Annotated in this window: 201 protein-coding genes, 2 tRNA genes and 2 pseudogenes (2 of these 205 only partly in view); 96 read left to right on the forward strand and 109 right to left on the reverse strand. The window is 66.7% G+C overall.

The window, feature by feature from the left end; translation table 11 throughout:
- The 3 genes from msrP to ilvC form a co-directional block, all read right to left on the reverse strand.
- Positions 1 to 993, reverse strand: the 5' portion of a protein-coding gene (msrP, locus tag ACW9UL_RS18240) for a protein-methionine-sulfoxide reductase catalytic subunit MsrP (RefSeq protein ID WP_457787876.1). Its footprint begins 15 nt before the window's first position; only the first 993 of its 1,008 coding nucleotides appear in the window; it begins with the start codon at positions 991 to 993; its stop codon lies off the left edge, out of view.
- A 62-nt stretch (positions 994 to 1,055) separates the two neighbouring features.
- The gene (pssA, locus tag ACW9UL_RS18245; protein WP_021445767.1) at positions 1,056 to 1,874 is read right to left on the reverse strand and encodes a CDP-diacylglycerol--serine O-phosphatidyltransferase; all 819 of its coding nucleotides are present in this window, start codon (positions 1,872 to 1,874) and stop codon (positions 1,056 to 1,058) included.
- Positions 1,875 to 2,018: 144 nt separating this feature from the next.
- Entirely contained in the window at positions 2,019 to 3,035 is a 1,017-nt protein-coding gene (gene ilvC, locus ACW9UL_RS18250; RefSeq protein ID WP_021445768.1) for a ketol-acid reductoisomerase, read from the reverse strand.
- A 125-nt stretch (positions 3,036 to 3,160) separates the two neighbouring features.
- On the opposite strand from ilvC, the gene ilvY reads away from it, so the two are divergent.
- A complete protein-coding gene (gene ilvY / locus ACW9UL_RS18255) occupies positions 3,161 to 4,042 on the forward strand; it encodes an HTH-type transcriptional activator IlvY (protein ID WP_021445769.1) in 882 nt (293 codons plus the stop codon).
- 52 nt (positions 4,043 to 4,094) lie between these two features.
- Here ilvY and ilvN read toward each other — a convergent pair whose 3' ends face one another.
- The gene (gene ilvN / locus ACW9UL_RS18260) at positions 4,095 to 4,586 is read right to left on the reverse strand and encodes an acetolactate synthase small subunit (RefSeq protein ID WP_021445770.1); all 492 of its coding nucleotides are present in this window, start codon (positions 4,584 to 4,586) and stop codon (positions 4,095 to 4,097) included.
- Between the two features lies 1 nt (position 4,587).
- The gene (locus tag ACW9UL_RS18265) at positions 4,588 to 6,312 is read right to left on the reverse strand and encodes an acetolactate synthase 3 large subunit (RefSeq protein ID WP_031303789.1); all 1,725 of its coding nucleotides are present in this window, start codon (positions 6,310 to 6,312) and stop codon (positions 4,588 to 4,590) included.
- A gap of 401 nt (positions 6,313 to 6,713) precedes the next feature.
- On the opposite strand from ACW9UL_RS18265, the gene ACW9UL_RS18270 reads away from it, so the two are divergent.
- Complete coding sequence (locus tag ACW9UL_RS18270; RefSeq protein ID WP_457787877.1) at positions 6,714 to 7,148, forward strand: DUF4124 domain-containing protein; 435 nt, start codon at positions 6,714 to 6,716, stop codon at positions 7,146 to 7,148.
- A gap of 19 nt (positions 7,149 to 7,167) precedes the next feature.
- On the opposite strand, the gene ACW9UL_RS18275 is transcribed toward ACW9UL_RS18270, so the two are convergent.
- The 3 genes from ACW9UL_RS18275 to mrcB form a co-directional block, all read right to left on the reverse strand.
- Positions 7,168 to 7,497 carry a YqcC family protein gene (locus ACW9UL_RS18275; RefSeq protein WP_457787878.1) on the reverse strand — a complete coding sequence of 110 codons (330 nt, stop codon included), beginning with the start codon at positions 7,495 to 7,497 and terminating at the stop codon, positions 7,168 to 7,170.
- Positions 7,497 to 8,180, reverse strand: coding sequence for a tetratricopeptide repeat protein (locus tag ACW9UL_RS18280; protein ID WP_457790993.1), 684 nt, complete (start codon positions 8,178 to 8,180; stop codon positions 7,497 to 7,499). The genes ACW9UL_RS18275 and ACW9UL_RS18280 overlap by 1 nt, the downstream gene beginning before the upstream one ends.
- A gap of 63 nt (positions 8,181 to 8,243) precedes the next feature.
- A complete protein-coding gene (gene mrcB / locus ACW9UL_RS18285; protein WP_021445775.1) occupies positions 8,244 to 10,562 on the reverse strand; it encodes a penicillin-binding protein 1B in 2,319 nt (772 codons plus the stop codon).
- 115 nt (positions 10,563 to 10,677) lie between these two features.
- Between mrcB and ACW9UL_RS18290 the strand changes: the two genes are divergently transcribed.
- From ACW9UL_RS18290 to ACW9UL_RS18310, 5 genes are all read left to right on the forward strand, one after another.
- On the forward strand, positions 10,678 to 12,240 hold the full coding sequence (locus ACW9UL_RS18290) for a bifunctional aminoglycoside phosphotransferase/ATP-binding protein (RefSeq protein ID WP_457787879.1): 1,563 nt from the start codon (positions 10,678 to 10,680) through the stop codon (positions 12,238 to 12,240).
- An 88-nt stretch (positions 12,241 to 12,328) separates the two neighbouring features.
- A complete protein-coding gene (locus ACW9UL_RS18295; protein WP_122110183.1) occupies positions 12,329 to 12,673 on the forward strand; it encodes a pentapeptide repeat-containing protein in 345 nt (114 codons plus the stop codon).
- A gap of 1 nt (position 12,674) precedes the next feature.
- On the forward strand, positions 12,675 to 13,424 hold the full coding sequence (locus ACW9UL_RS18300) for a class I SAM-dependent methyltransferase (protein WP_457787880.1): 750 nt from the start codon (positions 12,675 to 12,677) through the stop codon (positions 13,422 to 13,424).
- Between the two features lie 31 nt (positions 13,425 to 13,455).
- The gene (locus ACW9UL_RS18305) at positions 13,456 to 13,728 is read left to right on the forward strand and encodes a TfoX/Sxy family protein (RefSeq protein ID WP_021445779.1); all 273 of its coding nucleotides are present in this window, start codon (positions 13,456 to 13,458) and stop codon (positions 13,726 to 13,728) included.
- 105 nt (positions 13,729 to 13,833) lie between these two features.
- Positions 13,834 to 14,631, forward strand: a complete 798-nt coding sequence (locus ACW9UL_RS18310; protein WP_021445780.1) for a cyclic nucleotide-binding domain-containing protein — start codon at positions 13,834 to 13,836, stop codon at positions 14,629 to 14,631.
- Positions 14,632 to 14,987: 356 nt separating this feature from the next.
- Here the strand turns inward: ACW9UL_RS18310 and ACW9UL_RS18315 are convergent, their stop codons facing one another.
- The 3 genes from ACW9UL_RS18315 to ACW9UL_RS18325 are packed head-to-tail and all read right to left on the reverse strand — an operon-like array spanning position 14,988 to position 17,696.
- A complete protein-coding gene (locus ACW9UL_RS18315; protein ID WP_122110181.1) occupies positions 14,988 to 15,872 on the reverse strand; it encodes a ChaN family lipoprotein in 885 nt (294 codons plus the stop codon).
- A gap of 16 nt (positions 15,873 to 15,888) precedes the next feature.
- Positions 15,889 to 16,656, reverse strand: a complete 768-nt coding sequence (locus tag ACW9UL_RS18320) for a heme ABC transporter ATP-binding protein (protein ID WP_122110180.1) — start codon at positions 16,654 to 16,656, stop codon at positions 15,889 to 15,891.
- A complete protein-coding gene (locus tag ACW9UL_RS18325; protein WP_457787881.1) occupies positions 16,656 to 17,696 on the reverse strand; it encodes a FecCD family ABC transporter permease in 1,041 nt (346 codons plus the stop codon). Before ACW9UL_RS18325 ends, ACW9UL_RS18320 begins: the two co-directional genes overlap by 1 nt.
- 515 nt (positions 17,697 to 18,211) lie before the next feature.
- Between ACW9UL_RS18325 and ACW9UL_RS18330 the strand changes: the two genes are divergently transcribed.
- Positions 18,212 to 18,529: a Rieske (2Fe-2S) protein gene (locus ACW9UL_RS18330; protein WP_457787882.1), complete on the forward strand. Its 318-nt coding sequence runs from the start codon at positions 18,212 to 18,214 to the stop codon at positions 18,527 to 18,529.
- A gap of 70 nt (positions 18,530 to 18,599) precedes the next feature.
- On the opposite strand, the gene sfsA is transcribed toward ACW9UL_RS18330, so the two are convergent.
- Together sfsA and ACW9UL_RS18340 are read right to left on the reverse strand one after the other, a co-directional pair.
- Positions 18,600 to 19,307, reverse strand: coding sequence for a DNA/RNA nuclease SfsA (sfsA, locus tag ACW9UL_RS18335; protein ID WP_397497988.1), 708 nt, complete (start codon positions 19,305 to 19,307; stop codon positions 18,600 to 18,602).
- On the reverse strand, positions 19,297 to 20,478 hold the full coding sequence (locus ACW9UL_RS18340) for a pyridoxal phosphate-dependent aminotransferase (RefSeq protein WP_397497987.1): 1,182 nt from the start codon (positions 20,476 to 20,478) through the stop codon (positions 19,297 to 19,299). Before ACW9UL_RS18340 ends, sfsA begins: the two co-directional genes overlap by 11 nt.
- A gap of 226 nt (positions 20,479 to 20,704) precedes the next feature.
- Here ACW9UL_RS18340 and dksA point away from each other — a divergent pair, with 226 nt between their 5' ends.
- The 17 genes from dksA (at position 20,705) to ACW9UL_RS18425 (ending at position 42,248) form a co-directional block, all read left to right on the forward strand.
- Positions 20,705 to 21,151, forward strand: coding sequence for an RNA polymerase-binding protein DksA (gene dksA, locus ACW9UL_RS18345; RefSeq protein ID WP_021441858.1), 447 nt, complete (start codon positions 20,705 to 20,707; stop codon positions 21,149 to 21,151).
- Between the two features lie 59 nt (positions 21,152 to 21,210).
- Complete coding sequence (gene gluQRS, locus ACW9UL_RS18350; protein ID WP_457787883.1) at positions 21,211 to 22,095, forward strand: tRNA glutamyl-Q(34) synthetase GluQRS; 885 nt, start codon at positions 21,211 to 21,213, stop codon at positions 22,093 to 22,095.
- A 155-nt stretch (positions 22,096 to 22,250) separates the two neighbouring features.
- Positions 22,251 to 22,427: a hypothetical protein gene (locus ACW9UL_RS18355; RefSeq protein WP_003244646.1), complete on the forward strand. Its 177-nt coding sequence runs from the start codon at positions 22,251 to 22,253 to the stop codon at positions 22,425 to 22,427.
- On the forward strand, positions 22,411 to 25,365 hold the full coding sequence (locus tag ACW9UL_RS18360) for a sensor histidine kinase (RefSeq protein ID WP_021441860.1): 2,955 nt from the start codon (positions 22,411 to 22,413) through the stop codon (positions 25,363 to 25,365). The genes ACW9UL_RS18355 and ACW9UL_RS18360 overlap by 17 nt, the downstream gene beginning before the upstream one ends.
- Positions 25,366 to 25,398: 33 nt before the next feature.
- Positions 25,399 to 26,829, forward strand: coding sequence for a sigma-54-dependent transcriptional regulator (locus ACW9UL_RS18365; protein WP_021441861.1), 1,431 nt, complete (start codon positions 25,399 to 25,401; stop codon positions 26,827 to 26,829).
- Between the two features lie 692 nt (positions 26,830 to 27,521).
- Positions 27,522 to 28,919: a polynucleotide adenylyltransferase PcnB gene (locus ACW9UL_RS18370; RefSeq protein ID WP_457787884.1), complete on the forward strand. Its 1,398-nt coding sequence runs from the start codon at positions 27,522 to 27,524 to the stop codon at positions 28,917 to 28,919.
- The gene (gene folK, locus ACW9UL_RS18375) at positions 28,916 to 29,404 is read left to right on the forward strand and encodes a 2-amino-4-hydroxy-6-hydroxymethyldihydropteridine diphosphokinase (protein ID WP_031302545.1); all 489 of its coding nucleotides are present in this window, start codon (positions 28,916 to 28,918) and stop codon (positions 29,402 to 29,404) included. Before ACW9UL_RS18370 ends, folK begins: the two co-directional genes overlap by 4 nt.
- Positions 29,405 to 29,710: 306 nt before the next feature.
- Positions 29,711 to 30,511 (forward strand): 3-methyl-2-oxobutanoate hydroxymethyltransferase, encoded by an 801-nt coding sequence (gene panB / locus ACW9UL_RS18380; RefSeq protein ID WP_122110173.1) that lies wholly within the window; start codon positions 29,711 to 29,713, stop codon positions 30,509 to 30,511.
- Positions 30,508 to 31,365, forward strand: coding sequence for a pantoate--beta-alanine ligase (gene panC, locus ACW9UL_RS18385; RefSeq protein ID WP_397497982.1), 858 nt, complete (start codon positions 30,508 to 30,510; stop codon positions 31,363 to 31,365). Before panB ends, panC begins: the two co-directional genes overlap by 4 nt.
- Before the next feature lie 79 nt (positions 31,366 to 31,444).
- On the forward strand, positions 31,445 to 33,109 hold the full coding sequence (gene pgi / locus ACW9UL_RS18390; protein WP_457787885.1) for a glucose-6-phosphate isomerase: 1,665 nt from the start codon (positions 31,445 to 31,447) through the stop codon (positions 33,107 to 33,109).
- Positions 33,110 to 33,271: 162 nt separating this feature from the next.
- Positions 33,272 to 35,209 (forward strand): acetate--CoA ligase, encoded by a 1,938-nt coding sequence (gene acs, locus ACW9UL_RS18395; RefSeq protein WP_457787886.1) that lies wholly within the window; start codon positions 33,272 to 33,274, stop codon positions 35,207 to 35,209.
- 78 nt (positions 35,210 to 35,287) lie between these two features.
- On the forward strand, positions 35,288 to 36,154 hold the full coding sequence (locus ACW9UL_RS18400; RefSeq protein WP_457787887.1) for an oxygenase MpaB family protein: 867 nt from the start codon (positions 35,288 to 35,290) through the stop codon (positions 36,152 to 36,154).
- Positions 36,155 to 36,238: 84 nt separating this feature from the next.
- On the forward strand, positions 36,239 to 37,417 hold the full coding sequence (locus tag ACW9UL_RS18405; protein WP_457787888.1) for an acetyl-CoA C-acetyltransferase: 1,179 nt from the start codon (positions 36,239 to 36,241) through the stop codon (positions 37,415 to 37,417).
- Between the two features lie 197 nt (positions 37,418 to 37,614).
- Positions 37,615 to 38,631: a class I SAM-dependent rRNA methyltransferase gene (locus ACW9UL_RS18410; RefSeq protein WP_457787889.1), complete on the forward strand. Its 1,017-nt coding sequence runs from the start codon at positions 37,615 to 37,617 to the stop codon at positions 38,629 to 38,631.
- A gap of 104 nt (positions 38,632 to 38,735) precedes the next feature.
- Positions 38,736 to 41,615: a DUF748 domain-containing protein gene (locus tag ACW9UL_RS18415; RefSeq protein WP_457787890.1), complete on the forward strand. Its 2,880-nt coding sequence runs from the start codon at positions 38,736 to 38,738 to the stop codon at positions 41,613 to 41,615.
- A 4-nt stretch (positions 41,616 to 41,619) separates the two neighbouring features.
- Positions 41,620 to 41,922: a DUF2845 domain-containing protein gene (locus ACW9UL_RS18420; protein WP_457787891.1), complete on the forward strand. Its 303-nt coding sequence runs from the start codon at positions 41,620 to 41,622 to the stop codon at positions 41,920 to 41,922.
- A gap of 23 nt (positions 41,923 to 41,945) precedes the next feature.
- Positions 41,946 to 42,248: a DUF2845 domain-containing protein gene (locus ACW9UL_RS18425; RefSeq protein ID WP_031303269.1), complete on the forward strand. Its 303-nt coding sequence runs from the start codon at positions 41,946 to 41,948 to the stop codon at positions 42,246 to 42,248.
- A 63-nt stretch (positions 42,249 to 42,311) separates the two neighbouring features.
- On the opposite strand, the gene ACW9UL_RS18430 is transcribed toward ACW9UL_RS18425, so the two are convergent.
- The 17 genes from ACW9UL_RS18430 to rlmE form a co-directional block, all read right to left on the reverse strand.
- Positions 42,312 to 42,509 (reverse strand): CsbD family protein, encoded by a 198-nt coding sequence (locus ACW9UL_RS18430; protein WP_122109094.1) that lies wholly within the window; start codon positions 42,507 to 42,509, stop codon positions 42,312 to 42,314.
- Between the two features lie 57 nt (positions 42,510 to 42,566).
- On the reverse strand, positions 42,567 to 42,935 hold the full coding sequence (locus ACW9UL_RS18435; protein WP_021444597.1) for a BON domain-containing protein: 369 nt from the start codon (positions 42,933 to 42,935) through the stop codon (positions 42,567 to 42,569).
- Positions 42,936 to 43,216: 281 nt separating this feature from the next.
- A complete protein-coding gene (gene pnp, locus ACW9UL_RS18440; RefSeq protein ID WP_122109093.1) occupies positions 43,217 to 45,322 on the reverse strand; it encodes a polyribonucleotide nucleotidyltransferase in 2,106 nt (701 codons plus the stop codon).
- A gap of 171 nt (positions 45,323 to 45,493) precedes the next feature.
- Positions 45,494 to 45,763 carry a 30S ribosomal protein S15 gene (rpsO, locus tag ACW9UL_RS18445; RefSeq protein WP_004424394.1) on the reverse strand — a complete coding sequence of 90 codons (270 nt, stop codon included), beginning with the start codon at positions 45,761 to 45,763 and terminating at the stop codon, positions 45,494 to 45,496.
- Between the two features lie 255 nt (positions 45,764 to 46,018).
- Positions 46,019 to 46,939: a tRNA pseudouridine(55) synthase TruB gene (gene truB, locus ACW9UL_RS18450; RefSeq protein WP_031303270.1), complete on the reverse strand. Its 921-nt coding sequence runs from the start codon at positions 46,937 to 46,939 to the stop codon at positions 46,019 to 46,021.
- 2 nt (positions 46,940 to 46,941) lie between these two features.
- The gene (gene rbfA, locus ACW9UL_RS18455; RefSeq protein ID WP_021444600.1) at positions 46,942 to 47,331 is read right to left on the reverse strand and encodes a 30S ribosome-binding factor RbfA; all 390 of its coding nucleotides are present in this window, start codon (positions 47,329 to 47,331) and stop codon (positions 46,942 to 46,944) included.
- 110 nt (positions 47,332 to 47,441) lie between these two features.
- On the reverse strand, positions 47,442 to 49,928 hold the full coding sequence (gene infB / locus ACW9UL_RS18460) for a translation initiation factor IF-2 (protein WP_021444601.1): 2,487 nt from the start codon (positions 49,926 to 49,928) through the stop codon (positions 47,442 to 47,444).
- 27 nt (positions 49,929 to 49,955) lie between these two features.
- Positions 49,956 to 51,437 carry a transcription termination factor NusA gene (gene nusA, locus ACW9UL_RS18465; protein ID WP_031303271.1) on the reverse strand — a complete coding sequence of 494 codons (1,482 nt, stop codon included), beginning with the start codon at positions 51,435 to 51,437 and terminating at the stop codon, positions 49,956 to 49,958.
- 112 nt (positions 51,438 to 51,549) lie between these two features.
- Positions 51,550 to 52,008 (reverse strand): ribosome maturation factor RimP, encoded by a 459-nt coding sequence (rimP, locus tag ACW9UL_RS18470; RefSeq protein ID WP_122109091.1) that lies wholly within the window; start codon positions 52,006 to 52,008, stop codon positions 51,550 to 51,552.
- A gap of 129 nt (positions 52,009 to 52,137) precedes the next feature.
- Positions 52,138 to 52,214 (reverse strand) — tRNA-Met (locus tag ACW9UL_RS18475).
- Positions 52,215 to 52,309: 95 nt separating this feature from the next.
- Positions 52,310 to 52,395: transfer RNA gene (locus ACW9UL_RS18480), tRNA-Leu, on the reverse strand.
- 7 nt (positions 52,396 to 52,402) lie between these two features.
- The gene (secG, locus tag ACW9UL_RS18485) at positions 52,403 to 52,780 is read right to left on the reverse strand and encodes a preprotein translocase subunit SecG (protein WP_122109090.1); all 378 of its coding nucleotides are present in this window, start codon (positions 52,778 to 52,780) and stop codon (positions 52,403 to 52,405) included.
- A gap of 3 nt (positions 52,781 to 52,783) precedes the next feature.
- Positions 52,784 to 53,539, reverse strand: a complete 756-nt coding sequence (tpiA, locus tag ACW9UL_RS18490; protein WP_457787892.1) for a triose-phosphate isomerase — start codon at positions 53,537 to 53,539, stop codon at positions 52,784 to 52,786.
- Positions 53,540 to 53,604: 65 nt separating this feature from the next.
- Entirely contained in the window at positions 53,605 to 54,942 is a 1,338-nt protein-coding gene (gene glmM, locus ACW9UL_RS18495) for a phosphoglucosamine mutase (RefSeq protein WP_457787893.1), read from the reverse strand.
- A 13-nt stretch (positions 54,943 to 54,955) separates the two neighbouring features.
- On the reverse strand, positions 54,956 to 55,807 hold the full coding sequence (folP, locus tag ACW9UL_RS18500; protein WP_031303272.1) for a dihydropteroate synthase: 852 nt from the start codon (positions 55,805 to 55,807) through the stop codon (positions 54,956 to 54,958).
- 6 nt (positions 55,808 to 55,813) lie between these two features.
- Positions 55,814 to 57,727, reverse strand: coding sequence for an ATP-dependent zinc metalloprotease FtsH (gene ftsH / locus ACW9UL_RS18505; RefSeq protein ID WP_021444608.1), 1,914 nt, complete (start codon positions 57,725 to 57,727; stop codon positions 55,814 to 55,816).
- 173 nt (positions 57,728 to 57,900) lie between these two features.
- On the reverse strand, positions 57,901 to 58,524 hold the full coding sequence (gene rlmE, locus ACW9UL_RS18510; RefSeq protein WP_021444609.1) for a 23S rRNA (uridine(2552)-2'-O)-methyltransferase RlmE: 624 nt from the start codon (positions 58,522 to 58,524) through the stop codon (positions 57,901 to 57,903).
- Positions 58,525 to 58,615: 91 nt separating this feature from the next.
- Here rlmE and yhbY point away from each other — a divergent pair, with 91 nt between their 5' ends.
- Complete coding sequence (gene yhbY, locus ACW9UL_RS18515) at positions 58,616 to 58,927, forward strand: ribosome assembly RNA-binding protein YhbY (protein ID WP_031303274.1); 312 nt, start codon at positions 58,616 to 58,618, stop codon at positions 58,925 to 58,927.
- Positions 58,928 to 58,936: 9 nt separating this feature from the next.
- Here the strand turns inward: yhbY and ACW9UL_RS18520 are convergent, their stop codons facing one another.
- From ACW9UL_RS18520 to grpE, 8 genes are all read right to left on the reverse strand, one after another.
- Positions 58,937 to 59,377: a DUF4149 domain-containing protein gene (locus ACW9UL_RS18520; protein ID WP_397486320.1), complete on the reverse strand. Its 441-nt coding sequence runs from the start codon at positions 59,375 to 59,377 to the stop codon at positions 58,937 to 58,939.
- Positions 59,355 to 59,831: a transcription elongation factor GreA gene (gene greA, locus ACW9UL_RS18525; RefSeq protein ID WP_021444612.1), complete on the reverse strand. Its 477-nt coding sequence runs from the start codon at positions 59,829 to 59,831 to the stop codon at positions 59,355 to 59,357. The genes ACW9UL_RS18520 and greA overlap by 23 nt, the downstream gene beginning before the upstream one ends.
- Positions 59,828 to 63,049, reverse strand: coding sequence for a carbamoyl-phosphate synthase large subunit (carB, locus tag ACW9UL_RS18530; protein ID WP_457787894.1), 3,222 nt, complete (start codon positions 63,047 to 63,049; stop codon positions 59,828 to 59,830). The genes greA and carB overlap by 4 nt, the downstream gene beginning before the upstream one ends.
- Before the next feature lie 31 nt (positions 63,050 to 63,080).
- On the reverse strand, positions 63,081 to 64,229 hold the full coding sequence (gene carA / locus ACW9UL_RS18535) for a glutamine-hydrolyzing carbamoyl-phosphate synthase small subunit (RefSeq protein WP_397497968.1): 1,149 nt from the start codon (positions 64,227 to 64,229) through the stop codon (positions 63,081 to 63,083).
- A gap of 209 nt (positions 64,230 to 64,438) precedes the next feature.
- On the reverse strand, positions 64,439 to 65,242 hold the full coding sequence (gene dapB, locus ACW9UL_RS18540) for a 4-hydroxy-tetrahydrodipicolinate reductase (protein WP_457787895.1): 804 nt from the start codon (positions 65,240 to 65,242) through the stop codon (positions 64,439 to 64,441).
- Between the two features lie 63 nt (positions 65,243 to 65,305).
- On the reverse strand, positions 65,306 to 66,433 hold the full coding sequence (gene dnaJ, locus ACW9UL_RS18545; RefSeq protein WP_031303276.1) for a molecular chaperone DnaJ: 1,128 nt from the start codon (positions 66,431 to 66,433) through the stop codon (positions 65,306 to 65,308).
- 134 nt (positions 66,434 to 66,567) lie between these two features.
- A complete protein-coding gene (dnaK, locus tag ACW9UL_RS18550; protein ID WP_021444617.1) occupies positions 66,568 to 68,484 on the reverse strand; it encodes a molecular chaperone DnaK in 1,917 nt (638 codons plus the stop codon).
- Positions 68,485 to 68,583: 99 nt separating this feature from the next.
- Positions 68,584 to 69,153, reverse strand: a complete 570-nt coding sequence (gene grpE, locus ACW9UL_RS18555; RefSeq protein ID WP_122109081.1) for a nucleotide exchange factor GrpE — start codon at positions 69,151 to 69,153, stop codon at positions 68,584 to 68,586.
- Positions 69,154 to 69,311: 158 nt separating this feature from the next.
- Between grpE and recN the strand changes: the two genes are divergently transcribed.
- Positions 69,312 to 70,988 (forward strand): DNA repair protein RecN, encoded by a 1,677-nt coding sequence (recN, locus tag ACW9UL_RS18560; protein WP_457787896.1) that lies wholly within the window; start codon positions 69,312 to 69,314, stop codon positions 70,986 to 70,988.
- Positions 70,989 to 71,113: 125 nt separating this feature from the next.
- Here the strand turns inward: recN and fur are convergent, their stop codons facing one another.
- Positions 71,114 to 71,518 (reverse strand): ferric iron uptake transcriptional regulator, encoded by a 405-nt coding sequence (fur, locus tag ACW9UL_RS18565; protein WP_031303278.1) that lies wholly within the window; start codon positions 71,516 to 71,518, stop codon positions 71,114 to 71,116.
- A gap of 94 nt (positions 71,519 to 71,612) precedes the next feature.
- On the opposite strand from fur, the gene ACW9UL_RS18570 reads away from it, so the two are divergent.
- Entirely contained in the window at positions 71,613 to 72,131 is a 519-nt protein-coding gene (locus ACW9UL_RS18570; RefSeq protein WP_021444621.1) for an outer membrane protein assembly factor BamE, read from the forward strand.
- Between the two features lie 52 nt (positions 72,132 to 72,183).
- On the opposite strand, the gene ACW9UL_RS18575 is transcribed toward ACW9UL_RS18570, so the two are convergent.
- Genes ACW9UL_RS18575 through ACW9UL_RS18585 form a run of 3 tightly spaced genes read right to left on the reverse strand, consistent with a single transcriptional unit; the run spans position 72,184 to position 74,329 of the window.
- Complete coding sequence (locus ACW9UL_RS18575) at positions 72,184 to 72,498, reverse strand: RnfH family protein (protein WP_457787897.1); 315 nt, start codon at positions 72,496 to 72,498, stop codon at positions 72,184 to 72,186.
- The gene (locus tag ACW9UL_RS18580; RefSeq protein WP_021444623.1) at positions 72,491 to 72,925 is read right to left on the reverse strand and encodes a type II toxin-antitoxin system RatA family toxin; all 435 of its coding nucleotides are present in this window, start codon (positions 72,923 to 72,925) and stop codon (positions 72,491 to 72,493) included. The genes ACW9UL_RS18575 and ACW9UL_RS18580 overlap by 8 nt, the downstream gene beginning before the upstream one ends.
- Positions 72,926 to 74,329, reverse strand: coding sequence for a sodium-dependent transporter (locus ACW9UL_RS18585; protein ID WP_457787898.1), 1,404 nt, complete (start codon positions 74,327 to 74,329; stop codon positions 72,926 to 72,928).
- 126 nt (positions 74,330 to 74,455) lie between these two features.
- Between ACW9UL_RS18585 and smpB the strand changes: the two genes are divergently transcribed.
- A complete protein-coding gene (smpB, locus tag ACW9UL_RS18590; RefSeq protein ID WP_457787899.1) occupies positions 74,456 to 74,938 on the forward strand; it encodes an SsrA-binding protein SmpB in 483 nt (160 codons plus the stop codon).
- Positions 74,939 to 75,017: 79 nt separating this feature from the next.
- Here smpB and ACW9UL_RS18595 read toward each other — a convergent pair whose 3' ends face one another.
- Positions 75,018 to 75,791 (reverse strand): FCD domain-containing protein, encoded by a 774-nt coding sequence (locus ACW9UL_RS18595; RefSeq protein ID WP_021446392.1) that lies wholly within the window; start codon positions 75,789 to 75,791, stop codon positions 75,018 to 75,020.
- A gap of 308 nt (positions 75,792 to 76,099) precedes the next feature.
- Here ACW9UL_RS18595 and ACW9UL_RS18600 point away from each other — a divergent pair, with 308 nt between their 5' ends.
- From ACW9UL_RS18600 to dld, 3 genes are all read left to right on the forward strand, one after another.
- Positions 76,100 to 77,794 carry an L-lactate permease gene (locus tag ACW9UL_RS18600; RefSeq protein ID WP_021446393.1) on the forward strand — a complete coding sequence of 565 codons (1,695 nt, stop codon included), beginning with the start codon at positions 76,100 to 76,102 and terminating at the stop codon, positions 77,792 to 77,794.
- An 81-nt stretch (positions 77,795 to 77,875) separates the two neighbouring features.
- Positions 77,876 to 79,015 carry an FMN-dependent L-lactate dehydrogenase LldD gene (gene lldD, locus ACW9UL_RS18605; RefSeq protein WP_457787900.1) on the forward strand — a complete coding sequence of 380 codons (1,140 nt, stop codon included), beginning with the start codon at positions 77,876 to 77,878 and terminating at the stop codon, positions 79,013 to 79,015.
- 3 nt (positions 79,016 to 79,018) lie between these two features.
- Positions 79,019 to 80,752 carry a D-lactate dehydrogenase gene (gene dld, locus ACW9UL_RS18610; RefSeq protein ID WP_457787901.1) on the forward strand — a complete coding sequence of 578 codons (1,734 nt, stop codon included), beginning with the start codon at positions 79,019 to 79,021 and terminating at the stop codon, positions 80,750 to 80,752.
- Positions 80,753 to 80,888: 136 nt separating this feature from the next.
- Here the strand turns inward: dld and clpB are convergent, their stop codons facing one another.
- The 4 genes from clpB to ACW9UL_RS18630 form a co-directional block, all read right to left on the reverse strand.
- Positions 80,889 to 83,453 (reverse strand): ATP-dependent chaperone ClpB, encoded by a 2,565-nt coding sequence (clpB, locus tag ACW9UL_RS18615; RefSeq protein ID WP_122109074.1) that lies wholly within the window; start codon positions 83,451 to 83,453, stop codon positions 80,889 to 80,891.
- Between the two features lie 121 nt (positions 83,454 to 83,574).
- Positions 83,575 to 84,312 (reverse strand): nitroreductase family protein, encoded by a 738-nt coding sequence (locus ACW9UL_RS18620; protein WP_457787902.1) that lies wholly within the window; start codon positions 84,310 to 84,312, stop codon positions 83,575 to 83,577.
- A 96-nt stretch (positions 84,313 to 84,408) separates the two neighbouring features.
- Entirely contained in the window at positions 84,409 to 84,894 is a 486-nt protein-coding gene (locus ACW9UL_RS18625; RefSeq protein ID WP_457787903.1) for a glutathione peroxidase, read from the reverse strand.
- Positions 84,895 to 85,133: 239 nt separating this feature from the next.
- Positions 85,134 to 85,619 carry an FKBP-type peptidyl-prolyl cis-trans isomerase gene (locus ACW9UL_RS18630; RefSeq protein WP_021446399.1) on the reverse strand — a complete coding sequence of 162 codons (486 nt, stop codon included), beginning with the start codon at positions 85,617 to 85,619 and terminating at the stop codon, positions 85,134 to 85,136.
- A gap of 12 nt (positions 85,620 to 85,631) precedes the next feature.
- On the opposite strand from ACW9UL_RS18630, the gene ACW9UL_RS18635 reads away from it, so the two are divergent.
- From ACW9UL_RS18635 to yihG, 4 genes are all read left to right on the forward strand, one after another.
- Positions 85,632 to 85,928 carry a DUF3565 domain-containing protein gene (locus tag ACW9UL_RS18635; protein WP_457787904.1) on the forward strand — a complete coding sequence of 99 codons (297 nt, stop codon included), beginning with the start codon at positions 85,632 to 85,634 and terminating at the stop codon, positions 85,926 to 85,928.
- Positions 85,929 to 87,116, forward strand: a complete 1,188-nt coding sequence (locus tag ACW9UL_RS18640) for an acetate kinase (RefSeq protein WP_457787905.1) — start codon at positions 85,929 to 85,931, stop codon at positions 87,114 to 87,116. It begins immediately after the preceding gene.
- Positions 87,117 to 87,172: 56 nt separating this feature from the next.
- Entirely contained in the window at positions 87,173 to 89,266 is a 2,094-nt protein-coding gene (pta, locus tag ACW9UL_RS18645) for a phosphate acetyltransferase (protein ID WP_457787906.1), read from the forward strand.
- Positions 89,267 to 89,502: 236 nt separating this feature from the next.
- Entirely contained in the window at positions 89,503 to 90,399 is an 897-nt protein-coding gene (gene yihG, locus ACW9UL_RS18650; protein ID WP_457787907.1) for a 1-acylglycerol-3-phosphate O-acyltransferase, YihG family, read from the forward strand.
- Between the two features lie 37 nt (positions 90,400 to 90,436).
- Here yihG and ACW9UL_RS18655 read toward each other — a convergent pair whose 3' ends face one another.
- From ACW9UL_RS18655 to ACW9UL_RS18685, 7 genes are all read right to left on the reverse strand, one after another.
- Positions 90,437 to 92,626, reverse strand: a complete 2,190-nt coding sequence (locus ACW9UL_RS18655; RefSeq protein WP_457787908.1) for a putative bifunctional diguanylate cyclase/phosphodiesterase — start codon at positions 92,624 to 92,626, stop codon at positions 90,437 to 90,439.
- Positions 92,627 to 92,670: 44 nt separating this feature from the next.
- A complete protein-coding gene (locus ACW9UL_RS18660; protein WP_457787909.1) occupies positions 92,671 to 96,393 on the reverse strand; it encodes a CHASE domain-containing hybrid sensor histidine kinase/response regulator family protein in 3,723 nt (1,240 codons plus the stop codon).
- Between the two features lie 199 nt (positions 96,394 to 96,592).
- Positions 96,593 to 97,852 (reverse strand): cyanophycinase, encoded by a 1,260-nt coding sequence (locus tag ACW9UL_RS18665; RefSeq protein ID WP_457787910.1) that lies wholly within the window; start codon positions 97,850 to 97,852, stop codon positions 96,593 to 96,595.
- A gap of 103 nt (positions 97,853 to 97,955) precedes the next feature.
- On the reverse strand, positions 97,956 to 98,717 hold the full coding sequence (locus ACW9UL_RS18670; protein WP_397497954.1) for an ABC transporter substrate-binding protein: 762 nt from the start codon (positions 98,715 to 98,717) through the stop codon (positions 97,956 to 97,958).
- A gap of 148 nt (positions 98,718 to 98,865) precedes the next feature.
- Positions 98,866 to 100,146 (reverse strand): OprD family porin, encoded by a 1,281-nt coding sequence (locus ACW9UL_RS18675; RefSeq protein ID WP_397497953.1) that lies wholly within the window; start codon positions 100,144 to 100,146, stop codon positions 98,866 to 98,868.
- 42 nt (positions 100,147 to 100,188) lie between these two features.
- Positions 100,189 to 100,512, reverse strand: coding sequence for a hypothetical protein (locus ACW9UL_RS18680; RefSeq protein ID WP_122109050.1), 324 nt, complete (start codon positions 100,510 to 100,512; stop codon positions 100,189 to 100,191).
- A gap of 65 nt (positions 100,513 to 100,577) precedes the next feature.
- Positions 100,578 to 102,344 (reverse strand): cyanophycinase, encoded by a 1,767-nt coding sequence (locus ACW9UL_RS18685; RefSeq protein ID WP_457787911.1) that lies wholly within the window; start codon positions 102,342 to 102,344, stop codon positions 100,578 to 100,580.
- A 468-nt stretch (positions 102,345 to 102,812) separates the two neighbouring features.
- On the opposite strand from ACW9UL_RS18685, the gene aotJ reads away from it, so the two are divergent.
- The 6 genes from aotJ (at position 102,813) to ACW9UL_RS18715 (ending at position 107,999) form a co-directional block, all read left to right on the forward strand.
- Entirely contained in the window at positions 102,813 to 103,589 is a 777-nt protein-coding gene (gene aotJ / locus ACW9UL_RS18690; RefSeq protein ID WP_457787912.1) for an L-arginine-binding protein AotJ, read from the forward strand.
- A gap of 92 nt (positions 103,590 to 103,681) precedes the next feature.
- Positions 103,682 to 104,371 (forward strand): ABC transporter permease, encoded by a 690-nt coding sequence (locus ACW9UL_RS18695; RefSeq protein ID WP_021442336.1) that lies wholly within the window; start codon positions 103,682 to 103,684, stop codon positions 104,369 to 104,371.
- A 12-nt stretch (positions 104,372 to 104,383) separates the two neighbouring features.
- Positions 104,384 to 105,079 (forward strand): ABC transporter permease, encoded by a 696-nt coding sequence (locus ACW9UL_RS18700; protein WP_457787913.1) that lies wholly within the window; start codon positions 104,384 to 104,386, stop codon positions 105,077 to 105,079.
- A 9-nt stretch (positions 105,080 to 105,088) separates the two neighbouring features.
- Complete coding sequence (locus ACW9UL_RS18705; RefSeq protein WP_457787914.1) at positions 105,089 to 106,201, forward strand: succinylglutamate desuccinylase/aspartoacylase family protein; 1,113 nt, start codon at positions 105,089 to 105,091, stop codon at positions 106,199 to 106,201.
- 18 nt (positions 106,202 to 106,219) lie between these two features.
- A complete protein-coding gene (locus ACW9UL_RS18710) occupies positions 106,220 to 106,987 on the forward strand; it encodes an ABC transporter ATP-binding protein (protein ID WP_457787915.1) in 768 nt (255 codons plus the stop codon).
- 85 nt (positions 106,988 to 107,072) lie between these two features.
- Entirely contained in the window at positions 107,073 to 107,999 is a 927-nt protein-coding gene (locus tag ACW9UL_RS18715; protein WP_457787916.1) for a MurR/RpiR family transcriptional regulator, read from the forward strand.
- 105 nt (positions 108,000 to 108,104) lie between these two features.
- Here the strand turns inward: ACW9UL_RS18715 and ACW9UL_RS18720 are convergent, their stop codons facing one another.
- The 4 genes from ACW9UL_RS18720 to ACW9UL_RS18735 form a co-directional block, all read right to left on the reverse strand.
- The gene (locus ACW9UL_RS18720) at positions 108,105 to 108,761 is read right to left on the reverse strand and encodes a YiaD family glycine zipper/OmpA-like lipoprotein (RefSeq protein WP_021444404.1); all 657 of its coding nucleotides are present in this window, start codon (positions 108,759 to 108,761) and stop codon (positions 108,105 to 108,107) included.
- A 134-nt stretch (positions 108,762 to 108,895) separates the two neighbouring features.
- Entirely contained in the window at positions 108,896 to 109,564 is a 669-nt protein-coding gene (locus ACW9UL_RS18725) for a YiaD family glycine zipper/OmpA-like lipoprotein (RefSeq protein ID WP_457787917.1), read from the reverse strand.
- Positions 109,565 to 109,624: 60 nt separating this feature from the next.
- A complete protein-coding gene (locus ACW9UL_RS18730) occupies positions 109,625 to 110,272 on the reverse strand; it encodes an MBL fold metallo-hydrolase (protein ID WP_397497946.1) in 648 nt (215 codons plus the stop codon).
- Positions 110,269 to 111,294: an AraC family transcriptional regulator gene (locus tag ACW9UL_RS18735; RefSeq protein WP_021444366.1), complete on the reverse strand. Its 1,026-nt coding sequence runs from the start codon at positions 111,292 to 111,294 to the stop codon at positions 110,269 to 110,271. The genes ACW9UL_RS18730 and ACW9UL_RS18735 overlap by 4 nt, the downstream gene beginning before the upstream one ends.
- 121 nt (positions 111,295 to 111,415) lie before the next feature.
- Between ACW9UL_RS18735 and ACW9UL_RS18740 the strand changes: the two genes are divergently transcribed.
- Together ACW9UL_RS18740 and ACW9UL_RS18745 are read left to right on the forward strand one after the other, a co-directional pair.
- The gene (locus ACW9UL_RS18740; protein WP_457787918.1) at positions 111,416 to 112,243 is read left to right on the forward strand and encodes a metal-dependent hydrolase; all 828 of its coding nucleotides are present in this window, start codon (positions 111,416 to 111,418) and stop codon (positions 112,241 to 112,243) included.
- A gap of 202 nt (positions 112,244 to 112,445) precedes the next feature.
- Complete coding sequence (locus ACW9UL_RS18745; RefSeq protein ID WP_457787919.1) at positions 112,446 to 113,291, forward strand: metal-dependent hydrolase; 846 nt, start codon at positions 112,446 to 112,448, stop codon at positions 113,289 to 113,291.
- A 144-nt stretch (positions 113,292 to 113,435) separates the two neighbouring features.
- Here ACW9UL_RS18745 and ACW9UL_RS18750 read toward each other — a convergent pair whose 3' ends face one another.
- The 3 genes from ACW9UL_RS18750 to ACW9UL_RS18760 form a co-directional block, all read right to left on the reverse strand.
- Entirely contained in the window at positions 113,436 to 113,723 is a 288-nt protein-coding gene (locus tag ACW9UL_RS18750; protein WP_457787920.1) for a hypothetical protein, read from the reverse strand.
- Positions 113,724 to 113,839: 116 nt separating this feature from the next.
- Complete coding sequence (locus ACW9UL_RS18755) at positions 113,840 to 114,781, reverse strand: alpha/beta fold hydrolase (protein WP_457787921.1); 942 nt, start codon at positions 114,779 to 114,781, stop codon at positions 113,840 to 113,842.
- A 68-nt stretch (positions 114,782 to 114,849) separates the two neighbouring features.
- A complete protein-coding gene (locus tag ACW9UL_RS18760; protein ID WP_457787922.1) occupies positions 114,850 to 115,515 on the reverse strand; it encodes a TetR/AcrR family transcriptional regulator in 666 nt (221 codons plus the stop codon).
- A gap of 82 nt (positions 115,516 to 115,597) precedes the next feature.
- Between ACW9UL_RS18760 and ACW9UL_RS18765 the strand changes: the two genes are divergently transcribed.
- Entirely contained in the window at positions 115,598 to 116,458 is an 861-nt protein-coding gene (locus ACW9UL_RS18765; protein WP_457787923.1) for a hypothetical protein, read from the forward strand.
- Here ACW9UL_RS18765 and ACW9UL_RS18770 read toward each other — a convergent pair.
- The 4 genes from ACW9UL_RS18770 to ACW9UL_RS18785 all read right to left on the reverse strand — a co-directional run bounded on the left by ACW9UL_RS18770 (position 116,447) and on the right by ACW9UL_RS18785 (position 124,558).
- On the reverse strand, positions 116,447 to 119,191 hold the full coding sequence (locus ACW9UL_RS18770) for a winged helix-turn-helix domain-containing protein (RefSeq protein ID WP_457787924.1): 2,745 nt from the start codon (positions 119,189 to 119,191) through the stop codon (positions 116,447 to 116,449). The two genes, ACW9UL_RS18765 and ACW9UL_RS18770, sit on opposite strands and share 12 nt — an antisense overlap.
- 273 nt (positions 119,192 to 119,464) lie before the next feature.
- A complete protein-coding gene (locus ACW9UL_RS18775) occupies positions 119,465 to 120,832 on the reverse strand; it encodes a DUF1329 domain-containing protein (protein WP_021442595.1) in 1,368 nt (455 codons plus the stop codon).
- Between the two features lie 32 nt (positions 120,833 to 120,864).
- Positions 120,865 to 122,658 carry a DUF1302 domain-containing protein gene (locus ACW9UL_RS18780; protein WP_122108236.1) on the reverse strand — a complete coding sequence of 598 codons (1,794 nt, stop codon included), beginning with the start codon at positions 122,656 to 122,658 and terminating at the stop codon, positions 120,865 to 120,867.
- 217 nt (positions 122,659 to 122,875) lie between these two features.
- On the reverse strand, positions 122,876 to 124,558 hold the full coding sequence (locus ACW9UL_RS18785; protein WP_457787925.1) for a fatty acid--CoA ligase: 1,683 nt from the start codon (positions 124,556 to 124,558) through the stop codon (positions 122,876 to 122,878).
- Between the two features lie 189 nt (positions 124,559 to 124,747).
- On the opposite strand from ACW9UL_RS18785, the gene ACW9UL_RS18790 reads away from it, so the two are divergent.
- Positions 124,748 to 125,923: a thiolase family protein gene (locus tag ACW9UL_RS18790; protein ID WP_457787926.1), complete on the forward strand. Its 1,176-nt coding sequence runs from the start codon at positions 124,748 to 124,750 to the stop codon at positions 125,921 to 125,923.
- Positions 125,924 to 125,968: 45 nt separating this feature from the next.
- Here the strand turns inward: ACW9UL_RS18790 and ACW9UL_RS18795 are convergent, their stop codons facing one another.
- On the reverse strand, positions 125,969 to 126,598 hold the full coding sequence (locus tag ACW9UL_RS18795) for a LysE family translocator (RefSeq protein ID WP_021442591.1): 630 nt from the start codon (positions 126,596 to 126,598) through the stop codon (positions 125,969 to 125,971).
- Between the two features lie 79 nt (positions 126,599 to 126,677).
- Here ACW9UL_RS18795 and ACW9UL_RS18800 point away from each other — a divergent pair, with 79 nt between their 5' ends.
- The 4 genes from ACW9UL_RS18800 (at position 126,678) to ACW9UL_RS18815 (ending at position 130,052) form a co-directional block, all read left to right on the forward strand.
- Positions 126,678 to 127,643 (forward strand): 2-hydroxyacid dehydrogenase, encoded by a 966-nt coding sequence (locus tag ACW9UL_RS18800; RefSeq protein ID WP_457787927.1) that lies wholly within the window; start codon positions 126,678 to 126,680, stop codon positions 127,641 to 127,643.
- A gap of 27 nt (positions 127,644 to 127,670) precedes the next feature.
- Positions 127,671 to 128,669: a methyltransferase gene (locus tag ACW9UL_RS18805; protein WP_457787928.1), complete on the forward strand. Its 999-nt coding sequence runs from the start codon at positions 127,671 to 127,673 to the stop codon at positions 128,667 to 128,669.
- Positions 128,670 to 128,915: 246 nt separating this feature from the next.
- Entirely contained in the window at positions 128,916 to 129,497 is a 582-nt protein-coding gene (locus ACW9UL_RS18810) for a TMEM165/GDT1 family protein (RefSeq protein WP_031303026.1), read from the forward strand.
- A 111-nt stretch (positions 129,498 to 129,608) separates the two neighbouring features.
- The gene (locus tag ACW9UL_RS18815) at positions 129,609 to 130,052 is read left to right on the forward strand and encodes a ketosteroid isomerase-related protein (RefSeq protein ID WP_457787929.1); all 444 of its coding nucleotides are present in this window, start codon (positions 129,609 to 129,611) and stop codon (positions 130,050 to 130,052) included.
- Between the two features lie 60 nt (positions 130,053 to 130,112).
- Here the strand turns inward: ACW9UL_RS18815 and ACW9UL_RS18820 are convergent, their stop codons facing one another.
- Positions 130,113 to 130,934 (reverse strand): M48 family metallopeptidase, encoded by an 822-nt coding sequence (locus ACW9UL_RS18820; protein WP_122108231.1) that lies wholly within the window; start codon positions 130,932 to 130,934, stop codon positions 130,113 to 130,115.
- 464 nt (positions 130,935 to 131,398) lie between these two features.
- Here ACW9UL_RS18820 and ACW9UL_RS18825 point away from each other — a divergent pair, with 464 nt between their 5' ends.
- The gene (locus tag ACW9UL_RS18825; RefSeq protein WP_457787930.1) at positions 131,399 to 133,549 is read left to right on the forward strand and encodes a methyl-accepting chemotaxis protein; all 2,151 of its coding nucleotides are present in this window, start codon (positions 131,399 to 131,401) and stop codon (positions 133,547 to 133,549) included.
- A gap of 45 nt (positions 133,550 to 133,594) precedes the next feature.
- Here ACW9UL_RS18825 and ACW9UL_RS18830 read toward each other — a convergent pair whose 3' ends face one another.
- From ACW9UL_RS18830 to ACW9UL_RS18840, 3 genes are read right to left on the reverse strand one after another with little or no spacing between them, the layout of a single operon-like run.
- Positions 133,595 to 134,212 (reverse strand): SOS response-associated peptidase, encoded by a 618-nt coding sequence (locus tag ACW9UL_RS18830; protein WP_457787931.1) that lies wholly within the window; start codon positions 134,210 to 134,212, stop codon positions 133,595 to 133,597.
- A gap of 30 nt (positions 134,213 to 134,242) precedes the next feature.
- Positions 134,243 to 134,503, reverse strand: a complete 261-nt coding sequence (locus ACW9UL_RS18835) for a putative signal transducing protein (protein WP_397486363.1) — start codon at positions 134,501 to 134,503, stop codon at positions 134,243 to 134,245.
- On the reverse strand, positions 134,503 to 134,685 hold the full coding sequence (locus ACW9UL_RS18840; RefSeq protein WP_021446061.1) for a CPXCG motif-containing cysteine-rich protein: 183 nt from the start codon (positions 134,683 to 134,685) through the stop codon (positions 134,503 to 134,505). Before ACW9UL_RS18840 ends, ACW9UL_RS18835 begins: the two co-directional genes overlap by 1 nt.
- 112 nt (positions 134,686 to 134,797) lie before the next feature.
- Here ACW9UL_RS18840 and ACW9UL_RS18845 point away from each other — a divergent pair, with 112 nt between their 5' ends.
- A complete protein-coding gene (locus ACW9UL_RS18845; RefSeq protein WP_457787933.1) occupies positions 134,798 to 135,961 on the forward strand; it encodes a 1-acyl-sn-glycerol-3-phosphate acyltransferase in 1,164 nt (387 codons plus the stop codon).
- Between the two features lie 61 nt (positions 135,962 to 136,022).
- Here the strand turns inward: ACW9UL_RS18845 and ACW9UL_RS18850 are convergent, their stop codons facing one another.
- The gene (locus tag ACW9UL_RS18850; RefSeq protein ID WP_457787934.1) at positions 136,023 to 136,310 is read right to left on the reverse strand and encodes a hypothetical protein; all 288 of its coding nucleotides are present in this window, start codon (positions 136,308 to 136,310) and stop codon (positions 136,023 to 136,025) included.
- Positions 136,311 to 136,594: 284 nt separating this feature from the next.
- Here ACW9UL_RS18850 and ACW9UL_RS18855 point away from each other — a divergent pair, with 284 nt between their 5' ends.
- Positions 136,595 to 136,801 (forward strand): hypothetical protein, encoded by a 207-nt coding sequence (locus ACW9UL_RS18855; RefSeq protein ID WP_021446064.1) that lies wholly within the window; start codon positions 136,595 to 136,597, stop codon positions 136,799 to 136,801.
- 60 nt (positions 136,802 to 136,861) lie between these two features.
- Here ACW9UL_RS18855 and ACW9UL_RS18860 read toward each other — a convergent pair whose 3' ends face one another.
- Positions 136,862 to 137,446 carry a YajG family lipoprotein gene (locus ACW9UL_RS18860; protein ID WP_021446065.1) on the reverse strand — a complete coding sequence of 195 codons (585 nt, stop codon included), beginning with the start codon at positions 137,444 to 137,446 and terminating at the stop codon, positions 136,862 to 136,864.
- A 171-nt stretch (positions 137,447 to 137,617) separates the two neighbouring features.
- On the opposite strand from ACW9UL_RS18860, the gene ACW9UL_RS18865 reads away from it, so the two are divergent.
- Complete coding sequence (locus ACW9UL_RS18865) at positions 137,618 to 137,851, forward strand: hypothetical protein (protein WP_021446066.1); 234 nt, start codon at positions 137,618 to 137,620, stop codon at positions 137,849 to 137,851.
- 463 nt (positions 137,852 to 138,314) lie between these two features.
- Positions 138,315 to 139,811: a malate dehydrogenase (quinone) gene (gene mqo / locus ACW9UL_RS18870; RefSeq protein WP_021446067.1), complete on the forward strand. Its 1,497-nt coding sequence runs from the start codon at positions 138,315 to 138,317 to the stop codon at positions 139,809 to 139,811.
- A gap of 58 nt (positions 139,812 to 139,869) precedes the next feature.
- Here mqo and ACW9UL_RS18875 read toward each other — a convergent pair whose 3' ends face one another.
- From ACW9UL_RS18875 to rplU, 5 genes are all read right to left on the reverse strand, one after another.
- Positions 139,870 to 140,331 carry a CreA family protein gene (locus ACW9UL_RS18875; RefSeq protein WP_457787935.1) on the reverse strand — a complete coding sequence of 154 codons (462 nt, stop codon included), beginning with the start codon at positions 140,329 to 140,331 and terminating at the stop codon, positions 139,870 to 139,872.
- 10 nt (positions 140,332 to 140,341) lie between these two features.
- A complete protein-coding gene (proB, locus tag ACW9UL_RS18880) occupies positions 140,342 to 141,460 on the reverse strand; it encodes a glutamate 5-kinase (RefSeq protein ID WP_457787936.1) in 1,119 nt (372 codons plus the stop codon).
- 81 nt (positions 141,461 to 141,541) lie between these two features.
- Positions 141,542 to 142,759, reverse strand: a complete 1,218-nt coding sequence (gene cgtA / locus ACW9UL_RS18885) for an Obg family GTPase CgtA (protein WP_021445342.1) — start codon at positions 142,757 to 142,759, stop codon at positions 141,542 to 141,544.
- A gap of 141 nt (positions 142,760 to 142,900) precedes the next feature.
- Positions 142,901 to 143,158: a 50S ribosomal protein L27 gene (gene rpmA, locus ACW9UL_RS18890; protein ID WP_031303584.1), complete on the reverse strand. Its 258-nt coding sequence runs from the start codon at positions 143,156 to 143,158 to the stop codon at positions 142,901 to 142,903.
- A gap of 37 nt (positions 143,159 to 143,195) precedes the next feature.
- Complete coding sequence (rplU, locus tag ACW9UL_RS18895) at positions 143,196 to 143,507, reverse strand: 50S ribosomal protein L21 (RefSeq protein WP_021445340.1); 312 nt, start codon at positions 143,505 to 143,507, stop codon at positions 143,196 to 143,198.
- A gap of 246 nt (positions 143,508 to 143,753) precedes the next feature.
- Here rplU and ACW9UL_RS18900 point away from each other — a divergent pair, with 246 nt between their 5' ends.
- Entirely contained in the window at positions 143,754 to 144,722 is a 969-nt protein-coding gene (locus ACW9UL_RS18900) for a polyprenyl synthetase family protein (RefSeq protein WP_122109035.1), read from the forward strand.
- An 85-nt stretch (positions 144,723 to 144,807) separates the two neighbouring features.
- Here ACW9UL_RS18900 and ACW9UL_RS18905 read toward each other — a convergent pair whose 3' ends face one another.
- On the reverse strand, positions 144,808 to 145,566 hold the full coding sequence (locus tag ACW9UL_RS18905; protein WP_457787937.1) for an SDR family oxidoreductase: 759 nt from the start codon (positions 145,564 to 145,566) through the stop codon (positions 144,808 to 144,810).
- A gap of 108 nt (positions 145,567 to 145,674) precedes the next feature.
- On the opposite strand from ACW9UL_RS18905, the gene ACW9UL_RS18910 reads away from it, so the two are divergent.
- The 8 genes and pseudogenes from ACW9UL_RS18910 to ACW9UL_RS18945 all read left to right on the forward strand — a co-directional run.
- Complete coding sequence (locus ACW9UL_RS18910) at positions 145,675 to 146,409, forward strand: HugZ family pyridoxamine 5'-phosphate oxidase (RefSeq protein ID WP_457787938.1); 735 nt, start codon at positions 145,675 to 145,677, stop codon at positions 146,407 to 146,409.
- Between the two features lie 67 nt (positions 146,410 to 146,476).
- Positions 146,477 to 146,941: an FxsA family protein gene (locus ACW9UL_RS18915; RefSeq protein ID WP_457787939.1), complete on the forward strand. Its 465-nt coding sequence runs from the start codon at positions 146,477 to 146,479 to the stop codon at positions 146,939 to 146,941.
- Between the two features lie 342 nt (positions 146,942 to 147,283).
- Positions 147,284 to 147,577 (forward strand): co-chaperone GroES, encoded by a 294-nt coding sequence (locus tag ACW9UL_RS18920; RefSeq protein WP_021445335.1) that lies wholly within the window; start codon positions 147,284 to 147,286, stop codon positions 147,575 to 147,577.
- 49 nt (positions 147,578 to 147,626) lie between these two features.
- Entirely contained in the window at positions 147,627 to 149,273 is a 1,647-nt protein-coding gene (groL, locus tag ACW9UL_RS18925; protein WP_457787940.1) for a chaperonin GroEL, read from the forward strand.
- 367 nt (positions 149,274 to 149,640) lie between these two features.
- Entirely contained in the window at positions 149,641 to 150,333 is a 693-nt protein-coding gene (locus ACW9UL_RS18930) for a lipopolysaccharide kinase InaA family protein (protein WP_457787941.1), read from the forward strand.
- Between the two features lie 418 nt (positions 150,334 to 150,751).
- Positions 150,752 to 150,988 (forward strand): hypothetical protein, encoded by a 237-nt coding sequence (locus ACW9UL_RS18935; protein WP_031303580.1) that lies wholly within the window; start codon positions 150,752 to 150,754, stop codon positions 150,986 to 150,988.
- A 143-nt stretch (positions 150,989 to 151,131) separates the two neighbouring features.
- Positions 151,132 to 151,950 carry an NYN domain-containing protein gene (locus ACW9UL_RS18940; protein ID WP_457787942.1) on the forward strand — a complete coding sequence of 273 codons (819 nt, stop codon included), beginning with the start codon at positions 151,132 to 151,134 and terminating at the stop codon, positions 151,948 to 151,950.
- Positions 151,951 to 152,018: 68 nt separating this feature from the next.
- A pseudogene (locus tag ACW9UL_RS18945) lies at positions 152,019 to 152,741 on the forward strand (type I restriction endonuclease); the annotation flags it as partial.
- Between the two features lie 18 nt (positions 152,742 to 152,759).
- Here the strand turns inward: ACW9UL_RS18945 and ACW9UL_RS18950 are convergent.
- Positions 152,760 to 153,910, reverse strand: a protein-coding gene (locus ACW9UL_RS18950) for an IS3 family transposase (RefSeq protein ID WP_191833612.1) whose coding sequence is annotated in 2 segments (ribosomal slippage) — positions 152,760 to 153,673 and positions 153,673 to 153,910 — 1,152 coding nt in all. Because the reading frame shifts where the segments join, the coding sequence is not laid out codon by codon here.
- Positions 153,911 to 153,971: 61 nt separating this feature from the next.
- Between ACW9UL_RS18950 and ACW9UL_RS18955 the strand changes: the two are divergent.
- A pseudogene (locus tag ACW9UL_RS18955) lies at positions 153,972 to 154,124 on the forward strand (restriction endonuclease); the annotation flags it as partial.
- 1,050 nt (positions 154,125 to 155,174) lie between these two features.
- Here the strand turns inward: ACW9UL_RS18955 and ACW9UL_RS18960 are convergent.
- The 3 genes from ACW9UL_RS18960 to aptA form a co-directional block, all read right to left on the reverse strand.
- A complete protein-coding gene (locus ACW9UL_RS18960; protein ID WP_457787943.1) occupies positions 155,175 to 156,002 on the reverse strand; it encodes an arylamine N-acetyltransferase family protein in 828 nt (275 codons plus the stop codon).
- Positions 156,003 to 156,126: 124 nt separating this feature from the next.
- Positions 156,127 to 157,623, reverse strand: coding sequence for a CoA-acylating methylmalonate-semialdehyde dehydrogenase (locus tag ACW9UL_RS18965; RefSeq protein WP_457787944.1), 1,497 nt, complete (start codon positions 157,621 to 157,623; stop codon positions 156,127 to 156,129).
- A gap of 90 nt (positions 157,624 to 157,713) precedes the next feature.
- Positions 157,714 to 159,060, reverse strand: coding sequence for an omega-aminotransferase AptA (gene aptA, locus ACW9UL_RS18970; protein WP_397497940.1), 1,347 nt, complete (start codon positions 159,058 to 159,060; stop codon positions 157,714 to 157,716).
- A gap of 175 nt (positions 159,061 to 159,235) precedes the next feature.
- Between aptA and ACW9UL_RS18975 the strand changes: the two genes are divergently transcribed.
- The 3 genes from ACW9UL_RS18975 (at position 159,236) to ACW9UL_RS18985 (ending at position 162,665) form a co-directional block, all read left to right on the forward strand.
- Positions 159,236 to 160,153, forward strand: a complete 918-nt coding sequence (locus ACW9UL_RS18975; protein ID WP_021445326.1) for a LysR family transcriptional regulator — start codon at positions 159,236 to 159,238, stop codon at positions 160,151 to 160,153.
- Between the two features lie 261 nt (positions 160,154 to 160,414).
- A complete protein-coding gene (locus ACW9UL_RS18980; RefSeq protein ID WP_457787945.1) occupies positions 160,415 to 161,215 on the forward strand; it encodes an outer membrane protein OmpK in 801 nt (266 codons plus the stop codon).
- 73 nt (positions 161,216 to 161,288) lie between these two features.
- The gene (locus tag ACW9UL_RS18985) at positions 161,289 to 162,665 is read left to right on the forward strand and encodes a nucleobase:cation symporter-2 family protein (protein ID WP_397497938.1); all 1,377 of its coding nucleotides are present in this window, start codon (positions 161,289 to 161,291) and stop codon (positions 162,663 to 162,665) included.
- On the opposite strand, the gene pbpC is transcribed toward ACW9UL_RS18985, so the two are convergent.
- On the reverse strand, positions 162,662 to 164,998 hold the full coding sequence (gene pbpC, locus ACW9UL_RS18990) for a peptidoglycan glycosyltransferase PbpC (protein WP_457787946.1): 2,337 nt from the start codon (positions 164,996 to 164,998) through the stop codon (positions 162,662 to 162,664). The genes ACW9UL_RS18985 and pbpC overlap by 4 nt on opposite strands.
- Positions 164,999 to 165,524: 526 nt before the next feature.
- Here pbpC and ACW9UL_RS18995 point away from each other — a divergent pair.
- Positions 165,525 to 167,813 carry a VCBS domain-containing protein gene (locus ACW9UL_RS18995; RefSeq protein WP_457787947.1) on the forward strand — a complete coding sequence of 763 codons (2,289 nt, stop codon included), beginning with the start codon at positions 165,525 to 165,527 and terminating at the stop codon, positions 167,811 to 167,813.
- A gap of 341 nt (positions 167,814 to 168,154) precedes the next feature.
- On the opposite strand, the gene ACW9UL_RS19000 is transcribed toward ACW9UL_RS18995, so the two are convergent.
- Both ACW9UL_RS19000 and ACW9UL_RS19005 read right to left on the reverse strand, forming a co-directional pair.
- Complete coding sequence (locus ACW9UL_RS19000; RefSeq protein ID WP_457787948.1) at positions 168,155 to 173,053, reverse strand: alpha-2-macroglobulin family protein; 4,899 nt, start codon at positions 173,051 to 173,053, stop codon at positions 168,155 to 168,157.
- Between the two features lie 137 nt (positions 173,054 to 173,190).
- The gene (locus tag ACW9UL_RS19005) at positions 173,191 to 173,655 is read right to left on the reverse strand and encodes an aminoacyl-tRNA deacylase (protein ID WP_021445651.1); all 465 of its coding nucleotides are present in this window, start codon (positions 173,653 to 173,655) and stop codon (positions 173,191 to 173,193) included.
- Between the two features lie 163 nt (positions 173,656 to 173,818).
- Between ACW9UL_RS19005 and ACW9UL_RS19010 the strand changes: the two genes are divergently transcribed.
- On the forward strand, positions 173,819 to 175,192 hold the full coding sequence (locus ACW9UL_RS19010; protein WP_457787949.1) for an MATE family efflux transporter: 1,374 nt from the start codon (positions 173,819 to 173,821) through the stop codon (positions 175,190 to 175,192).
- Between the two features lie 117 nt (positions 175,193 to 175,309).
- Positions 175,310 to 175,765, forward strand: a complete 456-nt coding sequence (locus ACW9UL_RS19015; protein WP_457787950.1) for a DUF2214 family protein — start codon at positions 175,310 to 175,312, stop codon at positions 175,763 to 175,765.
- Positions 175,766 to 175,886: 121 nt separating this feature from the next.
- Here the strand turns inward: ACW9UL_RS19015 and hisC are convergent, their stop codons facing one another.
- From hisC to ACW9UL_RS19065, 10 genes are all read right to left on the reverse strand, one after another.
- Positions 175,887 to 176,939, reverse strand: a complete 1,053-nt coding sequence (gene hisC, locus ACW9UL_RS19020) for a histidinol-phosphate transaminase (protein WP_457787951.1) — start codon at positions 176,937 to 176,939, stop codon at positions 175,887 to 175,889.
- A gap of 78 nt (positions 176,940 to 177,017) precedes the next feature.
- Entirely contained in the window at positions 177,018 to 178,325 is a 1,308-nt protein-coding gene (gene hisD / locus ACW9UL_RS19025) for a histidinol dehydrogenase (RefSeq protein ID WP_457787952.1), read from the reverse strand.
- A gap of 103 nt (positions 178,326 to 178,428) precedes the next feature.
- A complete protein-coding gene (gene hisG, locus ACW9UL_RS19030; protein ID WP_021445567.1) occupies positions 178,429 to 179,064 on the reverse strand; it encodes an ATP phosphoribosyltransferase in 636 nt (211 codons plus the stop codon).
- A 69-nt stretch (positions 179,065 to 179,133) separates the two neighbouring features.
- A complete protein-coding gene (gene murA, locus ACW9UL_RS19035) occupies positions 179,134 to 180,399 on the reverse strand; it encodes a UDP-N-acetylglucosamine 1-carboxyvinyltransferase (protein ID WP_397497930.1) in 1,266 nt (421 codons plus the stop codon).
- Between the two features lie 22 nt (positions 180,400 to 180,421).
- Complete coding sequence (locus ACW9UL_RS19040; protein WP_003459267.1) at positions 180,422 to 180,661, reverse strand: BolA family protein; 240 nt, start codon at positions 180,659 to 180,661, stop codon at positions 180,422 to 180,424.
- Between the two features lie 146 nt (positions 180,662 to 180,807).
- Positions 180,808 to 181,131 (reverse strand): STAS domain-containing protein, encoded by a 324-nt coding sequence (locus ACW9UL_RS19045; RefSeq protein ID WP_457787953.1) that lies wholly within the window; start codon positions 181,129 to 181,131, stop codon positions 180,808 to 180,810.
- Positions 181,128 to 181,760 (reverse strand): MlaC/ttg2D family ABC transporter substrate-binding protein, encoded by a 633-nt coding sequence (locus tag ACW9UL_RS19050; RefSeq protein WP_397497928.1) that lies wholly within the window; start codon positions 181,758 to 181,760, stop codon positions 181,128 to 181,130. Before ACW9UL_RS19050 ends, ACW9UL_RS19045 begins: the two co-directional genes overlap by 4 nt.
- Positions 181,761 to 181,774: 14 nt before the next feature.
- Complete coding sequence (mlaD, locus tag ACW9UL_RS19055) at positions 181,775 to 182,245, reverse strand: outer membrane lipid asymmetry maintenance protein MlaD (protein WP_021445571.1); 471 nt, start codon at positions 182,243 to 182,245, stop codon at positions 181,775 to 181,777.
- Positions 182,245 to 183,042: a lipid asymmetry maintenance ABC transporter permease subunit MlaE gene (gene mlaE / locus ACW9UL_RS19060; protein WP_457787954.1), complete on the reverse strand. Its 798-nt coding sequence runs from the start codon at positions 183,040 to 183,042 to the stop codon at positions 182,245 to 182,247. The genes mlaD and mlaE overlap by 1 nt, the downstream gene beginning before the upstream one ends.
- Complete coding sequence (locus ACW9UL_RS19065; protein WP_397497926.1) at positions 183,042 to 183,851, reverse strand: ATP-binding cassette domain-containing protein; 810 nt, start codon at positions 183,849 to 183,851, stop codon at positions 183,042 to 183,044. The genes mlaE and ACW9UL_RS19065 overlap by 1 nt, the downstream gene beginning before the upstream one ends.
- A gap of 244 nt (positions 183,852 to 184,095) precedes the next feature.
- Between ACW9UL_RS19065 and ACW9UL_RS19070 the strand changes: the two genes are divergently transcribed.
- The 10 genes from ACW9UL_RS19070 (at position 184,096) to ACW9UL_RS19115 (ending at position 191,085) form a co-directional block, all read left to right on the forward strand.
- On the forward strand, positions 184,096 to 185,070 hold the full coding sequence (locus ACW9UL_RS19070) for a KpsF/GutQ family sugar-phosphate isomerase (RefSeq protein WP_021445574.1): 975 nt from the start codon (positions 184,096 to 184,098) through the stop codon (positions 185,068 to 185,070).
- The gene (locus tag ACW9UL_RS19075) at positions 185,070 to 185,591 is read left to right on the forward strand and encodes a KdsC family phosphatase (RefSeq protein WP_122109016.1); all 522 of its coding nucleotides are present in this window, start codon (positions 185,070 to 185,072) and stop codon (positions 185,589 to 185,591) included. Before ACW9UL_RS19070 ends, ACW9UL_RS19075 begins: the two co-directional genes overlap by 1 nt.
- Before the next feature lie 8 nt (positions 185,592 to 185,599).
- The gene (gene lptC / locus ACW9UL_RS19080; protein WP_122109015.1) at positions 185,600 to 186,166 is read left to right on the forward strand and encodes an LPS export ABC transporter periplasmic protein LptC; all 567 of its coding nucleotides are present in this window, start codon (positions 185,600 to 185,602) and stop codon (positions 186,164 to 186,166) included.
- Entirely contained in the window at positions 186,153 to 186,698 is a 546-nt protein-coding gene (lptA, locus tag ACW9UL_RS19085) for a lipopolysaccharide transport periplasmic protein LptA (RefSeq protein WP_122109014.1), read from the forward strand. Before lptC ends, lptA begins: the two co-directional genes overlap by 14 nt.
- Positions 186,698 to 187,423: an LPS export ABC transporter ATP-binding protein gene (lptB, locus tag ACW9UL_RS19090; protein ID WP_397486402.1), complete on the forward strand. Its 726-nt coding sequence runs from the start codon at positions 186,698 to 186,700 to the stop codon at positions 187,421 to 187,423. Before lptA ends, lptB begins: the two co-directional genes overlap by 1 nt.
- 136 nt (positions 187,424 to 187,559) lie before the next feature.
- On the forward strand, positions 187,560 to 189,053 hold the full coding sequence (locus ACW9UL_RS19095; RefSeq protein WP_397497925.1) for an RNA polymerase factor sigma-54: 1,494 nt from the start codon (positions 187,560 to 187,562) through the stop codon (positions 189,051 to 189,053).
- 99 nt (positions 189,054 to 189,152) lie between these two features.
- A complete protein-coding gene (hpf, locus tag ACW9UL_RS19100; RefSeq protein ID WP_003242873.1) occupies positions 189,153 to 189,461 on the forward strand; it encodes a ribosome hibernation-promoting factor, HPF/YfiA family in 309 nt (102 codons plus the stop codon).
- A 12-nt stretch (positions 189,462 to 189,473) separates the two neighbouring features.
- Positions 189,474 to 189,938 (forward strand): PTS IIA-like nitrogen regulatory protein PtsN, encoded by a 465-nt coding sequence (ptsN, locus tag ACW9UL_RS19105; protein ID WP_457787955.1) that lies wholly within the window; start codon positions 189,474 to 189,476, stop codon positions 189,936 to 189,938.
- A gap of 2 nt (positions 189,939 to 189,940) precedes the next feature.
- The gene (rapZ, locus tag ACW9UL_RS19110) at positions 189,941 to 190,798 is read left to right on the forward strand and encodes an RNase adapter RapZ (protein ID WP_021445581.1); all 858 of its coding nucleotides are present in this window, start codon (positions 189,941 to 189,943) and stop codon (positions 190,796 to 190,798) included.
- Positions 190,799 to 190,812: 14 nt separating this feature from the next.
- Entirely contained in the window at positions 190,813 to 191,085 is a 273-nt protein-coding gene (locus tag ACW9UL_RS19115; RefSeq protein WP_021445582.1) for an HPr family phosphocarrier protein, read from the forward strand.
- A gap of 53 nt (positions 191,086 to 191,138) precedes the next feature.
- Here ACW9UL_RS19115 and pmbA read toward each other — a convergent pair whose 3' ends face one another.
- Positions 191,139 to 192,485 carry a metalloprotease PmbA gene (pmbA, locus tag ACW9UL_RS19120; RefSeq protein ID WP_457787956.1) on the reverse strand — a complete coding sequence of 449 codons (1,347 nt, stop codon included), beginning with the start codon at positions 192,483 to 192,485 and terminating at the stop codon, positions 191,139 to 191,141.
- 134 nt (positions 192,486 to 192,619) lie between these two features.
- Between pmbA and yjgA the strand changes: the two genes are divergently transcribed.
- Entirely contained in the window at positions 192,620 to 193,138 is a 519-nt protein-coding gene (yjgA, locus tag ACW9UL_RS19125) for a ribosome biogenesis factor YjgA (protein WP_021444455.1), read from the forward strand.
- 148 nt (positions 193,139 to 193,286) lie between these two features.
- Here yjgA and tldD read toward each other — a convergent pair whose 3' ends face one another.
- From tldD to mreB, 8 genes are all read right to left on the reverse strand, one after another.
- Entirely contained in the window at positions 193,287 to 194,744 is a 1,458-nt protein-coding gene (gene tldD / locus ACW9UL_RS19130) for a metalloprotease TldD (protein ID WP_457787957.1), read from the reverse strand.
- Between the two features lie 2 nt (positions 194,745 to 194,746).
- On the reverse strand, positions 194,747 to 195,595 hold the full coding sequence (locus ACW9UL_RS19135) for a carbon-nitrogen hydrolase family protein (RefSeq protein ID WP_122109010.1): 849 nt from the start codon (positions 195,593 to 195,595) through the stop codon (positions 194,747 to 194,749).
- Positions 195,596 to 195,634: 39 nt separating this feature from the next.
- Positions 195,635 to 199,453, reverse strand: a complete 3,819-nt coding sequence (locus ACW9UL_RS19140; RefSeq protein WP_457787958.1) for a YhdP family protein — start codon at positions 199,451 to 199,453, stop codon at positions 195,635 to 195,637.
- Positions 199,454 to 199,465: 12 nt separating this feature from the next.
- Positions 199,466 to 200,923, reverse strand: coding sequence for a ribonuclease G (rng, locus tag ACW9UL_RS19145; protein WP_021444583.1), 1,458 nt, complete (start codon positions 200,921 to 200,923; stop codon positions 199,466 to 199,468).
- A 40-nt stretch (positions 200,924 to 200,963) separates the two neighbouring features.
- Positions 200,964 to 201,560: a Maf family protein gene (locus tag ACW9UL_RS19150; RefSeq protein WP_397497921.1), complete on the reverse strand. Its 597-nt coding sequence runs from the start codon at positions 201,558 to 201,560 to the stop codon at positions 200,964 to 200,966.
- A gap of 49 nt (positions 201,561 to 201,609) precedes the next feature.
- Positions 201,610 to 202,098, reverse strand: a complete 489-nt coding sequence (gene mreD / locus ACW9UL_RS19155; RefSeq protein ID WP_122109007.1) for a rod shape-determining protein MreD — start codon at positions 202,096 to 202,098, stop codon at positions 201,610 to 201,612.
- Entirely contained in the window at positions 202,098 to 203,024 is a 927-nt protein-coding gene (mreC, locus tag ACW9UL_RS19160; protein WP_457787959.1) for a rod shape-determining protein MreC, read from the reverse strand. The genes mreD and mreC overlap by 1 nt, the downstream gene beginning before the upstream one ends.
- Before the next feature lie 200 nt (positions 203,025 to 203,224).
- Complete coding sequence (gene mreB, locus ACW9UL_RS19165) at positions 203,225 to 204,262, reverse strand: rod shape-determining protein MreB (protein WP_031303301.1); 1,038 nt, start codon at positions 204,260 to 204,262, stop codon at positions 203,225 to 203,227.
- Between the two features lie 241 nt (positions 204,263 to 204,503).
- Between mreB and gatC the strand changes: the two genes are divergently transcribed.
- From gatC to ACW9UL_RS19195, 6 genes are all read left to right on the forward strand, one after another.
- Positions 204,504 to 204,791, forward strand: a complete 288-nt coding sequence (gene gatC, locus ACW9UL_RS19170) for an Asp-tRNA(Asn)/Glu-tRNA(Gln) amidotransferase subunit GatC (protein WP_021444716.1) — start codon at positions 204,504 to 204,506, stop codon at positions 204,789 to 204,791.
- 15 nt (positions 204,792 to 204,806) lie between these two features.
- Complete coding sequence (gene gatA, locus ACW9UL_RS19175) at positions 204,807 to 206,258, forward strand: Asp-tRNA(Asn)/Glu-tRNA(Gln) amidotransferase subunit GatA (RefSeq protein ID WP_457787960.1); 1,452 nt, start codon at positions 204,807 to 204,809, stop codon at positions 206,256 to 206,258.
- Positions 206,259 to 206,269: 11 nt separating this feature from the next.
- Positions 206,270 to 207,718 (forward strand): Asp-tRNA(Asn)/Glu-tRNA(Gln) amidotransferase subunit GatB, encoded by a 1,449-nt coding sequence (gene gatB, locus ACW9UL_RS19180; RefSeq protein WP_457787961.1) that lies wholly within the window; start codon positions 206,270 to 206,272, stop codon positions 207,716 to 207,718.
- 75 nt (positions 207,719 to 207,793) lie between these two features.
- Complete coding sequence (locus ACW9UL_RS19185) at positions 207,794 to 208,222, forward strand: septal ring lytic transglycosylase RlpA family protein (protein ID WP_457787962.1); 429 nt, start codon at positions 207,794 to 207,796, stop codon at positions 208,220 to 208,222.
- A gap of 90 nt (positions 208,223 to 208,312) precedes the next feature.
- Positions 208,313 to 209,407 (forward strand): calcium/sodium antiporter, encoded by a 1,095-nt coding sequence (locus ACW9UL_RS19190; protein WP_457787963.1) that lies wholly within the window; start codon positions 208,313 to 208,315, stop codon positions 209,405 to 209,407.
- A 2-nt stretch (positions 209,408 to 209,409) separates the two neighbouring features.
- Positions 209,410 to 209,790, forward strand: a complete 381-nt coding sequence (locus ACW9UL_RS19195; protein ID WP_457787964.1) for a carboxymuconolactone decarboxylase family protein — start codon at positions 209,410 to 209,412, stop codon at positions 209,788 to 209,790.
- A gap of 88 nt (positions 209,791 to 209,878) precedes the next feature.
- On the opposite strand, the gene ACW9UL_RS19200 is transcribed toward ACW9UL_RS19195, so the two are convergent.
- From ACW9UL_RS19200 to ACW9UL_RS19210, 3 genes are all read right to left on the reverse strand, one after another.
- Positions 209,879 to 210,820, reverse strand: a complete 942-nt coding sequence (locus ACW9UL_RS19200) for an AEC family transporter (RefSeq protein WP_457787965.1) — start codon at positions 210,818 to 210,820, stop codon at positions 209,879 to 209,881.
- Positions 210,821 to 211,103: 283 nt separating this feature from the next.
- Positions 211,104 to 211,664 carry a response regulator transcription factor gene (locus tag ACW9UL_RS19205; protein WP_021443216.1) on the reverse strand — a complete coding sequence of 187 codons (561 nt, stop codon included), beginning with the start codon at positions 211,662 to 211,664 and terminating at the stop codon, positions 211,104 to 211,106.
- A 12-nt stretch (positions 211,665 to 211,676) separates the two neighbouring features.
- The gene (locus tag ACW9UL_RS19210; RefSeq protein ID WP_021443217.1) at positions 211,677 to 212,930 is read right to left on the reverse strand and encodes an ATP-binding protein; all 1,254 of its coding nucleotides are present in this window, start codon (positions 212,928 to 212,930) and stop codon (positions 211,677 to 211,679) included.
- 248 nt (positions 212,931 to 213,178) lie between these two features.
- Between ACW9UL_RS19210 and ACW9UL_RS19215 the strand changes: the two genes are divergently transcribed.
- From ACW9UL_RS19215 to ACW9UL_RS19250, 8 genes are all read left to right on the forward strand, one after another.
- Complete coding sequence (locus ACW9UL_RS19215) at positions 213,179 to 214,726, forward strand: ABC transporter ATP-binding protein (RefSeq protein WP_457787966.1); 1,548 nt, start codon at positions 213,179 to 213,181, stop codon at positions 214,724 to 214,726.
- An 11-nt stretch (positions 214,727 to 214,737) separates the two neighbouring features.
- Positions 214,738 to 215,835 (forward strand): ABC transporter permease, encoded by a 1,098-nt coding sequence (locus ACW9UL_RS19220; protein ID WP_457787967.1) that lies wholly within the window; start codon positions 214,738 to 214,740, stop codon positions 215,833 to 215,835.
- Positions 215,836 to 215,852: 17 nt separating this feature from the next.
- The gene (locus ACW9UL_RS19225; RefSeq protein WP_457787968.1) at positions 215,853 to 216,779 is read left to right on the forward strand and encodes an ABC transporter permease; all 927 of its coding nucleotides are present in this window, start codon (positions 215,853 to 215,855) and stop codon (positions 216,777 to 216,779) included.
- 168 nt (positions 216,780 to 216,947) lie between these two features.
- A complete protein-coding gene (locus ACW9UL_RS19230) occupies positions 216,948 to 218,303 on the forward strand; it encodes an 8-oxoguanine deaminase (protein ID WP_457787969.1) in 1,356 nt (451 codons plus the stop codon).
- A gap of 288 nt (positions 218,304 to 218,591) precedes the next feature.
- Positions 218,592 to 219,674 (forward strand): BMP family ABC transporter substrate-binding protein, encoded by a 1,083-nt coding sequence (locus tag ACW9UL_RS19235; protein WP_457787970.1) that lies wholly within the window; start codon positions 218,592 to 218,594, stop codon positions 219,672 to 219,674.
- A 177-nt stretch (positions 219,675 to 219,851) separates the two neighbouring features.
- Entirely contained in the window at positions 219,852 to 220,817 is a 966-nt protein-coding gene (locus tag ACW9UL_RS19240) for a 2-oxoglutarate and iron-dependent oxygenase domain-containing protein (protein WP_457787971.1), read from the forward strand.
- A 175-nt stretch (positions 220,818 to 220,992) separates the two neighbouring features.
- Positions 220,993 to 221,940, forward strand: a complete 948-nt coding sequence (locus ACW9UL_RS19245) for an adenosine deaminase (protein WP_457787972.1) — start codon at positions 220,993 to 220,995, stop codon at positions 221,938 to 221,940.
- A 72-nt stretch (positions 221,941 to 222,012) separates the two neighbouring features.
- Positions 222,013 to 223,254, forward strand: a complete 1,242-nt coding sequence (locus ACW9UL_RS19250; RefSeq protein WP_457787973.1) for a TIGR03862 family flavoprotein — start codon at positions 222,013 to 222,015, stop codon at positions 223,252 to 223,254.
- 188 nt (positions 223,255 to 223,442) lie between these two features.
- Here ACW9UL_RS19250 and rhlE1 read toward each other — a convergent pair whose 3' ends face one another.
- Complete coding sequence (rhlE1, locus tag ACW9UL_RS19255; protein ID WP_122108992.1) at positions 223,443 to 224,786, reverse strand: RNA helicase RhlE1; 1,344 nt, start codon at positions 224,784 to 224,786, stop codon at positions 223,443 to 223,445.
- 135 nt (positions 224,787 to 224,921) lie between these two features.
- On the reverse strand, positions 224,922 to 225,303 hold the 3' portion of the coding sequence (locus ACW9UL_RS19260; RefSeq protein ID WP_457787974.1) for a 3'-5' exonuclease. The gene runs 218 nt beyond the window's last position; only the last 382 of its 600 coding nucleotides appear in the window; its start codon lies off the right edge, out of view; its stop codon occupies positions 224,922 to 224,924.

Genomic DNA, 225,303 nt, shown 5'->3' on the forward strand with positions numbered 1-225,303 from the left:
AAGATCGAGGTCGCTATAGAGTCCGGCGACTTCGTCGTAGCCGTTGAACAGCCGGGTCTTCATCACATTGGGGCTGAACAGGCTGCTCGGCAGACGCCGCTCCTGCGCCTGCGACCATCGCGGATGGTCCACCTGCGGGTTGACGTTGGCGTAGAAGCCATACTCATTGGGTGCCAGCGCCTGCCAGGTATTGACCGGCTCGTCCCGCACCAGGCTGATGCGCACGATGGACTTGATGCTCTTGAAACCGTATTTCCAGGGCACCACCAGGCGCAACGGCGCGCCGTTCTGCGCCGGCAGCGTGCGCCCATACATGCCCACCGCCATGAAGGCCAGCGGATGCATGGCCTCGTCCAGACGCAGGCCTTCGACGTAGGGCCAATCGATCAGGGAAAATCCGGAGCGTTGGCCGACCATGCGCTCGGCGTCGACCAGGGTCTCGAAACGCACGTACTTGGCCTGGCTGGTGGGTTCGGCCTGGCTGAGCAGATCCGCCAGGGGAAAACCCAGCCAGGGAATGACCATCGACCAAGCCTCGACGCAGCGCAGCCGATAGATGCGCTCCTCCAACTGCTGCGGTTCGGCCAGCGCCGCCATGTCGTAGCGCCCGGGCTTGCCGACCTCGCCATCGATCAGCACCGTCCAGGGCTCGACCTTGAACTGCGCGGCATGCCGCACCGGGTCGCCCTTATTGGGGCCGAACTCGTAGAAGTTGTTGTAGCGCGAAGCATCCTTGTACGGCGTGATGGCTTCGTCGCCGGCGGTAACCGCCTGCCAGCGCACGCTGTCGAGCTTGGCCTTGAACCAGCCCGGCTCGTCGACCGCCTCCACATCGGCGTAACGACCGCCGTCGGCGAAGGATAGCGCGGGCAAGGCGGCGAGCGAGGCCAGGCCGAGACTGCCGCCCATGAACCGGCGCCGGGAGAGGTAAACGGCTTCTGGGGTGACCTCGGACTCGGAAGCGGCAGAAGCGGGAGGAATTCGAATCAGCATGATGGCTCCGCGGCAAAGGCAGGTGACGGGCCAATAGACCGCGGAGCCGAGGTTTTATTACATCAGTCCACAGTCTTGCGGCGGCGCAGTTGCAACAAATATTGAATGGGGCCGGAGGCCGCATAGGCGAGGAAGATGATCAGCAGGATACGCGGCGGGTCGCTGAACACCACGGCGAACACCAGCACCACCGCGAGGATGGCGACGAAGGGAACGCGCCCCTTCAGATCGAGATCCTTGAAACTGTAGTACTTGATGTTGCTGACCATCAGCATGCCGGCCGCCGCCACCAGCACCGCCACGGCGAAGGCCATGTTCGAGCCCTTGATGCCGAAGTCGCTGAAGGCCCACACCGTACCGGCCACCACGCCGGCTGCGGCCGGGCTGGCCAGGCCGATGAAGTAGCGCTTGTCGACGCTGCCGATCTGCGTGTTGAAGCGCGCCAGGCGCAGCGCCGCGCCGGCGACATAGATGAAGGCGACCATCCAGCCGACCTTGCCCATGCTGCCCAGCGCCCACTCGAAGGCCAGCAGGGCCGGGGCGACGCCGAAGGCGACCATGTCGGACAGCGAATCGTACTCGGCGCCGAAGGCACTCTGCGTGTTGGTCAGGCGAGCGACGCGACCATCCAGGCTGTCGAGCACCATGGCGACGAACACCGCCGCCGCGGCGACGTAGAAGTTGCCGTTCATCGCATTGATGATGGCGTAGAAACCGGCGAACAGGTTGGCCGTGGTGAACAGGTTGGGCAGCAAGTAGATGCCGCGATGACGCACCTTGCGCCCCTCGGCATCCTGACCCTCCTCCACATGCTCATCGATCGGCAGCAGGCTTTCGACTTCGTCGGCGCCCCGCTTCGGCTCTTCGTGACCTTCACTCATGAACAACACCTTGCAACTGATTTGAATAATGGCGCACCGCGCGCCCTCACGGGCACCGCTCAACGCCCAGGCTTTATACCAGAAGCCTTGCCGCAGAATGAAAAAACGCGGCATCGAGCCGCGTTCTTTCGCACATCGCAGACCTTAGTTCTTGGTCTTGTCGACGATCTTGTTGGCGGAGATCCACGGCATCATCGCGCGCAGCTTCTCGCCGACCACTTCGATGCCGTGCGCGGCATTGTTGCGGCGGTAGGCGGTCATCGACGGGTAGTTGGTAGCGCCTTCGCTGATGAACATCTTGGCGTACTCGCCGTTCTGGATGCGCTTGAGCGCGTTGCGCATGGCTTCGCGCGACTGCTCGTTGATCACTTCCGGACCGGTGACGTACTCGCCGTACTCGGCGTTGTTGGAGATCGAGTAGTTCATGTTGGCGATGCCGCCTTCGAACATCAGGTCGACGATCAGCTTCAGCTCGTGCAGGCACTCGAAGTAGGCCATTTCCGGCGCGTAACCGGCTTCGACCAGGGTATCGAAACCGGCCTTGACCAGCTCGACGCAACCGCCACAGAGCACGGCCTGCTCGCCGAACAGATCGGTTTCGGTCTCGTCCTTGAAAGTGGTTTCGATGATGCCGGTGCGGCCGCCGCCGACGCCGCAGGCGTAGGACAGGGCGACGTTCTTGGCGTTGCCGGAGGCGTCCTGGTAGATGGCGATCAGGTCAGGAATACCGCCGCCCTTGACGAACTCGGAGCGCACGGTGTGGCCCGGGGCCTTCGGCGCGATCATGATCACGTCGAGGTCGGCACGCGGTACGACCTGGTTGTAGTGGATCGAGAAACCGTGGGAGAAGGCCAGGGTGGCGCCCTTCTTGATGTTCGGCTCGATCTCTTCCTTGTACAGGCGGCCCTGGAACTCGTCCGGGGTGAGGATCATCACCAGGTCGGCATTGGCAACGGCGGTGGCCACGTCGGTGACCTTCAGGCCATGGGCTTCGGCCTTGGCAACGGTAGCGGAGCCTTTGCGCAGACCGATGGTGACGTCGACACCGGAGTCCTTCAGGTTGCACGCCTGGGCGTGGCCCTGGGAACCGTAGCCGATAACGGCGACTTTCTTGCCCTGGATGATCGAGAGGTCGCAATCTTTGTCGTAATAAACTTTCATGGTCTTGGCTCTTTGAATCGAAAGGAATGGGGGTGCAAGCACCGCGACAGAGGCACCTTAAGTGATCCGCCCCATTGCGTAAAATGATATATTTGCAATACAACATGCCGATATATGAAACAATTATGGATAGTCACGCACTCAGGCTCTTTCTGTCCCTGGCCGACAACCTGCACTTCGGCAAAACCAGCCGCGAGCAGCACGTCAGCCCTTCCGCACTCAGTCGCAGCATCAAGCAACTCGAAGACGAACTCGGCGCAACGCTGTTCCTGCGCGACAACCGCTCGGTCCGCCTGACCCGCGAGGGGCAACAGTTTCGCGAGTATGCCAGCGAGGTCATCAACGGCTGGCAGGCCATTCGCCAGAGGTTCAAGCAGGATCAGCTGATCCTGCACGGCGAACTGTCCCTGTACTGCTCGGTCACGGCCAGCTACAGCTTCCTCTACGACATCCTCAGCAGCTTCCGCCAGGACTACCCGCGCATCGAAATGAAGCTGCACACCGGTGACCCGGCAACCGCCGTCGAACGCGTGCAGCAGGGGCTGGAGGATCTCGCCATCGGCGCCCGCCCCGACCACCTGCCGGCCGGCATCGAGTTCCAGCCGATCACTCGCTCGGCGCTGCGCTTTATCGGCCCGCAGTCGCCCCAGCTATTGAACGAGGAACAGCTTAGGCAGCCTACCGCGGAGAGCTGGAAGGACGTGCCGATGATTCTCTCGGAGGAGGGCCTGGCCCGCACCCGCACCGACCGCTGGCTGAAAAGCCACAACATCAAACCGCGGATCTATGCCCAGGTGAGCGGCAACGAAGCCATCGTCAGCATGGTCAGCCTGGGCTTCGGTATCGGCGTGGTGCCGCAGATCGTGCTCGACAACAGCCCCCTGACCGCGCGCATCCGCATCTACGATATCCAGCCGCCGTTGACCGCCTACGACATTGGCCTGTTCGCCCTGGAAAAACGCCTCAAGGACCCGCTGATCGCGGCCTTCTGGAACCGCCAGCAATAAATCCAGGCAATAAAAAGCCCCGCACCAGGCGGGGCTTTTCTCAACGCGGCAGTCAGATACTCAGTACCTTGTCGCCGCGGGCGATACCGGTGACGCCACTGCGCACAGTCTCCAGGATCGACGCGGTGCCGATGGCCTGGATGAAGCTGTCGAGCTTGTCGCTGGTGCCGGCCAGCTGCACGGTGTAGACGCTGCTGGTCACGTCGACGATCTGGCCGCGGAAGATGTCGGTGGTGCGCTTGACCTCGGCGCGCTGGGCGCCGGTGGCCTTGATCTTGACCAGCATCAGCTCGCGCTCGATATGGGCGCTCTCCGACAGGTTGACCAGCTTGACCACCTCGACCAGCTTGTTGAGGTTCTTGGTGATCTGCTCGATCACCTCGTCATGACCGATGGTGGTCAGCGTCAGACGCGACAGGGTCGGGTCCTCGGTCGGCGCCACGGTCAGGCTTTCGATGTTGTAGTTGCGCTGGGAGAACAGACCGACCACGCGGGACAGTGCGCCCGGCTCGTTTTCCATCAGCAGGGAGATGATGTGTCGCATCTTAGGTCCGCTCCGTCTTGCTCAGCCACATGTCGCGCATGGCACCGTCTCTGATCTGCATCGGATAGACGTGCTCGCTGTCGTCCACCGCGATGTCGAGGAACACCAGGCGGTTCTTCAGGGCGAAGGCTTCTTCCAGCTTGGGCTTGAGGTCCTTGAGCTGGGTGATGCGCATGCCCACGTGACCATAGGCCTCGGCCAGCTTGACGAAGTCCGGCAGCGACTCCATGTAGGAGTGCGAGTAGCGGCTGTTGTACTGCATGTCCTGCCACTGGCGGACCATGCCCAACGCACCGTTGTTGAGGTTGACGATCTTCACCGGCAGGTCGTACTGCAGGCAGGTCGACAGCTCCTGAATGTTCATCTGGATGCTGCCCTCGCCGGTGACGCAGGCCACATCGGCCTCCGGGAAGTTCAGCTTGACGCCCATGGCGGCCGGGAAGCCGAAGCCCATGGTGCCCAGGCCGCCGGAGTTGATCCAGCGATTGGGCTTGTTGAAGCGGTAGTACTGCGCCGCGAACATCTGGTGCTGGCCGACGTCGGAGGTGACGAAGGCATCGCCGCGGGTCACTTCGCACAGGGTTTCGATCACGGTCTGCGGCTTGATGATCGAGCCGTCGCCCTCATTGTAGGGGAACAGGCGACCGCTGCCGCGCCACTCGTCGATCTGCTTCCACCAGCTGGCGACGGTGTCCTTGTTCGGGGTTTCGCCGATTTCCTTGAGGATGGCGACCATCTCGGTCAATACGCTGTCCACCGGACCGACGATCGGGATGTCGGCCTTGATGGTCTTGGAGATCGAGGCCGGATCGATGTCGATGTGGATGATCTTGGCGTTCGGGCAGAACTTGGCCGGACCGTTGATCACCCGGTCGTCGAAGCGCGCGCCGACGGCGAGAATCACGTCGGCATGGTGCATCGCCAGGTTGGCGGTGTAGCTGCCGTGCATGCCGAGCATGCCGAGGAACTGGCGGTCGGTGCCCGGATAGCCGCCCAGGCCCATCAGGGTGTTGGTCACCGGCAGGTTGAGCATCTGCGCCAGCTCGGTCAACGGCGCCGCGGCGCCGCCCATGATCACCCCGCCACCGGAGTACATCACCGGACGCTTGGCGGCCAGGAGCATCTCGGCGGCCTTGCGAATCTGCCCGGAATGACCGCGCACGGCTGGGCTGTAAGAGCGCAGCTTGACCTTCTTCGGATAGACGTACTCGAACTTCTCGGCCGGGTTGGTCATGTCCTTGGGAATGTCCACCACCACCGGGCCGGGACGGCCGGATTCGGCAAGATAGAAGGCCTTCTTCATCACTTCGGGAATTTCCGAAGGGTGCTTGATCATGAAGCTGTGTTTCACGATGGGCCGGGAGATACCGATCATGTCGGTTTCCTGGAAGGCATCGGTGCCGACCATGGCGCTCGGCACCTGGCCGGAGATCACCACCATCGGGATGGAGTCCATGTAGGCGGTGGCGATGCCGGTGATGGCATTGGTCGCACCGGGGCCGGAGGTCACCAGCACCACGCCGGCCTTGCCGGTGGCGCGGGCATAGCCGTCGGCCATATGGGTCGCTGCCTGTTCGTGACGAACCAGGATGTGGGTCACTTCCGGTTCTTTGAACAGGGCATCGTAGATATGCAGGAGAGCACCACCAGGGTACCCGTAGATGTGCTTAACGCCTTCGTCACGCAGGAAGCGGACGACCATTTCAGCGCCGGATAAAAGCTCCACGTTGTTCACCTCTTGAACGCCAGTATGCCACCCGCCAACGGGTAGCCCTAAGTAGGTCTTACTGTCAGCGGACATGCACGACGGTGATCGTGGATTCGGAACATCAGCTTGACGAGTAACGGAGCAGCCCATGGTCTTGCGGGGCCGACCCCTCCCAGCGCGAGGTAACGCGTTGCGGGTGTCACGGTTCGGCGCGGGTAGCGCCTCTTTGCCCCGAGCTGGAGGACGCTTGCGGCGGACTCCACTGCGGGGAAGGCTGGATTGTTCGGGTTCGGCCGGGGCAAGTCAAGCGATGTGTAACCGATTACTCGATCCGCCGCTGTGACGCAGCGCAGGATGAAGATTGCCGGCTTTTGGTTATAGTAACCGGCAGCACCGCAGCTCTTGAGAAAGGAAACCGCATGCGCCACATGATTCTTACTGGCAGTTTGATGCTTGCCCTGAGCGCAACCGCCATGGCCAGCCAGGTCTACAAGTGGGTGGATGCCCAGGGCGTGACCCATTTCAGCGCGCAGCCGCCGCAAGGCCAATCAGCCACCGCGATCAACACATCCGCCCCGCCGCCACGCCAGGCGCCAGCGGAGCCCGCGCCCAGCGTCGAGGAGCTGCTCGACCCGGAGCAGGCGGCTATCGACAAGAAGGTCAAGGAGGACGTGGCCAAGCAGGAAGCCGAGCGCAAGCAATACTGCGCAAGCGCCCGCACCAACCTGGCGCAACTGGAGAACAATCCGCGTCTGCGCATCGAGGAAGAAGGCGAGGTGCGCCGCATCGACGAGAACGAGCGCCAGGAGCGCATCGCCGAACTGAAGGAGTCCATCGCGGAAAACTGCAACTGACCCTTCCGGCGCGCGCCCGTCAGGGCGCAGTTGTCAGCAGGCGATCGAACTCGCCCAACAGCTCCAGCAGCCGGCGCGCAACGCCCGGCTGTTCGCGATAGACCATCTCGGCCATGGCCTGAATCCCCGACACCGACGGCAGCGCGGCGTCCGCCTCGAGCAACTGTTTCATGCGCGGCAGGAAGATCCACTGCAGCCACTGCTCGAAGGTCAGGCTGTCGACGCAGAACGGCTCTTGGCTGGCCAGGGCTTCGGCGCCGGGCGCCTGCTCCTCCCACCAGCCGAGCAGACGCAACTCACGCTCGATCAGCAGCAACTGCTCGGCCAACAACGCGACACGAGCCTCCATCAGAGACTGACCCGCGCCCGCTCGCGCGCCTGCGCGGCGCCGGCCGGGTCGCCCTGACGCTCGCGCGCCTGGGCGATCAGGTTCCACAGGCTGGCCTGCAATGCCGGACGACCGCTGGCGTAGGTCAGGCCGCGACGGGCGAACTGCTCGGCCTGCGCCGCATCGCCCTGGGCCAGACGCACCTCGGCCAGGCGATAGAGCACCTGCGGCTCGCGCGGGGCGATGCGCTGGGCGCGCTCCAGGCTGGAAGACGCACCGTTGAGGTCGCCGCTGCCCTGTTGCTGCTGGGCCGTGGTCAACAGCGCCAGCACCGGGCCGTCGAGCTGTTCGTCGGCGGCCAGGCCTCCGCCGCTGGGAATGCCGCTGGGCATGCTCGGTGCTGGCGCACTGAAACCACCCTGGGCCGGCACCGCCGGCTGGCTGAGCGGCGGCGGGTCGAAGGTCAGGCCACCGCTGGAGGTAATGGGCTGCGGATTGGTCTGCAGCGGGGCCGAGGCCACGCCCTGCGGGATCATCACCACCACCCCGGAATCCTCTTCGATACGCTGCGGCGCGGCCGCCGGGCTACCCGCGGGGGATGCGCCGCCGACGCTGCCGGACGACAGCGGAGCGCCGGCGTCAACCACCGGAATCGAGCCCTGCGGCACCGTACTGCAACCGCCCAGCACCGTCGTTGCCAGCATCGCGGCAAGCCACTTGTTGTTCACATGCAATCCTCTTCAGAAAACGCCGGATCTGTCCGACCCTCAGTTCAGCCAGCCGCGCACCCAGTCCATCACCGACTCGACCGGCGCCTGGATGCCGCAGGCAGGCCCGGGGGCCGGCTCGCTGCCGCGAATATAAGGCATCTGCACCGCATTCGGGCAGCCCGAAGCCGAACCCTGGCCGCTGTAGCCGTCGACCCAGGCCTGGGTGACGTTGTCCGGCATCGGCATGTCCAGAGGCAGCGGGTCGGCCTTGCGCATGAAGCCGGCCCACACCTGCAGGGCGCCGGTGGCGCCGGTCAGCGGAGTCGGGCCGTTGTCGTCACGCCCCAGCCAGACCACCGCCAGCAGGTCCTGGCTGAAGCCGGCGAACCAGCTGTCGCGCGAATCGTTACTGGTGCCGGTCTTGCCGGCCAGGGTCAGCGAGCGGGGCAGCTGGCTGTACACCGAACGCCCGGTGCCTTCGCTCATGGTGCGCTGCATGGCGTTCTGCACCAGGTAGATGGCGCCCGGATCGAAACGCTGCTGGATCTGGAAGGGGTAGCGGCCGAGCGGCTCGCCGTCGGCGGTGAGCACGCTGCGAATGCCGCGCAACGGCGTGTTGAAGCCGCCGTTGGCCAGGGTCTGGTACATGTTCGCCACTTCCATCGGGGTCAGCGCGCCGGCGCCCAGCAGCATCGACGGATAGGCCGGCCACTGGCGCTCGACGCCCAGTCGTTCGAGGGTCTTGAGCACATTGGGCACGCCGATTTCCAGGCCGAGCTTGGCCGTGGACAGGTTGTAGGACTGCGCCAGCCCCTGGTACAGGTAGATGGTGCCGTGGGCCTTGCGGTCATAGTTCTGCGGCTTCCACACCTGGCCGTCCTGGCCCTTGATGGAGAACGGCTCGTCCCGCAGCCAGCTGGTCAGGGTGTACTGGCTGGGTCGCTCCAGCGCCGACAGATAGATCGCCGGCTTGATCAGCGAGCCGATCGGCCGCAGCGCATCGAGGGCGCGGTTGAAGCCGGCGAAGCGCGGCTGGCGGCTACCGATCAGGGCCTGTACCTCGCCGGTTTCCGGGTTGGTCACCACCATGCCGGCCTGCACCTCGTCCACCCCCTTGCGCCCGGCCAGGCGCTTGAGGGTCTCGGCCAGCGCCTCCTCGGCCTTGAGCTGGAGGATGGGGTCGAAACTGGTGAAGATGCGCAGACCCTCTTCGGTCAGATCCTGCTCGCGGTAGTCCTCGCGCAGCTGGCGCTTGACCAGGTCGAGGAAGGCCGGGAAGGTGCTGTCGGCCATGCTGCCGCGCGCGGTCACGCCCAGGGGTTTCTGCTTGGCGGCGGCGGCTTCCTCGACGGTGATCGACCCTTGCTCGGCGAGCAGGTCGAGCACCAGGTTGCGTCGTTCCAGCGCGCGTTCGGGGTTGCGCCGCGGGTTGTAGAAGGTCGGTCCCTTGACCATGCCGACCAGCAGCGCGACCTGCTCCAGCTTCAGCTCGGCGACCGGCTGGCTGAAGAAGTACTGACTGGCCAGGCCGAAGCCGTGCACCGCGCGCTGGCCGTCCTGACCGAGGAACACCTCGTTCATGTAGGCTTCGAGGATCTCGCGCTTGTCGTAGTGCAACTCCAGCAGCACCGCCATCATCGCTTCGGTGGCCTTGCGCACCAGGGTGCGTTCGTTGGTCAGGTAGAAGTTCTTCACCAACTGCTGGGTCAGGGTACTGCCGCCCTGCACCAGGCGCCCCGAGGTGGCGTTGATCCACATGGCGCGGGCGATGCCCTTGGGCGAGACGCCGAAGTGATCGAAATAGTCGCGGTCCTCGACCGCCACCAGCGCATCGATCAGGTAGGCCGGCACCTGGTCCAGCTTGATCAGGATGCGGTCTTCCTGATGCGCCGGGTACAGCCCGCCGATCAGCAGCGGCTCCAGCCGCGCCACCGCCAGGTTGCTGCCATCGGCCTGGGTCAGGCCCGCCACGTAGTCGCCGGAGAAGCGCACGCGCACCCGTTGCGAGGGTTCGACGCCCTCGTAGAACTGGAAGCCGCGGCTGTGCAGCTCGATGCTGTTGCCGGCCACCGACACCGCACCCGGGCCGTTGGCCAAGCTCTCGCGGCGGTAACCCAGGGCGTCGAGCTCGCGCAGGAAGTCGTCCTTGCCCAGCTTCTGGCCGACGAACAGCTCCAGCGGCCGCGCGTAGACCTTGGCCGGCACCGTCCAACGCTTGCCGGAGAATTTCTCCTGCACCACGGCATCGAGGTAAACGGCGAAACCGGCGAGGATCACCAGGCCGACCAGACCGAGCTTGAGCCCCCAGGCGAGCCAGGGACGCAGACCGGTGGAACGGGATTTCTTGCTTGAGCGGGGGGAGCGTTTTCGAGTCATGGCGGGATTATACGCACTTTACATAGGGGCCAGCAGCGCCGCCCGGACGGTTTGCAGAGCAGCTCACAGCGGCCATAATGCCGACCTCGAACAGCGTCTATAACAAGGATCGAACGTGAGCCAAGCCCTGATTGCCGCATTGCAGAACCCGGCCCTGTATCCGCATCCTGTGGAGGGGTTTCAACTGATTGAGACCCACATTTCCTGGGTTTTGCTCACTGGTCCTTATGCCTACAAGATCAAAAAACCGGTCAACTTCGGTTTCCTCGATTTCACCGATCTCGCCGCGCGCAAGCACTTCTGCGAGGAGGAACTGCGCCTGAACCAACGCCTGACCGACGACCTGTACCTGGAGGTACTGGCCATCGGCGGCAGCGCCGAGGCGCCGGTGCTGGGCGGCGACACGCCGGCCATCGAATACGCGCTGAAGATGCGCCAGTTTCCCCAGGAGCAGCTGCTCAGCGCCGTGCAGGCGCGCGGCGAGCTGGGTGATGCGCATATCGACGCGCTCGCCGAGCAGATCGCCGCCTTCCACCTGAGCGCGCCGCGGGTGCCGCAGGACCACCCGCTGGGCACGGCCGAGGCGGTGATGGCACCGGTGCAGCAGAACTTCGAGCAGATCCGTCCGCTGCTCGCCGACAAGGCCGATCTGCAGCAGCTCGATGCCCTCGAAGCCTGGGCGCAGTCCAGCTACGCGCGGCTGCAGCCGCTTCTGACCGAGCGTAAGGCGCAGGGTTTCATTCGCGAGTGTCACGGCGACATCCACCTGGGCAACGTCGCGCAGATCGACGGCCGCGTGGTGCTGTTCGACTGCATCGAGTTCAACGAGCCGTTCCGCCTGATCGACGTCACCGCGGACGCTGCCTTCCTCGCCATGGACCTGGAAGACCGCGGCCTCAAGTGCCTGTCGCGGCGCTTCGTCAGCGCCTGGCTGGAGCGCACCGGCGACTATGCCGCGCTGCAGTTGCTGAATTTCTACAAGGCCTACCGCGCCATGGTGCGCGGCAAGGTCGCGCTGTTCCGCCTCGGCCAGGAGCAGGACCCGGTGCAGCGCGCGGTGATCCTGCGCCAATACCGCGCCTACGCCGCCCTGGCGGAAAGCTACAGCGCCATTCCCTCGCCCTTTCTGGCCATCACCCACGGCGTCTCGGCCGTCGGCAAGAGTCACGTGGCGCTGCGCCTGGTCGAGGCCCTGGGCACCATCCGCCTGCGCTCCGACGTCGAGCGCAAGCGCCTGTTCGGCGAGCAGGACGCCACCCACCAGGGCCAACTGGCGGACGGCATCTACAGCGCCGACGCCAGCGCCGCCACCTACGCGCGCCTGCACCAGCTGGCGCGCCAGACGCTGCAGGCCGGCTTCCCGGTGGTGATCGACGCCACCTACCTCAAGGCCGAGCAGCGCCGGGCCGCCAGCGAAGTCGCCGAGCAGACCGGCGCGCCCTTCCTGATCCTCGACTGCCAGGCGCCCGAGGCGGTGATCGCCGGTTGGCTGGCGCAGCGCCAGAGCGAGGGCCGCGACCCCTCCGACGCCACCCTCGAGGTGATCCAGGCGCAGCAGGCCACGCGCGAGGCGCTCGACGACGACGAGCTGGCCCACAGCAAGCGCGTCGACACCCACGACAGCGCCAGCCTGGACAGCCTGGTGGAACGTATTCGCCAGCGTCTGCCGGGGCTCTGAGTCCCGCCCACCACAAGTTGGCACGCCGCGCCGGGCAAAGCGCGGCGCGGCTTCTATACTGCCGGTGAACTCGCCACCGGTAGCCCCCATGAGCCAGCCACGCCAGCTCGACCACCCGCTCTATCGCCTGCTGCGCAATGACGACATCGCCGCCTTCAACGCCCAGAAACCCACGGACGTCGCGGTCGACCTGTCCGGCGGCGACTTTCGCGGGCTCGACCTGCGCAGCCTGGACGCCGCCGGGGTGATCTTCACCGACGCCTACTTCCGCGGCGCCGACCTGCGCGGCCTGGATTTGCGCCACGCCCAGCTGGAGGGCGCCAGCCTGGCCCACGCGCAGATTTCCGGCGCCTACTTTCCGGTCGAACTGAGCGCGGACGAAATTCTCATGTCGGTGAATTTCGGCACCCGTCTGCGCTATCGCAGCAAGTGACATGAGCGACGTCGCCCAACTGTTCGGCGCGCGCGCCGACGCCTACGCCAGCTTCCGCCCGGCCTACCCGGACGCCCTGTTCGACTGGCTGGCCGCACACAGCCCGGGCCGGCGCCTGGCGCTGGATATCGCCTGCGGCAACGGCCAGGCCAGCCTTCCCCTGCTGCGCCACTTCGAACGGGTGCTGGCCTGCGACGCCAGCGCCGCCCAGCTGGCGCAAACGCCCCCGGCCGCCGGCCTGCACCTGCTGGCAGCCGATGCGCGCAGGCAGCCGCTGGCCGACGCCAGCGTCGACTTGATCGTCGTCGCCCAGGCCCTGCACTGGTTCGCCGACGCCGCGTTCTTCGCCGAAGTCGCCCGTCTGCTGCGCCCTGGCGGGCTGCTCTGCGCCTGGTGTTACAGCCTGATGAGCATCGATGCGCGGCTCGATCCGCTGATCGAGCACTTCTACGCCAGCACCCTGGCCGGCTGCTGGCCGACGGGCCGCGGCAGCGTCGATGCCGGCTACCGCGATATCCAGGCGCCGCTGCAGCCCCTGCCAGTGCCGCCCTTCGCCCTCTCGGCGCACTGGGACCTGGCACAACTGCTCGGCTACCTGCGCACCTGGTCGGCGGTGCAACGCTGGGAACAGCGTCACGGCCGCGACCCGGTGGCCGAACTGACGCCGGCGCTGCGCGCCGCCTGGGGCGACGAAGGCGAGCGGCGCACTGTCAATTGGCCGCTACACTTCTTGGCAGGCACGCCTACGTGAACCTCTTCCTCACGCCACGCATGGAGGCCCGATGAACGACGAGCTGCAACATCTGAAAAACCTGGGCAAGACCTCGGCGCAATGGCTGCACGCCGTCGGCATCCACAGCGCCAACGACCTGCGTCGCTACGGCGCGGTCGGCGCCTATCGTGCGGTGCGCGCCCGCGGTTTTCGCGCCTCCAAGGTGCTGCTCTACGCCATCGAGGGCGCCCTGCTCGACGTGCACTGGAACGAGCTGCCGCCGGCGCACAAGGCCGAACTCAACGGCCGCCTCGACGAAGCCCAGAGCTACAACAAGAGCTAGCTCACAACCCCAGCGCGAGAGGATTTACGCGCAAGGCGCCGCAGCCTATTGTTTCAGGGACCTTCGTGTGGTCAGCCAGCCCAGCCAGTTCAAGGAATTACGGTTATGTATTTACTCGGGGAGCAACCGGCCTACGCCGATCAGCTGATCAACCGCCTGCAGAGCATCCCCACGCAGCTGCTGGAAGGGCTACAGGCCGTCGGTGCGCCGCTGCGTCTGGAACGGGTCGAGGACCTGGCCCAGGTGCTGCCGGGCAACCAGTTGTTCATCATCGAGAATGGCCTGCTCCACGCGGTAGTCGACGAACGGCCGCTGTTCTACCTGCAGGAAGGCGACCTGGTCGGCCTGCGCCAGGGCATCGACCTGCCCAGCTGCCGCTACAGCAGCGAGGAGCCGATCAGCCTGATTCCCTACTCGCGCAGCGAAGTGTTCCAGCATATCTACGCCAGCGAGCAGCGCCAGGAACAGTTCATCCACTACCTGATCGGCCATACCGCCCTGCTCTCCGACGCCCTGGCGCGCCTGAAGCAGCCGGAGATTCGCCCGGCCACCGGTTTCCAGCACTTCGCCGCCGGCGAGGAGCTGATCCATCAGGGCGACGAAGCCGATCACGTGTTCATCATCATCGAGGGCCACGCCGAGGCCTACGTCGACGGGCAGAAGGTCGGCGACGTGCAGAAGGACGAGATCTTCGGCGCCATGGCCGTGTTCACCCGCGAGAAGCGCAGCGCCACGGTGGTGGCCAGCGAGCCCTGCACGGTGATGGTGATTCCCAAGGAGCAATTCCTCAGCCTGATGCAGAGCAACCCGCGCATCGCCCACAGCCTGATCGAGAGCATGGCGCGGCGCATCGACCTGCTCAACAAGGAAGTCACCCAGTTGCGCCAGCCGGCTGCGTCCTGAGTCCGCGCGCGGCATACCAACCCCGGCCAGGCGCCGGGGTTTTGCCTATCTGGGCACAGGAAAAGGCGCTGAGAAAAATTCTCAAAAAGCCGTTGACTATTAAATGAGAATTGTTATTATTACATCAACTGGTCGCGAGATCAGCCGATAAGCTAAAGAGACCATTCAGTCGGACTCTTCAGACTATCTCCTCATCAGGCTAATCACGGTTATTGACCCGGCTCTTGCCGGGTCTTTTTTTGCCTGCGCGAAAGCCTGTAGGGCGGGCTCGGGAACGCCGGCGAACAGTCCGCCATTGGCCGTCGGCGTACTGCCTGCGGCGAGTGCGTGCTGGCCAGGTGACTCGGCGACAGGTCCTAGGGTCGCAGTTTGGCGCAGTGATCCTGCTGCGGCTGCGCCGCGGTGAACCAGGCGTAGTCGGCCTGCGCGGCGCTAACTGGCTTGCCGACCTCGGCGAGGATCAGCACCGCCTGCCCCGCGCCGGCGCCGAGGTCGGCCAGGTGCAGCGGCACGCCCAGATCCTTGCGCACATGGAAGGCGCCGGCCAGCAGCAGGCTCGGCCGCGGCGCCGCCAGCAGCGCCTCGGCCATGCGTCGGTCGCGCTGCTGCTGCACGGCGAGCATGGCCGGCAGCTGACTGTCCGGCAGCAGCTGGCAATGCGACTCGCGGATATCCTCCAGCAGCCTGGCCTGCACCTGCGCCGCCGCGGAGCGCTCGCCCTGCAGGGCCGGCCGCTGCCGGTAGATCTGCAGAATCTCGGCGCGCTGCAGATTGGCCGCCAGCAACGGATAGGGCTGGCGCAGCTGGTGCAACACCAGCGGCCCGTACAACGACCAGTCCCAGCCCGGCTGCCAGCTCAGCGCGCCAAAGGGGTCGCCGGGCAGTCGACCGGCGCGGGCGGCGGCCTGGGCGGCGGCGACCTTGTCCTGCTGATCGGGCGTGAGCATTTCCAGCAGCACGCTGCCCTGCGGGCGCCGTTTTGCCAGCTCGCGTGACAGCCACAGCTGCAGGGCATGGTGATCGGGATTGTCATGCTGCTCGCCGACCAGCACCCGCTCGGCCCCTGCTAGCTGCTCGACCAGCTGCTGCGGGCTGATCGAGCGACCGCTGGCCAGCTCGAGGATGCGGCCGAGGTCGGCGTGCTCGCGCCCCAGCGGCGCGATGGGCGCAGGCGGCGGCAGCACCTCGCGGGACTGACAGGCTGCGACCAGAACCAGACAGCAGAGCAGAAGGATGCGCATGGATGCCCCTGAATCGTCAGCGCGCCACGATCAACGGATGACCGCGCTCGGGATGAGTCTGCACCAGCACCTCCAGACCGAACACCGCCTGCAGCGGCTCGGCACGCAGCACCTCGGCCGGCGTGCCGAAGGCATGCGCCCTGCCCCGCTCCAGCAACAGCAGGCGGTCGCAATAACGGGCGGCCAGGTTGAGGTCGTGGAGGATCACCAGCACCGCGGCGCCAGCCTCGGCCAGACGCCGGGTGGCCTGCAGGCAGGTGTGCTGGTGCAGCGGGTCGAGCATCGCGGTCGGCTCGTCGAGCAGCAGTATCTGCCCTGCCCCGCCCGGCCACAGCTGCGCCAGCACCCGCGCCAGGTGCACGCGCTGGCGCTCGCCGCCGGACAGCGCCAGGTAGCTGCGTCCGCTCAGGTGCGCGACATCCGCCGCACGCAGCGCTTCCTGGACGATCTGCGCATCGCGCGCGCGGCCGCTGGCATGGGGCAGGCGGCCCATGGCGACGACCTCCTCGACGCGAAAGGCGAAATTCAGGCTCGAGCTCTGCGGCAGCACCGCCAGCCGCCTGGCGCGCTCCGCCCCCGGCCAGTCGCCGAGCGGACGCCGATCCAGGCTCACCCGCCCGGCGCTGGGCGGCAGCTCGCCGGCCAGGGCGGCGAGCAGGGTGCTCTTGCCAGCGCCGTTGGGCCCGAGCACGCCGAGCACCTCGCCCGCCTGCAGCTGCAGGTCGATGCCGCTGAGCACGGCGCACTGGCCGCGGCGGACTTCCAGTTGTTCGGCCCGCAGCATCAGCTCCGCCCCCGCACCAGCAGATAAAGGAAGAACGGCGCGCCGATCAGCGCAGTGACGATGCCGATCGGCAGCTCGGCCGGCGCCAGCACCAGGCGCGCGGCGAGGTCGGCCAACAGCAGCAGGCTGGCGCCGGCCAGCGCCGAGGCCGGCAGCAGCAGACGATGGTCGGGGCCGACCAGCAGGCGCATCAGGTGCGGCACCACCAGGCCGATAAAGCCGATCAGGCCGGCCGCCGCCACCGCGGCGCCGACGCCCAGCGCGGTGCAGAACACCAGTTCGCGCTTGAGCCGCTCCACCTCGAAACCCAGGTGGCGCGCCTCGGATTCGCCCAGCAGCAGCGCATTCAAGGCACGCGCGCGACGCGGCAACCACAACGCCACCGCCGCGGTGGCCAGCAGCAGCGGCCAGAGCCGGGCGTAGCTGGCGCCGTTGAGGCTGCCCAGGTTCCAGAAAGTCAGGGTGCGCAGGGTGGCGTCGTCGGCGAGGTAGGTGAACAGGCCGATGGCCGCCCCCGCCAAGGCGGTGAGGGCGATGCCGGCCAGCAGCATGGTGGCGACGCTGGTCTGCCCGTCGCGCCGCCCCAAGCGGTAGACCAGGGCGGTGACCAGCAGGCCGCCGACGAAGGCGCAAGCGGATAGCAGATAGGGGGCGAAGGCCTCCGGCAGGCCGCCGAACGCGGCGCCGCCGACTATCGCGAGCGCCGCCCCCAGCGCCGCGCCGCTGGACACGCCGACCAGGCCGGGATCGGCCAGCGGGTTGCGGAACAGGCCCTGCATGGCCACCCCGCACAAGGCCAGGACCATGCCCACCGCCAGCCCGAGCAGGGTACGCGGCATGCGGATCTGCGCCAGGATCAGCTCGGCCTGCTCGACCGCCGCGTCGCCGGCCAGGGGCAGACCGAGCAGGCGCAAGGCCGCCCGCAGGGTATCGCCCAGCGCCAGGCTGACCGGCCCCAGGGCCAGCGACAGCCAGAGTGCGAGCGCGAGCAACAGGCCCAGGGCGATGAACAATGGGCGTGCTTGAAGGGTGGGAGTCATGGCTGGCGCTGGGCTTCGGCGATCTGAGGTTGGCTGGCAGGATAAAAGCCCGCGGCCAGCATCGCCAGCCCATCCGGCACGCGCGAGCCGAGGCCGCCGACCTGCAGGGTCGGGTCTAGCGCCAGCAGCGCCTCGCTGGACAGCGCCTGCTAGCCGCTGCAGCAGCTGCAGGGCGGCCACCGCCTGGGCCTGACCGCCGAGCGCTTCGAGCGCGAAGAGGACATCGACAGCCGCATCAACCAGGGCACGGCCACCTGCCCCGCTCACACGACGCCCGCGAAAGCAACGAGCGCCAGCGCCTGTCGTTCGACCATCGCTTCCAGGCCCAGGACGCCAGCGGCGCGCTCGACTGGGCGGAAAGCATCGTCTACCGGCAACCGGCGGCCACTACTACAGCAAGCCAGGGCGCAGCTTACGCGCCCCGGCGTCCTGGCAGTTCTGCGGTTCTGCTTGGCGCAGGGATGCGCCCCCTTTCTTCCTGCGGGATAATCGCGCCACCTGAAACGGAGACCGCGATGATCCGCCTATGCGCCCCGAGCGAGCTGGCCGAAGGCCAGAGCCGGGGCTTTCTGCTCGACCAGTTGAACCTGCTCGCCGTGCGCAAGGACGGCCGCGTGCATGCCTACCTCAATCGCTGCCCGCACCGCGGCGTGCCGCTGGAGTGGCAGGCAGACCGCTTTCTCGACGACAGCGGCAGCCTGATCCAGTGCGCCACCCACGGCGCGCTGTTTCTGATCGACACCGGCGAATGCGTCGCCGGGCCCTGCGCCGGGCAGGCGCTGCAGGCCATCGAGTGCCGCGAGGACGCCGAAGGTATCTGGATAGAGACCTAGGGTGGACATGCCACAGGCTCGTCCACCATCGCCACAATCCCGTGCCGGACAAGGCTGCGCCATGTCCGGCCTACGCCAACACCTCCAGCCTGCGCATCAGGGCGATACCTGCGGGGCTGACCTCGGCGCCGTAGGCCAGCACTTCCACGCCGGCCGCCTTGGCCTCGCGCAGGCCGGCGGCGTAGGCCGGGTCGATCTCCTCGGCGGCGCGCACAGCGCGAATACCGGACAGGTTCACGCAGTACAGCTGCACCGTGCGCACCCCGGCGCGCGCCAGCGCGGCCAGCTCGCGCAGGTGCTTGGCGCCGCGCGCGGTCACCGCATCGGGAAAAGCCGCCACATCCGTGCCATCGAAACCCAGGGTCACGCTCTTGACCTCGACATAGGCCGGGCCGTCGGCGTAATCCAGGCGAAAATCGGCGCGGCTGTTCTCCACCCCGTAGGGCACCTCGCGTTTGAGCGCAACGAAACCGGCCAGCTCGGCGATCAGCCCGGCGCGCAGCGCCTCCTCCACCAGCGCATTGGCCCGCGCGGTATTGATGCAGGCCAGGCGCCCCTGTGGCGTTTCGCTCAGCTCCCAGCTACCCGGTAGCTTGCGTTTGGGGTCGTCGCTACGGCTGAACCACACCCGGCAGCCCGCGCTCATGCAGTTGAGCATCGAGCCGGTGTTGGCGCAGTGGATGGTCAGCGCCTCGCCGCTGGCGCTCTCGATATCGGCGAGAAAGCGCTTGTAGCGGCGCAGCAGCCGCCCCTCCTCCAGTGGCGGATCAAAGCGCATCGGGGTTCCAGCTGCTCAGGCCGCGGGCGATGCGCTCGACCGCCTGCTCCAGGCGCTCGAGGTTCTGCGTATAGGCGAAGCGCACATGATGGCCGGCCTGGTGGCGGCCGAAATCCAGCCCCGGGGTGAAGGCCACGTACTCGGTCTCGATGAAGTGGCGACAGAAGGCGAAGGCGTCGCCGCCGAAGGCCGAGATGTCCGCGTATAGATAGAAGGCGCCTTCAGGCTCCACGGCGATGCCGAAGCCCAGCTCGCGCAGCGCCGGCAGCAGGTAGTCGCGACGGCGCTGGAACTCGTGGCGGCGCTCTTCGAGAATCGCCAGGGTGGCCGGCTGGAAACAGGCCAGCGCGGCATGCTGGGCCATGGACGGCGCACTGATGTAGAGGTTCTGCGCCAGTTTCTCCAGCTCGGGCACCGCGTTTTCCGGCGCCACCAGCCAGCCGAGGCGCCAGCCGGTCATGCCGAAATATTTGGAGAAACTGTTGAGCACGAAGGCCTCGTCGTCCACTTCCAGCACGCTGGCAGCATCACAGCCGTAGGTCAGGCCGTGGTAGATCTCGTCCACCACCAGATGGCCGCCGCGCTGCTTGAGGCAGGCGGCCAGCGCCGCCAGCTCGTCCCTGTGCAGCAGGGTGCCGGTGGGGTTGGCCGGCGAGGCGACCAGCGCGCCGACGCTGTCCGAATCCCAATGCCGCTCCACCAGTTGCGGGGTCAGCTGGTAACGCACCTCGGGGCCGACCGGCACCAGTTGCGCGGCACCTTCCACCAGGCGCAGGAAATGGCGGTTGCAGGGATAACCGGGGTCGGCCAGCAGCCAGTGCTTGCCCGGGTCGACCAGCAGGCTCGCGGCCAGCAACAGCGCGCCGGAGCCACCGGGGGTAATGAGGATGCGTTCAGGGTCTATGCTTAGCCGATGTCGCGCACCGTAGAAGTCGGCAATGGCCTGGCGCAGGGCCGGCACACCGCGCGCCGCGGTGTAGCGGGTGTGGCCGGCGGCCAGCGCCGCCTGCCCGGCCTCGACTATGGGCGCGGCAGTGGTGAAATCCGGCTCGCCGATTTCCAGGTGGATGACATCGTGGCCGGCGGCCTGCAGTTCGTTGGCCCGCGCCAGCAAGGCCATGACGTGAAAGGGTTCGATGGCGCGACTGCGCGCACTGTAGAGCTGAGCCATGGGCCTGCCTTGCGAGGTTTCGAGGCGCGGATTCTAGCAGGGCTCGACAAAACCACGGATGGGCTTCGAGCTTTTGTGTACGAGGGCGGCAAACCATGGACAACCGGGAGTAGCGCACCCCGATTCGATCTGGTAAGTTCGCCCGCTTGCAGCCGCAGGGCCGAGTTCGGATCGGCAATGGACATAACCTGCGCAGTGGATTCGAGAGAGTGAGAGGCGGTCATCCATGCCCACCAAAGAAAAAGCAAAGAGCACTAGCCAGCTGGTTCGCGGTTTCCAGCCCTACGAAGAGAAGAAGGGCGAGGAATACATGAGCGAGCCGATGCGCGCTCACTTCACCGGCATCCTCAACAAGTGGAAGCTGGAGCTGATGCAGGAAGTCGACCGTACCGTGCACCATATGCAGGACGAAGCGGCCAACTTCCCCGATCCGGCCGACCGCGCCAGCCAGGAAGAAGAGTTCAGCCTGGAACTGCGCGCCCGCGACCGCGAGCGCAAGCTGATCAAGAAGATCGACGAGACCCTGCAGCTGATCGAAGACAACGACTACGGCTGGTGCGACTCCTGCGGCGTGGAAATCGGCATCCGCCGCCTCGAAGCCCGCCCCACCGCCACCCTGTGCATCGACTGCAAGACCCTGGCGGAAATCAAGGAAAAGCAGATCGGTTCCTGAACCGACGACGGGGCGCCTAGGCGCCCCGCTCTGTTTCTGCCCTTCACGCTGCGCCAGCGATGAACGACTCCTATATCGGGCGCTTCGCCCCCACCCCCAGCGGCTACCTGCATTTCGGCTCGCTGGTCGCCGCCCTCGCTTCCTACCTCGACGCCCGCGCCGCCGGCGGTCGCTGGCTGCTGCGCATGGAAGACCTCGACCCGCCGCGGGAAGTGCCCGGCGCCCAGGACGCCATCCTGCGCACCCTGGAAACCTACGGTTTCGCCTGGGACGGCGAGCTGGTGTACCAGCGCGATCGACATGCCGAGTACGCCGCGGTGATCGAGCGGCTTCTGGCTCAGGGCCTGGCCTATGCCTGCACCTGCTCGCGCAAGCAGTTGGCCGGGCACGGCGGCATCTACCCCGGCACCTGCCGCGATGCCGGCCACGCCGAGCATGGCGCCGCCATTCGCCTGCGCGTACCGCAGCTGGAATACCGCTTCGTCGACCGCGTGCAGGGCGAGTTCGGCCAGCAGCTGGGACGCGAGGTGGGCGATTTCGTCATTCGCCGCCGCGACGGCCTGTTCGCCTACCAGCTCGCCGTGGTGCTGGACGACGCCTGGCAGGGGGTGACCGACGTGGTACGCGGCGCCGACCTGCTCGACTCCACGCCGCGCCAGCTCTACCTGCAGGAACTGCTCGGGCTCCCGCAGCCGCGCTACCTGCACGTGCCGCTGATCATCCAGCCCGACGGCCACAAGCTGGGCAAGAGCTACCGCTCGCCACCGCTGCCCGCCGAACAGGCCGGCCCCCTGCTGCTGCGCGCCTTGCGTGCCCTGGGCCAGCAAGCGCCTGCCGAGTTGCAGGGCGCCGCGCCCGCCGAGCTGCTGGCCCGGGGCATCGCCCACTGGGACGCCAGCCGCATTCCGCGCAGCCGCACCCTGGCCGAGGCGCAGCTGCGCTGACAACCGCGTAGGCTGCGCTACGCGCACCGAGGCCGTATGCCCGGTCTTCATACAAGGTGCACGCGGCGCCCCCCCCCCTACATACGGCCTCAAGTTTGTGGCTTGCACCGCGCGCCTTCCTTTACCATCGCCGCATCCCCCCGACGAGATGCCGCATGTATATCTACCGATTGGTTCTGATCCTGGTGGTGGGGATCTACCTGTTCTCCCCAGCCATCATGGACTGGTGGATCGACCCCAATGGCGCCTGGTACCGGCCCTACCTGCTGTGGCTGATCCTGATCGTCGTCACCTTCATCCTGCAGAGCCAACGCGATGCTGACGAGCTTTAGCCTGAGCGAGCTGATCCTGATCAGCGCCGGCTACCTGTTGATCCTGTTCGGCGTCGCCTGGGTCAGCGAACACGGCCTGATTCCGCGCTGGATCATCCGCCATCCGCTGACCTACACCCTGTCGCTGGGCGTCTACGCCAGCGCCTGGGCCTTCTACGGCACGGTGGGCCTGGCCTACCAGTACGGTTATGGCTTCCTCGCCAGCTACCTGGGGGTGTCCGGCGCCTTTCTGCTGGCGCCGGTGCTGCTCTACCCGATCCTGCGCATCACCCGCACCTACCAGCTGTCGTCGCTGGCCGACCTGTTCGCCTTCCGCTTTCGCAGCACCTGGGCCGGGGTGCTGACCACCCTGTTCATGCTGATCGGCGTGCTGCCGCTGCTGGCCCTGCAGATCCAGGCGGTGGCCGACTCCATCGGCATCCTCAGCCGCGAGCCGCTGCAGGAGAAGGTCGCGCTGAGCTACTGCGGGCTGATCATCCTGTTCACCATCCTGTTCGGCGCCCGCCATATCGCCACCCGCGAGAAGCACGAAGGCCTGGTGTTCGCCATCGCCTTCGAGTCGCTGGTCAAGCTGGTGGCCCTCGGCGTGATCGGCTGGTACGCGCTGTACCAGGTGTTCGGCGGCCCGCGCGAGCTGGAGATGTGGCTGGTGCAGAACCAGGCCGCACTGGCGACCCTGCACACGCCGCTGCAGGAAGGCCCCTGGCGCACCCTGCTGCTGGTGTTCTTCGCCTCGGCCATCGTCATGCCGCACATGTACCACATGACCTTCACCGAAAACCTCAACCCGCGCGCCATGGTCAGCGCCAGCTGGGGCCTGCCGCTGTTTTTGCTGCTGATGAGCCTGGCGGTGCCGCTGATCCTCTGGGCCGGACTCAAGCTCGGCGCCACCACCAACCCCGAGTACTTCACCTTGGGGCTGGGCATCGCGGTGAACAGCGAGGCGCTGGCGCTGCTGGCCTACGTCGGCGGCCTGTCGGCCTCCAGCGGGCTGATCATCGTCAGCACCCTGGCGCTGTCGGGCATGGCGCTCAACCACCTGGTGCTGCCGCTGTACCAGCCGCCGGCCGAGGGCAATATCTACCGCTGGCTGAAATGGACGCGGCGCGCGCTGATCGCCTTCATCATCATGGCCGGCTACGGCTTCTACCTGCTGCTCGGCGCCCAGCAGGACCTGGCCAACCTGGGCATAGTCGCCTTCGTCGCCACCCTGCAGTTTCTCCCCGGCGTGCTCTCGGTGCTGTACTGGCCGACCGCCAACCGCCGCGGTTTCCTCGCCGGGCTGCTGGCCGGCATCGGCGTCTGGGCGCTGACCATGCTGCTGCCGCTGCTGGGCAACCTGGAAGGCTTCTACCTGCCGCTGTTCAACGTCATCTACGTGCTCGACGATGCCAGCTGGCACCTGGCGGCCATTGCCTCGCTGGCGGCCAACGTGCTGGTGTTCACCCTGGTGTCGCTGTTCACCGAGGCCAGCCCCGAGGAAAAGAGCGCCGCCGAGGCCTGCGCGGTGGACAACGTGCGCCGCCCGCAACGCCGCGAGCTGGTGGCGGTGTCGCCGCAGGAGTTCGCCGCCCAGCTGGCCAAGCCGCTCGGCGCCAAGACCGCCCAGCGCGAGGTGGAACAGGCCCTGCGCGACCTGCACCTGCCGTTCGACGAGAGCCGCCCCTATGCCCTGCGCCGCCTGCGCGACCGCATCGAGGCCAACCTCTCCGGCCTGATGGGCCCCAGCGTGGCGCAGGACATAGTCGAGACCTTCCTGCCCTACAAATCCGGCAGCGAGGGCTACGTCACCGAGGATATCCACTTCATCGAGAGCCGCCTGGAGGACTACCAGTCGCGCCTCACCGGCCTGGCCGCCGAGCTCGACGCGCTGCGCCGCTACCACCGCCAGACCCTGCAGGAACTGCCGATGGGCGTCTGCTCGCTGGCCAAGGATCAGGAGATCCTGATGTGGAACCGGGCCATGGAGGAACTCACCGAGATTCCCGCGCAGCGCATCGTCGGCTCGCGCCTGTCGGCGCTGGCCGAGCCCTGGCAGGGCCTGCTGCAGACCTTCATCGAACTGCCCGACCAGCACCTGCACAAGCAGCACCTGGCCGTCGACGGACAGATCCGCTGGCTCAACCTGCACAAGGCGGCCATCGACGAGCCGCTGGCGCCGGGCAACAGCGGCCTGGTGCTGCTGGTCGAGGACCTCACCGAAACCCAGCTGCTGGAAGACAAGCTGGTGCACTCCGAGCGCCTGGCCAGCATCGGCCGCCTGGCCGCCGGGGTGGCCCACGAGATCGGCAACCCGATCACCGGTATCGCCTGCCTGGCGCAGAACCTGCGCGAGGAGCGCGAAAGCGACCCCGAGCTGATCGAGATCAGCGGGCAGATCCTCGAGCAGACCAAGCGCGTGTCGCGCATCGTCCAGTCGCTGATGAGCTTCGCCCACTCCGGCAGCCACCAGCGCAGCGAGGAGCCGGTGTGCCTGGCCGACGTGGCGCAGGACGCCATCGGCCTGCTGTCGCTGAACAAGCGCAACTTCGACATCCAGTTCTACAACCTCTGCGACCCGCAGCACTGGGCCGAGGGCGATCCGCAGCGCCTGGCCCAGGTGCTGATCAACCTGCTGTCCAATGCCCGCGACGCCTCGCCGCCCGGCGGCGCCATCCGCGTGCGCAGCGAGGCCAGCGAACACACCGTCGACCTGATCGTCGAGGACGAAGGCAGCGGCATTCCCAAGGCGATCATCGACCGCCTGTTCGAGCCGTTCTTCACCACCAAGGACCCCGGCGAGGGCACCGGGCTGGGCCTCGCGCTGGTCTATTCGATCGTGGAAGAGCATTATGGGCAGATAACAATCGACAGCCCGGCCGACCCCGAGCGCCAACTCGGCACTCGTATTCGGGTCACCCTGCCAAGGCATGTCGAGGCGACGTCCGTAGCGATGTAACTAGCGACCAGAGACCGTCGAGAGACCGAATTGATGCCACATATTCTTATCGTCGAAGACGAAACCATTATCCGCTCTGCCTTGCGCCGCCTGCTCGAGCGCAACCAGTACCAGGTCAGCGAAGCCGGCTCGGTACAGGAAGCCCAGGAACGCTACGGCATTCCCGGCTTCGACCTGATCGTCAGCGACCTGCGCCTGCCCGGCGCGCCCGGCACCGAGTTGATCAAACTGGCCGAGGGCACCCCGGTGCTGATCATGACCAGCTACGCCAGCCTGCGCTCGGCGGTGGACTCGATGAAGATGGGCGCGGTCGACTATATCGCCAAGCCCTTCGACCACGACGAGATGCTGCAGGCCGTGGCGCGCATCCTGCGCGATCGCCAGGAAGCCAAGAGCGCGCCAGCCGCGGCCAGCGCCAGCAGCCCACGTAACGGTGGCAGCGAAAAGGTCGTGGACAACGCCAACGGCGAAATCGGCATCATCGGTTCCTGCGCCGCCATGCAGGAGCTCTACGGCAAGATCCGCAAGGTCGCTCCCACCGACTCCAACGTGCTGGTGCAGGGCGAGTCCGGCACCGGCAAGGAGCTGGTCGCCCGCGCCCTGCACAACCTGTCCAAGCGCGCCAAGGCGCCGCTGATCTCGGTCAACTGCGCGGCGATTCCGGAAACCCTGATCGAATCCGAGCTGTTCGGCCACGAAAAGGGCGCCTTCACCGGTGCCAGCGCCGGTCGCGCCGGCCTAGTGGAGGCGGCCGACGGCGGCACGCTGTTCCTCGACGAGATCGGCGAACTGCCGCTGGAGGCCCAGGCGCGCCTGCTGCGCGTGCTGCAGGAAGGCGAGATTCGCCGGGTCGGCTCGGTGCAGTCGCAGAAGGTCGACGTGCGCCTGATCGCCGCCACCCACCGCGACCTCAAGACCCTGGCCAAGACCGGCCAGTTCCGCGAAGACCTCTACTACCGCCTGCACGTCATCGCCCTCAAGCTGCCCGCCCTGCGCGAGCGCGGCAGCGACGTCAGCGAAATCGCCCAGGCCTTCCTCGCACGCCAGTGCACGCGCATGGGCCGCGAGCCGCTGCGCTTCGCCCAGGATGCCGAGCAGGCCATCCGTCACTACCCCTGGCCGGGCAACGTGCGCGAGCTGGAGAACGCCATCGAGCGTGCGGTGATCCTCTGCGAGGGCGCGGAAATCTCCGCCGACCTGCTGGGCATCGATATCGAGCTGGACGACCTGGACGACGACTTCGGCCTGCCAGCGGCTGCCGGGCAGAGCAGCAGCAACAGCCACGAGCCCACCGAAGACCTGTCGCTGGAGGACTATTTCCAGCACTTCGTGCTCGAGCACCAGGACCACATGACCGAGACCGAACTGGCGCGCAAGCTCGGCATCAGCCGCAAGTGCCTGTGGGAACGCCGCCAGCGCCTGGGCATCCCCCGGCGCAAATCCGGCGTGACCAGCGGCCCTTGACCGCGCGCGCCGGGTGACAACCGACCTGCGCGCAGGTTCCGCGGGTTGTTACCGAATCAATATCTCGTAACAAAAGCCGGGTCTAATGGTAACGAAAACCCGGCTTTTTCCTCCCTTCCGATCGACCTCCACCTGCCGCAAACCCTTGATTTACAAGGAATCGCAAAAACTGGCACGGCATCTGCTTTATCTCTGGCACAACAACAATAACAAGCAAAGCCCCACACAATAAGAACAAGACGTAACGACTCCAAAACAACAAGAACAACAAGATGGAGGCGCAGCTAACTGATTCTTTTGGAGAGGAGTTGCCCTTGGGGTTCGCCCCACGACCAGGCCGAGAACAATAAAACTGCCCCGAGGCAGCACCCGTACTGGTTGGATCACGCAAGTGTCATGGCAGCATCAGCGTCCAAAGAAATCCGTTTGCTATTGGCTCCCGCTTTCAGGGAGCACCCAACCGACCACGGTCGTTTGGGAAGGGCGAAACAACAAAAACAACGCGCCCTCAATAACAATAAAAACGAAGCACGCACCAACTTGGGGGGGAGCTTAGGCTCCCCCAGTAGCTTCCGCTCCCCGGATCCCCGCCTGCCGCTCTACACACCTTCTCCCGACACGATGCTAGAATCCGCAGCAATCATGCGGTCATCGTTTCGTCTGGCCGGTCATTTCTCCACACAGTGCATCCCATGCTGAAGAAGCTGTTCAAGTCTTTCCGCTCGCCCCTGCGCCGCGCGCAGCGCCCGCGCAGCACCCCCGAGGTGCTGAGCAGCCGGCAACACCCGATCAACCGCAACGAAATCAGCCGCCATGCCATCAGCGTGGTCGAACGCCTGCAGAAGGCCGGCTACCAGGCCTACCTGGTCGGCGGTTGCGTGCGCGACCTGCTGCTGGACATCGAGCCCAAGGATTTCGACGTGGCCACCAGCGCCACCCCCGAGCAGGTGCGCGCGGAGTTCCGCAACGCACGGGTGATCGGCCGCCGTTTCAAGCTGGTTCACGTGCATTTCGGCCGCGAGATCATCGAAGTCGCCACCTTCCGCGCCAACCACCCGCAGGGCGACGACGAAGAAAACAGCAACCTGGCGGCGCGCCACGAGAGCGGGCGCATCCTGCGCGACAACGTCTACGGCAGCCTGGAGGACGACGCCCAGCGCCGCGACTTCACCATCAACGCGCTGTACTACGACCCCTCCCAGGAACACATTCTCGACTACGCGCGCGGCATGCACGATGTGCGCAACCATCAGGTTCGGCTGATCGGCGACCCCGAGCAGCGCTACCTGGAAGACCCGGTGCGCATGCTCCGCGCGGTGCGCTTCGCCGCCAAGCTGGACTTCGACATCGAGAAGCATAGCGCCGCGCCGATCCGCCGCCTGGCGCCGATGCTGCGCGACATCCCCGCCGCGCGCCTGTTCGACGAGGTGCTCAAACTGCTGCTCGCCGGCTACGCCGAGTACACCTTCGACCTGCTGCTCGAGCACGACCTGTTCGCCCAGCTGTTCCCGGCCAGCGGCGAAGCGCTCAAGCGCAACCCCGAGTACACCGAGCGGCTGATCCGCCAGGCGCTGATCAACACCGACGAGCGCATCGCCCAGGGCAAGTCGGTGACCCCGGCCTTCCTCTTCGCCGCGCTGCTCTGGCCGGCCCTGCCGGCCCGCGTGCTACAACTGCAGGACAAGGGCATGCCGCCGATCCCGGCAATGCAGGAAGCCGCCCACGAGCTGATCGCCGAGCAGTGCCAGCGCATCGCCGTGCCCAAACGCTTCACCATCCCGATCCGCGAGATCTGGGACATGCAGGAACGCCTGCCGCGGCGCAGCGGCAAGCGCGCCGACCTGCTGTTGGACAACCCACGCTTTCGCGCCGGCTACGACTTCCTGCTGCTGCGCGAGCATGCCGGCGAGGACACCGGCGGCCTCGGCGACTGGTGGACCGACTACCAGGACGCCAGCGACAGCCAGCGCCGGCAGATGATCCGCGACCTCGCCGGTAAGCCCGAAGCAGCCGGCAGCGCGCCGCGCAAACGCCGGCGCAGCAGCGGTCGGCGCAAGCGCGACGACGCGGGCAGCGTCGGCGAGGAATGATGGAGCGGGTCTATATCGGCCTCGGCAGCAACCTGGCCGAGCCGCTGCAGCAACTGCGCGACGCCCTCGCCGCGCTCGCCCAGTTGCCGGATACCAGGCTGCTCGCCCACTCCTCCTTCTATGCCAGCGACCCGCTCGGCCCACCCGACCAGCCGCGCTACGTCAACGCCGTGGCGGCGCTGGACACGGCGCTGCAACCCTGGACGCTGCTCGACGCCCTGCAGCGTATCGAGCAGGAACAGGGCCGCGTGCGCAAGGCCGAACGCTGGGGGCCGCGCACCCTGGACCTGGATATCCTGCTGTTCGGCGAACGCTCGATCGCCGACGAACGCCTGACGGTGCCGCACTACCATATGCACGCGCGGCCCTTCGTGCTCTACCCCCTGGCCGAACTCGCCGCCGAGCTGCAGCTGCCCGACGGCCGCCGCCTGAGCGAACTGCTGGCCGCCTGCCCCTTCACCGGCCTGGAACGCCTGGCCGAGTAGCGCGGATGACATCCGGGGATTTCCCCGATTGCATCCGCAGCGGCTCTGCAGCCATGCATCACGGATTTCCTCCAGGCACTCCCCCTGACCCTGGGCGCAAGCCCGCGCCCGCTTTAGCGTCCGCCTCGCTCGCGTGCATTGGCGGTAACGCCAGTAACAGCCGGGTAACACCTGCAATTGACTTCGCCTGCCCCCATCGGGACTATAGGCGTCCCGTCGCCCGCCGCCGGGCGCACCTTTATGCCAATCCAGGCCGGATTGCCGCCGCTTAGAAGCCGCGACCGAGCCTGAGCGAGGACCCTTGAAATGCCTGACGTTACCCTGACCACCCTGCAGAGCCTCAAGCACAGCGGTGCCAAGATCGCCATGCTGACCTGCTACGACGCCACCTTCGCCCAGGCCGCCTGCCAGGCCGGGGTCGACGTGCTGCTGGTCGGCGATTCCCTGGGCATGGTGCTGCAGGGCCACGACAGCACCCTGCCGGTCAGCATCGAGGAGATGGCCTACCACACCGCCTGCGTCAAACGCGGCAACCAGGGCGCGCTGATCATCACCGATCTGCCCTTTATGGCCTACGCCACCACCGAGCAGGCGCTAGCCAACAGCGCCCGGCTGATGCAGGCCGGCGCCCATATGGTCAAGCTGGAGGGCGCCGGCTGGCTGGCCGAGCCGATCCGCCTGCTGGCCGAGCGCGGCGTGCCGGTGTGCGCGCACCTGGGCCTGACCCCGCAGGCGGTGAACATCCTCGGCGGCTACAAGGTGCAGGGCCGCCAGGAGGCCCAGGCGCGGCAGATGCGCGCAGACGCCATGGCCCTGGAACAGGCCGGCGCCGCCATGCTGCTGCTCGAATGCGTGCCCAGCGAACTGGCCGCGGAAATCAGCCAGGCGGTGAAGATTCCGGTGATCGGCATTGGCGCAGGACCCGCCACCGACGGCCAGGTGCTGGTGCAGCACGACATGCTCGGCCTGTCGCTGTCCGGCCGCGCGCCGAAGTTCGTGCGCAACTTCATGGACGGCCAGAGCAGCATCCAGGGCGCCCTCGCCGCCTACGTCCAGGCGGTCAAGGACGGCAGCTTCCCCGCCGCCGAACACGGGTTCTCCGCATGAACACGGTCAAGACCCTGCGCGAACTGCGCGCCGCCGTCGCCCAGGCCCGCGCCGAGGGCAAGCAGATCGGTTTCGTGCCGACCATGGGCAATCTGCACGCCGGCCACGTCTCCCTGGTGGAGACCGCCGTCCAGCGGGCCGACTTCGTGGTCGCCAGCATCTTCGTCAACCCGCTGCAGTTCGGCGCCGGCGAGGACCTGGCCAGCTACCCGCGGACCCTCGCCGCCGACCAGGAAAAACTCCTGGCCGCCGGCTGCCACCTGCTGTTCCACCCGGATGTGGCGGAAATCTACCCGCACGGCATGGCCGACCAGACCCGGGTGATAGTGCCCGGCGTCTCCGAAGGCCTGTGCGGCGCCAGCCGCCCCGGCCACTTCGAGGGCGTGGCCACGGTGGTGACCAAGCTGTTCAACATGGTGCAACCGGATCTGGCCGTGTTCGGCGAGAAGGACTACCAGCAACTGGCGGTGATTCGCGCCCTGGTGCACGACCTCAACATGCCGATCCAGATCATCGGCGCGCCGACCCAGCGCGCCGAGGACGGCCTGGCGCTGTCCTCGCGCAACGGCTACCTCGACGCCGCGCAGCGCGCCGCCGCCCCGGCGCTGTACCGCAGCCTGCAGGGCATCGCCAGCGAGCTGCAGCGCGGCGCCCGCGACTATCCGCGACTGATCGAGACGGCCCAGCGCCAGCAGCGCGACGCCGGCTTCGTCCCGGACTACCTGGAAATCCGCAACGCCCTCAGCCTGCGTCCGGCCCAGCTCGACGACCGCCAGCTGGTGGTGCTCACCGCCGCCCACCTGGGCAGCACCCGGCTGATCGACAATCTGCTGGTGGAACTGCCCGCCCAGTAGCTGCGCCGCGAGACCGCCGGTTACACTCGCCAGGCCCGGATAACTCCGGGCCTTTCGCTTTTCCGGATCAGGAGCCCCGATGGCCTACTACCAGCAGCCGCACGACGTCACCCGCCTGCCCGCCTGGCACGCCCTGCAGCAACACCGCGCCGAGATGGCCGGGTTCAGCATGCGCGAGGCCTTCGCCACGGACGCCCGACGCTTCCAGCGCTTCTCGCTGAACAGCTGCGGCCTGCTGCTGGACTACTCGAAGAACCTGATCGACGAACGCAGCCTCGAGCTGCTGATCCAGCTGGCCGAGCAAGCCGACCTGCAAGGCGCCATCGACGCCCTGTACAACGGCGAGCAGGTCAACGCCTCGGAAGGCCGCGCGGCCCTGCACACCGCCCTGCGCAGCCCGATCGGCCGGCGCCTGGTGGTGGACGGCGCGGACATCATCCCGCAGGTGCACCGCGTGCTGAACCAGATGACCGAGCTGGTCAGCCGCATCCACAGCGGCCTGTGGCGCGGCTACAGCGAAAAGCCGATCACCGAGGTGGTCAATATCGGCATCGGCGGCTCCTTCCTCGGCCCGCAGCTGGTCTCCGAGGCGCTGCGCCCCTTCACCCAGCGCGGCGTGCGCTGCCACTACCTGGCCAATATCGACGGCAGCGAGTTCCGCGAGCTGACCGCCCGGCTCAACCCGGAAACCACCCTGTTCATCGTCTCCAGCAAGTCCTTCGGCACCCTGGAGACGCTGAAGAACACCCTGGCCGCGCGCGACTGGTACCTGGCCATGGGCGGCCCGGAACAGGAGCTGCACCGCCATTTCATCGCCGTGACCAGCAACCGCAAGGCGGCCATCGAGTTCGGCATCGGCGAGCAGAACATCTTCCCCATGTGGGACTGGGTCGGCGGCCGCTACTCGCTGTGGTCGGCCATCGGCCTGCCCATCGCCCTGGCCATCGGCGTGTCCAACTTCAAGGAACTGCTGGCCGGCGCCTACGCCATGGACCAGCACTTCACCCAGGCCCCCCTGGCGGAGAACATGCCGGTGCTGATGGCCCTGCTGGGCATCTGGTACACCAACTTCTGGGGCGCGCAGAGCCACGCGATCCTGCCCTACGACCACTACCTGCGTAACTTCACCAAGCACCTGCAGCAGCTGGACATGGAATCCAACGGCAAGAGCGTGCGCCAGGACGGCAGCGCCCTGGACATCGCCACCGGCCCGGTGATCTGGGGCGGTGTCGGCTGCAACGGCCAGCACGCCTACCACCAGTTGCTGCACCAGGGCCGCCTGCTGGTGCCGGCGGATTTCATCGTCCCGGTCAACAGCTACAACCCGCTGTCCGACCACCACCAGTGGCTGTTCGCCAACTGCCTGTCGCAGGCCCAGGCGCTGATGCAGGGCAAGAGCCGCGCCGAGGCCGAGGCCGAGCTGCGCGCCAAGGGCCTGAGCGAGGACGAGGTGCAGCGCCTGGCGCCGCACAAGGAGATTCCCGGCAACCGGCCGAGCAATATCCTGGTGATGAACCGCATCGCGCCGTTCAACCTCGGCGCGCTGGTGGCGCTGTACGAGCACAAGGTGTTCGTGCAGAGCGCCATCTGGGGCATCAACGCCTTCGACCAGTGGGGTGTGGAGCTGGGCAAGGAGATGGGCAAGGAGGTCTACCAGCGCCTGGTCGGCCAGGTCGACAGCGCCGCCGCCGACGCCTCGACCCAGGGCCTGATCGAGCACTTCCGCGAGCACCATCGCGGCTGAATCGCACAATCTGCTGGCCTGGGTTGAGCGCAGCGATACCCAGGCCCCCGACGCGGGCATGACCGGTCTCGCGACGCTCAGGCAATCGACGCACTTGAACCGAGCGCCTGCTTGGGTGCACCCTTGGGATTGTTGCGGACAGACAACAACAAGGACCCCGCCATGTTCGAGATCACCCGCCACCCCGTGGCCGACGCGGTGCGCCAGCGCGCACATCTGGACAACGACGCCTACCTGCGCCTGTACCGGCAATCCGTCGAGCAGCCCGAGACTTTCTGGGCCGAGCAGGCCAAGGCCTTCCTCGACTGGTTCCAGCCCTGGGACCGGGTGCACGCCAGCGACCTCAAGCAGGGCCACGCCGAATGGTTCAAGGGCGGCCAGCTCAACGTCGCCTACAACTGCATCGACCGCCATCTGCAACAGCGCGGCGAACAGATCGCCATCATCTGGGAAGGCGACAACCCGGCCGAGTCGGCGCATATCACCTACAACAAGCTGCACCACAACGTCAGCCGCCTGGCCAACGTGCTCAAGCGCCGTGGCGTGAAGAAGGGTGACCGGGTGTGCATCTACATGCCGATGATCCCCGAGGCGGCCTACGCCATGCTCGCCTGCGCGCGCATCGGCGCCGTGCATTCGGTGGTGTTCGGCGGTTTCTCCCCGGATGCCCTGCGCGACCGCATCCTCGATGCCGACTGCCGCACCGTGATCACCGCCGACGAGGGCGTGCGCGGCGGCAAGTACATTCCGTTGAAGAACAACGTCGACCAGGCCCTGCAGAGCTGCCCGAACGTCAGCACGGTGGTGGTGGTCGAGCGCACCCAGGGCGACGTGGCCTGGGTGGAAGGCCGCGACCTCTGGTACCACCAGGCGCTCAAGGAGGTCGATACCGACTGCCCGGCCGAGCCGATGGACGCCGAAGACCCGCTGTTCATCCTCTATACCTCCGGCAGTACCGGCAAACCCAAGGGCGTGCTGCATACCACCGGCGGCTACCTGCTGGGCGCGGCGATGACCCACAAGTACGTGTTCGACTACCACGAGGGCGACATCTACTGGTGCACCGCCGACGTCGGCTGGGTCACCGGCCACAGCTACATCGTCTACGGACCACTGGCCAACGGCGCCACCACCCTGATGTTCGAGGGCGTGCCCAACTACCCGGACGCCTCGCGCTTCTGGCAGGTGATCGACAAGCACCAGGTGAACATCTTCTACACCGCACCGACGGCCCTGCGCGCGCTGATGCGCGAGGGCGAAGGTCCGGTCAAGGCCACTTCGCGTTCGAGCCTGCGCCTGCTCGGCTCGGTGGGCGAGCCGATCAACCCGGAAGCCTGGGAGTGGTACTACCACGTGGTCGGCGACACCCGCTGCCCGATCGTCGACACCTGGTGGCAGACCGAAACCGGCTCGATCCTGATCACCCCGCTGCCCGGCGCCACCGACCTCAAGCCCGGCTCGGCGACCCGGCCGTTCTTCGGCGTACAGCCGGTGCTGCTCGACGAACAGGGCAAGGAAATCGAGGGCCCCGGCGCCGGCGTCCTGGCGATCAAGGCCAGCTGGCCGAGCCAGATCCGCAGCGTCTACGGCGACCACCAGCGGATGATCGACACCTACTTCAAGCCCTACCCAGGCTACTACTTCACCGGAGACGGCGCGCGCCGCGACGAGGACGGTTACTACTGGATCACCGGCCGCGTCGACGACGTGATCAACGTCTCCGGCCACCGCATCGGCACCGCCGAGGTGGAAAGCGCCCTGGTGCTGCACGATGCGGTGGCCGAGGCGGCGGTGGTCGGCTACCCGCACGACGTCAAGGGCCAGGGCATCTACGCCTACGTCACCCTGATGAAGGGCAGCGAGCCCAGCGATGCGCTGAAGAAGGAATTGCTGAGCCTGGTCGGCAAGGAGATCGGCAGCTTCGCCAAGCCGGAGCTGATCCAGTGGGCGCCGGGCCTGCCCAAGACCCGCTCGGGCAAGATCATGCGGCGCATCCTGCGCAAGATCGCCTGCAACGAGCTGGACAACATGGGCGACACCTCGACCCTGGCCGACCCCAGCGTGGTCGACAGCCTGATCGAGCAGCGCCTCAACCGCTGATCCAGCAGTCCCTTGTCCCGCGCATGCGGGACAAGGGCCGCCTTGTCTTGCACCGACCAAGCGCCGAAACTGCGCGCCATGGAAAGCCTACGTCGTCAGATCGAAAAACAGGTGCACAGCCTCACCGGCGCCTCGCTGGGCGTGCTCGACCTCGACCAGCCGCGCGGTGATGCCGGCCTGTTCGGCCCGCAGTCGATGGTCTGGCAAGTGCACGCCGACTTCACCGCGATGATGGTCGGCGGCATTTCCGCCCTGCTCCTGCAGATGCTCCACCCGCTGGCGCTGGCCGGCGTATGGGATCACTCCAGCTTTCGCCAGGACATGCTCGGCCGACTGCGCCGTACCAGCCTATTCATCGCCGGCACCACCTACGGCGGCCTGCACGATGCCGAGCAGCTGATCGACAAGGTGCGCACTATTCATCTGCAGGTGGTCGGCAGCGCGCCGGACGGTCGCCCTTACAGCGCCAGCGATCCCGAGCTGCTGACCTGGGTGCACGTCTCCGAGGTCAGCCAGTTTCTCGCCGGCTACCTGCGTTACGTCGACCCGCGGCTGCCGGTGGCCGAGCAGGATCGCTACTACCGCGAAGTGGCGCTGATCGCCGAGCGCCTCGGTGCGCAGGACGTGCCCAAATCGCAGCGGGCCATCGCCGACTATCTGCAGCGCATGCGCCCGCACCTGCTCTGCGATGAGCGTACCCGCGAAGTGGTGCGACTGCTCTACGCCGCGCCGATGCCCAGCATCCTGGCCAAGCCTTTCGGCAGCCTGATGCTGCAGGCCGGCGTCGACCTGCTGCCGGACTGGGCCAGCGACCTGCTCGGCGAACGCCAGGCGGCCTGGCGCCGGCCCTTGATCCGCGCCAGCGTGCAACGCACCGCCAACGTGCTGCGCTGGGCCGTGCGCAACAGCGCCGCGCAGCGCGCCCGCCGTCGCCTGGCGCCTTAGCAGGCGTGGCTGGCCGGTCACGGTCAGCCATGCGACCATCAGCGTCTTTCCGGTCATTGTCTGAACCGATTCGAGGACCAGCATATGCAAGACGTCGTCATAGTCGCCGCCACCCGCACCGCCATCGGCAGCTTCCAGGGCAGCCTGGCCGAGATTCCCGCCCCCGAACTCGGCGCCATCGTGATCAAGCGCCTGCTGCAGCAGACCGGCCTCGACGCCGCCCAGGTCGATGAAGTCATCCTCGGCCAGGTGCTCACCGCCGGCAGTGGCCAGAACCCGGCACGCCAGGCGGCGATCCGCGCCGGCCTGCCGCATGCCGTGCCGGCCATGACCCTGAACAAGGTCTGCGGCTCGGGCCTGAAGGCCCTGCACCTGGCCGCCCAGGCGATTCGCTGCGGCGACGCCGAAGTGATCATCGCCGGCGGCATGGAGAACATGAGCCTGGCCCCCTACGTGCTGCCCAAGGCCCGTACCGGCCTGCGCATGGGCCACGCCCAGCTGCAGGACAGCATGATCCTGGACGGCCTGTGGGACGCCTTCAACGACTACCATATGGGCATCACCGCGGAGAACCTGGTGGAGAAATACGGGATTTCCCGCGACGCCCAGGACGCCTTCGCCGCCGCCTCGCAGCAGAAGGCCTGCACGGCCATCGAGACCGGTCGCTTCGATGCCGAGATCGCCCCGGTGCTGATCCCGCAGCGCAAGGGCGATCCCGTCGCCTTCGCTCGTGACGAACAGCCGCGCGCCGGCACCACCGCCGAGGCGCTGGGCAAGCTCAAGCCGGCGTTCAAGAAGGACGGCAGCGTCACCGCCGGTAACGCCTCCAGCCTCAACGACGGCGCCGCTGCCGTGCTGCTGATGAGCGCCGAAAAAGCTCAGACCCTCGGCCTGCCGGTGCTGGCCAGGATCAAGGCCTACGCCAATGCCGGCGTCGACCCGGCGATCATGGGCATCGCCCCGGTCTCGGCCACCCGCCGCTGCCTGGACAAGGCCGGCTGGAACCTCGCCGAGCTGGACCTGATCGAAGCCAACGAGGCCTTCGCCGCCCAGGCCCTGGCGGTCGGCCAGGAGCTGGGCTGGGACGCGGCCAAGGTCAACGTCAACGGCGGCGCCATCGCCCTCGGCCATCCCATCGGCGCCTCGGGCTGCCGTGTGCTGGTGACCCTGCTGCACGAGATGATCCGCCGCGACGCGAAGAAGGGCCTGGCCACCCTGTGCATCGGCGGCGGCCAGGGCGTGGCGCTGGCCATCGAGCGCTAAGCCAAAGCCGTAGCTTGGGTCGAGGGGCGCAGCCCCGAAGCCCAACAGGGGGCTACCCGGCGCGCCCGACAGACCGCCGTTGGGTTTCGCTGAGCTCAACCCAACCTACGCCGGCTGCAATCGCCACAATGCGCCGACCGAGGGTCGGCGTTTTTCTTGCTAAACTGCCGGCCTTTCCTTTCTCCGAGATGCCGCGCATGCCTGCTCTTGATCTGGCGCTGCGCGCCGCCCTCGATGCCCGCCAACCGCTGCTGGGTGAACTGCACGCCCAGGGTACCGACTGCTACCGCCTGTTCCACGGCAGCCAGGAAGGCGCCCCCGGCCTCACCCTCGATCGCTACGGCCCGCAGCTGCTGGTGCAAAGTTTTCACCAACCGCTGCAGCGCGAGGCGCTGCTCGGGCTGCACAGGGCCATCAACGAGCGTCTCGGCCTCGACCTGCACCTGGTCTACAACGACCGCGCAGGCGGCAATTCGCGCGTCGACCGCCGCGACGCGGTGTATCAGGCCACGCCCGAGGCACTGGACGATATGCTCGGCCAGGAGTGGGGCCTGAACTATCGGGTGCGTGGCCGCCATCCCGGGCAGGACCCGCTGCTGTTTCTCGACCTGCGCAACGCCCGCGGCTGGATCAAGGCCAACAGCGCCGGCCAGTCCGTGCTCAACCTGTTCGCCTACACCTGCGGCGTCGGCCTCTGCGCCGCGGCCGGCGGCGCGCGCGAGGTTGTCAACCTGGACTTCGCCGAGGGCAACCTGGCGGTGGGCCGCGAGAACGGCGCGCTGAACCCCGCCCTGCCGGCCATGCAGTTCGTCCAGTCCGACTACTTCCCGGCGATCCGCCAGTTGGCCGACCTGCCCGTCGCCAGTCGCCGCGGACAGAAACTGCCGGCCTATCCGCGTCTGGCGCCGCGCCAGTTCGACCTGGTGTTCCTCGACCCGCCGGCCTGGGCCAGGAGCGCCTTCGGCACCGTCGACCTGCTGCGCGACTACCAGAGCCTGCTCAAGCCGGCGATCCTGGCCACCGCCGAGGGCGGCACGCTGGTGTGCTGCAACAACCTGGCGAAGGTGGAGCTGGCCGACTGGCGCGAGCAGGTGCTGCGTTGCGCCGCCAAGCTCGGCCGCCCGCTGCGCGACTGCCAGGTGCTGCCGCCGGCCGCCGACTTCCCCTCGCACGACGCCAAGCCGCCGCTGAAGACCCTGATCCTGAGGCTCTGAGCGACCCGCGGCAGAGAAAAATGCGCGGTGCGGCGCACGCCCGGAACCGAACCGGCGTGCCATACTCCAAGGCATCTCTTCGTCTGGATAGATGACGCCTCGCCATGCCCAAAGGACTGAAGCGCGCGCTGAGCGCCCTGTTGATCGCCCTCTTCCTCTACAGCCTGATCGGCTTCCTGATTCTGCCGGGCATCGCCCTGCGCATCGCCAACCAGCAGCTGGCGCAGTACGCCAGCGTGCCGGCCAGCCTGCAGCGCCTGCAGCTCAACCCCTTCAGCCTGGAGCTGCGCCTGTGGGGCCTGGCCATCGGCGAGCCGCAGCGGCCACAGCTCGGCTTGGCGCAGCTGTACGCCAACCTGCAACTGGACAGCCTGTGGAGCGGCGCCCTGCACCTGGCCGAGGTCGAGCTGGACGGCGCGCACGGCGAGGTGCTGTTCGCCAAGGACGGCACGCTCAACCTCACGCAGCTGTTCAAACTGCCGGAGAGCCCGGCGGACGCCGCCGACGCGCCGCCAAGCGAGCCCTTTCCGCTGCGCATCGACAAGGTCGGGCTGCGCGAAAACTCCCTGCACTTCCAGGACCTGCGCCCCAGCGAGCCGGTGGAGTTCGCCTACGACTCGCTCAACCTGGAACTGCACAACCTCAGCACCCTGGCCGGCGACAACGCCGAAATGACCCTGACCGCCACCGGCCCCCATGGCGGCCGCATCGACTGGCAGGGCCGCATAGGCCTGGTGCCGCTGACCTCCAGCGGCAACCTCAAGCTCAGCGACGGCCGCCTGCGCGCCATCTGGCCCTATGTGCGCGATGCCCTGCCGCTGGTCTTGCAGGAAGGCCAGGTCGATCTGAGCAGCGACTACCGCCTCGATCTGTCCAGCGGTACCGAGCTGCAGCTGAGCAAGCTCGCCATCCAGCTGGCCCCCCTCGCCATCGACAGCCCCGAAGGCAAGCCGCTGCTGCGCCTGCAGCGCCTCGACGTCGCCGACGCCAGCCTGGACCTGGCCAAGCAGCAGGTGCTCATCGGCCAGGTGCGCAGCCAGGGCCTGGAAGCCTGGGCCGCGCGCGAGGCCGACGGCGAGCTGGACTGGCAGAAGCTGTTGGCCGGCAAACCGACGGCAGCCAGCGAGCCGGCGCCGGCCGAGGAGGCGAGCAAACCCTGGCAGGTGCTGCTGCGCGACGTGCAGTTGCGCGACTACCAGGCCCACCTGGTCGACCGCGTGCCGCAACAGGCAGTGGCGCTGGACGTCGGCCCGCTGAACCTCGAGCTGAGCGACTTCGACAGCCTCGGCGACAAGCCCTTCGGCCTCAAGCTGGATACCGGCCTGGGCAAACAGGGCAAGCTGCAGGCAGCCGGCCAGGTGCAGCTGCAGCCCACCAGCGCCCAGCTCAAGGTCGCCACCCAGGACATCGACCTGCGCCTGGCCCAGGCCTATCTCAGCCCCTTTATCCGCCTGGAACTGCGTAGCGGCCTGCTCGGCAGCGACCTCGAGGTGCAACTCAAGAGCACCGCGCCGCTGGCGCTCCAGGTGAGCGGCAGCGCCAGGATCGACCAGCTGCACACCCTCGACACCCTGCGCGAGCGCGACTTCCTGCGCTGGCAGCAGGTGCGGGTGAACGGCCTCGACTATCGCCACGGCGAAAGCCTGGCCATCGAGCAGGTCGAGCTGGAGCAGCCCTATGCGCGCTTCGTGATCAACGAGAACCTGACCACCAACGTCAGCGAGCTGATCGTGCCGCAGCCTGCCGCGCCGGCTGAGGCTCAGGCGGATGCGGGCAAACCGCTGGCCGTGCGCATCGGCGGCGTGACCATCAACGACGGTTCGGCCAACTTCGCCGACTTCAGCCTGACCCCCAGCTTCGCCACCGCCATCCAGCAGATGAACGGCCGCATCGGCACCCTCGACAACCAGAGCCCGCAGGCCGCCAGCGTCGACATCCGGGGCAAGGTGGACAAGTACGCGCCGGTCAGCGTCAAGGGCAAGCTCACCCCCTTCGACCCGCTCAACAGCCTGGACATCGCCACCAGCTTCAAGAATGTCGAGCTGACCACCATCACCCCCTACTCCGGCAAGTTCGCCGGCTACCGCATCCGCAAGGGCCGGCTCAACCTCGACCTGCACTACCGCATCGAGAAGGGCCAGCTCAACGCCGAGAACAAGGTGCTGGTAGAGAACCTGCAGCTGGGCGAGAAGGTCGACAGCCCGGACGCCGTCGACCTGCCGATCCGCCTGGCGGTTGCCCTGCTCAAGGACACCGAGGGCAAGATCGCCATCGAGCTGCCGGTCAAGGGCGACCTCAACAACCCCGAGTTCAGCGTCATGCCCATCGTCTGGCAGACCCTGCGCAACCTGGTGCTGCGCGCGGCGCAGGCACCGTTCAAGTTCGTCGCCGGCCTGGTCGCCGGCGGCAGCGACGTCGACCTCAGCACCGTGCCGTTCGACGCCGGCTCGGACGCCCTGAGCGACGACGCACGCCAGGCCCTCGACACCCTGGCCAAGGCCCTGCAGGAACGCCCGGCGCTGCGCCTGGAAGTGGAAGGCCAGAGCGCCCAGCGCGCCGACGGCCCGCTGCTGGCCGAGCAGCGCCTGCAACGTGAATTCCGCGAGACCTGGTACAAGATGCTGCAGCGCCGCGGCGACAAGGTGCCGGCCAGCGCCGACGAGCTGGTGGTGGACGAGGACGACCAGGCGATCCTGCTCGAAGGCATCTACCGCGCCCGCCTCAAGCAGCAGCCGCCGGCCGAATGGGCCGAACTCGACGACGAGCAGCGTCATCAGCTTATGCGCCAGGCCGTGCTCGACTCCTGGGCGCAGAGCAAGCTGCTGCTGCGCCAGCTGGCTCAGCAGCGCGCGGCGGCGATCAAGGACTACCTGGTCGCCCAAGGCGGCCTGGCCGACGAACGCCTGTACCTGATCGATGTCAATCTAGGAGAGCCCGAAGCCGATGGCCGCGTGCTCACCCCGCTCCACCTGGACAGCGAGTAGCGCCATGCGTCGTCGCCCCTACACCGCCCTCTGCGCCCTGCTGGCCGCCCTGGCCAGCGCGCCGCTGCACGCCGATACCCTGCGCTGCGGCAGCCAGCTGGTCAGCCTCGGCGACCGTCCCTTCGAGGTCGAACGCAAGTGCGGCGAGCCGCAGCACCGCGATCCCATCGGTTACACCCTGGGCTCCTACGACCGCCGCGAATACCTGGTCGAGGAATGGGTCTACGGGCCGAGCAACGGCATGCTCAGCATCCTGCGCTTCGAGGGCAACCGCCTGGTCGCCATCGAGCGCCGTCGTCAGCACTGAAACCACACCAGGAACCGCCAGTGATCCGCCTCCACCACGCCCCGCTGCTGTTACTGCTGGCCCTGCCGCTGGCCGAAGCCTCCTCCACCTACCGCTGCGGCAGCGCCCTGGTCAGCACCAGCGCGCCGACCAGCGAAGTCCAGGGCAAATGCGGCGAACCGCTGAGCCGCGACTTTCTCGGCTACAAGGAAGTGCTCGACCAGTACGGCTTTCGCAACGAGGTCGCCGTGGAGGAGTGGATCTACGGGCCACGCGGCGGCATGTACCACTTCCTGCGCTTCGAGGGCGGACGCCTGGTGGAGATTCGCAGCAAGCGCGGCATCTGATGCCCGCACATACGCCAAGGCCCCGCCGACGATGCCGGCGGGGCCTCGGCCTGTAACGCGGCGTCAGAGCTTGTCGCTGAAGTCGCGCAACTCCTGCTGGGCCTTCTCCTTGGTCCAGCCATAGCGTTCCTGCAGCTTGCCGACGAGGTACTCGCTGTGGCCCTCGGCGACGTCCAGGTCGTCGTCGGTGAGGTTGCCCCAACGCTCCTTGATGCGCCCGCTGAGCTGCTTCCACTTACCCTTGATGATGTCGCTGTTCATGGTCATGGCTCCCTGTGATTGGCAAAGCGGCGGGCCGCAACCCGCCACGCTCACTTATCAGTCGGCGGCTTTCAGGCCGTCGGCCGACACGTCACGCACGCCCTCGATTTCCTTGGCCTTGGCGATGGCCAGTTCGCGCTCGGCCTCGCTGGCCACCACGCCGGACAGCGCGACCACGCCCTGATTGGTCTCGACCTTGATGTCCAGGCCGCTCAGGCTCTGGTCGGCGATAAAGCTGGATTTGACCTTGCTGGTGATCCAGGTGTCGGACACCGCCTGCTCGGCCTTGTCCACGCTGGTATTGGCAGCCAGCAGGGTCGGCTGCACGGCGTCGGCCGGCTGGGCGAACGCCGTGGACGCCAGCGACAGGCCCAGGGCAGTGGTGGTCAGGGTGGCGAGAGCAATACGCTTGATTGGCTGTTTCATGGTTCGACTCCTGTACGTTCCAGACAATCTGCAGGCCAGCTCCTGGCTGCAGGCTCAACAGGACTGTCGCAAGGCCTGTGCCAGCTTTTAAGAACTTACAATACTGTTATTTTTCAATAGCTTATGAATACACCCAGATAGGCGAAACCTTGCATTTCGCCGAACCCCGCGCAAAAGCCTCGGGCAAATTGCACGACGCGGATCTCCCCGCGGCCAGGGTTTTGCCGCGCGCAAAGAAAAGCCCCGCAGAGGCGGGGCTTGTCCTTGCAGCGAGCCAGTCGTCAGACGCCGGAGGCCTCGGCGGCGGCGACGTCCTTGATCGACAGCTTGATACGGCCGCGGTTGTCCACGTCCAGTACCAGTACCTTCACTTCCTGACCTTCCTGCAGCACGTCGGTGACCTTCTCCACGCGCTGATCGCTGAGCATGGAGATATGCACCAGACCGTCCTTGCCCGGCAGGATGTTGACGAAGGCGCCGAAGTCGACGATGCGCTCGACCTTGCCGACGTAGATCTTGCCGATCTCGGCTTCGGCAGTGATGGCCAGCACGCGCTGCTTGGCCGCCTCGGCCGCTTCCTTGGTTTCGCCGAAGATCTTGATCGAGCCGTCGTCTTCGATATCGATCGAGGCCTTGGTCTCTTCGCAGATGGCGCGGATGGTGGCGCCACCCTTGCCGATGACGTCGCGGATCTTGTCCTGGTCGATCTTCATCGCCAGCATGGTCGGCGCGTTGGCCGACAGCTCGCTGCGCGACTGGGCGATGACCTGGTTCATCTGGCCGAGGATGTTCAGGCGCGCTTCCAGCGCCTGCTCCAGCGCCTGCTCCATGATCTCTTCGGTGATGCCCTGGATCTTGATGTCCATCTGCAGCGCGGTGACGCCCTTGGCGGTACCGGCTACCTTGAAGTCCATGTCGCCCAGGTGGTCTTCGTCGCCGAGGATGTCGGTCAGTACGGCGAATTTCTCACCTTCCAGCACCAGGCCCATGGCGATACCGGCCACCGGCGCCTTCATCGGCACACCGGCGTCCATCAGCGCCAGGGAAGCGCCGCAGACCGACGCCATGGAGGAAGAACCGTTGGACTCGGTGATCTCCGACACCACGCGGATGGTGTAGGGGAACTCGTCGGCGCTCGGCAGCATGGCGGCAACACCACGACGGGCGAGACGGCCGTGGCCGATTTCGCGACGGCCAGTGGCGCCCATGCGACCACACTCACCGACCGAGTAGGGCGGGAAGTTGTAGTGCAGCATGAAGGGGTCTTTCTTCTCGCCTTCGAGGGTGTCGAGCAGCTGTGCGTCGCGGGCGGTACCGAGGGTAGCCACGACCAGCGCCTGGGTTTCGCCACGGGTGAACAGCGCCGAGCCGTGGGTCTTGTCCAGTACACCGACTTCGATGTTCAGGCCACGCACGGTGCGGGTGTCACGACCATCGATACGCGGTTTGCCGTTGACGATGTTCTCGCGCACGGTGCGGTATTCGATCTCGCCGAAGGCGTCCTTGACTTCACCGGCAGTAGGCTGACCTTCTTCGCCGGAGAACTTGGCGACGACCTGATCGCGCAGCTCGCCCAGGCGCGCGTAGCGGTCCTGCTTGATGGTGATGGTGTAGGCCTGGGAAATCGCCTCGCCGAATTCGCCACGGATGGCGTTCAGCAGCGCGGTGTTTTCCGGCTTCGGCTGCCAGTCCCAGGTCGGCTTGCCGGCTTCGGCAGCCAGCTCGGCGACAGCCTGGATGACCACCTGGAACTCCTCATGGGCGAACAGCACGGCGCCCAGCATCTGGTCTTCGGTCAGCTCTTTGGCTTCCGATTCGACCATCAGCACGGCGTCCTTGGTACCGGCCACGACCATGTCCAGGCTCGAGGCCTTGAGCTGCTCGTAATTCGGGTTCAGCAGGTAGCCGGTTTCCGGGTGGAAGGCGACGCGCGCGGCACCGATCGGGCCGTTGAACGGGATGCCGGAGATGGCCAGGGCAGCCGAGGTACCGATCATCGCCGCGATGTCCGGATCGGTCTTCTTGCTGGTGGAAACCACGGTGCAGATGACCTGCACTTCGTTCTGGAAGCCTTCCGGGAACAGCGGACGGATCGGACGGTCGATCAGACGCGAGGTCAGGGTTTCCTTCTCGGAGGGACGCGCTTCACGCTTGAAGAAACCACCCGGGATCTTGCCGGCAGCGTAGGTCTTTTCCTGGTAGTGCACGGACAGCGGGAAGAAGCCCTTGCTGGGGTCGGCAGTCTTGGCGCCGGTTACGGCGACCAGCACGCTGACGTCGTCGTCAACGGTGACCAGCACTGCGCCGGAGGCTTGACGGGCGATACGGCCAGTCTCGAGGGTAACGGTCGACTGACCGAACTGGAATTTCTTGATTACCGGGTTCACGGTGTTTTCCTTCTCTTTGTTGCCTTGGGGGAAATTGGAAAGAAGCGCGGGAGTCGGACCCGGTGCATCCCTCGAAAAGCCAAAAGCTGGAAGCCCAGCGCCACGAGGTGAGGATCACTCCCCACTCGCGACGCCGAACTCCCAGCTTCCAACTTGTGCAGCTCGCGTCTATTAACGACGCAGGCCCAGGCGACCGATCAGGGCGCTGTAACGACTGGTGTCCTTGCCCTTCAGGTAGTCCAGCAGCTTACGACGCTGGTTAACCATACGGATCAGACCACGACGGCTGTGGTGATCTTTGCCGTTGGCCTTGAAGTGGCCTTGCAGCTTGTTGATGTTGGCGGTCAGCAGGGCTACCTGCACTTCCGGGCTACCGGTGTCGCCTTCAGCTTGCTTGTAGTCGTTAACGATCTGGGCTTTTTCTTCAACGCTGAGTGCCATGTTGGCTTCCTCTCATCTGGAAACTGCCGAAGCAGTCTCAATAGGCCGGGAATCGCTTCCCGTGTTTTAAAAAGAGGTATGACCGTGCCTACTAACAGCCACCCTCGCAGTCCTGCCGCTGGTATCGCCAGCTTCAGGCTTCAGCCCTCGGGGCCGAACCATTCGGCGTTACCGGCAACCACCGACAACACCTGCCGACGCCATGCGCCGGTATCAATTCAATCCGGGCCCTAAGACCCGTGTCTGCACCCGGTGCTAGGCACCGGTGTAAATCAATCGACGCGGGGCGATACGCCCATCGTCGCTCACTTCGCCGATGCCGATGAAGCGACCGGTGTGATCCTGCACCCGCACCATGCCGAACTTCGGTGCTTCCGGCGCGCGTACCGGCTGCCCTTGCAACCAGTAGAACGCGCTGTGTTCGGAGAACTGCAGCAGCGGCCAGTCCTGCAAGCCGCTGTCGACCGGCTGCAGGAAGCGATCGAGCGCTTCGTTGCCACCTTCGGCATGCGCCGCTTCCAGCTCTTCCAGGGTCACGGTACGGCTCAGGTCGAACGGCCCAGCCTTGGTCCGGCGCAGCTCGGCGACGTGCGCGCCGCAACCGAGCAGTTGGCCGAGATCCTCGACCAGGGTCCGAATATAGGTGCCCTTGCTGCAATCCACCGCCAGGCGGGCCTGCTCGCCCTCGCAGGCCAGCAAATCCAGGCGCGCAATAGTAACAGAACGCGCCTCGCGCTCCACTACCTCGCCGGCACGGGCCAGCTTGTAAAGTGGCTGGCCGTCCTTCTTCAGGGCCGAGTACATCGGCGGTATCTGCTTGATTTCGCCGCGAAAACGCGGCAACAGCGCCTCGATCTCGGCACGACCAACGGTCACCGGACGCCGCTCCAGCACCTCGCCCTCGGCATCGCCGGTGGTGGTGGTGACACCGAGCTGGGCCAGGGTCTCGTAGCCCTTGTCGGCATCGAGCAGGTACTGGGAGAACTTGGTCGCCTCGCCGAAGCACAGCGGCAGCACGCCGGTGGCCAGCGGATCGAGGCTGCCGGTGTGGCCGGCCTTCTCCGCGTTGAGCAGCCAGCGCACCTTCTGCAGCGCGGCATTGGAGGTGAAGCCGCGCGGCTTGTCCAGCAGGATGATGCCGTCGACCTTGCGCCGTATACGTTTGACCTGCGCCACGCTTAACCCTCGCTGCCGTCCTGGTGCTTGCGATCTTCCGCCACCGCACGCTCGATCAGCGCCGACAGCTCGGCGCCGCGGCGGATGCTGGCGTCGTACTGGAAGTGCAGCTGCGGGATGGTGCGCACCTTCATCGACTTGCCCAACAGCATGCGCAGATAACCGGCTGCCTCGCCGAGGATCTCCAGGTTGAGCTTGATCTGCTCGGCATCGTCGTCCTTGCCCATCACGGTGATGAACACCTTGGCATGGGACAGGTCGCGGCTGACGTCCACTGCGGTGATGGTCACCAGGCCCAGGCGCGGGTCCTTGATCTCGCGCTGGATCATCAGGGCCAGCTCGCGCTGCATCTGATCGCCGATACGCTGGGTACGGCTGTAGTCTTTGGCCATTTCTACTTACCTTTCCTTCGCCCGCCGCCTGTTCGGCGTCGGGCTCAAAAGCGGCAAACGCCCGGCCGCGCTTGAGCGGGGCCGGGCGTTGCGTTATCGCGCCGGGTTGCTTACAGGCTGCGCGCCACCTGGACCTTCTCGAACACTTCGATCTTGTCGCCGACCTTGACGTCGTTGTAGCTCTTCACGCCGATACCGCATTCCATGCCGGCCCGCACTTCGGACATGTCGTCCTTGAAGCGGCGCAGGGACTCCAGTTCGCCTTCGAAGATCACCACGTCCTCGCGCAGTACGCGGATGGGACGGTTGCGGTACACGGTACCCTCGATGACCATACAGCCGGCCACGGCGCCGAACTTCGGCGAACGGAACACGTCACGCACCTCGGCGATGCCCAGGATGTTCTCCCGCACGTCGCTGCCGAGCATACCGGTGAGCGCCTTCTTGACGTCCTCGATGATGTCGTAGATGACGTTGTAGTAGCGCATGTCCAGGCCTTCGGCCTCGACGATCTTGCGCGCACCGGCATCGGCACGGACGTTGAAGCCGAACAGCACGGCGTTGGAGGCCAGCGCCAGGTTGGCATCGGACTCGGTGATGCCACCGACGCCGCCACCGACCACGCGCACCTGCACTTCGTCGTTGCCCAGGGTGCTGAGCGAGCCTTGCAGGGCTTCCAGAGAGCCACGCACATCGGCCTTGAGCACGATGTTGAGGGTCTTCTTCTCTTCCTGGCCCATGTTCTCGAAGATGTTTTCCAGCTTGCCGGCGTGCGCACGAGCCAGCTTGACCTCGCGGAACTTGCCCTGACGGAACAGCGCAACTTCGCGGGCCTTCTTCTCGTCGGCCACCACCATCATCTCGTCACCGGCATCCGGCGTGCCGTCCAGGCCGAGAATCTCGACCGGAATCGACGGACCGGCTTCCTTGATCGACTTGCCGTTCTCGTCGAGCATGGCACGCACGCGGCCGTAGTTGACGCCGACCAGAACCATGTCGCCCTGACGCAGGGTACCGTCCTGAACCAGCACGGTGGCCACCGGGCCGCGGCCCTTGTCCAGGCGCGATTCGACCACCACACCACGGCCCGGGGCCGACGGCGTGGCTTTCAGCTCGAGCACTTCAGCCTGCAGCAATACGGCTTCGAGCAGTTCGTCGATACCGGTACCCATCTTGGCCGAAACATGTACGAACGGCGCGTCGCCGCCCCACTCTTCCGGGATCACATCCAGCGCGGCCAGGCCGTTCTTGATGTTGTCCGGGTTGGCATCGGGCTTGTCGATCTTGTTCACCGCGACCACGATCGGCACGCCAGCCGCTTTCGCGTGCTGCACCGCTTCCTGGGTCTGCGGCATCACGCCGTCGTCCGCCGCCACCACCAGGATGACGATGTCGGTGGCCTTGGCACCGCGGGCACGCATCTGGGTAAACGCAGCGTGGCCCGGGGTGTCGAGGAAGGTCACCATGCCGCGGTCGGTTTCCACGTGGTAGGCGCCGATGTGCTGGGTGATGCCACCCGCCTCACCGGAGGCCACCTTGGCACGACGGATATAGTCGAGCAGGGAGGTCTTGCCGTGGTCGACGTGACCCATGACGGTCACCACCGGCGCGCGCTGGAAGGCCTCGCCCTCGAACTTCAGCGACTCGGCCAGCTGCTCTTCCAGGGCGTTGTCGCTGACCAGCTTGACCTTGTGGCCGAATTCCTCGGCGATCAACTGGGCGGTTTCCTGATCCAGCACCTGGTTGATGGTCACCGGAGTGCCCATCTTGAACATGAACTTGACGATTTCCGCGCCTTTGATGGCCATCTGCTGGGCCAGGTCGGAAACGGTAATGGTCTCGCCAATCGATACGTCGCGCACAATAGGACCTGTCGGGCTCTGGAAGCCATGCTGGTTGCGCTTCTTCATCTTGGCCTTGCCACGGCCACCGCGACGGAAGCCGTCGCTCTCTTCGTCGACGCTGCGCGGAGCGACGCGCGGAGCCGGCGCCTTCTCCTTGACGGTCGGGCGATGCTGGGTGTGCTTGCGATCGCGGCGCTCGTCGTCATCGCTGCGCGTCTTCTCGGGACGGCGCACCTCATCCTTCTTGCGCTCGGCCTCGACCACGGGAGCAGCCACTACCGGCTCGCTGATCGGCGCGGCAACCGCGGCAACGCCATCAACCGCCGCCGGAGCGGCAGCCGTCTGGCGCTTGGCCTCTTCCTCGGCCTTGCGCTTGGCTGCTTCCTCGGCCTTCAGGCGCTCGGCCTCGGCTTCGGCGCGCTGGGCTTCCAGCTCGCGCTGCTTCTCGGCTTCCAGCTCTTCCGGGCTGCGCTTGACGAAGGTCTTCTTCTTGCGCACTTCCACACTGATGGTCTTGCTGCCAGCCACCCGCAGGGTGCTGGTGGTCTTGCGCTGCAAGGTGATCTTGCGCGGCTCTTCGACCTTGTCGCCGTGACTGCTCTTGAGATGGGCCAACAGGGCCTGCTTCTCGCTATCGGTCACTACTTGTTCGGCGCTGTCGTGGGACAGCCCGGCTTCACGCATCTGCTGCAGCAGGCGCTCCACCGGTGTGTCGACCACTTGGGCCAGTTCTTTCACCGTGACTTGCGTCATGCATCTTTCTCCTCAGGCCGCAACCGCTTATTCGAACCAGTGGGCTCGAGCGGCCATGATCAGCTTGCCGGCACGTTCTTCGTCGATGCCGTCGATGTCGAGCAGGTCGTCGATCGACTGCTCGGCCAGGTCTTCACGGGTAATCACGCCGCGCAGCGCCAGCTCCAGAGCCAGCGCCTTGTCCATGCCTTCCAGTTCCAGCAGATCATCCGCCGGATGGGCATCGGCCAACTTCTCCTCGTTGGCGATCGCCTTGGTCAGCAGACGATCCTTGGCCCGTGCACGCAGCTCATTGACGATGTCCTCGTCAAAGCCATCGATGCTGAGCATTTCTTCCATGGGTACGTAGGCAATCTCTTCGAGACTGGTGAACCCCTCTTCGACCAGGACTTGGGCCAGCTCTTCGTCGACTTCCAGCTCGTCGATGAAGGACTGCATGATGTCGCCGGTTTCCGCCTGCTGCTTGGCCTGGATGTCCGCCTCGGTCATCACGTTCAGCGTCCAGCCGGTCAGCTGGCTGGCCAGGCGCACGTTCTGGCCGCCGCGGCCGATGGCCTGAGCCAGGTTGTCCTCGGCGACGGCGATGTCCATGGCATGGGCATCTTCATCGACGATGATCGCCGCCACTTCGGCCGGCGACATGGCGTTGATCACGAACTGCGCCGGGTTGTCGTCCCACAGCACGATGTCCACGCGCTCGCCGCCCAGCTCGCCGGAAACCGCCTGCACGCGCGAACCGCGCATGCCGATGCAGGCGCCCTGCGGGTCGATGCGCTTGTCCTTGGAGCGCACGGCGATCTTGGCGCGCGAACCCGGGTCACGGGAGGCGGCCTTGACGTCGATCAGCCCTTCGGCGATTTCCGGTACTTCGATGCGGAACAGCTCGATCAGCATTTCCGGCGCGGTACGCGACAGGATCAGTTGCGGACCGCGATTCTCGGTGCGGATTTCCTTGAGCAGGGCGCGCAGACGCACGCCGACGCGGAAGGTCTCGCGCGGGATGATGTCTTCGCGGGCCAGCAGCGCCTCGGCATTGTTGCCCAAGTCGACGATGACGTTGTCGCGGGTGACCTTCTTCACGGTGCCGGAGATGATCTCGCCCAGGCGCTCGCGGTAGGCGTCGACCACCTGCGCACGCTCGGCCTCGCGCACCTTCTGCACGATGACCTGCTTGGCGGTCTGCGCGGCGATGCGGCCGAACTCGATGGACTCGACCTTCTCCTCCAGCACGTCGCCGATCTTGGCGCCGGCTTCCATGGCCTGCGGCATGTCTTCGGTCAGCTGGTAGGCCGGGTCTTCGAACTCGGACTCGTCGACCACGGTCCAGCGCCGGAAGGTCTCGTAGCTGCCGTTCTGCCGGTTGATCGTCACACGCAGATCGACTTCGTCTTCAAAACGTTTCTTGGTTGCGGTCGCCAGAGCCAACTCCAGCGCCTCGAAAATTACGCTAGCCGGCACACCCTTTTCGTTGGATACCGACTCAACAACTAGCAGTACTTCTTTGCTCATCGTACGCCTCGCCTTTCGCAATCCATTGGATCTGCACCATCCGCGCTACTTGCGCCATGTGCGCTACTTGCGCCATTCGCGCTAGCCGCAGAGCTCTCGCGGGATCCGCGTCTCAATCAAACCGGGGGATAATGTTGGCCTTGTCGATCAGGTCGACCGGCAACAGGTACTCGTGGTCATCCACCTGCACCACCACGTCCTGTTCCTCCACACCGCGGAGGAGGCCTTGAAAGTTGCGCCGCCCGTCGAAAGGCGAACGCAGCTTGATCTTCACTTGCTCGCCAGCGTGAGCGGCGAACTGCTCCAGGGTGAACAACGGCCGGTCCATGCCGGGCGAAGACACTTCCAGGGTGTACTCCGAGGTAATGGGATCCTCGACGTCCAGCACACCGCTGAGCTGACGGCTGACGATCTCGCAATCGTCGATCAGGATGCCGCCTTCCTTGTCGATATAGACACGCAGCAGCGAATGACGCCCCTGCGACAGGAACTCGATGCCCCAACACTGGTAACCGAGTGCTTCGATTACCGGGGCCAACAAGGCCTGCAACTGTTCTAGCTTGCTCGACACTTAACGGCCCTCGCGCATGCTGTGCAAATAAAAAATGGGCGAAACGCCCATCCCTTCGAACCGCCTGAAATGCCGGCGGACACTGTCTTTCAGCTAACAAAAAGCCCCTGAAAAGGGGCCTGCTGAAACTGGTTGCGGGGGCTGGATTTGAACCAACGACCTTCGGGTTATGAGCCCGACGAGCTACCAGACTGCTCCACCCCGCGTCAAAGCTGGGCCGGAATTATACGGCTGCCCCCCTCGAGGGTCAACCGAGACTCCAGCAACAAGAAAGCCCGCGAACTGCGGGCTTTCTTGAGTATGGTACCGAGGAGGGGACTCGAACCCCTACAGCCTATGGCCACTACCACCTCAAGGTAGCGTGTCTACCAATTCCACCACCTCGGCAAAACTGTTACTGCTCGGGAGCCTCCGGCACATCCGACGAATCGGTGGCGGGCGCTTGCTCTTCGAGCACCGGCACATCTTCTGCTGCCGGCTTTTGTTGAACTTCCAGAACCGCTGGATCTGGCAGACCAACCTGGGTCATTGCATCAGCTTTCTCTTTAGCAAAGAACGCTAAGCCCAAGCTAGTAATGAAAAAACCGGTGGCGAGTATAGCAGTAAACTTACTCAGAAAGGTAGAGGAACCTTGGCTTCCGAATACGGTTGCCGAAGCCCCCGAACCGAACGATGCACCAGCATCGGCACCCTTGCCCTGCTGCAACAGCACCAGCACCACCACACCGATCGCACCCAGCAGGTGCAGAACCACAATGACTGTTTCCAGCATTCTTCAGTTTCCTGCAGCGCGACAGATCGCACCGAATTCATCCGCATTCAGAGAGGCTCCACCCACAAGCCCCCCATCGATATCCTGCATGCCGAACAACTCGGCTGCACTGGCGGCCTTCACACTGCCGCCATAAAGAATTCTCAGACCGCTCGCCACCTCGGCATCCGCCTGCGCAACCTGGGCGCGGATCGCCGCATGCACTTGCTGGGCCTGCTCGGGCGTAGCGGTCAGCCCAGTACCTATGGCCCAAACCGGCTCGTAAGCCACCACCGCCTTTGCCAGCGACTCGACACCCAGAGCGTCGATCACGGCAGCCAACTGAGCACCCACCACATCCAGCGTCGCACCGGCCTCGCGCTGCTCGCGCGTCTCGCCGAGACAAAGCACCGGCACCAGCCCCGCGACCTGCGCCGCGGCGAACTTGCGAATCACCGCTTCGTCGCTCTCACCCAGGATCAGGCGCCGCTCGGAGTGGCCAACCAGCACCAACTCGCATCCGGCATCGACCAACTGACTCGTCGCCAGCTCACCGGTCAAGGCGCCCTGCTCCGCCTGTGCCGCACAATTCTGCGCACCCACTTTCACAGCGCCAGCGGCCAGACCGGCCACGACCTGGGCTATATGCAAGCTGCCAGGGAATACCGCGACTTCGACCTCAGCCGGAAACTCCAGCTGGCGAAGCTCTTCGATCAGCTCTGCGACGCTGGCGCGGGTACCGTGCATTTTCCAGTTACCGGCGACCAAGGGGCGACGCATGTTTTACCTCGTCGATCAAAGAGGGCGCAGATGTTACCCAAGAGCACCCTCGGTAGCAAGCTCAATCAAGCACAGACTTCGGCAACAATCTTAGCCAATTCATCGGCATAGCCGCGCACCAAGCCTTCCTCGTCGCCCTCGACCATCACCCGCACCAACGGCTCGGTTCCCGACTTGCGCAGCAGCACCCGACCGCGACCGGCCATGCGCTCGGTCACCCGGTTGCAGGCTTCCTGCACCGACGGGTGCGCGAGCGGATCGACATCGCCGCCCAGGCGCACATTGACCAGCACCTGCGGGCACTTCTTCAGCCCACCGCGCGCCTCGGCCAGAGTCTGCTCGCGACGCTTGAGCGCCATCAGCACCTGCAACGCGGCGATGATCGCGTCGCCGGTGGTGGTGTGCTGGAAGCACACCAGGTGCCCGGAATTCTCCCCCCCCAGCTGCCAGTTGCGCGCCAGCAGCTCGGCGATCACGTAGCGATCGCCGACCTTGGCCCGCACGAAGGGGATGTTCAGTTCGGCCAGAGCCAGCTCCAGGCCCAGGTTGCTCATCAGCGTGCCGACCACACCGCCGCGCAGACGACCGCGCTCCTGCAGATCGCGGGCGATGATGAACAACAGCTCGTCGCCGTCGACCACTGCGCCGTGCTGATCGACCATCAGCACCCGGTCCGCGTCGCCGTCGAAGGCGATGCCCAGATCGGCCTGCTGCGCGACCACTTCGGCCTGCAGGGCGGCGATATGGGTCGAGCCGCAAGCGTCGTTGATGTTCAGTCCGTCGGGCTGCGCCGCCATCACCCGCACCTCGGCGCCCAGTTCGCGGAACACGCTGGGGGCGACCTTGTAGGCGGCGCCGTGGGCGCAGTCGACGACGATCTTCAGCCCCTTGAAGCTGGTGCCGCTGGGGACGCTCCCCTTGCAGAACTCGATGTAGCGCCCCGAGGCATCGTTGATCCGCGAGGCCTTGCCGATGCCGGCAGACTCCACCACGGTCATCGGCTGATCGAGCAGCTCCTCGATCATCAGCTCCACATCGTCAGGCAGCTTGGTGCCCTCGCGGGAGAAGAACTTGATGCCGTTGTCGTCGTGCGGATTGTGCGAGGCGCTGATGACGATGCCGGCATCGGCCTGGAAGGTACGCGTAAGGTAGGCGATGGCCGGCGTCGGCATCGGCCCGAGCAACTGCACGTCGGCACCGGCAGCGGCCAGACCGGCCTCCAGGGCGGATTCGAACATGTAGCCGGAAATTCGCGTGTCCTTGCCGATCAGGATGCGGCACTTACCCTGCTTGCGGAAGGCCATGCCCGCCGCCCAGCCGAGCTTGAGCATGAAATCCGGAGTGATGGGGAATTGCCCGACGCGGCCACGAATGCCGTCGGTGCCGAAGTATTTTCTAGCCATACCGCTTTCCTTGTTAGTGCGCCGCTTCCACCGCGGCGATCATCCGCACCACGTCCACCGTTTCGGCGACGTCGTGCACACGCAAAATATGGGCGCCCTTGGTCAGCGCCAGGGCCGCCAGCGCCAGGCTGCCATACAGGCGCTCGCCCACCTCGTGACCGAGCACCTTGCCGATCATGCTCTTGCGCGACACGCCAACCAGCAGCGGGCGGCCGAGGACGGAGAGCTCGCCCATTCGCTTGAACAGGGCCAGATTGTGCTCCAGGGTCTTGGCGAAACCAAAGCCCGGATCGAGCACGATCCGCTCGGCGGGAATACCGGCCGTCGCGCAGGCTGCCATGCGCTCTTCGAGAAAGTCGCGCACCTCGACCAGGATATCCGGGTACTGCGGGTCGTCCTGCATATTGCCGGGCTCGCCGCGCATATGCATCAGGCACACCGGCAGGCCGCTGTCGGCGGCGGCATCCAGCGCGCCATCGCGCTGCAGCGAGCGCACGTCGTTGATCAACCCGGCACCGAGTCGCGCCGTTTCGCGCATCACCGCCGGGGTCGAGGTGTCGACCGAGATGATCACGTCCAGCTCACGGGCGATGGCCTCGACCACCGGCGCCACGCGCTCCAGCTCCTCGGTCGGCGAAACCACGCGCGCGCCAGGACGCGTCGACTCACCACCGACGTCGATCAGCGTCGCCCCTGCCGCGGCCATGGCCGCGGCATGGCGCAGCGCGGCGTCGCGCGCAGTGAAGCGGCCGCCATCGGAGAAGGAATCGGGGGTGACATTGAGGATGCCCATCACCTGCGGACGGGACAAATCAAGAAGCCGGCTGCCACAGGGCAGCCGGCTCGGGTATTGCGCGAGGGACATAGGCGATCAGTGCTCTGCCGCCGGCCCGCCGATGGGCTTCTCGGGACGATCGACCTCGTCGACCTTGGCCTGCGGCGCACCGGAGTCGCCGCCGCCATCCCAACCGCGCGGCTCACGCGGCTCGCGGCCATTCATGATGTCGTCGATCTGATCGGCGTCGATGGTTTCGTACTTCATCAGCGCCTCGGCCATGGCGTCGAGCTTGTCGCGGTTCTCCACCAGCAGCTTCTTGGCGGTGGCGTAGCACTCGTCGATGATGCGCCGCACTTCCTCGTCGATCAACTTGGCGGTTTCGCCGGACACATTGCTGTGCTGGCTGCCCATGCTGCGACCGAGGAACACCTCGCCCTCTTCCTCGGCATACATCAGCGGACCGAGTTTCTCGGACAGGCCCCACTTGGTCACCATATTCTTGGCCAGCTGGGTGGCGCGCATGATGTCGTTGGAGGCGCCGGTGGTGACACCGTCGAAGCCCAGGGTCATTTCCTCGGCGATACGGCCGCCGAACAGCGAGCAGATCTGGCTGATCAGCGCGCGCTTGGACAGGCTGTAGCGATCCTCTTCCGGCAGGAACATGGTCACGCCCAGGGCGCGACCGCGCGGAATGATCGACACCTTGTAGACCGGGTCGTGCTCGGGCACCAGACGCCCGACGATGGCGTGACCGGCCTCGTGGAACGCAGTGTTGAGCTTCTCCTTGTCGGACATGACCATGGTCTTGCGCTCGGCGCCCATCATGATCTTGTCCTTGGCCAGCTCGAACTCCTTCATTTCCACCACGCGCTTGCCGGCGCGGGCGGCGAAAAGCGAGGCCTCGTTGACCAGGTTGGCCAGGTCGGCGCCGGAGAAGCCCGGGGTGCCGCGGGCGATCACCGCCGGCTGCACGTCGTCGCTCATCGGCACCTTGCGCATATGCACCTTCAGAATCTGCTCGCGGCCGCGGATGTCCGGCAGGCCAACCACCACCTGGCGGTCGAAACGACCGGGGCGCAGCAGTGCCGGGTCGAGCACGTCGGGACGGTTGGTGGCGGCGATGACGATGATGCCGTCATTCATTTCGAAGCCGTCCATCTCCACCAGCAGCTGGTTGAGGGTCTGCTCGCGCTCGTCGTGCCCGCCGCCCATGCCGGCGCCGCGATGGCGACCGACGGCGTCGATTTCGTCGATGAAGATGATGCAGGGCGCGTGCTTCTTGGCCTGATCGAACATGTCGCGTACGCGGGAAGCGCCCACGCCGACGAACATCTCGACGAAATCGGAGCCGGAGATGGTGAAGAACGGCACTTTTGCTTCGCCGGCCACGGCCTTGGCCAGCAGCGTCTTACCGGTACCTGGCGAGCCGACCATCAGCACGCCACGCGGGATACGTCCGCCCAGGCGCTGGAACTTGCCCGGGTCGCGGAGGAATTCCACCAGCTCGCTGACCTCTTCCTTGGCCTCGTCGCAACCGGCGACGTCGGCGAAGGTGGTCTTGACCTGGTCTTCGGAGAGCAGGCGCGCCTTGGACTTGCCGAAACTCATCGGCCCGCCCTTGCCGCCAGCGCCCCCCTGCATCTGGCGCATGAAGAACATGAACACGGCGATGATCACCAGAATCGGGAAGCTGGCCACCAGCAACTGGGTCCAGATGCTCTGCTGCTCGGGCTGCTTGCCCTCGATGACCACATTGTTATCGATCAGGTCGCCGATCAGGCCGCCGTCCTGGATCGCCGGACGAATGGTCTTGAAGCCTTCGCCGTCGGTGCGCTTGCCGGTGATCACGAAACCGTCGACGGTGACGCGCTCGACGCGCCCCTCCTTGACCTGCTCGATGAACTGCGAGTAGCTCAGGGTCTGTGGCTCGCTCGGGCTGGAGAAGTTGTTCATCACGGTGACCAATACGGCCGCGATGATCAGCCACAGGATCAGGTTCTTTGCCATGTCGTTCAATTAGCTACCCTCTGAAGCAGGCCTCGTGGCGAAGCAGGCTTCCCATGACGACCAGTGATATACCGACCTAACTTACACCAAACGCCCGCATCTGGCAGGCACCGTCTGTAACCCTTTATTAGGTCTCTAACATTGAGACCCGCTCCGGGCGCGCCGGTTTCACCCTAGACCCCGCGAAATCCGCGGGCCAGCAGGTACTGCTCGCGGGAGCGATCGCGCGACGACAGCGGCTTGCGCATCTGCACCTTGTCGAACGTCTCGCGCACCTGCTTGTGGTAGGCGTCGAAACCTTCGCCCTGGAAAATCTTGATCAGAAAATCGCCGCCCGGACGCAGCACGCGCCCGGCCAGATCCAGCGCCAGCTCGCACAGGTACATGGCGCGCGCCTGATCGGCGGTTCTCACCCCACTCATATTGGGGGCCATGTCGGAAATCACAAGGTCCACCGGGTTTTCCCCGATGGCTTCGAGAATCCGCGCGAACACCGCATCGTCGGTGAAGTCGCCCTGGATGAAGGCAACGTCGGGAATGGCGTCCATCTCCAGGATATCGGAGGCGATCAGCCGACCTTTGTCGCCGATCACCCGACTGGTCACCTGCGACCAGCCGCCCGGTGCGGCGCCCAGGTCGACCACGGTCATGCCCGGGCGCAGGATGCGGTCCTTGTCCTGGATCTCCAGCAGCTTGTAGCTGGCGCGCGAGCGATAGCCGTCCTTCTGCGCCATCTTCACGTAGGGATCGTCGAAATGTTCTTTCAGCCAACGCTGGCTGGTCTTGGAACGGGCCACGCAAAACCTCGGATTTAACGGGTCATGAATAACCGCGCCGGCTCGGGTAAGATAGGCGCCGTTTTTCCAGACCGAACTTAGGGGTCAGATTATGCCGCTCACTCAAGAGCAGAAGAAACAGTTCAAATCTATCGGCCACCACCTGAAACCTGTATTGATCGTGGCCGACAACGGTTTGACCGAAGGCGTGCTGGCCGAATTGGAGCGCGCCCTGAACGATCATGAACTGATCAAGGTGCAGCTGCGCGTCGCCGAGCGCGAAGACCGCCTGGCCGCCATCGAGGCGCTGTGCCAGAGCGGCCGGGCCGAACTGGTGCAGGTGATCGGCAAGATGGCCCTGCTCTATCGCAAGAACCCCAAGCCGAACCGCAACCTGTCCAACGTGATTCGTCACCAGGGCTGAGCCGCGGCATCAAGCCCCGCGCGTTTGCCCCGGCACGGGCTGCAGCACCAGCAGCAGCCCGCAGAATGCCATCACCAGGTAGCTGAAGCGTAGCCACTGCCCGGCCTCCGGCCAGTAGCGCAGCACCACGCCATAACTCAGCGCCATGACCGCCACGGTCAGCAGCAGCTGACCGCGCAAGTCGCGCCAGAGGCTCACCAGCCCCTCGCCGCGCAGCAGCGCCACCACCTGCACGCCGACGCAAACGGCAGTCATCCCCACCAGCAGCGGCACCAGCCGCGTGGCGATCTCCTCGACCAGCAGCGGCGCCAGGCCGAGCTGGCCGATGGCCGGCAGGATGACGAACTGCAGCAACCACAGGCCACCGACCCAGAGCGTCTGGGCCAGCTGCCAGCTGACGGCGCCGGCCCGCGACGGCTGGCTCAGCTTATAGGTGGCGGACTTCGACAATCTCGTACTCGATCAGGCCGCTGGGCGTCTGCACGGTCACCACGTCGCCCTCTTCCTTGCCCACCAGGGCGCGGGCGATGGGCGAGCCGACGGAGATCTTGCCCTGCTTGATGTCGGCCTCGTCCTCGCCGACGATCTGGTAGGTCACGCTTTCGTCGGTCTCGACATTGGCGATTTCCACCGTGGTGCCGAAGATCACCTTGCCGGTGTGGGCGATGCTGGTGACGTCGATGATCACCGCATTCTGCAGGCGGCCTTCGATGTCACGGATACGCGCCTCGACCATGCCCTGCTGCTCGCGCGCGGCATGGTATTCGGCGTTTTCCTTGAGGTCGCCCAGCTCGCGCGCCTCGCCGATGGCCTGGCTGAGCTGCGGGCGCAGCACCTTGGTCAGGTGCGCCAGTTCCTCTTCCAGGGCGCGCGCGCCCTGGACGGTCATGGGGTATTTATTCATGCCTTGATTCCTGCATGCAGATCCTGCAGCCGGCGCACGGTCTTCTCGGGACCGAACTTGAGCGCCTCGCAGACCGCCTGCCCCGCCGCGATGGTGGTGGTGCAGTAGATCTTGTGCTGCAGAGCGTTACGACGGATCGAGTAGGAGTCAGCGATGGACTGACGCCCCTCGGTGGTGTTGATGATCAGGGTGACTTCGTCGTTCTTGATCATGTCGACCACGTGCGGACGACCTTCGGTCACCTTGTTGACCCGACGCACCGGCAGCCCGGCGGCCTCGATCACCTTGGCGGTACCGGCGGTGGCGACCACCTCGAAGCCCAGCGCCACCAGGTCGCGGGCGACCTGCACGGCTTCCGGCTTGTCGTCTTCGCGCACGCTGATAAAGGCGCAGCCGGAGTTCGGCAGGATCTCGCTGGCGCCCAGCTGGGCCTTGGCGAAGGCCTCGCCGAAGCTGTCGCCGACGCCCATGACTTCACCGGTGGACTTCATTTCCGGGCCGAGGATGGGGTCGACGCCCGGGAACTTGGCGAAGGGGAACACCGCTTCCTTGACGCTGAAGAACGGCGGGATGATTTCCTTGGTGTAGCCGACCTCGGCCAGGCTCTTGCCGGCCATGACCCGAGCGGCCACCTTGGCCAGGGACTCACCGACGCACTTGGAGACGAACGGCACGGTACGCGAAGCGCGCGGGTTGACCTCGATGACGTAGATGTCCTCGCCCTGCACGGCCATCTGCACGTTCATCAGGCCGACCACGCCGAGCTCCAGGGCCATCTTCTTGACCTGCTCGCGGATCTCGTCCTGGATGTGCGCCGGCAGCGAGTACGGCGGCAGCGAGCAGGCGGAGTCACCGGAGTGCACGCCGGCCTGTTCGATGTGCTGCATGATGGCGCCGATCACCACGGTCTCGCCGTCGCACACCGCATCCACGTCCACCTCGATGGCGCAGTTGAGGAAGCGATCCAGCAGCACCGGGCTGTCGTTGGAGACTTTGACGGCCTCGCGCATATAGCGCTTGAGCTCTTCTTCCTGGTAGACGATTTCCATGGCCCGGCCGCCCAGCACGTACGACGGACGCACCACCATCGGGTAACCGATGCCCTTGGACAGGGCCAGGGCCTCGTCTTCGCTGCGCGCGGTGGCGTTGGCCGGCTGGCGCAGGCCCAGGCGCTGGACCATCTGCTGGAAGCGCTCGCGGTCTTCGGCGCGGTCGATGGCCTCGGGGCTGGTACCGATGATCGGCACGCCAGCCTCTTCGAGGGCGCGGCAGATCTTCAGCGGGGTCTGGCCGCCGTACTGCACGATCACGCCCTTGGGCTGCTCGACGCGGACGATTTCCAGCACGTCCTCCAGGGTTACCGGCTCGAAGTACAGGCGGTCGGAGGTGTCGTAGTCGGTGGAGACGGTTTCCGGGTTGCAGTTGACCATGATGGTCTCGTAACCGTCTTCACGCATGGCCAGCGCCGCGTGCACGCAGCAGTAGTCGAACTCGATGCCCTGGCCGATACGGTTGGGGCCGCCGCCGAGGATCATGATCTTGTCGCGGGTCGACGGCGCGGCCTCGCACTCTTCCTCGTAGGTCGAGTACATGTAGGCGGTGTCGGTGGCGAATTCGGCGGCGCAGGTGTCCACGCGCTTGTACACCGGCAGCACCTTCAGCTTGTGGCGATGGGCGCGCAGGCTCTTCTCGGAGACGCCGAGCAGCTTGGCCAGGCGCGCGTCGGAGAAGCCCTTGCGCTTGAGCTTGAACATCAGATCAAAATCGATGGCGGACAGACCGAGGGTCTTGACCTTCTCCTCTTCCCTGACCAGGTCCTCGATCTGCACCAGGAACCACTCGTCGATGCGGGTCAGCTCGAACACTTCGGCGACGCTCTTGCCGGCGCGGAAAGCATCGGCCACGTACCAGATGCGGTCGGCACTGGGCACGGTCAGCTCGCGACGCAGGGTGCTCTCGGCTTCCGGGTCATTGAGGTCGAGCTTCGGATCGAAGCCGGCAACGCCCACTTCCAGGCCGCGCAGGGCTTTCTGCACCGACTCCTGGAAGGTACGGCCGATGGCCATGACTTCACCCACGGACTTCATCTGGGTGGTCAGGCGGGCGTCGGCCTTGGGGAACTTCTCGAAGGCGAAACGCGGAATCTTGGTCACGACGTAGTCGATGGCCGGCTCGAAGGATGCCGGGGTGCGCCCGCCGGTGATGTCGTTGGAGAGCTCGTCGAGGGTGTAACCGACAGCCAGCTTGGCGGCGATCTTGGCGATCGGGAAACCCGTGGCCTTGGAGGCCAGCGCCGAGGAGCGCGACACGCGCGGGTTCATCTCGATCACCACCATGCGCCCGGTGTTCGGGCAGATGCCGAACTGCACGTTGGAGCCGCCGGTTTCCACACCGATCTCACGCAGCACCGCCAGCGAGGCGTTGCGCATGATCTGGTATTCCTTGTCGGTCAGGGTCTGCGCCGGCGCGACGGTGATCGAGTCGCCGGTGTGCACGCCCATCGGGTCGAAGTTCTCGATGGAACAGACGATGATGCAGTTGTCCTTCTTGTCGCGGACCACCTCCATCTCGTATTCCTTCCAGCCGATCAGCGATTCGTCGATCAGCAGCTCGTTGGTCGGCGACAGATCCAGACCACGGGCGCAGATTTCCTCGAATTCCTCACGGTTGTAGGCGATGCCGCCGCCGGTGCCACCCATGGTGAAGCTCGGGCGGATGATGCAGGGGAAGCCCACCATCTCCAGCACACCGTAGGCTTCTTCCATGCTGTGGGCGATACCGGAGCGCGGGCACGCCAGGCCGATGGATTTCATCGCCTTGTCGAAGCGCGAGCGGTCTTCGGCCTTGTCGATGGTGTCGGCGTTGGCACCGATCATCTCGACGCCGAACTTCTCCAGCACGCCGTGGCGCTCCAGGTCCAGGGCGCAGTTCAGCGCAGTCTGGCCGCCCATGGTCGGCAGCAGGGCGTCCGGGCGCTCCTTCTCGATGATCTTGGCCACGGTGGCCCACTTGATCGGCTCGATGTAGGTGGCGTCGGCCATCGACGGATCGGTCATGATGGTGGCCGGGTTGGAGTTCACCAGGATGACGCGGAAACCTTCTTCCTTCAGCGCCTTGCACGCCTGGGCGCCGGAGTAGTCGAACTCGCACGCCTGGCCGATGACGATGGGGCCGGCGCCGAGGATCAGGATGCTTTTGATATCTGTACGTTTTGGCATGGGGTAACTCTCGAATTCCTGGACTCAGCGATCAGCGACGGGCCGCCATGGCGGAGATGAAGCGGTCGAACAGCGGGGCCACGTCGTGCGGGCCGGGGCTGGCTTCCGGGTGGCCCTGGAAGCTGAACGCCACCTTGTCGGTACGCTCGATGCCCTGCAGGGTGCCGTCGAACAGCGACTTGTGGATCGGCCGCAGGTTGCTCGGCAGGCTGTTCTCGTCCACGGCGAAACCGTGGTTCTGGCTGGTGATCATCACCACGCCGGAATCCAGATCCTGCACCGGGTGGTTGGCGCCGTGGTGGCCGTGGCCCATCTTCAGGGTCTTGGCGCCGGAGGCCAGGGCCAGCAGCTGGTGGCCGAGGCAGATGCCGAACACCGGAATCTCGGTCTCGAGGATTTCCTTGATCGCGGCGATGGCGTAGTCGCAGGGCTCGGGGTCGCCGGGGCCGTTGGAGAGGAACACGCCGTCCGGGTTCAGCGCCAGCACATCCTTGGCCGGGGTCTGCGCCGGCACCACGGTCAGGCGGCAGCCGCGGGCGACCAGCATGCGCAGGATATTCAGCTTGACGCCGTAGTCGTAGGCGACCACGTGGTAAGGCAGTTCGGCCGCGGCGATTTCCGGGTGGCTGTCGCTGTCCAGGTTCCACACGCTGGAGCGCCACTCGTAGGGCTGCTCGCAGCTGACCACCTTGGCCAGGTCCATGCCCTTGAGGCCCGGGAAGCTGCGTGCCAGCTCCAGCGCCTTTTCCTCGGTGGCGCCTTCGCCCACCAGGATGCAGCCGTTCTGCGAGCCCTTCTCGCGCAGGATGCGGGTCAGGCGGCGGGTGTCGATGCCGGCGATGGCGACGGTGCCGTTTTCCTTGAGGTATTCGTCCAGCGGCTGCTTGTCGCGCCAGTTGCTCGAGATCAGCGGCAGATCGCGGATGATCAGGCCGGCGGCCCAGACGCGGTTGGACTCGGCGTCCTCCGGCGTGGTGCCGGTGTTGCCGATATGCGGGTAGGTCAGGGTGACGATCTGCTGGGCATAGGAAGGATCGGTGAGGATTTCCTGATAGCCGGTCATGGCGGTGTTGAACACCACCTCTCCGATGGTCTGGCCATCGGCCCCGATGGATTCGCCGCGAAAGATGCTGCCGTCAGCGAGGGCCAGAATGGCGGGTTTAGGGGCTGGCTTAGTCAAGAAGACCTCCGTCTCGATCAAGGCTTGAAGCAAACGCAGATTGTAAAAAAGCGGGATGACGTGTGAAGGTCATCCCGCTTTTTTATCAGAGCCATTTCTGCGTAACTTTTAGTGGACACACTAAAGTGGGAAGCTTACAGGAAAAGGCCTTTTCGGTCCACCGCAAGATGGCGAGCGGACATAAATCCACTGCCATGCGACATCCTGCCTCAGCGCAGCTCCAGCACATCCTGCATGTCATACAGCCCTGGCTGGCGCTTTTGCAGCCACAGCGCCGAACGCACCGCCCCCTTGGCGAAGGTCATGCGGCTGGAGGCCTTGTGGGTGATCTCCACCCGCTCGCCGTCGGCGGCGAACAGCACGGTGTGGTCGCCGACCACGTCGCCGGCACGCACGGTGGCGAAGCCGATGGTTTCGCGCGCCCGGGCGCCGGTCTGGCCTTCGCGACCGTAGACCGCGACCTTCTGCAGGTCGCGGCCGAGGGCATCGGCCACCACTTCACCCATGCGCAGCGCGGTGCCGGACGGCGCGTCGACCTTGTGCCGGTGGTGGGCCTCGATGATCTCGATATCGACATCGTCGCCCAGCACGCGAGCGGCGGTGTCCAGCAGCTTCAGGCAGAGGTTGACGCCGACGCTGAAGTTGGCGGCGAAGACGATGGGAATCTGCTTGGCCGCCTCGCTCAGCAGCTGCTTCTCTTCCGCGGTGAAGCCGGTGGTGCCGATCACCATGGCCTTGCCGGCGGCGCGGCAGATTTCCAGGTTCTTCAGGGTCACCGAGGGGTGGGTGAAGTCGATCAGCACGTCAAACTCGGCGGTCGCGGCGGCGAGATCGCCGACCAGCGCCACGCCGATCTTGCCCAGGCCGACCAGTTCGCCGGCATCGGCGCCGATCAGGCTGCTGTCCGGGCGGTCGATGGCGGCAGTCAGCTGCGCACCCTCGGCCTGGCGCACGGCTTCGATCAGGGTCTTGCCCATGCGCCCGGCGGCGCCCATCACTGCGATACGTTGCATAGCATCAGCTCCAAGCTGCAAGCCTCAAGCTGCAAGCCATGCCTGCAGCCTGAGGCCAGGGTTTTATACGTCGCCGAAGAAGCGCTTGACGCCTTCGAACCAGCCACTGGCCTTGGGCGAGTGGGAGTCGTCGCCCTGCAGCGACTTGCGGAACTCGTCGAGCAGCTCGCGCTGGCGCTTGTTCAGGTTGACCGGGGTTTCCACCGCCACCCGGCACATCAGGTCGCCCGCCGCACCGCCGCGTACCGGCGCCACGCCCTTGCCGCGCAGACGGAACAGCTTGCCGGTCTGGGTGCCTTCGGGGATCTTCAGCTTGACCCGACCGTCGAGGGTCGGCACTTCCAGCTCGCCGCCCAGCGCTGCATCGGCGAAGCTGATCGGCACCTCGCAGTACAGGTGCTTGCCGTCGCGCTGGAAGATCGCGTGCTCGCGCACGTTGACCACCACGTAGAGGTCGCCGGCCGGCCCGCCATGGGAGCCCGCCTCGCCCTCGCCGGACAGGCGGATGCGGTCGCCGGTGTCGACGCCCGGCGGCACCTTGACCGACAGGGTCTTGCTCTCTTCCACCCGACCCTGGCCGTGGCAGCTGCCGCAGGGGTCGGTGATCATCTTGCCGCTGCCGTGGCAGCGCGGGCAGGTCTGCTGCACCGAGAAGAAGCCCTGCTGCATGCGCACCTGGCCGATACCGCCGCAGGTGGTACAGGTCACCGGACTGGTGCCCTTCTTCGCACCCGAACCATCGCAGGTCTTGCAGCCGACCAGGGTCGGCACGCGGATGGTCACGGTGGTGCCGCGCACCGCCTCTTCCAGGTCCAGCTCCAGGGTGTAGCGCAGATCCGAGCCGCGCTGGGCGCCACCGCGCGAACCGCCGCGGGCGCCGCCGAAGAAGTCGCTGAACACGTCGCCGAAGATGTCGGAGAAGTTGGCGCCGCCGAAACCGGCGCCACCGCCGCCGCCCATCTGCGGGTCGACGCCGGCATGACCGTACTGGTCATAGGCCGAACGCTTGCCGGCGTCGGAGAGCACTTCGTAGGCCTCGTTGGCCTCCTTGAATTTCTCCTCGGCGCCCTTGTCGTCCGGGTTGCGGTCCGGGTGGTACTTCATCGCCAGGCGCCGGTAGGCCTTCTTCAGCTCGGCCTCGCTGGCGCCGCGCTCCACACCCAGGACTTCGTAATAGTCTCGTTTTGCCATAGTCGTGCTGCACTCTCAGATTCGTGAGCTCCAGATACGCCGACGCGGGAGAGGGCTCCCGCGCGGCGAATCCTGCCCGTCGCCAGGCGACGGTGGAGCGAAAGCAGGGGCGGTTCGCGTGCGAACCGCAGCCCTTACTTGTTCTCCTTGACCTCTTCGAACTCGGCGTCGACCACGTCGTCGGCGGCGCCTTTGGCATCGCCGTCACCCGGCTGGGCGGCGCCGGCCTGCGGCTGCTCGGCGTACATCTTCTGCGCCAGCGGCGTGGTGGCCTCGGACAGGGCGTTCATCTTGGCTTCGATGGCGGCCTTGTCGTCGCCCTTGAGCGCGACTTCCAGATCGCCGATGGCTTTCTCGATGGCCGCCTTCTCGGAGGCGTCAGCCTTGTCGCCGGCCTCGGTGAGCATCTTGCGGGTGGCGTGCACCAGCTGATCGCCCTGGTTGCGCGCGGTGGCCAGCTCCTCGAACTTGCGGTCTTCCTCGGCGTTGGCCTCGGCGTCGCGGATCATCTGCTCGATCTCGTCCTCGGACAGGCCGGAGTTGGCCTTGATCACGATGGACTGCTGCTTGCCGGTGGCCTTGTCCTTGGCGGATACGTGGAGGATGCCGTTGGCGTCGATGTCGAAGGTCACTTCGATCTGCGGTACGCCGCGCGGCGCCGGCGGGATCTCGGCCAGGTCGAACTTGCCCAGCGACTTGTTCTGCGCGGCCTGCTTGCGCTCGCCCTGCAGCACGTGGATGGTCACCGCGCTCTGGTTGTCGTCGGCGGTGGAGAACACCTGCGACTTCTTGGTCGGGATGGTGGTGTTCTTCTCGATCAGCGCGGTCATCACCCCGCCCATGGTCTCGATACCCAGGGTCAGCGGGCTGACGTCGAGCAGCAGCACGTCCTTGACGTCGCCGGCCAGTACCGCGCCCTGAATGGCGGCGCCCATGGCCACGGCTTCGTCCGGGTTGACGTCCTTGCGTGCTTCCTTGCCGAAGAATTCGGCGACGGTCTTCTGCACCAGCGGCATGCGGGTCTGACCGCCGACCAGGATCACGTCGTCGATCTTGGCCACGTCGATACCGGCGTCCTTCAGCGCGATGCGGCACGGCTCGATGGTGCGCTGCACCAGGTCCTCGACCAGCGACTCCAGCTTGGCGCGGGAGATCTTCACGTTGAGGTGCTTGGGCCCCGTGGCGTCGGCGGTGATATACGGCAGGTTGACGTCGGTCGACTGACTGGAGGACAGCTCGATCTTGGCCTTCTCCGCGGCTTCCTTCAGGCGCTGCATGGCCAGCGGGTCGCCCTTGAGGTTCATGCCGGTTTCTTTCTTGAACTCGTCGACCAGGTAGTCGATCAGGCGAATGTCGAAGTCCTCGCCACCGAGGAAGGTGTCGCCATTGGTAGCCAGCACCTCGAACTGGTGCTCGCCGTCGACTTCGGCGATCTCGATCACCGACACGTCGAAGGTACCGCCGCCCAGGTCATAGACGATCACGGTGTGGTCGCCCTTGGCCTTGTCCATGCCATAGGCCAGCGCCGCTGCGGTCGGCTCGTTGATGATGCGCTTGACGTCGAGACCGGCGATGCGGCCGGCGTCCTTGGTGGCCTGGCGCTGGCTGTCGTTGAAGTAGGCCGGAACGGTGATGACGGCCTCGGTGACCGGCTCGCCCAGGTAGTCCTCGGCGGTCTTCTTCATCTTCTTCAGCACTTCGGCGCTGATCTGCGGCGGCGCCATCTTCTGGCCGTTGACCTCGACCCAGGCATCGTTGTTGTCGGCCTTGACGATCTTGTACGGCACCATCTGGATGTCTTTCTGCACCACTTCTTCGTCGAAGCGGCGGCCGATCAGACGCTTCACCGCGTACAGGGTGTTGTGCGGGTTGGTCACTGCCTGGCGCTTGGCCGACTGGCCGACGAGGATTTCGCCATCGTTGGCGTAAGCGATGATCGACGGCGTGGTGCGCGCGCCTTCGGCGTTCTCGATCACCTTGACGTTGCCGTTTTCTAGAATGGAGACGCAGGAGTTGGTGGTCCCCAGGTCGATACCGATGATTTTGCCCATGAATGTTCTCCCGAAACTTTGATTTTTCCGTCGCCTGGTTTCGCCGGCGGCGGTAGCACTAAAACGCTTGACTTAGAAATGGGGACGGCGCGGCGGATTTCAAGCCTGCTCGTCGATGGACGGCTGCGGCGTCAGCGGCGCCTTGCTGACCACGACCATGGCCGGACGCAGCAGGCGACCGTTGAGCAGATAGCCCTTCTGGAACACCTTGAGCACCGAGTTGGGCTCGGCGTGGATGCTCTCCTCCATGGCCATGGCCTGGTGGTGTTCCGGGTTGAACGGCGCGCCGTGCGGATCGATGGCTTCCAGCTGGTAGCGCGCCAGAGTGTCGTGGAACAGCTTGAGGGTCAGCTGCATGCCTTCGCGCACCGCCTTGATTGCCTCGTCGTCCGGGCTGGACAGTTCCAGGCCGCGCTCCAGGCTGTCGACCACCGGCAGCAGGTCGTTGGCGAATTTTTCCAGGGCGAACTTGTGCGCCTTCTCCACGTCCTGCTCGGCGCGGCGGCGCACGTTCTGCAGGTCGGCAGCCATGCGCAGCGACTGATCCTGCGCAGCGGCCAGTTGCTCTTCCAGCGTTTGCACGCGAGCAGCCAGGTCGTCGCCCGCCGCCGCGGCCTCAGCCGCCTGCGCCTCGGGGTTCTGCGTATCCAGGGTCTGTTCGTCAGCCATGCCTCTCTCCTCTCGAATAAACCGGCGCGAACTCGACTCGCGCACCTGCCCGCCTATATGGAGCCAAATCCCCAGCTTTCAAGGGGCGATAGGGAGGATTGTCAGGAAAAGAAAAAACACTGTATAAATAACCAGACTTCACTTCGGGAGCGTTCGCCATGCTGGTGCACCTGTCCATTCACAACTACGCCATCGTCGACCACCTCGATCTCGAGCTGGACCGCGGCATGAGCGCCATCAGCGGCGAGACCGGCGCCGGCAAGTCGATCATGCTCGACGCCCTCGGCCTGTGCCTGGGCGACCGCGCCGACAGCGGCGTGGTGCGCCCCGGCAGCGACAAGGCGGACATCCTCGCCAGCTTCGACCTGAGCGACATCGCCGAAGCCCGCGCCTGGCTCGCCGAACGCGACCTGGACCACGACGGCCCGTGCATCCTGCGCCGAGTGATCACCGCCGAGGGCCGCTCGCGCGGCTATATCAACGGCACGCCCTGCCCACTGGGCGACCTCAAGGCCCTGGGCGAGCTGCTGATCGATATCCACAGCCAGCACGAGCACCAGTCGCTGCTGAAGACCGACACCCATCGCCGCCTGCTCGACGAATACGCCGCCAGCCAGGAGCTGGCGCGCCAGGTGCAACTGGCCGCGCAGCGCTGGAAGCAGACGCGCAACGAGCTGCAGCGCGTTTCCAGCCAGGGCGACGAGCAGCGCGCTCGCCATCAATTGCTCAGCTACCAGCTGGAAGAACTGGACAACCTGGCCCTGGGCGAGCACGAACTGGAACAGTTGGAACAGGAGCACAAGGCCCTGAGCAACGCCGAAGCTCTGCTCGGCGCCTGCCGTCAGGTGCTGGAGCTGTGCAGCGAGAGCGATGCCGGCAACGTGCTGTCGGCACTAACCGCTAGCCTCAATCGTCTCGGCGGCTTCGCCGGCCAGGGCGGCGCCCTCGGCGAAGCCAGCAACCTGCTGGCCAGCGCACAGATCCAGGTGGAAGAAGCGGTCGGCGAGCTGAACCGCTTCCTCGATCACTTCGACGCCGACCCCGAGCGCCAGCAATACCTGGAAGAACGCCTGGACAGCATCTACACCCTGGCGCGCAAACACCGCATCCAGCCCGGCGAACTGGCCGCCCTGCAGCAGCAACTGTTCGAGGAGCTGGAAGGGCTGAACGCCGACGACCAGGCCGGCGAGCGCCTGGCCGAGGAGCTGGCCGCCTACGCCCGCCACTACCGGGAAAAGGCCGAAGAACTCAGCGCCCTGCGCGCCCAGGCCGCCGCACGCCTGAGCGCCGCAGTGGAGCAGGAGATGCTGGCGCTGGGCATGCCCGGCGGGCGTTTCAGCATCCAGCTGCAACCGCTGGACAGCGACGAGCCGCAGGCCGGCGGCCTGGAGAGCGTGGAGTTCCTGGTCAGCGCCAACCCCGGCCAGCCGCTGCGTGCGCTGGCCAAGGTGGCCTCGGGCGGCGAACTGTCGCGCATCAGCCTGGCAATCCAGGTGATCACCGCGCAGACCTCGCGCGTGCCGACCCTGGTGTTCGACGAAGTGGACGTCGGTATCGGCGGCCCCACCGCCGAAGTGGTCGGCCAGCTGCTGCGCCGCCTCGGCGAACGCGGCCAGGTGCTGTGCGTCACCCACCTGCCGCAGGTGGCCGCGCAGGGCCATCAGCACCTGTTCGTGCACAAGCGCCGCGACGAGGACGCCACTGCCACGGCGGTGAGCAAGCTGGACAACGACGGCCGTATCGAGGAAATCGCGCGCATGCTCGGCGGCGTCGATCTGACCAAGGAATCCCTGGCCCACGCGCGCAAGATGGTGAGCAAGGCCCAGGCCGCCTAAGCGGAGCCTGGCCCGAATGCGATCCGGCAATGCTCGGCATGGCCCACCGGCCTTCATCCGGGCAACGGAAAACCGAAAAACAAAAAGGCGACCCTCGGGTCGCCTTTTTCATTGCAGCAGAAGCATCAGCTCTTCTTGCGCACGTACAGCACCAGATTGTGATCCACCAGCTCGAAACCGTGCTCCTTGACGATCTCCTTCTGGCGCTTCTCGATCTCCGCATCGAAGAACTCGATCACCTCGCCGGAATCCACGCAGACCATATGGTCGTGGTGGCCGCTGTCGGCCAGCTCGAACACAGCGTGACCGCCGTCGAAGTTGTGGCGCACCACCAGGCCGGCCGCTTCGAACTGGGTCAGCACGCGGTACACGGTGGCCAGGCCGACGTCTTCGCCGGCTTCCATCAGCGCCTTGTAGACGTCTTCCGCACTCATGTGACGGTGCTCGGCGTTGTCGAGCATCTGCAGGATTTTCACCCGTGGCAGAGTCACTTTCAGTCCAGCTTTGCGCAGTTCGCTATTTTCAACCATGGTCTGCTTTCTCATGGATGCTGCTTCGCAGCACCCTTCAATACGGGTATGATCCGGGGTTCAAGTTGCCCAAGATAGTGGAAGTCACCCTCCGATGCAAAAAACCAAGCTCTTGCTGACCAGCCTGTCGCTGACCGGGCTCTTCGCACTCGCCGGTTGTTCATTCCCCGGGGTTTACAAGATCGACATCCAACAGGGCAATGTCGTGACACAGGACATGATAGACCAGCTGCGCCCGGGAATGACCCGACGCCAAGTGCGGTTTATCATGGGCAATCCGCTAATCACCGACACCTTCCACGCCGACCGCTGGGACTACCTCTACAGCATCCAGCCAGGTGGCACTCAGCGCCTGCAGGAGCGCGTCAGCCTGGTGTTCGACGGCAACGATCAACTGGTCGGTCTGGCCGGCGACTTCATGCCCGGCGTCAGCCGCGACCAGGCGATTCTCGGCGAGGACAGCGGCGTGACCACCCCGCAAGCCCAGCCGCAGCAGCAGGACGACACCCCGCCCGCACCGGGCTCGCTGCTGGAGCAGATCCAGCGCGAAGTGGACCAGGTAGAGACCGTACCGGTACCGGTACCGGAGCCACTGGATACCGATCCGCAGTAACACCCAGACATGAAAAAGCCCGGAGCGATCCGGGCTTTTTCATGTCTGGCGCTCAGCTCGACTCGTCGTCTTTCGCCTTGGCCTTGGCCGCACGCTGTTTGCGCACTTCCTTGGGGTCGGCGATCAGCGGCCGGTAGATTTCCACCCGTTCGCCCTCCTCCAGCACCCGCTCCTCGGGCTTGGCCACCGCCTTGCCGAAGATGCCCAGCGGCGCCTGCTGCAGGTCGAGGCCGGGAAAATGCTGCTGCATGCCCGAGAGCAGCGCCGCCTCGCGCACCGTGGTGCCGGCCGGCACCGACAGGCGCAACAGCTTCTGCTTGTCGGCCAGGGCGTAGACCACTTCGATGGCGATGTTGCGCTTATCCATACAGCTGCTTGGCCCTTTGGCAGAAGGCGTCGACCAGGGTGTTGGTCGCCTGGTTGAACAGAGGCCCCAGGGTAGCGCGCACCAGCGGGCCGGCATAGTCGAAGGAGAGGTCCAGGCTGATCTTGCAGGCCTTGTCGCCGAGCGCCTTGAACTCCCACACGCCGTGCAGGCGGGTGAACGGGCCCTCCTGCAGGTTCATCTCGATGCGCTGCCCGGGCTGCAGCGTGTTGCGGGTGACGAAGCGCTGGCTGAGGCTGCCCTTGGCCACCTCCAGGCTGGCCAGCATATGGACCTCGCTGACCTCCAGCACCTGGCTGGCGCGGCACCAGGGCAGGAACTCGGGATAGCTGGCCACGTCGTTGACCAGGTCGAACAGTGCCTGCGCCGGATAGGGCAACAGCGCCGAGCGTTGGATGCGCGTGGTCATTTATTTGCTCAGCTCCGCTACAAAGACGATCAGCACGCCGATCGGCGCCACCACGCGAATCAGCCAGAGGGCCAGATTGAACAGCAGCGGGCTGCTGATCGCCAGCTCTTCGCGCACCGCATCACGGCTCAGCACCCAGCCGGCGAACAGGGCGAAGGACAGCCCGCCCAGCGGCAGCAGGATGCGGCTGGTGAGGTAGTCGATGCTGTCGAAGAAGGTCTTGCCGCCCTCGGCGCCCCACTGCAGCAGGTGGAAGCCGTCATCGGCGAAGACGAAGAACTTGGCCTCGGCCCAGAGGTTGAACGACAGCACGGTGCCCATGCCCACCAGCCAGCACAGCAGCGCCAGCACGGCGGTCACCTGCGCGCGGCTGCGCGCGGTCTTCTCGACGAAATAGGCCACCGCCGGCTCGAGCATGGAGATCGACGAACTCCAGGCCGCCACCGCCACCAGCACGAAGAAGATCAGCCCCATGACCTGGCCGAAGGCGATATTGCCGAAGGCAATGGGCAGGGTGACGAACATCAGGCCCGGACCACCGCCCGGCTCCAGGCCGGCGGCGAAGACGATGGGAAACAGCGCCAGCCCGGCGGTCAGCGCCACCAGGGTGTCGAGCACGCCGACGGTGAGCACCGTGGCACCGATCGAGGCCCGCTTCGGCATGTAGGCGCCGTAGACCATGATCGAACCGACGCCGACGCTGAGGGTGAAGAAGGCGTGGCCCATGGCGGCGAGGATGCCGTCCTGCACCTTGCTCGGATCGAAATGGAAGAGGAAGTCGAAGCCCTGCCAGAAGTGTCCGGTGGTGAAGCTGTAACCCAGCAGCACCAGCAGCAGGACGAACAGCAGCGGCATCATGATGCGCAGGCTGCGCTCCAGGCCGGCGACCACGCCCTTGGCGATGACCACCGCGGTGAGCAGCATGAACAGGCTGTGCCACAGGGTCAGGCGCCAGGGATCGCCGGTCAGGCCACCGAAAGCGGCGCCGGCGCCGTCGGCCGTGACCCCGGTAAAATCGCCGCGGCCCATGCCCAGGATGTAGTCCAGCGACCAGCCGGCCACCACGCTGTAGAACGACAGGATCAGCAACGCGGCGACCATGCCCACCAGCGCCGCCAGCGACCAGTGCTTCGAGGCGCCGGCCTCGACGGCTAGGCTCTTCATGGCGTTGACCGGGCTCTGCCGGCCACGGCGGCCGATCAGGGTCTCGGCCAGCATGATCGGCACGCCGACCAGGGCGATGCAGAACAGGTACATGACGACGAAGGCCCCGCCGCCGTAGACCCCGGTCATATAGGGAAACTTCCAGATATTGCCGAGGCCGACCGCCGAGCCGGTGGCCGCCAGGATGAACACCCAGCGACTGGCCCAGGCACCGTGAATCGAGACTTTGTCGTTCGCCATATGCGGCCAAACCCATGCTGCGGGAAAAAAGATCGCGCATTGTCGGAGATTCGCCGCATGGGCTCAAGTTCGGCGCCGGCTCCGCCCATAGCGCAGGCGTGGGTGACTCCCTATAATGCGCGCCCTATGGCTAAGCAAAAGAAACATCCCCAAGGCACCATCGCGCTGAACAAGAAGGCGCTGCACGACTACTTCATCGAACACAAGTTCGAGGCCGGCCTGGTGCTGTCCGGTTGGGAAGTGAAAAGCCTGCGCGCCGGCAAGGCGCAGCTGGTGGACAGCTACGTGCTGCTCAAGGACGACGAGGCCTGGCTGATGGGGGCGCACATCAGCCCGCTGCAGACCGCCAGCACCCACGTCATCGCCGACCCGACCCGTACCCGCAAGCTGCTGCTGAACAAGCGCGAGCTGGACAAGCTGTTCGGCTCGGTGCAGCAGAAGGGCTACACCTGCGTGGCGCTGTCGCTGTACTGGAAGCAGCACCTGGTCAAGTGCGAGATCGCCCTGGCCAAGGGCAAGAAGGACTTCGACAAGCGCCATGTCGAGAAGGAACGCGACGCCGACCGCGAAGTGCAGCGCGCCATGCGCAGCAAGGGCAAGGACGACTGAGCACTCGGTAGGGTGTCGCGGCGCCGCCCAGGCCGCGCGCCCCTGAACACCCGCAGCGTCAGGCCGGTGCGCTGGCGCCCTAGGGCCTGACCGCGCCGCGCCGCTGCGCCCGCTCCACCCGCCGTGCCTCCAGCTGCACTTCCGCCAGCACTTCCTGCACGTAGTCGATATGCCGATCCGACAGCGCCCGGGCGTCCTCGGCGCGGCCCTCGACTATCGCCTCGTACAGCGCGCGGTGCTGGCTGATCAGCATGTCGCGGGTCTCCTCGCGCTGGGCGTACATGCCGCCGATATTGGTCACCACGTTGCGTTTGAGCAGGTCGAACAGGCCGCGGATGGTGTGCAGCAGCACGGCATTGTGGCTGGCCTCGGCGATGGCCAGGTGGAAGCGCGCATCGGCGGCGCCCTCCTCGGCGCGGGTGACCTTGCCGACCCGCGTGTAGCAGTCCTGCAGCGCCTGGAACGCCTCGGTCAGGCGCTGGCGGTCGATATCGGTGGCGCGCTTGGCAGCGTAGTAGGCGCAGGAGCCTTCCAGGGTGTGGCGGAACTCCAGCAGGTCGCGCTGGGCGTCCTCCTTGTTTTCCAGCAGCTGCATCAGCGGGTCGCTGAAGGTGGAGCCGAGCGATTCGGCGACGTAGTTGCCGCCGCCCTGGCGGCTGACCAGCAGGCCCTTGGCTACCAGCTTCTGGATCGCCTCGCGCAGCGACGGGCGCGACACGCCGAACTGTTCGGCCAGGGTGCGCTCGGCAGGCAGGCGCTCGCCGGCACGCAGGGTGCCTTCGAGAATCATGGTTTCCAGTTGCGCGACGATATCGTCCGATAAACGGCGCTGCCGCACCTGCCCTACTTCCATCCCGAACTTCTCCATTGGTTTGACCAGGCCACCAGCAGGCCTGGCCCTGAGGCGCAAGCCTATCGCCCAGGCCGAACGCGGACAAGACGAGCCTCTACGACCAAAGTCTTAGCCCGACGATTTGACAGGTCATTGATCGACTTTTAACCTGACTCGGCAACTTTGTAAATTGGTCTTACCAATTAATCCATGCCGATAACAAGAACGAGTCGTCGAGGTCACGCCATGAACCCCCATAGCGCCGCACGTCTGCCCGCCACCGCTTCGTCCCCACTGCGCCGCGTGCGCCTCGCCGCGGAGTGAGCCCCATGTCCAACGGAATTCTCGCCCTGCTGGCGTTCTCCCCCATCCTGCTGGCCGCTGTGCTGCTGATCGGCCTGCGCTGGCCGGCCAAGCACGCCATGCCGCTGGTCTACCTGATCACTGCCGCGGTCGGCCTGTTCGCCTGGGACATGAGCTTCAACCGCGTGCTGGCCTCGACCCTGCAGGGCCTGCTGATCACCCTTGGCCTGCTGTGGATCATCTTCGGCGCCATCCTGCTGCTCAACACCCTCAAGCATTCCGGCGGCATCACCGCGATCCGCGCCGGATTCGCCACCATCAGCCCCGACCGGCGCATCCAGGCGATCATCATCGCCTGGCTGTTCGGCTGCTTCATCGAGGGCGCCTCCGGCTTCGGCACCCCGGCCGCCATCGCCGCGCCGCTGCTGGTGGCCATCGGCTTCCCGGCCATGGCCGCGGTGCTGATGGGCATGCTGGTGCAGAGCACGCCGGTGTCCTTCGGCGCGGTCGGCACGCCGATCATCGTCGGCGTCAACACCGGCCTGGACACCGCCAGCATCGGCGCGCAGCTGCTCGAGCAGGGCTCGAGCTGGGCGCAGTTCCTGCAGCTGATCACCAGCCAGGTGGCGATCATCCATGCCACGGTCGGCGTGGTCATGCCGCTGGTGATGGCGATGATGCTGACCCGCTTCTTCGGTCAGGAGAAAAGCTGGAAGGCCGGCCTGGAAGTGCTGCCGTTCGCGATCTTCGCCGGCCTCGCCTTCGTCCTGCCCTACGCCGCCACCGGCGTGTTCCTCGGCCCGGAATTCCCCTCGCTGCTCGGCGGCCTGATCGGCCTGGCCATCGTTACCAGCGCCGCCCGTTTCGGCTTCCTGGTACCTAAGACCACCTGGGATTTCGCCCCGGCCGACAAGTGGCCGAGCGAATGGCTGGGCAGCGTCGAGATGAAGCTGGACGAGCTCACCGCCAAGCCGATGAGCGCCCTGCGCGCCTGGCTGCCCTACGTGCTGGTCGGCGTGCTGCTGGTGATCAGCCGGGTGTTCCCGGAGGTCGGCAATGCGCTCAAGGCGGTGGTGGTGAACTTCCCCGACCTGCTCGGCGAGGCCGGCATCGGCGCCAACTTCCAGCCGCTGTACCTGCCGGGCGGCATCCTGGTCGCCGTGGTGCTGGCCACCTTCTTCCTGCACGGCATGAAGCTGCGCGAACTCACCGCCGCGGTGAAGGAGTCGTCCAGCGTGCTGCTCAGCGCCGGCTTCGTGCTGCTGTTCACCGTGCCGATGGTGCGCATCCTGATCAACTCCGGGGTCAATGGCGCCGAGCTGGCCAGCATGCCGATCCTCATGGCGCGCTGGGTGGCCGACAGCGTCGGCGGCATCTACCCGCTGCTGGCGCCGAGCATCGGCGCCCTGGGCGCCTTCATCGCCGGTTCCAACACGGTGAGCAACATGATGTTCAGCCAGTTCCAGTTCGGCGTGGCCAGCAGCCTGGGCATCTCCGGCGCGCTGATCGTCGCCGTGCAGGCCATCGGCGCCGCCGCCGGCAACATGGTGGCGATCCACAACGTGGTGGCGGCCTCGGCCACGGTCGGCCTGCTCGGCCGCGAGGGCAGCACCCTGCGCAAGACCATCTGGCCGACCCTGTACTACGTGTTCTTTACTGGAGTCATCGCGATGGTGGCGATCTATGCCCTGGGCGTCAGCGACCCGCTGATCGCCCACTGACCGCCGCCGCCCCGCGCGCCCCGACCCGTCGGGGCGCGCGTATTACGGCCCCACGCCCCCTTTTCAGCACAGGATGAGTTCATGATCATTTCTGCCTCCACCGACTACCGCGCCGCCGCGCAGCGCAAGCTGCCGCCCTTCCTGTTCCACTACCTCGACGGCGGCGCCTACGCCGAGCACACCCTGCGGCGCAACGTCGCCGACCTGGCCGACATCGCCCTGCGCCAGCGGGTGCTCAAGGACATGTCGGCGCTGGATCTGTCCACCGAGCTGTTCGGCGAGCAGCTGGCGATGCCGGTGGCGCTGGCCCCGGTCGGCCTGACCGGCATGTACGCGCGGCGCGGCGAGGTGCAGGCGGCCAAGGCGGCGGCGGCCAAGGGCATTCCCTTCACGATGTCCACCGTGTCGGTGTGCCCGATCGAGGAGGTGGCGCCGGCCATCGACCGGCCCATGTGGTTCCAGCTCTACGTGCTGAAGGACCGCGGCTTCATGAAGAACGTGCTGGAGCGGGCAAAGGCCGCCGGCGTCAGCACCCTGGTGTTCACCGTCGACATGCCGGTGCCCGGGGCGCGCTACCGCGACGCCCACTCCGGCATGAGCGGCCCCAACGCGCCGCTGCGGCGCATGCTGCAGGCCATGACCCACCCGAGCTGGGCGCTCGACGTCGGCCTGCTGGGCAAGCCGCACGACCTGGGCAATATCTCCGCCTACCGTGGCAACCCCACCGGCCTGGCCGACTACATCGGCTGGCTGGGCGCCAACTTCGACCCGTCGATTTCCTGGAAGGATCTGCAGTGGATCCGCGACTTCTGGGAAGGGCCGATGGTGATCAAGGGCATCCTCGACGCCGACGACGCCCGCGATGCAGTCAAGTTCGGCGCCGACGGCATAGTGGTGTCCAACCACGGCGGTCGCCAGCTCGACGGCGTGCTGTCCAGCGCCCGCGCCCTGCCGGCCATCGCCGACGCGGTCAAGGGCGAGCTGAAGATCCTCGCCGACTCCGGCATCCGCACCGGTCTGGACGTGGTGCGCATGCTCGCCCTCGGCGCCGACAGCGTGCTGCTCGGCCGTGCCTTCGTCTACGCCCTGGCCACCGCCGGCGGCGCCGGGGTGAGCAACCTGCTGGAGCTGATCGAGAAGGAAATGCGCGTGGCCATGGTGCTCACCGGTGCCAAGTCGATCGCCGAGATCAACCGCGACTCGCTGGTCAGGGGGCGCTAGGCCATGGGCGCCGCACAGGAGATCGCAAGCGTCGCCTCGGCCACCCTGCTGGCGCAGCTGCGCCAGGTGGTGGGCGAGGCCCACGTGCTGACCGACGAGCAGGCCACCCGGCGCTTTCGCAAGGGTCACCGCAGCGGTCAGGGCAGCGTCCTGGCGGTGGTGCGCCCCGGCTCGCTGCTGGAGCAATGGCGGGTGCTGCAGGCGGCGGTGGCGGCCGACCGCATCGTCATCATGCAGGCGGCCAACACCGGCCTGACCGGCGGCTCGACCCCGGACGGCGACGACTACGACCGCGAGATCGTGCTGATCAGCACCCTGCGCATCGCCGGCGTGCAGCTGATCAACGACGGCGCGCAGGTGGTGTGCCTGCCCGGCGCCACCCTCGACCGCCTGGAGCAGGCGCTGGCGCCGCTGAACCGCGAGCCGCATTCGGTGATCGGCTCGTCCTGCATCGGCGCCTCGGTGCTCGGCGGCATCTGCAACAACTCCGGCGGCGCCCTGGTGCGCCGCGGCCCGGCCTACACCGAGCTGGCGCTGTACGCCCAGGTGCGGGACGACGGCACGCTGCAGCTGGTCAATCACCTGGGCATCGAGCTGGGCGACAACCCCGAGGAAATCCTCACCCGCCTGCAGAACGGCGACTACGGTCCGCAACAGATCCGCAACGAGGCCACCGCCAAGGCCTCCGACGCGCGCTACGGCGAACACGTGCGCGACGTCGATGCCGACACCCCGGCACGCTTCAACGCCGACCCCTCGCGGCTGTTCGAGGCCTCCGGCTCGGCCGGCAAGCTGTGCCTGTTCGCCGTGCGCCTGGACACCTTCCCCAAGGAGCCGAGCACGGTGTTCTATATCGGCAGCAACGACCCGCACGACCTCACCGAGGTGCGCCGCCACCTGCTCACCCACCTGCCGCGCCTGCCGATCGCCGGCGAATATATCCACCGTACCGCCTTCGACATCGGCGAGAAGTACGGCAAGGACAGCTTCCTGGTGATCGACAAGTTCGGCACCGCCAGGGTGCCGGCCGCCTTCGCCCTGAAGAGCCGCATCGACGGCTTCTTCGAACGCTTCGGCCTGCGCGGGGTGACCGATCGCGTGCTGCAGGCGGCGATGAACCTGCTGCCCAGCCACCTGCCCAAGCGCATGCGCGAATACCGCGAGCGCTACGAGCATCACCTGCTGCTGCGGGTGTCCAACGACACCCTGGAGCAGACCCGCAGCTTTCTCGCCGAGTATTTCACCGGCAGCACCAGCGGGGGCTATTTCGAGTGCGACGCCGAGGAAGGGCGCAAGGCCTTCCTCCACCGTTTCGCCATCGCCGGCGCGGCGATCCGCTACCGCGAGGCGCACCGCGACAGCGTGGAAGACATAGTCGCGCTGGATATCGCCCTGCGCCGCAACGACCGCGACTGGGTCGAGAAGCTGCCGGCGGAGCTGGAAGAGCAGATCGTCCACAAGCTCTACTACGGGCACTTCTTCTGCCACGTGTTCCACCAGGACTACATCGTCAAGAAGGGCGTCGACCCGCTGGCGATGGAGCACCGCATGTGGGCGCTGCTGGACGAGCGCCGCGCCGAGTACCCGGCCGAGCACAACGTCGGCCATCTGTACGTGGCCAAACCGGCACTGGCCGGCTTCTACCGCGAACTCGACCCGACCAACAGCTTCAACCCCGGCATCGGCCATACCTCGAAGCAGAAGCATTGGGGTGGCTGCTGCGGGCAGGAGCATTGAGCGTAGGGTGGATCACGCTTCATCGATCCACCATTTCGGCGGATGCAAAAGGCGATATCCGCTCCTACATAAGATCGTGCCCCCGAAACGACAAGGCCCGCCGATTTGGCGGGCCTTGTTTTTACCTCGAGCGCGATCAGGCGAAGACGATCTCCTCGCCCTCCACCTTGGCATGCACCAGCGCACCCGGGGCGAAGGCGCCGGCGAGGATCTGCTGCGCCAGCGGGTTCTCGATCCAGCGCTGGATCGCCCGCTTCAGCGGCCGCGCACCGTAGACCGGGTCGTAGCCGACGGCGATCAGCTTGTCGAGCGCCTCGGGGGTCAGCTCCAGGCTCAGCTCGCGCTCGGCCAGGCGGCCACGCAGGCGTTTGAGCTGGATCTCGGCGATGCCGGCGATCTGCTCGCGGCCCAGCGGCTCGAACACCACCACCTCGTCGATGCGGTTGATGAACTCGGGGCGGAAATGACTGCTCACCGCATCCATCACCGCCGCGCGCTGCGCCTCGCGGTCGCCGACCAGCTCCTGGATCTGCGCCGAGCCGAGGTTGGAGGTCATGACTATCACGGTGTTCTTGAAGTCCACGGTGCGCCCATGGCTGTCTGTCAGGCGGCCGTCTTCGAGCACCTGCAGCAGCACGTTGAACACGTCCGGGTGGGCCTTCTCCACCTCGTCCATCAGCACCACCGAGTAAGGCTTGCGGCGCACCGCCTCGGTCAGGTAACCGCCCTCCTCGTAACCGACATAGCCGGGCGGCGCGCCGATCAACCGCGCCACGCTGTGCTTCTCCATGAACTCGGACATGTCGATGCGCACCAGCGCTTCCTCGGTGTCGAAGAGAAATTCCGCCAGCGCCTTGCACAGCTCGGTCTTGCCCACCCCGGTGGGGCCGAGGAAGAGGAACGAGCCGCTCGGCCGGTTGGGGTCGGCCAGCCCCGCGCGGGAGCGGCGCACGGCGTTGGCCACGGCCACCACCGCCTCGTCCTGACCGATCACCCGCTGGTGCAGCAGGCCTTCCATCTTCAGCAGTTTCTCGCGCTCGCCCTCGAGCATCTTGCTCACCGGGATGCCGGTCCACTTCGACACCACCTCGGCGATTTCTTCGTCGGTGACCTTGTTGCGCAGCAGCTGGTTCTCGCTCTTGCCGTGCTGATCAACCATCTGCAGGCTGCGCTCCAGGTCGGGGATGATGCCGTACTGCAGCTCGGCCATGCGCTGCAGGTCGGACTTGCGCCGCGCCGCCTCGAGGTCGGCCTTGGCCTGCTCGATCTTCTGCTGGATCTGCGCCGAGCCCTGCACCTCGGCCTTCTCCGACTTCCAGATTTCCTCCAGGTCGGCGTATTCGCGCTCCAGCTTGGCGATGTCCTCCTCCAGCTTGACGAAGCGCTTCTTGGTGGCCTCGTCCTCTTCCTTCTTCAGCGCCTCGCGCTCGATCTTCAGCTGGATCAGGCGGCGATCCAGGCGGTCGAGGGCCTCCGGCTTGGAGTCGATCTCCATGCGGATGCGGCTGGCGGCCTCGTCGACCAGGTCGATGGCCTTGTCCGGCAGCTGGCGGTCGGTGATATAGCGATGGCTGAGCTTGGCCGCGGCGATGATCGCGCCGTCGGTGATGGTCACGCCGTGGTGCACCTCGTAGCGTTCCTTGAGGCCACGCAGGATGGCGATGGTGTCCTCCTCGGAGGGCTCGTCCACCAGCACCTTCTGGAAGCGCCGTTCCAGCGCGGCGTCCTTCTCGATGAACTGGCGGTACTCGTCCAGGGTGGTGGCACCGACGCAGTGCAGCTCGCCGCGCGCCAGCGCCGGCTTGAGCATGTTGCCGGCGTCCATGGCGCCCTCGGCCTTGCCGGCACCGACCATGGTGTGCAGCTCGTCGATAAACAGGATGATCCGCCCTTCCTGCTTGGACAGCTCGCCCAGCACCGCCTTGAGGCGCTCCTCGAACTCGCCGCGGAACTTGGCGCCGGCGATCAGCGAGCCCATGTCCAGCGACAGCAGGCGCTTGTCCTTGAGCCCGTCGGGCACCTCGCCGTTGACGATGCGCTGGGCCAGGCCCTCGGCGATGGCGGTCTTGCCCACGCCGGGCTCGCCGATCAGCACCGGGTTGTTCTTGGTACGGCGCTGCAGCACCTGGATGGTGCGGCGGATCTCGTCGTCGCGGCCGATCACCGGGTCGAGCTTGCCCTCCTCGGCGCGCTTGGTCAGGTCGACGGTGTACTTGTCCAGCGCCTGGCGCGACTCCTCGACGTTGGGGTCGTTGACCGCCTGGCCGCCGCGCAGGTTGGCGATGGCGTTCTCCAGGGCCTTCTTCGACACGCCCTGGGCCAGCAGCAGCTTGCCCAGCTTGGTGTTCTCGTCCATCGCCGCGAGCAAAACCAGCTCGCTGGAGATGAACTGGTCGCCGCGCTGCTGCGACAGGCGGTCGGCCTGGTTGAGCAGGCGCGCCAGGTCCTGCGACAGGTTGATGTCGCCGGTGGGGTTCTGCAGCTTGCCCAGGTGGTCGAGTTCGCGGGTCAGACCCTGGCGCAGGCTGGCGATGTCGAAGCCCACCTGCATCAGCAGCGGCTTGATCGAACCGCCCTGCTGCTCCAGCAGCGCCTGCAGCAGGTGCAGCGGCTCGATGGCGGCGTGGTCCATGCCCACGGCCAGGGACTGGGCATCGGAGAGGGCAAGTTGCAACTTGCTGGTCAAACGGTCGATACGCATAGATGTCCTTCCTTCTAGAAAAGCGGGCCGGGACCACAATCCCCGAATACAGAAACCCGCCGAGATGAAGACTAGATGAGGACGATTACGCCGTATTCAAGCCGGGACGCCTTGATCCAGGTCAGCGCCAGGTCACCTGCTGCTCCAGCGCAAAGCGCAGGCGCGGGTTGTACACGCCCTTCTCGCCCTGGCGACCTACCGCCAGCAGCATGATCGGAATGGCCTGGCGCGGAATCTCCAGCACCCGGCGCAGGCGCACCTCGTCGAAGCCCTCCATCGGGCAGGTGGCGTAGCCGTGACTGTGGAGCGCCAGCATCAGATTCTGCGCCGCCAGGGCGGTGGACTTGGTCGCCCACAGGCGCATCTCGGCGCGGCTATTGGGCCTGCGCATCAGCGGCTTGCGCAGCGCCAGCAGGCGCACCAGCTGGCGCTTGAACAGACCGAGCAGGCCCAGCGGGCCCTGGTTGTACTGGAACGGCGCGGTTTTGCCGTAGAAGTGGCGGATGCGCGCCGGCACCTCGGCTTCCGGCCAGTGCTCGACGATCTGCCGGCAGGCCTGGCGCCAGGTATCCGGGCGCGCCAGCACGGCGATGATCAGCGGCGCGCGGGCGGCGTGCTGGCTCATGCACACCGGGTGCAGCTGTGCCAGCAGTGCCGGCTCGCGGATCACCTGAAAACTCCAGGGCTGCAGGTTGCAGGAGTTCGGCGCCAGCACCGCCAGTTCCAGGCAGTCGCGGATCACCGCCTCCGGCACCGGCTCGGCGGTGAAACGGCGCACCGCGCGACGGCTTTCGATCAGCGCGCGCAGGGCGGCCGGCGAGGCCATGGCCTCGTCGGGGTCGCGGGGGAAACTGGTCATGGGCGGACTCCTCGGCAGATCGCTCGATTAAGCCGCCGGGAGGAGCGGGGAACAAGGCTGGCCGTCGAAACGGCCGGCGGATTGGCCGATTCGCCGTTACAGGCCGAGCGCCTTCTCGATGGCCTGCATCAGCGCCGGATCGTCCGGCGCGGTGCGCGGCGAAAAGCGCGCCAGCACCCGGCCGTCCTGGCCGACCAGGAACTTCTCGAAATTCCAGGTGATGTCGCCGGGAAACTCCGCGCCTTCGCCGGCCAGCAGGCGATACAGCGGGTGGCGGCCGGGGCCGTTGACCTCCAGCTTGCTGCCCAGGGGAAAGGTCACCCCGTAGTTGAGGCTGCAGAATTCGCGGATCGCCTCCTCGCTGCCCGGCTCCTGCCCGGCGAACTGGTTGCACGGCAAGCCGAGCACGGTGAAGCCCTTGCCCTTGTACTGCTGATGGAGCTTTTCCAGCCCGGCGTACTGCGGAGTCAGGCCGCACTTGGAAGCGACGTTGACCACCAGCACCACCTGGCCCTTGTACGGCGCCAGCGGCAGGTCCTGGCCATCCAGCGCACGCAGGTTGAGATCGTGAAAAGCACTCATGATGGACTTCCTCGACAGATTCGGCGCGACGGCCCACAAGGCGACCAGCGATGGCCTGCGAGCACAAAACACCTGGCGCGTTTTCGACGTCGCCGGCGACGGCCCGCGGGTGGCAGGCAACGCTGGCCTGCGACAAAAAAGGCGCCTATCGGCGCCTTCTTCGCAAGATTCAGCTTAGCAGCGGATCGCCATGATGGAACGACCGGAGGTCGTTTCGGACGATCCGCACGCCCTGCCGATCAGTGGTGGTGACCGCCTTCGCCGTGGATATGGCCGTGGGCCACTTCCTCGGCGCTGGCGTCGCGCACATTGACCACCTTGACCTTGAAGTTCAGGCGCTGGCCGGCCAGCGGGTGGTTGCCGTCGACGGTCACGTCGTCGCCGTCCAGATCGCGAATGGTGACGATCTGCATGCTGCCGTCCGGGCCGGAGGCGTGGAACTGCATGCCCACTTCCAGCTCGTCGACGCCTTCGAACATGGCGCGGCTGAGGGTGGCGACCAGTTCGGCGCTGTATTCGCCGTAGGCCTCTTCCGGCTCGACCGAAACGTCCAGCTCGTCGCCGACCTGCTTGCCGACCAGGGCCTTTTCCAGACCGGCGATGATGTTGCCCGCACCATGCAGATAGACCAGCGGCGCGCCGCCAGCCGAGCTGTCGATCACCTCACCGGCATCGTTGGTCAGGGTATAGTCGATGGAGACGGCCTTGTTGGCGGCGATCAGCATGGGTGAGACCTTTTGCAGAAGAATGATGAACGGGCGAGTTTAACCAAGGCCGCAGGCGAATGCGACCCGAGCCCGGACAAACGGCCGGCGGCCGTGGCGCCGCGCCTGCTTGACTTCCGTCAGGACGAGCACGGCGACTGGGTGGCAGTCTTGTCCTGCGGCCATACTCAGCACCTGCGCCACCGTCCGCCCTGGCAGAATCGCCCCTGGGTGCTCGACCCCGAACAGCGCCAGGCCCGCCTGGGCAGCGCCTTTCCCTGCGGCTGGTGCGCCACGGAGCGGTCGAACGATGATTTCAAGGAAGCCTAAATGCCTGCACGCAATATTCTGGTGATCAACTGCGGCAGCTCGTCGATCAAGTTCGCCCTGGTCAACGAAGCCCAGGAGCCATTCCCCCTGAGCGGCCTGGCCGAGCGCCTGGGCAGCCCGGAGGCGGCCCTGCACTGGCAGCGGGGCGAAACCCGGGACAGCCTGATGATCCCCGGCGCCGACCACCGCCTGGCGCTCTCCCAGCTGCTGCCGCTGGTACAACGCGCCGCCGGCGGCGAGCTGCACGGCATCGGCCATCGCGTGGTGCACGGCGGCGAGCGCTTCACCGCCGCCAGCCGGCTGGACGAGATCAGCCTGCTGGCCATCCGCCAGACCGCGCCGCTGGCGCCGCTGCACAACCCGGCCAACCTGCTGGGCATCGAGGCGGCGATGAAGCTGTTCCCCAACCTGGTGCAGGTCGCGGTGTTCGACACCGCCTTCCACCAGACCCTGCCCGAGTACGCCTACCGCTACGCCGTGCCGCAGGCGCTGTACCGCGAGCACGGCGTGCGCCGCTATGGCTTCCACGGCACCAGCCACCGCTACGTCAGCCGCCGCGCCGCGGAACTGGCCGGCCTGGCCGTGGGCGACAGCAGCTGGCTGGTGGCGCACCTGGGCAACGGCTGCTCCACCTGCGCCATAGTCGACGGCCAGAGCCGCGACACCAGCATGGGCCTGACCCCGCTGGAAGGCCTGGTGATGGGCACCCGCAGCGGCGACGTCGATCCCAACCTGCACAGCCACCTGGCGCGCGCCCTGGGCTGGAGCCTGGAGCAGATCGACAGCATGCTCAACAAGGACAGCGGCCTGCTCGGCCTGTCCGGCCTGTCCAACGACATGCGCGCCCTGGAGCAGGCGCGCGAGCAGGGCCATGCCGGCGCCAGCCTGGCCATCGAGGTGTTCTGCTACCGCCTGGCCAAGTCGCTGGCGGCCATGAGCTGCGCCCTGCCGCGGCTGGACGGCCTGGTGTTCACCGGCGGCATCGGCGAGAACTCGCCGCTGATCCGCAGCAAGACCGTCGACCACCTGCGTCTGCTCGGCCTGCACCTGGACCAGCCGGCCAACGTCCGCTGCGTGCGCGGCGCCGCCGGCGCCATCCAAGCCGACGGCAGTCCGCGGGTGCTGGTGGTGCCGACCAACGAGGAACGGCAAATCGCCCTGGACACCCTGGCCCTGCTCGACGCCTGAGCCCGAATCGCCCGTAGGGTTTCGCTGCGCTCAGCGCCCCCATATCTGGAGAGACCATGCATACCTTCTTTATCGCCCCCACCGGCTTCGGCGTCGGCCTCACCTCCATCAGCCTCGGCCTGGTCGGCGCCCTGGAACGCAGCGGCCTCAAGGTCGGCTTCTTCAAGCCGATCGCCCAGCCGCATGCCGGCGACGAGGGTCCGGAGCGCTCCAGCGAGCTGATCGCCCGCACCCATGGCCTCAACTCGCCCAAGCCGCTGTCGCTCGGCCATGTCGAACGCATGCTCGGCGACGGCCAGCTCGACGAATTGCTCGAGGAGATCATCAGCCTCTACCAACGTGCCGCAGTGGACAAGGACGTGGTCATAGTCGAGGGCATGGTGCCGACCCGTCACGCCAGCTACGCTGCGCGGGTAAACTTCCACCTGGCCAAGAGCCTGGACGCCGACGTGATCCTGGTCAGCGCGCCGGAGGACGAGAGCCTCACCGAGCTGTCCGACCGCATCGAGATCCAGGCCCAGCTGTTCGGCGGGCCGAAGGATCCCAAGGTGCTCGGCGTGATCCTCAACAAGGTACGCAGCGAACAGGGCGTGGCGGCCTTCGCCGAACGCCTGCAGGAACTCTCGCCGCTGCTCAAGACCGCCGACTTCCGCCTGCTCGGCTGCATCCCCTGGCAGGAAGAACTCAACGCGCCGCGCACCAAGGACGTCGCCGAACTGCTCGGCGCGCGCATCCTCAACGCCGGCGAGTACGAGCAGCGGCGCATGCTGAACATCGTGCTCTGTGCCCGCGCCGTGGCCAACAGCGTGCAGCTGCTCAAGCCCGGCACCCTGGTGGTGACCCCGGGCGACCGCGACGACATCATCCTCTCCGCGGCGCTGGCGGCGATGAACGGCGTGCCGCTGGCCGGCCTGCTGCTGTGCAGCGACTTCGCCCCCGACCCGCGCATCATGGAGCTGTGCCGCGGCGCCCTGGCCAGCGGCCTGCCGGTGATGACGGTGGGCACCGGCTCCTACGACACCGCGACCAACCTCAACCGCCTGAACAAGGAAATCCCGGTGGACGACCGCGAGCGCGCGGAGAAGGTCGCCGACTTCGTCGCCGGGCATATCGACCACGACTGGCTGGCCACCCGCTGCGGCACGCCGCGCGAGCTGCGCCTGTCGCCGCCGGCGTTCCGCTACCAGCTGGTGCAGCGGGCCAAGGCCGCGGCCAAGCGCATCGTCCTGCCCGAGGGCAGCGAGCCACGCACTGTGCAGGCGGCGGCCATCTGCCAGGCGCGCGGTATCGCCCGTTGCGTGCTGCTGGCCAAGCCCGACGCCGTCCACGCCGTCGCCCGCGCCCAGGGCATCGAGCTGCCGGCGGGCCTGGAGATTCTCGACCCGGACCTGATCCGCGGGCGCTACGTCGAACCCATGGTCGAGCTGCGCAAGGGCAAGGGCCTCAACGCGCCGATGGCCGAGGCGCAACTGGAGGATACGGTGGTGCTGGGCACCATGATGCTGGCCCTGGACGAGGTGGACGGCCTGGTCTCCGGCGCCATCCACACCACCGCCAACACCATCCGCCCGGCGCTGCAGCTGATCAAGACCGCGCCGGGCTACAACCTGGTGTCCTCGGTGTTCTTCATGCTGCTGCCGGATCAGGTGCTGGTCTACGGCGACTGCGCGGTGAACCCCGACCCCAACGCCGAACAACTGGCCGAGATCGCCCTGCAGAGCGCCGCCTCGGCCCGCGCCTTCGGCATCGAACCGCGGGTGGCCATGCTCAGTTACTCCACCGGCGACTCCGGCAGCGGCGAGGAGGTGGAGAAGGTGCGCGCCGCCACCCGCCTGGCGCGCGAGAAGCGCCCCGAGCTGCTGCTCGACGGCCCGCTGCAGTACGACGCCGCCGCCATCGACAGCGTCGGCCGGCAGAAGGCGCCGAACAGCCCGGTGGCCGGGCGCGCCACGGTGTTCGTGTTCCCCGACCTGAATACCGGCAACACCACCTACAAGGCGGTGCAGCGCAGCGCCGACTGCATCAGCGTCGGCCCCATGCTGCAGGGCCTGCGCAAGCCGGTGAACGACCTGTCGCGCGGCGCCCTGGTCGACGACATCGTCTACACCATCGCGCTGACCGCGATCCAGGCGGCCAACCTGCCGAACTGAAGCGGCCGTAGGGTGCGCCATGCGCACCAAGGAGGACGCCCTCGTTCGCCGGCCGGAAAAGCCGGTGCGTGCGGCGCACCCTACGAGCCCTCGAAACCTCGCGGTCAGCCCTGGCACTTGCAGGTCAGTGCACAGACGTTAACCTTGTCAGCCGATACACCTGCGCAGGGATAGTCGCAGCCGTTTCGTACCGCCCCGGGGCCGACAGAAGCCCCTCGTCAGAAGGCCTCCTTTGCATGCTGCACTTCCTCCCCGCGCCGCTTCGCGGCCTGCTCGCCGGCCTGCTGCTGGCGCTCAACACCCTGTTCTGGTGCTGGCCCTTGTTCTTTGTCGCCCTGCTCAAGCTGTTGCTGCCCTTCGCCCCGCTGCAACGCGCGCTGCGCTTCGTCATGCACGGCATCGCCGAGGCCTGGATCGGCGTCAACAAGTGGTGGATGCGCCTGGTCGGCCGCATCCACTGGGACGTGCAAGGCCTGGAGCGCTTCGACACCCGCCATTCCTACCTGGTGACCAGCAACCACCAGAGCTGGGTCGACATCCTAGTGCTGCAGTACATCCTCAACCGCCGCCTGCCGCTGCTGAAGTTCTTCCTCAAGCAGGAGCTGATCTGGGTGCCGGTGATCGGCCTGTGCTGGTGGGCGCTGGAATTCCCCTTTATGAAGCGCTTCAGCAAGGAATACCTGGCCAAGCACCCGGAGAAGCGCGGCCAGGATCTGGCCACCACCCGCCGCGCCTGCGCACGCTACAAGAGCAACCCGGTGGCGGTGTTCAACTTCCTCGAGGGCACCCGCCTGACCGCGGCCAAGCACGCCCAGCAGAACTCGCCGTTCCGCCACCTGCTCAAGCCCAAGGCCGGCGGCATCGCCTTCGTCCTCGACGCCATGGGCGAGCAGCTGCACAGCATCGTCAACGTCACCATCCACTACCCGCACGGCGTGCCCGGCTTCTGGGACCTGCTCTGCGGCCGTCTCGACGCGGTGCACGTGCGCTTCCAGCAGGTGCAGATCCCGCGCGAGTTCATCGGCCGCAACTACGACCAGGACGAGGCCTACCGCCTGGCGTTCCAGCAGTGGGTCAACCAGCTGTGGGAAGAAAAGGACGCCGAACTGGCGGAACTCAAACGCGCGGCGTGATGCCGGCTAGCTAGCGCCTGGGGTGTCGTGGGGCCGTCTAGGCACGCCAGCATCCCGGTGCGCACGGATCCGGCATCGGCGCATCCCCGCGCGACAGCGGCAGCTGGGCCCAGTCCAGCTGCGCCGGCACCTGCAGCGCAGCCTCGGCGGCGATGCCCGGCGCCACCAGAAAGCCCTGCATGATGCTGCAGCGGTGACGCAGCAGCCAGTCGCGCTGGGCCTGGGTTTCCACCCCTTCGGCGATCACCTCCAGGCCGAGGTGATGGCCGAGGTCGATGATGGTGCTGACCACCGCGGCGTCGCGCGGCGAATCGAGCATATTGGCGACGAACAGGCGGTCGATCTTCAGCGTATCCAGCTCGAAATGGCGCAGGTAGGCCAGCGACGAGTAGCCGGTGCCGAAGTCGTCGATGGCGATCTTCACCCCCAGCTGGCGCAGGTGGCGCAGCTGCGCCTGGGTCAGCTCCAGGTCCTGCATCAGCGCGCTCTCGGTCACCTCCACCTCCAGCTGGCGAGGCTGCAGGCCGTGGGCTTCGAGTACCCGCTGCAGGTCGTCGACCAGCTGCGGCATGCCGAACTGTACCGGGCTGACGTTGAGGCTGAGCACCAGTTCGTCGCCGAACTGGCGACCGAAGCAGGCCAGCTGGCGTGCCCCTTCGCGAAAGATCCAGTCGCCCAGGCGATTGATCAGCCGGGTCTCCTCCAGCAGCGGAATGAACACGTTGGGCGCCACGGTACCGGCGACCCGGTGCTGCCAGCGCAGCAGCGCCTCGAAACCACGCAGACGGCCGGTCTCCAGATACACCTGGGGCTGGTAGACCAGCACGAAATCGTCGTTCTCGATGGCGTGGCGCAGGCTCTCCTCGAGCATCAGTCGCGAACGCGCGCGACCGTTCATCTCCGGGGAGAAGAAGCGGTACTGCTGGCGCCCGGCGCGCTTGGCCTCGTACATGGCCATGTCGGCGGCACGCAGCAGGCCCTCGACGCTCTGCCCGCACTCGGGAAAGCAGGCGATGCCGACGCTGGCGCCGAGGGTGAAGTCGACGCCGTCGAGGTGATGGCGCACCGAGACCAGCTCGATCAGCTTCTCCGCGACCCGCGCCGCATCCTCGGGGTGGCCGAGGTTGTCGAGCAGCGCGGTGAACTCGTCGCCGCCGATGCGCGCCAGGCTGTCGTAGGGGCGCAGGCAGGCCTTGAGCTGTTCGCCGACGCGGCGCAGCAGCTGGTCGCCGGCGTCGTGGCCGAGCGAGTCGTTGATCCGCTTGAAGCCGTCCAGGTCGAGGTAGAGTACGGCGAGGCGCTGGCCGCTGCGTTCGATGCGCGCCAGCGCCGACTCCAGCGCGCGGTGGAAGCCGCGGCGGTTGAGCAGGCCGGTCAGCGCGTCGGTGACTGCCTGCGACTCCAGCTGCGCGTGCAGGTTGCGCACCACCGACATGTCCAGGGCAATCACCACCATGGCGTGCTGCAGGCGCGGCAGCGGCGAGCAGGACAGCGCCACCGGCAGGACGCCGCCGACGAGGGTGCGCAGGCTGGCCTCGTGCACCCGGTAGGTGGCCTCGCGCTTGAAGTGCCGGTAGAACTCCGACTGCCGCCAGTCGCCCTCGACCTGTGGGCTGTGCAGGAAGGCCAGCAGCTCAGCGCCCTCGAGGTCGGCGACTTCGCCCTGGAGCATCTGCGCCATGGCCGGGTTGGCGAACTGGATGCGGCCGTCCTCGCCGACCACCAGGATGCCCTCGGCGGCGTTGTCCAGCACCGAGGCGTTGAACGCCCGCGCACGGTCGAGTTGCTGGCTCAGCTGCTGCAGCTCGCTGCGGTTGCGCTCGTGATCCAGCAGGCTGTGGATCTTATGCCGCAGCACCGTGGGGTCGAAGGGCTTGAGCACGAAGTCCACCGCGCCGCTGTTGTAGCCGCGCAGCACGGCGTCCTGGGTCTGGGCGATGGCGGAGACGAAGATGATCGGGGTGAAACGGGTGCGCGGGTTGCCGCGCATCAGCCGGGCCACCTCGAAGCCGTCCATCCGCGGCATCTGCACGTCGAGCAGCACCAGGCCGACGTCCTCTTCCAGCAGGCAGAGCAGCGCCTGCTCGCCCGAGTTCACGCAACGCAGCTGCCAGTCGCCGTCGTCGAGCAGGGCCTGCATGGCCTCGAGATTCTCCGCGCGGTCGTCCACCACCAGCAGGATCTGCGTTCCCTGCTCGGCGTCGATCTTGGTCTGCGCCTGGGCCATGCTACCTCCTGTGTCCTTTTGGCCTTGCACCGAACTCCCGCCTCTCAGGTTAGATCATTGCCGGCCAGCGGCAGCGCGATGGGCGTGAGCCAGCGCTCCAGCAAGACCAGCAATTCGTCGCGCTTGATCGGCTTGGCCATATAGTCGTCGGCCCCAGCGGTGATGCATTTCTCGCGGTCGCCCTTCATCGCGTGGGCGGTCAGGGCGATGATCGGCAGGCTGCAGCCGTGCTCCTGCTTGAGCAGGCGGGTGGCGGTGTAGCCGTCCATGGTCGGCATGGCCATGTCCATCAGGATCAGGTCGAACGGCTCGCGCTGGTAGCAGGCGATGGCTTCGACGCCGTCCTTGGCCGCGGTCACGCGCAGGCCGACTTCGTCGAGCAGCGCGCTGAGGGCGTAGACGTTGCGCATGTCGTCGTCGACCAGCAGGATGCGCCGCCCTTCCAGCGGATTGGCGCGGCGGCGGCCCTGCTCGGGGCCGCGTACCTCGCCGAGAAAGCCCTGCACGGCCTGGTCCAGCGCGGCGGTGTCGTCGCCGTGCTTGCGCACCACCACCGCGCTGTAACGACGCAGGCGCTGCAGGCTCGACAGGGTGACGTCGACCCCGGTGTTGATCACCACCCGCAGGCCCTGCAACGGGCGCAGCTGGTTGAGGCTGTCGAGCAGGGCGAAACCGTCCTGGTCGGGCAGATCCAAATCTATCACCAGGGCGCTGAAGCGGCCTTCGGCGTAGGCCGCACGGGCCTGTTCGGCGCTGGCGCAGGCGGTCACCACGAAGCCCAGTTGGCTGAGGTGCTCGCGGTAATGCTCGCGCTCGACCTCGACGTCCTCCACCAGCAGCAGCGCCTGATCCGCCGCCTGGCCATGCTGGAGGTCGAGGAATACCTGTTCCAGTTCGTCGCGGTCGATCGGCTTGACCAGGTAGCGCGTGCCGTCGTCGTTCCAGCCGGCCGGCTGCGGCACGCAGGAGATGATGTGCACCGGCGTGTGACGATGGCCGGCCTGGCCGCGCAGGCGACGGAACAACTGCCAGCCGCTGATGTCCGGCAGCAGGATGTCGAGGATCACCGCGTTGAAGGGTTCGTGCTGCAGCAGGTTCAGCGCCTGCTGGCCGGTGCGGCAGTGCACGCTGGAAAAGCCGTGACCGTGGGCCGCCTCGGCGATCACCGCGGCGAAGTTGGCATCGTCCTCGACGATCAGCAGCGGCGGCCCTTCGCCGCCGCGCTGCGGCGCCTCGACCTGGGCCTCGGCGTTGGCCGGCGCGCTCTGCACCGGCAGGCGCACGCTGAACACCGAGCCCTGCCCCGGCGCGCTGTGCAGGCTGATGTCGCCGTCCATCGCCAGCACCAGCTGGCGGGTGATGGCCAGGCCCAGGCCGGTGCCGCCGAAGCGCCGGCTGGTGGAGCCGTCGATTTGCTGAAAGGCCTGGAAGATCTGCTCGTGCTGCGCCGGGTCGATGCCGATGCCGGTGTCGCGCACGCTGAAGCTGAGCAGCTCGCGACCGTCGTCCAGGCGTTCCTCCCAGCTCACGGTGAGGCTGACCTCGCCCTGCTCGGTGAACTTCAGCGCGTTGGACAGCAGGTTGCGCAGGATCTGGTGCAGGCGCACGCGGTCGGTGTGAATCACCCGCGGCACCCCGGCGTCGAGCTGGGTGTGCAGGCGCAGGCCCTTGAGCTCGGCCATCGGCCGCAGGCTGGCGTCCAGTTCGACCAGCACGTCCTGCATGTTCAGCGGCTCCAGTTTGAGCTGCATGCGCCCGGACTCGACCTTGGCCAGATCCAGCACGTCGTTGATCAGCTGCAGCAGGTCGCTGCCGGCGCGATGGACGATATCGGCGTGCTTGGCCTGCTTCTCGGTGAGGTTGCCGGCCAGGTTCTGCCGCAGCTGGTCGCTCAGGATCAGGATGCTGTTGAGCGGCGTGCGCAGCTCATGGGACATATTGGCGAGGAACTCGGACTTGTAGCGGTTGGCCAGCAGCAGCTGCTCGGCCTGCTCGCGCAACTTGTGCTCGGCCGCCTTGCGCTCGCTGATGTCGATGATCACCGCCTGCACCAGGGTCTCGCTGCCGCTGCGAATCGGCGACAGGCCCACCTCCAGGGGGATCATCCGCCCCTCGCGGTGCTGGCCGAACAGCTCGCGGTTGCTGCCCATGCGCCGCGGCTCGGGCAGCGCCTGGTAGCCGCGGCGCATGGCCACGTGGCTGCCGCGCAGGGCGCTGGGCAGGAGCATCTCCACCGGCTCGCCGAGCAGCAACTGCCGCTCGTAGCCGAACAGCAGTTCGGTCTGGCGGTTGACCATGGCGATGCGGCCCAGGCTGTCGACCAGCAAGATGGCGTTGGGCGAGGCCTCGACCACCAGGCGGAAACGCTCCTCGGCGCCCTTGCGCGCGCGCAGGTCGACCAGGTTGAGCAGGTAGTCGGCGTCGCCGCCCTCGCGCAGGCGGCTGAGGCTGAGGCTGACCGGAATCGTCTCGCCGCGCTGGCTGCGCGCCTGCAGCTCGTCGCCCTCGGCCAGCTGCGCCTGCAGCGTCGGCAGCGCATCGACCGCCGGCAGAAAGCGCGCCACCGGCTCGCCGATCAAGGCCTGTGCAGCGCAGTCGAGCAGCTCGGCGGCGCTGCGGTTGGCCATCTCGATGCGCCCGTCAGCACTGCACAGCAGGGTGGCCACCGGCAGGCGCTCGACCAGCAGGCGAAAGCGCTCCTCGCGCTCCTGCAGCTTGGCCGCCACCTGCTGGCTGGCGTACAGCTTGCGGTCGCGCTGGTACAGGTAACCGCCCACCAGCAGCGCCAGCAGGGCCGCCGCCGCCAGCCCCAGCCACAGGCCGAGGGTGCTGCCGCGGCCGGCCAGGCCACGCTCGTACTCGGCGGTGCTGCTGACCTGCAGGCCCCAGGTGCGACCGTACAGCGACAGCTCCAGGCTGCGCTGGAAGCGCGGCTGCCAGTCGTCGCGCGGCGCATCGCCGCTGAGCAGCAGGGCGTCCGGCGCCTGCAGGTCCTGGAGGGCGATATCGAAGCGGCGGCTCTGCGGGCCGAGGATGCCTTCCATCAGATCCTGGCTGCGGAAGGCGCCATGGACCGTGCCGAGCAGGGCCTCGCGACGCTCCTGCGGCGTGCTCAAGGGCATGCCCGGGCGGAACACCGGAAGAAACAGCAGCACCCCGCCCTGCACGTCGACCTGGGTTTCCTGACGCAGGATCAGCGGCGCGCTGAGGGTCGCCTCGCCGCTGTCGATGGCGCGCTCGATGGTACTCAGGCGCGCCGGCTCGGTGAGCATGTCGAAGCCCAGCACCCGGCGGTTGCGCCAGTCCAGCGGGCTGACGTAGCCGATCAGCAGGTACTGCTCGCGTTCGCCGGCGGGGAACATCTGGTAGTCGAGGCGCTGCTGTGCCTGCAGTTCGGCCAGGTAGTCGGCCAGTTGCGCGCGGCCCAGGTAGCGCGACCAGGCCAGGGCCTGGATGCCGGGATAACGATCCTGCAGCTGCAGCTGGTCGAGGGCGCGATCCCACTCCACCTGTGACACCGCATCGCTGCCGGTCATCAGCCCGGAGACGCCGCGCAGCACCATCTCGTAGGCCTGCATTCGCGCCAGTACACGCTGGCCGACGTCCTGCGCCTCGAGCAAGAAGCGCTGCTCGCTGTCCTCGCGCTCGCGACTCTGCATCAGCTGCCACTGCCAGACGATCAGCGCGCCGAGGCCGAGTAGCAGGCTCAGTGCCACGGCCAGCGGCAGCCAGGGTTTAGGCGCAGGCAAGACAGCTCTGTCGTCCATAGATTCTCCCTCGGTCATCCCGAACCAACGCGCACCAGCAGGCCGACGCGCGGACTTCACAGAACCACAGCAAGCATTCTAGTCAGGTTTTGAATGGCTGGCCTTTTGCCAGAAGAGACACGACAGGCGGTCAGGAAAAGCCCCCGGTCAGGGGGGCTGGATCAGGGCAGAAGATGCCGCCGTTACAGCGGCGCCCGCGTCAGTTCGGGCGCATGTCCATCAGCATGCGCAGGTAGGAGGTCAGGCGCTTGCCGCCGATCACGCCCTGGTAGCCGTGGCTGTCGTACTGCGCGCTCTTGACCAGGTCGACGCGAAAGCGCGGGGTGCGCTCATAGGTGCGGCCCAGGGTGCTGGTGGACTGGCTGTCGAACAGGTCGACGCTGACCTTGACGAACTCCCGCGGATTGCGCCGGCCGTTGGCGCCGCTGTTGTTCGGGCTGCTGAAGATGTCGCCGCTGGCGGTCATGGCCGAACTGTAGTATTCGCGGCCGCGCAGGCTGGTCTTGCCGCTGCCGATGACGAACTGCTGGGTGGCCGGACGGTAGCGGTCGCCGGCGGTCAGGTAGCTGGCCAGCACGTCATACAGGGCATAGCTGCTGCCGCTGCCGCGCTCCTTGTTGCGCAGGTCGAAGACGAACACGCCATTGCTGCCGATCACTTCCATCTCGACCTGGCCCAGGCTGGGGTTGTCCTGCACCAGCAGGGCGGTGTCCTCGTCCACGCCGAAGGCGAACGGCACGTTGCTGTAGTCGGCCAGACGCACGATCCGGCCCTGGCGGCCGCGTTCGCTGAAGTGGGTATCGAGCAGGCCATGGTTGAAGAAGCCGAAGCCGCCCTGCATGTCGTAGGACAGGTCATCACCGCCCGGCGTGGTATAGACGCCATAGCGCAGGGCGTCATAGCTCTCGCCGCCGGTGATCATCGGCCCCTGCACCATGATCGCGGTGCCGGCGCTGGTCCCGGCCAGCACGGCGCCATTGGCATGCCGGGCACGGATGGCGGCCAGCGCCGGGCTGTCCTGGCGAGTGCTGGTCTGCAGGGTCTGGGTCAGTCGACTCTGGTCGCCGCCGCCGAAGAAGAAGCCGGTCATGCCGTTGATCTGCTCGAGCACCTGGGGATTGCTGTTGTTGCCGATGCTGTCCAGGTCGATGGGAATCCACTGGGCATCCTGGGCGCCGTAGGTTTTCAGCAGCGCGGCGTAGAACTCGCCGTTGGCCTGGGAGTTGCGCGCATTGGCGGTGCCGGCATCCGGGTCCTGACTGGGTGGAATGGACGCGGCGGTGATAATGCCGATGCGCGCCTGGCTGCCGCCGGCCAGCTGGATCAGGCGTTGATAGATCGCCGCGTTGTCATCCTTGATGGCGCCACCGATCAGCACCAGCGGGCCGCCGGCATGGCCGACCAGGGGCAACAGGGCGAGCAGCAGCAGGGTGCAGCGTAAGACTTTGCCAAGCATCATTGTCGAGTTCTCCGAGACGTGCGCCAGGCGCACTCTTGTTGTGGGTGTTGTGAAACGGGAACTGCCGCAGCGTGGATTTTTTTGTCGAGTGGTGACCTCCAGCTCAGTAAACCGAGAAGTGTTTGAAGTAACGCTGTTCGATGCGCTTGTAGACCCCATTGCTGAGGATCACCGCCAGGGCGCGGTCCAGGCGCTCGCGCAGGGCCGTGTCGCCCTTGCGCACGGCGATGCCCTGGCCCTGACCGAAGTGCTTGGGTGACACCACCTGGTTGCCGACCTGTTCGAAACCCTGGCCCTGGGGCGTGTCGAGAAAGCCGAAGAAGCCGGAGACGGCATCGTCGAGCACCAGATCGATCTGGCCGGCGGCCAGGGCCTGGTACATCAGCGCGGCGGAGTCGAAACGCTGCAACTGGACGTGGGCGGCGTACTTGTCGTCCAGCAGGCGCTCGTAGGTGGTGCCCTGCTGCACGCCAACCCGTTTGCCGGCGATGCGCCGCGGGGTGACGATCACCTCATGGATCAGGCCCTTGCGGGCGAAGAAGTAGGCCGGGGTCTGGGCGTACTTGGCGGTGAAGTCGACCCGTTGCTGGCGCGCCTCGGTGATCGACATGGAAGCCAGAATCAGATCGGCGCGCTGCGCCTCCAGCGCCGGGATCAGATCGTCCCAGGCAAAGCGCAGCAGCTGGCACTCCTGCGCCATGGCCTGGCACAGGGCCTGGGCGATATCGACGTTGAAGCCCTTGAGCTGGCCGCTCTCGTCCAGGGTCTCGAAGGGCGGGAACTGGCCTTCCATGGCGATGCGCAAGGGTTGCGCCTGCACACCGAAGGCCAGCCCACAGAACATCAGGAGCAGAACGATACGCATGCTGTAAGTCTCCGCAATGAGCGCTGCACAGGGCCGCTGGAAAAAACGGCACCCGCGGGTGCCGTCAGGTCAAAGGAGCGTGGAGAAGACCTAAAACCTCGGGATTCGCCTGCCCCCGAGATGCAATCGGAGGCGGGCTGCAGCGCCGTTACAGCAGGCTCAGCGGGTACTCGACGATCAGCCGCACTTCGTTGAGGTCGTTGTCGAATGCAGTGGCGCGGTGGGTGGCCTGACGCAGGCGCAGGGACAGGTCCTTGGCGGCACCGGACTGCACCACGTACTTGGCCTCGAGGTCGCGCTCCCAGTGCTTCTCGTCCTTGCCGGCCCAGCCGGCGAAGGCGCCATTGGGGTCGGCCTTGGTGCCGTCGATCTGGTCGCCCTTGATGTAGCGGGCCATGAAACTCAGGCCCGGCACGCCGAAGCTGGCCATGTTGAGGTCGTAGCGCACCTGGAAGGAACGCTCGTTGGGGGCGTTGAAGTCGGAGTACTGCACCGAGTTGGCCAGCCAGATGGAGTCGCCGCCGATGTAGTCGAAGAACTCGTCGCCGTTGACCTTCTGATAAGCCAGGCTGAGCTTGTGCGCGCCGAAACCGTAGGCGCCCTTGAGCGAGTAGGTCAGGGTGTCCAGCTCGCCGGCCAGGGCCTTGCCCTGGTCATCGGTCTTGTAGGCCACCAGGTCGAAGCTCAGCGACTGTTGGTCGGCCAGGGGAATGTTGTAGTAGAGGTTGCCGAAGTACTGGCGCCAGACGTCCTCGGCTTCGCTGCCATACAGCGAGACGCTGAGGTTGTCGTGGAAGTTGTAGGTGCCGCCGACGAAGTCGACGCTGCGCGCCTCCACTTCGGCGTATTCGCTGGTCAGTTCGCCGTCGGAGTTGCTCGAGTTGCGGCGGTTGATGGCGGTGAAGTGCCCGGCTTCGAGGAACAGGTTGTCGATCTCGCTGCTGAACAGCTGCAGGCCGGTAGCGGTTTCCGGCAGCAGGCGCGAGTCGCCGGTGGCGAATACCGGGGCGGTCGGGCGTTGCTCGCCGAACTTCAATTGGGTGGAGGAAATGCGCGCCTTGACCACGCCACCGATTTCACCGGTGTTGTCCTCGATGCGGCCATCGCCGTCCACCGGCAGGATGCCGTTGCCCACGCTACCGCGGCCGCCGTCGAGCTTGATGCCGCCGTAGGCATGGGCATCCACACCCACGCCCAGGGTGCCCTGGGTAAAGCCCGAGGCATAGTTCAAGTGCATGCCATGGGCCCACTCCTCGCGGGTGTTGCGCTGGCTGTTGACGAAGTTGCGCTGCATGTAGAAGTTGCGGTTGAGCAGCTTCAGCGTGCTGTCTTCGATAAAGCCCTTGGCCTGCTGCTGATCCCCGGCCAGGGCGAACGACGAGCCGGCGGCGACCGCCAGGGCGATCAGGCTCAGTTTTACCAGTTTCATCACTTACTCCATTGTTGTTATTGAACAGCTCAGCGTCCGCCGCTAGGCGAACAATTCCGGTGCCAGCTCGGGCGGACACTCGCCCTTGCTGATCACCGCCTCCAGGCACAGGGTCGACGCCGACTCGGCCCAGCAGACGAAATACCCCTTGGCCCGCAGGCGCTTGAGACGAAACGGCCACTCCAGCTCGTTGCCCGGCTGCAGGGCGGCCAGGTGGGCGGGCAGCTGGATGATCGAGTAGAAGCCGGCGCGGGTTTGCACCCGTTCCAGCACCCGCAGATCGGGCTTGCCGGCCAGCAGTCGCTCGCGCTGCGGGGCGTGCCAGAGTTTTTCCAGGGCGAAGGCTTCCAACCTGTTCAGTTGCATACAGGGCTCTCGGGGTATCGGGGGGTGATTCAGGGCGGCGCCAGTCGGGCGCCGCCTGGTGCGGCTTAGCCTTTACTCAGGCCGGCGACCCGGGCCAGGGTCTGCGCCACTTCGCCGCGGCTGACCGGCGTATCGGGCTCGAAGCGCCCCTGCGCGGCCTTGAGCCAGCCCTCGCCCACGGTCAGGCGCGCCGCCTCGGCCAGTTCGGCATCCAGTTCGCCCAGGTCGCTCAACGCGGCGCTCTTTTCCAGGCGCGTGTTGTGGAAACGCTCGACCAGCGCCTTGCAGGCCAGGGCCCAGTCCTTGCGGGTGACCGGCTGCTGCCCGGCAAAAGTCTCGCCGGCGCGCATCCAGCCGTTGGACAGCACCACCTGCAGCTGCTCGCGCACCGGGTCGTCGGCGTCGATATCGCCGAGCGTCGGCAGCGCATCCAGCTTGGGCTCGGCGGCCAGGGTCATCTGCAGGGCATTGGCCAGTTCCAGGCGGCTGATGGGGCGCTGCGGCTCGAAGGCGTTCTTCCCATTGAGGGTCATCAGGCCGCGGAAGCTCACCGCGCGGATGGCATCGCCGAGGGCGCCGTTGCCGGCATCGACCGGCGCACTGGTGGCCGGATCGCCCAGGTTGGCGTTGACCGGACGGATATCCAGGCGCACGCCGCTGACGCTGTAGTTGGTCAGCGAATCGTAGAACTGGCTGTAGGCGCTGAATTCCGGGGTCTTGCTGAACGCGAAGCGGTAACCGTAGTGGTAGCCGTTGAGCGGGTTGTAGCGGGTCATCAGGCCCAGCTGGCGGCTGGCGCTGTTGTCGGCCAGGCCATAGAGCACGGCGCGGCCCATGGCCGAGACGGCGGCCAGGTCGGTGATCAGCTGGTTGCCCAGCAGGTACTGATTGCCGGCCTCGATGGCCGCCTTGCCCGCCGCCGGCTGCAGCGTGCCGCTGCGCAGGTCGTAGCGGTCGCCATGACCGAGCATGGCCAGGCGCACATTGCTCAGCCAGGTGCCGTAGAGGCCGAAGCCCTTCTCGGCCTGGCTGGCATCCATCACCGTCAGGTAGCCCTCGCCCAGCACCTCCAGCTGGCCGCCGGGCTTGACCCACATGGCGGTGTTGGTATCCAGGCCGAAGCCCTTGCTGGCCTTGCGCTCGGCCAGGTAGGCGGCCATGCGCGCGGCGCGGCCGGTGCTGGTTTCCTCGATCTGATCCAGGTGCTGATCGATGATGCCGTTAAACAGCCCCGCCCCCTTGAGGATGGCCGTGCCGCGCTGATCGGTCTTGGCGGCGACGCCGAAATCCAGGGTATCCATGACCACGCCGTAAGCGGTGGGCATCTCGGCGCCGAGAATGCTGGCCCCGGCGCTGGTGCCGGCCACCACGCCACCCCGGTCGAACACCTGGCGCACCCCCTGCATCAGCAGCGAGGGGCTGCCATCGGCATTGAACAGGGCGCGAGCGATGCGGGCCTGGTCGCCACCGACGAACCACACGGCACTGGCGTCAGCCAGGGGCTTGACCACCTCCGCGTCGTTCATGGTCTCCAGGTAGTTGTGACGATCGATGCCGACGATGCTGATGCGCTCGGCCGGGACCCCCTGGGCGATCAGCTCGGCCATGAAGCGCTTGCTGGAGCCCTGACTGCCGCTGGCAGTGGGCAGGATGACGATGCGCGCGCCTTGCTGGCCGCCGGCCAGTTCGACGAACTTGGCGTAGACCGGGACGTTGCTGGCGCGCAGCATGCCCCCCACGGCCAGCAGGTGGCCTTCGGCCTGTGCCACGGAGCTGGCACAAGAGAGGATCAGGGCGACGAACAGACGGCGAGGCTGGAACGGCTTTTTCATTCTTATTGCTCTTGTTATGAAAATTCTGACGCGGATTGACCTCCCTGTGGCGGCTGCAAGCCGCGCCAGTCCTGGCGCCCAGCATGTGAATAATAATTTTCACAATGCAGCTTTGTGAAATTTTATATACCACAACGACCCCCTGTTCAAGCGCCCGCGGCGACCCTGGGCCTCCTGGTGCGGCCTGAAAAAGCCCGCTCGCGGCGCGGCAGATAGCGCGCTAGAGCGGTTGAGGCGAGCGCTCGGCGACACCCGCAATGACATAAATATTTCTAAATAGTAGATTTATGAAAATAAACGTGTCATAGATAGTGCCCACAGGACCCAAGCCGGCCCACTTCGCCGACTCTCCGCAACCCGGCCCACCCGACCCGGTTGCCGGCTGCGCCCAGGCGCTGCCAGTGCACATCCAGCGCCGCGCCGCCGGCTGTGCAGCGAACCCCAAACCACCACCCAGGAGTCAATAAGATGAACAAGATCGCACTTCTCGGCGCACTGGCACTGTCCGTCGCCAGCAGCTTCAGCCACGCCAGCCAGGACAGCCTGCGCATCGGCATCGAGGCGGCCTACCCGCCCTTCGCCTTCAAGACCCCGGACGGCGCCATCAGCGGCTTCGACTACGACATCGGCCAGGCCCTGTGCGCCGAGATGAAGGTCAAGTGCCAGTGGGTCGAGCAGGAGTTCGACGGCCTGATCCCCTCGCTGAAGGTGCGCAAGGTCGACGCCGTGCTGTCGTCCATGTCGATCACCGAGGATCGCCTGAAATCGGTGGACTTCAGCAAAAAGTACTACCACACCCCCGGCAAGCTGGCGATGAAGGCCGGCACCCAGATCAACGACCCGCTGCTCGACCTCAAAGGCAAGAAGGTCGGCGTGCAGCGCGCCTCCACCTACGATCGCTACGCCAGCGACAAATTCGAGAAAGCCGGCATCGAAGTGGTGCGCTATGCCTCGCAGAACGAAGCCTTCCTCGACCTGGCCGCAGGCCGTCTGGACGCCACCCTGGCCGACATCGTCAATATCGACGAGGGCTTTATCAAGACCCCAACCGGCAAGGGTTTCGCCCTGGTCGGCCCGGACTTCAACGACCCGCAATACTTCGGCCGTGGTGCCGGCATCGCCGTGCGCAAGGGCGATGAGGCCAATGCCGCGCGCATCAGCGCCGCCATCGACGCCATCCGCAGCAATGGCAAGTACCAGGAAGTGCAGGCCAAGTACTTCGATTACGACATCTACGGCCAGTAACCCTTCCCTGTCCGCAGAGGCATCCGCCCACCGGCGCGATGCCTCTTTCTCGTATTCGCGCAGCGCCTGTCGCGGCGCGTGAGGACCCCATCATGCTCCACGGCTACGGCTCGACCATCCTCGATGGCGCCTGGCTCACCCTGAGCCTGGCGCTGACCTCCATGGCCCTGGCCATCAGCCTCGGCCTGCTCGGCGCGGCCCTGCGCCTGTCGCCGATGCGCTGGCTGGCGCTGCTCGGCGAGGGTTATGCCACGCTGATTCGCGGCATTCCCGACCTGGTGCTGATCCTGCTGATCTTCTACGGCGGCCAGGACCTGGTGAACCGTGTCGCGCCGCTGCTCGGCTACGATCACTACATCGACATCAATCCCTTCGTCGCCGGCGTGTTTACCATGGGCTTCATCTTCGGCGCCTACCTGTCGGAGACCTTCCGCGGCGCCTTTATGGCCATCCCCAAGGGGCAGGCGGAAGCCGGCGCGGCCTACGGCATGAGCGGGGTGCAGGTGTTCGTGCGCATCCTGGTGCCGCAGATGATCCGCCTCGCCATTCCCGGCTTCACCAACAACTGGCTGGTGCTGACCAAGGCCACCGCGCTGATCTCGGTGGTCGGCCTGCAGGACATGATGTTCAAGGCCAAGAATGCCGCCGACGCCACCCGCGAACCCTTCACCTTCTTCCTCGCCGTGGCCGCCCTGTATCTGCTGCTGACCAGCGTCTCGCTGCTCGCCCTGCGCCTGTTGGAGCGGCGCTACAGCGTGGGCGCGCGCCTGGCCGACATCTAGAGGACCCGCTCCATGCTCGATTTCCATCTGATCGCCGAGCACCTGCCGCTCTATGGGCGCGGCCTGCTGGTGACCTTCCAGTTGCTGCTGATCGCCCTGGCCCTGAGGCTGGCCTTGGCCATTCCCTTGGGCCTGATGCGGGTATCGCGCTCGCCCTGGCTCAACGCCCCGGCCTGGCTCTACACCTACGTGATCCGCGGCACGCCAATGCTGGTGCAGCTGTTTCTGATCTACTATGGCTTGGCCCAGTTCGCGGCCATCCGCGACAGCTTCCTGTGGCCGTATTTCTCCAGCGCCACCTTCTGCGCCTGCCTGGCCTTCGCCATCAACACCAGCGCCTACTCGGCGGAAATCCTCGCCGGCAGCCTCAAGGCCACGCCGCACGGCGAGATCGAGGCGGCCAAGGCCATGGGCATGTCGCGCGCCAAGCTGTACCGGCGCATCCTGCTGCCCTCGGCCCTGCGCCGCGCGCTGCCGCAGTACGGCAACGAGGTGATCATGATGCTGCACACCACTTCGCTGGCGTCGATCGTCACCCTGATCGACATCACCGGCGCGGCGCGTACCCTCAGCTCGCGCTACTACATGCCATTCGAGGCCTTTATCACCGCCGGGGTCTTCTACCTGGTGCTGACCTTCGCCCTGGTCCAGCTGTTCAAGGGCGCCGAGCGCCGCTGGCTGGCCTACCTGACCCCGCGCAAGGCCTGAGGAGAAACCATGGAGTCGATTCGTCATTCCCTGCCCTGGAGCCCCAGCGGCAGCGACCATCACCTGACGGTGCTGCGCTTCGGCAGCGGCCCGCGCAAGGCTTATATCCAGGCCAGCCTGCACGCCGACGAACTGCCGGGCATGCGTGTGGCGGTGGAGCTCAAACGCCGGCTGGCTGAACTGGAGAAGCAGGGGCGGTTGACCGGCGTGGTGGAGCTGGTGCCGGTGGCCAACCCCATCGGCCTGGGGCAGATGTTCCAGGCCACCCACCAGGGGCGCTTCGACTTCGCCAGCGGGGCGAACTTCAACCGCGATTTCGTCGACCTGGCCGCGCTGCTCGCCCCGCAGCTGGGAGGCCGCCTGGGCCGCGATGGCGAGGCCAATATGCGGCTGATCCGCAGCGCCATGCTGACCGCCCTCGACCAGTTGCCCCCAGCCAAATCGGCCCTTGAGGGGCTGCGCCGCCTGCTGCTGCGCCAGGCCTGCGATGCCGATCTGGTACTCGACCTGCACTGCGACTTCGAGTCGATCCTGCTGCTCTATGCCCAGCCCCAGCACTGGCCGCGCCTGCGGCCGCTGGCCGCGCGCCTGGGCGCCGGCGCCGTGCTGCTGGCCGAGGACAGCGGCGGCCAGTCCTTCGACGAAGCCTGCGCCGGGCCCTGGCTGAAACTCGCCGCGCAGTTCCCCGACGCCGCCATTCCAGCCGCCTGCCTGGCCAGCACCATCGAGCTGCGCGGCATGGCCGATACCGAGGCGCCGCAGGCCCGGGACGATGCCGAGGCCATCCTCGGCTTTCTCGCCGACCAGGGCCTGCTCGCCGGCGACTGGCCGGCGGCGCCCGCGACCTGCTGCGAGGCCACCCCCTTTGCCGGCGCGCAGTACGCCTATGCCCCGCACCCCGGGGTGGTCAGCTATCTGCAACCGCTGGGGGCCTGGGTCGAGCCCGGCGATGCGCTGTTCGAGGTGATCGACCCGCTGAGCGATCGCCATTCCGTGATCCTCGCCGAAACCCGCGGCGTGCTCTACGCCCGCGAACGCCTGCGCTATGCCCAGCCCGGCCTGTGGCTGGCCAAGGTCGCCGGTGCCCAGCCCATCCGCCAGGGCCGCCTGCTGACCGACTGACAACAAGAGAACCCCACCATGTACACCCTGGAAATCGACAACCTGCACAAACGCTACGGCAACCACGAGGTGCTCAAGGGCGTCTCGCTCAAGGCCAGGGCCGGCGACGTCACCAGCATCATCGGCTCCAGCGGCTCGGGCAAGAGCACCTTCCTGCGCTGCATCAACCTGCTGGAGCGGCCGCACAGCGGGCGCATCCTGCTCAATGACGAAGAACTGCGGCTCAAGCCGCACAAAGTCACCGGCGACCTGCACGCCAGCGATCCCCAGCAGCTGCAGCGCATGCGCTCGCGTCTGGCCATGGTCTTTCAGCACTTCAACCTGTGGTCGCACATGAGCGCCCTGGACAACGTCATGGAAGCACCGGTGCAGGTACAGGGCATCAGCAAGAAGGAGGCGCTGGAGAAAGCCGAGCACTACCTGGCCAAGGTCGGCGTGGCCCATCGCAAGAACGCCTATCCGGCGCACATGAGTGGCGGCGAGCAGCAGCGCGTGGCCATCGCCCGTGCCCTGGCCATGGAGCCGGAGGTGATGCTGTTCGACGAACCCACCTCGGCCCTGGACCCGGAGCTGGTCGGCGAAGTGCTCAAGGTGATGCAGGATCTGGCCAGCGAAGGCCGCACCATGCTGGTGGTGACCCACGAGATGGGCTTCGCCCGCGAGGTGTCCAACCAGCTGGTATTCCTCCACCAGGGCCGGGTGGAGGAAAGCGGCTGCCCGAAAGAGGTGCTGGCCAACCCGCGCTCCGAACGCTTGCAGCAGTTTCTCGCCGGCAGCCTGAAGTAGCCCGGGTGCACCTGGCGCGGCCGGCTGGGATAGACTGCGCTCACGCCGGCCTGCGCCGCCTCTCACTCACCCGTGCCGAATCACCATGCTGACTTCCGCGAAGAACGCCACCGTCTACGCCGCCCCCGTGATGCGCAAGCTGGCCGAGCGCATTCCCACGCTGCAACCCTCGCTGCGCAAGGTGGCCGAATTCATCCTGCGCCACCCGCTCAAGGCCGCGACCCTGAACATCGAGGAGATGGCCGTGGCCACCGCCACCTCGCCGGCGGCGGTCAACCGTCTGGCCAAGGCCCTCGACCTGGGCGGCTATACCGGGCTCAAGGCCGAGCTGGTCAGCACCCTGCAACAGATGGTGTCGCCGGTGGACAAGCTGCGCAGCGAGCTGGAGAGCCGCCCGGACGGCAGCTTCGGCCTGCACGAACAGATCCAGATCGCCAGCAGCAACCTGGCCACCGCCGGGGCCAACAACGTCCCGGCCAGCTTCGACGCCTTTGTCGACGGCCTGATCCAGGCACGCAAGATCTACATCCTCGGCTTCGGCAACAGCGCCTATATGGCCGGCCTGGCCGCCGCCAACCTGGTGCCCTTCTGCGCCGACGCCACGGCCATCAGCATGGAAGGCGGCAACGAGAACGCCGCCTACCGCCTGGCCGCCATCACCGAACAGGACGTGCTGCTGGCCATCGCCATGCCGCGCTACAGCCTGGACACCCTGCAGCTGGCGCGCTTTGCCCGCGAGCGCGGCGCCGGCGTACTGGCCATCACCGATTCGCCGGCATCGCCCCTGGCCGGCATCGCCCGCCACACCCTGTTCGCCCCGGCCGACCACCCGGTGCTGATCAGCTCCAACACCGCCGTGCTGGCCCTGATCGAAGCGCTGGTGGCCGGGGTCATGGCGCGCAACAAGGAGGCTGTGCAGCTGGCCGCCGAGCTGACCGAAAGCGTGATGTCCTACCTGCACGTGCCCAACGGCGAGAAACCGTCGCGCCGGCCAGGCAAGCTCCGCGGCTGAGCGCTCGCCGGCCCAGAGCCAAGCCCGCCAACGACCGGGCAGACACGACGGCCGCACAGAAAAAAGCCCCCGCAAGCGGGGGCTGTGTCACGCCATGACTGCGGCTCAGAGCGGCCGCAGGTTGATCTCGACGCGGCGGTTCTGCGCCCGCCCGGCTTCGTTGGCGTTGCTGGCGATCGGCTGGCTGGGGCCGGCACCGTAGGAGGAGATGCGCTGGCCCGGCACGCCGTTGGCGCTCAGGTAGTTGGCCACGCTCAGGGCACGGCGGTTGGACAGGTTCTGGTTGAGCTCCAGCGAGCCGGTGCTGTCGGTGTGACCGACGATGTTCACGCCGTTCTTATCGAACTCCTTGAACACCAGCACCAGGGAATTGAGGGTCGGGTAGAAGCTGCTGGAGATATCCGCCGAGTTGCTGGCGAAGGTGATGTTGCCCGGCATGATCAGCTTGAGGTCGTCGCCGTTGCGCTGCACCTGCACGCCGGTGCCCTGCAGGGTCTGGCGCAGCTTGGCTTCCTGGGTGTCGACGTAGTAGCCGTAGCCACCGCCAGCCGCACCGCCCACCGCGGCGCCGATCAGCGCGCCCTTGCCGCGATCCTTCTTGCTCGAGGTGGCGGCGCCGATCACCGCCCCGGTGACCGCGCCGATGCCGCCGTAGATGCCGGCCTTGCCGGCCTGCTGCTCGCCGGTGTAGGGGTTGGTGGTACAGCCGGCCAGCAAGGCCATGACCGCGGTGGCCGCGATCAGATTACGCCTGGTCTTCATAGGGACTTCCTTAGGATTGGTTCTGGTGTCGGCAGCATGCCGGAGCCTTCGAGCCGCCACGGCGGGACGAAGTTCCGCGCCAGCTTACCAGCCGCCCGGCACGCAGGCTGCGACCCAGACCAAATCCGCGGGCGTTACTGCACGCCCGGCAGCGGCCGCAGGGTCACCTCGACGCGACGGTTCTGCGCGCGGCCCTCGGCCGTGGCGTTGCTCGCCACCGGCTGGTCCGGGCCCATGCCGCGGGTGCTGACCCGGCTGCCATCGACGCCCTGGGCCAGCAGGTAGCTGGCCACGCTCTGCGCGCGACGCTGCGACAGGCCCATGTTGTAGCTGTGCGCGCCGGTGCTGTCGGTGTGGCCGACCACTTCGATGCTGTTCTGGTTGTACTGGCGGAAGGAGTTGGCCAGGTTGTTCAGCGGCGCGTAGAAGCTGCTGGCGATCTCCGCCGAATCGGTGGCGAAGGTGATGTTACCGGGCATGATCAGCTGGATCACGTCGCCCTGACGCTGCACCTCGACGCCGGTGCCCTGCATCTGCCGACGCAGTTCGGCTTCCTGCTTGTCGGCGTAGTAGCCGTAGCCGGCGCCGGCCGCACCACCCACCGCGGCGCCGATCAGCGCGCCCTTGCCGCGATCGTCGTGACCGATCAGGGCACCGGCGGCGGCACCGGCCAGGGCGCCGAGACCACCATAGGTGGCGGTCTTGTTCGAGCTCGGCGCACTCTGGTCGTAGGGGTTTTGCGAGGCGCAACCGGCCAGCAACAGGGCAGCGGAGCAGGCGGCGATCAGGGTCAGGCGGGACATGGCGAACTCTCCTTGGACGACAGCAGAATGCCAGTGTAGACAGCCCGCACGGCGCCGGGTTCAGGCGCGGATAAACGGATTCTCGCGCATCTCGTCACCCAGGCGGGTATCCGGGCCGTGGCCGGTGACCACCGTGGCGTCCTCGTCCAGCCGGTACAGGCGCTGCTTGATCGAGCGCTCGATGGTGGCGTAGTCGCCGCCCCACAGGTCGGTACGGCCGATGCCGCGCCGGAACAGGGTGTCGCCGGCGATCAGCAGCTTGGCATCGGCGAACCAGAAACTCATCGAACCCGGCGTATGCCCCGGCGTGTGCAGCGCCACGCCGCAGCCGCAGGCCAGCGCCTCGTCGTCGGCCAGCCACTGGTCAGGCGCCGGCACCGGCGTGTAGGGCACGCCGAACATGCGGCACTGCATCTCCAGGTTGTCCCAGAGGAACTGATCGTCCTTGTGCAGGTGCAGAGTGGCGCCGGTCTTCTCCTTCATCTGCCCGGAAGCGAGGAAGTGATCGAGATGGGCGTGGGTGTGGATGATGCTCACCACCTTGAGACCATGAGCCTCGAGCCGCGCCATGATCAGATCGGGATTGCCGCCCGGATCGACCACTATGGCCTTCTTCGTCAGCGGGTCGCCGATGATGGTGCAGTTGCACTGCAAGGGACCGACGGGGAAGGTTTCGCGGATCAGGGCAGTCGTTGCGGCGGTGTTCATCGGGGGGCCTCGTTGCGGTAATCGCCGGGCAGTTTACCCGTCCATTTCCTGAATGCGCGGCGGAAGTTGGAGGGGTCGCTGAAACCCAGCAGCTGGGCGATCTCGTACAGCGGCAGGTGGGTGGTGGCGAGGTATTGCAGGGCCAGGCGCTTGCGCACTTCGTCGAGCACCTGCTGGTAGCTGGTGCCCATCTGCGCCAGGTGCCGGCGCAGGCTGCGGCCGCTGGTATGCAGGGCGCTGGCGGCGCCATCGAGGTCGGGGAAATCGCCGGGGCGCGCCAGCAGCAGGCGGCGCACGCGGGTGAGCAGGCCGTCCTGCACGTCGAGGCTGGCCAGCAGCGCCTCGCACTGCTGCTCGCACATCTGCACCGTGGCCGGGTTGGCCAGGGCCATGGGCCGCTCCAGGTAGTGCCGCGGCAGGCGCAGCCAGTGGCAGGGCTGCTCGAACTGCGCCGCCACGCCGAACACCTCGGCGTAGCGCGCGGCATGGGCCGGCGCGGCATGGGCGAAACCGACGGCGAGGCCCTGCAGTTCCTCGCCGAGGAGGAAGCGGGCGATGGTGTGGATGCTGGTCAGCAGGCCTTCGGCGGCGAAGCGCGCCTGCGGCCCCATGGGGAAGGACTCCACCGCGCGTAGCTCCATGTCCTCGCCCCGCTCCACCAGCTCCAGCTCGAAGGCCAGGCCGAGCACCCGGTAGTACTTCAGGGCGAACTGCAGCGCCTTGCCCAGGTTGGCGCTGGACAGCACCGCGTAGCCGAGGATGCCGTGGGTGGAGACGTTGAGCCGCTGGCCCAGCACCAGGCCCAGCGCCGGTTCGCCGCAGCGCTCCAGCGCCGCCTGGGTGAGCAGATGGAAGTCGACGAAGGACAGCCGGCCATTGGGGCTGCCGAGCACCTCGGGGCGCACCCGCGCCGCAGCGAACAGCGCGGCGCGCGGCACGCCCAGTTCCTCGGCCAGCGCCAGCAGGGCTTCGGCGTAGGCCACCGGCACCAGTTCGGCGGTGAAATTCAGCGGTTGCTTCATGGGGACGTCTGGTTAGGCGGCTGGCCGTAAATGACCCGAATTTTGGCAGACCTTAACCTTGCCCATGGCGGAGCCACAAGCCCATAGTTGCACCATGGTCCCGCAACCGGAGGCAACAGGCATGGCCAGCACCACCCCGGAAGGCTTGCAGATCCGCCCGCGTCGGCTCGACTTCGCCCTGCCCGATCCGCTGCCGCGGCACTGGCACGGCGGCAACGCCTTCAAGAGCCACCTGTTCAACGCCATGTCGGTGCTGTTTCCCGACGGCGAGCGTTTCTTCATCGATTCGGTGCGGCTGTTCCGCGACCAGGTCGAGGACCCGCTGCTCAAGGAGCAGATCCGCAGCTTTATCGGCCAGGAAGGCCATCACAGCCGCGAGCACCTGGAGTACAGCCAGCGCTTGCGCGAACTGGGCTACGACATCGACTACCTGGAGCGTGGCCTCAAGCGGCGCCTGGGCTTCCTGCAGAAGCACCTGCCGAGCAAGCTGCAGCTGGCCGCCACCGCCTCGGTGGAGCACCTGACCGCGATCATGGCCGACGCCCTGCTGAAGGACCCGCTCTGGCTGGAAGGCGCCGACCCGCGCATGGCGCGCCTGTGGCGCTGGCATGCGCTGGAGGAGACCGAGCACAAGGCGGTGGCCTTCGACGTGTTCCAGCTGGTCAGCGGCAACCCCTGGCTGCGCCGCCGCGCCATGCTACAGAGCACCTTCTTCTTCACCCTCGACACCACCAAGGGCCTGTTGCACCTGCTCAAGCGCGATGGTCTGCTGTGGAACTGGCGGGTATGGCGCGACGGCCTGGCCTGGCTGTGGGGCTCGCGCGGCATCTACCGGCCGCTGGTGCGGGTCTATCTGGACTTCTACAAGGCCGACTTCCACCCCTGGCAGCACGACAACCTGCATCTGGTGCAGCAGTACCGCGGCGAATTCGATACGCCCGCGAGCTAGCGACCGCGCGCCTAGGGTGCGCCATGCGCACCAAGGCAGACCACGACGAACAACTGTGGCCTAGGCAGCGCCGCCCCCCCAACTTTCCACTGGCCAAACGTCGATGGCCGGATATGACTGCAACATTGGCTGTTGCGAACCTGTGCCGGCCAGCCCGCTGACGCCATAGTCGGTCGCACTTCATCAGCGCAAGGGAGCCCTTATGGCCAGCACCACCCCGGAAGGTTTGCAGATCCGCCCCCGACACATGGACTTCGATCTGCCCAATCCGCTGCCGCGCCACTGGAACGGCGGCGACGCCTTCAAGACCCACCTGTTCGACGCCATGTCGGTGCTGTTTCCCGACGGCGAACGCTTCTTCATCGACTCGGTGCGCCAGTTCCGCGACCGCATCGACGACCCGCTGCTGAAGGAGCAGATCCGCGGCTTCATCGGCCAGGAGGGCCATCACAGTCGCGAGCACCTGGAATACAGCCAGCGCCTGCGCGACCTGGGTTACGACATCGAACGCATCGAGAAGCGCGCCCGCGCGCGCATCCGCTATACCCAGAAGAAGTTCTCGCAAGAGCGTCAGCTGGCCGCCACCGCGGCGCTGGAGCACATCACCGCGATCATGGCCGACGGCCTGCTGAAGAACCCGGCGCACATGGCCGGCGCCCATCCGACCCTGGTGCGCCTGTGGCGCTGGCATGCGCTGGAGGAGACCGAGCACAAGGCGGTGGCCTTCGACGTCTACAACCAGGTGTGTGGCAGCCGCAAGCTGCTGCGCCGGGCGATGGTCATGGGCACCTTCTTCTTCGTCCTCGACACCACCCGCGGCCTGGCGCATATGCTCAAGGTCGACGGCCTGCTGTGGAACTGGCGCGTATGGCGTGACGGCCTGCGCTGGATGTGGGGCAAGGACGGCGTGTTCCGCCCGCTGATCGGCACCTACCTGGACTTCTTCAAGGACGGCTTCCACCCCTGGGAACACGACAACCTCGCACTGCTGCACGCCACCCGCGAGGAGTTCGACGGCGCGCCGCAGCCCCAGGCCAGCGCGGCCTGACACCACCCGCTCCTTTTCTCCGGCGGAAAAGGAGCGCCCTCCCCCATGATTTCCGCTCCGAACGCCGCTGCCCCTGAGGTTTCATGAGCCCCTGGATCGCTCGGGGAAAGTCCCAGATGCGGCTCGTCGCCCGCCGCCGCAGCGCTAAAGATTGAATATCTCTCTCGCCGATCGTGCGATCTCGGTATCCAGAACGTCGATCGTCGCTTGATTCTGTCGATGCGCGGCAGTGAGGCGATGCCGTCCGTCCGCGGTACGAATCCGGATCATCCCGTCCTCGTCCACAAGTTTCTCAATCGCGATAGCAGGTAGAGGCTGGTTTAGAATCAGCATGTTCACATAATGCTGAACCGCCGGCTGGTGGATGTTGTTGTCCCTCTGGGATCGCTGCCAGTTATCCCAAAGCCCTTGGACGCTCAGTGCAATGGTCATGGGCCACTCCTTGCTGTTGAGGACAGAGCACAGGGTAGAAGGCCGCACCCGACCTGTCGAAGCAGGTCGGGCCGCCCGCCGCTCTCGCAGGAGCGTCCCGACCGTGGCGGGACGCGTCAACCCAGCAGAAACCTCATCGCATCGGCCGCGCTCTGCTCGGCAATCTCCTCCATGGGAATGTGCCCGACGCCCGGGTAGGTCTTGACCTGGATGCCCGGCAAATCGCGCTGCCACAGCGGCACGTGCTTGGGCGAGATCCAGCGGTCGCGCTCGCCCCACAGCAGCAGGGTCGGCGCCTGGATCTGCGCCACCCGCTGCGGCGTGGCGTGCAGCTCCTCTTTGTTGACCTTGAGCAGCACGCGGAAGATATCCATCATGCCGCGGCGATTGCCGGGCCGGCGCGACAGGTCGTAGTAGCGGTCGACCACCCCCGGCTTGATCCGCCCCGGCTCGCCGTAGACCTCCTTGATGCCCTGGGCGATCAGCGCACGCGGCATCCACAGCGGCATGGCCAGGGTGGCGCCGGGCAGCGCGGCGGCGGCGATCATCCATGGCACCTTGGCCATGGGGTAGCCGGCCGGGTCGACCAGCACCAGCTTGCTCACCCGCTGCGGCTGGGCCAGGGCGAAGTTCCAGGCGATATAGCCGCCGAGGGAGTTGCCGGCGATATCCGCCCGCTCCACCTGCAGGTAGTCGAGCAACAGGCCGAGCACGCGAATCATGCGCTCGGCCGAATACTCGCCGTCGCGCGCCGGGCCGGTGAGGCCGAAGCCCGGCACGTCGAAACGGATGATTCGGTAGTGCGGGGCGAAGGCCTGCACCCAGCCATCCCAGGTGTGCAGCGAGGCGACCACGCCGTGGATCAGCACCAGCACCGGCTTGTCGCGGTTGCCCTCGTCGCGGTAGTGGATATTGAAACCGTCCAGCTCGATATAGCGCGAACCGCTCTCGGCACTGCCGTAGCGGGCCTTGAGGCGCTCCAGCGGCAGGGCGCCGAAGCCCAGACGGGCGAAACCGATGGCCAGGGGCGGTTGCAGGGACAGGCTGTTGGCGGACATGCGGGCACCTCGATATTGTTATGGGCACCCGTCATCAGAGCATGAGCCGGCGCCGGATACCGCCCAACCTAGGTTGAGCCGGGGCACAGCGAGGCGATCAGCAGGTCGCCGAGCACCGCCTTGGCCCGCTCGATCTCCGCGCGACTGGCGCTGCGCCCGAGCAGGTCGAGGGAGGCGGCCTCCAGCGCCCAGATCAGCGCCTGATAGACCAGCGGATCGCGCGGCGCCAGCTCCGGCTCCAGGCGCTCCACCAGCAGGCGCAGCATCTCCTGGTGGGCACGCTGGCGATGCGCGGCCAGCGGCGACTCGGCGCGCAGCGCCTCCTCCTGCATCAGACGGATGATCGGGCCGACCGCCAGGTGATAGTCGAAAAACCGCCCGACCATGGCGCGCAACCAGGCCTGCGGGCTGCCGGCCACCTGCTGCATCTCGCGAAAGCGCGCCAGCAGGAGCAGCACCGAGGTCTGGTAGATGCCCTCGAGCACCTCCATCTTGTTGGCGAAGTACTTGTAGAAGGTGCGCCGCGACACCTGCGCGGCATCCAGCAGGTCGTTCACCGTGACCTGCTCCAGGCCCTTGCGGGCGAACAGGGGAATCGCCGCCAGCTGGATATTGGTGCGCTGCAGGTGACCGATCAGCGGCCCCGCGCCGCCCTGCTGCGAGGTCAGCGCGCCGTAGCCGCCCAGGTCCTCGAACACCGCGCGGATGGCTCCGTGCTCGGCCAGCTCGTCCATGCCCTCTCCCCAACCAAGGCGCGGGTGACGCCGGTCTCCGAGCTGGGTACTCTGGAGCCGCCTCTAGCCGCGGATATTCATCGTGTCGCCCACCCTAGCACGTCGCCTGCTCTGGCCGCTGGCCATCCTTTTGCTGGTCTGCCAGGCGCCGGCCGGCGCCGCCGAGCTGTTCTACCTGGGCCAGCGCATCCCGGACATCCACCAGCCCTGGCGCAGCGGCGACTACCAGCAGCTGCACGCGGCCCTGGAGCAAATCGACAAGACCCAGGCCAATGCCCTGCCGCGGCGCAGCGGCGAATTCACCGGGCCGATCTACCAGCGCATGGTCTCGGCAGAGAACTTTCGTCCGCAGCTGAATATCTACGCGCCGCTGGAGCTGCGGCAGAACGAGGCGCGCGAAGTGCTGTTCCAGCTCAAGGAGCTGATGCGCCTGTACTTCGATTTCCGCGCCAAGCAGCAGCCCTATGCCGCCGAAGCCCTCGGCCTGATGAGCTACTCGCTGCGCCAGCAGGCCATCCTCTTCACCCTCACCACCGAGTTCTGGATGACCCTGTCGCAGAGCGAGCAGAGCAACCCGGTGCGCCTGCAGGGCCTGCAGGAGACCAAGGCGGCGGCGGCGATGCTCACCGGCAGCGCGCTGGACTACCTGGAGCTGACCCAGGCCTTCGGCCGCGACGAGCTGCTGCTGTACAGCGCCGAACTGAGCCAGCAACTGCCGGAGCTGTTCGTCCACCTGCCGGCCGAGGTGCAGGCGCAGTTGCTGACACGCATCGACGGGCTGGCGAGCGACCATCGTTACCCCCAGGTGCAGAGCAACATGGCCGAGCTGCTGCCGGTGCTGCAGATGATCCACCGGGACGTGCAAGCCAAGCTGGCGCAGCCGCCCACGCCGGTGCTCAAGGCGCCGACGCTGGATCTGTCGCTGCCGGGTTCAGCGCAATAGGCCAAGGCCCTTGGCGCGCGCCACCGCCTGGGTGCGGCGTTCGACGCCGAGCTTGCTGTTGATGTGGCGGGCGTGGGTCTTGACCGTGTGCAGGGAGATGAACAGGCGCTCGCTGATCTCCTGATTGGAGCAGCCGCCGGCGATCAGCTGCAGCACCGCCAGCTCGCGGGCGCTGAGTTTCTCGGTCAGCACGCCCTCCTCCGTCAGCGCCTCCTCGCCCTCGCCCTGTCCCGTCGGCAACTGCCCAAGCAGGGCCTCGCGCAGCGGGCAAACCGGCCGTGCGAGCAGGCGCTCGCGCAGCCACTGCGGCTGGTGCTGGAGCAGTTCGACGAAGGGCAGCAAGGCGCCTCCCTGCGCCACCTCCAGGCAGGCGTCGAACTGCTGCTGCGCCTCGCGCTCGCGCCCGTTCTGGCGCAGCAACTGGGTCAGTTGCGCCTGCGCCATCAGCCCAACCAGTTGCCCGCCCAGGCCATGGGCACGCTGCTGCAGTGCGCGCAGGCGCCGCTCGGCCGCCTCCGCCTGCCCCTGCAGGCGCTCCAGCGCGGCCTGCTGCAAATCGATATGCAGCGCCAGCTGCGGGTGGAACTCCGGCGCCACCGCCCGCCCCTGGGCACCGTAGGTCTCGCCCAGTTGCGGCAGCCAGGCCGCCGCCAGCTCGACCTGGCCCTGGCGCAGCCACAGCTCGCATTTGCTCAGGGTAATCATCGCCAGATAGTAGATCGCCGGCACGTCCCACACGTGCATCAACCGCTCGGCCTCGCCGAGCAGGGCGAAGGCCTCGGCCGGCCGGCCGCTGCGCCCTTCCAGGCCGGCCAGTACGCAGTAGCCGATCAGCACGCCGACATCGCGGCAGGCGCGCGCTTCGGCGATGCCGGCGCGCAGGCGTGGCGCCGCCTGCGGCTGCAGACGCAGGCTGAGCAGATAGCCTTCGTAGAGGGTCAGTCGCGCGCGCACCGAATAGCTGCGCTGCGCCGCCAGGCCCTGCAGCCGCGCCAGGCCCTGTCGCACTTCCTCCAGAGCGCGCAACACCTCGCCACGGGCCTGCAGCACGCGTGCCCGCTCGTAATGGGCCAGGGCCTCGAACAGCGGGTTGTCGATGCGCTGCGCCAACTCCAGCGCCTCGCGATTGAGGCCACGCGCGCGCCACAGATCGCCGCGCACCATGGCCAGGTTGGCCAGGGTGGACAGGCACATGAAATGCGGACCGTAGCGCTCCGCGGACAGGCCGGCCAGCGCCTCGGCGCATTGCCGCTCGGCCCGCCCGCTGTCGCCGCGACCGCGGGCGATCACCCCATCCAGTGCCTGCCACTGCGCCAGCAGGCTGCACTGGCTGGTCGCATCCGCCGCCGGTAGGAAGCGCCCCAGTTGCTCGAGCAGCTCCTGCGCCGCATCCAACTGGCAGGCCAGCGCCAGCGCCCAGCCATAGAGCATGATCAGCCGCGGCGTGCTGGCCAGCAGCTCGTCCGGCAGGTTGGTCTTCCAGCGCAGCAGCATGGCGACGTTCTGCTCGGCCAGCAGCTGCTCCTCGGAGAGGTTCTGCACCAGGCTGGCGGCGACGTCGGCCTGGCCGGCCAGCAGCGCCTGCTCGATGGCGGCATCGAGCAGGCCCTCGGCGGCGAACCAGCGACAGGCGCGCAGGTGCGAACTGCCGCGCGAGCGACTCAGGCCCTCGGCCGGTCGCGCGTTGAGCAGATCGGAAAACAGATGGTGGTAGCGAAACCAGCGCCCCTGCTCGTCCAGCGGCACCAGAAACACCTGGTTGGCCTGCAGCTGGCGGATGATCGCGGCGCTGTCATGGCTGTCGCGCAACGCGTCGCACAGCTCGGCGCAGAAGCGCTCCAGGCAGGCGGTGTCGTAGAGGAACTGCTGCACCTCGGCCGGCTGGCGCTCGATCACCTCCTCCAGCAGGTAGTCGCGGATCAGCCCCTCGCCGCCGTGCAGCTCGAGCCTGGCCTGCGCCTCGCTGCCCAGGTCCTCGCCGGCCAGCAGCCACAGGCGCAGGCCGGCGACCCAGCCCTCGCTGCGCTGCAGGATGCCGGCGACCTGCTGGCGTTCCAGGCAGGCGCCCTGGCTGGCCAGCAGGGCGTCCAGCTCGTCGGCGGTCAGGCGCAGATCCTGCTCGCTCAGCTCCAGCAGCTGGCGCGACAGGCGCAGACGCGCCAGGTGCCAGTCCGGCCGCTGGCGGCTGGTCACCAGCAGCAGGACGCCGGGTGGCAGGTGATTGAGGAAGAACTGCAGGCAACGGTCGAGCACCGGCCCCTGGGCCAGGTGATAGTCGTCCAGCACCAACAGCAGCGGCTGACCGCCGTCCAGTTCATGGGCCAACTCGTCGAGCAGGCCGTCAAGCCACTGCTCGAAGGCGAAGGGCTGATGGCGCTGACGCATCTTCAGCAGGCCCAGCGCCTCTTCCCCCAGGCTCGGGTAGAACTGCTGCAGGCCCTGCAGCAGGCGTTCGAGAAAACGCCCGGGATCGCTATCGCGCTCGCTCAGGCCCAGCCACAGGCTGTGCCAGTGGGTCGGCAGGCGCTCACAGAATTCGATGGCCAGGGAACTCTTGCCGAACCCGGCCGGCGCACAGACCAGCAGCAGACGGCCCTGCAACCCCTCCTCCAGACGCTGGCACAGGCGCTCGCGGGGCGTATGCCCCGCCGGTAGCGGCGGCCGGTAGAAACGGGCTTCGACCGGCGTGGCCGGCATGTAGGGGAAACTTGGCGAACGGGAAAGGTCAGTCATCGGCCAATTCTTGGAAGTCTCATGTATGCAGCGGGCGCGACCTGACCCCAGCCTAGCGGCTTGCACTGACCATTTGAAGCGCCGGCTACAGTCGGTAACGAAAAAGCCGGTTGGCAAGCGCAGCCGCTGCGGTTGCCAGACCCGGGCTCAACTGGCTGCGGTGCCGGCAATGGCGGACCAGGCTGCGCCATGTGCCCAGCCCGAGAAAGTCGGCGCGCAGCAACGAAAAAGCCGGCACAAGGCCGGCTTCTTCGTGTTGCAGGACGCGAGGGTTTAGCGCACGCCCGCCTGGCGCAGCGCCGCCGGGGTGTAGTCGCTGCCGGCTGCCTTGTAGTTGAAGTCGTAGGCCTGTTTCTCCTCGTTCTTCATGCCCAGGGCCAGGTAACGACCGGACAGCAGGTCGTACAGGGTCTCGACGGTATACCAGGGCACCTGCTTGTCGTAGTAGTACTGAGCATGAGCCTCGGCCACGCGCCACAGGGTACCGCGACCGTCGTAGTGATCGATCAGTGCGGCCTGCCAGGTGTCCTCGTCGATGAAGAAGTCACGCTTGGCGTAGATGTGGCGCTCGCCGTCCTTCAGGGTCGCGGTCACGTGCCAGACGCGGTGCAGCTCGTAACGGGTCAGGTCCTGGTTGATGTGGCCGGCCTTGATGATGTCGGAGTACTTCAGGCTCGGCGAATCCAGCTTGTAGGCGTTGTAGGGGATAAAGATCTCCTTCTTGCCGTTGAGCTGCCAGTTGTAGCGATCCGGCGCACCGTTGTACATGTCGAAGTTGTCGGAGGTACGCAGGCCGTCGGAGGCGGTACCCGGACCGTCGTAGGACACCTGCGGGGCGCGGCGCACGCGCCGCTGACCGGCGTTGTACAGCCAGGCCAGACGCGGTTCCTTGACCTGGTTGAGGGTCTCGTGCACCAGCAGCACGTTACCGGCCAGACGCGACGGGGCGGTGACGCGCTGCTTGAAGTAGAACAGCACGTTGCTTTCCTTGCTGGCGTCGAAGTCGGTCAGCGCATCGCGGAAGGTGAACTCGTCCTGGAAGTACACCAGCGAGTAGGAACCGTTGGCCTGCGGCGTGGCCTGGGTGACCAGACGACGCACGCTGCCGCCGCGGTAGCGGGTGATGTGGTTCCAGATCGCTTCCAGACCGTTCTGCGGGATCGGGAAGGGGTTGGCGGTCTGGAAGTTTTCCAGGCCGTTGCCGCCCTCGACCATCTTGGTGTTGACCGCGTTCTGCTTGGTCGCCTCGAGCACCGCCGACGGCAGGCTGGCCGAACGGTGGGTCGGATAGACCGGCATCTTGTAGCTGTCCGGGTAGCGCTTGAACATGGCCAGCTGGCCGGGAGTCAGCTTGTCCTTGTACTGCTCGACGTTCTGCGCGGTGATGGTGAACAGCGGCTGCTCGCTGGCGAAGGGATCGGAGAGGAAGCCCTTGCCGTCGACGGTGCCGGCATTGGCCGGCAGGCCGCCGGTCCAGGCCGGAATCGAACCATCGGCGTTGCCGGCCATCTCGGCGCCCAGCGGCGTCAGGCTGGTGCCCAGCTTGGCCGCTTCGTCCGGAGATACTGCCGCCATCACACCGCTGGCCAGCAGGGACAGGGTCAGGACGCCGCTTTGCCACAGAGTTTTTGTTGTTTTCATTCGCATCATGATTCCTCGAAATTCCTGGCCGCTTAGAAGTTCAAACCGAAGCTGAGCGCGACGAAGTCGCGGTCGATATTGGTGTTGTACTCGCCACCGAAGAAGTCGGTGTAGGACAGGCTGGCGGTGTAGGTGTTCTGGTATTCGGCATCCAGCCCCAGGCTGATGGCCTTGTTGCCTTCGTTGAAGGTCGGACCGTAGCCGTCCACGTCATGCGACCAGGACAGGCTGGGCTTGAGGTTCACGCCGGCGAATACGCTGTTGTAGTCGAGCACCGCACGCAGGCGGTAACCCCAGGAGGTGTTGGTGAAGAAACCCTTGTCGTCGCAGTTCTGCGGATTCGCTGGGTTGGCAATACCGGTGCAGAGGCTGTTGTCGGGGTAGGCGCCAGCGCCGAACTCAGGTGCACGGCCGAAACGCAGCTCGTTCTTGCCCAGGTTGCTGACGTGGGTGTAGCCCACCTCGCCCACCAGGGTGAGGCGCTCGGCGCCGGCAACCTGATCGACGAACTGGGTAACGCTGACCTGCGCCTGAGTCATGGGCTTGCGCACATAACCGGTCAGGGTCTCGCCTGCGCCGAACGCAGCATGGCCGCTGGTATAGATCGGCAGGTTGGTCGGCACACCGAGCCCGCCAGCCACAGGCCCCTGGGCGATGGAGGCCAGGGTCAGGTCGGTGGTATTGATCTGCATCGGCATGTTCGGCCGATAGCTCAATTCGCCGTTCACCGCGGTGGAGCCGACGTTGGTGGCGAAGCTCACGCCATGCAGGCGAATGTCTTCCGGGTATTCCAGGCCGTACTTGGCGAACAGCTCGCCTGTGGCCGGATTTTCCACCGAGTCGGGGAACAGGTAGACGCTCTGCCCCGCCTTGTAGGACAGGATCGGCGTACGGCTGTGGTAGTTCATGGTGTAGAAGCCGAACTCGGTATTGTTCAGTTCCTCGACGAACCAGCGCAGAGCGATACCGTACTGCCCGCTGTCGCGCGCGTCCTTGTCGGCCATGCGCCCCACGTACTTGTAGCCGGGGCTGCCCGGACCACCGAAATCGCTGCCATCGACGGCCAGACGATCGACGCAGCCGTCCTGCACCACATCGACGGCGAAGAAGGTGCCGCAGTTGTCGAGAACGGTCTGGTCCCACTCGAGCTGATAGAAGAACTCGGCCGAGAGGTTGTCGGTCAGGCTCTGCGACACATAGAACATGTTGACCGGGATCAGGCCTTCCTTGATCTCGGCGCCGGGACGACGGAATGCCGAGACGTCCACCGGGTTGATCGAGTTGATCGAGTTCTGGATAAAGGTGCTCTCGCCCCAGCTCACCACCTGCTTGCCGACCCGCACGCTGCCCGGCAGGTCGCCGATGGCGTAGTTGTGATAGAGGAAGGCGTCGAGCAGCTGCACGCCGGACGATTGCGCGGCGGTCTTGCGGTTGCTGTCGTCGATGTCGTAGAGCAGGCGGCTCTCGTCCTTCAGCTCGAAGTCGTACCAGTACTTGCCGCGCACGAACACACCGGTATCGCCGTACTTCAGCTCGAGGTCGTGGATGCCCTTGAAGATCTTCGAGAAGGTTTCGCCCTTCTTGAAGTTCAGACGACCGTCGTCGCCGGTCTGGGACGAGGCCTCGCCACCGTTACGACTCCCCACCAGACTCGGGTCGGCACCGCGCACCGCCCAGCTGGCACCGACGGACAGCTGCGAATCGAACTGACCTTCGATCTCGCCGATATTGAAAGTGACGCCGAATGCCGGAGCGGCGAGGGTGGAAGCGAGGCTGACGGCCAGCGGCAGTTTCGCCAGGCGCCAGTAAGGGGTTGTTTTTGTCATCGACGCTACTCCATCTATTTTTTGTTATGGATGCTTGGACTATAGCCAGCGGGTATTACTGCTTGATCCCTCGAAAGTGTGATTTGCAGCCCCCAGGCACTCTGGCTCGCCGGTTTCAAGGCCCGCGACTAGCCAAGCATGGACGTGAAACAGCAATTAGCAAGCCAAACGCTTGTTTGACTGAGCGGTCATTTCCGCCGCCCAGTCAAACCGCTACTCACAGGGTGGAGAGGAAGGCGCTGCCGGCCTCCTGCCACTGGGCGATATCGACGCGAATGCGCTTCTTGTCCAGCTTGCCGACGCTGGTCTTGGGAATTTCAGTAACAAGAGCGATCTGCGTGGGAATCGCCCACTTGTTGATGTGGCCCTGCTCGACGAAAGGCTTGAGGTGCTCCTTGAGCCCCTTGGCGTCCAGCATCTGGCCTTCACGCGCCACCAGCAGGGCGAACGGCCGCTCGCCCCACTGCGGATCGGGCACGCCGACCACCGCCACCTCGCGCACCGCCGGATGGCGGCTGATCAGATCCTCCAGCTCCAGCGAGGAGATCCACTCGCCGCCGGTCTTGATCACGTCCTTGATGCGGTCGCGGATCTCGATGAAGCCCATGCCGTCGATGGTCGCCACGTCGCCGGTATGCAGCCAGCCGTGCGCCCAGAGCTCCTCGCCCTTCTCCGGCTCGCGGAAGTAGCCCTGGGTCAGCCAGGGCGCGCGCAGCACCAGCTCGCCCTGCGCCTCGCCGTCGCTGGGCAGCAGCCTGCCCTCGGCATCCATGATCGCCGCCTCCACCAGCGGCACCGGAATGCCGGCCTTGATCCGGTAGGCGGTGCGCTCGTCCTCGCTGCCGGCGCGCAACTCCTCGTTGAGGTAGGCACAGGAGATCAGCGGGCAGGTCTCGGACATACCGTAGGCCGCGGTCAGCTGGATGCCGCGCGCCTTGGCCGCCTCGTACAGCGAGCGGTTCAGCGCGCTGCCGCCGATGATCATCTTCATCCCGCCGAAGTCATGGCCCTGAGCATTGGGTGCATTGAGCAACATCTGCAGGATGGTCGGTACGCAGTGGGAGAAATTGACCTGCTCTTCCTTGATCAGCCGGCACAGCATCTCCGGCTCGTAACGCCCCGGGTAGACCTGCTTGACCCCGAGCATGGTGGCCACGTAGGGCACGCCCCAGGCGTGCACGTGGAACATCGGGGTGATCGGCATGTAGACGTCGTCGTTGCCGAGCAGGCGAATGCTGTCCAGCGAGCTGACCGTGGCAGCCATCGACAGGGTGTGCAACACCAGCTGGCGATGGGTGAAGTACACGCCCTTGGGGTTGCCGGTGGTGCCGGTGGTATAGAAAGTGGTGGCCACCGAGTTCTCGTCGAAATCGGCGAAGTCGTACTGCGGGCTGGCGGCGGCCAGCAGGCTCTCGTACTCGCCGACCAGGTTCGGCAGCGCTGCGGTCTTGTCCTCGCCATCGGTCAGCAGCAGGGTCTTTTCCACCGTGGTCAGCTGGCCGGCGATGCCGTTGTACAGCGGCACGAACTCGCTGTTGACCAACACGAAGCGATCCTCGGCATGGTTCATGGTGTAGAGGATCTGCTCCGGCGACAGGCGGATGTTGATGGTATGCAGCACCGCGCCGAGCATGGGGATGGCGAACATGCACTCGAGATAGCGGTGGCTGTCCCAGTCCATCACCGCCACTGTGTCACCGGCCTTGACCCCTGCCGCGCTCAGCACGTTGGCCAGGCGCGCGACGCGCTCGTTGAAGGTGGCGTAGCTGTAGCGCAGCTGATCACGGTAGACGATTTCGCGGGTCTTCTCGTAGCGGCTGCCAGACAGCAGCAGGCGCTTGATCAGCAGCGGGTAGGAGTGGGCATTGGCGGCGGAAGGGATCAGACGGGTCTGCAACATGGAGTCACCTGAAGGCGCACAAGGAAGGGATGCTGCGACTCTAGAGCGGCGCCGGCGGGGCGAAATCAGCCCAAAGAATGATTTGCCGCGTGACCCTTTGGCCGCTTTCGGTCACAGGTTAGAATCCAGCCATGCAGCCGGTCGCGAAACAGGCTGCGCCAAGCCCAACTTTCGTTCGAGGTAACAACTATGTCCGACCTCGTCATCGTCAGCGGCGCCCGCACCCCCATGGGCGGCTTCCAGGGCAGCCTGGCCAGCGTGTCCGCCGTCGACCTGGGCGCCGCCGCCATTCGCGAGGCGGTCAGCCGCGCCGGTATCGCCCCGGCCGAGGTGCAGGAAGTGATCATGGGCTGCGTGCTGCCCGCCGGCCTCAAGCAGGGCCCGGCACGCCAGGCCGCGCTCAACGCCGGGCTGCCCGCCGCTACCGGCTGCACCACCATCAACAAGCTGTGCGGTTCGGGCATGAAGGCGGTGATGCAGGCCTTCGACGCGCTCAAGGCCGGCAGCAACCAGGTGATGATCGCCGGCGGCATGGAAAGCATGTCCAACGCCCCCTACGTGCTGGAAAAGGCGCGCACCGGCCTGCGCATGGGCCACGGCGAGATCAAGGACCACATGTTCCTCGACGGCCTGGAAGACGCCCGCAGCGGCCGCCTGATGGGCTCCTTCGCTCAGGAAACCGCCGATAAGTACGGCATCAGCCGCGAAGAGATGGACGCCTACGCCATCGAGTCGCTCAAGCGCGCCCAGGCCGCCATCAAGGACGGTTCGCTGGACGCCGAGATCGTTCCGATCACCGTCGCCACCCGCAAGGGCGAGGTGCTGGTCAAGGACGACGAGCAGCCGCTGACCGCCAACCTGGACAAGATCCCCGCGCTCAAGCCCGCCTTCCGCAAGGACGGCAGCATCACCGCGGCCAACGCCAGCTCGATCTCCGACGGCGCCAGCGCCCTGCTGCTGATGACCGCCGAAGAAGCGGCCAGGCGCGGCCTCAAGCCGCTGGCCAGGATCGTCGCCCACGCCACCCAGAGCCAGGAGCCGAGCGAGTTCACCCTGGCACCGATCGGTGCGATGAGCAATCTGCTGAAGAAGACCGGCTGGAACAAGGACGAAATCGACCTGTTCGAGATCAACGAGGCCTTCGCCATGGTGACCATGCTGGCCATGCGCGAACACGGCCTGGATCACGCCAAGGTCAATGTCTTCGGCGGCGCCTGCGCCCAGGGTCACCCGGTCGGCTCCACCGGCTCGCGGATCATCCTCACCCTGATCAACGCCCTGCAGAAGAAAGGCGGCAAGCGCGGCGTCGCATCGCTGTGCATCGGCGGCGGCGAGGCCACCGCGGTGGCCATCGAACTGCTGTAAGCCCGCCCATCAAGACAGAGCCCCGCAGTTGCGGGGCTCTTGCGCTCAGCGCATCTCGCTCAGCGCCAGCTTCACGCCGATGGCCACCAGCACCGCGCCCATCAGCCGATCGAACCAGTGGCCCATGCGGGCGAAGCCGGCGCGCACCCGCTGCTGGCTGAACAGCCAGGCGACCATGCAGAACCACAGCGCGGTGGCCAGCGCCAGGTAGAGGCCGTAGCCGGCCTGCACTGGCACCGGCGTGTGCGGGTCGATCACCACGGTGAACAGCGACAAGAAGAACAGCGTCGCCTTGGGGTTCAGACCGTTGGTGACGAAGCCGCTGACGAAGGCGCCGCGAGCGCTGCGCTCGCCCGCCGCCAGGCTCAGCTCGGCGCTGGCCGGATCGGCCGGGCGCGCACGCAGCGCCTTGATGCCGATATACAGCAGGTAGGCCGCCGCCAGCCATTTCAGCGCGTTGAACAGGACGATCGACTGCGACACGATCAAGCCGATGCCGAGCAGCGAGTAGGTGACGTGCACCAGGATCCCGGTGCCCACGCCGAAGGCGCTGAACAGCCCGGCGCGACGACCATGGGCCACGCTCTCGCGCACCACGATGGCGAAGTCCGGCCCCGGGCTGGCCACGGCCAGCAGGTGGATCAGGGCGACGGTGAGAAACTCGGTCCAGTACATGGTGGCTCCGCAGCGGCAGGCGAGGTCTGGTAGGCTCGCCAATCTACTCCTGCGCCCCCTCTGCGAAAAGGTACAGCTGATGAGCAACAGCGCCCGCGCCGTCTTCCTCGACCACGCCTCCCTCGACCTCGGCGACCTCAACCTGCAGCCGCTGCAGCAGGCCTTCGCCACATTGACCCTACACGCGCAGACCGCCCCCGAGCAGGTCGCCGAACGCCTACAGGGCGCCCAGGTAGCGATCAGCAACAAGGTACCGCTGACCGCCGCCACCTTCGCCGCCTGCCCCGAGCTCAAGCTGGTGCTGGTCACCGCCACCGGCACCAACAACGTCGACCTGGCCGCCGCCCGCGCCCATGGCGTGGTGGTGAGCAACTGCCAGGGCTACGGCACACCGTCGGTGGCGCAGCACTGCCTGATGCTGCTGCTGGCCCTGGCCACCCGCCTGCCCGACTACCAGCGCGACGTCGCCGCCGGGCGCTGGCAGCAGGCCAGCCAGTTCTGCCTGCTCGACCACCCCATAGTCGAGCTGGAGGGCAAGACCCTCGGCCTGCTCGGCCACGGCGAGCTGGGCGGCGCGGTGGCGCGCCTGGCCGAAGCCTTCGGCATGCAAGTGCTGCTCGGCCAGTTGCCGGGCCGCCCGCCGCGCGAGGATCGCATCGCCCTGCATGAACTGCTGCCGCAGGTGGACGCCCTGACCCTGCACTGCCCGCTCAACGAGCAGACCCGCAACCTGATCGGCGCCGCCGAGCTGGCGCTGATGAAACCGCAGGCGTTTCTGATCAACACCGCGCGCGGCGGCCTGGTCGACGAACAGGCCCTGGCCGACGCGCTGCGGCGCGGCCACCTGGGCGGCGCCGCCACCGACGTGCTGCTGCAGGAACCGCCGAAGGACGGCAACCCGCTGCTGGCCGCCGACATCCCGCGCCTGATCGTCACGCCGCACAATGCCTGGGGCAGTCGCGAGGCGCGCCAGCGCATCGTCGGCCAGGTGGCGGAGAACGCCGCAGCCTTCTTCGCCGGTGCGCCGCGGCGGCTGGTCGGCTAAGCTGCGCAGCTTTTTCAGGAGCCCCCGATGGACCCGCGAAGCGAAGTTCTCCTGCGTCAGGCCGAGCTGTTCGGCGGCGAGCTGCTGCTGGCCGGTCTGCCGGCCGACGATCTGCTCGGCGCCCTGCCCCAGGCGCGCGGCTGGAGCTGGCACGCCGGTGACCAGGCACTGCTGCAGGCACGCTTTGCCGGGCGCAGTCAGTTCGACACCCTTATGCCGGAGGGCGACTACTGCGCCGCCGTGCTGTTTCTGCCCAAGTCGCGCGAACTCGCCGATTACCTGCTGCAGGCCCTGGCCGCGCGCCTGAGCGGCCGCCCGCTGTACCTGGTCGGCGAGAAGCGCGGCGGCATCGAGCGTGCGGCCAAGCAGCTGGCGGCCTATGGCACGCCGCGCAAGCTGGACAACGCGCGCCATTGCCAGCTGTGGTGCGTGCAGGTCGAGCAGGCGCCCGCGCAGCCCGAGCTCGACGCCCTGGCCCAGGTCTACAGCCTGCCACTGGCCGACGGCCCGCTGCAGGTGGTGAGTCTGCCCGGGGTGTTCGCCCACGGCCGCCTGGATCGCGGCAGCGCCCTGCTGCTGGAGCACCTCGACGACCTGCCGCACGGCCATCTGCTGGACTTCGGCTGCGGCGCCGGCGTGCTCGGCGCCGCGCTCAAGCGCCGCTACCCGGCCAGCCAGCTGAGCCTGCTGGACGTGGACGCCTTCGCCCTGGCCAGCAGCCGCCTGACCCTGGCCCGCAACGGCCTGGATGCCGAGCTGATCGCCGGCACGGGCATCGAGTCGGCGCCACAAGGGCTGGCCGCCATCGTCAGCAACCCGCCCTTTCACCAGGGCGTGCACACCCATTACCAGGCCAGCGAGAACCTGCTGACCCAGGCCGCCGCCCACCTGAACATCGGCGGCGAACTGCGCCTGGTGGCCAACAGCTTCCTCAAGTACCCGCCGCTGATCGAGCGCCACCTCGGCCCCTGCCGCACCCTGGCCGAGGCCGACGGCTTTCGCATCTACGCCGCCCGGCGGCGTTGAGCGGGGTTGCTCTGGGCGAAACGCTTGGGCACAATGCGCCGGTCCTAGGGGAGTAGTCTCCCGCGAGCGCCCAGCTCGCCCGGCACGCGTCAACACACTTGCTCCGCAGAGCATGGCGCGCGCGACCCAAGGCCTCCCAGAGGGGCCTGCGGTTTGACAAGACCTATGACACGCACACCTTACCCGGGGCGGGAAGGTCGTACGTGTCATAGCCGTGTCGACCCGCCCCTTTAGGAAAACCCCATGCTGGAATCCCTGTTCGTCCCCACCCTGATCGTCGCCCTCGCCGAAATCGGCGACAAGACGCAACTGCTCGCCTTGCTCCTGGCCGCGCGCTTTCGCCGGCCCTGGCCGATCATCTGGGGCATAGTGGTCGCCACCCTGGCCAACCACTTCGCCGCCGGCGCCGTCGGCAACTGGGTCGCCGGCCTGTTCTCGCCCGCCACCCTGAGCTGGATACTCGCCGCCAGTTTCGTCGCCGTGGCCGCCTGGACGCTGATCCCCGACAAGCTGGACGAGGACGAGGAATCCGGGTTGAAGAAGTACGGTCCCTTCCTCACCACCCTGATCGCCTTCTTCATCGCCGAGATGGGCGACAAGACCCAGGTCGCCACGGTGATGCTGGCCGCGCAGTACCCGCACTTCGTGCTGGTGGTGCTCGGCACCACCCTGGGCATGCTGATCGCCAACGTGCCGGTGGTGCTGGCCGGCAACTTCGCCGCCGAGCGCCTGCCGCTGACCCTGATCCGTCGCCTGGCCGCCTGCGCCTTCGCCGCCCTGGCGCTGTACGCCGGCTACCAGGCGCTGCAGTTGAGCGGCCTGGCATGACGCATCGCTGACGCCATCTAGCTGGCACATCGGCCAATTCCAGCCCCCTCCTGCCTGCTGCTAAAGTGCGCGACACGTCACGCAACTTGAGTCGGCAGTCCGGAGGGCGTCATGTCATTGGATGATCGGAAGAAGGTGGTGTGCCAGCACATCGACCTGACCTGGAACAAGGGCCGTCTGGCGCTGGCCGAGCAACTGCACAGCCGCGACTTTCTCTACAAGAGTTCGTTTATCGGCCGCCCGCTGAGCAGCGCCGGCTTCGCCCAGATGGTGCAGGACATCCGCCACGCCATGCCGGACCTGCAGGTGGTGGTCGAGGAATGCATCGCCGAAGGCTACAAGGTGGTCACCTGGAGCACCCTGATCGGCACCATCGAGCAACCCGCGCTGGGCTACCCGCCCAGCGACAAGGTGCTGAGCATCTCGGCCATGGCCTTCTGGACCCTGACCCCGGGCAACGAGATCCAGGAAATCTGCACCATGTTCGACATGGAAAGCTTCCGCGCCCAGCTCAATCTGGAAACCCGCCCCTTCGCCGAAAAAGCCCTGCCCTGAAACGCCAACGGCGCGCCCTGAGCCCTCAGGACGCGCCGCCGGTCCATCCCGAGGCCGGACTCAGCGCCCGGCCTTGGCCTGCTCGTACAGCGGCATCACCTTGGGAATCGCCGCCTGCAGCGAGGCGATACGGCTGCTGGAGGACGGGTGGGTGCTCATGAACTCCGGCGGCGCCCCGCCGCCGGCGGCCGCCATCTTCTGCCACAGGCTGACCGCCGCATTGGGGTCGTAGCCGGCGCGCGCGGCCAGCTCCAGGCCGATCAGGTCGGCCTCGTTCTCGTTGCCGCGGCTGTTGGGCAGGGTCAGGCTGTACTGCACCACGGTGTCGGCCAGGGCCAGGCCGCCCTCACCGAGACCGAGCAGGGCGCCGGCGCCCTGCTTGGCCATCTCGATGCCATAGGCCTTGGACATCGCCTCGCGGCTGTGCTCGCGCAGGGCGTGAGCCATCTCGTGGCCCATGATCGCGGCGATCTCGTCGTCGCTCAGCTTGAGCTTCTCGATGATGCCGCTGTAGAAGATGATCTTGCCGCCGGGGCCGCAGTTGGCGTTGAGCTCCGGGCTCTTGATCAGGTTGACCTCCCACTGCCAGTTGGCCGCATCCGGGCGGAAACGCGGCGCCTGCGGGATCAGTCGGTTGGCGACGGCTTGCAGGCGCTTGGCGTTGGCGCTGCTCTTGTCCAGCACGCCCTGGCTCGACGCCTCGCTCAGGGTCTGCTGGTAGGACTGCGCATACATCTGGTTGACCTGGTCGGCCGACAGCATGCTGAACATGTACTGCTTGCGCTCCACGCCCACCGCACCGCCGCTGGTGGTGTTGACGGCCTGACAGCCGGCCAGCAGCAGCGCCGCCGCCAGGCCACCCAGAGTAAGAACCTTGTTCATCGAACGATCTCCTTTATCGACCGACCTATGCTAGGCCGCCGCCTCGGCGCGAGCAACCACGCCACTTGCACGATGGCCGCGGGCCATCTTTGCTAAGCGATGAAACCGCCAAAACGCCGTCCGAGAGCTTATCCACGACAGCCCGCTAAGGTTTTCCACCGACGCTGCCGATAGCCGTTTTAGAGCTTGTTCAAAGGCTCGCGAGCTAGAGCAATGCAAGGCGCAACGACCAACGGGAGTAACAGCCAAAGGCTGGCCCGAAGGGTGAGCGCCAGCGAATCAAACAGGCGAGAAAGCGGAGTGTACTTTTGTACATGAGCATTACTCGCTGCGCTCGCCCTGCGGGCCGTCCTGCGGAGTTTCAGTGACAAGTCACTGTCCGAGCCTGTTTTTAACGCAGCAGTGCCGACGCGCAGCAGCCTTTGAACAGGCTCTTACAGGCCACATCGCGCCCCGGAGCCAATATGAAGTTCAAGTCGATCCAGTTTTCCGTCGCCTTCCTCGCCGGCGCCAGCGTGCTGGCCGTGGTCGTGGCCCTGGTGCTCTATGCCCTGTTCGCCAGCGCTCGCACCCAGGCGCTGGTGGAGCAACGTACCCAGGCGCTGCTCGAACAGGTCATCGAACAGCGCCTGGCGGCACTGGCGCGCGCCCAGGTCAGCGAAATCCAGCGCGAGCTGGAGGTGCCGCTGCAGATCACCGCCGACCTGGCCCGGGTCAACGCCCTGCTCGGCATGAGCGATGCCAACGGTGCCCCGCTGCTGGCCGTCAGCCGCGAGGAACTGGCCAACCTGGTGCGCGAGACCACGGCGCAGACCCCCAAGCTGCTGGGCAGCTACATCGGCTGGGAAGCGAACGCCTTCGACGCCAGCGACGACCTCTACGCCGGCAGCCGCGAGAACGGCTACGACGGCAGCGGCCGCTTCCTGCCCTGGTGGTATCGCAACGCCGACGGCAGCCTGGGTCTCGACGCCATCGGCTCGATGGAAAGCGAGAAACTGCTGCCCACCGGGGTGCGCGAGGGCGAGTACTACCTGTGTCCCAAGGAGCGCAAGCGCCCCTGCGTGATCGACCCGGCGCCCTACGAAGTCGGCGGCAAAATGACCATGCTCGCGTCTTTCACCTCGCCGATCCTGGTGGACGGCGAATTCCGCGGCATCGCCGGCGCCGACCTTGCAGTCAATTTCATCCAGGACCTGCTGACCCAGGCCGACGCCCAGCTCTACGACGGCGCCGGCGAGATGGCGCTGATCGCCGGCAACGGCCGCCTGGTGGCCTCGACCAAGGCCCCGGACAAGCTCGGCGAACCGGCCACCGCGCTGCTCGACGCCAACGAACTGAGCAACCTGAGCGGCCTGCAGCCGGGCCAGCCGAAGTACGACATCCACGTCGAGGACGATCCCGCCGACAGCCATATCGAGCTGTTTCTCAGCTTCACCATCGGCCAGGCCGATACCCGCTGGGTGCTGATGCTGGTGCTGCCGCTGGACACCGTGATGGCCGACCTGCGCCAGCTGCAGGGCGAACTGGCCGCGCAGCGCGAAGCCGATACCCTGGGCATGAGCCTGGTCGGCCTGCTGATCGCCGCCCTCGGCCTGCTGGTGATCTGGTTCGTCGGCTACGGCATCGCCCGCCCGCTCAAGCAGATGGTCGGCATGCTCGACGACATCGCCAAGGGCGACGGCGACCTGACCGTGCGCCTGCGGGTCGAACGCAGCGACGAACTGGGGCAGATCGCCCAGGGTTTCAACGCTTTCCTAAGCAAGCTGCAGGCGATGATCGGCGACGTGGTGACCTCGGTACAGCAAGTCAGCGACTCGTCCGAGCACACCGCCGACATCGCCATCCGCACCAACCAGGGGGTGCAGAAGCAGCTGGCCGAGATCGAGCTGGTGGCCACTGCCGTGCACCAGATGACCGCCACCGCGCAGGACGTGGCGCGCAACGCCACCCACGCCGCCGAGGCCGCCAACCACGCCGACCGCGCCGCCAACCAGGGCAAGCAGGTGGTGCAGAGCACCTCGAGCGCCATCGCCGCGCTGGCCAGCGAAATCGGCCGCGCCGTCGGCGTGGTGCAGAGCCTGGCCAAGGACAGCGAGAACATCAACGCGATCCTGGTGGCGATCCGCGGCATCGCCGAGCAGACCAACCTGCTGGCGCTCAACGCCGCCATCGAGGCGGCGCGGGCCGGCGAACAGGGCCGCGGTTTCGCCGTGGTCGCCGACGAGGTGCGCAACCTGGCGCAGAAGACCCAGCAGGCCACCGAAGAGATCCAGAGCATGATCCAGCAGCTGCAGCACGGCACCCGCGAGGTGGTCAAGGTAATGGAGCAGAGCCAGGTCAAGACCGACGACAGCGTGGCGCACGCCAACCAGGCGGCCGACTCGCTGGAGGCCATCACCCAGGCGGTCTCGGTGATCAACGACATGAACACCCAGATCGCCAGCGCAGCCGAGCAGCAGAGCGCAGTGGCCGAGGACATCAACCGCAACGTCACCAATATCGGTCAGGTGGCCAACGAGGTGGCCGGCGGCGCCGACGAGGCCAGCCAGGCCAGCGCCGGGCTGACCAAGCTGGCCGAGCAGCAGCGCCGGCTGATCAACCAGTTCAGGGTGTAAGCGGCTTGTAGGGTGCGCCATGCGCACCCTACGCGTTGCTCGGCCTCACGCCGGGGTCAGGCACTCCGGCGCATCCAGCTTGGGGTCGTTGACCAGGGTGGCCAGGGCGCGCTCGCGCAGACCACCCTGGGGCCTGGCCAGCAGCGCCTGCAGTTGCTCCAGCCCGGTCTCGCCGCTCAGCCACAGGGCCCGCTCCTGCTCGTCGAGAATCAGCGGGCGGCGCTGCGAGGCGGCTGCCTGGGTGATCAGCGCCACGCTCAGGTACTCGTGCCCGCCGACCGGATAGACCTCCCACAGCGCGGCGAAATACAGCAGCGAATCGGCGTTGGTCATCCAGTACGGGCGCTTGCGCGCTGCGCCGCGCCATTCGTAGAAGCCATTGGCCGGCAGCAGGCCGCGGCGCAGGCGCAGGGGTTCGCGGAACATCGGTTGCTCGGCCAGGGTCTCGGCGCGGGCATGCGCGGGGGTCTTCGACAGGTCCTTGAGCCAGGCCGGGGTCAAGCCCCAGCGCGCCGCGGCGGCTTCAGTCCCGGCGGCGCCGGCACGCAACAGCAGTACCTGGCCGTTCGGCGCGATATTCCAGTGCGGCTGCTGATCGGCGGGAAAACCGGGCAAGGCCGCCAGGACCGGCGACCAGCGAAACAGGGCGTAGCGTCCACACATGCGGCAACTCGACAGGTAGGCAGGGGCGCGTCAGCACAGCAGCACGCCCTGGAAGGATTCCGGCTCGTCGCCGGGCAGGGGTTGCGCGGCATTGTACGCCCCGATCAGCGCGCGTGCCCGCTCGGCGTCATGGTCGGCCACCAGCAGACCGAGCAGCCCGCAGACCGGCAACTCGCCCACCGCACCGACCAGGTGCTGGCCGAGCAGATGCGCCTCGATGCCCTCGCTGGCCAGCATGCCCAGCAGCATCTCGCCCTCCAGCAGATTCTCCGGCTCGTAGATTCGTTGCATCAGTCGTTCTCCCCGCGAACCTCCAGTTGCCAGTCGACGCCGTCGGTGCGCAGCTCGAACAGGATCGGTCGGCAGCACACCGGGCAATCCTCGATATAGGACTGATCGCCCGCCGACAGATCGAGCACGGCTTCGGCCGGCTCGCCGCAGTAGGGGCAGAAATAGGCCTCGGTTTCCAGCATCGCGGCCTCCTTGTGACTTGGCGGTATAATCGCCGGTCTATTGCTGGCCTGCTCGCCAGGCGTTTTCGTTCAGCACCTCATTTCAACCATAGCCGTTCTACAACAAGAGAGCATGATGGGCGCATTCGATGCCATCCGACCCTATGCCGACGCAGAAGTGCGCCCCGTACTGGCGCGCCTGCTCGCCGACCCGGCCTTTCTCGGCACCCTCACCCGCTTTCGCTTCCCGCGCCTGGCCGGGCCGCTCGGCTGGCTGCTCAAGCCGCTGATCGCCGCGCGCCTGCGCAGCGAGTTCGCCGGCATCGACTCGGTGGCCAAGCTGCAGGAAAAGATCGAGCCCTACGTCGACCGCAGCATCGAACGCGCCAGCGACGGCATCACCTACTCCGGCCTCGAGCACCTGCAACCGGGCAAGGCCTACCTGTACCTGGCCAACCACCGCGACATCGTCATGGACCCGGCATTCGTCAACTACGCGGTGTACCACGCCGGCCTGCAGACGCCGCGCATCGCCATCGGCGACAACCTGCTGCAGAAGCCCTTCGTCGGCGACCTGATGCGCCTGAACAAGAGCTTCATCGTGCACCGCTCGATCAGCGGCCGGCGCGAGAAGCTGGCGGCCTATCAGCTGCTCTCGGCCTATATCAACCACTCGATCCGCGAGGACGGCGAGTCGATCTGGATCGCCCAGGCCGAAGGCCGCGCCAAGGACGGCGACGACCGCACCGATTCGGCGATCCTCAAGATGTTCCACATGAGCCGCAAGGACGAGCCGTTCGCCGCGGTGATCGACTCGCTCAACCTGATCCCGGTGTCGATCAGCTACGAGTACGACCCCTGCGACCTGGCCAAGGCCCGCGAGCTGAGCGTGCGCGCCGCCACCGGCAGCTACACCAAGGCGCCCGGCGAGGACGACGCCAGCATCGCCCTCGGCATCACCGGCTACAAGGGTCGCGTCCACCTGCACTTCGGCGAGCCGGTCGCAGGTCTGGACGACACCAAGCAGCTGGCCCAGGAACTGGACCGGCAGATTCTCGGCCAGTACCGCCTGTTCCCGGTGCACTACCTGGCCTATGCCATGTGGGCACAGCGCGACCCGGAGCTGGCCGTGCCCGCCGCCCGCGAACTGTTCGCCGCCGACGAACTGGCCAAGGCCGAGGCCGAATGGCACAAGCGCCTGGCCGCCTGCAGCGCCGAGGAGCAGCCCTACCTGGTGCTGCAATACGCCAACCCGGTGCGCAACCAGTACCGGATTAAGGCCGGCCTGCCGCTCTGACAGGCCCCGCCACAAAGGAAAACGGCAGCCCTCGGGCTGCCGTTTTCCTATCTGTCGCCCATTACAGCCGCGTGCTGAACCAGGACAGCAGCAGCGCCGCCGCCAGACAGGCGCCGCCGAAGCGGTAGAAGAAGCGATTGATGCGCAGGGTGCGCTCGTCGCACGCCTCGGCCTCGGCGCTCAGGCTTTCCAGTTCGCCCTGCGCCAGCATGCGGGCCTGGCCGCGCTGCTCGCGCAGGCGGGTCATCAGGCACAGCCAGGCGCCGGCCAGGCCGAAAAACAATGCCAGCGCATTCATCGCCACGGCCGGATGGGAGAGGAACAGCGACCACAACATCTGCAGCGACATGCAACACCTCAGGATCAGCTCGGTGCAGCGACGCCGTCGCCGCACCAGAATGGGGATTCACGCCGAAAATGAGGTGCAGCAGCGCCCGTTCCGGCCGTCGAAAGTCGTCGCGCAGTGTACTGAAATCCACGTTTTATAAGGTTCGTTTCCGACGAACGCGGCGGCTATCCCGAAATCGTCTGAAAACTGTCATATCCCTGGCCTAGGGTTTGTATCTCTCATCGTGACCACGCAGTCACGACCTGCAGTGGAGCCTTACCCTTAATGTCCGCGGAGGACCTGCCATGCTCAACCCACAACCGCTGGATCGCGACTACCTGATCGACTCGCTGGATGAAGTGGACGCAGTGGTCGACGAACTTTCCTTCAACGTGCAGGACCACCACTGGCTGGTCTACTGCGCCCTGGGCGGTCACGAACACTACGACCTGCCAGACATCGACAACCGCACCGGCATGAGCCTGCCGGAGCTCTACGAGCAGGCTGCCTGAAGCGCCCGCAGAAATGAAAACGCCCCGCAATGCGGGGCGTTTTCGTGTCGGGGCTCTGCGTTACTGCAGCAGCACCTGACCAATGGTCGGATCCTTGAAGGCGCGGGTCAGGGCGTCGCTGAGCACGTCGCTGACCAGCTTGGTGTTGGTCTGCTGGTTCGGCGCCATGCCGAAGCGCTGGTTCAGCGAGGCGCCGTAACGGCCGCTGTAGCGGCGGCTGGCGCCCTGCACGTCGGCGCGGATGGAGGCGGTGATGTCGGCCTCGGTGACGTACAGGCCTTCCTTAGGCGACTGGTACTTCAGCTCGGCCAGGGTCAGAGTCAGCTGCGGCGCGTTGTAGGCGTTGCTCGACGGAGTGAAGCCGAGCAGGCGTACCGCGGCCTCGGCCTCGGCCTGCAGCTTGGGCAGGATGGCTTCGCTGCTGACGCTGATGGCGCTGGTTTCCGGATACAGGCCGCCGCGGGTGCCGAGGTTCGGCGACGGACGCCCGTCGACCACCCGAACCACCACCGGCTGGCCCTGACCGACCGCGGTCAGCGCGCTGGTGAGCTTGGGTTGCGGGCTGAGTTGCTGAGGGCTGTGGGCGCAACCGGCCAGGGTCAGGCTGGCGGCGGCAAGCAAGGCGAACAACGCGCGGTGCAACATGCTCATCTCTCCAAGAGGGGTTGAAAAAGTGGCCGGCAGTATACCCAGCGGCGACTGGCGCCGACAGCACTCGCAGTATCGGACTGCCAGCCCCGGCCTGCGGTTCCTGTCATCAGCCTGTCACCGCCGTACGGCATAAAGGACGCCAGTCCATCCGCCGGAGTTTTCGCCATGTCGCTGCTGCGCCGCCTATTCAGCCCCCGCCGCCCGCTGCGTCATTTCGCCTGGCTCGACGCCCAGGGGCATTGCCGCGCGCTGCGTCAGGCGCAGGCGCATCCACAGCAGGCCGGCTGGGTCGAGGTGAGCGAGTCGCGCCCCTGCTGGCTGGGGGCGCCGCTGCCCGCCGGCGTGCGCGTCACACCGGTCGTCACGCATGCAGCAGACGCCCGGCCGTTGGCGGCCTGACCGACGGAAGAAGAAAAGTCACGCAGGGCGATCAATTTCGCCTCATTCACCGCTATAATCGCGCCCCGATTATAAGGACGTCTCCTGATCGGGCCGCACCACCTCGCCGATGCTAGGTCATCGCTCCCGCCCCAGAGAGTCGCCCACTTCGCGCTGCCGTTTCCGGCCAGCCGCTTTAAGCCCATACGCAGAGCCGATTGCAGTCATGCAATGCATGACCTGCGCGGGCTAGAAGCGCGCCGAGGCAGACGAGCTTTTGAGGTTCACCGCTCCAAAAGAGCGTGAAAAAACGGTTTTTACAACTTCACAAGAGTGTGGCGAATAAATGAACAGTTTTGCGTCCGCAAATCCCAGCCTTAACCCTCCCGGCCGCGCGACCAGGCACTGCGTCTGAGTCCACCGGCATCGCCCTAGCAGGCCGACAGGCCGTCAATCTGGTGCAGTATTTCTTGGAGTGAGGTTAATGGCGCATAACGATTACCAAAGCGTAGATGTGGTGCTGGTCGGCGCCGGCATTATGAGCGCGACCCTGGGCGTGCTGCTCAAGGAACTCGATCCCGGCATCACGCTGGAAGTGGTGGAACTGCGCGAGTCCGGCGCGGTGGAAAGCTCCAACCCCTGGAACAACGCCGGCACCGGCCACGCCGCGCTGTGCGAGCTGAACTACACCCCGGAAGGCGCCGACGGCAGCATCGACATCAAGAAGTCGGTGAGCATCAACGCCCAGTTCGAGGAGTCCAAGCAGTTCTGGGCCTACCTGATCGACAAGGGCGCGATCAACTCGCCGAAATCCTTCATCAACCCGGTGCCGCACATGAGCTTCGTGCGCGGCCAGGACGGCATCGCCTTCCTCAAGAAGCGCTTCGAGGCCCTGCGCCAGCACCATGCCTTCAGCGCCATGGAGTACACCGAGGATCGCGCCACCATCGCCGACTGGGCGCCGCTCCTGATCCCCGGCCGCGACCCCGGCGAGCCGCTGGCCATGACCCGCGTGCAGGCAGGCACCGACGTCAACTTCGGTGCGGTCACCCAGCAGATGCTCGACTACCTGGCCAGCCAGGCGGACGCCAAGGTCACCTGCAACCAGAAGGTCACCGACCTCAAGCGCGAAGACGACGGCTGGCGCGTCAGCGTCAAGGACACCCAGACCGGCGCCACTCGGCAGATCCAGGCCAAGTTCGTCTTCCTCGGCGCCGGTGGCGGCGCCCTGCCGCTGCTGCAGCTGTCCGGCATCCCCGAAGGCAAGGGCTTCGGCGGCTTCCCGGTGAGCGGCCAGTGGCTGCGCTGCGACAACCCCGAGGTGGTGGCCAAGCACCAGGCCAAGGTCTACAGCCAGGCCGAAGTCGGCTCGCCGCCGATGTCGGTGCCGCACCTCGACACCCGCGTGGTGGACGGCAAGAAATCCCTGCTGTTCGGCCCTTACGCCGGCTTCTCCACCAAGTTCCTGCGCCACGGCTCGTTCCTCGACCTGCCGTTGTCGGTACGCCCCAACAACATCGGCCCGATGCTGGCGGTGGCGCGCGACAACATGGACCTGACCCGCTACCTGATCAAGGAAGTGATGCAGTCCGAAGAGCAGCGCCTGAAGACCCTGCGCGGCTTCTACCCCGAGGCCAAGGCCGAGGACTGGCGCCTGGAAGTGGCCGGTCAGCGCGTGCAGATCATCAAGAAGGACAGCAAGAACGGCGGCATCCTGCAGTTCGGCACCGAACTGGTGGCCGCGGCCGACGGCTCCATCGCCGCCCTGCTCGGCGCCTCGCCGGGCGCCTCGGTGACCGTGTCGATCATGCTCGACCTGATCCGTCGTTGCTTCCCCGAGCAGGCCCAGTCCGCGGACTGGCGCAGCAAGCTGGACCAGATCTTCCCGGCCATGGCCGACGTCCTGGCCAAGGACGCCGAGCGCTACCGTGAAGTGCAGGCGCAGTCGAACCAGCGCCTGCAACTCGACGCCGGCGCCTGATCGGCCCGCGCACAAAAAACCGCCCCTCGGGGCGGTTTTTTATTGCGCGCAGCCCTGGCTACTGCTGACCCCAGGGCAGGATCGGAATGGCGGTCACCGCGTTCTGCGGGCTGCCCTCGATCACCCGGTCGCTGTAGACCAGGTACACCAGGGTATTGCGCTTGCTGTCGAAGAAGCGCACCACCTGCATGGTCTTGAACACCAGCGAGGTGCGCTCCTTGAATACCTCCTCGCCATCCTTCAGCTCGCCCTGGAAACGAATCGGCCCGACCTGACGACAGGCGATGGAAGCCTCGGCGCGATCCTCGGCCAGGCCCAGGCCGCCCTTGACCCCACCGGTCTTGGCCCGCGACAGGTAGCAGGTCACCCCCGCCACCTTGGGATCGTCGAAGGCCTCGACGACGATCTTGTCGTTCGGCCCCACCCACTTGAACACGGTGGACACCTCGCCGATGGTCTCGGCCAGCGCCAGGCCGGGCAGCACCAGCAAGCCCAGCACCACTCCCTTGAACGGACGCATGCCTCTCTCCTTAGACGAGAATCAGATTGTCGCGATGCACCAACTCCGGCTCATCGACATAGCCCAGCAGCTTCTCGATGGCATCGGACGGCTGGCCGATGATCTTCTGCGCCTCCAGGGCGCTGTAGTTGACCAGGCCGCGGGCAACCTCGCGGCCGTCCGGGGCGACGCAGACCACCATCTCGCCGCGGCGGAAGCTGCCCTGCACCGCCTTGACCCCGACCGGTAGCAGGCTCTTGCGGTCCTGGCTCAGCGCCTTCACCGCGCCGGCATCCAGCACCAGGGTGCCGCGGGTCTGCAGGTGGCCGGCCAGCCACTGCTTGCGCGCCGCCAGCAGGCCACGCTCGGGGGCCAGCAGGGTGCCCAGGCGTTCGCCGGCCTTGAGCCGCGCCAGCACCTGCTCGATGGCACCGCCGACGATGATCGTATGAGCACCGGAACGCGCCGCCAGGCGCGCGGCGCGCAGCTTGGTCTGCATGCCGCCGCGCCCCAGCGCGCCGCCGACGCCGCCGGCCACCGCATCCAGCGCCGGGTCGTCGGCGCGGGCTTCATGGATCAGCTTGGCGTCCGGATTGTGCCGCGGGTCGGCGTCGAACATGCCGTCGCGGTCGGTGAGGATCACCAGCAGGTCGGCCTCCACCAGGTTGGCCACCAGCGCGGCCAGGGTGTCGTTGTCGCCGAAGCGGATCTCGTCGGTGACCACGGTGTCGTTCTCGTTGATCACCGGCACCACGTCCAGGTCGACCAGGGTGCGCAGGGTGCTGCGCGCGTTGAGGTAACGCTTGCGGTCGGACAGGTCGTCGTGGGTCAGGAGGATCTGCGCGGTACGCCGGCCGTGTTCGGCGAAGCTCGACTCCCAGGCCTGGATCAGCACCATCTGGCCGATGGCGGCAGCCGCCTGCAGCTCGTGCATGGCGCTCGGTCGACTGCTCCAGCCGAGGCGGCTCATGCCCGCGGCCACCGCGCCGGAGGACACCAGCACCAGCTCCACGCCCTGCTCGCGCAGGGCCACCATCTGCTTGACCCACACCGCCATGGCCGCCCGATCCAGGCCGCGCCCGTCGGCGGTCAGCAGCGCACTGCCGATCTTCACCACCCAGCGCCGCGCGCCGGTCACCTTGTCACGCATGATCTTCCAACCTTAGCCAGAAAACGATGGAGCCTGCCCCACCTACAAAAACGCCGCAATTAAGCGGCGTTGAAAACTTGCTTAATCCCGGACGTAAATGATTTCCGGGCCGTCGTCATCATCTTCGTCGTCGAAGTCGTCTTCGTCGATATCGTCGACGCTGCGTACCCCTGCCTTGCGCAACGCACGCTGGTCGTCCAGCGCCTGCAGGCGGGCGCGCGCCTCGTCTTCGATGCGCTGATCCAGCTCGGCCAGCTCCTCGGCGAACTGCGGGTCCTCGGCGATGCGCTCACCGCGCACTTCCAGGTAATGCATGATGTCGCGGCAGATGCGCTCGGTGCCGTCGCGGCTGATGGCCGAGACCACGTAGACCGGGCCCTGCCAGCCCAGACGGGCGACGATGTCGGCCTTGCGCGCCTCGCGCTCGTCTTCCGGGATCTGGTCCATCTTGTTCAGCACCAGCCAGCGGTCGCGCTCGGCCAGCGCCGGGCTGAAGCGACCCAGCTCGTCGATGATCACCTGCGCCGACTCGGCCGGATCGCTCTCGTCCAGCGGCGCCATGTCCACCAGGTGCAGCAGCAGGCGGGTACGCGCCAGGTGCTTGAGGAAGCGAATGCCTAAGCCGGCGCCTTCCGATGCACCCTCGATCAGCCCGGGGATGTCGGCGACGACGAAGCTCTTGAAGCGGTCGACGCTGACCACGCCCAGGTTCGGCACCAGGGTGGTGAAGGGGTAGTCGGCCACCTTCGGCTTGGCCGCGGAAACGGCGCGGATAAAGGTGCTCTTGCCGGCGTTGGGCAGGCCGAGCAGGCCGACGTCGGCCAGCACTTTCAGCTCCAACTTGAGGTCGCGCGACTCGCCCGGCTTGCCCGGCGTGGTCTGCCGCGGCGCGCGGTTGGTGCTGGACTTGAAGCGGGTGTTGCCCAGGCCGTGCCAGCCGCCCTGGGCGACCATCAGGCGCTGGCCGGGCTTGACCAGGTCGCCGATCACTTCCTGGGTGCCGGCGTCGATCACCGTGGTGCCGACCGGTACCGGCAGGAGCAAGTCCTCGCCCTTGGCCCCGGTGCAGTCGGTGCTGCCGCCCTTCTCGCCATTCTGCGCGTGGAATTTGCGCGTGTAGCGGTAGTCGATCAGGGTGTTGAGGTTCTCGTCGGCGACGAGGAAAACCGAGCCGCCGTCGCCACCGTCGCCGCCGTTGGGGCCGCCCTTCTCGATGAACTTCTCGCGGCGGAAGGCCATCATGCCGTTACCGCCATCACCGGCTTTTACAAAAATCGAAACTTCGTCGACGAATTTCATGGATATGCCTCCCGCGTCACCTGCGGGCTGGAGGGAACGCTTGCCGGATCATCCAGAGCTAGCGGATCGGGCAAGCGAACCAAAGATACACAAATAAAAAAGCCCCGTCCTAGGGACAGGGCTTCTCCAGCGTGCCAGCGATTAAGCCTGGACGACGCTCACGTAGCGACGGCCGAACGCGCCCTTCACTTCGAACTTGACCACGCCTTCGACTTTAGCGAAGAGGGTGTGGTCCTTGCCGATGCCCACGCCGAAACCGGGGTGGAACTGGGTGCCGCGCTGACGCACGATGATGTTGCCGGCCTTGATGACCTGGCCGCCGTACATCTTCACGCCAAGGCGTTTACTTTCGGAATCGCGGCCGTTACGGGTAGAACCGCCAGCTTTTTTGTGTGCCATGAGTCAATACTCCTATAAAGGGATCGGGGCCGACGAATCAGGCCTGGATACCGGTGATTTTGATCTCAGTGAACCACTGACGGTGGCCCTGACGCTTCATGTGGTGCTTACGACGGCGGAACTTGATGATGCGCACCTTGTCGTGACGGCCTTGCGACACGACTTCGGCAACCACTTTAGCGCCGTCTACGACCGGAGCGCCGATCTTAACGTCGTCGCCATTGCCGATCAGCAGAACGCGATCGAAAGTCACGGCTTCGCCGGTAGCGACTTCGAGCTTCTCGATCTTGAGGAATTCGCCTTCGGTGACCTTGTATTGCTTGCCACCAGTAACAATCACTGCGTACATGGTAAATCTCCGTTGATCCTGCTCACCCAGCGCTTTAGAAAAGTCGTTATTGGCTGGCATGGCTGCTCGGGGCCGGAAGTGACGCCCTTGCAATTGCGTAAGGCAGGGAAATGCCCAGGGGGAAGTTCAGGGTACGCGATTGTACGCAAGCCCGTGACGCCACGCAAGGCCCGCCGGCGCTTGCCTTGACAGCCCCCACCCCGCCACCTAGCATGCCGCGCAACCTCAAAGGAGCACCTTTCGCCGATGCAACCCCAGGCTTTCTACCGCGTGGTGGCGGACGATTTCACCGCCGTCGACGGCATCATCCGTCAACAACTGGTCTCGCGCGTACCGCTGGTGGAGAAGATCGGCGACTATATCATCTCCGCCGGCGGCAAACGCCTGCGCCCGCTGCTGGTGCTGCTCAGCGGCAAGGCGCTGGGCTATCGGGCCGACGACCTGCGTCTGCTGGCCGCCACCATCGAGTTCCTGCACACCGCCACCCTGCTGCACGACGACGTGGTCGACATGTCCGACATGCGCCGCGGCCGCAGCACCGCCAATGCCCAGTGGGGCAACGCGCCGAGCGTGCTGGTGGGCGACTTCCTCTATTCGCGCTCGTTCGAAATGATGGTCGAGCTGGGCTCCATGCCGGTCATGCGCATCCTCTCCAAGGCCACCCGGGTGATCGCCGAGGGCGAGGTGCTGCAGCTGTCCAAAGTGCGCGACGCCAGCACCACGGAAGAAACCTACATGGAAGTCATCCGCGGCAAGACCGCCATGCTGTTCGAGGCCTCGACCCATGCCGCCGCGGCGCTGGCCGGCGCCAGCGAGGCTCAGAGCGAAGCCCTGCGCACCTTCGGCGACCACCTCGGCGTGGCCTTCCAGCTGGTCGACGACCTGCTCGACTACCGGGGCGACGCCGCCGAGCTGGGCAAGAACGTCGGCGACGACCTGGCCGAGGGCAAACCGACCCTGCCGCTGATCTACACCATGCGCGAAGGCAGCGAGGAGCAGGCCGCACTAGTGCGCCGCGCCATCCAGAAGGGCGGCATCGAGGACCTGGAAAGCATCCGCGCCGCCGTGGAAGCCGCCGGCGCCCTGGACTACACCGCGCAACTGGCGCGCGACTACGCCGAGCGCGCCATCGCCTGCCTGGACGCGCTGCCGGCCGGCGAATACCGCGATGCGCTGGTCGAACTGAGCCGCTTCGCCGTCGCTCGCACACATTAAAAAGCAGCGGTGCCCACGGCGCACCAGCTGCCAGAAACGAAAACGCCCCGAACCAGTCGGGGCGTTTTCGTTTGCGCGGCGGCGATTACAGACGCAGGCCGCCGTCGAGCTCGAGGATGCGACCGGTGTAGTAGTCGTTCTCCAGGATATAGGCCACCGAGTGGGCGATCTCGGCCGGCTTGCCCATGCGCCGCAGCGGAATGCCGGCGGTCATCTTCTCCAGCGCTTCCGGCTTCATGCTGCCGGTCATCTCGGTTTCGATGAAGCCCGGCGCCACGCCGGCGACGCGGATGCCGTAGCGCGCCAGCTCCTTGGCCCAGACCACGGTGTCGGCGGCGACGCCGGCCTTGGCCGCGGAGTAGTTGGCCTGGCCCATGTTGCCGGCGCGGGAGATGGAGGAGATGTTGACGATCGCGCCTTCGTTCTTCAGCTCGATCATCTTCGCCGCCACTTCGCGGGTGCAGAGGAACACCCCGGTCAGGTTGACGTCGATCACTGCCTGCCACTGCGCCAGGCTCATCTTGCTCATCTCGCCGTCCTTGACGCGGATGGTCAGGCCGTCGCGGAGAATGCCGGCATTGTTGACCAGACCGTTGATGGCGCCGAAGTCCTCGGCCACCTGGGCGACCATGTGGGTCACCTGCTCTTCATTGGCCACGTTGCACAGGTAGCTGCGGGCGTCACCGCCGGCGTCCTTGCAGGCGGCCACGGCTTCGTCGAGTTTTTCCTGGTTCAGGTCGACCAGCGCCAACTTGGCGCCCTTGGCCGCCAGGTACTCGCCCATGGCGCGGCCCAGGCCCTGGCAACCACCGGTGATGATGATGACTTTGTCTTTCAGTTGCATCGCGTTATCCCCTCAAGTTGCAGCATTAACCAGCCCCGCTGACGCCTGCGAACCGCTATGCTAGGGCGCCTGTCCGTTTCTGACGGATTCTTTGCGAGGAGTCATAAGGTGAGCGTGAAAGCCGGCAAGCATGCACGAGAATTGCTGCTCAAGGAATACCGTGGCGTGCTCAGCACCCACTCCAAGGCCATGCCGGGCTTCCCCTTCGGATCGGTGGTGCCCTACTGCCTGGACGCCGAGGGCCGGCCGCTGATCCTGATCAGTCGCATCGCCCAGCACACCCATAATCTCGGGCAGGACGCCAAGTGCTCGCTGCTGGTCGGCGAGCGCGGCGCAGAGGATGTGCAGGCGGTCGGCCGCCTCACTCTGCTCGCCGAAGCACGACAGTTGCGTGACGAAGGCGAAATCGAGGCGGCCGCCCAGCGTTATTACCGCTTTTTCCCCCAATCGCGCGACTACCATCGGGCGCATGATTTCGATTTCTGGCGGCTGGAACCGGTGCGCTGGCGTTTCATCGGCGGTTTCGGCGCCATTCACTGGCTCGATGAGGTCGCCCTGGCCAACCCCTTCGCGACCGACGGCAGCGAGGCCAGCATGGTCGAGCACATGAACGCCGACCACGCCGACGCCATCGCCCACTACGTCGCGCTGGCCGGGCTACCGGGGCAGGAGCCGGCGCAGCTGGCCGGCATCGACAGCGAGGGCTTCCACCTGCGCATCGGCCAGAGCCTTTACTGGCTGCCCTTCCCCGCCCCGTGCGGCAATCCGGGCGCCGTGCGCCAGGCCCTGGTGCAGCTGGCGCGCGCCGAGCACTGGCCGACCGATGGCGCGGTTTCAGCTTGAATTAAGCGCCGCGCCCCATATTAAGAACCTACGGGAAGCCCGACTTCCGCCAAGGACACTTCGACCCATGCGTGTGTTTCTGTTTCTCTTCCTGCTGTTCCCGATCATCGAGCTGGCCCTGCTGATCCAGGTCGGCAGCGCCATCGGTGTGCTGCCGACGCTGCTGCTGGTGATCGGCACCGCCGTGCTCGGCAGCCTATTGCTGCGCGTGGCCGGCGTCGCCACCGCCTGGCGCGCCCGCGAGAAGCTGGCACGCGGCGAGCTGCCCGAACAGGAAATGCTCGAAGGCCTGCTGATCGCCGTCGGTGGCGGCCTGCTGCTGCTACCGGGCTTTATCAGCGACATCTTCGGCGTGCTCTGCCTGATTCCCTTCACCCGCCGCCTGCTGGTCGGCATGCTGCGCCGCCGCGCCGAGGAACAGGCCCTGCGCCAGCGCGCCTTCTTCGACGATATGGCCGCGCGCGCCGGGCAGAACCGCCCGGGGGCGCCCCGTCCGAATGTGCTGGAAGGCGAATACGAACGCCGCGACTGAAGCAGCTCCGCAACGATCCCCACAGGAGCCGGCTGGCTGGCGATCCCGCAGCCCGCCGATCGCCAGCCAACCGACTCCGACAAGGTGGCAGCCATGCCCTGGCACTTGCGCCAAGCCATCCCGGATGCCACCTCCCTCGCCGATGCAAAAAATTTGCACCCCGGCCCTTGAAATACCCTCGCCCGCCCACATGTAGCAGTCACCGCAAGGTGCCTGCCCTCCGAGGCAGTCAGACTTTCGCGGTGTGCACCGCGCACCGCACCCGGCCCCGCCGGATTTTACAAACCCGCCGGCCACACAAGAGTCGGCAAGTTGGCCATCAATTGTTAGGAGAGATCGACAATGAAGCTTCGTCCTCTGCATGACCGCGTCGTGATCCGTCGCAGCGAAGAAGAGACCAAAACCGCTGGCGGCATCGTGCTGCCGGGTTCCGCTGCCGAGAAGCCGAACCAGGGCGAGATCGTCGCCGTCGGCACCGGTCGCGTGCTGGACAACGGCGAAGTACGTCCGCTGGCCGTCAAGGTCGGTGACAAGGTGGTATTCGGCCCCTACTCCGGCAGCAACACCGTCAAGGTCGACGGCGAAGACCTGCTGGTGATGGGCGAGAACGAAATCCTCGCCGTCATCGAAGCCTGATTCGCGCCAGTCTCCGTTTAACCGTCAAGAATTCTGAGGATTGATCAACATGGCTGCTAAAGAAGTCAAATTCGGCGATTCCGCCCGCAAGAAAATGCTCATCGGCGTCAACGTCCTGGCCGACGCGGTAAAAGCCACCCTCGGCCCGAAAGGCCGTAACGTGGTGCTGGCCAAGTCCTTCGGCGCGCCGACCATCACCAAGGACGGCGTTTCGGTTGCCAAGGAAATCGAACTGAAGGACGCCTTCGAGAACATGGGCGCCCAACTGGTCAAGGACGTCGCGTCCAAGGCCAACGACGCCGCCGGTGACGGCACCACCACCGCCACCGTGCTGGCCCAGGCCATCGTCAACGAAGGCCTGAAGTCGGTCGCTGCCGGCATGAACCCGATGGATCTGAAGCGCGGCATCGACAAGGCCACCAGCGCCATCGTCGCCCAGCTCAAGGACCTGGCCAAGCCCTGCACCGACACCAAGGCCATCGCCCAGGTCGGCACCATCTCCGCCAACTCCGACAACTCCATCGGCGACATCATCGCCGAGGCCATGGAGAAGGTCGGTAAAGAAGGCGTGATCACCGTCGAAGAAGGCTCGGGCCTGGAAAACGAACTGTCCGTCGTCGAAGGCATGCAGTTCGACCGTGGCTACCTGTCGCCCTACTTCATCAACAAGCCGGACACCATGGTTGCCGAGCTGGAAGGCCCGCTGCTGCTGCTGGTGGACAAGAAGATCAGCAACATCCGCGAACTGCTGCCGGTACTGGAGTCCGTCGCCAAAGCCGGTCGCCCGCTGCTGATCGTCGCCGAAGACGTCGAGGGCGAAGCCCTGGCCACCCTGGTGGTCAACAACATGCGCGGCATCGTCAAGGTCGCTGCCGTCAAGGCTCCGGGCTTCGGCGACCGCCGCAAGGCCATGCTGCAGGACATCGCCATCCTCACTGGCGGCACCGTGATCAGCGAAGAAGTCGGCCTGTCCCTGGAAAGCGCCACCCTGGAGCACCTGGGTAACGCCAAGCGCGTCGTGCTGAACAAGGACAACACCACCATCATCGACGGCGCCGGCGCCCAAGCCGACATCGAAGCCCGCGTGGCGCAGATCCGCAAGCAGGTCGAAGACACCACCTCCGACTACGACAAAGAGAAGCTGCAAGAGCGTCTGGCCAAGCTGGCCGGCGGTGTTGCCGTGATCAAGGTCGGCGCTGCCACCGAAGTCGAGATGAAAGAGAAGAAGGCCCGCGTCGAAGACGCCCTGCACGCCACCCGCGCTGCAGTAGAAGAAGGCGTGGTGCCTGGCGGCGGCGTTGCCCTGGTGCGCGCGCTGCAGGCCATCGAAGGCCTGAAGGGCGACAACGAAGACCAGAACGTCGGCATCGCCCTGCTGCGTCGCGCCGTCGAAGCGCCGCTGCGCCAGATCGTTGCCAACGCCGGCGGCGAGCCGAGCGTGGTGGTCGACAAGGTCAAGCAGGGTTCGGGCAACTTCGGCTTCAACGCCGCTACCGACACCTATGGCGACATGATCGAGATGGGCATCCTCGACCCGGCCAAGGTCACCCGTTCGGCCCTGCAGGCTGCTGCCTCCATCGGCGGCCTGATGATCACCACCGAGGCCATGGTGGCCGAAGCGGCTGACGACAAGGCCCCGGCCATGCCGGATATGGGCGGCATGGGCGGTATGGGTGGCATGGGCGGCATGATGTAAGCCAGCCCGGCTCCCTCGCTGTAACAAGAACCCCGCGCTCGTCGCGGGGTTTTTTATGGGCGGCCCCCGAGCCGGCGCGGCGCGCGGCCAGATAATACCGGCGACGGCCCTGCCGGGTACGCCGTGCACACTGAGCCCCTGCCCCGTCGCGCCCCTTGCCAGGTGCGACGGCCAGCCCCGGCGCCCCGGGGGCGTGCAATTCGCAACGCGGCGCACGGCGCCCATGCGCCCGACCGCTGCATAGCTTTCTATGGACTTGACCGCGAGCTTTGCTTAGTTTGTCCCCGTGTCGGCTGCGCCGGCGCACCCGAATGGCTGCCCCCGAGGGCGCGGGCGGCCCGGACAGACAGGCAGAAGAACAACGACCATGACCCTCGGCACCTCTGGCGATACCCAGCAACCCCCCTTTCAACATTGGTGGCAACTGCGCGGCGAATGGGTGGAAGAGCCCAACCAGCGCCGCGGTGGCGAAAGCGGCGTGCAGCGCCTGCAACGGCAGGACGCGGTCTGGTACGCCAAGCGCCAGGTCGGCCACCTCTATCGCAGCCTGCTGCACCCCAGGGGCCGACCCACCGTGCTGCGCGAACGCAAGGCGCTGCGCGCCCTCGACGCCCTCGGCGTGGCCGTGCCGCAGCTGATCTACTGCGGCGTCGAACGCGACCCGCAACAGGGCTGGCGCGGCCTGCTGGTCACCGCGGCGCTGGAGGGTTTCGCAGATATCGAGAGCTGGTACGCCGACGGCGGCCGCCAGGCCTGCGGCGAAGCGCGACACGCACAGCTGCTGCAACAGATCGGCGCCACCCTGGCGCGCATGCACCTGGGCCGCTGGCAGCACGGCTGCCTATACGCCAAGCACGTCTTCGTACGCCTGGACGGCGACGCCCCGCAGGTGGCCCTGCTCGACCTGGAAAAGAGCCGCCGGCGCCTCAGCCGGGTACGCGCCGCGCGCCACGACCTGCGCCAGCTGCGGCGCCACAGCCCCTGGTCGGACGCAGACTGGCAGCAGCTGCTGCAGGGCTATCGCCAGGTATTCGCCGGCGGCGCCAATGGCCTGGGCTAGCCGGGGTCGACAACGCTGCCAGAGATTCACGGTACGCCTCTTGCTTGAAAAACATACATGCCGGCCCAGCGCCGGCATCTGTTTGCCGCCTACGGGCGATCTTTTCGCACCACCCTCACCAGGACGTGGCTCTGCCCCGCAGCTTTGCGCCGGGCAGCAGGATCAGCTGCGCCACTCTGGCCCCGCTTACCCACCGCCAAGGCCGGCTGCTACAGGGTGCTCCCAAAGGCACCAAAGGTGACGCCTGGGCGTTACCCGCACACAAATTGAACCAACCGGGCTGGCCCGTGTCCCAGCACAGCCCCCAGGTGGTGCCAGCCATAGGCAGTGACCGTTCGTCGCGCAAGACCACGACCGAACGGTGGGTGATCTAGGTTTAGCGAACAGCGTTTGGCAGCGCTTTCAAGGGGTTATCAAAATGAAATTAGAAACAGCACGAGGTTTATTCCTCGGCCTCGCCCTCAGCGTCACGGCCATTGCCGCCGCTGCCTGGCAGGAACCCGCCCCGCGCGTGCTGGAAGCCCGCGACTGCAGCGCCACCGAAGCCTGCCCCAGCGCCCCGCCGCGCAAACCGGCGCCGACGCAAGCCAAACCGGACGCCAACCTGCTGGTGCTGATGTTCGGCCTGAGCGGCGCGCTGAAGGGCGAGCAGTAACGCCCGTTCCGCAACGGGGAATTTGCGCTCGACCCGGGACGGGTTGAGCGCCCCGCCCCGCGCGAATACCACTGGCATCGACGCTCTGGCATCGCCCCAGCATTCGCAGTAAGGTCAGGCATCCCCTCTTGCAAGGATGCCGCATGGCCACCAAAGCCCCCGCCTCCCGCCAGCAGAAGCACCTCGCGGTGCTGATCGACGCCGACAACGCCCCCGCCGCCATAGTCGAAGGCCTGTTCGAGGAAATCGCCAAATACGGCGTCGCCAGCGTCAAGCGCATCTACGGCGACTGGACACTGCCCAACCTGGGCGGCTGGAAAAAGGTGCTGCTCGACCACTCCATCCAGCCGATCCAGCAGTTCGCCTACACCAAGGGCAAGAACGCCACCGACAGCTCGCTGATCATCGACGCCATGGACCTACTCTACACCCGGCGCTTCGACGGCTTCTGCCTGGTCTCCAGCGACAGCGACTTCACCCGGCTGGCGGCGCGCCTGCGCGAGGAAGGGCTGACCGTCTACGGCTTCGGCGAGGAGAAGACCCCCTCGCCCTTCGTCTCGGCCTGCGACAAGTTCATCTATACGGAAATCCTTCGCGCCGACGCCGCCGAGGCAGCGGAAGAACCGCCCAGCAATGGCGACAAGACCAAAGCCGTTGCTGGCGAGACCACAGCCACCGAACCGGCCAAGGCGTCCACCAAGCCGAAGGTACAGAAGGTACCGGTGGACTTTATCGCCAAGGTCATCGACGACAGCGACGACGAGGACGGCTGGATCCAACTCGGCGCCCTCGGCTCGAACATCAGCAAACTGCGCCCGGCATTCGATGCCCGGCTATACGGCTTCAAGAAGCTCAGCGATTTGATCAAGGGGCATGCGAAGCGGTTTGAGCTGCAGGTGCGCGGCAGCAGTGCGACGGGGGGTGAGGCGCTGTATGTGCGGAATCGGAAGGCGGGGAAATAGCTTTGCAGCTAATGTTGGTAGGCATCGTTTCGCCCAGCGCAAGGGTTTAACACAAGAAGGTACAAGATATGGAATTCTTTGAGAAACTGAATAGCCTCGCATCTAAGATTCGCCAACAAGGCGCAGCCATCAAAACAGAAGAGGCCACAAAAAACGCCTTCGTAATGCCGTTCATAAACACCGTGCTGGGATATGACGTATTTGACCCAACAGAAGTGACCCCAGAGTTCGTCTGCGACGTAGGCACGAAGAAAGGCGAAAAAATTGACTACGCAATATTGAAAGACGGTGAAGTTCAAATCTTGGTTGAATGCAAGAAAATTGGCGAGCCATTGAACATCAACCATGCCTCTCAACTATTCCGCTACTTTCATGTTACCAACGCACGTATTTCGATTCTTACCAACGGTCAAGTGTACAAATTTTTCACCGATCTTGACGCGCCTAACAAGATGGACGAAAAACCCTTCCTTGAGCTGGACCTACTTGACATAGATGAACATGCAGTACCAGAGCTTATAAAACTCACCAAATCCGCCTTCGACGTAGAGTCCATTATCAACTCCGCTGGCGAACTCAAGTATGTCAGCCAAATAAAAAAGGAAATTGCCGCGCAATTCAGCAAACCGGAGGACGACTTTGTTAAATTTTTCGCATCGCGCGTTTACGACGGGATGATTACCCAGAAAGTACGCGAACAATTCACGGAACTGACCCGCAAAGCTGTTGCTCAATTCTTGAGCGACCAAGTAAATGATCGCTTGAAGTCTGCGATGAGTGGAGCAATTCAATGAATCGCCCCGGCTTTCCTAGACACTCTCCAAGCTCTGGAAATAACGCTTTTCAAACTCCACTGGCGATAGCTGCATAGCGCTGCTGTGCCGGCGTTTGGGGTTATAAAACATCTCAATGTAATCGAACACATCACTGCGGGCTTCTTCGCGCGTGCCGTAGGTTTTTCGTCGGATGCGTTCCCGCTTCAGCAACTGGAAAAAGCTTTCCGCAACCGCGTTGTCGTGGCAGTTACCGCGTCGACTCATGCTGCTGATCAGGTTGTTGGCCTTGAGGAAGCTCTGCCAGTCCGAGCTGCTGAACTGGCTGCCCTGGTCGGAGTGGATCATCACTTCCTGCTTGGGCTTGCGCCGCCACACCGCCATCAACAGGGCATCAATGGCCAGGTCGCTGCACATCCGTGGCTTCATCGACCAGCCGATCACCTGGCGTGAAAACAGATCCAGCACCACCGCCAAATACAACCAACCCTCATAGGTGCGGATGTAGGTGATGTCGGTGACCCAGACCTTGTTCGGCTCGCTGACGTTGAACTGCCGCTCCAGGCGGTTGGGCGAAGCCACCGTCGGCTTACCGCCGTAATAGCCGGGGCGCCGACGATAGCCGGTCTGCGAACGCAGCCCCTCCACCCGCATCAGGCGAGCCACGCGGTGCCGGCCACAGGACTCGCCCAGCTCACGCAGGTCGTCGTGGATCTTGCGGTAGCCGTAGACCCCGCCGCTTTCCAGCCAGGCATGTTTGATCAACCCGAGCAGGCGCTGATCTTCCTTGGCGCGTACGGATTTCGGCTCGGCCAGCCAGGCGTAGTAACCGCTGGGATGTACCTGGAGGGTCTGGCAGAGACGCCGTACCGGGTACTCCACCGACAGCTTGCTGATGACGGCGTACTTCAGCCGGACTCCTTGGCAAAGTACGCGGCGGCCTTTTTTAGAATGTCTCGCTCTTCGGTCACCCGCTTGAGTTCCGCGCGCAAGCAACGCAGCTCGGCCTGCTGATCATCTACCTGCTGCCGCTGTGCTTGGGGCTTGCTGTAGCGCTTTACCCAGGCGTACAGGCTGTGCGCGGACACGCCTAGACGCTCCGCCACATCGGCAACGCGCAAACCGCGCTCGGTGACTTGCTTGACCGCTTCGATCTTGAATTCTTCGGGGTAACGCTGGTTGCTCATGGCACCTCCTGATGGGCCTCATTATGAGGCTTGAAGGTGTCTACGAAACTAGGGTCGATTCAAACCTATCTGTCGCCTTCACTTCAATCGACTGCAAAAATACATCGGCATTTTTGATCAAGAAAAGAACGAGACGCGCCACCCAATTGGCTCACTGGACGAAATTTACGACTTTGCAGATCAGCTGAAAACGACGATAAGTTTTTACTCATGAGTAGATAATTTGAGATATCCGTAGGGTGGACAACGCGAAGCTTGTCCACCAAGGCGCCTCACAAGATATGCGCCATTCCGACACGGCGCTTTTCGCCCTTACGGCGAGTCACTTTCTCTTTGCTCGCGCGAAAGAGAAAGTAACCAAAGAGAAAGCGCGCCCGGCATCCGGGTTTCGCTCCGCGAAACTTCCCTCGCTCCGGCGCTGCTCCGAGGGTCGTCACGGTGGGCCATCCCTGGCCCATCGTTCCTCGTTTGGCATCCATGCCAAACGCCCCTCTCCACAGCACCTCCACTCGGCCTCCTGACGGGATCAAGAATCGCGTCGCCTACCAGATTCGTGGACCCAACTGCGGAAAGCCATGGGTTACACCCGCCCTGCAGCTTGGCTTCTGGTAGTCCTGCACAGAACGATCAGGCGCCGCCAAACGCCCCTTCAGGAGGCCGAGCGGAATCGTTGCGGAAGGCGCGAGCCGCATGGATGCGGCGAGATACCGATGGCGGCCCCGCGTAAAGGGCCGGACGGCCCTTGTACGCCGGCCCCTGGAGCAACGATGGAGTGAGGGGATTCGAGCGCAGCGAGATCCGGATGGCGGGGCACAGACCTTTTGGTTCCTTTTGGGGCGTTTGCCAAAAGGGACTCGCCGTAAGGGCGAAACCTTAGTGTCAGGCGATAAGAAGGCGGCGCCGTAGTGCAATCCCCCAGCAACAACCAACAGAAACTCTGAAGAAATAGTCGTCATTCCCGTGCAGGCGGGACAGCAGCTTTATCGCTGAACAGCGCTTGCGCTGGCCCGAAGGGAAATAATCCATGACCACCTTAGTCCCTGGGCTCCCGCCTTCGCGGGAGTGACGGTAAACGGCTATTTCGGAACATCCCCACCCCTATCCAGTGAACGGGAAAGGGGGACTAATCGCGTCCTTTCGGCGATATCAGGTGGCTGCCTGAGCTTTCGCGGCTGAAGCTGCTCCTACGGACAAGCCACCTAAGGTCGCGGCTAAAGCCCCTCCCACAAGGGGTTAGCGGCCGGGGATACGAGCAGGCCTCAGCTCACGCCCCCGCAATCAACCTCTCGATAATCCCGCGCAACTCGGGATGCTCCGGCACCCGAATGCCGAACTCATCGCGCAATACCTCCAGCACCGCATCGACGCTCTGCAGCTGCACCCGCTCGCTGTCCTGCCCCAGGCGATGGATGGCGAAGCTGCCATTGTTCAGCGTCTTGCGCAGGCCCGGCCCGGTGCGGGCGGCGATCATCTGGCCGAGAAAGGGCGAATCCGGATGGGTGCACACGTACCAGTTGCCGACCACGTAATCGATATCCGCCACCTTCTGCAGATCGAACAGGTACATCGCCCGCCAGCTGCCGGCCACCAGCGCCCGCAGGGTATAGGTGCCGTCCACCAGGCTGAGGCGGTAGGGCTCGTGCGGCGTGGCCTGCTGCGCCTCGCTGTCCAGCCGCAGCGGGCCGGTCGGCACCATGCCGCCGAAGCCGACGTCGGCGATGTAGCGCACGCCGTCCAGGGTCACCAGCACCAGCATATGGGTGCGCGCCGGCTGGGCATCCTCCGGCCCGCCCATCACCACCCGCCCGGTCAGGCCGCGCGCGTCGAAGCCCAGCGCCTGCAACAGCAGCAGAAACAGGCGGTTGAGCTCGAAGCAGTAACCGCCGCGCCCCTGACGCAGCAGCTTGTCCTGAATCGCGGCGGGTTCGACCTGCACCGGCACGCGCAGCATGCTCGCCAGGGTTTCGAAGGGGAACTCGGCGGTATGCCGCGCCTGCAGCTCGCGCAGGGTGTCGAGGGTCGGAGGTGGCGCCGAGGAGTAACCCAGGCGCTCGAGGTATGTGTGCAGCTCCAGTTTGAATGCTTCGGTCATCGTGCATCTCCCTTTTCTACCTGCCGGCTGTTGTACCAGAGGCGGCCGCAGGGAGATACGCATGGGGCCGATAGCAAAAAGGCCGGTCTTGCGACCGGCCTCTGCTGCAACGCTTCAGCTCACCTCAGCCATTGCTGGGGAAGGCGAACTGCGCCGCCTCGTGGCTCTTGCGCGCCGGCCAGCGTTGGGTGATGGCCTTCTTGCGGGTGTAGAAGCGCACGCCGTCCGGGCCGTAGGCGTGCAGGTCGCCGAACAGCGAGCGCTTCCAGCCGCCGAAGCTGTGGTAGGCCACCGGCACCGGCAGCGGCACGTTGACGCCGACCATGCCCACTTCGATTTCGTCGCAGAACAGCCGCGCCGCTTCGCCGTCGCGGGTGAAGATGCAGGTGCCGTTGCCGTACTCGTGGTCGTTGATCAGCTGCATGGCCTCTTCCAGGCTGCCGACGCGGACGATGCACAGCACCGGGCCGAAGATTTCGTCGGTGTAGATGGCCATCTCCGGGGTCACCTTGTCGAACAGGGTGCCGCCGACGAAGTAGCCGTCCTCATGCCCGGCGACGCGGTAGCCGCGACCGTCCACCACCAGCTCGGCGCCGGCCTTGACGCCGTCGTCGATATAGCCGACCACCTTGTCGCGCGCCGCGGCGGTGACCAGCGGGCCCATGTCCAGGCCGCACTGGGTGCCGGCGCCGATCTTCAGCGCCTTGATCTGCGGCACTATCTTGTCGACCAGCGCGTCGGCGATCTGGTCGCCCACGCACACGGCCACCGAGATGGCCATGCAGCGCTCGCCGCAGGAGCCGTAGGCGGCGCCCATGAGCGCGCTGACGGCGTTGTCCAGGTCGGCGTCGGGCATCAGCACGGCGTGGTTCTTGGCGCCGCCGAGGGCCTGCACGCGCTTGCCGCGCTTGGTGCCCTCGCTGTAAATGTACTCGGCGATCGGCGTCGAGCCGACGAAGCTCAGCGCCTTGACCTCGGGCGCTTGGATCAGGGCGTCGACCGCGTCCTTGTCGCCGTTGACCACGTTGAGCACGCCTTTGGGCAGGCCGGCCTGCTGCGCCAGTTCGGCGATCAACAGGGTGGAGCTGGGGTCGCGCTCGGACGGCTTCAAGATGAAGCAGTTGCCGCAGACGATGGCCAGCGGGTACATCCACAGCGGCACCATGGCCGGGAAGTTGAACGGGGTGATGCCGGCGACCACGCCGATCGGTTGCAGGTCGCTCCAGGCGTCGATGTTCGGGCCGACGTTGCGGCTGTATTCACCCTTGAGGAGTTCCGGGGCGGCGCAGGCGAACTCGACGTTCTCGATGCCGCGCTTGAGCTCGCCGATGGCGTCCTCGATGGTCTTGCCGTGCTCGGCGCTGATCAGTTGGGCGATTTCGTTCTCGTTCTGTTCCAGCAGCTGCTTGAAGCGGAACATGATCTGCGCGCGCTTGGCCGGCGGGGTGTTGCGCCAGGCCGGGAAGGCGGCCTTGGCGGCGTCGATGGCCAACTGCATGGTGGCGCGGTCGGCGAGGCCGACCTGGCGGGTCGATTCGCCGGTGGAGGGGTTGAACACCGGGGCGCTGCGTTCGTTGCCGGCGACGCGTTCGCCGTTGATCAGGTGCGGGATAAGGCTCATGGGGCTCTCCGTTATCGAATGAATTGCGGGGTGGGCCTGAGGCCCTCTCCCCGGCCCCACTCCCCTATAAGGAAGTGGGGAGAAAAGGCGTCAGTCCAGGCTGTTCAGGGTCTCACCGACGGCGTTGAACAGGCGGTCGAGGTCGTCCATCCGGGCGTTGAAGGTCGGCCCGAACTGCAGGGTGTCGCCACCGAAGCGCACGTAGAAGCCGGCCTTCCACAGTTTCAGCCCGGCCTCGAACGGGCGGATCACCGGGTCGCCGTCGCGCGCGGCGATCTGGATGGCGCCGGCCAGGCCGCAGTTGCGGATGTCGACCACGTGCTTGCTGCCCTTGAGGCCATGCAGCGCCTGGCCGAACTGCGGCGCCAGCTCGGCCGCCTGCTGGATCAGGTTCTCGCGTTTGAGCAGCTCCAGCGAGGCCAGGCCGGCGGCGCAGGCCACCGGGTGGGCCGAGTAGGTGTAGCCGTGGGTGAACTCGACCATATGCTCGGGCGACGGCTGCTGCATGAAGGTGTTGTAGATCTCGCTGGAGGCCACCACCGCGCCGAGCGGCACGGCGCCGTTGGTGATCTGCTTGGCCGCGTTGATGATGTCCGGGGTGACGCCGAAGTATTCCGCGCCGCTCCATTTACCCATCCGCCCAAATGCCGTGATCACCTCGTCGAAGATCAGCAGGATATTGTGCTGGGTGCAGATCTCGCGCAGCCGCTGCAGGTAGCCCTTGGGCGGCACGATGACGCCGGCCGAGCCGGACATCGGCTCGACTATCACCGCGGCGATGTTGGAGGCGTCGTGCAGCTCGATCAGCTTGAGCAGCTCGTTGGCCAGCTCGACGCCGCCGCTCTCGGCCATGCCGTTGGTGTAGGCCAGGTGCGGCTGCAGGGTGTGTGGCAGGTGGTCGACGTCCATGAACTGGCCGTACATCTTGCGGTTGCCGCCGATGCCGCCGAGCGAGGTGCCGGCGATGTTGACGCCGTGGTAGCCGCGGGCGCGGCCGATGAACTTGGTCTTGGCCGGCTGGCCTTTCAGGCGCCAGTAGGCCTTGGCCATCTTCACCGCGGTGTCGGCGCACTCGGAGCCGGAGCCGGTGAAGAACACGTGGTTGAGCTCGCCCGGCATCAGGTCGGCGATCTGCTCGGCCAACTGGAAGGACAAGGGGTGGCCGTACTGGAAGCCCGGCGAGTAGTCGAGGGTGCCGAGCTGCTTGGCCACCGCCTCCTGGATTTCCTTGCGCGAGTGGCCGGCGCCGCAGGTCCACAGGCCGGACAGGCTGTCGTAGATCTTGCGGCCGGCATCGTCGAACAGCCAGCTGCCTTCGGCACCGACGATGATCCGCGGGTCGCGCTGGAACTGGCGGTTGGCGGAAAACGGCATCCAGTGGGCATCCAGCTTGAGCTGGCTGGCCAGGGAGGGGGTGGCGGTCTGCGGCATGTTCATAGGGAGCCTCGGCAGTGGCGGCGTGATCGGAGCGGTGTGGGAGGGGCTTTAGCCGCGACTGTCGCCGCTGAAGCGCCTCCCACAGATATGGCATCTGTTGCCAGCAAAGGTGCCACGGGCATAGAGTCAGTAAAACAGCACTCTTCTTATCTTCAGTTAAAGGCTTACTAAACAAATGAGCAGCCGCCGCCCCGATCCGCTGGCCCAGGTCAGCGACTTTGAAATCCGCCTGCTCAAGCTGTTTCGCAGCGTGGTGGAATGCGGCGGTTTTTCCGCCGCGGAAAGTGCGCTGGGCATCGGCCGTTCGGCCATCAGCCAGCAGATGAGCGACCTGGAGCAGCGCCTCGGCCTGCGCCTGTGCCAGCGCGGCCGCGCCGGCTTCGCCCTGACCGAGGAAGGCCGCGAGGTGTACCAGAGCACCCTGCAGCTACTGGCGGCGCTGGAGAGCTTTCGCACCGAGGTCAACGGCCTGCACCGCCATCTGCGCGGCGAGCTGAACATCGGCCTGACCGACAACCTGGTGACCATCCCGCACATGCGCATCACCAACGCCCTGGCGCGGCTCAAGGCGCAGGGCCCGGACGTGCGCATCCATATCCGCATGACGCCGCCGTCGGAGGTGGAACAGGGCGTGCTCGACGGCCGCCTGCACGTCGGCGTGGTGCCGCAGGTCGGCGCGCTGTCCGGCCTGGAGTACCAGACCCTGTACGACGAGCGCTCGCTGCTCTACTGCGCGGTCGGCCATCCGCTCTTCTACGTCGACGACCAGCAGCTGGAGGACGAGCGCCTCAACGCCCAGGAGGCCATCGCCCCGACCTTCCGCCTGCCGCCGGAGGTGCAGAACCACTACCAGGCGCTGAACTGCACGGCCAGCGCCTCGGACCGCGAGGGCATGGCCTTTCTCATCCTCACCGGACGCTATATCGGCTACCTGCCCGACCACTACGCCCAGGCCTGGGTGCAGCAGGGCCGTCTGCGCGCGCTCAAGGCCGCCAGCCGCTTCTACGACATCAGCCTGGCGGCGGTGACGCGCAAGGGCCGCCGCGCGCACCTGGTGCTGGAAAGTTTTCTCGAGGCGCTGGCCGAATCCTGAGCGGGCGGGTCCGTCCGCGCCTCAGGCTCCACTTGAGTGCAGGCCGCCCTATCGCGGGGCGCCGCCGCGCCCGGGAGCCTGCCGAAAGAAATGAACACCAGGTCACGAACAATCGTATGCAGCTGATGCGACAGGGCTTTTGCCAAAGTTGAACACGATTTTGCGCACAAGCTGATCAGTTGGACAGCTTTTTGCACCCGGGCAGCGACCTGACCAAACGGCCAGGAAAACTAGAAAAACACGCTGATCTCAGGAGCCCAGATGAACCCTACTCGCGCGACCCTGCTCGCCGCCAGCAGCCTGCTGCTGGCGACCCAGGCCCAGGCCGATGGCCCGCTGCTTTGGCAGAACAACAGCCTCTCCTACCTCTATGGCAAGAACTTCAAGGTGGAGCCGGCGATTCAGCAGACCCTCACCTTCGAGCACGCCAGCGGCTGGAGCTGGGGCGATCTGTTCTTCTTCGTCGACCAGAAGTTCTTCAACGGCGCGCAGAACGGCGCCGGGGATTCGCGCAGTTTCTACGGTGAACTGAGCCCGCGCCTGTCGTTCGGCAAGCTGCTGGGCCAGGACCTGTCGTTCGGCCCGATCAAGGATGTGTTGCTGGCGACCACCTACGAGTTCGGCGAGGACGAGACCGAGGCCTACCTGATCGGCCCGGGCTTCGATCTCAACGTCCCCGGCTTCAACTTCTTCAAGCTGAACTTCTACTACCGTACCCCTGACGGCAATCGCCCCGACCGCGACGGCGACGGCAACCCCGATGGCAGCGGCGTCTGGCAGGTCACCCCGAGCTGGTCCTACACCCTGCCGGCCGGCAAGTCGGACATTCTCATCGACGGCTACATCGACTGGGTGGTGGACAACGACGCCAGCTATCACAGCAACTACCACTTCAACCCGCAGATCAAGTACGACCTGGGCAAGGCCATGGACTGGGGCGACAAGCAGTTCTACGTCGGGGTGGAGTACAGCTACTGGAAGGACAAGTACGGCATCCAGGACTCGGCGGCCTTCACCACCAACCAGAACACCGCCAGCCTGCTGCTGAAAGTGCATTTCTGATCCACAGCACCCGACCGGCACTGGCTGGTCGGCGTTTTGCAGCCACTTCCAGACTCACCACGGGAATGCCCCCATGACCAGCCAATTGCACCCCAGCTCCGAACTGCTCTACGGCCTGGACGACCGTCCGGCGCCGCTGCCGGCCTTCTTCGCCGCCTTGCAGCATGTACTCGCCTGCTTCGTCGGCATCGTCACCCCGACCCTGATCATCGGTGGCGTGCTCGGCCTGCATGAACAGCTGCCCTACCTGATCAGCATGGGCCTGATGGTGTCCGGCGTCGGCACCCTGATCCAGGCGCGCCGGCCGTTCGGTATAGGCGCCGGGATGATCTGCGTGCAGGGCACCAGCTTCGCCTTCCTCAGCGCCGTGCTGGCCGCCGGGTTGATGGTCAAGGCGCGCGGCGGCAGCCCGGACGACATCCTGGCGATGATCTTCGGCGTGTGCTTTTTCGGCGCGTTCATCGAGATGGTATTGAGCCGCTTCATCGGCCGCCTGCAGCGCATCGTCACGCCCCTGGTGACCGGCATCGTCATCACCATCATCGGCGTCAGCCTGATCAAGGTCGGCATCACCGACGTCGGCGGCGGCGCCAAGGCCGAGAACTTCGGCGCGCCGATCAACCTGGCCCTGGGCGCCCTGGTGCTGGTCACCATCATCGTGCTCAATCGCCTGAACAACCCCTGGCTGCGCCTGTCGGCGATCATCATCGGCCTGCTGGTCGGCTCGCTGGCCGCCTGGTCCGGCGGCGTGCTGGTGCCCAAGCCGTTGCCCGATCTGCCGCTGCTGAGCCTGCCGATCCCCTTTCGCTACGGCTTCGACTTCGACTGGATGGCCTTCGTCCCGGTGGCGCTGATCTACCTGATCACCGCCATCGAAACCACCGGCGACCTGACCGCCAACTGCATGATCTCCAGGCAGCCGATCAAGGGCCCGCAATACCTGCAACGGATCAAGGGCGGGGTGTTCGGCGACGGCGTCAGCTCGCTGATCGCCGCGGTGTTCAACACCTTCCCCAACACCACCTTCAGCCAGAACAACGGCGTGATCCAGCTGTCCGGCGTGGCCAGCCGCCACGTCGGCTACTACATCGGCGCGATCCTGGTGGTCCTCGGCCTGTTCCCGCTGCTCGGCGCCATCCTCCAGCAGATTCCCAAGCCAGTGCTCGGTGGCGCCACCCTGGTGATGTTCGGCACGGTCGCCGCCGCCGGCATCCGCATCCTCGCCCAGGCGCCGCTGGATAGGCGCAGCCTGCTGATCATGGCCACCAGCTTCGGCATCGGCCTGGGCGTGTCCAGCCAGCCCGAGCTGCTCGGCCAGATGCCCACGCTGGTGCAGAACCTGTTCGGCTCGGCGATCACCAGCGGCGGCCTGACCGCCATCCTGATGAATCTGCTGCTGCCGCTGGAGTCCCCCGCCGCGAGCGCGCAGGAACAGGAGGCGGCTGGCTAAGGCTCGACGCTGAATTCCAGGCGGGCGGTCTGGCCGCCCTCGTCGAGCACGCTGAGCTGGTGCCGGCCGACCGCGAACGCATGGGCGAAGGGCGCCCCGGCGGCGCTATCGCCCAGCGGCCGGCCGTCGACGAACCACCAGCGTCGGCCGCTGCCGCCCAGGGTCGACAGGCTCAGGCGCAGCGGTTCGGCGTCGCCCTGCGGTCGGCGCAGGCGATCGCCCTCACGCACGCCGACGATGGACAGCGGCGCCACCTGGGCCGGCGTCGGCGGCGGACAGGCACGATCGGCCGCCGGCAGGCGCGCGCTGCGTCGTTCGCGGCGCGGCAACCAGGGTTCCAGCGGCGCCGGCCATAGCGCCAGCTCGCGACGCTCGGCCTGGGCGCAGCCCGGGGCGACGCGACGGCCGCGGGGATTGAGCCACAGCGGCTCGCGCAGACCGCTGCCCAGCGGCTGGTCGGCGGCCAGCAGGGTCGGCGGCGTGGTGCCCTGCAGGGTCCAGGCGAAGCGCAGGCGCCGGCAGTTAGGATCGTCCCTGTCCAGGGGCTGGCCCAGCGGCCAGCAGATGGCGGCGACGCCGACCTCGGCCGGCTGCGGATCGGCCGGCGCGGCGATGCCGCGCTGGCTGTCGCGGTTGACCAGCAGATCGTGCACCTGCAGCAGCAGCGGCGCCGCCGAGGCCAGGCCGAACTGGCCGGGCACCGGGGTGCCGTCCGGGCGACCGATCCAGATGCCAATCAGGTGGCGCGGGCCGACGCCGATGGCCCAGGCATCGCGAAAGCCGTAGCTGGTGCCGGTCTTCCAGGCCAGGCTCGGCCGTTGCACGAGCTGCGCGCGCGGGTCGCGATCCGGGCGCGCCTGGCCGCTGAGGATGCGCCGCACTATCCAGGCCGCACCGGGCGACAGCAAGCGCCGCTCGCGCAGCTCATCGTCCGGCTGCAGGCGCGGCCGCGCCGCCAGGCCGCCACGGGCGAAGGCGCTGTAGCCGGCCAGCAGCGCCTCCAGGCGGGTGCCGCCACCGCCGAGGATCAACGCCAGGTTGGGCTCGGCCAATGCCGGCAGGCGAATCGGCACGCCGGCGCCGCGCAGCTCGCCGGCGAAGCGCTTCGGCCCGTAGGCCTCCAGTAGCTGCACCGCCGGCAGGTTGAGCGAGGTGGCCAGCGCCTCGCTGGCCGACACCGGGCCGCTGAAGCCGACGGCGAAGTTGCCGGGACGGTAGTCGCCGTAATGCCGCGGCACGTCCTGCAGCAGCGACTCGGAGTGGATCAACCCGGCGTCCAGGGCCATGCCGTAGAGGAATGGCTTGAGCGTCGAGCCGGGCGAGCGCAACGCGCGCACCATGTCGACGTGGCCGAAGCGCGTGGCATCGCCGATATCCGCCGAGCCGAGGTAGGCGCGCACCGCCATGCTCTGGTGCTCCACCACCAGGATCGCCGCCGAGGTGCGCTCGGGCAGGCGCGCACGCCAGCCCAGCAGCAGGTCTTCCAGGCGCAATTGCAGGCCGGCGTCGAGGGTGGTGCGGATCAGCGGCGGACTGCCGGCGCGGTTCAGCCGCCGCGCCAGCAAGGGCGCCAGACTAGGCTCGCGGCGTGGGGCGAGGAATACCGGCTCCTCCAGCGCCTCGTCCACCTGCGTCTGCGGCCATACGCGGAACTCGGCCAGACGCCGCAGCACCTTGTCGCGCGCGGCCTGGGCGCGCTCGGGGTGACGATCCGGCCGCAGCCGACTGGGCGCCTGCGGCAGCACCGCGAGCAATGCGGCCTCGGCGCGAGTGAGCTGGCTCGGCGGCTTGCCCAGGTAGCTCCAGCTGGCCGCCGCCACGCCCTCCAGGGTGCCGCCGAAGGGCGCGCGATTCAGATACAGGGCGAGGATCTCGTCCTTGGACAGGTGCCACTCCAGCTGCGCGGTGCGCCACAGCTGCTTGAGCTTGCCGGGCAGGTCGCGGCCATGCGGATCGAGCAGGCGCGCCACCTGCATCGACAAGGTGCTACCGCCGGACACCACGCGCCCGCCGCTGAGGTTCTGCCAGGCTGCGCGGGCCAGGGCCAGCGGGTTGACCCCGGGGTGCAGGCGGAACCAGCGATCCTCGTAGGTCAGCAGCGCTTCGAGGTAATAGGGCGAGACCTGGTCCGGGGTCACCGGGTAGCGCCATACGCCGTCGCGATCGGCGAAGCGCCACAGCGGCGTGCCGTCCTCGGCCAGCACCACGCGGGCCAGATCGTCCTCGGGCAGTGGCAGCGGGAACAGGCGGTCGGCGAGCCAGAGCAGCGACAGCACCAGTATCGGCAGCGTTACAAGCCGATATCGACGCCCCACTCCAGCACTCGGCCTCATCCAATGGTTCGCAAGCACCAAAAACCTCTAAGAACTTGTAATTAATCAATTTTCCGTAATAGCTGAAGGTACGAGCGACAGCTTAAAGTCATTAATTTGACGAATATTTTTTCAACCAACCAGACAGACAACGCCAGCCGTCGAAATTCTGTCTATTGGCTATTTCAGCAGCTTTACAACGCCTCGGCACTGACCTAAACCAATATCAAACTGACACCATACCCAGATCGGCCGCAGGCTGAAGGCCCTCCCAGTAGAGGGCTCAGCACCCTGCCGCAGGAGTTCTTACGGGCGCATTTTTTCGAGCCCCGCGCTTCGCCGGCAGGCTCGCTTTACAGCCCCTGTTCACTCCACTGCTCACTCCGGCGGACCTATGCCTTTCCGCTACGGAGACGACGAGTATGAAGTACCCGCTCTGGATGATGGGAGAGCTGCACCACTTCTAAAAGGCCACGTAAGTAAGAAGGTTCTTTCACCTATACCTGCGCCGCTGCCGAGCCGCGTTTCGATAAGAGAGGAAGTAGTCATGGCCATCTCCACAGTGTCTTTCACCAATACTCCACAGGCGGTGGACGATTACTACACCGCCACCCAGACTGGCCTCACCGAGAACTCGACTGAGACCATTATTCTGGCGGTGATGGCCAACGACCTGGGCGGTAAGGCCAAAACGCTCTACTCCCTGGATGACGGCATAGAGAACGAAGGCTCGGCCACTTCAGCGGACCTGCTAATGAAGGATCTAGTGGGGGTCAACAACGTCAGCCAGTATGGTGCGCACATCGCCATCATGGCCGACGGCACAGTTGCCTACACCATGACAGATACGAGCAGGGCGCACTTCGTCTCACTGGGTGCAGGCGAGATCGGTTACGACAGCTTCACCTACGCCATCCGCCTAGGCAACGGCACGCTGAGTTGGGCCACGGCGACGGTCGAGATTAGAGGGGTGAACGATGCGCCGCTGATCACCAGTTCGACCCAGACCGGCGCCGTCAGCGAGGACGGTACCCTCGGCGCCGCCGGCCAGGTCACCGCCAGCGATGTCGATGACGGCGCCACCCTCAGCTTCAGCGGCAATGCCAGCAGCGCCTACGGCAGCTTCGCGGTCGATGCCACGACCGGTGAGTGGACCTACTCCCTGGACAACGCCGCCGCCCAATCCCTGGCCGCCGGCCAGGAGGTGAGCGAAACCTTCACCGTCACCGTCACCGACGACCAGGGCGCCACCGCCACCCAGGACGTGACCATCACCATCACCGGCACCAACGATGCGCCGCTGATCACCAGTTCAACCCAGACCGGCGCCGTCAGCGAGGACGGTACCCTCGGCGCCGCCGGCCAGGTCACCGCCAGCGATGTCGATGACGGCGCCACCCTCAGCTTCAGCGGCAATGCCAGCAGCGCCTACGGCAGCTTCGCGGTCGATGCCACGACCGGTGAGTGGACCTACTCCCTGGACAACGCCGCCGCCCAATCCCTGGCCGCCGGCCAGGAGGTGAGCGAAACCTTCACCGTCACCGTCACCGACGACCAGGGCGCCACCGCCACCCAGGACGTGACCATCACCATCACCGGCACCAACGACATACCGTTGATCAGCGGCATTTCGACAGGCAGCGTTCAGGAAGACACAAACGTCGTGGCCGGCAAACTCACAACCAGTGGCGCGCTCACGATTAACGATGCCGATGCCGGCCAGTCGTCGTTCCAGGCACAGCCAACGGTGGCTGGAACTTATGGCAGCTTCACACTCACGGCCTCCGGCAACTGGACCTACTCGGTCAACAACAGCCTGGCGGCGATTCAGGCTTTGCAGACCGGGCAAATGCTGACCGACAGCTTTACCGCCGTATCATTCGATGGCAGCGCATCGCAATTGGTGGAAGTGACCATTCACGGACTGAACGATGTCACCGCGTTCACCGGTACCACAGGCCCCAATACGTTCAGCTTCAACGCAGCGGCCAGTGGGGTCTCTACCATTACCGACCCCGGGAGCAACAACGATGCGATTCAAATCACCGGAGATAATGTCACGCTGACATCGCTTAACTTCGAGAAAGTCGGCAATGACCTGGCGATCACCATCAACGACCAGCACATCACAGTGCTCAATCACTTCGGTGCTTCCGCCAATGCAGTTGAAACTATCACCTTTGCCGCTGGGCAAAGCTATTTCGGCTACGCCCTGGAAGGTGACTACAAGATCTTCTCTGGTAACGACTTCGTCGCCAACAACGGCAACAGCAACGACGTTATCGCCGGCACTTCCACTGCCCAGACAATTGATGGCGGAGGTGGGGCCAGCGGCAGGGATCTGTTGTTCGGTAATAACGGCAACGACACCTTGATCGGCCGCAATGACAACGACCTGCTGGTAGGCGGAGCTGGCAACGATAGTCTGCAAGGCGGAGCTGGCCTCGATACCCTTGTGGGCGGCGACGGCGACGACATCCTGATCGGCGGGCTAGGGAACGACACCCTGATAGGCGGCGCCGGGGCCGACACCTTCGTATTCGCGGAAACAACCGGAGCATCCAATCTGGACCAGATTCTCGACTACAGCTTCGCCGAAGGCGACAAGCTCGATCTCTCGGCCCTGCTCAATGCTAATTTCGTTTCTGGAAGCCAGGTATCGGACTTCGTCAAACTAGTTCAGACAGGCGCCGATATCACCGTTCAGGTGGATGTAAACGGGGCTACGGGTGGGCCAAGCTTCGCCGATGTGGCGGTGCTGACCAACTACGGCACCACCGGCTCCGACCTGGTGCGCGCGTGGTTCGGCGATGTCGACCATACCCTGGCGGTCTGACTCCGCAGTGGACAGGGGCTGACCGGGAGGGCTTAACGCCCTCCCGTGCCGACTAAGGGAGCGAACCGCCCCACTCGCCGATAGCCCGCTTTGCTCTGGCCAAGGCGCTCCCGCCCAGCGCCAGCGGGATGATCCGAGATGCGGGCGTGGCTAGCGGCCCTCGTAGGTCAGCAACGCTTCCACGTGATAGGGCGAAACAACGTCCGCGCTTGCCGACGAAAGCCACACGCTGTTGCGGTCGCCGAACCAGCGCCGGCCAAGCGATAGCCGGCAGATGAGCGCCCCCTGCCATCCGCTCCCCAGCCTTGCCCCCGCTTATGGGAGCAGGGCTAGGGTAGGCTTCACCTCTCCTCCACCACCAGAGACGCCGGCGCACTGCCCAGCGCCTGCCAGCTCGGCCGGTACATCGACTCCACCTGCGGCGGCGGTACGCGGTAGCTGCCCGGGGTCACCGCGCGGGCCAGGTAGAGCAGGTGGGTAGTGCCGTAGCCGTCCACGTCCAGCGCCGCCACGTAACGGTCGCCGCGGTATTCCTGGTGCTTGATCCGCGCGTTCTGCATCGCCTGGCGCCATTCCTTGACCTGGCTGCCGGCCTCATCCAGGCTCGCCGCGCTCTGCGCCAGGTTCTGGTTCTCCAGCTCCAGGCCGGCGGGCAGCAGGTCCACCACCAGGGCGTCCGGCACGCGCTGCTTGGCGCGCACCGCCAGGTGCACCAGCACCAGCTCGCCGCTCGTCAGCCGCTGCAGGTCGAGCGGGCGGCCGTCCATGCCCAGATATTCGCGCTCGATGCTGAGGTTGTCGCCGCCGGCCGCCGGCGGCTGCGCCGGGTAGCCGGACAGGGTCAGCTGCTGGTAGAGCTTGGCACTGCCGGCATTGCTGACGCTCAGCGGCTCGGCCAGCTCGCCGCGTTCCAGCTTGATGCCCGGTTGCCGCTCGCTCAGGTCGAACTGGAAGGCACCACTGGAAAGCGCAGCGCGCCAGGGCTGCTCCGGCTGGCCGAGCAGGCCGCGACCGGCGAGGAACAGGGCGTTGCGCTCCTGGGTCGACAGCCAGCGCTGGCCGGCCAGCTCGTCGGCCAGGTCGAACAGCCGCTGCTCGCGCTGGCCGGCGGCCAGGTCGTGTTCCTCCAGCACGGAGAGGATCAGCGCCTGGTCGCGCAGCGCGCTGCCGTAGTCGGCCATCCAGCGCTCGCCGTCGCGCGGCTGGATCAGGCCCTGGGCCAGCGCCTGCTCGCCGCGCGGCGCGTCGCCCATCAGCTTCAGCGCAGCCGCCAGCTGCACCAGCGGCAGGCCGGAACGCGCCTCGCTGCGCCGCTCGAACAGGCTGCGCAGCGCGCCCAGCGGCGCCTGCTGGCTGCGCGCCAGGACGTAGCCGGCATAAGCCTGCACGGCGAAGCGGGTGTGGGCGAAGTCCTCGCTGTAACTGGCCTCGATCAGGCTGCTCTGCTGCAGGTAACGCAGCAGACGGTCGCTGGCCTTCTTCAGCGCCTCGGCCGGCACGCCGAAGCCCTGCTCGCGGGCACGCAGGAGGAAATCGGTGACATAGGCGGTGAGCCAGTATTCCTCTTCGCTCTCGGCGCTCCACAGGCCGAAGCCGCCGCTGTGGCGCTGCATGCCGAGCAGACGTTCGATGCCCAGCTCGATGCTCTTGCGGCGCTGCTCGTCCGGCTCGCCTGCCAGGCCGAGACGCTCGAGGCTGGCGGCGTCGGCGTAGAGCGAGGGGTAGAGGCCGCTGGTGGTCTGCTCCAGACAGCCGTAGGGGTAAGCCTTGAGCGCGCGGATCTGCTCGCCGAGGTTCAGCGGCGGCCGGCTCGACAGCGCCAGCAGCGCTTCCAGCCCGGCCGGCTCGAACGCCGCCAGGCTGCCGGCCGGCAGGCTCCAGGGCTCGCCCTCGCCGAGCACCGCACGGAAATGCCGCAGCTGCGCCGGATAGGCCGGGCGAATGCCCAGGGTCCATTCGCGGCTGAAGTCGCCGAGTTCCTCACCCGGCAGCGCCAGACCCTGCACCTCGACATGGATACGCCCCTGGCCCAGGCCGCCCTCGGCGCGCACCGGGATGCGCAGGGTGGTGCGCTGGCCGTCGGCCAGCTGGATCGGCGCCTCGCCGCGCTGCAGCAGGCGCAGCTGGCCATCCACGTCCACCCGTACGTCGAGCTGCTGCTCGGCGCCGGAGAGGTTGGTCAAATCCAGCGCCAGGCTGGTTTCGTCGCCGCCAGCGAGAAAGCGCGGCATCGACAGCTCGGCGATCAGCGGCGCGGCGACCAGCGTCTTGGCCTCGGCCATGCCGAAGCGCTCGTCGCTCCAGGCCTGCGCCATCAGGCGCAGCTCGCCGTTGAAGTCGGGAATATCCAGGCTGACTTCGCCCTCGCCCTGCTCGCTGAGCTGCAGCGCTTCGCTCTGCAGGGCGACGATCAGCACGCTGGTGTCCGGGCGCTTGCCGCCGGCGGCCAGGCCGGCGTCGCCGCCGAAGGCCAGGCTGGCCAGGCGGCCCTGCCCCTCGATCAGCTGGCCGTAGACGTCCAGCTGATCGGCGCCGTAGGCCTTGCGCCCGAAGAAACTGGCGAAGGGATCGGGGGTGGCGTAATCGGTGATATTGAGGATGCCCACATCCACCGCGGCGACCAGCACCCGCACTTTCTCGGGGATGCTGCCGTCGGCGTTGCGCGCACTGACCTTGACCTTCAGCGGCTGCTTGGGTCGCATCTTTTCCGGCGCCTCGAGGGTCAGCGCCAGCTGGCGCGGCGCACGCTGCAGCGGCAGGTGCAGCAGGCCGACGGCGCGCTTGGGCGTGACCTGCGCCTTGCGCTCGCCGGGGCGCACCACCTGGGCGCTGAGATACAGGTCGTGACGCGCCCAGGCCGGGTCTATGGGCAGTTCGAAGGTCTTGCCTGCCGCCGGCACGCTGATTTCCTGCCACCACAGCGGCCCCTCGCTGGATTCCAGCAACAGGTAGCCGCTGCCGGCGGCCGGCGGGGTGACGCTGATCCTGGCCACATCGCCCGCCGCATAGGCCGGCTGGTCCAATGCCAGCTTGACCTGGTCCGGACGCACCGCGCCGCCCTCGGCGTTGTCCTGCCAGCGGTAGCCGGCCCAGAAGCGCAGGCTGCTGAGCAGGCCGGTGCGGTTGTCCACCAGCTCGACCCGGTAGGGGCCCCACTCCACCGGGAAGCTGACCTTGGCGGTGCCGCCGGCCTCGATGCTCAGCGGCTCCTCGCTGAGGGTGAGGAACTTCTCGTTGAAGTTGTGCCGCCAGCCCTCACCGTCGGAGAAGCTCCAGAAGTAGTCGCGGCGCTCGCGCACCAGGCGCACGGTCAGGTCGTCGGCGGCCAGCTTGTTGCCGGCGGCATCGGCCACCAGCAGCTCGAACTCGGCCAGGCTGTCGGCATCCACCTCCTCGCCGTCGAACAGCCCGCGCAGCCCCGGCAGACGCTCGGCCGGCCATACCGGCTGGACGATGCGCCGGGTGATCGGCCGGCCGCCGGATTCCTGCAGGCTGGCCTGGAGGATCAGGCGCAGCGGCGATTTGGCCTCGCCCCAGCGGTTTTCCGGGCGCAGCACGGCACGGCCCTGGTCGTCGAGACTGATCTCGTCGAGTTCCTGATCCTGAGTCAGATCGGCCTCGGTGACGTCGCCGAACTGATAGCCCGGCAGGCTCGCCACCGCCTCGCGCAGCGGCCGCACGTAGAGCTGGCCGGTCAGGCGGTTGCCGGCGGCCGGCGCGCCGTAGAGGTAGCGGCCGGTCACGGCGAACTCGGGATTGTCGCCCGGCGCATAGGGCTGCTCGCGGCCCTTGAGTTCCAGGGCCAGGCGTTCGGGGAGGAAGTCCTCGACGAGAAACTCGTACAGCTGCGGGCTGCCGTCGCCGAGGTCGAGCAGCAGCTGCCAGCGCCCGGTGGGCGCCTCCTCGGCCAGCTGCAGCTGGTACTGGTAGAGGCCACCCTCGTCCGCCGTCCAGACGAACTTGCGGCTGACCTGCTCGTCCGGCCGGCGCACCTCGACGCTCACCGGCTGGGCCTTGACCGGCTTGCCGTCGGCGTCGCGCAGCAGGGCATTGAGCAGCACCGTCTCGCCGGGGCGATAGAGGTCGCGCGGGCCGAACACGAACAGCTGCAGCGGATGCGCCTTGGGCCCGGCGATATCGAATTCGGCCAGGTCCAGCGCCGGTGCATTGAGGCGCAGCAGGCTGGTCTGCTCGCCCTGCTTGGCCAGCAGCAACTGGGCCTTGGCCGGCAGCGGCAACTGGGCGTGACCGGCGGCGTCGGTCTTGCCCTCGGCGAGCAGCGCGCCGTCGCCATCGAGCAGCTCGAGCTGCACCCCGGCCTGCGCCTGGCCACCTTCCAAGGCCTGGGTGAAGACATCGAGACGGTCGCGGTAGCGGTGCGCGGACAGGCCGATGTCGCTCAGGGAAAACAGCGTCGCCGGCTGCGAATAGCTGTAGCTGCCGGCCTCGCGCATCACCGCCAGGTACACCCCGGGCTGCTTGAACGGCTCCAGGCCGGCGATCGGCAGCAGCAGGGTCTCGCGCGTGTTGCGCGCCGGGTTGAGGTCGAAACGTCCGCCGTAGACCAGCTCGGCCATCGGCAGCAGCTCGCGCGCCTCCCAGGTGTCGAGGTTGCTGCTGCGCCCCCAGCGGGCGAGGAAGCCCGGCAGCGCCTCGGGCTTGATGCGGAAGAACTCGACGTTGACCTTGTCGACGTTCAGCGCGATCACCGGCAGGCCCTCGGCCAGGCGGGTCGGCAGCAGCGAGCCGCGGCTGGCGAAACCGACGCTGGCCTGCAGGTCGCGGGTCTCGAGGCGGCTGACGTGCTCGGCGGCAAGCTTGGCGCCATTGATGCCGCGCAGGCCGGCGTCGATGGTCAGCACCAGCTTGCGCTTGGGCTCCAGGTGGCGCAGGCGCAGTTCGCTCAGGTTTTCGGACAGTTCCCAGGCGCCGTCGACCTTGCCGTCCTTGCTGTCGACCAGGTGCAGGCGCTCGGCGAAGGGCTGGTCGGGATCGAGCGGCACGGAGAAGGTCACCGACAGCGCGCTGGCGCCGTCCAGTTGCACCTCGGACACGTCGACCACCTCCAGTTCGCGACCGGCATGGCGCGCGGCCAGCGCGGCGCGATCCACCGCCGGCTGCGGCGGGCGCTGCTGCTCGGCCGCGGGCACGGTGCTGGTGACGGTGGCGGGGTCCTGGGATGAATCGCAGGCGCTGAGCAGGCTCAGGGCGAGGGCCAGAAGCAGTCCTTTGTTCGGCATTGCGGGCTCCGGTATAGGGGGGGCGCAGAGAACCCCAACTATAGCCGAGCGCCTACCCAGGGAGGAGGCGCGGCGGCGAAAGCGCCAAGCCGCGCACAGCTCCCTGGCCCAAGCACGACGACGATTTCAGCCGCGGTTCAATGGCACAGCTCGCAGACCTCGGCATTGGGCGCCAGGGTGAAGAAGTCGTCCATCGACATATGCACCAGGTTCTCGTGGTCGCCGGCCTCCAGGTAGACGTCCGCCAGCCGCGCCAGTTGCGGGTCGATCAGCATGTCCAGGCCGTACAGCGCGCCGAGCGCCGGCACCGCGCCGCGCTGGCAGTCCTTGAACAGGCCGACCAGGTTCTGCTCGCCGCTGAGCTGCCAGCGCTGGCTGCCCTTGCGCACCTTGTCCAAATCCAGCTTGCGGTTGGCCGGCAGCACGGCCATCAGGTAGTGGCCGCGGCGGTCGTCGAGGATCACCGGCTTGGCCATGCGCGCGGCAGGAATGTGCGCCTTGCGCGCCGCCTCCAGGCTGGTGGCCGAGGGCTCGTGCTCGATCAGTTTGTAATCGCAATGCGCCCGCTGCAGATGGCGCTCCAGGGTTTCGGCCATACGCATGATCCACCTCCTCGGTCGCCGCAGCGACGCTTGGTTGACTGGCCCTGGAAAAAGTCTAGCCAGGGCGGCAGGCAGGCGAAGGTGCGGTTGCTGCTATGACCAGACGGCGATAGCAGCAAAGGTACTAACGCCGCCTATAATCGCCGCTTTGCCGGAGCCGCCCATGTCCGCCCTGCTCGACGCCTGGCGCCACGCCCCGACCCGGCGCCGGGTCTGGGCCCTGGCCGCGCCGATGATTCTCTCCAACCTGTCGGTGCCACTGGTGGCGCTGGTCGACAGCGCCGTGGTCGGTCACCTGCCGCACGCCCACCAGCTGGCGGCGGTGGCGGTGGGCGGCAGCCTCTATACCCTGCTGACCTGGGCCATGGGCTTTCTGCGCATGGGCAGCACCGGCTTCGCCGCCCAGGCCGCCGGCCGCGGCGACGGCGGCGCGCTGCGCCAGGTGCTGCTGCAGGGCCTGCTGCTCGGCGTGCTGCTGGCGCTGCTGCTGGCCGTGCTGGCGATCCCCTTCAGCGGCGCCGCGCTGGGTCTGATGCGGCCATCGGCGGCACTGGACGCGCTGGCCCGCGAGTATTTCCAGATCCGCCTGTTCGGCCTGCCTGCGGCCCTGGCGAGCTACGCCCTAGTCGGCTGGCTGCTGGGCACGCAGAACGCGCGTGGGCCGCTGGCGATTCTGCTCACCGCCAACCTGCTCAACGTGGCCCTGGACCTGTGGTTCGTGCTCGGCCTGCAGTGGGGCGTGGCCGGCGCGGCCTGGGCCTCGGTGATCGCCGAATGGAGCGCCGCGCTGCTCGGCCTGTGGCTGGCGCGCCGCGCCCTGACCCGCTACCCCGGGCAGTTCGAGCGCGCGGCGCTGAAGCGCTGGAGTAGCTGGCGACCGCTGCTGGCGGTCAACCGCGACATCTTCATCCGCACCCTGGCGCTGCAGCTGGTGTTCTTCCTGATCACCGTGCAGGGCACCCGCCTGGGCGACGCCACGGTGGCGGCCAACGCCCTGCTGCTCAACGGCCTGCTGCTCACCGCCCACGCCCTCGACGGCCTGGCCCATGCGGTCGAGGCGCTGTGCGGCCATGCCCTCGGCGCCCGCGACCGCGCCGCGCTGCGCCGCTCGCTGCTGGTAGCCGGGGCCTGGTCGCTGCTGGCCAGCCTCGGTTTCGCCCTGTTCTTCCTGTTCGGCGGGCACTGGTTCATCGGCCTGCAGACCGATATCGCCGCGGTGCGCGACACCGCACTGCAGTACCTGCCCTACCTGGCGCTGCTGCCGCTGCTGGCGGTATGGAGCTACCTGCTCGACGGCCTGTTTATCGGCGCCACCCGGGCCAAAGAAATGCGCGACGCCATGCTGATCGCCCTGGCGCTGGCCCTGCCGCTGGGCTGGGCGCTGCAGGCGCTGGGCAACCACGGCCTGTGGCTGGCCTTTCTCGCCTTCATGGGGCTGCGAAGCCTGGTGCTGGCTGGCTATGCTTGGCACTTGAGTCGTCGCGACCGCTGGTTCGCCCCACCGCCAGCAGGAGAGACCGCCCCTGCTCAGCGCTGAGCTGCCGCACAACGAAGCCCAGCGCCAACAGGCCCTGCAGCGCACCGACCAGGCGCTGTACCGGGCCAAGCGCGGCGAACTCGCCGCAACCGATCAATAACCCGCAAGGAGCACTCGATGGCCGCCGCACTCGTCGCCTATCTGCACTTTCTGGCGATCTTCGCCCTGTTCGCCCTGCTCAGCGTCGAGCACGTGCTGTTCAAGGCGCCGCTGGATCTGCGCCGCGCGCGCAGCCTGATGCTCACCGACCTGGCCTACGGTATCTGCGCCGGCCTGGTGCTGCTCACCGGCCTCGCGCGGGTGCTGTGGTACGGCAAGGGCTGGGCCTACTACCTGCACAACAGCCTGTTCCACGCCAAGGTGGGGCTGTTCATTCTGGTCGGCCTGCTGTCGATCCTGCCTACCGTGGTCTTCCTCAACTGGCGCCCGGCGCTCAAGACCGGCCGGGTGCCGGAGCCCAGCGCCCGGCAGGTCGTCCTGGTGACCTGGTGCATTCGCCTGGAGTTGCTGCTGCTGTTGCTGCTGCCGCTACTGGCGGCGCTGCTGGCGCGGGGTTATGGAGTGATCGGCTAACGAATCGGCGGCCAGGTGCCGCCACCCTGGCCGGCGGCGGGGTTTCACCCGCCGCACAGAAACCTGGCCCGGATGCAATCCGGGGCCGAGCGCGGCGTTCCCGCATTGCCTCCGGCGGCGCTTACAGCCCCTGCAGGGCGTCGAGCAGCGCCTGGTTCTGCTCCGGCGCACCGATGCTGATGCGCAGGAACTGGGCGATGCGCTGCTGCTTGAAGTGACGCACTATCACGCCCTGCTCGCGCAGGCCGGCGGCCAGGGTGGCGGCGTCCTTGTCCGGGTGGCGGGCGAAGACGAAGTTGGCGGCCGACGGCAGCACCTCGAAACCCAGGCCCCGCAGCCCGGCGACCACCGCCTCGCGGCTGGCGATCACCTGCTGGCAGGTCTGCTCGAAATAGGCGCGGTCGTCGAAGGCCGCCGCCGCGCCAGCGATGGCCATGCGATCGAGCGGGTAGGAGTTGAAGCTGTTCTTGATCCGCTCCAGCGCTTCGATCAGCTCCGGGTGGCCGACCGCGATGCCCACGCGCAGCCCGGCCAGCGAGCGCGACTTGGACAGGGTCTGGGTGACCAGCAGGTTCGGGTACTTGTCGACCAGGGCGATGGCGCTCTGGCCGCCGAAATCGATGTAGGCCTCGTCCACCAGCACCACCGAATCCGGATTAACCTGCAGCAGCCGCTCGATGGCGTCGAGCGCCAGCAGGCAGCCGGTCGGCGCGTTGGGGTTGGGGAAGATGATGCCGGCATTGGGCCGGGCGTAATCCTCGATGCGGATCTGGAAGTCATCGTCGAGCGGCAGCGCCTCGAACTCGATGCCGTACAGGCCACAGTAGACCGGGTAGAAGCTGTAGGTGACGTCCGGGAATAGCAGCGACTTGCCGTGTTGGAACAGACCGTGGAAGGCGTGCGCCAGCACCTCGTCGGAGCCGTTGCCGACGAACACCTGGGCGGTGCTCACGCCGTAGTAGTCGGCGACCGCCTGCTTCAGGCGTTCGCCGTTGGGGTCCGGGTACAGGCGCAGGTTGTCGTTCAGCTCGGCCTGCATCGCGGCGATGGCCTTGGGCGACGGGCCGTAGGGGTTTTCGTTGGTGTTGAGCTTGACCAGCTTGCTCAGCTTGGGCTGCTCGCCCGGCACGTAGGGCACCAGGTCTTTGACGAAGGGGCTCCAGAACTTGCTCATCTGCCCTTCTCTCCTCGAATGCGTGGGGTGCGTCGGCGCACCCTGGGTAATCAGAAGGCGCGCACGGCGCACCCTAGCTCACTTGATGCGGTATTCCGCGCTGCGCGCATGGGCGGTCAGCGACTCGCCGCGGGCCAGCACCGAGGCGCTCTTGCCCAGCTCCGAGGCGCCGTCCGGCGAGCAGAAGATAATCGACGAGCGCTTCTGGAAGTCGTACACCCCCAGTGGCGAGGAAAAACGCGCGGTACCGGAGGTGGGCAGCACGTGGTTGGGGCCGGCGACGTAATCGCCCAGCGCCTCGGCGGTATAGCGGCCCATGAAGATCGCGCCGGCATGACGAATCTGCGGCAGCCAGGCCTCCGGGTCGGCCACCGACAGCTCCAGGTGCTCGGGGGCGATGCGGTTGGCCACCTCGATGGCCTGGGCCATGTCGGCGACCTGAATCAGCGCGCCACGGCCTTCCAGCGAGGTGCGGATGATCTCGGCCCGCTCCATGCTCGGCAGCAGTTTGGCGATGCTTGCGGCAACGCGGTCGAGGAAGGCGGCGTCGGGACTGACCAGGATCGACTGAGCGTCCTCGTCGTGCTCGGCCTGGGAGAACAGGTCCATGGCGATCCAGTCCGGATCGGTCTGGCCGTCGCACACCACCAGAATTTCAGAAGGCCCGGCGATCATGTCGATGCCGACCTTGCCGAACACGTGGCGCTTGGCGGTGGCCACGTAGATATTGCCGGGGCCGACGATCTTGTCCACCGGCGGCACGCTCTCGGTGCCATAGGCCAGCGCCGCCACGGCCTGGGCGCCGCCGATGGTGAACACGCGGTCGACGCCGGCGATGGCGGCCGCGGCCAGGACGATCTCGTTGATCTCGCCGCGCGGGGTCGGCACCACCATCACCACCTCGGGCACGCCGGCGACCTTGGCCGGAATCGCATTCATCAGCACCGAGGACGGATAGGAGGCCTTGCCACCCGGCACGTACAGGCCGGCGCGATCCAGCGGGGTGACCTTCTGCCCCAGCACGGTGCCGTCGGCCTCGCTGTAGCGCCAGGAATCCTGTTTCTGCCGCTCGTGGTAGCTGCGCACGCGCTCGGCCGCGACTTCCAGCGCCTGGCGCTGCGCGGGGGAAATACGTTCGAGGGCCAGTTCCAGGCGCTCGCGCGGCAGGATCAGGTCGGCCATGCTGGCGACCTCCAGGCCATCGAAACGCTGGGTGTATTCGACCAGCGCGGCATCGCCCCGCTCGCGCACGGCCTGGATGATCTCCAGCACGCGCTGGTTGACGCCATCGTCGGACACACTCTCCCAGCTCAGCAGATGATCCAGGTGTCGGGCGAAGTCCTGGTCAGCGGCGTTGAGTCGGCGAACAGCAATGGGAGCGGTCATGGCAAAGCCTCGTGTAATGGCAAATCTCAGGCGCCGCTAGAGTAGCAAGCCCACCGTGCGGGCACCTGAGAATTTGGCTATGACACGGATAGGCTGCGGGATGTCAGCTGGTATGTCGCGCCTCGACGGCGCCGCGCAGGGTCTCGATCAGCGCCTGGATACGGGCGTGCTGCATCTTCATCGAGGCCTTGTTGACGATCAGGCGCGAGCTGATGGTGGCGATCAGCTCCTGCGGCTCCAGACCGTTGGCGCGCAGGGTGTTGCCGGTGTCGACCACGTCGATGATCTTGTCGGCCAGGCCCACCAGCGGTGCAAGCTCCATCGAGCCGTAGAGCTTGATGATGTCGACCTGACGGCCCTGCTCGGCGTAGTAGCGCTTGGCGACGTTGACGAACTTGGTGGCCACGCGCAGGCGGCCCTTGGGCTCCGGCGCGCCGACCTTGCCGGCGGTCATCAGCTTGCACTGGGCGATCTGCAGGTCCAGCGGTTCGTACAGGCCCTGGCCGCCGTATTCCATCAGCACGTCCTTGCCGGCCACGCCGAGATCCGCGGCGCCATGCTCGACATAGGTCGGCACGTCGGTGGCGCGTACGATCAGCAGGCGCACGTCATCCTGGGTGGTGGGGATGATCAGCTTGCGGCTCTTGTCCGGATTCTCGGTCGGCTCGATGCCCGCGGCCGCCAGCAGCGGCAGGGTGTCGTCGAGGATGCGGCCTTTGGACAGGGCGATGGTCAGCATGGAGCGGTTTCCTTGAACGGCAACGGCCACTCCGACAAGGAGCGGCCATACGGCAGTGGACGCGAGCGCTTAGCCCGGTACGCGGCGAATCTTGGCGCCGAGCAGCTGCAGCTTCTCTTCGATGCACTCGTAGCCACGGTCGATGTGGTAGATGCGGTCGATCAGGGTATCGCCCTCGGCCATCAGCGCCGCCAGCACCAGGCTGGCCGAGGCGCGCAGGTCGGTGGCCATGACCGGCGCCCCCTTGAGCTGCTCTACCCCGGTGACGATGGCGGTGTTGCCCTCGACCAGGATATTGGCGCCCATGCGCAGCATCTCGTAGACGTGCATGAAGCGGTTCTCGAACACCGTTTCGATGACCGTGCCGGTGCCTTCGGCCACCGCATTGAGGGCGATGAACTGCGCCTGCATGTCGGTGGGGAAGGCCGGATAGGGCGCGGTGCGCAGGTTGACCGCCTTGGGTCGCTTGCCCTTCATGTCCAGCTCGATCCAGTCCGGACCGGTGCTGATCTCGGCGCCGGCTTCCTGCAGCTTGGCCAGCACGGCCTCCAGGGTCGAGGGATCGGCGTCCTTGACCTTGACCCGGCCGCCGGTGATGGCCGCGGCCACCAGGTAGGTGCCGGTTTCGATACGGTCGGGCATCACGCTGAAGCGCGCGCCGTGCAGGCGCTCGACTCCGTCGATGACGATGGTGTCGGTGCCGGCGCCCTGGATCTTGGCGCCCATGGCGTTCAGGCAGTTGGCCAGGTCGACCACTTCCGGCTCGCGCGCGGCGTTTTCCAGCACGCTGCGGCCCTTGGCCAGGGTCGCGGCCATCATGATGTTCTCGGTGCCGGTGACGCTGACCACGTCGAAGAAGAAGTGCGCGCCGCGCAGGCCACCTTCCGGCGCCTTGGCCTTGATGTAGCCGCCTTCCACGTCGATCTGCGCGCCCATGGCCTCGAGGCCGCGGATGTGCAGGTCGACCGGGCGCGAACCGATGGCGCAGCCGCCGGGCAGGGCCACCTCGGCCTCGCCGAAGCGGGCCACCATAGGCCCGAGCACCAGGATCGAGGCACGCATGGTCTTGACCAGCTCGTAGGGCGCGACCAGGGTCTTGATCGACCGCGCGTCGACTTCCACCGACAGCTTCTCGTCGATCACCGGCTCGATGCCCATGCGGCCGAACAGCTCGATCATGGTGGTGATGTCGTGCAGGTGTGGCAGGTTGCAGATGGTCACCGGGGCGTCGCCCAGCAGGGTCGCCGCGAGGATCGGCAGGGCGGAGTTCTTCGCCCCGGAAATGCGGATTTCGCCATCGAGGCGAGCGCCGCCGGTAATGATCAGTTTGTCCATAGGAGTCTCGTCGCCCGCAGGCTCAGGAACGCGCGGCCCAATCGGCCTGGCTGAAGAATTTCATGGTCACGGCGTGGATGCTGCCATCGGCGATCCAGGCATTGAGGTGGGCATAGATCTGCTGCTGGCGTTTGACCGGGCTGAGAGCGGCCAGTTCGTCGCTGATCAGGTTGAGCTGGAAGTTGCAGCCTTCGCCTTCGACTTCCACCTGGGTATTCGGGAGTTTTTCCTCTAGGAGGCTTTTCACTTCTGCAGCCTGCATGCTCGACCTCGATTGACGCATATCGGGCTACCTGCGCCCGCGGGTCGGCCATCATACAAAAAAGCCCCCCGCCTGCGAACCCCGCATGAGGCAGCGCTGACGGAGGGTTTGTGCGCCATTCGGCGCTTGCGCCCCTCGCTGCGCCGTCAGCCGGCGCTGCCCGCGTCCTGCAGCGGCAACAGCTCCAGCAGGCCGCAGACCTGGGCGATCTCGCGCATGTCCGCGGGCAGGCCGCCGATGACCAGCGTCTTGCCCGCTGCCTGGGCGTCGCGCAGGAAGGCCAGCAGCAGGGCCAGGCCGACGCTGCTGGATTTCTCCACCGTGGCGCAGTCGACCAGCAACTGCGCCGCGCTGCTGGCAGCGATCAGCCGCGCGCCCCGCTCGCGCAGGGCGGGACCGGTGGAATAGTCGAGCACGCCGGCCAGCTGCAGCTGGCCCGGTGCGCGCTCATCGATGCTCGCCTGACTCACGACTCACCCTTGGCTTCGCGCGCCTTGGCCACGGTATCGGCCCAGGTGTCGATGACCTTGTCCAGGTCGTTGCGATTGTTCTGCATGGACTGGGCGAACTGGTCGCGGAACAGCTTGCCGACGTTGATGCCGTTGATGATCACGTTGCGCAGCTTCCAGGTGCCGTCCTGCGCCACCATGGTGTAGGACAGCGGATAGACCACGCCCTTGCCGTCCTTGATCTCCATGTTCACCGCGGCGCGCTGCGGGTCCTGCTGGCCGGCCACCGGCAGCACGCGGATGTCCTGGTTGTTGTATTCGAGCAGGGCGTTGCCATAGAACTGCATCAGGCTGCGCTTGAAGTTCTCCTGGAAGCGCGCCATCTGCTCGGGCGAGGCCTGGCGCGAGTAGCGCACGGTCATCACCCCGCGGGAGATGCCGTCGACGTCCACCACCGGGCCGAGGATGTCGTTGAGCGCCTGGTAGAAGGCCGCCGGATCGCTGCGGTACTGCTCCTTGTTGGCCTTGAGATCGGCCAGCAGGGTGTCGGTGGTCTGCTGCACCACCTCGTGGGCGCTGGGCGCGGCCAGTGCCAGCAGCGGCATGGCGGCGAGCAGCGCGAGCAGGGAATTACGCAAGGTCTTGAGCATGGATCGGCCCCTCATCAATTGGCTTCGTCTTTATTGACCGAATTGAGCAGGAATTTGCCAATCAGGTCTTCCAGCACCAGCGCCGACTGGGTGTCGTGGATGGTGCCGCCGTCTTTCAGCACCGCCTCCTCGCCGCCGACGCTGATGCCGATGTACTTCTCGCCGAGCAGGCCGGCGGTGAGGATCGACGCGGTGGAGTCCTCCGGCAGGTTGTCCACCCGGCCTTCCAGCTCCATGGTCACGCGGCCCAAGTAATTGTCGCGATCCAGGTCGATGGCGGTGACCTTGCCGATGGTCACCCCGGCCATGGTCACCTTGGCGCGCACGGTGAGCCCGGCGATGTTGTCGAAATAGGCGTAGACCCTGTAGGTATCGGCCGCGCTGCCGACGCTCAGGCCGCTGACGCGCAGGGCCAGCAGCAGCAGGGCCAGCAGACCGGCCATAAGGAACAGGCCGACACCAATCTCCAGCGTGCGGTTTTGCATCAGAAATCTCCAAACATCAAAGCGGTCAGAATGAAATCCAGGCCGAGCACGGCCAGCGAGGCGTACACCACGGTGCGCGTGGTGGCGCGGCTGATGCCTTCGGACGTGGGCTCGCAGTCGTAGCCCTGGAACACGGCGATCCAGGTGACCACGAAGGCGAAGACGACGCTCTTGATCACGCCGTTGAGCACGTCGTCATGAAAGGAAACGCTGTTCTGCATGTTGGCCCAGAACGAGCCTTCGTACACCCCCAGCCAGTCGATGGCGACCATCGCCCCGCCCCAGATGCCGACCACACTGAAGATCATCGCCAGCAGCGGCATGGAGATGAAGCCGGCCCACAGGCGCGGCGCGATGATGTACTTGAGCGGATCGACGCCGATCATCTCCAGGCTCGACAGCTGCTCGGTGGACTTCATGTTGCCGATCTCGGCGGTCAGCGCCGAGCCGGCGCGCCCGGCGAACAGCAACGCGGTGACCACCGGGCCGAGCTCGCGCAACAGGGTCAGGGCGACCATCTGCCCCACCGCCTGCTCGGAACCGTAGTCGACCAGGATGTTGTAACCCTGCAGGGCCAGCACCATGCCGATGAACACGCCGGAGACGACGATGATCGCCAACGACATCACGCCGACGGCGAACAGTTGCTTGACCAGCAGCTGAAACGGCTTGCCGGCGACGTTGCGGCCGAGCAACGCGTGCAGCAGGAACAGCACAGAGCGCCCCAGGGTCGCCACCACATCGATACCCGCACGACCGAACAGGCGCAGCCGTTCGAGCGGAGCAATTCTACGCATCAGTTTTTCCCCAACAGATCGTCGCGATAATCCGGCGCCGGGAAATGGAACGGCACCGGGCCATCCGGAATGCCCTTCATGAACTGGCGGATGCGCGGGTTATCCGATTCCATCAGCTCGGCCGGCGTGCCCTGGCCGAGCACCTGGGCATCACCGACCACATAGATGTAGTCGGCGATGCTCGCAGTTTCCGCCAGGTCGTGCGACACCACCACGCTGGTGATGCCCAGGGCGTCGTTGAGCAGACGGATCAGGCGCACCAGCACGCCCATGGCGATGGGGTCCTGGCCGACGAACGGCTCGTCGTACAGCAGGATCTGCGGGTCCAGGGCAATCGCTCGGGCCAACGCCACGCGCCTTTTCATGCCGCCGGACAGCTCGTCCGGCATCAGCTCGATGGCGCCGCGCAGGCCGACCGCCTGCAGCTTCATCAGCACGATGTCGCGGATCATCTCGTCCGGCAGCTGGGTGTGCACGCGCAGCGGAAAGGCCACGTTCTCGAACACGTCGAGGTCGGTGAACAGGGCGCCGCTCTGGAACAGCACGCCCATCTGCTTGCGCATGTCGAACAGCTCGTCGCGCGACAGCTTCGGCAGGCTGACGCCACCCACCCGGACATCGCCGGCGGACGGCCGCAGCTCGGCGGCGATCAGGCGCAGCAAGGTGGTCTTGCCACAACCGGACGGCCCCATGATACCGGTGACCTTGCCGCGCGGAATGCGGATATCGACATTGTCGAAGATATCCCGCGAACCGCGCTGAAAACTGACGCCCTGCAACTCGATCGCGTAATCGTGCTCGGCGCTCATCTGAACTCCTTGAAAATCAAGCCTTCCTGGCAGACGCCGCCTCCCGAAGCGGGGACACGCGCCTGCAAGACGAGCCGAAATGGCCGCGGACTATAGCATTTGCCGCCGATGCCGCCCAAGAGCGGCGCCGTCCGGCGTTCAGACTTGCGACAGCATTGGCGTTCGCCAGGCGATCAGGACAGGTGAGCGCGGCGCCCTTTCCCGCTATAATCCCCGTCTTTTTCGTCCGACAGCCTCGCCGAGCATGAACCAGACCCGCGACCTGATAGATTCCGCGCAACGCACCATTCGCCTCGAAATCGAGGCGGTGCAAGAGCTGCTGCCCCGCATCGACGCCAATTTCGTCAAGGCCTGCGAGCTGATCCTGGCCTGCCAGGGCCGCGTGGTAGTGGTCGGCATGGGCAAGTCCGGGCATATCGGCAACAAGATCGCCGCCACCCTGGCCAGCACCGGCACCACGGCGTTCTTCGTCCACCCGGCCGAGGCCAGCCACGGCGACATGGGCATGATCACCCGCGACGACATCGTCCTGGCCCTGTCCAACTCTGGCTCCACCGCCGAGATCGTCACCCTGCTGCCCTTGATCAAGCGCCTCGGCATTCGCCTGATCAGCATGACCGGCAACCCGGACTCGCCGCTGGCCAAGGCCGCCGAAGTCAATCTCGACGCCCGCGTCACCCAGGAGGCCTGCCCGCTGAACCTGGCGCCGACTTCCTCCACCACCGCCAGCCTGGTGCTCGGCGACGCCCTGGCCATCGCCCTGCTGGAAGCGCGCGGCTTCACCGCCGAAGACTTCGCCTTCTCCCATCCCGGCGGCGCCCTCGGCCGGCGTCTGCTGCTCAAGGTGGAAAACGTCATGCACGCGGGCGAGGCCCTGCCGCGGGTGAACCGCGGCACCAGCCTGCGCGACGCCCTGCTGGAAATGACCCAGAAGGGCCTGGGCATGACCGTGGTGCTGGAAGACGACGGCCGCCTGGCCGGCATCTTCACCGACGGCGACCTGCGCCGCACCCTGGACAAGGGCATCGACGTGCGCCAGGCGCTGATCGACGAGGTGATGACCCCGCACGGCAAGACCGCCCGCGCCGAAATGCTCGCCGCCGAGGCGCTGAAGATCATGGAAGACCACAAGATCAACGCCCTGGTGGTGGTCGACGAGCAGGACCAACCGGTCGGCGCGCTGAACATGCACGACCTGCTGCGCGCGGGGGTGATGTGATGAACGACCTGTTGCGCCGCGCCCGCGCGATCAAGCTGGCAATCTTCGACGTCGACGGCGTGCTCACCGATGGCCGCCTGTACTTCCTCGAGGACGGCAGCGAGTTCAAGACCTTCAACACCCTGGACGGCCACGGCATCAAACTGCTGATCGCCTCCGGCGTGCGCACCGCGATCATCAGCGGGCGCAAGACCCCGGTGGTCGAGCGCCGCGCCAACAATCTCGGCATCCAGCACCTGTTCCAGGGCCGCGAGGACAAACTCGTGGTGCTCGACGGCCTGCTCGCCGAACTGGGCCTAAGCTACGAGCAGGTCGCCTACCTGGGCGACGACCTGCCGGATCTTCCGGTGATTCGCCGGGTCGGATTGGGCATGGCCGTGGCCAGCGCCGACGCCTTCGTCCGCCAGCATGCCCATGGCGTGACCCAAGCGCGTGGCGGCGACGGCGCGGCGCGGGAATTCTGCGAACTGATCATGCGTGCCCAGGGCACGCTGGATGCGGCCCAAGCCGCCTACCTGTAGAGCACAGCATGCTGCGTAAAGCCCTCAACTACCTGATCTTCGCCCTGATCGCCGTCGTGGTCGCGGCGCTCGGCTACTGGAACATCGCTCCCGACGGCGACCGCCAGGCTCAGCCGGCAGACAGCGACAACGCCGTGGACTTCTACGTGGTCGGCGCGCGCACCGTGCAGTTCCAGGACGACGGCAAGCTGCACTACCGCATGACCGCGGACAAGCTCGAGCACGTCAAGGCCAGCGACATCACCCTGGTCAGCATGCCCAAGCTCGACCTGTACCGCGGCAGCGAACTGCCGTGGAAGGTCACCAGCCAGCGCGCCGAGGTCTCCCCCGGCGGCGTCGAGGTGGAACTGATCGACGACGTGCGCGTCGCCCGCACCGACGCCAAGGGCCGCCCGACCATCATCACCAGCAGCCGCATGACCGTGATTCCCGACAAGGAATATGCGCAGACCGAGCAAGCCGTTAGAATCGTCGCGGCCAACGGGGTGACCACGGCACAAGGAATGAAAGCGTACTTGAACGACGGCAGGATGCTCCTGCAGTCCAACGTAAGAGGCCAGCATGAGGTTCGTTAACACCCTCCCCCTGATTCTCAGCCTCGGCGCCGCATTGGGAAGCGCGGCGGCCTGGGCCCTGCCGTCCGACCGCGAGCAGCCGATCCGCATCCAGGCCGACAGCGCCGAGCTGGACGACAAGCAGGGCGTGGCGGTCTACCGCGGCTCCGTGATCATCACCCAGGGCACCCTGAAGATCACCGGCGACACCGTGACCATCACCCAGACCGCCAGCGGCGACATCGACGTGTTCACCTCGGTAGGCAAACCGGCCTACTACGAGCAAAAGCCGGCGGCGGACAAGGAAATCGTCAAGGCCTACGGCCTGACCATCCAGTATTTCGCCAGCAACGAACGCATCGTGCTGATCGACCAGGCCAAGGTGATCCAGGAAGGCAACACCTTCGAGGGCGAGAAGATCGTCTACGACACCCAGCGCCAGATCGTCAACGCCGGCCGTGCCACGGGCACCAACGTCAGCGTGCCGCGCCCGCGTATCGACATGATCATCCAGCCGAAGAACAAACCCGCGGACCAGCAGGCACAGCAGTAATGGCCATTCTCAAAGCCCAACACCTGGCCAAGAGCTACAAGGGCCGCCAGGTCGTCCGCGACGTCAGCCTGAGCATCGAGAGCGGGCAGATCGTCGGCCTGCTCGGCCCCAACGGCGCCGGCAAGACCACCTGCTTCTACATGATCGTCGGCCTGGTGCGCGCCGATCAGGGCCGCGTGCGCATCGACGACCTCGACGTCAGCCACCAACCCATGCACGGCCGCGCCCGCGCCGGGATCGGCTACCTGCCGCAGGAAGCCTCGATCTTCCGCAAGCTGTCGGTGGCCGACAACATCATGGCCATCCTCGAGACGCGCAAGGACCTGGACCGCGCCGGCCGCCAGGCGGAGCTGGAAAACCTGCTGCAGGAATTCCACATCCACCACATCTCAGGCAGCCTCGGCATGAGCCTGTCCGGCGGCGAGCGCCGCCGCGTGGAAATCGCCCGCGCCCTGGCCACCAACCCCAAGTTCATCCTGCTCGACGAGCCCTTCGCCGGCGTCGACCCGATCTCGGTGGGCGACATCAAGCAGATCATCCACCACCTCAAGACCAAGGGCATCGGCATCCTGATCACCGATCACAACGTGCGCGAGACCCTGGACATCTGCGAAACCGCCTACATCGTCAACGACGGCCAGCTGATCGCCGAGGGCGACGCCGAGACCATCCTCGCCAACCAGACGGTGAAAGAGGTGTACCTGGGCCACGAATTCCGCCTGTAGCTCGCCCGCTATTTCACTACAGAAATATGGCAAGCCCTAGGCAAAGCCGAGAAGTTCAGGCATATAATTTGCTTCCTGGTGGCGCCGCGGCGCCCTGTAGTGGAAGGCGTAACCCGCCGGTGAATTAAGGTCTGCAATGAAACCATCGCTAGTCCTCAAGATGGGCCAGCAGCTGACGATGACCCCGCAGCTGCAACAGGCTATCCGCCTCCTCCAACTGTCGACCCTGGACCTGCAACAGGAAATCCAGGAGGCACTGGAGTCCAACCCCATGCTCGAGCGCCAGGAAGACGGCGACGACTTCGACAACAGCGACCCCATGGCCGACGGCGCGGAAAGCGCCGCGCCCACCCCGAGCAAGGAAGACAGCTACCAGGAAACGACCCCCACGGTCGACAACCTGGAAGAGGGCGAATGGGGCGAACGCATCCCCAACGAGCTGCCGGTCGATACCGCCTGGGAAGACGTCTACCAGACCAGCGCCAGCAGCCTGCCGAGCAACGACGACGACGAGTGGGACTTCACCACCCGCACCTCCAATGGCGAGAGTCTGCACAGTCACCTGCTCTGGCAACTGAATCTGGCGCCGATGTCGGACAAGGATCGACTGATCGCCGCCACCCTGATCGACTGCATCAACAACGACGGCTACCTGGAAGAAAGCCTCGAGGAAGTCGCCGAATCCTTCGACCCCGAGCTGGACGTCGAGCTGGACGAGGTGGAAGTGGTGCTGCACCGCATCCAGCAGTTCGAGCCGGCCGGCATCGGCGCTCGCGACCTGCGCGAATGCCTGCTGCTGCAACTGCGCCAGCTGCCCGCCGGCACGCCCTGGCTGAGCGAAACCCAGCGCGTGGTCGGCGACTACCTGGAGCTGCTCGGCAGCCGCGACTACGCCCAGCTGATGCGCCGCAGCAAGCTCAAGGAAGACGAGCTCAAGCAGGTCATCGACCTGATCCAGCGCCTCAACCCGCGCCCGGGTTCGCAGATCGAGTCCAGCGAGCCGGAGTACGTGGTGCCCGACGTCATCGTGCGCAAGCACAACGACCGCTGGCTGGTGGAGCTGAACCAGGAGGCCATGCCGCGCCTGCGGGTCAACCCGCAGTACGCCGGCTTCGTCAAACGCGCCGACTCCAGCGCCGACAACACCTTCATGCGCAACCAGCTGCAGGAAGCGCGCTGGTTCATCAAGAGCCTGCAGAGCCGCAACGAGACGCTGATGAAGGTCGCCACGCAGATCGTCGAGCACCAGCGCGGCTTCCTCGACTACGGCGACGAGGCGATGAAGCCCCTGGTACTGCACGATATCGCCGAGGCGGTGGGCATGCACGAGTCGACCATCTCGCGGGTCACCACGCAGAAGTTCATGCACACCCCGCGCGGCATTTACGAGCTGAAATACTTCTTCTCCAGCCACGTCAGCACTGCCGAGGGGGGCGAATGCTCGTCCACCGCGATCCGCGCCATCATCAAAAAACTGGTTGCCGCAGAAAACGCGAAAAAGCCGTTGAGCGACAGCAAGATCGCTGGTTTACTGGAGGCACAAGGCATCCAAGTCGCCCGTCGGACAGTCGCCAAGTACCGCGAATCCCTCGGCATAGCGCCCTCCAGCGAGCGCAAGCGACTGATGTAGGCCAGATCGATTGGAAGCCTCTCGCTTCCAAGCCAAAGTGTTCCGGCGGCGGGTCGTATAGGACCCGCCTCTTACACAAGGCAACAAGGAGAAAGCGGTATGCAAGTCAACATCAGTGGACACCAGCTGGATGTGACCGACGCCCTGCGTGACTATATCGGCGAGAAACTCGGCCGATTGGAACGCCACTTCGACAAGATCACCAACGTTCAGGTGACCATGGAGGTCGAGAAGCTCAAGCAGAAGATCGAAGCTACCCTGCACGTCGCCGGCGGCGAGGTCGTCGCCAACGCCGAACACCAAGACATGTACGCCGCCATCGACCTGTTGGCCGACAAACTCGACCGTCAACTCATCAAGCACAAGGAAAAGCAGCTCGAACGCCTGCAAGGCGCCACGGCCCGCTGACATTCCCCATCCATGATCCGACTTGAAAACATCCTGACCCCCGGCCGTTCCCTGGTGAACGTGCCGGGCGGCAGTAAGAAACGCGTGCTCGAACAGATCGCCAACCTGGTGGCACGCGACCTGCCCGACCTGGATGCCCAGGACATCTTCGAAAGCCTGATCGCCCGCGAGAAGCTCGGCTCCACCGGCTTCGGCAACGGCATCGCCATTCCCCACTGTCGCCTGGCCGGCTGCAGCGCGCCGATCAGCGCGGTGCTGCGCCTGGACACCGCGGTGGACTTCGACGCCATCGACGGCGCCCCGGTCGACCTGCTGTTCGTCCTGCTAGTGCCGGAAGCGGCCACCGACGCCCACCTCGAACTGCTGCGCCAGATCGCCAGCATGCTCGACCGCCAGGACGTCCGCGAACGTCTGCGCCAGGCCCCGGCCAGCGCGGATCTGTACCAGGTGGTCGTGGACACCCAGAACGGTCAATAAGCATGCGCCTGATCATCGTCAGCGGTCGCTCCGGCTCGGGCAAGAGCACCGCCCTCGATGTACTTGAGGACAACGGCTTCTACTGCATCGACAACCTGCCCGCCGGCCTGCTGCCGGATCTGGCCGAACGCGCCCTGCTCAACACCGAGATGCTGCTGCCGCAGGTGGCGGTGTCGATCGACGCGCGCAACCTGCAGAGCCACCTCAAGCGCTTCCCGGAACTGCTCGAACAGGTGCGCCAGCGCAACATCCGCTGCGACATCCTCTACCTCGACGCCGAAGACGAGACCCTACTCAAGCGCTTCTCGGAAACCCGCAGGCGCCATCCGCTGACCGACGAGAACCGCTCGCTGGCCGAGGCCATCGCCGATGAGAGCCAGGTACTGGCGCCCATCGTCGACCTGGCCGACCTGAAGATCGACACCACCCACCTCAACCTCTACCAGCTGCGCGACAGCCTCAAGCTGCGCCTGCTGGGTCAGCCTGAGCCGGGCACCGCCTTCCTGATCGAATCCTTCGGTTTCAAGCGCGGCATGCCGGTGGACGCCGATCTGGTGTTCGACGCGCGCTGCCTGCCCAACCCCTACTGGAAGCCGGAACTGCGCGACTTCTCCGGGCTGCAGCAGCCGGTGGTCGACTACCTGGCGGCGCAACCGGAGGTCGAGGAAATGTACCAGGACATCCTCGCCTACCTGGAGAAATGGCTGCCGCGCTTCGCCGCCAGCAACCGTGCCTATGTCACCATCGCCATCGGCTGCACCGGCGGTCATCATCGCTCGGTATACCTGGCCAACCGCCTGAGCCAGGCGCTGAAAAAACCGCTGAAGAACGTCCAGGTGCGTCACCGCGACCTCAGCTAAGGAACTCCGCCGCGATGCCAGCCCGTGAAATCACCATCATCAACAAGCTCGGCCTGCACGCCCGCGCCGCCGCCAAGTTCGTCGGCGTGGCCAGCACCTACCCCTGCCAGGTGCGCATCGGTCGCTCCAGCGACAGCCTGGTGGACGGCAAGAGCATCATGGCGGTGATGATGCTGGCGGCCGGCAAGGGCACCCCGGTGCACCTGCACACCGAGGGCGAGCAGGATCACGAGGCGCTGGACGCGCTGGTCGGCCTGATCGAGAACTACTTCGAGGAAGGCGAGTAACCCCCCAAAAACCACAAGGCCACCCGCGGGTGGCCTTGTGGTTTCGGCCCATCTCAACTGCCGGCGACGGTCATCTTCTCGATCAGCACCGAGCCGGTGCAGATATTGCCGCGCCGTTCCAGGTCGCGGCCGACCGCGACGATCTGGCGGAACATGTCGCGCAGGTTGCCGGCGATGGTCACCTCCTGCACCGGGAACTGGATCTCGCCGTTTTCCACCCAGAAACCGGCGGCGCCGCGCGAATAGTCGCCGGTGACCAGGTTCAGGCCCTGGCCCATCAGCTCGGTGACCAGCAGGCCGCGGCCCATGCGTTTGAGCAGAGCGACCTGGTCCTCGTCGCCATGGCTGACGAACAGGTTGTGCACGCCGCCGGAGTTGGCCGTGCTCGGCAAGCCCAGCTTGCGTCCGGAATAGGTGCCGAGCACATAGGACACCAGCTCGCCCTTGTCGACGAAGGACTTGGCGTAGGTGGCCAGGCCGTCGCCGTCGAAGGCGGCGCTGCCCAGCGCCCGCGGCAGGTGCGGGCGCTCGTCGAGGCTCAGCCATTCGGGGAACAGGCGCTGGCCCAGCGCGCCTTCGAGGAAGGAGGAATGGCGGTACAGATTGCCGCCGGAGATCGCCGCCAGCAGGTGGCCGAACAGGCCGCCGGCCAGCTCGGCGGCGAACAGCACCGGCACCTCGCAGGTCGGCACCGGGCGCGCGCCGAGGCGGCTCACCGCGCGCAGCGCGGCGCGCCGGCCGATCTCGCCGGCGTCGGCGAGCAGCTCGCCCTGGCGGTTGACGTCGTACCAGTAGTCGCGCTGCATCTGCCCTTCGCCGCCGGCGATCATCACGCAGCTCAGGCTGTGGCGGGTGCTGGCGTAACCGCCGACGAAGCCGTGGCTGTTGCCGTAGACGCGGCAGCCCTGGTGGGTGTTGAGGCTGGTGCCGTCGGCGTTGTTGACCCGGGCATCGGCGGCAAAGGCCGCCGCCTCGCAAACCAGCGCCTGCTCCACGGCCTGCTCGGGGCTGATCGACCAGGGATGGTAGAGATCCAGCTCGGGCAGTTCGCGGGCCATCAGCGCGGCATCGGCCAGGCCGGCGCATTCGTCCTCGCTGGCGTGCCCGGCAATCGCCAGCGCTGCCGCCACCGTCTCGCGGATCGCCGCGCTGCCGGTGGCCGAGGTGCTCGCCGAGCCCTTGCGCTGGCCGACGTAGAGGGTGATGCCGAAGCCCTGATCGCGATTGAACTCGACGGTTTCCACCTCGCCCTGACGCACCGTGGTGGACAGTCCCTGGCCGACGGAGACCGCCACCTCGCAGGCGCTGGCGCCCTGGCGCTTGGCCTCGGCGAGAATCTCTTCGACCTGCGCCTGCAACTGGGGCAGGGCCTGCGGGCCGATCACCTCTACTTCACTCATAACCACTCCGATTCTCAAAATAAGCTGCAAGCCACAAGCAACAGCCGAGTCCGCTCCCATCTTGCCGCTTGAAGCGTGCGGCTTGAAGCTGCCCCTACTGCTATCATGGCGGCGTTTCCCACTGGACCCGCCCCATGTCTGATTCCTTCGACGACTTCTCCCTGGAGAAGAGTAAATCCCAGGTCAAACGCGAGCTGCATGCCCTGCAGGAACTCGGCGAGCGCCTGACCACGCTCAAGCCGGACCTGCTGGCCAAGATGCCGCTGACCGACGCCCTGCGCCGTGCCCTGGCCGAAGCGCCGAAACACACCGCCAACGCCGCGCGCAAACGCCATATCCAGTTCATCGGCAAGCTGATGCGCGAACAGGATGTCGAGGCGATCCTCGCCATGCTCGACCAGGTGGACAGCTCCACCCGCGAATACAACGAGCGCTTCCATGCCCTCGAGCGTTGGCGCGACCGCCTGATCGCCGGCGGCGACGAGGCCCTGGAAGGCTTTATCGGCCAGTACCCGGACGCCGACCGCCAGCACCTGCGCGGGCTGATCCGCCATGCCCAGCACGAGGCGGCGCACAACAAGCCGCCCGCCGCCGCGCGCAAGGTGTTCAAGTACATCCGCGAACTGGACGAAATGCAGCGCGGCCTGCGTTGATAACCTCCATCCGTAACGCCGGTAGGTTGGGCTGAGCGCAGCGAAGCCCAACAGATGTGCGCCAAGCCGAAAAAGGCCCGGCAGCTGAATGTCGGGCGGAGCGCTGCGCGCTCCCTGTTGGGCTTCGTCGCAGGCTCCTCAACCCAACCTACGCCCCCGTCCCGCCGACGGTGATGGCGTCGATCTTCAGGGTCGGCTGGCCGACGCCCACCGGTACCGACTGGCCGTCCTTGCCGCAGGTGCCGACGCCGCTGTCCAGGGCCAGATCGTTGCCGACCATGGACACCCGGCTCATGGCCTCCGGACCGTTGCCGATCAGGGTCGCGCCCTTGACCGGCGCGGTGATCCGGCCGTCCTCGATCAGGTAGGCCTCGCTGGTGGAGAAGACGAACTTGCCGCTGGTGATGTCGACCTGGCCGCCGCCGAGGTTGGCGCAGTAGATGCCCTTCTTCACCGAACGGATGATCTCCTCCGGGTCGCTCTGCCCGGCCAGCATGTAGGTGTTGGTCATGCGCGGCATCGGCAGGTGCGCGTAGGACTCGCGGCGGCCGTTGCCGGTGCGCGCCACGCCCATCAGGCGGGCGTTGAGCTTGTCCTGCATGTAGCCCTTGAGCACGCCGTTCTCGATCAGCGTGGTGCACTGGGTCGGCGTGCCCTCGTCGTCGACGCTGAGCGAGCCGCGGCGCCCTTCCAGGGTGCCGTCGTCGACTATGGTGCACAGGCTGGAGGCGACCCGCTCGCCGATGCGGCCACTGTAGGCCGAGCTGCCCTTGCGGTTGAAGTCGCCCTCCAGGCCGTGGCCGACCGCCTCGTGCAGCAGCACGCCGGACCAGCCGGCGCCCATCACCACCGGCAGGGTGCCGGCCGGCGCGGGAATCGCCTCGAGGTTGACCAGGGCCTGGCGCAGCGCCTCGCGGGCATAGCCCATGGCGCGATCCTCTTCGAGGCCCCCTCTTTGCAAAAAGAACCGGTAGTCGGTGCGCCCGCCGCCGCCATGGCCGCCGCGCTCGCGACGGCCGTTGTGCTCGACTATGACGCTGACGTTGAAACGCACCAGCGGGCGCACGTCGGCGCTCAGGCTACCGTCGTGGGCGGCCACCAGCACCCGATCCCAGACCCCGGCCAGGCTGACGGTGACCTGCTTGATGCGCGGATCGAGGGCGCGGGTGGCGCGGTCGATGCGTTGCAGCAGCTCGACCTTCTCGGCGCGGCCGAGCACGTCCAGGGGGTTGTCCGGTGCGTAGAGGGCACTGACCTGCGGGCTGGCGAAGGCCTGCACGCGGCCCTGCTGGCCGGCGCGGGAGATCGAGCGGGCGGCGCGCGCCGCCTGGCGCAGGGCATCCAGGGTGATGGCGTTGCTGTAGGCGAAGCCGGTCTTCTCGCCGGACTGGGCGCGCACGCCGACGCCCTGGTCGAGGTTGAAGCTGCCCTCCTTGACGATGCCGTCCTCCAGCACCCAGGTTTCCGAGACCTGGCTCTGGAAATACAGGTCGGCGGCGTCGATCCCCGGGCCGGCGAGTTCGCCGAGCACGCCGGGCAGGCTGTCGAGGGTCAGGTTGCCGGGGGCGAGCAGGTGCTCGCTGACGGACATCAGCATCGGGGTCATGGTCACTCCACTGCAATCGGACGCACGGCGTCCGATGAAAGAATTCTGCGGTGCGCCTGCACCGGCATGCGTTGCCGGATCGCCGCCTGCTCGGCGCCGTCGCGGCTGGCCAGCAGCACCGCCTGGCCCTGATCCTGCTCGGCCAGCACGCGGCCCCAGGGGTCGACGATGGCCGAATGACCGAAGGTCTGCCGCGGCCCGGGGTGCTCGCCACCCTGCCCCGCCGCCAGCACATAGCACTGGGTCTCGATGGCGCGGGCGCGCACCAGCACCTGCCAGTGCGCGGCGCCGGTCACCGCGGTGAAGGCCGAGGGCGCGCTGATCAGCTCGGCGCCGGCCTGGCGTAGCGCGCCGTACAGCTCGGGAAAGCGCAGATCGTAGCAGACGCTCAGGCCCAGGCGGCCGACCGGGGTATCGGCGACCACGATGCGCTGGCCATGGGCGAAGTCGTCCGACTCGCGGTAGCTGCCACGGTTGTCGGCCACTTCGACGTCGAACAGGTGCAGCTTGTCGTAGCGCGCCACCCGCTGGCCGGCGTCGTCGATCAGCAGCGAACAGGCATGCGGCTTGGCCTCGGGCGCCTCGTCCGGCGGCAGCGGCAGGGTGCCGGCGACTATCCACAACTTGAGGTCGCGCGCGGCCCGTTGCAACCAGGGCAGGATCGGCCCCTGGCCCAGCGCCTCGGCACGGCCGAGCGCGGCCAGGTCGCGGCGGCCCATGGCGGCGAAGTTCTCCGGCAGCACCGCCAGGCGCGCGCCGCCGGCCGCCGCCTGTTCCAGCAGTTGGCGGGCCTGGGTCAAATTGGCCAGCACGTCGTCCTGACTGACCATCTGGATCACGGCAAAGGTCATGGCATACCCGATATGGGATGGAAGCGGATGGCTGACAGCTTACCTGGGTTTCTCGAAAGGCTTGTCAAAACTGATCTGCGGACTCTGCATGGGGCCCTTGACGTCGTACTGCACGCTGGCGAAGCGCGCCACGCGGTCGCCGAGCAGCTTGTCGACGACGAACAGCGCGCCGCCGATGGCCGGGGCGCCGACGATCAGCGCGGCCAGCGGCAGGTTGTTGGTCACCGGCAGGGTCACCAGCAGCTTGGCGTCGATCCGCTCGTTACGCATGTCGAGGTTGCCGTTGAGCTCCAGGTTGCTCGACGGGCCGCTCAGCACGATCGGCTCGCGGGTGACGAACAGGCCGTCGTTGGCCTGCAGCCGCCCCTTGACCCGGTCGTAGCTCAGGCCCTTGCCGAGCAGGTCGGAAAAATCCAGGCGCAGGCGGCGGCCGATGGAGTCGAAATTGAGCAGGCCGAACACCCGCAGCGCCTGCGCCGAACCCTGCACCTCGACGAACTGGCCGTTGCGCAGCGCCGGTTCCAGGCTGCCGGAGAAGCGCTTGAGCGACAGCCAGGCCGGCGAGCCCGGCCAGTTGCCGTCGATATCCAGGCGGAAGCTCTCGCTGGTGGCGCTGGGGGCATAGCCCCAGGCCAGCAGCACCTTGGCCAGGTCCTTGCCCTGCAGACGGCCCTGGTACCAGCTGCGCGTAGCCCCCGGCGCGCCGCGCCAGCCGGCACTGCCGCCGACCTTGAGGCCCTGCAGGTCAAGATCGAGCTGGTCGAAACGCACGCCGTCCGCCTCCGGGCGCGCCTGCAGCGACCAGGAACCGAGAATCTTGGCGCCGCGCCGCACCTCGCCGATGCGGATATCCAGCGCCGGGATCTGCCGCGGGTCGACCGCCGCCAGCGGATCCGGCGCATCCGCCGGCTTGTCCGGATCGGCGGGCGGCAGGCGCAGGTAGTCGAGATCCACGCGAATCGGCGTCTGCGCCGCATCGGCCAGCAACACGCGGCCGGCCGCCAGTTCGCTGTCCAGTTGCAGGGCCCAGGCCTGGCCCTGGCGTGCCAGGCCCACCTGCAGGTCGTTGAGCTCGCTGCCGAAGCCGCGGAAACGCGCGATCCGCAGCTGGGCGTCCTTGAACAGGCGCTGGTTCTCGGCGTCCACGCTCACCGCATGGCGCTGGCGCACCTGCTGCCAGGCATCCCAGTCCAGCTCGCTCAGCCGGCCGCGGACCTGCAGCCCTTGAGCGCTGGGCAGTCGCGCCGGGGTGCCGCCGAGCATCAGTTCGCCGCGCCCCTGGCTCAGCTCGCCCGGCGGCGCGGCCAGGGCCAGGCTGGCCAGGTCCTGGTAGTCGAACCAGTAGCGTCGCTCGCGGCCGGCCAGGGTCATGCGCCAGTCGGCGTAGCGCTCCTCGCCGGCCGCCTTGGCGAAGGGTGCGGGCAGGTCGATGGCCACGCCCTGGAGATTGGAGTCGAGGCGCAGCTGGCTGTCGTCGCCGTCCAGGCTCAGGCGCAGGCGGTAGGGCAGCAGGCCGCGCAGCGGCAGGCTCTGCTCGATGCCGAGCCACTGGCGCAGGGTCTCCACCTCGGCCTGGCCGCGCAGATCGAACAGGGTGCGTGTCCGTCCCCGCGCGCCTTCGGCGCTGATGCTGCCGCGCACCTGGCGGCCGAACACCTGGGCCCGCACGTCCGGCGCACTCAGGCCGCTGGCGCTGTTGAAACGGAACGCCCCCTGGATCTGGCTCAGTTGCAGGGCGGGATTGACCAGCTCGAGGCGCGCGCCTTCGGTGGCGAAGTCCACCACCACGCCGGGCGGCGCGCCCTTGGCCAGCGGAATGTCCAGCTGCAGGCGCCCGGCCAGCGGGCCCTCGCCCTGCCAGCCGGCAAACAGCTCGGCGGTGCCCAGCGGCGCCTCCTGCAGCAGCTTGAGGGCGTCGCCCAGGCTGCTGCTCACCTCGCCGTCGAGCTGCAGACGCGGCGGCTGGCCGTTGTGCAGCAGCGGGATAGCGGCGCTGACCGCGCTCACCTGGCTGTCCAGCAGGCGCCCCTGCTGCAGGCGCACGCGCACGCCGTCGTCCTCGATCAGCACCTGGCCGCGGCCTTCGCGCAGCGCCGGCCAGCCGGGCTGGAAGGCCAGCTCGGCCTCCGCCACCTGGAAGAACAGGCTGAGGCTGCGCGCCGTGATGGCCGCGCCCTTGTTCAGCGAACCCTGGTACTGGAAGTAGCCCTCCTCCACCTTGCCGGCACGGATCGCGCTCTGCAGCCAGCGGCTCAGTTCGGCGCTCATGCCCGGCGAGCGGGTCGGCAGGTACTTCTCGGTGTAGGCCGCATCGCCGTCGCGCAGGCCGACGCGCAGGTCCATGTAGTCCTCGGCGTCGGGGTCGCGGCGCAGGCGGATCAGCATGTCACCGGCGAGCTGCCCTTCCTCGCCGTCCAGGCGCATATAGGGGCTGGCCAGGGTCAGGCCATCGTCTTTCCAGGCCCAGCTCAGCCGCGCCTGGGCGTGGCGGTAACGCCAGGGGGCGGGGAACAGCTGATCCAGGTGCAGGGCGAAATTCTCGCTATTGAGGCGCAGCTCGCCCTGAAACGGGTTCCCCGACACGCTGCCGCTGACGTTCTCGGCCGCCGGCGCGCCGCGGTAGGCGGCGATGCCGACCCGCTCCAGGTTGGCGGCGAACTGCAGGCGCGCGGCGCCCTCGCGGCGCGGATGGTAGTCCAGCTGCAGGTTGGCCACGCCGCCCACCGGGGCCAGCCCGGCCAGCGTCTGCTCGGCGACCTCCGGCAGCGGCGCCAGGGCCTGGACCAGCGGCGCCCAGGCGGCCAGGTCGAAGCGGTCGGCGCGCAGTTGCCAGCGTTCGTCGTCGCTGCCGGCGTGGTTCTGACTCAGGGCCAGGTGCAGCTCGCCGATGCGCCGCTCGCCCTGGTTGAAGGCCAGGGAATCGAGCTGCACCTGTATCCCCGCGTCGCCACGCTGGAAATAGGCATTGAAGGCCAGATCCTCCAGGCTCACCGCCTCGCGCTCGGCGTAGCCGCCGCGCACCTGCGGCGCATGCAGGCGCAGCGCGCCGCGCTGCAACTCGCCGCCGCGACTGCTCAGCCACAGCTCGCCGCCGGCCTGCAGGCGCTGCACCTGCCAGGCGGCGGTCAGGCGCGGCGGCAGCCAGGCGGCCCAGTCGCTCTGCGGCAAACTCAGGTAGAGCTCGGCCTGGGTCTGCCGCCACTGCTGCGGCTGCATGCGGGTACGCAGCTGCAGGCTCAGCGGCTGGCCGTCGGGCAGCAGCAGGCGGGCGTCGAGACGCTGGCGGTTGACGCCGTAACGCAGGCTGAGGTTGAGGTAACTGAGTTTCAGCGGCTCCTGGCCGGCGGCCTGCAGCACCAGCTGGCTGTCCACCAGGCTCAGGCGCTGCACCACGCGCAGCCGTTGCAGCAGCTCGGCGACGTCGGCGCGCCCGCCCTGCGGGCCGTCGGGCAGGCCCTGCAGGCGCCAGCTGCCGTCGTCCTGCTGCTGCACGTGCAGCTGCAAGCCGGTCAGTTGCAGGTGGCCGATGCGCGCGCGCCGTGCCAGCAGGCTGGCCAGCAGGTCCGGCACCACCCGCACCCTGTCCAGCACCAGGCGCTGCTCGCCATCGCCGACCTGCACGTCGCGCGCCACCAGCAAGGGGGCGAAGCCCTGCCACTGCCCTTCCAGCGCACCGATGCGCACCGGCACGCCGAGCGCGGCGCCGGCGCGGTTCTCCGCCTCCAGGCGGTACTCGGCGACCAGCGGCACCAGCTCGCGGCCCAGGCTGACGTACAGCGCCGCCAGCACCAGCAGCGCGGCACAGAGCCCCAGGCCCCAGCGCAGCAGGGCCATGAACAGACGGGCCAGCGCGTTCATCTCAGCGGCGCCTCAGAGCAGCACCACATCGTACTGTTCCTGGGAGTACATGGTTTCCACCTGGAACTTGATGGTGCGGCCGATAAAGGCCTCCAGATCGGCGACATTGCCCGACTCCTCGTCGAGCAGGCGGTCGACCACCTTCTGGTTGGCCAGCACCCGGTAGCCCTCGGCCTGGTAGGCGCGCGCCTCGCGCAGGATCTCGCGGAAGATCTCGTAGCAGATGGTCTCCGCCGTCTTCAGCTTGCCGCGGCCCTGGCAGGCGCTGCACGGCTCGCAGAGGACCTGTTCGAGGCTCTCGCGGGTGCGCTTGCGGGTCATCTGCACCAGCCCCAGCTCGGTGATGCCGATGATGTTGGTCTTGGCGTGGTCGCGCTCCAGCTGCTTCTCCAGAGTGCGCAGCACCTGGCGCTGGTGCTCCTCGTCTTCCATGTCGATGAAGTCGATGATGATGATCCCGCCCAGGTTGCGCAGACGCAGCTGGCGGGCGATGGCGGTGGCCGCCTCGAGGTTGGTCTTGAAGATGGTCTCTTCGAGGGTGCGGTGGCCGACGAAGGCACCGGTGTTGACGTCGATGGTGCTCATCGCCTCGGCCGGGTCGACGATCAGGTAGCCGCCGGACTTGAGCGGCACCTTGCGCTCCAGCGCGCGCTGGATCTCGTCCTCGACGCCGTAGAGGTCGAAGATCGGCCGCTCGCCGGGGTAGTGCTCGAGGCGGTCGGCGATCTCCGGCATCAGCTCGGCGACGAACTGGGTGATCTTCTGGAAGGTCTCGCGCGAGTCGACGCGGATCTTCTCGGTGCGCGGGCTGACCAGGTCGCGCAGGGTGCGCAGGGCCAGCGACAGGTCCTCGTAGATCACCGAGGGTGCCTTGGCGTTCTGGATCTGCGCGGCGATCTGGTCCCACAGCCGGCGCAGGTAACGGATGTCGATGAGGATCTCGTCGGCGCCGGCGCCTTCGGCGGCGGTGCGCAGGATAAAGCCGCCGGCCTCCTCGATGCCCTCGGCCGCCACGCAGTCGGCGACCACCTGCTTGAGCCGCTCGCGCTCGGCCTCGTCCTCGATCTTCAGCGAGATGCCGACGTGGCTGGTGCGCGGCATGTACACCAGGTAGCGCGAGGGAATCGACAGCTGGGTGGTCAGGCGCGCGCCCTTGCTGGCGATGGGGTCCTTGGTCACCTGCACCACCAGGGCCTGGCCCTCGTGCACCAGGGCGCTGATCGGCTCCACCGCGGCGCCCTCGCGGGTGGAAATTTCCGAGGCGTGGATAAAGGCCGCGCGCTCCAGGCCGATGTCGACGAACGCCGCCTGCATGCCCGGCAGCACGCGCACCACCTTGCCCTTGTAGATGTTGCCGACGATGCCGCGCTTCTGCGTGCGTTCGACGTGCACTTCCTGCAGCACGCCGTTTTCCACCACCGCCACGCGCGATTCCATCGGCGTGATATTGATCAGAATCTCTTCGCTCATGCATCCATCCCGCTGGATTGGGCGGCGCGCTGCCGCAAGTTTAGCGCTGGGCCGGCAACTGCCAGCAGGCAATGCCGAATTCGCCGAGCAACTCGGCCGTCTCGCACAGCGGCAGGCCGACCACCGCCGAGTAGCTGCCTTCGAGGCGGCTGACGAATACCGCCGCCAGCCCCTGGATACCATAGCTGCCGGCCTTGTCGCACGGCTCGCCGCTGGCCCAGTAGGCCTCGATCTCGCGCTCGCTCAGGGCGCGGAAGGTCACGCTGCTGGCCACCACCCGCGCCGCCTCGCGTCCGCCGCCGGCCAGCGCCACCGCGGTCAGCACCTGATGGCTGCGCCCCGACAGCGCCTGCAGCATGGCGCGCGACTCGGCGAAATCGGCCGGTTTGCCGAGGATGCGCCCATCGAGCACCACCGCGGTATCGGCGCCGAGCACCACGGCATCGTGCGCATCGCGCAGGGCGGCCAGGCCGGCGCGCGCCTTTTCCCGCGCCAGGCGCTCTACATAGGCGACGGCGGGCTCGTCTGGCAACGGATTTTCGTCTATCGCGGCGATTTGCGTGACGCAGGGCACGGCGATCTGCGCCAGCAGCTCGCGGCGGCGCGGCGAGGCAGAGGCCAGAAACAGCTTGGCCATACGAACTTCTCCCTGTCGGGCGAGGCGCGGCCGGCCGCAGCTGGCACGCTCAGTTGACGTTAAGGCGCTGGTGCAGCCCGCGCAGGATGACGCAGACCCAGGGCCAGAGCAGCGCGCTGACCAGCGCCGGCAGCACGAAGGCCAGGGTCGGCGGACGGCTGCCGGTCAGGGCATTGAGCCACAGCTGCACCAGCTGGGCCAGACCGAACACCACCAGCAGCACGGTACTCTGCTGCCACATGGGGAACATGCGCAGGCGCTGGTGCAGGCTCAGCACCAGGAAGGTGATCAGGGTCAGGATCAGCGCGTTCTGCCCGAGCAGGGTGCCGAACAGCACGTCCTGGGCCAGGCCGAGCACCCAGGCGGTGGTCATGCCGACCCGATGCGGCAGGGCCAGCACCCAGTAGGTGAGCAGCAGCGCCACCCACAGCGGCCGGCCGATCTGCATGAACTCCGGCAGCGGCGAGACGCTGAGCAGCAGGCCGAAGGCCAGGCTGAGCCAGATCACCCAGCCGTTGCGCGGTTGCACGCCGACCATCAGTTGGTCTCCTCTGCGGGGGCGGGCGACGCCACCGGGGCCGCGGCCGACTCGGCAGCGGCCGGCGCAGCGCCCTGGCTGCGCGCCTGCTCGGCCTCGCGGTCGGCGGCTTCCTGGGCCTCGGCGGAATCGTTGGCGCGCTGTTCCGGGGTGCGCTGATCGGAGAACACCAGCAGCAGGTAGCGGCTGCGATTGAGCGCGGCAGTGGGCACGGCGCGGACGATGGCGAAGGGCTGGCCGGAGTCGTGGATCACTTCCTTGACCGTGGCCACCGGGTAACCGGCGGGAAAGCGCTGGCCCATGCCGGAGCTGACCAGCAGGTCGCCTTCCTTGATGTCGGCGGTGTCGGCCACGTGGCGCAGTTCCAGGCGCTCCGGGTTGCCGGTGCCGACGGCGATGGCGCGCAGGCCGCTGCGGTTGACCTGCACCGGAATGCTGTGGGTGGTGTCGGTGAGCAGCAGCACCCGCGCGGTGTAGGGCATGATCTCCACCACCTGGCCCATCAGGCCGCGGGCGTCGAGCACCGGCTGGCCGAGGAATACGCCGTCCTTCTCGCCCTTGTCGATGAGGATGCGGTGGGTATAGGGGTTGGGGTCGACGCCGATCAGCTCGCCGACCAGCACTTCCTCGTCCAACAGCGCCGCCGAGTTGAGCAGCTCGCGCAGGCGCACGTTCTGCTCGGTCAGCGCGGCCAGCTTCTGCAGGCGGCGCTGCAGCAGCAGGGCCTCGGCCTTGAGCTTCTCGTTCTCCGCCATCAGTTCGCTGCGACTGGAAATCTGCTGGGTGGCGCCATCCCAGGCGCGCACCGGCAGGTCGGCCAGCCAGTAGAAGGGCGTCAGCACCAGACCCAGCTGGCTGCGCAGCGGCTTGAGCGCCTCGAAACGGGCATCGACCACCATCAGCACGGCCGAGAGCACGGCCAGCACCAGCAGGCGGATGCCCAGCGAGGGGCCTTTGGCGAAGAGCGGCTTAATGGCCGACCCCTTGTGCGCCGCGAGGGCGGAAGACGCGCGAGTTCATGCGAAAGACAAACCGATCCGGCAAGGAATGGGGCGAGTGTACTGCAGTGCTTGAACATGCGCGTGCCGCCCGAAGGCGGCACGGCGGACCCGGCTGGAGCGTCGGATTACTCCGAGGACAGCAGGTCCATGGTGTGGCGATCCATCATCTCCAGCGCCTTGCCGCCGCCACGGGCGACGCAGGTCAGCGGGTCTTCGGCGACTATCACCGGCAGGCCGGTTTCCTGCGACAGCAGCTTGTCCAGGTCGCGCAGCAGCGCACCGCCGCCGGTCAGCACCAGGCCGCGTTCGGCGATGTCCGAGGCCAGCTCGGGCGGCGACTGCTCCAGCGCGCTCTTGACCGCCTGGACGATGGTCGCCAGGGATTCCTGCAGCGCCTCGAGCACTTCGTTGGAATTGAGGGTGAAGCTGCGCGGCACGCCCTCGGCCAGGTTGCGGCCGCGCACGTCGACTTCGCGGATTTCGCCGCCCGGGTAGGCGGTACCGATTTCCTGCTTGATCCGCTCGGCGGTGGATTCGCCGATCAGCGAGCCGTAGTTACGGCGCACGTAGGTGATGATGGCTTCGTCGAAGCGGTCGCCGCCGACCCGCACGGATTCGGCGTAGACCACGCCGTTCAGCGAGATCAGGGCGATTTCGGTGGTGCCGCCGCCGATGTCGACGACCATCGAGCCGCGCGCCTCTTCCACCGGCAGGCCGGCGCCGATGGCCGCGGCCATGGGTTCTTCGATCAGGAACACTTCGCGGGCGCCGGCGCCGAGCGCCGATTCGCGGATGGCGCGGCGCTCGACCTGGGTCGACTTGCACGGCACGCAGATCAGCACGCGCGGCGAGGGCTGCAGGAAGCTGTTCTCGTGCACCTTGTTGATGAAGTACTGCAGCATTTTCTCGCAGACGCTGAAGTCGGCGATCACGCCGTCCTTCATCGGGCGGATGGCGGCGATGTTGCCCGGGGTACGGCCGAGCATGCGCTTGGCCTCGGAACCGACGGCGACGACACTTTTCTGGTTACCGTGGGTACGGATGGCGACCACCGATGGCTCGTTCAGCACGATGCCGCGTTCGCGCACATAAATAAGGGTATTGGCAGTGCCCAGGTCGATCGACAGATCGCTGGAAAACATGCCACGCAGTTTCTTGAACATGGGGAAAGGGACCCTAGGCAACGCGTGGGTAAAGGCAAAGCGCGAAAACGCGCAGGTAAAAAGTGCGGCAAACTCTAACAACGGCAGGGATTTTGAGCAAGGCGGCAATATGGTAGATTGCCTGTTTTTCCGGGCCTTGCAGCCGCACATCGCGGCCTTTGACCGCCGGCTCGCGACATCCGTTCCCTGCGTCAGGCACGCATAGCAAGACCCCGATCACACTTCCACTGGAGAACCCCCGATGGCGCTTGAACGCTCCGAGGTGGAAAAAATCGCCCACCTGGCCCGCCTGGGCCTGAACGAAGGCGATCTTCCGCAAACCACCGCGACCCTGAACAACATCCTCGGCCTGATCGATCAGATGCAGGCGGTCGACACCCAGGGCATCGAGCCCCTGGCCCACCCGCTGGAAGCCACCCAGCGCCTGCGCGCCGACGTGGTCTGCGAGAGCAACCAGCGCGACGCCTACCAGGCCATCGCCCCGGCCGTGGAAAACGGCCTGTACCTCGTGCCGAAAGTCATCGAATAAAGGAAAGGGCCTGACATGCATCAACTGACCCTGGCCGAGATCGCCCGCGCACTCGCCGCCAAAGAATTCTCCGCCGAAGAGCTGAGCCGCAGCCTGCTGGCGCGCATCGCGCAGCTCGATCCGCAGCTCAACAGCTTTATCACCGTCACCAGCGATCTCGCCATCGAGCAGGCCAAGGCCGCCGACGCCCGTCGCGCCGCCGGCGAGAGCGGCGCCCTGCTCGGCGCGCCGATCGCCCACAAGGACCTGTTCTGCACCAAGAACGTGCTGACGTCCTGCGGCTCGAAGATCCTCACCGGCTTCAAGGCGCCCTACGACGCCACCGTGGTGGAAAAGCTCGCAGCCGCCGGCGCCGTGACCCTGGGCAAGCTGAACATGGACGAGTTCGCCATGGGCTCGGCCAACGAATCCAGCCACTACGGCCCGGTGAAGAACCCCTGGGACCTCTCCCGCGTACCCGGCGGCTCCAGCGGCGGCAGCGCCGCCGCGGTGGCCGCGCGCCTGCTGCCAGCCGCCACCGGCACCGACACCGGCGGCTCGATCCGCCAGCCGGCGGCGCTGACCAACCTCACCGGGATCAAGCCCACCTACGGCCGGGTTTCGCGCTGGGGCATGATCGCCTACGCCTCCAGCCTCGATCAGGGCGGCCCGCTGGCCCGCACCGCCGAGGACTGCGCCCTGCTGCTCGGCGCCATGGCCGGCTTCGATGCCAAGGACAGCACCAGCGTCGAGCAGCCGGTGGACGACTACCTGGCCGCCCTGAGCCAGCCGCTGGCCGGCCTGCGCATTGGTCTGCCGAAGGAATACTTCGGCGCCGGCCTCGACGCGCGTATCGGCGAGAAGGTGCTGGCCGTGGTCGAGGAGCTGAAAAAGCTCGGCGCCAGCGTCAAGGACATCAGCCTGCCGAATATGCAGCACGCCATTCCCGCCTACTACGTGATCGCGCCGGCCGAGGCCAGCTCCAACCTGTCGCGCTTCGACGGCGTGCGCTTCGGCTACCGCTGCGAAAACCCGGTCAACCTCGAAGACCTGTACAAGCGCTCGCGCGGCGAAGGCTTCGGCGCCGAGGTCAAGCGGCGCATCATGGTCGGCACCTACGCGCTGTCGGCCGGTTACTACGACGCCTACTACATCAAGGCGCAGCAGATCCGCCGGCTGATCAAGAACGACTTCGTCGCGGCCTTCCAGGATGTCGACCTGATCCTCGGCCCGACCACGCCGAACCTGGCCTGGAGGCTCGGCGAGAAGAACGCCGACCCGGTTTCCGCCTACCTGGAAGACATCTACACCATCACCGCCAACCTGGCCGGCATCCCCGGTCTGTCGATGCCGGCCGGCTTCGTCGATGGTCTGCCGGTGGGCGTGCAGCTGCTCGGCAACTACTTCCAGGAAGGCCGCCTGCTGAATGTCGCGCACCAGTACCAGCAGGTCAGCGACTGGCATAAACAAGCACCGAGCGGCTTCTGAGGACGACAAAGATGCAATGGGAAACAGTCATCGGGCTCGAGATTCACGCTCAGCTCAGCACCCAATCGAAGATCTTCTCGGCCAGCGCCACCAGCTTCGGCGCCGAGCCCAACACCCAGGCCAGCCTGATCGACCTCGGCATGCCCGGCACCCTGCCGGTGCTCAACGCCGAGGCGGTGCGCATGGCGGTGAAGTTCGGCCTGGCGATCGACGCGCACATCGCGCCGCAGAACGTCTTCGCCCGCAAGAACTACTTCTATCCGGACCTGCCCAAGGGCTACCAGACCAGCCAGATGGAGCATCCCATCGTCGGCAAGGGCCATCTGGACATCAGCCTGGAAGACGGCACGGTCAAGCGCATCGGCATCACCCGCGCGCACCTGGAAGAGGACGCCGGCAAGAGCCTGCACGAAGACTTCCACGGCATGAGCGGCATCGACCTCAACCGTGCCGGCACGCCGCTGCTGGAGATCGTCTCCGAGCCGGATATCCGCTCGGCCAAGGAGGCGGTGGCCTATGTCAAGGCCATCCACGCTCTGGTGCGCTACTTAGGGATTTGCGACGGCAATATGGCCGAAGGCTCGCTGCGCTGCGACTGCAACGTCTCGGTACGGCCCAAGGGCCAGGTCGAGTTCGGCACCCGCGCCGAGATCAAGAACGTCAACTCCTTCCGCTTTATCGAAAAGGCCATCAACCACGAGGTGCAGCGGCAGATCGAGCTGATCGAGGACGGCGGCCAGGTGGTGCAGGAAACCCGCCTGTACGACCCGAACAAGGACCAGACCCGCTCCATGCGCAGCAAGGAGGAAGCCAACGACTACCGCTACTTCCCCTGCCCCGACCTGCTGCCGGTGGTGATCGAGCCAAGCTTCCTCGACGAGGTGCGCGCCAGCCTGCCGGAGCTGCCGGTGCAGAAGCGCGAGCGTTTCGAGAGCCAGTTCGGCCTGTCCGCCTACGACGCCACGGTGCTGGCCGCCAGTCGCGAGCTGGCCGACTACTTCGAGGCGGTCAATGCGGTGTGCGGCGACGCCAAGCTGGCGGCCAACTGGGTGATGGGCGAGCTGTCCAGCCTGCTCAACAAGGACAACCTGGAAATCGAGCAGTCGCCGGTGTCCGCCGAACAGCTGGGCGGGATGATCCTGCGCATCAAGGACAACACCATCAGCGGCAAGATCGCCAAGATGGTGTTCGAGGCCCTGGCGGCCGGCGAAGGCACCAGCGCCGATGAAGTGATCGAGAAGAAGGGCCTCAAGCAGGTCACCGACTCCGGCGCCATCGAGAAGATGCTCGACGAAGTGCTGTCGGCCAACGCCGAGCAGGTCGAGCAGTACCGCGCCAGCGACGAAGCCAAGCGCGGCAAGATGTTCGGCTTCTTCGTCGGCCAGGCGATGAAGGCCTCGAAAGGCAAGGCCAACCCGGGGCAAGTGAACGAACTGCTGAAGAAGAAGCTCGAAGGCTGAGCCGGATCGGCTCGCTTGCCACAGCTGTAACGACGCCGGGCTTGCCCGGCGTTCGTTTACCTGGAGAACCAGACGATGCTCATTTGTAACCCGGATGCAATCCGGGAATCCTTGCACCCCCGGATTGCATCCGGGCTACAGGCCGTCGTCGTGCTCGGCCTGCTCGCCGTGCTCGCCGGCTGCTCCACCTTCGGCAGCAGCAGCGGCAGCGGTGCCACGGAGACCGGTAAGGCCTCCTACTATGGCGACCGCCACCATGGTCGCAAGACCGCCAGCGGCGAGCGCTTCGACCAGCACGCGCTGACCGCCGCGCACCGCAGCCTGCCGTTCGGCACCCGGGTGCGGGTCACCAATCTGAGCAACGAACGCAGCGTGGTGGTGCGCATCAACGACCGCGGCCCCTTCGTGCGCGGGCGCATCATCGACGTCTCGCGCGCCGCCGCCGAACGCCTGGGCATGCTGCGCGCCGGCGTGGTGCCGGTGCGGGTCGAGCAACTGAAGTGAAACAGGACTGGTAACAAATAGCGCCCCCGCCCCTCTGGCGCGGCGATACGCCATCGCTACACTAGCCGCATTTTTCCCGGAGCCCCCGCAATGACAATGATGACCTACGTCTACCTGATCGCCGGCCTGGTGCTGCTGGTCGCCGGCGCCGAGGTGCTGGTACGCGGCGCCGCCAAGCTGGCCGCGCAGTTCGGCATCCCGCCGCTGATCATCGGCCTGACCGTGGTGGCCTTCGGCACCAGCGCGCCGGAAACCGCGGTCAGCGTGCAGTCGGCGATCAACGGCAGCGGCGACCTGGCGATCGGCAACGTGGTCGGCAGCAACATCGCCAACGTCCTGCTGATTCTCGGCCTGACCGCCCTGGTCGCGCCGCTGATCGTCTCGCGCCAGCTGATCCGCCTCGACGTGCCGATCATGATCGGCGCCAGCCTGGTGACCTTCGCCCTGGCCTGGGACGGCGAACTGAGCCGCCTCGACGGCGCCCTGCTGTTCGCCGGCGTGCTGGCCTACACCGGCTTCCTGATCTACAGCGCCCGCCAGGACAAGGGCGGCGCAGACGACGAGTTCGCCAAGGAATTCGGCCTGAACGAACCGGCCAAACCCCATGCCTGGGTGGTCAACCTGGGCCTGATCGTCGCCGGCCTGGTGCTGCTGGTGGGCGGCTCCAACCTGCTGGTCGAAGGCGCCGTGCAACTGGCCCGCGCCCTCGGCCTGTCGGAGCTGGTGATCGGCCTGACCGTGATTGCCGTCGGCACCTCGCTGCCGGAGCTGGCCACCTCGATCATCGCCGCCTTCAAGGGCGAGCGCGACATCGCCGTGGGCAACATAGTCGGCAGCAACATCTTCAACCTGCTGTGCGTGCTGGGCCTGGCCTCGCTGGTGGCGCCGGCGGCGATTGCCGTGTCGCCCAACGCCCTGGCCTTTGACTTCCCGGTGATGATCGCAGTGGCCGTGGCCTGCCTGCCGATCTTCTTCGCCGGCTACCGTATCAACCGCTGGGAAGGCGCGCTGTTCCTCGCCTACTACGCGGCCTACACCGGCTACCTGGTGCTGTTCGCCACCGGCCGGCCGTTCGCCCAGACCTTCGGCGAGGCGATGATCGGCTACGTGCTGCCGCTGACCGCCGTGACCCTGGCGATCATCGCCGCGCGCGCCTGGCACAAGCAGCGCGGCCAGGAGATCTGAACATGAGCGACAACCACGAGCAGGGCCTCAAAGTACGCCGCGAGGTGATGGGCGACGCCTTCGTCGAGCGCGCCCTGGGCAACGCCACCACGTTCACCCAGCCGCTGCAGGACTTCGTCAACGAGCACGCCTGGGGCGGCGTGTGGACCCGCGACGGCCTGCCGCGCGCCACCCGCAGCCTGATCACCCTGGCCGCGCTGACCGCGCTGAAGTGTCCGCAGGAACTCAAAGGCCATGTGCGCGGCGCGCTGAACAACGGCTGCACGGTGGAGGAAATCCGCGAGACCCTGCTGCACTGCGCGGTCTACGCCGGCGTGCCGGCCAGCATCGACGCCTTCCGCGCGGCGCAGGAAGTGATCGAGGACTACCAGCGCGGCACGTGAGCTGGACATGCGGCCGTGGGAGGGGCTTCAGCCGCGAACCCAGCGAAGGTCGCCGCTGAAGCCCCTCCCGCAGGTGGCCCGCCGCTCGCTAGATCCAACCGCCCCATTGCAATAGCAACAGCCCAACATTGGTGGTGATCACCGCCGCCAAGGTGGTGATCACGATGATCGCCGCCGCCAGTTCGTGGTTGGCGCCCACGGCGCGGGCCATGACGAAGCTGGCCGCCGCCGTGGGGCTGGCGAAGTAGAGGAAGAGGATCGCCAGATCCGCCTCACGAAAGCCGTACAGCCAGGCGCCCGCGGTTGCCAGCAGCGGCAGCCAGACCATCTTCATCAGGCTGGAACTCAGCGCCGTGCCGCTGCTGCGGCGCAGCGAGGCCAGGCTGAGGGTGCCGCCGATGCAGATCAGCGCCAGTGGCAGGGTCATCTGCGCGAAGTACTCGGCCGAGGTCAGCAGCCAGTCCGGCAACGCGATCCGCCAGTAGGCGAAGGGAATCGCCAGCAGCACGCCGATGATCAGCGGATTGCTCAGGATGCTCCTGGCAATGGCCAGCGGCCCGGTCTTGGCGCCGGGGCTGTAGATGGCCAGGACGATGGCCGAGAGCACGTTGTAGCAGAGGATCACCACCCCGCCGAGCACCGCCCCCAGGGACAGGCCGTAGTCGCCGTAGAGGCTGGTGGCCAGGGCCAGACCGACGATGCCGTTGTTACCGCGAAAGGCGCCCTGGGTGTAGATGCCGCGATCCTCGAAGGGGATGCGCCAGATCGCCCAACCCCAGGCCAGGACGAAGCAGACCAGGGTGGCGGCGACGAAGAACAGCAGCAGCGCCGGCTGCAGGGCGGTGCCCAGATCGGCCCGGACTATGCCGAGAAACAGCAGGGTCGGCATGGTGCCGCGAAACACCAGGCTCGAGGCGGTATCGATAAAGGTGCGGTCGATCCAGTGCAGGCGCTTGAGCGCCACGCCGAGAAACAGCATGGCGAACACCGGCGCGGTGATGGCGAGGGTTTGCTGGACGACGGCGAACATGGCGATCCCGGCTGGGGTTGTATGACGACCTATGTTAGCCGGCTAACAATTTTTCGGCCATGGCCATGGCCAAGGCAGGGCCTCCCACAGGCGTAAAGCCTTTCACTTGAGCATCAGGTCGTCTCGCCCTCCGGACTACGACGCCCTCAGTCGCAGGGCGGACTCAGCCTTGTAGGGTGGGCTTTAGCCCACGCAGACCACCGTTGGTGGGCTAAAGCCCACCCTACGCGCTAGGAATCAATCCGGGCTACGGGCCTTGGCCTGGTGCGCGCGGCGAGCGGCGTCAGCGCCGCACGGGACGCTTCTGCAACTTGCGCTGCAGGGTGCGGCGGTGCATGCCGAGGGCGCGGGCGGTGGCGGAGATATTGCCTTCGTGCTCGGCCAGCACGCGCTGGATATGCTCCCACTGCAGGCGATCCACCGACATCGGGTTTTCCGGCACCAGGCTGTCGAGGTCGGCGTGTTCGGAGAGCAGCGCGGTGAGCACGTCGTCGGCGTCGGCCGGCTTGCACAGGTAGTTGGCCGCGCCGCGCTTGATCGCCTCCACCGCGGTGGCGATGCTGGAGTAGCCGGTGAGGATCACCACGCGCATCTCCGGATCGAGCTCGAGCAGCTTGGGCAGCAGCACCAGGCCGGAGTCGCCTTCCATCTTCAGGTCGACCACGGCGTAGTCGGGCAGGTCTTCCCTGGCCAGGGCCAGGCCCTCGTCGGCATTGGCCGCGGTGGACACGCGCAGGCCGCGGCGGCTCATGGCGCGGGCCATGACGCGGGTGAAGGTGGGATCGTCGTCCACCAGCAGCAGGTGCGGTTGCTCTTCGCCGTCGAACAGGGATTCGTCGCTCATGGTTTTTCCTTGTCAGGCCACGCCATAGGCTCGCGGCAACTTCAGTTCGGTGAGGGTGCCGCCTTCTTCATGGTTATACAACTTAACCGTGCCGCCGGCACGGGTCACGCTGGCCTGGCTGAGGAACAGGCCGAGGCCGAAGCCCTTGCCCTTGGTGGTGAAGAACGGCCGGCCGAGCTGCTCGGCGATCGCCAGCGGCACGCCGGCGCCGTGGTCGCGGATACTCAGACGCAGCCACTGGTGATCCCAGTCGAGGCGGATGTCGAGTTTGTCCGGGCAGGCGTCGGCGGCGTTGTTGAGCAGGTTGAGCAGCGCCTGGGTCAGGTCGGCCGGCGGCATCAAGCGCGGCGGCGTGCCGCGGCCCAGGCACTGGTAGCGGTAGCTGGCCTCGGGGCGCATCAGGTGCCAGCGATTGAGGGTGGTTTCCAGCCACTCGACGCAGGACTGCTCGACCACCGCCTGGCGCCGGTCCGCCTCGGCGGCGCGCACCAGTTGCTGCAGGGTGTCCTTGCACAGCTTGACCTGTTCCTGCAGCAGCGCCAGGTCGTCCTGCAGCGCCGGCCTGTCGCGGTATTCCTGGCGCAGCTCCTTGAGCAGCACGCTCATGGTCGCCAGCGGCGTCCCCAGCTCGTGGGCGGCGCCGGCGGCCTGGGTGGCCACGGCCAGCAGCTGCTGGTCGCGCAGGCTCTCCTCGCGGCGCTCGGCGCGCAGCTCATCCTGGCGGCGCAGCTCCTCGGCCATCTTGGCGACGAAGAAGGTGATCAGCGCCGCGGACAGGGCGAAGCTCAGCCACATGCCGTAGACCAGCAGGCTCTCGCGCGCCGCCGGCAGCTCCAGCGGATGGGTCCACACCAGCAGCAGGGTGTAGCCGGCCAGCGCCAGGCCGGCGAGGACGATGGTGAACAGCCACGGCAAGGTCGCCGCGGCGATGGTCAGCGGCACCAGGTAATAGGAGACGAAGGGGTTGGTCGAGCCGCCGGTGTAATACAGCAGCACGCTGTGGATGATCAGGTCGCAGGCCAGCTGCACCGCATATTCCAGTTCGGTGACCGGCCACGGGCCGCGCAGCCGCAGGGCGGTGCCCAGGCACAGCAGCAGCGACACGCCGAGGGTCGCCGACAGCTCCAGCCAGGGCAGCGGCAGCATCCCCGACTTGTAGGCGAGCCCCACCGAACCGGCCTGGGCGGCCAGCACGAGGATACGGATCAGGGTCAGGCGCCAGAGGTTCTGGCGGCTGGCGGACAGCAACTGCACGGGTTCGAGCATGACAACTCCCTAGGTGCGCGGAGTATAACCAAGCCCGACGCGGCCTTCCGCCGCTGCGGCAACCGGCCGCATGCGGCGCCGCCGCGCCTGCTTCTGGTGCGTGCCGCCTGGTCGCGGCATGGCGCCGCACCAGCCCGGGGCGGCGCGCGCCGATAGGGCAACGGAGGCAACCCGCCGCCAGGCTTTTCTGACTCCATGGCCAGGTTTTTGCTTTGACACCGCTCGCCTCCTATCGACGAGCGATTTCCATGTCCGCCCCACCCGCTTCTCCACGCCTGCAGCTGACCGCCATCAGCAAGCAATACCCCGGCTGCCTGGCCAACGACCGTATCGACCTGACCATCGCCCCCGGTGAGATCCGCGCCCTGCTCGGCGAGAATGGCGCCGGCAAGAGCACCCTGATGAAGATCATCTACGGCGTCACCCAGCCCAGCAGCGGCGAAATCCGCTGGCAGGGCGAGCGACTGGCGATGCGCGACCCGGCCATGGCACGCGGCCTGGGCATCGGCATGGTGTTCCAGCATTTCTCGCTGTTCGAGACCCTCACCGTGGCCGAGAACATCGCCCTGGCCAAGGGCGCGCAGGCTGGTACGCCGAAGCAGCTGGAGGCGAAGATTCGTGAGGTGTCGCAGTGCTATGGCATGGCGTTGGAGCCAACCCGGTTGGTGCACAGCCTGTCCATCGGTGAGCGCCAGCGGGTGGAGATCGTGCGTTGCCTGATGCAGGACATCAAACTCTTGATCCTCGATGAGCCCACCTCGGTACTGACCCCGCAGGAGGCCGACGAGCTGTTCGTCACCCTGCGCCGCCTGGCCGCCGAGGGCTGCAGCATCCTCTTTATCAGCCACAAGCTCGGCGAGGTGCGCGCGCTGTGCCAGAGCGCCACTGTGCTGCGTGGCGGCCGCGTATCCGGCCATTGCCTGCCGGCCGAGTGCTCGGATCTGCAGCTGGCGCGGTTGATGGTCGGCGATGCCGAGGGCCTGGAAAGCAGCTACCCGAAAGTCAGCGGCGGCCTGCCACGGCTACGCGTCGATGACCTCAGCTGGCACAACCCCGACCCGTTCGGCTGCTCGCTCGAACACCTTCGCCTGGAGGTGCGCAGCGGCGAGATCGTCGGCATCGCTGGAGTGGCCGGCAATGGCCAGGACGAATTGCTCGCCCTGCTCAGCGGCGAAACCCGCCTACCGCGTGGCGAACGCGAGCGGGTCAGCATCGATACCGCGCCCGTGGCCAATCTGCACCCGGATGCGCGCCGTGGGCTTGGCCTGGCCTTCGTGCCGGCAGAACGCCTCGGCCATGGCGCCGTGCCGGAGATGAGCCTGGTGGACAACGCCCTGCTCACCGCCTTCGGCCAGGGCCTGGTCAAGGGCGGCCTGGTGCAGCGCGGCAAGGTGCGCGCACTGGCCGAGGAAATCATCCGCCGCTTCGCAGTGAAGACGCCGAATGCCGATACCGTGGCGCGCAGCCTGTCCGGCGGCAATCTGCAGAAATTTATCCTCGGCCGCGAGATTCTGCAGAACCCGAAACTGCTGGTGGCCGCGCACCCGACCTGGGGCGTGGACGTCGGCGCGGCCGCCGCCATCCACCGCGCGCTGATCGCCCTGCGCGATGCCGGCGCGGCGATCCTGGTGATCTCCGAAGACCTCGACGAGCTGCTGCAGATCAGCGACCGCATCGGCGCGCTGTGCAGCGGACGGCTGTCGCCGCTGGCCGATACCGCGCAGGTCTCCAGCGTAGACGTCGGCCGCTGGATGGCCGGTGAATTCGATCAACCCGCCGCCGCTGCGGCCTGCTGACGGAGCCCGTCATGCTGCTATCCCTGCAACCGCGCGGCCAGGCGTCGCGCCCCATGCTCTGGCTGTCGCCGCTGCTGGCCGCCGTAATGACCCTGGTCAGCGGTGTGCTGCTGTTCACCCTGCTCGGCCATGACCCGCTGGAAACCCTACATACCCTGCTGATCGCCCCGCTCAGCGACTGGTACGGCGTGTCCGAACTGCTGGTCAAGGCACTGCCGATTCTGCTCTGCGCCCTGGGCCTGGCGGTGGCCTACCAGGCGCGCATCTGGAACATCGGCGCCGAAGGCCAGCTACTGCTCGGCGCCCTCGCCGGCAGCGCCATGGCCCTGCAACTGATCGACTGGGACAGCCGCTGGGCGCTGGCCTGGGTAGTGCTGGCCGGCACCTGCGCGGGTGCGGCCTGGGCCGGGCTCACCGCCTGGTTGCGCACGCAGTTCAACGCCAACGAAATCCTCACCAGCATCATGCTCAACTACATCGCACTGAACCTGCTGCTGTTCTTCGTGCACGGCCCACTGAAGGACCCGGCCGGTTTCAACTTCCCCGAGTCGGCCATGTTCGGCGATGCCAGCCGCCTGCCGCTGGTCAGCGAGGACGGCCGCCTGCACGGCGGCCTGTACCTGGCGCTGCTGGCCCTGGTCGCGGTGTGGGTGCTGCTGCACAAGAGCTTTCTCGGTTTTCAGATCAAGGTGCTGGGCCTGGACAGCCGCGCCGCCGGCTTCGTCGGCTTTCGCGAGAAGCGCCTGGTGTGGTTCGCCCTGCTGGTCAGCGGCGCCCTGGCTGGGCTGGCCGGCGTTGGCGAAGTGGCCGGCCCCATCGGTCAACTGGTGCCGCAGGTCTCGCCCGGCTACGGCTATGCGGCGATCACCGTGGCCTTTCTCGGCCGCCTCAATCCGCTCGGCATCGTCGCCGCCAGCCTGCTGATGGCGCTGCTCTACCTCGGTGGCGAGAACGCGCAGATGAACCTCAACCTGCCGCAGGCGATCACCCAGCTGTTCCAGGGCATGATGCTGTTCTACCTGCTGGCCTGCGACGTGCTGATCCTCTACCGGCCACGACTGCAGTGGAAATGGGCACGCCGCGAAACGCTTGCCGAAGCCACCACCTGAACGCCAAGGAAATCCCCATGGATCTCGATCTGCTGACCAATATCTTCTACGCCATGGTGCGCACCGGCACGCCGCTGCTGCTGGTGGCCCTGGGCGAGCTGGTGTGCGAGAAAAGCGGCGTGCTCAACCTCGGCCAGGAAGGCATGATGCTGTTCGGCGCAGTGATCGGCTTTATCGTCGCCTTCAGCACCGGCAGCCTGTGGCTCGGCGTGTTGCTGGCCATTGCCGCCGGCATGCTGCTGTCGCTGCTGTTCGCTGCCGTGGCACTGGGCTTCAACGCCAACCAGGTGGCCACCGGCCTGGCCCTGACCATCTTCGGCGTCGGCCTGTCCACCTTCGTCGGCGCCGCCTGGGTCGGCAAGCCGCTGTCCGGCTTCGAGCCCATCGTCATTCCGCTGCTGGCGGACATCCCGCTGATCGGGCGCATGCTGTTCGCCCAGGACGTGCTGATCTACCTGTCCTTCGCCCTGTTCGCCCTGGTGGCCTGGGTGCTGCTGAAAAGCCGCATCGGCCTGATCATCCAGGCCGTCGGCGAGAACCCGGACGCCGCCAGCGCCATGGGCCTGCCGGTGCTGCGCGTGCGCACCCTGGCGGTGCTGTTCGGCGGCGCCATGGCCGGCATGGCGGGCGGCTACCTGTCGCTGGCCTACACGCCGATGTGGGCGGAGAACATGACCGCGGGGCGTGGCTGGATCGCCCTGGCGCTGGTGGTGTTCGCCAGCTGGCGGGTGCTGCGCGTGCTGCTCGGCGCCTACCTGTTCGGCCTGGCCAGCATCCTCCACCTGGTAGCGCAGGGCATCGGCCTGTCGATCCCGTCGAACCTGCTGGCCATGCTGCCCTACGTCGCCACTATCCTGGTGCTGGTGCTGCTCTCGCGCGATGCGATCAAGACCCGGCTGTATGCACCGGTGTCGCTGGGCCAGCCGTGGCAGCCGGGGCATTGAGATGAGTAACGGCGCGCGCGGCCGGTAGGGTGCGCCGCGCACCGGACATTGCCCCTGACCCCAGAGTCAGCTATCGTGCGCCGCACGTCGATTCCGACGCACCTGGATCAGCAGACAGGGTCAACACTGAGCTGGCTTACCTGACATCAACCTCAGAGGAGCCTGCTCATGGCAGCTACCCGTATCTGGATCAAGAACCCTCTCGCCATCTTCACCGCCAACGACCTGGACGCTTCCGGCGGCCTGGTGATCGAGGGTGGCCGCATCACCGAAGTGCTCAGCAAAGGCCAGCAGCCGTCAACAGCCTGCGAGCAAACCTTCGATGCCCGCGAGCATGTGCTGCTACCGGGCCTGATCAACACCCACCATCACTTCTACCAGACCCTCACCCGCGCCTGGGCGCCGGTGGTCAGCCAGCCGCTGTTCCCCTGGCTGAAGACGCTCTACCCGGTCTGGGCACGCCTGACGCCGGAGAAACTGGCGCTGGCCAGCAAGGTGGCGCTGGCCGAACTGCTGCTGTCCGGCTGCAGCACGGCTGCCGATCACCACTACCTGTTCCCCGGCGGGCTGGAGAATGCCATCGACGTGCAGGTCGAGGCGGTACGCGAACTGGGCATGCGCGCCATGCTCACCCGTGGCTCCATGAGCCTGGGCGAAGCCGACGGCGGCCTGCCGCCGCAGCAGACGGTGCAGCAGGGCGAGGTGATTCTGGCCGACAGCCAGCGCCTGATCGACCAGTACCACGAGCGCGGTGACGGCGCGCAGATCCAGATCGCCCTGGCGCCCTGCTCGCCCTTCTCGGTGACCCAGGCCATCATGCGCCAGAGCGCCGAACTGGCCGAAGAACTGGACGTGCGCCTGCACACCCACCTGGCCGAAACCCTCGACGAGGAAGACTTCTGCCTGCAACGCTTCGGCCTGCGCACCGTGGATTATCTGGACAGCGTCGGCTGGCTCGGCCCGCGCACCTGGCTGGCTCACGGCATCCACTTCAACCCTGACGAAATCGCCCGCCTCGGCGCCGCCGGTACCGGCATCTGCCATTGCCCCAGCTCCAACATGCGCCTGGCCTCGGGCATCTGCCCCAGTGTCGAGCTGGAGGCCGCCGGTGCGCCGCTGGGCCTGGGCGTCGACGGCTCGGCCTCCAACGATGCTTCGAACATGATCCTCGAGGCGCGCCAGGCGCTGTATATCCAGCGCCTGCGCTACGGCGCCGAACAGATCACCCCGCACCGCGTGCTTGGCTGGGCCACGCGCGGTTCGGCACGCCTGCTCGGGCGCAGCGATATCGGCGAGCTGGCCGTCGGCAAGCAGGCCGACCTGGCGCTGTTCAAGCTCGACGAGCTGCGCTTCTCCGGCAGCCACGATCCGCTCTCCGCGCTGCTGCTGTGCGGCGCCGACCGCGCCGATCGGATGATGATCGGCGGCACCTGGCGCGTCATCGATGGGCAGATCGAGGGGTTGGACGTGGCCCAGCTGATCGCCGATCACCGTCAGGCGGCGAAGCAGCTGATAGGTGGTTGATAGCGATTAATCGGCTGTAGGAGCGAGCTCTGCGCGCGACGGCTCATACCTCGAAAGCTTCGCGAGCAAAGCTCGCTCCTGCATGTGTACAGCCCACCAACTGTCACCCTTTGCGCACCACAAAACGGCAACTGCACGCACTACGCACCAAGACCGTTCCATCCCGCTCAACCGCATCTGCATGAAATGGGGTCGCCACGGCTATCTGTCTTATTGGTCAGCTTTTTGCAGTCAGGGGATCAGCCAACCAACGGCCATCCCGACACCAAGACTGGAGCTGCACCCACCATGCACAAGAAGAGCAAGAAACCGCTGCTGCGCACCCTCGTCGCCGCCCTGGGCTTTGGCGCCATGCTCAGCGCCTCCGCCGCCGACCCGCTGAAGGTCGGCTTCGTCTACATCGGCCCCATCGGCGACCACGGCTGGACCTACCAGCACGAGCAGGGCCGCCAGGCGCTGATCAAGGAGCTGGGCGACAAGGTCAGCACCAGCTTCGTCGAGAACGTGCCGGAAGGCGCCGACGCCGAGCGGGTGATCCGCAACATGGCCAAGGGCGGCTACGACCTGATCTTCACCACTTCCTTCGGCTACATGAACCCGACGCTGAAGGTGGCCAAGCAATTCCCCAAGGTGACCTTCGAACACGCCACCGGCTACAAGCAGGACAAGAACCTCGCCACCTACCTGTCGCGCTCCTACGAGGGGCGCTACGTCGGCGGCTTCCTCGCGGCGAAGATGACCAAGACCAAGAAGGTCGGTTACGTCGCCTCCTTCCCCATCCCCGAGGTGATCCGCGACATCAACGCCATCCAGCTGGCCCTGGACAAGTACAACCCCGGCACCGAGATCAAGGTGGTGTGGGTCAATACCTGGTTCGATCCGGGCAAGGAATCCGACGCCGCCAACGCGCTGATCGACCAGGGCGTGGACGTGATCTTCCAGCACACCGACAGCCCGGCGCCGATCCAGACCGCCGAGCGGCGCGGCGTCTATTCCGTCGGCTACGCCTCGGACATGGCTCACTTCGGGCCGAAGGCCGTACTCACCTCCATCGTCAACGACTGGGGCCCGCACTACGTCAAATCCACCCAGGCGGTGATCGACGGTACCTGGCAGCCGCAGGATTTCTGGGGCGGCCTGGCCGAGGACACCATCGAGCTGCCGATCAGCGACCTGGTGCCGGCTGATGTGAAGAGCGAGGCCGAGCAGATCATCGCCGACATTCGCAGCGGCAAGTTCCACCCCTTCACCGGCCCGATCAAGGATCAGAGCGGCGCAGTGCGCATCGCCGAAGGCGCAAGCGCGACCAATGCCGAGCTGGCCTCGATGAACTACTACGTGGAGAACGTGAAGGCCGAGATACCGAAGTAATTGGCTGGCGGGTTGCACCTGCCCGACAGACCGTAGGGCGGGTGCAACCCGCCACCTGGCAACTACCGATGCCGTCCCTGCCATTGGCAGAACCGCATCAAGGGGACGTCTCATACGAAACGTCCTTTTTCGCTGCCCTGGGTACGAGAAGACTCGCAGCAACACCCCGGAGCTTTTATGAACAGCCTACCCATCATCGACATCGCCCCTCTCTACGCCGACGACGCTTCGGCCTGGCCTGCCGTGGCCGAGCAGATCGACCGCGCCTGCCGCGACTGGGGCTTCTTCTATATCGTCGGCCACCCCATCGGTAGCGAGCGCATCGACGCCCTGCTCAGTGCGGCGAAGCACTTCTTCGCCCTGCCTGCCGACGACAAACTCAAGATCGATATCACCCAGACCGCCCACCACCGCGGTTACGGCGCTATCGCCACCGAGCAGCTCGACCCGAGCAAGCCGAGCGACCTGAAGGAAACCTTCGACATGGGTTTCCATATGCCCGCCGACCACCCCGAGGTACTGACGGGCAAACCGTTGCGCGGGCCGAATCGCCACCCGGATCTACCCGGCTGGGGCGAGCTGATGGAACAGCATTACGCCGACATGCAGGACCTGGCCAAGACCCTGCTGCGCGCCATGGCCATGGTGCTGGATATCGAGCACGACTTCTTCGACGCGCGCTTCCATGAGCCGATCAGCGTGCTGCGCATGATCCACTATCCGCCACGCCACACTGCCACCAGCAGCGATCAGCAAGGCGCTGGCGCGCATACCGATTACGGCTGCATCACCCTGCTCTACCAGGACGATGCCGGCGGCCTGCAGGTGCGTGCGCGCAATGGCGAGTGGATCGACGCGCCGCCGATTGCCGGCAGTTTCGTGGTCAATATCGGCGACATGATGGCGCGCTGGAGCAACGACCGTTACACCTCGACGCGACATCGGGTGATCAGCCCGCTTGGGGTTGACCGCTACTCCATGCCGTTCTTCGCCGAACCGCATCCCGATACGCTGATCGATTGCCTGCCGAACTGTTCCAGCGCGGACAACCCGGCCAAGTACACACCGGTGACCAGCGCCGCGTACCTGCTGTCGCGCTTCGCCGATACCTATGCCTATCGGCGTGAGGAGGCACAGGGCTGATTGCAGCGTAGGGTGGATGACGCTCTTTTCATCCACCGCTTGTGCAGCCGGAACGAACGTTGTGGTGGACATGAAAAGCGATGTCCACCCTACGCAGCGGGCCATGCGGCACAGCGCGATCCTGTCCCAGCGGTTAAACTTGGCCGCACCGCAAGCCTGACGACGAGAACCGACCATGCCCGAATGGCTCAACGCCCTGCCCAAGGCCGAACTGCACCTGCACCTGGAGGGCTCGCTGGAGCCCGAGCTGCTGTTCGCCCTGGCCGAACGCAACCAGATCGCCCTGCCCTGGGCCGATGTCGAGGCCCTGCGCACGGCCTATGCCTTCAACAACCTGCAGGAATTTCTCGACCTGTATTACGCCGGCGCCAACGTGCTGCGCAGCGAGCAGGATTTCTACGACCTGACCTGGGCCTACCTGCAACGCTGCAAGGCGCAGAACGTCATCCACGTCGAACCCTTCTTCGACCCGCAGACCCACACCGACCGCGGCATTCCCTTCGAGGTGGTGCTGCGCGGCATCCAGCAGGCGCTGCGCGACGGCGAGCAGCAACTGGGCATCAGCCATGGCCTGATCCTCAGCTTCCTGCGTCACCTGCCCGAGGAAGAGGCGTTCAAGACCCTGGAACAGGCCATGCCGTTTCGCGACGCCTTTATCGGCGTCGGCCTCGACAGTTCGGAAAAAGGCTTCCCGCCGCGGCTGTTCGAGCGGGTGTTCGCCAAGGCGCGCAGCGAAGGCCTGCACGCGGTGGCGCATGCCGGCGAGGAAGGCCCGCCCGAGTACATCTGGGAGGCGCTGGACCTGCTCAAGGTCGAGCGCATCGACCACGGCGTGCGCGCCAGCGAGGACGAGCGGCTGATGCAGCGCCTTATCGACGAGCAGATCCCGCTGACCGTCTGTCCGCTGTCCAATATCAAGCTGTGCGTGTTCGAGCACATGGGCCAGCACAACATCCTCGAGATGCTCGAACGCGGGGTGAAGGTGACGGTGAACTCGGACGACCCGGCCTACTTCGGCGGCTATGTCGGCGAGAACTTCGCCGCCCTGCACCAGCATCTGGGCATGAGCGAGGAGCAGGCCAGACGCCTGGCGCAGAACAGCCTGGACGCGCGCCTGGCCTGATGCCGCAGGGCTCCCCCCGAGCCCTGCCCCTTCCGCTAGAATGCGCCCTTTCCTCGCCCTGCCGGTCGCCGCATGTCCGTCATCCCCGCCCCCACCGCTCCCCTGGTCGCCATCGTCGGCGGCGGCCCCGCCGGCTTGATGGCCGCCGAGGTGCTGGCCCGCGCCGGGGTGCGCGTCGAGCTGTACGACGCCATGCCCTCGCTGGGCCGCAAGTTCCTCCTGGCCGGGGTCGGCGGCATGAATATCACCCACTCGGAACCGAAGGACGCCTTTGTCGGCCGCTACGGCGAGCGTCAGCGGGAAGTCGCAGCGCTGCTGCAGGACTTCGACGCCGACGCCCTGCGCGCCTGGATTCACGGCCTGGGCATCGACACCTTCGTCGGCACCTCCGGGCGCGTGTTCCCCTCCGATATGAAGGCCGCACCGCTGCTGCGCGCCTGGCTGCGCCGCCTGCGCGAGCTGGGCGTGACCCTGCACACCCGCACCCGCTGGCTGGGCTGGAACGACGACGGCAGCCTGCGCCTGGCCACTGCCGCCGGCGAACGCCGGCTCGCGGCCGACGCCTGCCTGCTGGCGCTGGGCGGCGGCAGCTGGCCACGACTGGGCTCCGACGGCGCCTGGACGACGCTGCTGCAGGCGCGCGGCATCGGGGTGGCGGCGCTGCAGCCGAGCAACTGCGGTTTCGAGGTCGCCGGCTGGAGCGAGCACCTGCGGGACAAGTTCGCCGGCGCGCCCCTGAAGAACGTCGCCCTGCGCCTGCCCGGTGAGGACGCACGGATCGGCGAGTTCGTCCTCACCGAGGGCGGCGTCGAAGGCAGCCTGGTCTACGCCTTCTCCGCCGCCATTCGCCGCACCATCGAGGCCGGGGGCCAGGCGGTGATCAGCCTCGACCTGCTGCCGCAGACGCCGCTGGCCAAGCTGCAGCAGGCGCTGGCCAGGCCACGCGGCAAGCACTCGATGGCCAAGCACCTGCAGCGCCAGGCCGGTCTGGACGGCGTCAAGGCCGCCCTGCTGCGCGAGCTGGCGCCGGCCGCCGCCTTCGCCGATCCGCCCGCCCTGGCGTCCTGGATCAAGGCGCTGCCGCTCACCCTGCTGCGCCCCCGGCCGCTGGCCGAGGCGATCAGCAGCGCCGGCGGGGTACCCTTCGAGGCGCTCGATGACGGCCTGATGCTCAGGGCGCTGCCCGGGGTGTTCTGCGCCGGCGAAATGCTCGACTGGGAGGCGCCCACCGGCGGCTACCTGCTCACCGCCTGCTTCGCCAGCGGCCGGGTCGCGGCGCAGGGTGTGCTCGACTGGCTGAAGATCCCGCTGTAGAAGCTCGCTTGCGGACGATCCGCTTAATGCGAGCACCGATCGCCCGCAAGCGGGCTGCTGCAAAACGATCGAGACAGTTTGTAGCCCGGATGAAATCCGGGGCATATCGGCGCAACGCCCCGGATTGCATCCGGGCTACGGCTCTAGGTTTCTTGCGCCATGGCCGCGAGCGTTTCCAGTAAGCGCCCCTACTTCTTGCCACCCTTGGGCTTGCCGCCGAAGCTCGGCACCTTGCGCACCGCCTTGGCCTTGGGCTTGGCATCCTCTTCCTCGAACCAGCGGCCGAGGTGGATATTGCCCTTGCCGGCCGGCTTGGCCGCGCCGGGGATGAGTTTCTGCTTGGGCTTCTTCGGTTTCTTCAGCACCTGGCCGCCAACCGCCGTCAGCGGTACGCGGTGGTCGGGGATGAAATCAGGCTCGTCGACGCGCTTGATCAGCTGCTGGGTGAGGTTCTCGATGGCCGCCAGCTGCTCCACCTCGTCGGCGCACACCAGCGAGATCGCCTCGCCCGTGGCGCCGGCGCGACCGGTGCGGCCAATGCGGTGCACGTAGTCCTCGGCGTTGATCGGCAGATCCAGGTTGACCACCAGCGGCAGGTCGTCGATATCCAGCCCGCGCGCGGCCACGTCGGTGGCCACCAGCACCTGCACCTCGCCGGCCTTGAACCGCTCCAGCGCACGCAGGCGCGCCGGCTGCGGCTTGTCGCCGTGGATCGAGTCGGCGGCCACACCGATGGCCAGCAGCTCCTGTTCGAGCTGATCGACGCCCTTGCGCGTCTTGGCGAATACCAGCACCTGGCCCCAGCGTTTTTTCTGCAACAAGTGCAGAAACAGCTCGCCCTTGCGCTTCTTGTCCACCGGGATCAGCCACTGCTTGACGCTCTTGGCCGCGGCGTTGCGCGGGCTGACCTCGACCGACAGCGGGTCGCGCAGCAGCTCGCCGGCCATCTGCCGGATAACGTCGGAGAAGGTGGCGGAGAACAGCAGGGTCTGGCGCTTTTTCGGCAGGGCGCTGAACAGCTCGTCCAGCTCGCGGGCAAAACCCAGGTCGAGCATGCGGTCGGCCTCGTCGAGCACCAGGCACTGCAGCTGGTTGAACCTGACCGCGTTCTGCCGGTACAGGTCGAGCAATCGTCCCGGCGTGGCCACCAGCACGTCGACGCCCTTGCGCAGCTTCATCATCTGCGGGTTGATGCTGACCCCGCCGTACACCGCGTAGCAGCTCAGCGGCAGGTGCTGGCCGTAGACCAGGAAGCTCTGCAGCACCTGCTCGGCCAGCTCGCGGGTCGGCGCCAGCACCAGCGCGCGCACCGAGTTGCTCGCCACCTGCGGGCCTTCCAGGGTCAGGCGCTGCAGCAGCGGCAGGGCGAAGCCGGCGGTCTTGCCGGTGCCGGTCTGGGCCGCGGCCATCAGGTCGCGGCCCTTGAGCACGGCGGGAATCGCCTGGCTCTGCACCGGGGTCGGGGTCTGGTAGTCGAGGCCGGCGAGGCTGCGCAGCAGCGGCTCGATCAGGCCGAGGGAGGCGAAGGTCATGGGGGGCAACCGGTCGAAAAGAAACAGGCGCGCAGTTTACCCGGTCTGCGCCCATGGCAGGGGCGAAGCTGCTATGCACCTGGCCCGGATGCAATCCGGGGAGGTTGGCCGCAAAGCCATCCGGGCCACGACTCGCTAGCCGGCGGCCAGCAGCGCGCGCACCTTGGCCGCCGACAGCTTCTGCAACTGGCAGAGCAAAGCGTGATCGGCCTGGTGCCGGCCGTGACGGCGGCGCAACAGGTCGAACAGGTGCAGGGTCAGGTTGGCCGCCATCTCGGCATCGGCCAGGGCGCGGTGGGCGCGGCCGGTGTCCGGCAGCCCGGCCCAGCGGTTGAGGTTGCCCAGCTTGTGGCTCGGCGCCTCCGGCAGCAGGCGCCGCGACAGCAGCAGCGAGCAGGCGAACGGCTGTCGTCGGCGACGGCGGATGCGCGCCAATTCGGCGTCCCAGAATTTCTGGTCGAAGGCGGCGTTGTGCGCCAGCAGCGGCCGCTCGCCGATAAAGTCGGCCACCTCGGCC

The sequence above is a fragment of the Pseudomonas sp. PL-6 genome (assembly GCF_054110165.1).

Excerpts from the sequence above, each read along its gene's own strand:
- mreB (WP_031303301.1), bottom strand. The coding sequence starts at position 204,262 with ATGTTCAAGAAACTGCGTGGCATGTTTTCCAGCGATCTGTCGATCGAC.
- yhbY (WP_031303274.1), top strand. The coding sequence starts at position 58,616 with ATGCCGCTCACTCAAGAGCAGAAGAAACAGTTCAAATCTATCGGCCAC.
- ACW9UL_RS18935 (WP_031303580.1), top strand. The coding sequence starts at position 150,752 with ATGAAATTAGAAACAGCACGAGGTTTATTCCTCGGCCTCGCCCTCAGC.
- ACW9UL_RS18850 (WP_457787934.1), bottom strand. The coding sequence starts at position 136,310 with ATGTCGCTGCAGATGTTGTGGTCGCTGTTCCTCTCCCATCCGGCCGTG.
- dnaJ (WP_031303276.1), bottom strand. The coding sequence starts at position 66,433 with ATGGCAAAACGAGACTATTACGAAGTCCTGGGTGTGGAGCGCGGCGCC.
- ACW9UL_RS18940 (WP_457787942.1), top strand. The coding sequence starts at position 151,132 with ATGGCCACCAAAGCCCCCGCCTCCCGCCAGCAGAAGCACCTCGCGGTG.
- secG (WP_122109090.1), bottom strand. The coding sequence starts at position 52,780 with ATGCTGGAAACAGTCATTGTGGTTCTGCACCTGCTGGGTGCGATCGGT.
- ACW9UL_RS18410 (WP_457787889.1), top strand. The coding sequence starts at position 37,615 with ATGCCTGCTCTTGATCTGGCGCTGCGCGCCGCCCTCGATGCCCGCCAA.
- ACW9UL_RS19240 (WP_457787971.1), top strand. The coding sequence starts at position 219,852 with ATGAACAGCCTACCCATCATCGACATCGCCCCTCTCTACGCCGACGAC.
- ACW9UL_RS18400 (WP_457787887.1), top strand. The coding sequence starts at position 35,288 with ATGGAAAGCCTACGTCGTCAGATCGAAAAACAGGTGCACAGCCTCACC.
- ACW9UL_RS18675 (WP_397497953.1), bottom strand. The coding sequence starts at position 100,146 with ATGAAACTGGTAAAACTGAGCCTGATCGCCCTGGCGGTCGCCGCCGGC.
- ACW9UL_RS19235 (WP_457787970.1), top strand. The coding sequence starts at position 218,592 with ATGCACAAGAAGAGCAAGAAACCGCTGCTGCGCACCCTCGTCGCCGCC.
- ACW9UL_RS19005 (WP_021445651.1), bottom strand. The coding sequence starts at position 173,655 with ATGCGTATGGCCGAAACCCTGGAGCGCCATCTGCAGCGGGCGCATTGC.
- ACW9UL_RS18630 (WP_021446399.1), bottom strand. The coding sequence starts at position 85,619 with ATGCTGATCGCCGCCAACAAGGCCGTCTCCATCGACTATACCCTGACC.
- ACW9UL_RS18370 (WP_457787884.1), top strand. The coding sequence starts at position 27,522 with ATGCTGAAGAAGCTGTTCAAGTCTTTCCGCTCGCCCCTGCGCCGCGCG.
- pbpC (WP_457787946.1), bottom strand. The coding sequence starts at position 164,998 with ATGAGGCCGAGTGCTGGAGTGGGGCGTCGATATCGGCTTGTAACGCTG.
- sfsA (WP_397497988.1), bottom strand. The coding sequence starts at position 19,307 with ATGCGCTTTGATCCGCCACTGGAGGAGGGGCGGCTGCTGCGCCGCTAC.
- ACW9UL_RS19050 (WP_397497928.1), bottom strand. The coding sequence starts at position 181,760 with ATGCTCAAGACCTTGCGTAATTCCCTGCTCGCGCTGCTCGCCGCCATG.
- ACW9UL_RS18325 (WP_457787881.1), bottom strand. The coding sequence starts at position 17,696 with ATGACTCCCACCCTTCAAGCACGCCCATTGTTCATCGCCCTGGGCCTG.
- ACW9UL_RS19225 (WP_457787968.1), top strand. The coding sequence starts at position 215,853 with ATGGATCTCGATCTGCTGACCAATATCTTCTACGCCATGGTGCGCACC.
- greA (WP_021444612.1), bottom strand. The coding sequence starts at position 59,831 with ATGAATAAATACCCCATGACCGTCCAGGGCGCGCGCGCCCTGGAAGAG.
- ACW9UL_RS18875 (WP_457787935.1), bottom strand. The coding sequence starts at position 140,331 with ATGCGTCCGTTCAAGGGAGTGGTGCTGGGCTTGCTGGTGCTGCCCGGC.
- ACW9UL_RS19185 (WP_457787962.1), top strand. The coding sequence starts at position 207,794 with ATGCTCATTTGTAACCCGGATGCAATCCGGGAATCCTTGCACCCCCGG.
- ACW9UL_RS18905 (WP_457787937.1), bottom strand. The coding sequence starts at position 145,566 with ATGCAACTGAAAGACAAAGTCATCATCATCACCGGTGGTTGCCAGGGC.
- aptA (WP_397497940.1), bottom strand. The coding sequence starts at position 159,060 with ATGAACATGCCGCAGACCGCCACCCCCTCCCTGGCCAGCCAGCTCAAG.
- ACW9UL_RS18775 (WP_021442595.1), bottom strand. The coding sequence starts at position 120,832 with ATGAAAACAACAAAAACTCTGTGGCAAAGCGGCGTCCTGACCCTGTCC.
- ACW9UL_RS18295 (WP_122110183.1), top strand. The coding sequence starts at position 12,329 with ATGAGCCAGCCACGCCAGCTCGACCACCCGCTCTATCGCCTGCTGCGC.
- pta (WP_457787906.1), top strand. The coding sequence starts at position 87,173 with ATGCATACCTTCTTTATCGCCCCCACCGGCTTCGGCGTCGGCCTCACC.
- cgtA (WP_021445342.1), bottom strand. The coding sequence starts at position 142,759 with ATGAAATTCGTCGACGAAGTTTCGATTTTTGTAAAAGCCGGTGATGGC.
- ACW9UL_RS19215 (WP_457787966.1), top strand. The coding sequence starts at position 213,179 with ATGTCCGCCCCACCCGCTTCTCCACGCCTGCAGCTGACCGCCATCAGC.
- ACW9UL_RS18845 (WP_457787933.1), top strand. The coding sequence starts at position 134,798 with ATGATGGGCGCATTCGATGCCATCCGACCCTATGCCGACGCAGAAGTG.
- ACW9UL_RS18985 (WP_397497938.1), top strand. The coding sequence starts at position 161,289 with ATGACCAGCCAATTGCACCCCAGCTCCGAACTGCTCTACGGCCTGGAC.
- ACW9UL_RS18315 (WP_122110181.1), bottom strand. The coding sequence starts at position 15,872 with ATGCGCATCCTTCTGCTCTGCTGTCTGGTTCTGGTCGCAGCCTGTCAG.
- pgi (WP_457787885.1), top strand. The coding sequence starts at position 31,445 with ATGGCCTACTACCAGCAGCCGCACGACGTCACCCGCCTGCCCGCCTGG.
- ACW9UL_RS18330 (WP_457787882.1), top strand. The coding sequence starts at position 18,212 with ATGATCCGCCTATGCGCCCCGAGCGAGCTGGCCGAAGGCCAGAGCCGG.
- dksA (WP_021441858.1), top strand. The coding sequence starts at position 20,705 with ATGCCCACCAAAGAAAAAGCAAAGAGCACTAGCCAGCTGGTTCGCGGT.
- ACW9UL_RS18320 (WP_122110180.1), bottom strand. The coding sequence starts at position 16,656 with ATGCTGCGGGCCGAACAACTGGAAGTCCGCCGCGGCCAGTGCGCCGTG.
- ACW9UL_RS18760 (WP_457787922.1), bottom strand. The coding sequence starts at position 115,515 with ATGGACGAGCTGGCCGAGCACGGAGCCATCCGCGCGGTGTTCGAGGAC.
- ACW9UL_RS18640 (WP_457787905.1), top strand. The coding sequence starts at position 85,929 with ATGCCTGCACGCAATATTCTGGTGATCAACTGCGGCAGCTCGTCGATC.
- yjgA (WP_021444455.1), top strand. The coding sequence starts at position 192,620 with ATGTCTGATTCCTTCGACGACTTCTCCCTGGAGAAGAGTAAATCCCAG.
- glmM (WP_457787893.1), bottom strand. The coding sequence starts at position 54,942 with ATGGCTAGAAAATACTTCGGCACCGACGGCATTCGTGGCCGCGTCGGG.
- lptB (WP_397486402.1), top strand. The coding sequence starts at position 186,698 with ATGGCCATTCTCAAAGCCCAACACCTGGCCAAGAGCTACAAGGGCCGC.
- rpsO (WP_004424394.1), bottom strand. The coding sequence starts at position 45,763 with ATGGCACTCAGCGTTGAAGAAAAAGCCCAGATCGTTAACGACTACAAG.
- ACW9UL_RS18435 (WP_021444597.1), bottom strand. The coding sequence starts at position 42,935 with ATGAAACAGCCAATCAAGCGTATTGCTCTCGCCACCCTGACCACCACT.
- ACW9UL_RS18700 (WP_457787913.1), top strand. The coding sequence starts at position 104,384 with ATGCTCGATTTCCATCTGATCGCCGAGCACCTGCCGCTCTATGGGCGC.
- yihG (WP_457787907.1), top strand. The coding sequence starts at position 89,503 with ATGCTGCACTTCCTCCCCGCGCCGCTTCGCGGCCTGCTCGCCGGCCTG.
- ilvN (WP_021445770.1), bottom strand. The coding sequence starts at position 4,586 with ATGCGACACATCATCTCCCTGCTGATGGAAAACGAGCCGGGCGCACTG.
- ACW9UL_RS18980 (WP_457787945.1), top strand. The coding sequence starts at position 160,415 with ATGAACCCTACTCGCGCGACCCTGCTCGCCGCCAGCAGCCTGCTGCTG.
- ACW9UL_RS19010 (WP_457787949.1), top strand. The coding sequence starts at position 173,819 with ATGTCCGCCCTGCTCGACGCCTGGCGCCACGCCCCGACCCGGCGCCGG.
- ACW9UL_RS18360 (WP_021441860.1), top strand. The coding sequence starts at position 22,411 with ATGCTGACGAGCTTTAGCCTGAGCGAGCTGATCCTGATCAGCGCCGGC.
- pssA (WP_021445767.1), bottom strand. The coding sequence starts at position 1,874 with ATGAGTGAAGGTCACGAAGAGCCGAAGCGGGGCGCCGACGAAGTCGAA.
- ACW9UL_RS18820 (WP_122108231.1), bottom strand. The coding sequence starts at position 130,934 with ATGAACAAGGTTCTTACTCTGGGTGGCCTGGCGGCGGCGCTGCTGCTG.
- ACW9UL_RS18730 (WP_397497946.1), bottom strand. The coding sequence starts at position 110,272 with ATGAACACCGCCGCAACGACTGCCCTGATCCGCGAAACCTTCCCCGTC.
- rng (WP_021444583.1), bottom strand. The coding sequence starts at position 200,923 with ATGAGCGAAGAGATTCTGATCAATATCACGCCGATGGAATCGCGCGTG.
- aotJ (WP_457787912.1), top strand. The coding sequence starts at position 102,813 with ATGAACAAGATCGCACTTCTCGGCGCACTGGCACTGTCCGTCGCCAGC.
- dapB (WP_457787895.1), bottom strand. The coding sequence starts at position 65,242 with ATGCAACGTATCGCAGTGATGGGCGCCGCCGGGCGCATGGGCAAGACC.
- ACW9UL_RS18670 (WP_397497954.1), bottom strand. The coding sequence starts at position 98,717 with ATGCGTATCGTTCTGCTCCTGATGTTCTGTGGGCTGGCCTTCGGTGTG.
- ACW9UL_RS18900 (WP_122109035.1), top strand. The coding sequence starts at position 143,754 with ATGCAACCCCAGGCTTTCTACCGCGTGGTGGCGGACGATTTCACCGCC.
- folK (WP_031302545.1), top strand. The coding sequence starts at position 28,916 with ATGATGGAGCGGGTCTATATCGGCCTCGGCAGCAACCTGGCCGAGCCG.
- ACW9UL_RS19205 (WP_021443216.1), bottom strand. The coding sequence starts at position 211,664 with ATGAGCGACGAATCCCTGTTCGACGGCGAAGAGCAACCGCACCTGCTG.
- hpf (WP_003242873.1), top strand. The coding sequence starts at position 189,153 with ATGCAAGTCAACATCAGTGGACACCAGCTGGATGTGACCGACGCCCTG.
- pmbA (WP_457787956.1), bottom strand. The coding sequence starts at position 192,485 with ATGAGTGAAGTAGAGGTGATCGGCCCGCAGGCCCTGCCCCAGTTGCAG.
- gatA (WP_457787960.1), top strand. The coding sequence starts at position 204,807 with ATGCATCAACTGACCCTGGCCGAGATCGCCCGCGCACTCGCCGCCAAA.
- ACW9UL_RS19245 (WP_457787972.1), top strand. The coding sequence starts at position 220,993 with ATGCCCGAATGGCTCAACGCCCTGCCCAAGGCCGAACTGCACCTGCAC.
- tpiA (WP_457787892.1), bottom strand. The coding sequence starts at position 53,539 with ATGCGTCGCCCCTTGGTCGCCGGTAACTGGAAAATGCACGGTACCCGC.
- ACW9UL_RS18270 (WP_457787877.1), top strand. The coding sequence starts at position 6,714 with ATGCGCCACATGATTCTTACTGGCAGTTTGATGCTTGCCCTGAGCGCA.
- ACW9UL_RS18960 (WP_457787943.1), bottom strand. The coding sequence starts at position 156,002 with ATGACCGAAGCATTCAAACTGGAGCTGCACACATACCTCGAGCGCCTG.
- ACW9UL_RS19040 (WP_003459267.1), bottom strand. The coding sequence starts at position 180,661 with ATGCAGGCTGCAGAAGTGAAAAGCCTCCTAGAGGAAAAACTCCCGAAT.
- ACW9UL_RS18305 (WP_021445779.1), top strand. The coding sequence starts at position 13,456 with ATGAACGACGAGCTGCAACATCTGAAAAACCTGGGCAAGACCTCGGCG.
- rhlE1 (WP_122108992.1), bottom strand. The coding sequence starts at position 224,786 with ATGACCTTCGCCTCCCTCGGCCTGATCGAGCCGCTGCTGCGCAGCCTC.
- ACW9UL_RS18595 (WP_021446392.1), bottom strand. The coding sequence starts at position 75,791 with ATGGAAGTAGGGCAGGTGCGGCAGCGCCGTTTATCGGACGATATCGTC.
- ACW9UL_RS18825 (WP_457787930.1), top strand. The coding sequence starts at position 131,399 with ATGAAGTTCAAGTCGATCCAGTTTTCCGTCGCCTTCCTCGCCGGCGCC.
- ACW9UL_RS18795 (WP_021442591.1), bottom strand. The coding sequence starts at position 126,598 with ATGTACTGGACCGAGTTTCTCACCGTCGCCCTGATCCACCTGCTGGCC.
- mlaD (WP_021445571.1), bottom strand. The coding sequence starts at position 182,245 with ATGCAAAACCGCACGCTGGAGATTGGTGTCGGCCTGTTCCTTATGGCC.
- gatB (WP_457787961.1), top strand. The coding sequence starts at position 206,270 with ATGCAATGGGAAACAGTCATCGGGCTCGAGATTCACGCTCAGCTCAGC.
- ACW9UL_RS18415 (WP_457787890.1), top strand. The coding sequence starts at position 38,736 with ATGCCCAAAGGACTGAAGCGCGCGCTGAGCGCCCTGTTGATCGCCCTC.
- ACW9UL_RS18710 (WP_457787915.1), top strand. The coding sequence starts at position 106,220 with ATGTACACCCTGGAAATCGACAACCTGCACAAACGCTACGGCAACCAC.
- ACW9UL_RS18600 (WP_021446393.1), top strand. The coding sequence starts at position 76,100 with ATGTCCAACGGAATTCTCGCCCTGCTGGCGTTCTCCCCCATCCTGCTG.
- gatC (WP_021444716.1), top strand. The coding sequence starts at position 204,504 with ATGGCGCTTGAACGCTCCGAGGTGGAAAAAATCGCCCACCTGGCCCGC.
- lldD (WP_457787900.1), top strand. The coding sequence starts at position 77,876 with ATGATCATTTCTGCCTCCACCGACTACCGCGCCGCCGCGCAGCGCAAG.
- ACW9UL_RS18865 (WP_021446066.1), top strand. The coding sequence starts at position 137,618 with ATGTCGCTGCTGCGCCGCCTATTCAGCCCCCGCCGCCCGCTGCGTCAT.
- lptC (WP_122109015.1), top strand. The coding sequence starts at position 185,600 with ATGCTGCGTAAAGCCCTCAACTACCTGATCTTCGCCCTGATCGCCGTC.
- hisG (WP_021445567.1), bottom strand. The coding sequence starts at position 179,064 with ATGCTGACCATCGCCCTGTCCAAAGGCCGCATCCTCGACGACACCCTG.
- ACW9UL_RS18430 (WP_122109094.1), bottom strand. The coding sequence starts at position 42,509 with ATGAACAGCGACATCATCAAGGGTAAGTGGAAGCAGCTCAGCGGGCGC.
- ACW9UL_RS18340 (WP_397497987.1), bottom strand. The coding sequence starts at position 20,478 with ATGGCTCAGCTCTACAGTGCGCGCAGTCGCGCCATCGAACCCTTTCAC.
- ACW9UL_RS18995 (WP_457787947.1), top strand. The coding sequence starts at position 165,525 with ATGGCCATCTCCACAGTGTCTTTCACCAATACTCCACAGGCGGTGGAC.
- ACW9UL_RS18405 (WP_457787888.1), top strand. The coding sequence starts at position 36,239 with ATGCAAGACGTCGTCATAGTCGCCGCCACCCGCACCGCCATCGGCAGC.
- ACW9UL_RS19000 (WP_457787948.1), bottom strand. The coding sequence starts at position 173,053 with ATGCCGAACAAAGGACTGCTTCTGGCCCTCGCCCTGAGCCTGCTCAGC.
- panB (WP_122110173.1), top strand. The coding sequence starts at position 29,711 with ATGCCTGACGTTACCCTGACCACCCTGCAGAGCCTCAAGCACAGCGGT.
- ACW9UL_RS18785 (WP_457787925.1), bottom strand. The coding sequence starts at position 124,558 with ATGTTGCAGACCCGTCTGATCCCTTCCGCCGCCAATGCCCACTCCTAC.
- murA (WP_397497930.1), bottom strand. The coding sequence starts at position 180,399 with ATGGACAAACTGATCATTACCGGCGGCGCTCGCCTCGATGGCGAAATC.
- rplU (WP_021445340.1), bottom strand. The coding sequence starts at position 143,507 with ATGTACGCAGTGATTGTTACTGGTGGCAAGCAATACAAGGTCACCGAA.
- ACW9UL_RS19190 (WP_457787963.1), top strand. The coding sequence starts at position 208,313 with ATGACAATGATGACCTACGTCTACCTGATCGCCGGCCTGGTGCTGCTG.
- ACW9UL_RS18300 (WP_457787880.1), top strand. The coding sequence starts at position 12,675 with ATGAGCGACGTCGCCCAACTGTTCGGCGCGCGCGCCGACGCCTACGCC.
- ACW9UL_RS18835 (WP_397486363.1), bottom strand. The coding sequence starts at position 134,503 with ATGCAACGAATCTACGAGCCGGAGAATCTGCTGGAGGGCGAGATGCTG.
- mreD (WP_122109007.1), bottom strand. The coding sequence starts at position 202,098 with ATGGTCGGCGTGCAACCGCGCAACGGCTGGGTGATCTGGCTCAGCCTG.
- ACW9UL_RS19135 (WP_122109010.1), bottom strand. The coding sequence starts at position 195,595 with ATGACCTTTGCCGTGATCCAGATGGTCAGTCAGGACGACGTGCTGGCC.
- carB (WP_457787894.1), bottom strand. The coding sequence starts at position 63,049 with ATGCCAAAACGTACAGATATCAAAAGCATCCTGATCCTCGGCGCCGGC.
- ACW9UL_RS18815 (WP_457787929.1), top strand. The coding sequence starts at position 129,609 with ATGTCATTGGATGATCGGAAGAAGGTGGTGTGCCAGCACATCGACCTG.
- ilvC (WP_021445768.1), bottom strand. The coding sequence starts at position 3,035 with ATGAAAGTTTATTACGACAAAGATTGCGACCTCTCGATCATCCAGGGC.
- ACW9UL_RS19075 (WP_122109016.1), top strand. The coding sequence starts at position 185,070 with ATGAACGACCTGTTGCGCCGCGCCCGCGCGATCAAGCTGGCAATCTTC.
- smpB (WP_457787899.1), top strand. The coding sequence starts at position 74,456 with ATGGCTAAGCAAAAGAAACATCCCCAAGGCACCATCGCGCTGAACAAG.
- ACW9UL_RS18745 (WP_457787919.1), top strand. The coding sequence starts at position 112,446 with ATGGCCAGCACCACCCCGGAAGGTTTGCAGATCCGCCCCCGACACATG.
- dnaK (WP_021444617.1), bottom strand. The coding sequence starts at position 68,484 with ATGGGCAAAATCATCGGTATCGACCTGGGGACCACCAACTCCTGCGTC.
- mrcB (WP_021445775.1), bottom strand. The coding sequence starts at position 10,562 with ATGACTCGAAAACGCTCCCCCCGCTCAAGCAAGAAATCCCGTTCCACC.
- ACW9UL_RS18355 (WP_003244646.1), top strand. The coding sequence starts at position 22,251 with ATGTATATCTACCGATTGGTTCTGATCCTGGTGGTGGGGATCTACCTG.
- ACW9UL_RS19230 (WP_457787969.1), top strand. The coding sequence starts at position 216,948 with ATGGCAGCTACCCGTATCTGGATCAAGAACCCTCTCGCCATCTTCACC.
- groL (WP_457787940.1), top strand. The coding sequence starts at position 147,627 with ATGGCTGCTAAAGAAGTCAAATTCGGCGATTCCGCCCGCAAGAAAATG.
- hisC (WP_457787951.1), bottom strand. The coding sequence starts at position 176,939 with ATGAGCAAGTTCTGGAGCCCCTTCGTCAAAGACCTGGTGCCCTACGTG.
- fur (WP_031303278.1), bottom strand. The coding sequence starts at position 71,518 with ATGGTTGAAAATAGCGAACTGCGCAAAGCTGGACTGAAAGTGACTCTG.
- ACW9UL_RS18685 (WP_457787911.1), bottom strand. The coding sequence starts at position 102,344 with ATGAAAAAGCCGTTCCAGCCTCGCCGTCTGTTCGTCGCCCTGATCCTC.
- ACW9UL_RS19095 (WP_397497925.1), top strand. The coding sequence starts at position 187,560 with ATGAAACCATCGCTAGTCCTCAAGATGGGCCAGCAGCTGACGATGACC.
- ACW9UL_RS19015 (WP_457787950.1), top strand. The coding sequence starts at position 175,310 with ATGGCCGCCGCACTCGTCGCCTATCTGCACTTTCTGGCGATCTTCGCC.
- ACW9UL_RS18755 (WP_457787921.1), bottom strand. The coding sequence starts at position 114,781 with ATGTCCGCCAACAGCCTGTCCCTGCAACCGCCCCTGGCCATCGGTTTC.
- ACW9UL_RS18750 (WP_457787920.1), bottom strand. The coding sequence starts at position 113,723 with ATGACCATTGCACTGAGCGTCCAAGGGCTTTGGGATAACTGGCAGCGA.
- ACW9UL_RS19220 (WP_457787967.1), top strand. The coding sequence starts at position 214,738 with ATGCTGCTATCCCTGCAACCGCGCGGCCAGGCGTCGCGCCCCATGCTC.
- ACW9UL_RS18570 (WP_021444621.1), top strand. The coding sequence starts at position 71,613 with ATGCAAAAAACCAAGCTCTTGCTGACCAGCCTGTCGCTGACCGGGCTC.
- ACW9UL_RS18420 (WP_457787891.1), top strand. The coding sequence starts at position 41,620 with ATGCGTCGTCGCCCCTACACCGCCCTCTGCGCCCTGCTGGCCGCCCTG.
- ACW9UL_RS18720 (WP_021444404.1), bottom strand. The coding sequence starts at position 108,761 with ATGAAGACCAGGCGTAATCTGATCGCGGCCACCGCGGTCATGGCCTTG.
- ACW9UL_RS19140 (WP_457787958.1), bottom strand. The coding sequence starts at position 199,453 with ATGAACGCGCTGGCCCGTCTGTTCATGGCCCTGCTGCGCTGGGGCCTG.
- infB (WP_021444601.1), bottom strand. The coding sequence starts at position 49,928 with ATGACGCAAGTCACGGTGAAAGAACTGGCCCAAGTGGTCGACACACCG.
- ACW9UL_RS18975 (WP_021445326.1), top strand. The coding sequence starts at position 159,236 with ATGAGCAGCCGCCGCCCCGATCCGCTGGCCCAGGTCAGCGACTTTGAA.
- ACW9UL_RS18805 (WP_457787928.1), top strand. The coding sequence starts at position 127,671 with ATGGACCCGCGAAGCGAAGTTCTCCTGCGTCAGGCCGAGCTGTTCGGC.
- ACW9UL_RS18680 (WP_122109050.1), bottom strand. The coding sequence starts at position 100,512 with ATGCAACTGAACAGGTTGGAAGCCTTCGCCCTGGAAAAACTCTGGCAC.
- folP (WP_031303272.1), bottom strand. The coding sequence starts at position 55,807 with ATGTCCCTCGCGCAATACCCGAGCCGGCTGCCCTGTGGCAGCCGGCTT.
- ptsN (WP_457787955.1), top strand. The coding sequence starts at position 189,474 with ATGATCCGACTTGAAAACATCCTGACCCCCGGCCGTTCCCTGGTGAAC.
- ACW9UL_RS18770 (WP_457787924.1), bottom strand. The coding sequence starts at position 119,191 with ATGACTGACCTTTCCCGTTCGCCAAGTTTCCCCTACATGCCGGCCACG.
- ACW9UL_RS18310 (WP_021445780.1), top strand. The coding sequence starts at position 13,834 with ATGTATTTACTCGGGGAGCAACCGGCCTACGCCGATCAGCTGATCAAC.
- mlaE (WP_457787954.1), bottom strand. The coding sequence starts at position 183,042 with ATGCGTAGAATTGCTCCGCTCGAACGGCTGCGCCTGTTCGGTCGTGCG.
- ACW9UL_RS18620 (WP_457787902.1), bottom strand. The coding sequence starts at position 84,312 with ATGACCAGTTTCCCCCGCGACCCCGACGAGGCCATGGCCTCGCCGGCC.
- rapZ (WP_021445581.1), top strand. The coding sequence starts at position 189,941 with ATGCGCCTGATCATCGTCAGCGGTCGCTCCGGCTCGGGCAAGAGCACC.
- ACW9UL_RS18660 (WP_457787909.1), bottom strand. The coding sequence starts at position 96,393 with ATGGACGACAGAGCTGTCTTGCCTGCGCCTAAACCCTGGCTGCCGCTG.
- ACW9UL_RS18930 (WP_457787941.1), top strand. The coding sequence starts at position 149,641 with ATGACCCTCGGCACCTCTGGCGATACCCAGCAACCCCCCTTTCAACAT.
- ACW9UL_RS18920 (WP_021445335.1), top strand. The coding sequence starts at position 147,284 with ATGAAGCTTCGTCCTCTGCATGACCGCGTCGTGATCCGTCGCAGCGAA.
- ACW9UL_RS18725 (WP_457787917.1), bottom strand. The coding sequence starts at position 109,564 with ATGTCCCGCCTGACCCTGATCGCCGCCTGCTCCGCTGCCCTGTTGCTG.
- ACW9UL_RS18275 (WP_457787878.1), bottom strand. The coding sequence starts at position 7,497 with ATGGAGGCTCGTGTCGCGTTGTTGGCCGAGCAGTTGCTGCTGATCGAG.
- ACW9UL_RS19065 (WP_397497926.1), bottom strand. The coding sequence starts at position 183,851 with ATGAGCGCCGAGCACGATTACGCGATCGAGTTGCAGGGCGTCAGTTTT.
- ACW9UL_RS18280 (WP_457790993.1), bottom strand. The coding sequence starts at position 8,180 with ATGCTGGCAACGACGGTGCTGGGCGGTTGCAGTACGGTGCCGCAGGGC.
- dld (WP_457787901.1), top strand. The coding sequence starts at position 79,019 with ATGGGCGCCGCACAGGAGATCGCAAGCGTCGCCTCGGCCACCCTGCTG.
- ftsH (WP_021444608.1), bottom strand. The coding sequence starts at position 57,727 with ATGGCAAAGAACCTGATCCTGTGGCTGATCATCGCGGCCGTATTGGTC.
- ACW9UL_RS18665 (WP_457787910.1), bottom strand. The coding sequence starts at position 97,852 with ATGATGCTTGGCAAAGTCTTACGCTGCACCCTGCTGCTGCTCGCCCTG.
- ACW9UL_RS18780 (WP_122108236.1), bottom strand. The coding sequence starts at position 122,658 with ATGACAAAAACAACCCCTTACTGGCGCCTGGCGAAACTGCCGCTGGCC.
- ilvY (WP_021445769.1), top strand. The coding sequence starts at position 3,161 with ATGGATAGTCACGCACTCAGGCTCTTTCTGTCCCTGGCCGACAACCTG.
- ACW9UL_RS18585 (WP_457787898.1), bottom strand. The coding sequence starts at position 74,329 with ATGGCGAACGACAAAGTCTCGATTCACGGTGCCTGGGCCAGTCGCTGG.
- ACW9UL_RS18655 (WP_457787908.1), bottom strand. The coding sequence starts at position 92,626 with ATGGCCCAGGCGCAGACCAAGATCGACGCCGAGCAGGGAACGCAGATC.
- ACW9UL_RS18715 (WP_457787916.1), top strand. The coding sequence starts at position 107,073 with ATGCTGACTTCCGCGAAGAACGCCACCGTCTACGCCGCCCCCGTGATG.
- ACW9UL_RS19250 (WP_457787973.1), top strand. The coding sequence starts at position 222,013 with ATGTCCGTCATCCCCGCCCCCACCGCTCCCCTGGTCGCCATCGTCGGC.
- ACW9UL_RS18575 (WP_457787897.1), bottom strand. The coding sequence starts at position 72,498 with ATGGATAAGCGCAACATCGCCATCGAAGTGGTCTACGCCCTGGCCGAC.
- ACW9UL_RS18855 (WP_021446064.1), top strand. The coding sequence starts at position 136,595 with ATGCTCAACCCACAACCGCTGGATCGCGACTACCTGATCGACTCGCTG.
- ACW9UL_RS18830 (WP_457787931.1), bottom strand. The coding sequence starts at position 134,212 with ATGTGTGGACGCTACGCCCTGTTTCGCTGGTCGCCGGTCCTGGCGGCC.
- ACW9UL_RS18790 (WP_457787926.1), top strand. The coding sequence starts at position 124,748 with ATGTCCGACCTCGTCATCGTCAGCGGCGCCCGCACCCCCATGGGCGGC.
- panC (WP_397497982.1), top strand. The coding sequence starts at position 30,508 with ATGAACACGGTCAAGACCCTGCGCGAACTGCGCGCCGCCGTCGCCCAG.
- ACW9UL_RS19200 (WP_457787965.1), bottom strand. The coding sequence starts at position 210,820 with ATGTTCGCCGTCGTCCAGCAAACCCTCGCCATCACCGCGCCGGTGTTC.
- ACW9UL_RS19150 (WP_397497921.1), bottom strand. The coding sequence starts at position 201,560 with ATGGCCAAGCTGTTTCTGGCCTCTGCCTCGCCGCGCCGCCGCGAGCTG.
- rpmA (WP_031303584.1), bottom strand. The coding sequence starts at position 143,158 with ATGGCACACAAAAAAGCTGGCGGTTCTACCCGTAACGGCCGCGATTCC.
- mqo (WP_021446067.1), top strand. The coding sequence starts at position 138,315 with ATGGCGCATAACGATTACCAAAGCGTAGATGTGGTGCTGGTCGGCGCC.
- recN (WP_457787896.1), top strand. The coding sequence starts at position 69,312 with ATGCTGGTGCACCTGTCCATTCACAACTACGCCATCGTCGACCACCTC.
- ACW9UL_RS18705 (WP_457787914.1), top strand. The coding sequence starts at position 105,089 with ATGGAGTCGATTCGTCATTCCCTGCCCTGGAGCCCCAGCGGCAGCGAC.
- ACW9UL_RS18840 (WP_021446061.1), bottom strand. The coding sequence starts at position 134,685 with ATGCTGGAAACCGAGGCCTATTTCTGCCCCTACTGCGGCGAGCCGGCC.
- grpE (WP_122109081.1), bottom strand. The coding sequence starts at position 69,153 with ATGGCTGACGAACAGACCCTGGATACGCAGAACCCCGAGGCGCAGGCG.
- ACW9UL_RS18735 (WP_021444366.1), bottom strand. The coding sequence starts at position 111,294 with ATGAAGCAACCGCTGAATTTCACCGCCGAACTGGTGCCGGTGGCCTAC.
- ACW9UL_RS18740 (WP_457787918.1), top strand. The coding sequence starts at position 111,416 with ATGGCCAGCACCACCCCGGAAGGCTTGCAGATCCGCCCGCGTCGGCTC.
- ACW9UL_RS18965 (WP_457787944.1), bottom strand. The coding sequence starts at position 157,623 with ATGAGCCTTATCCCGCACCTGATCAACGGCGAACGCGTCGCCGGCAAC.
- ACW9UL_RS18625 (WP_457787903.1), bottom strand. The coding sequence starts at position 84,894 with ATGAGTGCTTTTCACGATCTCAACCTGCGTGCGCTGGATGGCCAGGAC.
- proB (WP_457787936.1), bottom strand. The coding sequence starts at position 141,460 with ATGCGTGACAAGGTGACCGGCGCGCGGCGCTGGGTGGTGAAGATCGGC.
- acs (WP_457787886.1), top strand. The coding sequence starts at position 33,272 with ATGTTCGAGATCACCCGCCACCCCGTGGCCGACGCGGTGCGCCAGCGC.
- ACW9UL_RS18915 (WP_457787939.1), top strand. The coding sequence starts at position 146,477 with ATGCGTGTGTTTCTGTTTCTCTTCCTGCTGTTCCCGATCATCGAGCTG.
- ACW9UL_RS18695 (WP_021442336.1), top strand. The coding sequence starts at position 103,682 with ATGCTCCACGGCTACGGCTCGACCATCCTCGATGGCGCCTGGCTCACC.
- ACW9UL_RS19070 (WP_021445574.1), top strand. The coding sequence starts at position 184,096 with ATGAACCAGACCCGCGACCTGATAGATTCCGCGCAACGCACCATTCGC.
- rbfA (WP_021444600.1), bottom strand. The coding sequence starts at position 47,331 with ATGGCCAAAGACTACAGCCGTACCCAGCGTATCGGCGATCAGATGCAG.
- ACW9UL_RS18860 (WP_021446065.1), bottom strand. The coding sequence starts at position 137,446 with ATGTTGCACCGCGCGTTGTTCGCCTTGCTTGCCGCCGCCAGCCTGACC.
- ACW9UL_RS18580 (WP_021444623.1), bottom strand. The coding sequence starts at position 72,925 with ATGACCACGCGCATCCAACGCTCGGCGCTGTTGCCCTATCCGGCGCAG.
- tldD (WP_457787957.1), bottom strand. The coding sequence starts at position 194,744 with ATGACCCCGATGCTGATGTCCGTCAGCGAGCACCTGCTCGCCCCCGGC.
- ACW9UL_RS18800 (WP_457787927.1), top strand. The coding sequence starts at position 126,678 with ATGAGCAACAGCGCCCGCGCCGTCTTCCTCGACCACGCCTCCCTCGAC.
- ACW9UL_RS19195 (WP_457787964.1), top strand. The coding sequence starts at position 209,410 with ATGAGCGACAACCACGAGCAGGGCCTCAAAGTACGCCGCGAGGTGATG.
- ACW9UL_RS18365 (WP_021441861.1), top strand. The coding sequence starts at position 25,399 with ATGCCACATATTCTTATCGTCGAAGACGAAACCATTATCCGCTCTGCC.
- gluQRS (WP_457787883.1), top strand. The coding sequence starts at position 21,211 with ATGAACGACTCCTATATCGGGCGCTTCGCCCCCACCCCCAGCGGCTAC.
- nusA (WP_031303271.1), bottom strand. The coding sequence starts at position 51,437 with ATGAGCAAAGAAGTACTGCTAGTTGTTGAGTCGGTATCCAACGAAAAG.
- clpB (WP_122109074.1), bottom strand. The coding sequence starts at position 83,453 with ATGCGTATCGACCGTTTGACCAGCAAGTTGCAACTTGCCCTCTCCGAT.
- lptA (WP_122109014.1), top strand. The coding sequence starts at position 186,153 with ATGAGGTTCGTTAACACCCTCCCCCTGATTCTCAGCCTCGGCGCCGCA.
- hisD (WP_457787952.1), bottom strand. The coding sequence starts at position 178,325 with ATGACCGCTCCCATTGCTGTTCGCCGACTCAACGCCGCTGACCAGGAC.
- ACW9UL_RS19210 (WP_021443217.1), bottom strand. The coding sequence starts at position 212,930 with ATGCTCGAACCCGTGCAGTTGCTGTCCGCCAGCCGCCAGAACCTCTGG.
- ACW9UL_RS19115 (WP_021445582.1), top strand. The coding sequence starts at position 190,813 with ATGCCAGCCCGTGAAATCACCATCATCAACAAGCTCGGCCTGCACGCC.